This window comes from Parapedobacter sp. 2B3, assembly GCF_041925275.1.
GTDB classification, from domain to species: Bacteria; Bacteroidota; Bacteroidia; order Sphingobacteriales; family Sphingobacteriaceae; genus Parapedobacter; species Parapedobacter pyrenivorans_A.
In genome coordinates, this window is record NZ_JBHEUZ010000002.1 from 173,014 (window position 1) to 403,699 (window position 230,686).

Sequence of the window (230,686 nt, forward strand, 5' to 3'; positions counted from 1 at the left end):
CCAACAATGGGCAGGGCTCGGGCAGTCCGGGGGCCGGGATTATCGAGAGCGATTATGCTACCCCGCTGTTGAAATGGGAAGAAGAAAACAAATTCAACGCCGGTATAGACGTGGGCCTCTTCGACAACCGCATAGATGCTACCGTCGACATCTTCTATAACGAACGACACGATATCCTGATGCGGCGCAACACACTGCCGACGGCGGGGGGCTTGCGTGTGAGCCCTATGCAGAATTTCGGGCGTACGCAAAACAGGGGTATAGACCTGAATGTAACGGCCTTGCAGCGCATCAACGAAGTATCTCTCAGCGCGCGGCTAAATTACACCTATACACAAAACAAGATCATCGAGTATGATGAAATACCGCAATTGTTCGACTATCAGGCCTATACGGGTCAATCCATCGGACAGCCGTTGATGTATATTGCCGAGGGACTGTACACGCCAGCTGATTTTGATATTACCACCAACCCGGCAAACGGTGCACAAACGTACGCCCTGAAAACGGGATTCCCCGATCCGGGCTATGCCGTATCGCCGGGAGATATCCGTTATCAGGACCTTAACGGCGATGGTGTCATCGACTCCTACGACCAAACCTATGCCAACGGTTTCTTTTCAAGCATCACACCCGGCATTGTGTACGGTTTCGGGCTGGCTGCGGAGTGGAAGGGGCTCAGCGCGGGTGTCTTCTTCCAAGGGGCCGGCCGGTTTTCTACCAATTTGCTGAACAAGGTGGAGAACTTCTTCCCCTTCCAGCGGTCTATCAGCGACGCCGCCCTGCGTGAAGAGGCGATGGACCGGTGGACTTATGAAGACCCTTATAACCAGGATGTGCTGTTCCCGCGGCCGGGGACGGCAAACAACGGGAACAATACACGCGGGAGCACGTGGTGGTACCGCGATGCATCGTACCTGCGCCTTAAAAATGTGGAGTTAGGCTATACGCTCCGTTCAGATTGGGTTGAACGCATCCGGCTAGACGGTATCCGGTTGTACGTGCAAGGTGAAAACCTGTATACGTGGGATTCGGTTAAATTCTGGGATCCGGAAGTAACATCACGGTCCGGTGCCCGGTATCCCATCAGCTCCACTTGGACAGTTGGTTTGAATGTAACTTTTTAACGAACGATTACCATGAACATACGCAATAAAATACTAGTGTGTACACTCGCCGTGGCGGCAACGCTGGCCACGTCCTGTGAAAAGTACCTGGATGTCTCTTCCGAATTGGCAGACAACCTCACCATCGACGAGGTCTTTGAAAATGCACAATATACCAAACGCTGGCATGGCAACATTTTCAATTGCATCATCGAATATTCCGAAAATGCATCCACAGCCAATGCGATGAGCAATCCTTGGTCTGCCATTTCGGGCGAATTGGTCTGTAATTTTGCCCGGAACATCATGGTGTCCGGCTATACACCGGGCAATGCGGGTTACCACCGTTGGGCCACGCAGTACCAGTATATCCGGCAGGCCTTAATTTTCCTGCAACGGGCCCATGCCATTAGCGGTTCTGGCAACAATGCCATTCCCGAGGATGAAATAAACCGAATGAAGGATGAAGCCCGGTTTCTCATTGCCTACTCATATTTCACCCTGCTCGAACTCTACGGTCCCGTACCGCTGGTAGCCGAGCTTGCTGATCCCGAGGATCAAGCCATGGACTATGCCCGTGCGCCCATGGACGAGGTAATCAATTATATCGACGGCTTGCTGGGCGAGGTCATTTCGGCCAAAAACCTGCCGAATACGATCAGAAGTGCGAATGGGGCATATAACACCGGCGAAATGGTGCGGCCCACCTTGGTGGCGGCTTACGCGCTCCGGGCAAAGCTTTGGGTGTATGCTGCGTCCAAACTGTTCAACGGCGGGTTTGCCGAAAGCCTCTCCGTTACCAATAACGATGGGACACGCCTGTTTCCAGACTACAATCCTGCAAAATGGGAAACTGCCAAAACACGACTGGAAGAGTTCATCGGCTACGCCCATGGCCTTGGCCATAAATTGCACATAGAATACACGGCAGACACGGAAAATCCCGGCATGCAAATCGTCGACCCGCACGAGTCTGTTTACCAGGTGTTCCAGAAATACAACGATGAAATTATCTGGGCCACGGCCTACAATGATTACAGCAACCCGAATGCGCAGGAGCGCCGCTCAAACCCGGTCGACCTATATCCGAGTCCAACCAACTTCGCCAATATCGGCATATCACAGGGGGCAGTCGACGCCTTCTTTATGGACAACGGACTCACGATCTACGATCATGGTGCCGGTTACAACGAAGGCGGTTTTTCTAGCGTAAACAACCCGACCCACGTTGCCAATCACGCGGATGCCGATGTTTTCAATATGTATGCCCACCGGGAACCCCGGTTCTATGCCGCCGTAGGCTACAATGGCAAGAGCTGGCACATCCATGCCAATGAGCACAACAACCCGAATGGTGTTTATCGCCAATGGTTCGGACGCGGCAAACCGTCGGGCATCGCTGGCGGCGAAAACTGGCCGCGGGCAGGCTACCTGTTCTATAAGTTCAAGCACCGCCGTATTGCGCAGGGGCGTACGTCAATCACGGTAGGCGGAACGGCCTATACGGTATATACCTCCTGGGCACGGCCATCCATCCTCTTCCGGCTGGCGGACTTTTATCTATATTATGCCGAAGTGTTGAATGAACTCAACCCCAACGATTCGAGGATCATTGAATACATCGACAAAGTAAGGGAACGCGCGGGTATAGCGGGCTACGCCGAACTGGACACCGACGGTATGAAGACCGGTGTGATCGGAAATAAGGAAGCGCAGTTCAAGGCCATCGTTCAGGAACGGCGTGCGGAACTGGTAGGCGAGGGGCAGCGCTGGTTTGACATGCGGCGGTGGATGATTGCCGACCCCGCAGCGGATAACCAGCCGGACAAGGGTGGTGTAGACGGCGACATGACACGCATGAGCGGCATGAATATGAACGGGTTTGACAATGTGCCGATGACCATTGGCGCTACGGAAACCAGCACCCGCGCGTTGGGCGATCCCGATTCATTCTACCAGCGTGTAGCGCTGGAAAACCGCCGTTGGGTGAAGCAATATTACTGGTACCCCGTTCCACAGAACGAAATCAACAAAAGCCGTGCGCACCTGCTGGTGCAGAACCCCTTGTGGGCCGGAGCTGAGTAATAACGGATTCATGTTCTTTCATTAAGGTAATCCCGGGCGTGGCGGATATACAATGCTGCTCCGGGATTACCTTTCGATAAAGGAAGAGGCCATTCAGTGGTTGCCTGAACGATACGTACCCCTATGTTAAGCGATTATTACTCGTTATGCTGGCATGTATCGCGTATCTTTGTTAAGATTACCACGTGAGCCCAATTATAATTGCTATAAAATGACGGTTTGTTTCACACAGACGGAATGCCTAAAAACAGCCATCAAGGTTTTCCTTGGGCTTTTTATTATAATCGGGAGCGTAATCCATCCGGAACAGATCCATGCCCAGGCCAAGCAACAAAGGAAAATACTCCTATTGACCGAGCGTGGCGGACAGCATGAAGGGTTCGTCATCGCTGCCCTCCGGTGGCTGGATAGCCTTGCGCTGGTTCAGGACTTGAAACTAACCACCATCAACCGCCCTGATGGCATAACGACTGCGTTCCTCGCCGATTACGATGTGTTCGTCCAACTTGATTTCCCGCCCTATACGTGGCCCAAGGAAGCCGAAGATGCCTTCGAGCGCTACATCGAAAGCGGTACCGGTGGCTGGATAGGCTTCCACCACGCCACATTATTGGGCGATTTCGACGGCTACCCCCTATGGCAGTGGTTTGCTGATTTCATGGGGGGCATCCGGTTTAAAAATTATATCGCTTCGCTAGCAACGGGTACCGTGTGGGTCGAAGACCAAACGCACCCCGTTATGCGGGGAGTACCTATTCGGTTTGACATCCCAGACGAAGAGTGGTATACATTTGACCGAAGCCCCCGTCCGAACGTAAAGGTGCTGGCGGCGGTCGACGAAGCCAGCTACGATCCCCCTTCCGACAACACCATGGGCGACCATCCGGTGGTATGGACGAACGAACACATGAAGGCACGTAACGTATATTTCCTGATGGGGCACCACGGCGGTCTTTTCCGCTCGGCTGCGTTTATGCGCATGTTCGAAAATGCACTCCTTTGGACCTCCTCCCACGATGATAACGAGAACTAATATGAAAACACATCCCCTTTTCGTGCTCGGGCGCCTTTGGTTGGCTGCCTGCATGCTATGGTTACCTGCCCTTTGCCTAGCCCAATTCCCACGTTTTAAGGTACTGGCATTCTACAATAAACAGGTGGAACCAGCCCATGTGGATTTTGCGGAAGATGCCATCCGCTTTTTCAAGGACCTAACCATTGGCAATGGTTTTGTCTTTGACACCACCAGCAACATGGCCGACCTCAACGATGCGAAACTGGCGGGATACCAATTAGTGATGATGCTCAATGATGTTCCCCACGGCGGCGAGCAGCGGGCAGCTTTCCAAAGGTACATGGAAAACGGTGGCGGTTGGTATGGCTTCCATGTTGCCGCCTATAACGACCGCAATACCGATTGGCCCTGGTTTGTGGATTTTCTAGGGGGCGGTGTTTTCCATCGTAATAACTGGCCACCCATGCCAGCCAAACTGGTGGTAGATACGCATGACCATCCGGTGACCCGGGGACTGCCAGACTCGTTTGTCGCGCCCATCAATGAATGGTACCAGTGGAAACCCAGCCCGCGCGAGCGGAGCGATGTCCGTGTACTGCTGTCTTTAGCTCGTGAAAACTATCCCTTCGGCCTGAAGGATATCATCCCGGGAGGCGATACGCCGGTGGTGTGGACGAATACCAACTACCGGATGATTTACCTCAATATGGGCCATGGACACGCTATCTTTGGCGACGCGACGCAAAACAAGCTTTTTATCGACGCCTTGCGCTGGGTAATAGCGAGTGACAAAAAGGGAAATGTGTTTGGCGATGCAGAATAACCGGCTATATTCCGTGGATGTGATGCGTGGGCTGACGTTGTTTCTCATGCTGTTTGTCAATGACCTGTACATGCCCGGCGTGCCCCAATGGCTGGGGCATACCGAAGCTTCTTATGATGGCATGGGGTTGGCCGACTGGGTATTTCCCGGATTCCTGTTTATGGTAGGCCTGGCGGTGCCGTTTGCCGTATCCTCGCGCAGAAAAAAAGGTGAGTCGGATGGCGCGATTGCGCGTCACGTCGTCCTGCGTACCGCCAGCTTGCTCTTCATCGGGATACTTATTCTAAACGTGGGCCAACTTAATTCCGAGCTCAGCGGGATAGACCGTAGTTGGTGGGCACTGGCCATGTATGTGGCTGTATTCCTGATCTGGAACCGGTATTCGCAAGGCGGCAGGTGGCGGTATGGGGTCATCGCCTTGAAAGTTTTAGGCGTGGCGATACTGACATGGTTGCTGGTCATCTTCCGCGCCGGGGAGGCTGGCAGCGAGCGTTGGCTAACCACCGGTTGGTGGGGTATCCTTGGCCTCATTGGCTGGGGCTATTTCGTGGCTGCACTTGGCTATCTCCTGGTCGGGAATCGCCTATGGGCATGCATGCTGCTGTGGCTACTGTTTATTGCGCTGAACATTGCCGACCAGTTGGGGCTGTTGGGCTTCTTCGATGTGTTGAGACCCGTCTTGGGTGTGGTCATTGGCGGTAATGTGCCTTCGATGGTATTGGCCGGACTGGTATGTGCGTTGCTGTTGCATCGGTATGGTGGCACTCCATGGTGGCAGGTCGGTATCGTCGCCGCCTTGGGCTTGGCATGTTTAGCGGCTGGTTTTCTATTGCGCGAGTGGTTTATTCTCTCCAAAATCTATGGAACGCCCAGCTGGGCGATGGTATGCAATGGCATCAGTATGGTGGTGTTTGCCTTGCTGTTTGCCACTGCTGATGTCTTTGGGTACCGACGATGGGCGAACCTGTTTACCCTCGCTGGAAAAAATTCGCTGACCACCTACCTCGCGCCCGATGTTATTTACTATCTCTGCTGGGGCTTCAGTATTCCACTGTTTATTTACAAACAAGCGGAGAGTCCGTGGCTGGCCATTGGAGGATCGCTATTGTGGGCAACAGCCATGATTTATTTTGCATATTTACTAACACGGATATCCATCCGGCTTAAACTCTGAACACGAAACGGGTGCTATTCGTTCTCTTCGGATATCTTACCCATCATGTTGTCGATTTGATCTCTCTGTACATCAACCGGCCGCGCTTAACGGGTTTATTGCAACGGGAAAAGTGCTTTGAAACACGTCACCTCACTTTCTTCGCTGGCCGGTTCTTCACTGTAAAATTCATCCAGGAATGCGCCGGCACCGCGCCATACCGTTTGCATCATCCCTTGGTAGCGCGGAGCCATCTCATCGGTAGCGTACTGCTTGAAACGAATCATATCTTGTAATTGCGCGGTGGCCACCTCACCTTTCCGCCAGGGACACGTAACGACGGAAAATCCTTTCATCGCAAAGTATACCGCGGTTTGCACTGGCTGATCGTAGTGCCAATCGCAGACCATCACGTCTTTGCCGATGAGGTCTACAGCACGGTGGGTATTGTTCATGCTGGCTTCCCACATGCCAATGCCTGTGGTTTTGCCGTCAATAAGGCGGTCGCCCCAAATCCAAAGCTGGCGATCGTGCTGCGCTAAATGGGAGGAAATCTTGTTCACTTCATTGGCAAACAGTTCGGCCTTATCGTGTCCGGCACAGCGTGCACAACTGTCGTGGCCAATGTAAAAGACTTCGTCCATACCCGCATGGAAAGCGTCCGCCTCAAAGACCTCGCAGATTTCATCCACGAGGTCGAAAACCACCTCGTGCACGTCGGGATGCAGCGGGCAGTAGCTTTTGCAATACAGACCATCGGGGTTGGGCCAGGCGTATGCTTCGGGCATCTGCACGTGGGGTGTTTCGTCAAATTGTGGATAGACTTCGAGCAATTTTCCCACTTGTCCCGCCCACGACTGATGGCCTAACAGGTTAATCTGCGGGATAATCCGTATGTGGTGTTTCCGACAGATGGCAACCAATTGTTTCACTTCCCTTTGGGATAGTGGGTTGTCACCCCGGAGTTCGGGCCGGCTCTCGAATGCATAATTGTGGTCTACCCGGAGCACCAGGGTATTGATGCCCCGCGGCGCCAGCTCCTCGTCGATGAATCTAACAAAGTCGTTTAACCGCTCCGGGCTCGGCGCTGCGATGCAAAAGCCGCGGACGGCAAGTTCGGATTGGCCTACGGCAAGATGGCAGGCAAATAGTACCAAGAGTGCGGTGATGTGATAACGTGTGTTCATGGTTAAAATGAGTTGATTTTCTGCGCCAGTACATCCCGCTGCTCGGTTTCATCCAGCGCAGTGTAGGCTGTTGGCGACTTGCCAAAATAACTTTTGAATGTTTTGCCGAAATATTTCGGGTCGCTGAACCCGACCTGGTACGCCACTTCGCTTACGGATAGCTGTCCCTGCGTAAGGAGATGGGCCGCCTTTTTCAGCCGGAGTACGTTGATGAGTTCAATCACGCTGAGATCGGTCATCTGCTTCAGCTTGCGGTAAAGCACGGGCCGGCTCATACCCAGTTCGCTGGCCAGCGTATTGACGTTGAACTGTGTTTCCGCTAGGTTATTTTCAATTAACGTTACCACACTCACCAGAAATTGCTGCTCAGCGTCGGGCCCGTTTACAACTTGCTGTGGGGTAAGCACGTAATCCCGGATGAATTTCTTCCGGAAGCGCTCCCGAGCCGCTAAACTATTGCGGATCTTGAGCGAAAGCACGTCGAGGTGGAACGGCTTGGTGATGTAATCGTCGCTCCCGAGTTGGAGCCCTTCGATTACATTCTCCATGGACGTGCGGGCGGTAAGCAACAGCACGGGGATGTGGTTGGTATCCATATGCTGTTTGATGTTTTTCAGCAACGAGATTCCATCAGCCACTGGCATCATGATGTCCGTAATCACGAGGTCGGGCAGCTTGGTTTGTACCAGTACCCATCCTTCAACGCCATCGGCGGCCTCCCACACGGTGTATTGATCGCGGAGGTGATTAACGATGAATGTGCGGATGTCGGCATTGTCTTCTACCACCAGTACGACGGGGCGCTGCAGGTCGATAGCGCGTTCCTCGGTAGCGGTATGATCAATCGTGGCATCGTACAGCGGCTCGTTGGCCGGGATAGCCGAGGCGACGTGGGACGTTTCTTTTCCGTCGTTACCAACGAGGTCCGTGTGCCTGTAATGCGCGTTGCCCAGCGGCAACTCCACCGTAAAGCACGTGTACGTGGGCCGGTGTTGGCCATCGTAGCTGGTTACATTAATTTCACCGCCATGCATTTCCGTTAGGTTCTTTGCCAGGGCCAGTCCGATGCCTGATCCGAGGTTACCCCGATGTTGCTCACTGCCATGATGGAGCTGGTAATAGAACTCGAAGATAGACAGGAGTTTGTCGGCAGGTATCCCTTTGCCATTATCCCAGATCGTTACGATCACCGACCCTTCGGGGTAACGGACCGACGACTCCATCTTCTCGACGCTTACGCGCACACTACCCCCGATTGGCGCAAACTTAAAGGCATTGGATAGCAGGTTGTAGATCACTTTCTCAAACTGGTCGGCATCAAACCAGGCCTCGATGGTTGCAGTAGGCTTGCTATACTCCAGGTGGATGTGTTGTTCTTCGGCGTAGTGTTGAAATTCATTGACAATCCGGTCGATGAAAGCGGTGAAATCATGGGGCGATACCGCTAGCTCAAAGCTACCGTTTTCTTGCTTCCTGAAATCAAGCAATTGGTTTACCAGGTTAAGCAACCGTAACGAGTTGTTTTTTACCGTTACCATCATGGTGCGTGCATGGCCGTCGAGGTTCATGTTGGCCAACAGGTGCTGCACGGGTGCCAGGATGAGGGTTAGGGGGGTGCGGAACTCGTGGGATATGCTGGTGAAAAAATTGAGTTTGATTTCGTTGATTTCCCGTTGCCGTTCGTTTTCAAGGTGTTCCAGTTCCAATTGGTGTTCGAGTCGGCTCCTAATTTTGGTAAACCGGACGACGATATAGAGGGCGGTCACTACCAACAACGTATAGATGAGGTACGCCCACCACGTCTTCCATAGCGGCGGCAAGATCTTGATGGTTAGCTTGGCGGGTATTTCACTCCATATCCCGTCGTTGCTGGAGCCGCGTGCCAACAGGGTATACGTACCCGCATGCAGGTTCGTATAGGTGGCCGACGGTACGTTTACGTAGTTCCATTGGTCTTCCAAGCCGTCGAGGCGGTAAGCATATTCGTTCTTTTCGGGGAGCACATAATTAATCGCAGAAAACTCAACGGTGAAGATACGTTGCGAATGGCTAAGCACGATCGTGTCGGTGATGGAAACGGGCTTTTGCAGCACACTTCCCAGTCCAGGCGTAACGGGCTTATTGAATAGCCTGAAATCGGTGAAGAGGACCGGTGGGACGTAGCTGCTTGAGCTGAAATCATTCGGATTGAAAAGGGTAAGTCCGTGGGAACCACCGAATATCAATTGGCCAGAAGCCGTGCGGCAATAAGCCCCGATGGAAAACTCGTTGCCACCGATGCCATCCTTGGTATTATACGATTTGATGGTGCCCGATTCGGGGTCGAACCGGCAAATCCCGTTATTGGTACTTAGCCAGAGGTGGCCTGCATCTTCCAGGATACCGAAGACGTTGTTGCCGGGCAGTCCGTCCTCCGCCGTTAGGTGGCTGAATGTTCCCGTATCGTAGTGGTACTGGTTCAAACCATTTTTAAAGGTGCCGAACCAAATGCGCCCCTTGCTGTCTTCGAAGATGCTGATGATGATATCGCCGCTGATACTTTGGGAGTCGTCGAGCGAAAAGAAAAAAACTTCGAATCGATCCGAGCCCGGGCGCTTAAGGTTAAGCCCGTCTTCGGTGCCCACCCACAGGTTGCCGCGGCTATCGATGAAAACGGTGCGCACAAGGTCTGAGCTAAGGTGGTAGCGCCCGGTTTTGCCGGCACGGTAGCTTTCAAATTGCATGGCGTCGCCGGCCTTCTTTACATTGAGCCCTCCGCCGTACGTACCGAACCATAGGTTGCCTCCGGTATCTCCTTTTATGGCATATACGTTATTGTTTGAGATGGAGTGGGAAACCGACGGATCGTGCCTGATGTGCTGGAACGTCCGGGTGCCTCTCCGGAGGAGGTTCAATCCCCCGGCGTAGGTGCCCACCCACAGGTTCCCGTCTTTGTCTAGGTGAAGCGATTTGACGTGATTGTGGCTTAAGGAGCCACGGTCATCCGGATTGTGCTTGAAATGGCGGTACACGCGCCCCGACGGTGCCATATAGTTCAAGCCGCCGCCTTCGGTGCCTACCCATAGGTTTCCGTCCGTATCTTCCAATACACTGCTCACCACATTGTAACTGAGGCTGCTGATGTACGGGCTATGCGCGTAGTTCTGGAAAGTGGGAATGTGCCGGTCATAGACACAAACACCTCCGTAATAGGTGCCGATCCATACCGATCCGCGCTTATCCTGAAAAATAGGCCGGATGGAGTTATTGCTCAGCGAGAACCGGTCGTAGTCGTTGGCCGTGAATGTTTGGAAGCCGTTTTCCGGCGTATAATAGTTGAGGCCATTGATGGTACCTATCCAAAAACCGCCGAAACGGTCCTCGATGATCGAACGGACATCGTTGTTGGCCAAAGACCGCCCGTTGGCGTCGGATCGGTAGGTGAGGTACTCAAAGGTATCCGCATGGGTATTGTATGCATTGATGCCGCCATCTTTGGTACCGAACCAAAAAACACCATCGGATATCTCGCGTACCACCCGAACGTCGTCGCTATTCAGCTCGCCGGGCCGTTGCCGGAAATGGGTGGTAAGCCGTAGCGGAACGCCCGGCTGGTAGGGATCGAAAACGAGCACGCCATTGACGGTGCTTAGCCATATATTTCCGGATGTGTCTTCATAGAACGACTGCACATTATTGCACCCCAGTGGTACGCCTTGGTCGCTATACATCGCGGCATCGAATACCAACGCCAAATGCCCGGGGTTGGCACGGTCGTCGACGCAATACAGGCCTTGTGTGGTACCGAACCATATCCGTCCGCTATGGTCTTCGGTAATGGCCGACACGTTGGGCTCGGAAAGCACATTGCCCGATTGGTTGTTTACCAATGGAAAACGTACAAACCGATCGGTATATCGGTCGTATAAATTGATACCACCGCTTGTACCCACCCAGAGCCGCTTTTTACTATCCTCCAGCAACGACAGGATGTAGTTGTCGGAGAGGGAGGTACTGTCCGACGGGGTATTGCGATACGTGGTGAATTTCCGTGCGTCATAACGGTTCAGGCCATCGCGTGTGCCTATCCACATGAAGCCGAGGTAGTCTTGGCAGATGGAAAAGACGCTGCTCTGCGAAAGCCCTTCATGCAGCCCGATCCGGGTAAATTTGACCGAATGGTCCATGGGCTGGCCAAGCGCAGCGACGCTGAGCAGCAGCAGGGCTGTAGCTAGCATTCGGAAACGTATGCCTAATGGATGCATGATCGTTCGCTTGACAGGTAATCCTTGTGTTATCGCAATATCGAAAATTAGTCGGATAAATGCAATGCTGCGCCTGCTTTCCTTCCCAATGCTTCCAGAAAATAATAATCAGCGTAGATGAGCGGTACATCAACTTCAGAGTCGGCGGGCCTCGAACCGGTGCTGTGCAGCAAGATAAATCCATGGTGAGTTCCGGCCGGGGCAGTGTACGCGGTAGCGAGGCTATGGATGATATGGTCCGCAAAGCCGCGGAATGCGTCGCCCTCGGCAACCAGCGTGCTAAGCTCGTACAATGCGGAAGCGATCACGGCCGCCGCTGAGGCGTCGCGTGGCTCAGCGGAGATGTTTGGCGCGTCAAAATCCCAATAAGGAATACCATCAGCCGGCATGTGGGGGTGGTCCATCAACCACCGCGCTATATCCACCGCTTTTTGGCGATATCGCTCATCGTTTGTTTCACGGTAACATAGGGTATAACCGTAGAGCGCCCACGCTTGCCCGCGTGCCCATGTAGAACTGTCGCTGTAGCCTTGGTGGGTATTTCGGTGTTCCACCTGGCCGGTTTCGGGGTCGTAGTCGACTACATGGTAGCTGCCGCCATCGGGCCTGAAATGGTTGATAAGCGTGGTGTTGGCGTGTGATACGGCGATATCGTAAAACGATGAATCGCCCGTAAGCCGCGTAGCGGCAAACAGCAGTTCCAGGTTGAGCATGTTGTCGATGATGACCGGGAAATCCCAGCGATGGCTGTTGTGGTCCCACGAGCGGATACAGCCAACCACGGGGTTGAACCGCGTGGCTAGCGTCTGCGCCGCTTTGACAATAACATTCCGATAGGCGGTGTCATCGGTCAACCGATAGCCCTGGCCAAAGCTGCAATAGATTTTGAACCCCATGTCGTGTGTACGGCCGTTGTACTTTTCGCCAGCCAGCGTCGCGGTGGCTTTCCGCGCTTCATCTTGCCAGTTCCTGTCGCCCGTAAATCCGTAGAGCTGCCACAGCACACCGGCGAAAAACCCACTTGTCCAGTCGCTTGGCGGCACCAGCACCAAGTGCCCATCACCGTCTAATGTACGCGGCGAAACCCGCTTCGGGTCGGCCTGCCGTCGGGCTTCTTCCAGCAGCAGGCGTACCTGCGCTTCACTGGTACGGACTACCTTATCCACATCGATTTCTTGCGCGTGGCCGATGTGGGTAAGGAAAACGAACCCGAAGATGAATATTTTCTTCATGAACCGATGTCTATTCAATGGTCAACGTGCGCCTGAAGGCCGTGGAAAATATATCCACCCGGTAATCGGGGGTGATGTTATCTTCGAAGTTGATCTGCACCACGCGCGTCCCCGGCTCGGGGTTGTTGAGCAGTTTCACATATACGGCATCTGTGGCTTTCCGTGCTTGCGGAAAGGTGAGGGTGTACTTCCCCTCGTTGTTGGGCTGTAGGGTATTCCCGTCACTGTCTACCACCTGGAAATCGACTCCCAGCACTGCCGGATTGGGTACATCGGGTGTGACCACGGCATAATGCGCCACGGCGTCATAACCGCGGGTAAATTCAGAATAGAACTGTACAGGGAGTTTGACCAATTCGGCTTGGCTTCTATTCACCGTTACGGTACCGTTGTTATTGGGCACGTATACAATGTAATAGTGATGCTCGTATTCCGGTAATCCTGCGGGGTAACTCTTATCCTCGCAAGCAAAGAACAGACCGCTGCATAACAGCAGCACGGTAATCCATATGTTTCGTGTGTTCATTGTCTTGTTGTTTATTTTATGGTTATTGCCAATTCGGATTCTGCACAACGTTTTGGTCGCTTAGTGTAATTTCATTGAACGGTATTGGGTAGCGGTAGTCGCGGTCCGTATCAAAAGACCGGACGTTGGTATCTTCCACCACCAATACGCCCTCATTATTGATATTCAGTGTGGAAGGATCGGCACCCACCCAGTCTTCCTCGTCAAATTTGGCGCCGAGCAATTGGCCGGGCAGTAGCACTTCCGCCGTCTTCCACCGGATGAGGTCGTCGTAACGGAATCCTTCCAATGCCAATTCGACCGTGCGCTCCCTTCGGATCTCCCCGCGCATATCGAGGTCGTTGGCCGTAGCAAACGCATTGGTTAAGCGGGCGTCGAATCCCGCCCGCTGCCGCAGGGCATTGATGGTCAGGTCGAGGTCGGCATCGCTGATAGTACCATTTAACTCGTATTTCGCTTCCGCGTAGATCAACAATACTTCCGCGTAACGGATAAGGATTTTATCAACGGTACCGGCACCATTTGTTTGCCAGTCTTCGGTATTGAATCCTTTCTTGGCGGCGTACGCCGAGCGTGAGCCCAGGGTCGTTGTAGGTACCCAGGGGCCTTTATAGGCTTCTTCACCGGCTTGGAAGAGGGTCATGGCCAAGCGGGGATCCCTGTTTTCGAAGACAGCGTTATAGCCATCCTCGTCGCCTTCGTCCACGAAAAAGGTGGAGCGTGTTGCCGATGGTTGGTTCAAGCCGTCAAAAGCGGGCAGGCCATCCGTATAGAGGTACTGGCGTACCAAGTTGCGTGTGGGCGCATTCCGTCCGTTTTCCATATCGCGCGAGTGGTTGTGGCCCACAATCAGGTTGGATGCGCTTACCCCGTAGGTCTTTACGAAGATACTCTCCGGATTGGAAGGGCCTTCGGCCTCGTGTTGGAAAAGGCCGTTGTAGGTGGGGTACAGCGTGTGCCCTTGTGCCATCACGGCCTCCGCTGCCTGTACGGCCGCAGCGAGGTGTGGCTGCCATTCACCGTCGTTGTGGTATTTGGCGCGCGTACCTACATACAGTGCCACTCGTGCTTTCAGTGCCAGGGCACTGCTCTTGGTAAGCCGCCCATACTGGTTTGCTGGCAGCTGCTGGCGGGTGGGCAGCCATTGCGCGGCAAAATCGAGGTCGTCATAGATTGCCTGCACCACTTCCGCTTTCGGGGTGCGCGGCATCGTCAGTTCGGGGGCATCGGTATCCAGTGTTTTCAATAACAACGGTACATCGCCGTATTTCTGTACCAAGCTGAAATAGGCGCTGGCCCGGAAGAAACGGGCTTCCCCGAAATAGCGGTTCTTGATCTCGTCCGTAACCTGTGCTTTTACGCCCTTCTCCAAAATGTTGTTGGCCGTGAATATGTCGCGGTACGGATCGTTCCAATCGCCACTCGTATTGGGGATAGACCGGGTGCCGTTGCTTACGCTGTTGGCCGTTTGGTTTACGTTATCGTCGCCCCGGGCATCCAGTTGGAATCCGGCCAGCAGCTGGTAATGGCGGTTGGTGGCGTTCATGAGGTCGGTCTCCGTGTTCCAGAAATCCACGTCGCTGAATTGGGTTTCCGGAAAGCGGTCCAAGCTACAGCTCGCTGCAAGCCCCAGCATGCACACCAGTGAAAGGCGGATGAAGCGGTTGGTTTTATTGGGATAGTTCATGTCTGTACGAATTAAAGGGTAAGATTTAGACCAAAGGAAAATGAACGGTAAAAGGGGTAGGCGGTAGCGCTTACGTTGTTGCCCACTTCCGGATCGAACACGCTCATCACGTCTGTCTTTTCCCATAGGTCCTGGCCAGAGAAATAAACGCGTAGCCGTTGGATTTGGTTCCACCGGACGGGTACTGTATAACCCAACTGGAGATTTTTAAGGCGGATGTAGGAGCCGTTTTGAGCCCAACGGTCGGACGGGCGGTAGTTGTGGGCGCTCGTTTGGTACATCCGGGGGAAATAGGCATCCGGGTTCTCTGGTGTCCAGCGGTCCATGTGGATGGTCCAGGGCATATCAGCCGTACCCAGCATGGGAGACAACGTGCCTTCGCTGATCAGGAAGCGCCGATTGGCGGTACCTTGGAAAAACACGGAGAAATCGAAGTTTTTCCAGTTGAAGCCCACGTCAACCCCGTACGTATAACGGGCATTGGTAGTACCCAAATACACGAGATCGCCGGGGTTTTCAGGCGTGCCATCGCCGGCATTGATGCTGCCATTCCCGTCGAGGTCGAGGTATTTGATGTCGCCTGCACCGGCATTGCCGGGAAAGAAAGGCGTGGTTACCTGCTGCTTGTAAGCCTCATACTCCTCATGGGTCTGGAAAAATCCGTCGGTACGGTATCCCCATACGGTATTGAGTGGATAGCCTTCGAGCAGTTCGACCACACCGCCGTTGCCGATGGAGTTACGCCCGTCGTATTTTACCAGTTCATTCTGATTGTCTGAAATATTGAAACCGACCCGATAGTCGAAATCACTGATGCGATCGCGCCACCGGATGTCGAACTCCCAGCCCCAGCTTTTCAGTTCGCCAATATTCATGGATGGCACACTGATGCCGATGATATTGGGCAAATTGAGCTGTGCCAGCATGTCCTTGTTCCGTTTCACATAATAATCGGCGGTAAGCGTGAGGCGGTCCTGCAATAAGCCCGCGTCGATACCGATATTGGATTGCTGTACGGTTTCCCATGTTTTCTGTGGCGATGCCAAGCGGTTTTGGTAAAAATATTGGGTACGGATATCGTTAAAGACCAAGCTGCCCGATTGGGTAAGCCCGCTGGTGAGCAATGCAATGTAGTCATATAGGCCCAACACGGCCCCATTGCCCAATTGCCCCCATGAACCGCGTAACTTGAGTGCGGAGAACAGGGATTGGTGCTGCATGAAATTTTCTTGGTCGATACGCCAAGCGGCTGAAAACGAGGGGAACAATTGCCACCTGTTTTCGGGTGCTAGCCGCGAACTGCCATCCTGGCGGAACGAGGCTTCGAAAAGGTACTTTTCGCGGAAGTTGTAGTTGAGGCGTCCGAAGAATGATCCCATTGCCCATGTCTCCACGTTATCGCCGTTGGTTTTGGTCAATGGGTCTGCAAAATTGAGGCTGAAGAAGTCGTTGGTGATCATGGACTGCGCACCGGCAGAAAACTCGTCCTTGCGGTATTCTTCGAAAGAAGCGCCCCCTAGCAACGTGAAATTGTGGGCGTCGGCCAGGGAAAGGTTATAGGTGAATACCCCTTGGAGGTTGTTGTGGTACCCCCGGTTTTTCACCATGTCTTTCGTATTCGGATCGTTGATGCGGAAACGCACCGTGTTCGTGCTTCGGCCATACCACAGCAGCGTACGGCTATCGTTTTCCATGGAGTAGTAATCCTGGTTGCGCCATGCGGAGAGGTCAAATGTCAATCCTTTCACGAGGTTCTGTACCTTCAGGTTGAGCCTGCCGGTGAATGACTCGTAGTAGCGTTGTTCCAATCCGGCGTTTTTCTCTATATCCACGGCATTCACCTGTAGGTCGCCGTTGTAAGGTTGGCCCGTAACATCTTCTTCGGGCACTAAAAGGCTTTGGCGGGCCCTGCTCCGGTATAGCCGGTTGATGATCTGCTCGGTGCCGTAAGCATTTTCGTTCACAATGGAGCCGATGTACCCGGCAACCACCTCCACGCTCACGTATTTATTCAGCTCAGCGTTGATGTTGGCCTTCAAGTTGTAGCGGGCGTTATCGTCTGGTCCGTAGCGCAACACCCCATCGCGTTTGTAATAGCCTCCGGATACGAGGTAATTCATCTGGTCCGTACCGCCGCCTACGGACAGCGTGTGGTTTTGCATGGCATTTACCTTGTCCATCCCTTCTTTGAGCCAGTTATTGTTACCAAAGTATTCCCACCGGTCCTGTGTGGGGTTGGGGCGTACGGAAAAGTTGGGGTTGCTCACCCATTCCATCTGTTCTTCGCTGTATTCGCGATTTCCGGTGGCATTGAATCGGGATTCGTCGATTAGCGTCTGTTCGTCCCACGAGTTGAGGCGCTCGGGCTGGCGGGCCGTCAGGTTCAGGCCATAGTAGCTATTGAAATTGATGCGTGTTTTTCCGGCAGCCCCTTTCTTGGTGGTAATCAATACCACGCCGCCAGCCGCCCGGGCGCCGTAAATGGCGGAAGCCGACGCGTCTTTGAGCACTGAAATCGACTCGATATCATCGGGATTCAACAGGTTCATATCCATTTGTATCCCGTCTACCAACACCAGTGCGCTGGTTGCATTGGAAGATGAGAACCCCCGGATACGGACCCCGTAACCTTCCGCTCCCGGCTTGCCGCTGCCGCGGACCACGGTGACACCCGGCAGCACCCCCTGCAGTGCCCCGGTCACGTTGGCCACGGGTCTATTAACCAGCGCATCGCCGCTTACCTGCGCTACCGCGCCGCTGAGATTCACTTTCTTTTGCGTGCCGTAGCCCACTACCACCACTTCATCCAGTGCAGACACATCGTCTTCGAGGATGACGTCGATGACGGTGCGGTTATTGATGTCAATTTCCTGTGGCGTGCTACCCAACAGGGTAAATACGAGGATGCCGTCGCCCGCTGCGCCGATGCGATAGTTGCCATCCGCATCCGAGGCGGTGGACGTTGCCGTACCTTTCACAGCCACGTTGACGCCCGGGGCCGGCGTGCCGTCTTGGAAAGCGACGTTACCGGTAACGGTAATGGGCGCCTGTGCCTGGGCAAGGCCAACCCACCCGATCAGCATTGCAATCACGAAGCCATAGCTTCGTCTTTTTGTAGAACGTATACTCATTTGTATAGGTTTATATGAGTTTATAAAAAAGTTATGGAAAGCAAAGTTATCCGTGTCGCCGCCCCGAAAGGGGGTAATTATTGTTTTAATGTGGGGTAAAAAATGTTCGGCGGGGCTATTCCCGGCTTGCCGGTTGGATGTGCTCGGGCATCCTCCATGGTTTTATTGTGTGAGGGTTTGGTAACCGCCGTTTCGAAGGAATCTGCTTGTGCAGCCAGGTTGGGGAGTTGCAACAAAGCGGTTTCCAAGCTGTCTGCCGCCGCTGCTACGGCGATATGGCGCCCGGTACGTTTCAACCGGATGACGGCGCGGCCATTGTAAGCCTGCACCGTCCGGGAGCCGTCGGAAGTGCCGAGGTCGGCTAGCAAATAGCCGTCGCCGATGGCGGCAAACCGGATGTAATCGGCCGCGTCAAGGCACAGCACACCGCTTTTGTCGAGTAGTGTTGCCTGAATGGTCACCGTGTCGGCAGCTGCTTCCAGCACCGATAGTTGCATCGCTGCGGGCTTGCCCCATACGGCTGTTTGGTAAACCTGTGTAATGCTGTCACGTACGGTGGCGCCGTCTTTCCGGGCCACCACTTCCAACGTATTCTGGCCATCCCGCAGCACCACCATCCACCGCAGCCCGGCAGCGGGGAAATCCTGGCTGTTGCGCTGCCGTACTCCTTGGCTCACACCGTTCACAAACAGCTCGGCCTCGGTGCAGTTGGAGTATACCTTTACCATTTTCTCTTCTCCGGCCCTGCCCCAGCGCACCGGCCAGCTGTGGCCGTAGATATGGGCCATGGGCTTATCGGCCCAGTAGGATTGGAAGATGTAGTACGATTCCTTTTTGTTGAAGTTGCGCTCCACCACCCCTTTCTGGTTTACATAGGGCACGGGGTTCTCCGGCCGGATGGGGGTAGAAAAGTCCTTGAAGGGCCAATAGGCGGTGCCGGTAAGCCAGGGCATGGTCTCCTGCTCCTTGAGGTGCCAGTCGATGAGGTTGCAGATGTAGCTTTCGCTCCAATCGCCGTCTTTTGAAACGCGAGCTGGCCCCCCGAATAGCGAGGCATCGCCTGCGCGCTCGTCGGCGGTCGTGCTGTGCATCACGGCCGTTAGTCCATTGTCGGGATTTTCCGAATGGCGTCGGGCATGGCTGTCGCCGCCCCATTCAACATGGAGGAAATGGTCCACCTTTTCAAATTCGGTATGGGAGGCGGTCCTATAGTCGGTGTAGATGCCGCGGTACCAACCCGCCCAGATGGAGGGTGAGTATACGTCCACGATGTCTTTGCAGAAATCGCACCTGCGGATGGCCGTTTTGCGGGTGGGGTCGAGTTGGTGGGAGAGGTCGTGCAGCTCTTTCATGAACGCACGGATTTTCTGTTGGTCAAACTCGGCAAAGTCGCCGGGCCAGTCGTTCTCGTTGCCCAGCCCCCAGATGATGACGGCCGGGTGGTTGTAGTGCTGCTCAATCATGTTGGTCAGCATCCGGCGTGCCTGTTCCTTGTACACGTCGCCACCCAATCCACCACGGCACCACGGTATTTCTTCCCACACCAGGATGCCCAGGCTGTCGCAGGCTTCCAGCACGATGCGCGACTGCTGGTAGTGACCCAGCCGGATGAAATTGACACCCATGTCTTTCATCATGCGCATCTCCTGCCAGATCATCTCTTCGGTCATGGCGGCGCCTACACCGGCATGGTCCTCATGGCGGTGGGTGCCACGGAGCAGTAGGCGCTCGCCGTTGAGATAAAACGGCCCTTTCTCGGCAAACTCGAAATGGCGGAAACCAATCCGCTCCGTATGGGTGGCGGTATCGGTACCCACAGCCACCGTTAAACGGACGGTGTAGAGCGACGGGTTGGCCGGCGACCACCGGGCAGGGTGTTTCACGGCGATGCCATCTATGACCGTTGGGCCGCTACCCGGTACCACCCGATGCTGTTGCGATGCAACGCGCCTTCCGTCGGGACCGAGCAGCTCGATGGCCACGTCCGCTTCCTTCACCTTGCCGGGGTTGTGGAAGAGGGCGCTCAATTGGATGTGCCCTTCGTGTCCCTTCGCATCGACGGTAGCGGTAGCAAATAGTTTGTCGACCGACAGCCTGGGAACGTACAAGAGGTTCAGGTAACGGTATATACCGCCATAGAGATTGAAATCGGACAGGTCGGAAGGGATCAGTTCAAGATCGCGCGAGTTGTCGCATCGGATGGAGAGGGGTACCCTCCCTTGAAATTGCGTAGCATAAGCCTCCGTGGCTTTAAAGGCGTCCACGGCTTCGGTGATGTCTACCGTCCATTCGTCATAGCCCCCTACGTGTTCGGCCACTTTTTCCGTATGGATATAGACCATGGTCTTTTGGCCGGCACCCTCGAAATGCAGCAGCACACGCCCGTTGGTATACGGATTGTTGATATCCAGCGAAGTCCGGTACCATGCCGGCCCCTGGTAGTAGTTTACGTCCGGCGCTACCGCATCCGTGGCGTTGTAGCAGTGGGGCAGGGTAACGGTCTGCCAGCTAGGCAAGGCTTCGGGACTGCCCGGCTTGTACGGTCGTACGGCCTCCCATATCCCGCCCAGATCTTGTTGTACAAATTCCCAGTTTTCGGTAAGGCGCTGCTTTTGTTGGGCTATGGAAACCAAGGCAAAAAAGATCGGTAGCAAGGCAATGGAAAATCGAATACTTTTCACGATTAGTGGATTATGTATGTAGGCTATATTAATTTAGGGGGTAAAATTACCTAGCGGTTGAAGACAAGCGGGGTAGGAATCGATTGATTAGGGGGTGAAAATTGTTCGGCGCTACGGGTTTTTCCTTGCGTATAAGCATATTCGGTGCGCGGGCGAAGCGTAATGAAAGAAGATGGGTGATAATGGTGTCAAAAGAAAGGCCCTGAAACGGGGAGAATCAGGGCCTTCTAACTAACCAATTATAAACCTAAATTATGAAAAGACAATTTTACGTAATGATATATTCAATTTCCATGCCGAAAGCAGGGGCCAAATGTTAAATTTTTGTTAAATAAATGCTGTGCCCAAACGGGCCTCGCCATTAATGGTCTTCCAACTTCTCGGCGGTTACCTCCGCCTTTATTTTCGCTTCCAATTCATCCATCAAATCAGGATTGTCTAGCAGCAGCGCTTTCACCGCATCACGCCCTTGGCCGAGCTTGGTATCGCCATAACTAAACCAGGAACCGGATTTCTTGATGATGTTGAAATCGACGCCTAAATCGATGATTTCGCCCGCCTTGGAAATCCCTTCACCGAACATGATGTCAAATTCTGCTATACGGAAAGGAGGTGCGACCTTATTCTTGACGATTTTCACTTTCACCCGGTTGCCTGCCACTTCGTCTGCATCCTTGATTTGTGCCATGCGGCGGATGTCGAGCCGGACGGAAGCGTAAAACTTAAGGGCATTACCGCCCGTCGTCGTTTCGGGGTTGCCGAACATCACGCCGATTTTTTCACGCAGCTGGTTGATGAAGATACAGCAGCAATTGGTTTTGGAGATGGTACCGGTAAGTTTCCGCAATGCTTGCGACATGAGCCGGGCCTGCAGTCCCATCTTGGAGTCTCCCATCTCCCCTTCAATCTCCCCTTTGGGTACCAATGCCGCCACCGAGTCGATCACAATCACATCAATGGCCCCGGAGCGGATCAGGTTGTCGGCAATTTCCAAGGCTTGTTCCCCGTTATCGGGCTGTGCAATCAATAAATTGTCGATGTCTACACCAAGCTTCCGCGCATAGTATTTATCAAAGGCATGCTCCGCGTCAATGATCGCTGCAATGCCCCCTTTTTTCTGCGCTTCAGCGATGATATGCGTGGCAAGGGTGGTTTTACCGGATGACTCCGGGCCGTATATCTCGATAACCCGGCCTTTGGGTACCCCGCCGATTCCCAAGGCAATGTCCAATCCGATCGATCCGGTTGAAATCGAATCAATGGGCTCCACTGCCGAATCGCCTAATTTCATCACGGCACCCTTGCCGTAGGATTTTTCCAGCTTATCTAACGTTAGCTGCAAGGCTTTCAATTTCTCTTGGCTACTCATTTTATTAGTAATTATTCGATCAAAGGTAATTAATTTTATTTTTGTTTACTAATTTTTTTCGTTTTTTCCGATGGTTGTCGTGAGGTGCTCATTTCTAACGTAGGTTGGACCTCTTTTTCATAGTACCGGCACATCCAAGTAATCGGACATTCCCCGCATTTGGGTTTCCGGGCCACGCAGATGTACCGTCCATGCAGGATTAACCAATGGTGGGCGATGGCGAGGGTATCCTTGGGCAGATGTTTCACCAATTGTTTTTCTACCGCCAGCGGCGTTTTTGCCTTGTCGGTCAGGCCGATCCGGTTGGCCACCCGAAACACGTGGGTATCCACAGCAATTGCCGGGGCGTTGTACACCACCGAGGCAATCACATTGGCCGTTTTACGGCCCACACCCGGAAGCTGCTGCAGTTCTTCCACTGTTTGCGGCACCACGCTGCCGAAATCGCTGACCAGCTTCTGGGCCATGCCCACCAAGTGTTTTGCTTTGTTGTTGGGGTAGCTTACACTGCGTATGTAGGTAAACACCTCGTCGGAATTGCTGGCCGCGAGCGTTTCCGCGTCGGGGAAACGTTCGAACAATGCCGGGGTTACCTGGTTGATCCGCTTATCCGTGCATTGTGCAGACAAGATCACCGCCACAAGCAGTTCGTAGGGATTCCCGTAGTTCAGTTCGGTTTCGGCGCCTGGATTGTGCGCCGAGAAATACGCCACAAAAGCCTGGTAGCGTTCTTTTTTTAGCATAATCTCCTTGTTACGTCAATGGCGTACGCTGGGCCCGGGAATATGTAGTGATTTTATGGATGCTCCCCGAAGGGGGGTTGCGAAGCAATACATCCAGCTCGCTTTTAAGCAGGTCATAAAACAGCTGGTCCTCCGCATCCAGTTCAATGGCATCTTCGCCTGACTTCTTGGTGGCCTTACGGGAAGAGATGGTTCGTGTATACGTTTCTGTCATAAGCATATCAATATATGGTATATAACGTCGGTGCCCAAGAATTAGTATACCAGGATATGGGCGATGCTTATTTTTTCTGTGCCCCATTGGCAGCCTGTTCGGCCAACTGCAATGCCCGGTACGCATTTACGATACCGCCAGTCACGCAGATATCATTCATGGATACCCGCATATTGCGTCCGTCTGGCCCCGTTACTTTCACGCGTTGGTCTACCCGCGTAACCGACTGCATGATTACACGCTTCACTTCCACGGCAGGCAGTTGCGGATAATAAGAGCGTATCAGTGCCGCTAAGCCGGCCACAACGGGAGCCGCCATGCTCGTGCCTTGCAGGTCTTTGTAGGCGGAGCCCGGCATGGTGGAATGGATTTTTACACCCGGGGCAAACACATCGACTGATCGACGGCCGTAGTTGGAAAAAGAAGCGACCAGGTCGCCGTCGTTGTTCCATTGAGAGGCCCCTACCTCTATCCACGCGCTTGCTTCCCCTTTATTGATGCCCAGGCTGTCAACGAAGTTGCGGTTGGGGAAATTCGGGTTGGCATCGTTATCCTGGCCGTCGTTTCCTGCGGCATGGATCAGGAGCACATCGTGCTCGATGGCAAACCGAACGGCATCGTCAACCACCTGTTTGTCTTTTGCAAAAGGTTTGCCGAAACTCATGTTGATCACTTTGGCGCCGTTTTCCACGGCGTAGCGGATGGAGTTGGCCACGTCTTTATCGCGCTCATCCCCATCGGGCACGGTACGCAACGCCATGATGCGTACATTGTCTGCCACGCCCCTAATGCCAATATCGTTGGTGCGCACCGCCCCGATGATGCCTGCCACATGCGTGCCGTGGTCCGCATCGGGCCCCGTTACATCGGCATTGCCATAGTAACGTTCGCGGCTGTTTTCGTAGTCGTCGCCCACGATGTGCCGCGAGTCAAATTCCTTGTTGAGGTGGTAATCCACCTGATTGTTGTAATGCGTTACGCCGTCTTCCAGATCTTCGTAAAATACATGGAAGTCGGGCTCATCTTTCAGCTCTTTTTTGACGATTTTCAAGGCCATTTTCTCAAGGTCGCCGTCGGCCTTGTAATCATTGAAATCGGCCAAGGTAGGTTTTTCCTTGCCTATGCGGGCCACCATCGTATCTACCACGCGCTTTAGGCCGGTATAGCTCACCTGGCCGAAACGGGCTTCCTGCATCTTGTTGGCATAATAGGTCACCATCTTTTGGTACTCCGAAAATTCCCTGCGCTCCTCGCCATCCATGGGGGTGCTTGGCAGCACGGACACGTAGGTCGGTTCGAGCGCCCTTACGAGCCGTGTTACCTCCATGTTGTCATAATGCACATTCTCGCCGCTGGCATTGCCGATGAAATTCCAGCCATGCTTGTCATTTATATAGCCGTTGCCGTCTTCATCCACGCCCGTGGCGGCACTGTCTTTCACATTCACCCACATTACCTCCTTCAGGTCTTCGTGGTTCACATCCACGCCGCCGTCGATGACGGCAACCACCACCGTCGTGCTCTTCTTGCCTCCCAGCAGCTGTTCATACGCCTTTTCCGTACTGATGCCCATCACGCCGTCGCGCTCGTAATCGAGGTTGAACCAGTTTGCCGGTGGATTATCCTTTGTCTGTGCGAAAGAGAATATAGGGAAGAGGATGATGATGAGTGCGTTGCGCAATTTCCAAAACGCCATAAAGTATGCTATTTTTAGTGTGCCGGGCAAACTTAGCCAAAATATTGATCTTTTTATCGTATTCTTTGGCATCCATGAATCGCTTGCCCCGCCGTTATCATTCGTCCTTTTGATGCCGATTTGGGCAAAAGGTTTAATGGGTAAGTTAGGGTGTGTGTGCCGGCGTGCTTTTTTCCTGTGCTTCTTTTTTCCGTTCCTCGAAATTCTGGACGGCATTTTTGCTTGCCCTGATGGAGGCTGCTACCGCACCGATTACGAGCAGCACCACAATGACGATACCCCAAATCCCCTTTCGGCGATCTTGCTTCATCAGCCATACGAGAAACACGATGAGGGGTATCGCGAAAATCAAAATGAAAAACCAGCTGGTACCTGTCATGTGGCAAAGGTCGGAAATTTGTTTTGCTTTTCTGCGGTTTGTCTTTCTGTTAGTTGCCAGTTGATAAGGGATCGTTTATTCCAGCCATGTATTTCGAGCAAGGTGTAGGCCGGGGCGGTAGGCGCGCAAATAAAAAACATCAAAAACACCAACCGGTTAAAAGATATTTTTGCTATATTTGGCACCTTAATTGCAGCACCATGCTGTATACGAATAGGATGAACACAAAAAATACCATAGCGCTATTTGCCGTGCCCCGCTTCCAGCATCGCACGGAATGCTTTTTTTGTGAAATGTCAGCAGCCGAAAGACCGGTACTCCGGTTTCGACGACCCATATTGCCCCGGGCTTAATAAGGGGCATACCTCTCCGATAAGTGTGCGGTAAGGAGTCCACCCGTACAGATTAATCCGTGTTATTTTTAAAATTATTTAATCAGCAAGACACAACGTAGGTTGTTCGTTTTCAATTTTCGGGGTCGTTATTCCAATGGAACTTTCAGACTTTACTATCATCCCAGCTACGGAGGCATATGTAGGCTATGCCGAGCAGATCTGTGACGAAATGGCAGAATCTGCCAAAGCCCGCGGTACAGGCATCGCCCGGCGCAGCCCGGCGTATGTAGCCAATAAGATGCGCGAGGGTAAGGCGGTCATCGCCTTGCGCAAGGCAGACAAAGCATGGGCCGGATTCTGCTACATCGAAACATGGAGCCATGGCGATTTCGTAGCCAACTCCGGCCTGGTCGTCAATCCCGAATTTCGCAAGGTAGGGTTGGCCAAGGCCATAAAAAAACGTATCTTCGACCTCTCGCGGGAAAAATATCCCAAAGCAAAGATATTTGGGCTTACCACGGGGCTGGCCGTCATGAAGATCAACTCCGATTTGGGTTACGAGCCCGTCACCTACGCGGAGCTGACGCAGGATGAAGAGTTTTGGAAAGGTTGCCAGAGTTGCGTCAACTATGACATCCTGACCATGAAGCAGCGTAAAAACTGCATGTGTACGGCCATGCTTTGGGATCCGGTGGAGAAAGAAAAGGAACTTCGGGAGCGCATTGAAATGAAAGCCAAGGCCAAAGAGCGGCTTAAACAGATTACGAAGAAGTCATCGCTCTTGAAAAGGATCGAAGCCAAACTCTGGAAGTCCACCAAAAAAATGGTAACGGCATTTATCGCCCGGCACCCGAGGACGGCATAAGTAAATAATTGAAACCAAATAGATAATGAAGAAAGTCGTATTAGCGTTCAGTGGCGGGTTAGACACCTCTTTTTGCTGTATTTACCTATCCAGGGATCGCGGACTGGAGGTCCACTCCGTCATCGTCAACACCGGAGGGTTTTCTGCGGAAGAGCTCGCGCAAATCGAGCAGCGCGCCTATGCGCTTGGGGTCAAATCGCACGCCGTAGTGGATGAAACGCAGCACTATTACGATAGCAGTATCAAGTACCTCATCTTTGGCAACGTGCTTAAAAACGCTACTTACCCGCTGTCGGTCAGTGCCGAGCGGGTAAGCCAGGCCACGGCCATCGCCAACTACGCCAAAGAGATCGGGGCCGAATACGTGGCCCACGGCAGTACGGGAGCCGGCAATGACCAGGTACGGTTCGATATGATTTTCAATACCCTCATCCCCCACGTGGAGGTGATCACGCCCATCCGCGACCTCAAACTGAGCCGTGAGGCCGAAATTGAATACCTCCATAAACACGGGGTGGAGTTCAATGCCGAAAAGGCGAAGTATTCCATCAACAAAGGCATATGGGGCACGTCGGTTGGCGGAAAGGAAACGCTGACTTCCCACGAAACCCTGCCGGAGGAGGCATGGCCGACGCCGGTCTCCGTAACAGCGCCACGCCGCATTACCCTCACCTTCGAAAACGGCGAACCGGTAGCACTGGATGGCAACCGGATCGGTCCGGTGAAAGTGATCCAAGCGCTGCAAGCCATTGCCCAGCCCTACGGCATCGGGCGAGACATCCACGTGGGCGATACCATTATCGGCATCAAAGGACGGGTTGGTTTTGAGGCAGCAGCGCCGCTCATCATCATCAAAGCACACCATACGCTCGAGAAACATACGCTCACGAAATGGCAGCTGAGCTGGAAGGACCAACTGGCCGCGTTTTACGGTAACTGGATGCACGAGGGACAGATGCACGACCCAGTGATGCGCGATATCGAGGCGTTCCTGCAGCGTGCCCAGCAAACCGTGTCGGGCGACGTATTCGTGGAGCTGCACCCTTACCGATTCTCGGTTATTGGCATCGAGTCGTCGCATGACTTGATGTCCAATGCGTTTGGTAGCTACGGCGAGATGAACAATACCTGGAGTGGCGATGACGTAAAAGGATTCTCCAAGATATTCGGTAACCAAGTGTCCATCTGGCACAAAGTAAATGGAAAGTAGGGTAGAACATGACTAAAATCAACGTAGGCATTGTCGGTTCGGCGGGGTACACCGGGGGCGAGTTGTTGCGGATACTCATCTACCACCCCCATGTAAACATCGTCTATGCCCATAGTGCCAGCAATGCGGGCAACGGGGTGTCAGACGTGCACACCGACCTGCTGGGCGATACCGACCTGCGGTTTTCCGATACCTACCACAGTGATATCGATGTGCTGTTCCTCTGTGTGGGCCACGGCGATGCGCGCAAGTTCTTGGAAGCAAACACCCTCGCCCCGCACGTAAAGATCATCGACCTGTCGCAGGACTATCGGCTGAGTGCCCACAGGGGCTATCAGGGGCAATCGTTTGTATACGGCTTGCCTGAGTTGCAGCGCGATGCCATCCGGTCCGCGCGGTACATCGCCAATCCGGGCTGTTTCGCCACCGGCATCCAGTTGGCCTTGCTGCCCTTGGCGGCCCAAGGGTTGCTTCCCCAACAGATCCACATCAACGCTACCACGGGCTCAACGGGCGCCGGGCAGCGGCCGTCGGCCACGTCGCATTTCAGCTGGCGCAGCGGCAACCTTTCCCTGTATAAAGCGTTTTCACACCAGCATCTCCAGGAGATCGGCGAATCGTTGACGCAACTGCAGCCCGGTTTTCTTCCCGAAGGGGAGGAGCCCCTTCTACAGCGTGCCATGCAGCGCATCAACATCATTCCCCAACGCGGCAATTTCCCCCGTGGTATCCTGTCGGCCATTTACCTAGATAGCGATCTGGACGAAGCAGAAGCCCAGGCTCACTATCGGACATTCTATGCCGAACATCCTTTTACGCATGTAAGCGATACCAACATCGATCTCAAACAGGTGGTCAACACAAACAAATGCATCTTGCAGATCGAAAAGCATGGCGGCAAACTGCTTATCACCAGTATCGTTGATAACCTGCTCAAAGGTGCCAGCGGCCAGGCGGTGCAGAATATGAACCTGATGGCCGGGCTGGATGAAACAGCTGGGCTCCGGTTGAAAAGCGTAGGGTTTTAAAGCGATGTTTGCCACCATCAATGACTACGTCAATCGCTGCGGCCTCTTCTCGCCCGAAGACATGGCGGTATTCAATGGCCTGCTCAAACCCAAGTCGATCAAAAAGAAGCAATTGCTGTTGCGCGAGGGTGAGGTATGCAATTTCGAAGCATACATCGTAAGCGGCTGCCTGCGCACCTTCTATATCGACGAAAATGGGAGTGAAGTCATCCTGCAGTTTTCGGTGGAGGACTGGTGGGTGAGCGACATCGGCAGTTTCCATGACCGCACGCCGTCGTTGCTCTATATCGAAGCGATCGAAGATAGCGAACTGCTTACACTCAACCCTGCCAGCAAGGAAGAATTATTGGTCCGTGTACCCCAATTCGAGCGTGTGTTCAGGCTGATGATCCAGCGACACCTGTCGGCATTGGAGCGCCGCCTTATCCGCACCATCGCCAAAACGGCCGAAGAGCGGTATGTCGAGTTTATCCGGCAGTACCCCAACATAGCCATGCGGGTACCGCAGCACTACATCGCATCCTACCTGGGCATGACCCCTGAATTCCTTAGCAAGGTACGGCGCCGATTGGCCACACGTAAAGACTAACCGTTTTTGGGGAAGGTCAAGCAAAAGAACGACGCTAAGTCCCTCATCTTAGCGCCGCCTTTTTTGCTTAAAATTAAACATCAAAAAAAATAGGTTTATAATCGGTTAGCGTGTTTCTCTAGTTTTGAGACCTAGTTGTCTACCACTAATTTATGTTTACAATATCGAGTAATTAATGATTCACTCACCTTGCCAAACAAGGATAAAGGCGTTTGAATCAAACCATTTTCCCCTTTGTTGGTTACAAACGTAACAATATAAACGATACCTGCAAAGGATTTTCTCAAAAATAAGTGAGTAAACACTCACTATGTGATTCTGCTGAAGGGGTGAATCAAAACCACCGAGGTTTACCTTGCCGTATTTCTGCGGTAACCCTCCGGGTGTATTACGAAATTACGCCCATCATACGCACGAATACGGTGCATTTTACTAAGTTTGCCGTTGGATTTAGATTTTAGCTAACGATGAAGATTTGGCAGAAGAATACGGACGTAAACTCCTTTGTAGATAGCTTTACCGTGGGCAACGACCGGGTGCTCGACTTGCAGCTGGCGGCGGCCGATATTTTGGGGTCGCTGGCTCACACGCGCATGCTCAATAGCATCGGCCTGCTGCATGATGCAGACCTCGCTGCGGTTCAGGCTGGCCTCCGCGAGCTTTACCGGGAGGTAGCTGCCGGTACATTCACCATCAGCGATGGCGTAGAGGATGTGCATTCGCAGGTGGAGCTGCTGCTTACCCAACGCGTGGGCGACGCAGGCAAGAAAATCCACAGCGGCCGCTCGCGCAACGACCAGGTGCTGGTAGACCTCAAGCTGTTCTTCCGTGCCGAGATCGAAAACCTCGTAAAACAGACGCAGGCTTTATTCGATAGGCTGACTGCGCTGAGCGAAGCCCACAAATCCGTGTTATTGCCGGGTTATACCCATTTGCAGATTGCCATGCCTTCATCGTTCGGCCTGTGGTTCGGTGCTTACGCCGAAAGCTTGGTAGATGACCTGGCGCTATTGCATGCCGCGTGGACGGTGTGCAACAAAAATCCATTGGGGTCTGCCGCGGGCTATGGTTCCTCGTTTCCCCTCAACCGCCGTATGACGACCGACCTCCTTGGGTTTGACGACCTCAACTATAACGTGGTATACGCGCAGATGGGGCGTGGCAAAACGGAGCGCATCCTGGCACAGGGCATGAGCGCCATTGCTGCCACACTGGCCAAGTTTGCCATGGATGTGTGCCTGTACATCAACCAGAATTTCGGCTTCATCTCCTTTCCCGACCACCTCACTACCGGATCGAGCATCATGCCGCACAAGAAAAACCCGGATGTGTTTGAGTTGGTACGGGGGCGGTGCAACAAGATACAGGCGCTCCCCAATGAGATTGCGCTGATGACGACCAACCTGCCTTCGGGCTACCACCGCGACCTGCAGTTGCTCAAAGAGAACCTGTTCCCCGCATTCCGCTCGTTGAATGAATGCCTGGAGATCACCACGTTCATGCTCGAACATATCGAGATCAAGCAAAACATCCTCGATGACCCCAAATATGACTACCTGTTCAGCGTGGAGGTGGTCAACGAGGAGGTACTCAAAGGCGTGCCTTTCCGCGAGGCCTACCGCAACATCGGCCTGGCCATTGAAGCAGGTACGTTCAGTCCGCAAAAATCGGTAAACCACACCCACGAGGGCAGCATCGGCAACCTATGCACCGCAGAAATCCGGCAGGCATTTGAGGACATGGTACAACGCTTTGGTTTTGACCGTGTACACGATGCACTCAACGTGCTGCTTGCGGGCCATGAGGGCGCTGGTGGTACTGCGTAAGCCGCCTACTTCGCCACGGAAAACCGATACGTCGTTTCCGACTGGAACACCTGACCCGGCAGTAATAAGGTGCTTGGAAATTCCGGATGGTTGGGAGCATCGGGGAAATGCTGGGTTTCAAGGCAGAAAGCGCCATGTTTGCCATACGGCTTACCCTGTTTCCCCACATCGCTGCCCGTTAAGAAATTGCCGGAATACAGTTGTATTCCCGGCTCGGTGGTATGCACATCCATGCGGATACCGGTAAGCGGCGCTATCACCGTAGCGATGGACGCTCCCGTGGTTGCCGCCGCCGGGCGTACCACATAGTTATGATCGTAGCCATGGCCCGTGTGCAGTTGCTCGTCGGCTTGGTTGATATCCCTACCGATCGGCTTGGCCGTAGTAAAATCAAAAGGTGTTCCCGCCACATCGGCCAGCTCGCCCGTTGGGATCTGGTGCTCGTCGCAGGGCAGGTATTTGTCGGCCGCTATGGATAATACATGGTCCAGCACATCGCCATTGCCCTCACCGTTGAGGTTGAAGAAAGCATGGTTGGTAAGGTTAATCACGGTAGGCTTATCGGTTTCGGCGCGGTAGGTGATAACCAATTCATTATCGTCGGTAAGGCGATACTTCACCATCACCGAGAGCTGTCCCGGAAACCCCTCCTCGCCATCGGCAGCCACATAGTAGAAGTCCGCTTTTTCCCCCTGCACCACGCGCCGGTCCCATACGCGGCTGTGGAAACCGCCCGCCCCGCCGTGCAGGGCATTCGGGCCGTTGTTCGGTTGCACGTGGAAGGTTTCTCCGTCAATCGTAAAGCGGCCGTTCGCCAGGCGGTTTGCAAATCGCCCCACCGTAACACCATGGAATATTTCATCGGCGGCAAGGTACCCCTGTATGCTATCAAACCCCAGCACCACATCGGTGGGGTTGCCCGTCTTGTCGGGTACGATAAGGCTTACCACACGGGCGCCGTAGTCTGAGAGGGCTACCGCCATCCCGCGGTTGTTTTCCAAGGTAATCAGGTGTGTGGGCTTTCCATCGATCTGGTGTTCGAATTGGTCCTTCTTGGGTAGTTTGTAGGGTGTCATCGTAAGGTCTATTGAGTTAATCCAGTACCACATGTGTGCCGGCGGATATATTGGCAATATAGGCCTGCGCGTTACGGCCGGTTTTTTCGTTGTAGGCGGCAATGACGGTGTCTACCACGTCTTGCACCTCGTCTACTTTCACCAAGTTGATGGTACAGCCACCAAATCCGCCACCCATCATACGGGCACCTAGTACGGCATCGTTATCGCGCACCAAATCCACCAGGATATCCAGCTCGTCGCAACTTACCTCATACAGGTGCTGGAGCCCATCGTGCGTCTCAAACATGCGTTTGCCGAATGCGGCGAAGTCGTCGTTTTTCAAGTCCTCGCATCCATCCTGCAGGCGCTTTATTTCCGAAACCACATAGTGGCAGCGTTTGTACACCGTGGCATCCATTGGTTTCACGTGTTCATCCAGTTGTTCTAGGGTTGCGTCGCGCAGGCTTTTCACGTGTGGATGGCGTTGCTGAATCCACGCCACACCCTGCTCGCATTGTTCGCGGCGCTCGTTGTAGGCCGATGAGGCCAGTGAATGTTTCACTTGGGTGTCGAACAGCACGATGCGCAGGTCGGGATTGTTGAACGGGATATATTCGTGGGAGAAATCGGCACAATCCAGTTTGATGAGCCGTTGGTCCTGCCCGAATACACTGGCAAACTGGTCCATCAAGCCGCACTTTACGCCCACGAACTCATTCTCGGCAGCCTGTGCCGTGAGGGCGATATCCAAGCGGGGTATGCCAAGTTCAAAAAGCTCATTCAGTGCGAATGCGGTGGCACATTCCAATGCTGCCGACGATGAGAGCCCGGCCCCTTGTGGGATGTCGCCCCCGAAAACGAGGTTGAAGCCCGCCAGCTGGCGTCCCTGCTGTTGCAATTGCTGCACCACTCCTACGATATAATCCGGCCACAGCAGGGGCGACCGCCCCAATGCATCGAGGGCCAGGCTATATGACTCCTGTTGGTCCAGTGCGTATAGCTGGATACGATGGTCGTCACGCTGGCCAATGGCCACGATGATGTGCTTGTCGATGGCCGCGGGGAGCACGAGCCCCTGGTTATAGTCGGTATGCTCGCCGATGAGGTTCACCCGCCCCGGGGATCGTACGAGTAATGGCTCGTTGCCGTGGAACTCCCGGTACTTTTCGTATACTGCATCCCGCAAGGAAGTCGTCATTGCTATACTCATGTAACGTCTGTCAAAATGAGCGCTAAAAGTACACAAAAAAAGGGGAGTTACGAGTCCTTGCTGTCCGTATATGAACAACAAGTGTTCGGAATCGAACACCGCCAGCCATTGGTTAAGGTGCAACATTTTGTAAAACAATGTGTTGTGGTTTTGGCTCGAAAAGTGACGGTTTGTGTAGAGCGGTAATATGCCGTCCGCATAATGTAAAAATAGTACATGGCTAGGAATTATCTTCATACCTTATTCAGGAACTTCGCTAAAACCAAGGCTTACTCGTTCATCAACACCAACGGATTATCCATCGGTATGGCAGCGGCAGTGGCCAATCCGGTGGAGTCGTTAAGGGATGAATAGACGGGAGGAACGCTGATGATGAATATGTTTTTTAGGACGGCGGCACGCCAAATGCGAAAATACCGCTTCCATTCCTTTTTGAATATCTTCGGGTTGGGCTTGTCCATTGCCTGTTGCCTATTTATCTATATCTTCAATAGCTACCAACTAAGCTTTGATCGATTTCATCCCGACGCCGACCGAACCTTCTTGGTTGTTGAGGACCTCCATCTTGACAAAACAACGCATAATAAAGGGGGCTCCTATGCCATGTTTGAAGCTATACGACAGGAATTGCCGCAGGTAGAAAAAGCTGTCATTTACATAGAGAAACAGGATTTTACCCTCAAAGTAGCCGACCAGTTACTAAAAACGGACGGCAAAGCCGCATTCGTTTCTTCGGCATATTTTGAATTGATGGATTTCCCTTGGCTACAAGGAGATCCCCGTCAGCTAAACGAGCCCAATACGGTGGCGCTAACCCAAGCGATGGCCAAGGCTATTTTTGGTAAGAAGGAGGCGGTGGGCCAAACCATTTACGTGGAGGGCCATTTCCCGGTGGAGGTGGTCGGTGTAATCGACGACAGCCGCAGAAATTCCGATTTCCGGTCGGAACTATATTTTTCGCTTGCCTCCTTCGCTACGTTACGCCAGCTACCTAGCGGAGATGGTTTCTTCAGCAACTGGGGGTATACCCATTCTTCCAACAATATCATCCTAACCTTGCACCGTGCGGATGACAAAGACCAGGTGGAGCAGGGTATCCACGACTTGGTCGCTAAACATTGGGACAAGGATGTGCTGAATTACTATACTTACAAATTACTTCCGTTGACATCCTTCCATTTTGATATGGATTATGGGAAGGCTACCCAGCATTCCCTGCTGCTGATCCTTGTGGCCATAGGTATTGCTATTCTTTTTATGGCTACGGTCAACTATACCCATATGGTTTCTGCCCAGCAACTGTACCGATTCTATGAAATGGGTGGGTGTGGCTTTTCTTATTGCCGTACCGATCGCTTGGTACGCCATGCGTAAATGGCTCGATCATTTTGTATACCCTATCGAATTGGAGTGGTGGATGTTTATGCTTGCGGGTATGTTGGGGTTTGCCATTACCGGCGTTACAATCAGCTATCAAGCCATTAAAGCTGCCAAAGCCAACCCGGTGGATAGTTTGCGGGATGAATAGTTTCTTTTTCCTGAATGGCCATCATTGTTTAGGGGCCTTTTTGCGGACGGATTTCCGCGGTTCCCTGATTTTGATATAGACGTGTTTGATTTTGGTTTTTTCGGTTGATTTTTCTTCTACTTCAAAATATTTATCGAGCGATTTGAATAACGGCGTAAGTTTTGGAAAACCATAAATCCTGGGGTCGAAATCGGGCTTCCGTTTGTTGATTAGCCCGCCGATTGCAGCGAGTGCTGCCCATCCCCCTTCATCTGCCACGTCGTTGACAGCTGTCCGCAACAAGTCGACCATCTCACGGCTGACGGATTCATACGTTTTTGCATTCCGCGCATCCGGTTTATGGTCTGCACCTGCTGTCGCACTTGCCGTTCCGGCGGGTGGCTTTTCGCTGGCTTGGGGCAAAACAGCCGTTTCTTTGTCGAGAATTTCAATGTAAATGAATTTATCGCAGGCAGCAATGAACGGTTTGGGTGTCTTTTTCTCGCCCACACCAATCACCATTTTGCCAGATTCCCTTAGCCGGACAGCCAGTCGGGTAAAGTCGCTATCGCTCGATACAATGGTAAACCCATCCACCTGTTGGCTGTGTAGGATATCCATAGCATCGATGATAAGCGCCGAGTCCGACGAATTCTTACCGCTCGTGTAGCTATACTGTTGTATTGGCGTGATAGCGTGCGTAAGAAGCGGTTCTTTCCAACCGGTTACGTGCGACTTCGTCCAGTCCGCATAAATCCGCTTGATCGAAGGGATGCCATACCGTTTCACTTCGTCTAAAATGTTTTCGATGGCCGAACTCGACACGTTGTCAGCGTCGATAAGTACCGCTATCTTTAAATCTCCTGTTTGAGCCATCGGGGAGCGGACTAATCTTTTCGCCTTTTCTCAACCTGCTTCAGCTTTTTGTCTGCCCTTTTCTCCTTCAGGTTTTTTACGGCGGTCTTTTTGCTGTTGTCCTTCTTTGATCCTTTGTCTTTAGACATGATTTTTGAGTTAATTTCTGGTAATATAGTGTTTTTAATTCGGAATGTCTATTTTGCACCCCATCGTTGGCATAGCTACCGGCTCTGCCGTAGTTGATCCGCGGTAAACAGCGCGGCTGCTTTTTTCTGTGGCCTTCCGTTGGGACTGTCATTTAGCTGAAAACAGAAAAAAAGAAGAGATTCGTTGCGAACTAAGCGGTAAGGGACTAACCGTGGAATGAATAGAGTGGCATAAACGAAAAACGATTCCATGAACCGATCGAAGATAATGGGCACGGGCGCCTACATCCCCACGGAAAAAATTCCGAACGACTATTTCTCAACGGCCGCATTTTTCGAACAGGACCATTCGCCGGTTCGCAACCCGACGGGAATGGTCATCCAGAAATTCAAAGCCATCACCGGAATAGCGGAACGGCGCTATGCACCACCGGGTGTGACTGCCTCAGACATGGCGTTTATGGCAGCAAGGGAAGCTATAGCGAATGCGGCCGTTGATCCGGAATCGATCGATCAGCTGATTGTTGCACACAACTACGGCGATATGGATTATCCGGGCGCTCCCCGGGACGCCGTTCCATCCCTTGCTTCCCGTGTTAAACATAAGCTAGGCATCAAAAGCCCGAGTTGTGTACCGTATGATATTATTTTCGGTTGCCCGGGGTGGCTGCAAGCGGTTATCCAGGCCGACCTTGCCATACGGGCTGGAGCTGCAGGGACGGTGCTGGTGATCGGGGCAGAAACCCTTTCACGTGTATTGGATTCTTCAGATCGAGACAGCATGATTTTTTCGGATGGTGCCGGTGCCTGTATTCTGCAGAAGCATCAAGGGGACGACGGAGGTGTCTTAAGCACGTCGGTGAGGTCAGACACCGGAGCAGAGGCCGGTTTTATCCTATCCGGTAGCCGGAATGACACGCCGGGGACCGAGCCAAAGTTTATCAAGATGAAGGGACGCAAAGTATACGAATATGTACTGAACCATGTTCCCCAAGCGATGAAAGCATGTCTCGATCAAAGCGGCGAATTGATTTCAGATTTGAAAATGGTATTCCTTCATCAGGCCAATGAGAAAATGGACGAGGCAATCATTGCTCGGTTCTACGGTCTATACGGTATGGATCGGTTTCCAGACGATATCATGCCCATGAACATCGGATGGATGGGAAATAGTTCGGTGGCGACCATCCCGACATTGCTTCATCAAGTTTTGGGAGGGCAGTTGGAATCATTCAAACTGGCGAAAGGTGATATCATCCTTATGGCTTCTGTTGGTGCGGGAATGAATATCAATGCACTGACCTATAAATGGTGATAAGGATACCAGTCGCCCATCGCGCTATTCCCACTGTTTTACATACGTTATATGCGCTAAATGATGGTTGCGCCAAGCATACATGCCCATAGCCTCCTCCAGGGTAAACGCATGCCCGTGTTCGGGATGGATATATTTCTTTTTAGCGACTCATCGTCTAGGTTTTTCAAGAGGTGGTACCACCTGGCATGAAGTCCCTCCAAGATTGCTAAGGAAGACGTAATGGGTAGCGATTTACCGTCACCGAGTTCGGCCCATAGTTGGCAATTACTTTCTTTGTTATAACTTGTGGCTTCTTAAATTCACCGATTGGATACCTCAAGTTGTAGTTTTCCATCTATTATTATTTATTATTCCGTTTTGATGACGGGTTTCTACTATTTTATTTCCTTATGTTAACGTCCGTATATACGCCAGCAAATCCGCGACCTGTGCATCTGTCAGGTTATCAATCAAGCCGGTTGGCATAAAGGAGCGCCCGCTTAGGAATCCCTCGTTTTTGATATCCCTGTTTTGTATGAATATCTTATTGCCACCCATTGCGGCGATCGTAATCCCTTGGTCGTCTTTCGAATATAAATAACCTTCCACGCTGCTATTATCCCTTTTTATAACGCGGTATACTTGATACCCACCTTCTATAGCGGCATCGGGATCCAAGATAGCTGTCAAGATAGCCACGTTATCGCGGGTAGCCGATCCATCGAGCGCAGGGGCGATATCGAGCCCTTCCTGGCCTACCCTGTGGCACATCAGGCACGTCTGGAAGATGACCTTCCCTTGGTTGGCATTCCCTGTTTCTTTCTCGGCGATGGCCACGTACCGGCCGAGCTTGCTGTTGAAGGCTTCCTTTGCTGCTTCGTCGCGCTTCTTCACACCGTTTACGATGGCTAGGGCTACGGGATTCCCGGTGTTGCTATGGTACACCCGGTCTGCGGAAGAATTATTGAAGGACGCATCGTCCAGCAGTTTTTCGTCATACATCGTAAGGAGCATAGTACAGCCTTCTTCAGACCCCGACAGCAGGTTAGTGAGTGCTTGCTGTTCACCATTATTCATGGCAGGCAGCCAATTTTGCAGGATTTCCGTTGCCGCGGCCGGGTCTGCCTTGGTAAGGCTATGCAGCGATGAAATTCTGGAATCGAAGTCAAATCGGTCGTTTTCCGCAATACGGAGAAAAAAAGGGCTATTGCGCTCTAGATCATTCCCCAGCGCTTTGATTACCAGGGCCAACGTGCTTGTTGAAAGGCCATCATCAATAAATGGGGCAATCGCGCTGTTCGGAACACGGATGTCGAGGCGGCCTATGGCATCCAATGCCAGGCGTCTGTCGGCTTCCGAGTCACTGCGTAGCAACCCGAGGGCCGGAACCACCAACAGGGAAGATAGCTCAGCCGACTGGATTTGCTGCTGGTTCCGCAAGGCGATATCGAGGTATTTTGCGGCTTGTGCGGGTGCCCCCACAAGGGGCTTCACCAAGGCGTATACGGTTGGGTTATCCAACATTTTTGACACCCAGGTAAAGGTCGGCTCATCGAGGTCGTTTATCCCGGCCCGTTCCCAAAGCGGGAAAAACCAAGTTTCCTTCTGTTTTTTGGGTAAGGCTTGGATGGCCCATAGCAAATGGATTGCAGGATGTGCATTTGCTGCGGGTTCGGCGAGATACGCATTCAGTTCATCCGGATATTGCTCAAGCGCCTTTAATGCAAGGCAACGTTCGAATCCACGCTCGTACGATCCGCCCATTTCATTGCCTTCCATCGCCGGTTTGCAGGCGCGCAACAAAATGGCGATGGTGTTACGGTCAGCTTTTCCAACGTCTGCCAGTGTGCGGAGTACCTGCGAGCGGACCATGGGATTCGGATCTTCCATCAAATCCGCAAGCCTATCTACACCGACCTTCCCGGCAAATCCGAATGTTGCCAGTGAGCGCACGGCTTCCCGGCGTAAGTCATCTTCGGGATCGTGCAAAAGCGATATCAATAGGTCCTCATCCCGATAGTCCATTCCTTCCAATGACCAGAGGGCAAGTATACGGCTGGTTTCATGCTGAGCTTTGTTTGCCGCCAAACGGACAAGGTCTGCTGCAATCGGTTTGGTTTCTTCCCGGGGGCGCTCGCTTATTTGGTGCCAGGCTGCCCGTTTCGCCCATAGGCTCGGGGATTCCAACTGTCCCACTAGCTCGGATGTGGGCATGGCATAGAAGTCGGGGATTTTCCGTGGCTGTTGGCTGGTGTGCCTGATACGCCATATGCGCCCGTGTGCTTTGTCCCGGTTTGGATCGGTGGTTGGAATTTCATTGTGCGAAATGATTTTATTGTACCAATCTGCCACATATAAACAACCATCGGGACCAAATTCCATGTTCACAGGCCTGAAATATTTGTCGTTTGATGTGAGTAAATCCGGGAGATGCTCGGCCGAAACCGTACCATCCGGGTTTCTCCGTATCCTTACCGCGTTGATGGTGCTGGTGATGGGGTTTGCCAGGAAAGCCACATCCCGCCATTCTTCGGGGAACGACCCTGAAATATCGTCTGCAAAAGCCAGGCTGGAAATTCCGGTCCCCCCCACGCGGAAATCGTGCAGTTCGGGCAGAAACGGCTGGTAGGACCGCAAGCGTTCATTGCCGATACCGGGGAAGGCCGTTCCACCCTCCATGGGCACCACCGAATAGCCCAGGTCGTTCGCTTCGGTCGCATACCACTGCCCGTTGTGCCGTAGCTGGAGCCCCCATATATTGTTCAAGCCGGCGTTTACCAGTTCCATTTTTTGCCCATCCACTGAAAAGCGGCCTATTTTACTGTAGTTGATGTTCAGCTTAGCACCGCTCACAAGCGATTGTACTTCGCCTTTATTCAACGCCCCGTGACTGAAATGAATCCAATTCCCCGGGGCCCTTACCAGCATGTGCGTCATGGTATGGGAGTCGGTAAACCCGAATCCGGTGAAAAGCGGGGTCCGTTCATCTGCCGACCCGTCGCCATCTGAATCCCTTAAAAAGAAAAGCTCCGAGCCTTGGGCTACATAAGCTCCATCGCGGAATGGGAGGATACTCATCGGTATAGCCAGGCCATCCGCCCATACCGTGGTCTTCACGGGGCCATCACCGTAAAGGTTGGAGAGTACCAATACCTCATCGTCCCCTTTTTCCTTGCCCTGATACAGATCTTTGATCCGTTTGAAGTTGGGGTACGTGGCCTGCTTTTCGGGGTTGTCCATCAGCGCAAGCAGATCGTTCCACTGGATATCGGCTATCGGATCGAGTGGATACATCCTGGCCGTTTGGGTCCACAACCGTCCTTTATCGTCAAAGGCAAGTTGCACGGGTTTCACTACCCCATCCCGTTCGCTTGCAACGAGCTCGATGACAAAACCATCCGGCAGGGCAAACCCTGCCAGTTCATCCTCAGGCGACAAAATGCCTTCCATTGGCCGTATCCGATCTTGTCGGGTGCCTGTTCTGCACCCGGAGCCGATTACCAGTAAAACAATTGCAAAGATAGGGAGGTGCCTCATATTCGTTGTATGCGTCATTTCACCTTAGGATATGGCGGAGCACACGGAGGTCGCCGGTGCCGATACCTGCTTGGTAACCCATCACGGTCCCGTCCACCAGGTTGGAGCGGTATTGTATCTGGGGTGAACTGGATAAACATATCCCGAAGAAGGCGAGGGCTAATTGCCCTGGTGCATTTCTTGAAATTGGCTTTTGCATAATTGATTGGTACAAGTGGTTGGTTACCATAATTCCTATCCCAAATGTACATTAATTATCGTTAATCTGCTTGAAATAGAAAGGCAAAAGACGTTGCTTTCGGTTTTACTTCATGTTCCGGGTACCTTCCTGGGCGTGGATGCGTGGCTACCCCCGCATTTTCAGTGTCCAATGACAGTATAAACCTATCTTCCTTCGATTTTTCCCAGTTGGGCATTGAAATTAATTTCCAGGTCTCCGGTAGTTACAATGACTGCTTTATCCATTACTTGGCATGCCAATCCTGTAGCGTTATCGGGCAAGGCAATTTGCAGTTTCCTTTTTGTAGACAGCTTTGGTCCCACGCTACGCGCATGCCATTTGCTTTGTCGAAAAACTGACGGATGGTTTTTGTCTCTTTCGATCAAGTCCCGGATCGGCAACACACGGCCCGCCCGCACACTCAATACCTCTTCGGCCAGACCACGGTCTTTTACATACGAGAAGGCAAAATGCTGCAGTGGACGGGAATAATAGCGGTATACGCTATCAAAGGCCGTCCGGTCACCAGCTTTGAACTGATCGATATCTACTGATGTAAAGAGGAGCATCGGTATATGGGTGCTGGGATGTACAAAGCAAACCTATGGACCCGACATGACTAAAATAATCATAAGCACGCGGGATTGTGTACACACATGAAGATTTTCTGTCATTTTCCGTTATCTTTACCGAAAAGCCAAAAGAATAGGATGAAACCTGCCATGCCAGCGCCTGACACAAATGGCGGTGAGATGCAGGTTCCATGGGGGCGTAAAGAACAAAATTATTTTCGATGAAAGGAATCGCCATTTTACTGTTATTGGTTTCCGCGAAACCGGGTTTATGCCAACAACCCCCCGATGTTGTGGTGACGAAAATCTGGGACGACGGCCAGCACAATGCATTTACCGATTTGATCCGCTTTAAGGGGAAATTCTACTGTTCTTTCCGCGAGGGGGCGTCGCACGTGCCTCGCGGGGCGGGCACGGATGGCAAAGTACGGATCATCCGTTCGGCTGACGGCAAGAATTGGGAGAGCGTGGCTGTTTTGGCAAAGGAGGGGGTAGATTTGAGGGACCCAAAACTCTCCGTTACGCCGTCGGGTCAGCTCATGGTGATGATGGGCGGGTCGATTTACGAAGGCTCGCAACTGAAGGGCTTTGCGCCCCGGGTATCGTTCTCCGATAAAACAGGTATGCATTTTTCTCCTCCGGAAGATGTTGTTTTTGAGGACGGCTCCAAGGCTTCGGGCAGCTGGATTTGGCGCGTTACCTGGCATCACGGTGTAGGCTATGGCATCGACTACGGAGTGGGCGCCGGCGAAAGCAACGCTGCATCGGCGTTATGGCTGGTTTCGACCACCGATGGCAAACAGTTCAAAAGGGTGTCAACACTCGATTTGGACGGCTCACCGAACGAAGCGACCATACGGTTCCATAAAGACGGCACCATGCACGTGCTGATCCGTAGGGAGGCGGGCGACCGGAAGGCGGTCATGGCCACCAGCCGGGCGCCATTCACGTCGTGGGCCTACGAAAAGTTGGCCCATCCGTTGGGTGGCCCCAATTTTCTGTTCGATAGAAAGCAACGGCTGGTTGTGGGCGGGAGATTACATGAGCCGGAGGCCTACACGGCTATCCTGACCGGAGATACCGCCACCGGCTTAGAAGAAGCCGTGCACCTGCCCTCCAAAGGCGACAACAGCTATCCGGGGATGGCCATCCATAAAAACAAGCTGTGGTTTTCCTATTATTCATCGCACGAGGGCAAAACGAGCATTTATTTCACAACGATACCCTTGAGGCAGCTTTTCGAGCGCATGATTCAATAGTCAATAAACACCTAGCGTAAACTGTTTTTAAACCCGCTAAATCTCCTGTTCTACAGCCCCGATATTCATGTTTGAACGAGGAAGACGTGGATCATCTCACCAAGTGCATCCAACTGGATATGGAATGTGCGGCCATCTGCCGGGCCGCAGCGGAGTTGATGAGCCTGGGCAGCAATCACAGTGCACAGCTTTGCGGCATCTGTGCCGAGCTATGCGATGCTTGCGCAAGTGAATGTGAAAAGCATGCCCAAATGGGCATGGAACATTGCCGTGAATGCGCTGAAGCCTGCCGGAAGTGCGCGCAGGCTTGCCGGGAAATGGCCCACCTTTAAAGACTGTCTGAGTTGAGCCATTGATAGAGCGTTTTGCGACTAATTCCTAACGCTGAAGCAGCTTTGGTCTTGTTTTGCCCAGCGTCAGCCAGCGCATCCCTAGCAACTTGGCTTCTATCAAATGGGGTTGTATGGTGAGGAGGCTTGATATCCGCCAAAAGTGCAGGATTCCCTTCCAAAATAGGTTTTTCTTCTATGATTGCATGTCTCGTAATAACCTGTTCCAATTCCCGTACGTTTCCAGGCCATGAGTACCCTTTAAGCCGATTCATGAAGTCCGTTGTCGTCCCCAGGAGTTTTTTATCGAACTTCAGGGAAAGTTTGTTGAGTTGATTCGCGACCAATAGCGGAATATCGTTTTTCCGATTCCTCAAAGGAGGTATTTTTATCACAACCGCACTTAATCGAAAGTACAGATCTACTCTAAATTTATTTTCATATACGAGTTTTTCCAGGTTTTGATTGGAAGCACACAAAATTCTTACATCGACGGAAATCGGCTTTTGCCCTCCTAATCTAACAACTTCACCTTGCTGGATCACCCGAAGCAAAGCCGCTTGCGCATGCAAGCTCAAATCAGCAATCTCATCCAGGAAAAGTGTGCCTTTGTCGGCAAGTTCAAATTTGCCCGGCTTTTGAAATATCGCACCCGTAAAGGCACCTTTTTCATAACCGAAGAACTCGCTTTCTACGAGTGTATCAGGAATCGCTCCGCAATTGACCGTAATAAATGGGTTTTTTTTCCTTGGACTGAGCGCATGAATTTGAGTGGCCACCAATTCTTTTCCGGTGCCAGACTCGCCATCGATACAAACATTCACATCGTAAGGTGCTATTTTTTGGATGAGTTTGAACAGGTCTTTCATTGCTTGCGAGGAACCGATCAAGGGCCCGAATTTAGAAAGACGGCTTTTCCCTCTGTTATACAGAACAACGTCTTTGAAATTACCTACCCTTGTGTCTATTGCTTCGGTTATCGGAAAACGCTCGAATGCGGAGCCGCCGGCATAACCATTGATAGGAACCTGCTCAAGGAACTCAGCAAAATCTTCCGGCTCCGTAATGGCTCCTCCATATACCAGTGAAAAGGGCTTGTTTCCCGACTTGTACGCATGGGACAACATGTCTTTCCCTTTGGTAATAGACAATTGCAGCTGATTACGCTTTTCGATCGTGTCTTCAAGCTCAAAAGTAAGCCCCACATTCAATATCAGCGCATCAACGCCGCTTTTTGCAAAGGCATGGGCATCTTCCGCTGACAAAGCGAAGCCAAAAGTAACGAGCCCCATTTTCTTTGCTTGTTGGAGCATTTCTACCTCACTTGCAATACCCATCCCTTCGGCCTCAAGGTGCGACCTGAAACTCCCATCGGTAAATCCAATTGCCGGCCAGTTGGTTATCCCTTCGATGCCAAGTTGCTTTAGCATGTCGAGCCTAGTTTTTAAAGGCCGTGTGGGATCAGATGCAAACACACCCGCGACTACTGGAATAGACTGCGTGTGAGGTAAAATGTGCTGCCTCAATAATTGTTCGGTTTGGTCGTTGGCATTTGTAAAGGGAAGAAAAGACGTGAGGGACCCGTAGCCCATGTGCCGGTACAATCCGGCATTTAGTGCGATGATAAGGTCGGCCCCGGAAGCAATGGAGAGCTTCGCAATTTGGCCGTTGCCGGCCACAACAGAGATGATGGGTGTTGACGACTTAGCGCTCTCTCGGAGAAGATGTTTTAGGGATGGCATTTAATAATCGTTAGACTGTCTGTTACCTAGGGTAACAATACTGTTTACGAAGGTAACAAAATTACTTGGATTTAAAAAGTAAAATCAAACAAAAATCACGCATTGACTTAATTTTATTAGTCTGAAAATGAGTGTGTTGTTAGTGTGTTTTTTGAATTATAGCGAAACGGAATAGAGTTTGCCTAGCCCTTGGAAATTGTAAACTAGTAAATCAGATTAAATGAACACACTATCTAGGTTGGAAATTATCGCAAAACTAAAACAAAAAATCGCTAAAGGGCAACCTATTATAGGCGGTGGTGCGGGTACCGGTATCTCGGCACAATGTGAAGAGGCCGGCGGCATCGATCTCATCGTTATTTATAATTCTGGCCGTTATCGGATGGCCGGGAAAGGGTCATTGGCGGGCCTATTGCCGTACGGAAACGCGAATGAGATTGTTAAAGAGATGGCTTATGAGATATTGCCGGCCATAGAACATACACCCGTTCTTGCAGGCGTATGCGGAACCGATCCCTTTATGCTGCGCAACTCTTTCTTGAAAGATCTGAAACATATTGGAATATCGGGGATTCAAAATTTCCCTACGGTAGGTCTGATCGATGGCAACTTCAGGGCTAACTTAGAAGAAACGGGTATGTCGTATCAGAAAGAGGTCGATTGCGTGCGGGCTGCCCGCGAGTTGGATTTACTAACCACCCCCTACGTATTCAATGTAGACGAAGCCGGGCAGATGGTGGAAGCAGGTGCAGATATCATTGTGGCACATATGGGGCTTACCACCACTGGGAAAATCGGTGCCATCACTTCAAAGAGCCTCGATGAATGCGTCGTGGAAATCCAAGAGATTGTTAACGCGTGCAAGAAAATAAACAACGATGTTATCGTCTTGTGTCATGGGGGGCCCATTGCGCAACCACCGGATGCACAGTATATTTTAGACCATGTGATGGGGGTCGACGGGTTTTATGGAGCCAGCTCGATGGAACGTCTTCCTACGGAAACAGCTATCACGGAACAAGTGAAAAAATTTAATAACCTACGCTTAGGACGAAAGGAGGGAGCAAATGTCTAAAAAATTGGTGGTCATCGGTACATTCGATACCAAAGCGATAGAATATAAATTCGTGATCGACCTATTGAAAGATACCGGTGATTATCAAGTAACGACAATAAACACCGGTATTATGGGGTCCACCGACTTGTTTAAAGTTGACATCGAGACGGAGGAACTCGCAGCGGCGGGAGGAACCGATCTTTTAGCCCTCCGGAGAGCGGACGACCGTGGTAAGGCAATCGCAGCCGTATCTGAAGGGGCAAAGGTTGTCATCAAAGACCTATATGAAAAAGAAAAATTCGACGGAATAATGGGTATGGGTGGTACAGCCGGAACTCATATAGTAACAGCGGGCATGCGCGAATTACCCGTCGGAATACCCAAGATCTGCATTTCTACCGTTGCGTCAGGCAATGTGGAACCCTATTTGGGTATCAGCGACATTATCCTGATCCCTTCGTTGACAGATATAGCGGGGATTAATCCACTTAGCAGCATCTTTCTCACGAATGCAGTGGCTGCAATGACAGGAATGCTCCAGACTGCACGCCAGATTAAAAAGATGAAACCAGTGGCCGCAGCCACCATGTTTGGCAACACCACGTTGTGCATTGATCGCTGTCGTGCCATGCTGGAAGCGAAGGGATTTGATGTCCTCGTATTCCACGCTACGGGAACAGGAGGGAGAATGATGGAAAAGCTTGTCAATGACGGGTTTATCGATGCTGTGCTCGATCTCACCACGACAGAATGGGCTGATACCCTGTGCGGAGGCGTGTTTGGCGCAGGAACCAGCAGGCTCGAAGGCCCAGGGAATGCGGGTATCCCGCATCTTATCGCTCCCGGATGTATTGATATGTGCAATTTCGGAAGCCCGGATACGATTAAGCCTCGGTATAAAGACCGCCTATTTTACCAATGGAACCCAAATGTGACGTTGATGCGAACGACTCCCGAAGAGAATCACAAACTAGGCGAAATCTTCGCCCAAAAAGCCAATGCCTCGAAAGGGAAAACGGCATTTATCATCCCGAAGAAAGGGTACTCCCTGCTCGACGCCATGGGGCAAGAAGATGAACCCCATGCGTTCTGGGATCCGCATGCCGATCGCTCCTTCGTTGAATCATTGAAAAGAAACCTGAATAATAACATTGACGTCATTGAAGTAGAAGCAAATATCAACGACCCGGTATTTGCCGAGAAAGCCGTTGAGAAATTTTTAGACATGGTTGGTCAACAGTAAGTTAATAACCTATGAGCAGACTCGTAAACCGTATTTTTATAGTACCGATATTATTGGCTGTTGGCGGATGCCTATCGCCCCATAGCACCGAAAGAGGTGCCAAAATAGGCCATGTGACCGAAAGACGCCTAATGAATGCAGATAGCGAACCCGGATCTTGGTTTACAGGCGGAAGAGATTATAAACAATCCTATTATTCGCCGCTAGACGATATCGACAAGGAAAATGTTGGTCGTATGGGATTTGCTTGGCACTTTGATATCGATTTTGAAACCGCTTTTCAAGCAACACCGGTCGTTGTAGACGGAATGATGTTTACTTCCGGAAACAAAGGGAACGTATACGCACTCGATGCTTCATCGGGGGCGCTGCGCTGGTCATTTAAGCCCGAAGTATCTGCAGAAATATTTGACAACCATTGCTGTGGCGGTCCCAATCGCGGCGTCGCCGTGTGGAAAGGATTTGTATACGTAGGGTCAATAGATGGTTATCTGTATGCATTGGATGCCGCAACAGGAGCGCAAGTCTGGAAAGTCGATGCCATTGTCGACCGTACGAAAGGATACTCCAGTACCGGTGCACCCTATATTGCCAAAGATCTGGTTATTATTGGCAATAGCGGCGCGGAATTTAACGCTCGTGGCTATATCACCGCTTACGATTATAAAAACGGCAAAATGGCATGGAGGTTCTATACCGTGCCTGGCGATCCGGAAAAGGGTTTCGAGCACCCCGAACTCGAAATGGCAGCTAAGACCTGGGACCCCAACAGCGTGTGGGAAAACGGGCTTGGCGGAACAGCATGGGACGGAATGGCCTATGATCCCGACCTGAATCTCCTCTATGTAGGCACCAGCAACGGGGCGCCCTGGAGCAGGGACTTGCGTAGCCCAGCCGGGGGTGATAATCTTTTTTTAAATTGTATCCTCGCGATAAATCCCGACAACGGCCGCCTGGTTTGGCACTACCAAACTACGCCTGCCGACAACTGGGACTATACCACCGCACAAAAGATGATCCTGGCCGAGCTGCCGATTAATGGCAAGACCCGAAAAGTAATTATGCAGGCACCGAAGAATGGGTTTTTCTATGTGTTGGACCGCGAAACGGGCGAGCTGCTCTCGGCTGAGCCGTATGTGTATGTCAATTGGGCAAGCCATGTGGACCTCGCAACGGGAAAGCCGATAGAAACAGGCAAAGGTGACTATAGCCGTGGTCCTAAGCTCGTTTTTCCCAGCAGCCAGGGCGGCCACAACTGGCAGCCCATGGCGTTCAACCCCGAAACCGGACTGGTCTACATCCCAACCAACGAGGCGGGGCAGGTATACAGCCTGGTCAATGCACCGTTCAAAGTGAGGGACAAAGGGTGGAATACGGGCGTTTCGTTCCGGGCCGTCCGCGATAGTGCGTCGTTTCCCGACGAATGGCCCTCTATCGAGGAAATCACCCGCGGCGAACCGGATGCTTCCCCGCGGTCGTTCCTAAAAGCATGGGACCCCGTACAGGGCCGGGTGGTGTGGGAAGTGCCACTCAAATACCGGATGGACACCTGGCGCTTTGACCGTCGCTATGGCGGCGTGATGACCACGCAGGGCGGTCTGGTCTTCCAGGGCGGTATTGATGGATACCTGCGGGTGTTCGATGCTTCCACAGGCGATGAATTGCATAGCGTCGATGTGGGCACCAGTATGGTGGCTGCGCCGATGACCTATATGATTGATGGCGTGCAATACGTCGCGGTGATGGCCGGCGTAAATGGTGACCAGCAAACCAATGCCGACTACCTATATGGCAATAAAGGACGGATTGTGGCTTTTAAGCTGGATGGTGGCCCCGTACCCCATAGACCCGTGCTAGACCGCCGCGAGGAATTGGTGCCGGCCGTACACCGGTCTGCCTTCCCCCGCGAGGTGGTGGAGCAAGGCCGGGAGTTGTTTTATACCTATTGCGCAGGGTGCCACGATGGTGGCCGCGCACCGTCGCTGCTGCCGCTGAAGGTGCGGGTGGCGGACGAGTTCGAAGCGATCCTGATGAGCGGCAGTAGGCAAAAAAACGGCATGCCCAGCTTCAAAGGGGTGTTGACCGATGCGCAGGCAGCATCCATTTTATCGCACCTGAAAGCAACAACCGAGCCCTGATGGGGCGATAGGCAAAAAAATGAATTGTACACCTAATAATGGAGGAAAAGATGAACAGTAAACGATTGATGATGGCTATATGCCTATTCGGACTAATGTGGACAGTGCCGGTAGCCGGGGCCGGCAATGACCCCGCCGAGAAAGTATTGATTTTTACCAAAACGCTCGATTACCGCCACGAGTCTACGGAGGTAAGTATCGTGGCCATCAGCAAGCTGTGCGAACAGAACGGTATCCTGGTGGATGCTACGGAAGATTCCGAGTGGTTCCGACCGGAGAAGCTCCGGGAATATGCAGCGGTTATCTTTCTGAATTCAAGCGGCGATGTATTCAATGACGCGCAACAGGATGCATTCCGCAATTACATCCGCGGCGGCGGCGGTTTTGTGGGCATCCATGGCGCATCCACCACCGAGTATGCATGGGATTGGTTTGGTCGGTTCGTGGGCGCATACTTCGCCGGACACCCCGAACCGCAGCCGGCGACGCTTATCGTGCACGATACCACCCATATCTCCACCTGTAAGTTACCCCGGAAATGGACGCATTTTGAAGAATGGTACAACTTCCGATGGGTAGATCAAGACTTCAACCTCCTGCTTACCGTGGATGAAAGCACCTACCACGGCGGCCACCACCCCGACCACCACCCCATCTCCTGGTATAAACCCTTTGAGGGCGGGCGGATGTTCTATACGGCATTGGGACATGGCGAAGAGTGCTACGCCGATAAGCATTTCCTGGAGCATATTTTAGGGGGGATCCTGTATGCTATTAATCGGACCCCCACGGGGTAACCCACCCAACTAATGTTTTACCATTAACAACATTGCGTATGAAGTAAATCAAACGGATAACTTGTTTAAAAAAGAATCGAGGAATGTGACGATTCCTCGATTCCAAAATTGATGTTACAGCGGACTGTAACGGAAAAAACTAAAAATTATTAATTCTCCAAAATTATGAAAAAACCAAACATGATGGAATGGACATGTAAAATTGTCTTTTCCATCCTCGCCTTGCACATCCAACTCAGTGCAAATGCACGTTCAGCGATATCATCGGCGGTCGAAGCGGAAACCGTCATGATGCCGCCGCTAACAGAACACACCCATCAACGCATGATAACGGGTACCGTGGTTGATGAAAGCGGCGTACCATTGGCCGGTACTAGCGTTTCGGAAAAAGGAACTGCAAACGGAGCGAAAACCGATTCGGCCGGCTACTTTTCGTTAAACGTACAGGACATGGAAGCTACCTTAGTCATTTCATATGTGGGGTACGCGTTGCAGGAAATCACGCTTAACGGGCAGACCAACCTCCGTATCACGCTATTGCCTGATGCCTCCCACTTAAATGAAGTAGTGGTGATCGGTTATGGCACCCAACGGCGGAAGGAACTCACCGGGGCGGTAGCCAGTATACGGGCCGAAGATTTCAATACAGGAAATATCACAAACCCCGCCCAGTTACTGCAAGGTAAGGTGGCCGGTCTGAGCATTACCAATCCGGGGGCAAATCCAAATGCCGGTTTTACCATTCGGTTGAGAGGGTTGTCTACATTTGGGGCTAATACGGGGCCTTTAATCGTCGTAGACGGGGTTCCGGGCGTCTCCTTGCTGACCATTGATCCAAGTGACATTGAATCCATGGATATTTTAAAGGATGGATCGGCTGCGGCGATTTATGGCACCCGTGGATCGAGCGGTGTGATATTGGTGACGACCAAAAGCGGAAACGCCGGTCAACTGCAGGTGGAATATAATGCATACGGTAGCTTTGAAAACGTTGCGCGTACGCCGCCGGTGATGTCCGCGGCCGAGTTCGTTGAGGTAGGGGGGACAGATCATGGCAGTGAGACGGATTGGTTTGATGAGATCACGCGGAGGGCCACTACCAACGTGCATAACCTTTCATTGGGCGGCGGAACCGGAAAAACGAGTTACCGGGCATCCCTCAACTATAGAGATGTGCAAGGAATCGCGATAACCACCGGATTTGACCAGGTAATCGGCCGGGTGAATGTGAACCACCGGGCCATGGACGATCGGCTGCGGGTGGCGCTGAACCTGACCAGCCAAATCCGGAAGGAGCAGAAGGGAAATGATGCTGCTTTCGAATTCGCCACGACCTATAATCCCACTGCGCCCATATACGGCGGACCTGAAGCACCACGTTTCGGCGGTTATTGGCAAGAGATTCTATTTGGTTACTACAATCCGGTATCCGTCTTGAAGCAAAACGTGATCGATCAGGAAAGGAAGGCGTATCTGGTAAATATCGATGCCGATTTCGAGATCGTTAGCGGATTGAAAATCGGTGCGCGTTATTCACGCGAGGATATCGGCTGGCTCGATGGGTCTTATTATCGAAGTGATAGCTATTTTAACGGATACGCATCAAATGGGATCGCTTCCAGACGGATTACAGACAATGAATCGAAGCTGTTCGAAACGACACTGTCTTATAACCGGCGTTTTGGCGACTTCATCCTGGATGCCATCGGCGGATATTCGAATCAGGCGTTTTCGGGCGAGAGTTTCAATGCCAGCGGCGGCGATTTTATTACCGACGAATTGCTGTATAATAACCTGGGCCTGTCCCAGGATTTTAAACGGGGAATCGGGAATGTGGGAAGCTATAAGGATGCGTCTAAGCTGATCGGCGGCTTCGTGCGGGCAAGCCTGAATTATAAGGATATCTATTTCCTCAACGCAAGTTACCGACGTGAGGGTTCCACAAAATTCGGACGGAATAACCAATGGGGTAATTTCCCCGGCGTGGGTGCGGGAGTGGATTTAGCGCAGCTGCTGGATAATCCGGTGATAGGTCAGCTGAAGGTCAGGGCGAGTTACGGGATTACCGGGGCGCTTCCGTCGGGCAACTACCTTTCACTACTACGGTTTGGAACTGGAAACAACTTCTACTATAATGGAGCGTTTATCCCCGCTTTTCAGCCTTCAAGCAATCCGAACCCTGATTTGAAATGGGAGAAAAAAGAAGAGCTGGATTTCGGCGTGGATTTCGCCCTGTTCGATAGCAGGTTGACCGGTACGCTCGACTACTACGACCGGCGTACGATCGATGGTATTTTCAATTTGCCGGTGTCGGTACCGCCGAACCTTTATCAGGATAAATGGCTGAACGTAGGCGAAATCAAAAACTCCGGCGTAGAGGTAACGCTCAACTACCAGGTAGATATCGGTAGGAATAGCACGTATACGCCTACATTCACCTTCTCGACCTACCACACCAAATTGATAACCCTTTCCGGAAAAGGCGCATCGTTTGGCGACAATGGGGTGCAGAAGCTGGCCATCATGGGTGCCCCGGGGCAGAACATCCCGCTGATCCGGGTGGAGGAAGGAGCTGAGCTCGGTCAGTTTATCGGATGGCAGTTTGACGGGGTCAATGAGGATGGTACGTGGCGTTTCAAGGATCAGAACGATGACGGCGTCATCAACACCAACGACGAGGTGGTTATCGGCAATGGCCTTCCGGATTACGAGATCGGATTTAACAACGCTTTCCGATTCGGTAGATTTGATATGAATGCGTTCTTCCGGGGCTCTTTCGGTCATGACTTGATTAATTCTTTCCGTGCTTTCTATGAAGCGAAATCGGTGTCGGCTTCCTATAACGTTATAAAAACCAAATATTTCATGCCCGAACTCACGGATCGGGCAATCTATTCGGATTATCACGTAGAGGACGCGTCGTTCTTCAGGCTGCAGAATGTCGATATCGGCTATCACTTCAATTTGCCGAAACAGAAATTGCTGAAAGCGATCCGGCTGTATGCGAACGGCCAGAACCTCTTCACTATTACCAACTACACCGGTGTTGACCCGGAGGTGAGGTATGCCGACGGTGGAAACGTACTCGCGCCCGGAATCGATCGGAGGAACACGTGGTTTACCTCCAGAACGTTTACACTAGGATTCAATGCTAAATTTTAAAACCGCTCACGATGAAAACGAATAATCTGAAAATAGGGATTTTACTCACTGGCGCATTACTGTTCTCCGGATGCGATCTGGAAGAAAAGGTGTTTAGTGAGGTGACCGCCAATAATTTTTTCCTGACCGACGAACAGGTCGTCACATCGATCGGTAGCATTTATACGAACCTATACAGCTACCTGGGCAACGAGAGCATATGGTCATTCAATGAGGGCCCCTCAGACGAGATGGTTATCCCGACCAAAGGGACCGATTGGTTTGAGAATGGCCACTGGCAACGGTTCCACCGCCATGAGTGGTTGCCTACGGAACCTTATATCCGCATCAATTGGAACATGTTGTATTTTGGCGTAAATTCGTGTAACCGCGTCATGTATCAATTGGAAGAAATCGGAACAGAAGAGGCACTGGCGTTTCTGCCGGAGCTGAGGGCCTTCAGGGCCTTCTATTATTTCCATCTGATGGACCTGTATGGGGGGGTGCCGCTCATCACGGATTTCCTGGATAATGAACCCTTTCCTTCTCGGGCTTCGCGTAGGGAAGTTTATGAATTCGTGGAAAGTGAGCTTATCGCGTCGTTGAGCGGACTCTCAAAGAATGTTGCTGCAACATATGGCCGAATGAACTATTATGCAGCGCAAGCCACCTTAGCGAAATTATACGCGAATTCGGAGGAATATATCGGTGAGGCACGATGGGCAGATTGCCTGGCAGCTTGCCGGGAGATCACCGGATCGCGTGTGTTTAGCATGACAGCGGATTACTTTGAAAATTTCGCTGCTGACACCGAGGGAACCTCCGAGTTCATTTTTGCCATTCCATACGATGAAACCCACGCCCGGGGAAATATCTTGGGGGTGATCTCACTGCATTATGCCAATCGCGATACCTATGACCTGGCCTATCAGCCGTGGAATGGTTGGGCGGTTGTTGGCGACTTTTATGACACCTATGAGGATAAAGACCGCAGGAAAGGGGTACCCGGAAATCCCAAAATCAGGGGGAATTTCCTGGTTGGTCAGCAATTCAGCAGCAGCGGCGAACCCTTGATCGATAACGCGTTCGAACCGGAAGATCCAGACGGAGCAATCATCGTGTTCACACCGCATCCAACGTCCAAAAACGGGTTGTTCTGGTTGCGCCAGGATGGGGCGAGATTGGCAAAATATGAGTACGAGAAGGGCAGCCGGATTGACATGAATAATGATTTTGCCATCTTCCGCTACACCGATTTTGTTCTTTTAGAGGCCGAGATGTTGTGGCGGTTGGGCCAGGAATCAGGCTATGCATTGGATCTCGTCAATTCCGTAAGGGAGCGGGCGGGCGTAGACCCTTATACGTCGTTAACCGAAAAGAACATCTATGACGAACGGGGGCGTGAGTTGTTCGCAGAAGGTATCCGCAGGCACGATATGATCCGTTTTGGCACCTACGGCGATGCATGGTATGAAAAAGCGCCAAAAGATGAAACAAGGAGGATTTTCCCGATTCCGCAGAGCCAGCGGGATTCCAATCCGAATCTGGACCAGAATCCGGGTTATTGACGGTAAGAAGCGGCAGTTGATAGTAAATGATGATACAATATGATTTTTAACCACTCATTTTTGTTCAATAGCTGGTTATCTTCCTTCCTGATGACCTGCTTGGTTGCGGGCGCTTCGGCCCAGCCGGCTCCAGCGCTTGATTTCGACCAGTCCGTGTCGCGGCCCATCCAGCACGACGAGGAACATGTTTATGCGCTGGATGCAGAAGCGGGCCGCCACGTGGATATCGAATTGGCCCAGCGGGGCATCAACCTGGGGGTTACCGTCTCGGCGCCCGACGGCACGGTGCTTGCCGCTGGCGACCACCAGCGGCATGTGGACGCCACGGAGCGGCTCGGGTTTGATGTGACCGAAGGGGGCACTTATCGGATCCGGCTGACGCCGCAGCCCGGCTATGCCATCCGGACGGGGCTGGATGCCAACGCCTTCGTGTGGGATGGTGAGCGCCGTGTGCCGTACGAGCAGACCAACGATGCGGGGGCCTATATGCTGACCGCCCGCCAGACCGACGGGGGCGGGAAGAAGCTCGACCGGATCGACCGGCTTTTCCGGCCGTATGCCACAGGTGGTTCAGCCGGGGTCGCCGTTGGCATTGTGAAGGATGGGGCGATGCTGTTCGCACGCGGCTTCGGTTTGGCGAACTTGGAGTACGGCATTCCGGTCTCGCCGCATACGCCGTTCCACATCGCCTCGGTGTCCAAGCAGTTTGCCGGCTATGCGGTGGCGGCGCTCCACGACGCCGGCGAGCTGTCGCTGGATGACGATATCCACGTTTACCTGCCCGAGCTGAGGACCCCCGCCCCGATTACTATCCGTCAGATGCTGAACCACACCAGCGGCATCCGAGACCAATGGGTGGTGGCCGCCCTTGCGGGCTGGCGCATGGACGACGTAATCACGCAGGAGCAGCTGCTGGGACTGATCTTCAGCCAGGAGGCGCTTAACTTCCCGCCGGGTACGGCTTACCGGTACTCCAATTCCAACTACACGCTGGCGGCCGAAATCGTGCGCCGGGTAACGGGGAAGACCTTGCGGGAGTGGACCACGGCCGAAGTCTTTGAGCCGCTGGGCATGCGGCGGACGTTCTTCTACGATGACCACGAGGAGATCCTTCCGGAGCGTGCCTACTCCTACGACGACCGCTCGGGTACGGTGAAGAAGAGTGTGCTCAGCTTCGCCAATTCGGGTGCCACGAGCCTGTTCACCACCGTGCACGACTTCGTGAAATGGATGCCCAATTACCGCCACCATCACGTTGGCAATGCCCGGATATACGAGTTGATGACCACACCCGGGAAGCTCAATGACGGCACGCCGCTGAACTACGCGCTGGGGGTCGCGGTGGGCAGCTACAAAGGACTTCCGGTGATCGACCATTCCGGGGTGGACGCGGGCTACCGCTCGTTCATGCTTTATTTCCCCGACCAGGACGTAGGTATCATCGTGCTGAGCAACCTGGCCTCGTGCAATACGGTCGAGCTGGCGCGGCGCACGGCCGATATTCTGCTGGACCTGCCTGCCGATGCGCCCGCCACCCGCTCGCCGCAGGGCCCGGCGCGGCCCTACGGCACGGATGCATACGAGCCGGAGGCCCCCGCCTCGGATTACACGGGGGTATACTACAACCCGGAGATACAGACCGAATACCGCATCACGGAGCGCGATGGTTTGCTATACCTGGGCCACAAGCGGATTTCCGATGTCCGGCTGCTTCCCACGGCGGCCGACCGGTTCAAAGGCACCTACTGGATCTTCAACGAGATGGAATTCACGCGCGACCGCCGTGGCCGGGTGACGGGCTTTACGGTCAGCAACGGTGGGGTGTCCGGAATGGCCTTTACCAGATTTAAAGAAGAAAACAACCATACAAAACGATGAAACAAGTCATAGCAAGCAAAGAGGCGCCCGCCGCTATCGGGCCCTACAGCCAGGCCATCCGGCATGGCAACCTGGTATTCCTTTCCGGCCAGCTACCGGTTGATGCCGCCGACGGCTCGGTCCCAGCGGGCATCGCCGCCCAGACGCGGCAGTCGCTGGAGAACATGCGGCATGTGCTGGTCGCAGCCGGCTGCACGCTGGCCGACGTGGTGAAGACCACCTGTTTCTTGGCCGATATGGCGCTGTTCCAGGAGATGAACGCGGTGTACCAGACCTTCTTCACCGAGGCCCCGCCTGCGCGGACCACCATCGCCGCCCGGGAGCTCCCCAAAGGCGTGCTGGTAGAGATCGACTGCATGGCCATCACGGCCGGCGGATGAGACGGGAGGGGAAAGGGAAGACTGGAATACAGCAAACAGCTAGGAAGAACAATTATGGATATAGTGAAAAGCACAACTACCGACGGATCCTGGTACGAAGTGGGCAACGCGCAGGAAATCGATTCGCCAGCCCTGTTGGTGTATCCCGACCGGGTAAAACATAACATAGACATGGCCACCGGTATGGTGGGCGATGCCCAGCGCCTGCGGCCGCACGTGAAAACCCATAAGTCGTCAGCCATCACCCGGTTTCAGCTGGCGTCGGGCATCACCCGCTACAAATGCGCCACGCTGGCCGAGGCGGCAATGCTCGGGCGTTGTGGGGCGCCGGATGTGCTGGTGGCCTACCCGCTGCTCGGCCCGCGGGTGGACGCCTTTCTGCAGCTTTCGGCGCAGTTTCCCGGCAGCCGGTTTTCGGCCATCGTGGACCACCGTTCCGTTGCCGACCGGCTATCTGCGGCTGCCGTTTCTCGGCATGCCTCCGTGGACGTGTACCTCGACCTTGACATCGGTATGGGCCGTACGGGTATCCCGATGGGTGCAGAAGCCGAAGCGCTTTACGTGCATTGCCACTCCCTTGCGGGGCTGCGTGCGGCGGGCCTGCATGCCTATGATGGGCAGGTGCGCGAGCCGGACCCGGAGAGGCTGCGGCAGCAATGCGAGACGAACTTCCGCCCGTTGGCTGCGCTGGTGGAGCGGCTTTCCGGGCAGGGCTTCCCCCGGCCGGAAATTATCATCGGCGGCTCCCCGTCGTTCCCGTATTACGCGGAGATGGCCGAGGTGCAGTGCAGTCCCGGCACGTTCGTGCTGTGGGACCATGGCTACGCGGTTGACTGCCCCGACCAGGCATTCCTTCCCGCGGCGGTGCTCTTCACCCGGGTGATCTCCCTACCGGGTCCGGAGACGATCTGCGTGGACCTGGGCCACAAGGCGGTGGGAGCGGAAAATGCCATTGAGCGGCGGGTGCATTTCCTGAACGCGCCGGGGCTCCTTGCCCTGCGCCAGAGCGAGGAGCACCTGGTGCTGCAGGCGCCCGCGGGGCATGGGATCGGCCTGGGCGACGTGCTTTACGGCATCCCGTACCATATCTGCCCAACGGTGAACCTGTACGACGCCTTCAACGTGGTGCAAGGCGGCATGGTGGCGGACAGCTGGGAGATCGATGCCCGGCAGCGGTTCCGCTATGCGGCAGATACCGATTAGTGTGCTGTATTATTTATTAACCATTCAAATCTGAACACATGATTACGCTGAAATTCTACGTGTTGCAACCGCTTGTTGCCGCTGTATTCCTGGCGGTTTGTTCGTGCGCGCCGTCCACGCCTAAAGAGGCCTACCAGCAGAAGTATGGTGCATCCACGGTGTCGACCGTGGAAGAATACCGCCGGCAGGTGGCGCAGCACCCGGACCGGGAGCTGGTTGACCTCCGTGCTTACCTGCCCGATGCGGCATTTGATGTGGTGTATGCCACGGCCGAAAATTTCATGGGGACACCCGTATATAAAAGCCCCGGCGCCTACCTGCGCAAACCGGCCGCGGAGGCGTTGCGGGCGGTGCAGGCCGAATTGGCAGAGATGGGCTATGGGCTGAAGATATGGGATGCGTACCGGCCCTACCGCGTCACTGTGGAGTTTTATGAACACGTGCTGGATTCTACATTCGCAGCTTCGCCCTATACGGGTTCGAAACACAACCGCGGCTGCGCGGTGGACCTTACGCTAATTGATAAATCCACCGGAGAGGAGCTGGCTATGCCCACCCCGTTCGACGAGTTTACGACCAGAGCCCATGTGGGGTTCAGCGATCTGCCCGAGGAAGTGCTGCGGAACAGGGAACTGCTGATCAAGGCTATGGCTAACCACGGGTTTTCCGTATATGCAGATGAATGGTGGCATTTTGACTTCCATGATTGGGAACAATACGAATTGGTGGACCTAGAGTTTGAAGAACTTGAATCGGTTAGTTTTTAAACCAGCAGAATCACCTGCATTTTATGTGTTTGTCGGATGATAGAAGTATCGCTTATCCATAGCCTTTTGGCTCTGTTGGCCAGTGTGGGGGTTATCGTATTGTTGACCACCCGGTTAAAGGTACATGCATTTTTTGCACTGCTACTGGCCTGCCTGGTGGTGGGGTTGGGGGTTGGCATGCCCCTGGGAGAGGTCATATCAATCAGCAAGGCAGGATTCGGCAATATCATCGGCTCTCTGGCGCTGATCATTGTTTTTGGGACTACCCTGGGCATCATCCTGGAACACACTGGCGCTACCGTGGTCCTTGCTTCGAACATCCTGCGCCTCACGGGCAGACACCGGGCAGCCCACGCCATGAATTTGACTGGCTATGTGGTGGGATTGCCGATTTTCTGCGATTCGGGTTATATCGTACTGAGCGGACTGAACCGCGGGCTTGCCCGCCAAACCGGAACGGCGATGGCGCTCATGGCCACCTCGCTTGCCGCAGGGCTGTATGCCGTCCATTGCCTCGTACCGCCCCACCCCGGCGCGGCAGCAGCCACAGGAACCTTGGGAGCCGATTTCGGCCATGTTATCCTATACGGCATGCTGGTGGCCATTCCCACCGCTTTCTGTGGATTGCTGTGGGCGCGCTTCGTGGTGAGCAGGCTGCCGGCAGCCGAGCAACAGGCTGAAGAGCGGGCAGCTCACCCGTTACCCGGAAGGCTTCCTTCCCTATTGCTGTCCGTGCTTCCTGTTGCTGTCCCGATCCTGCTCATCAGTATCCGCTCATTCAGCCCGCCCAACGGAACATTCCTCCCGTTGCGCATTGTCTACGCTTTAGGCATTCCGGAAGCTGCCTTGGGCATCGGGATCCTGCTGGCCCTTATCAGCAAACGCGATTGGAAGAAAGCGGATTTCAACGCACTGCTACGCGGCGCCATCGAAAAGGCCGGCGACATCCTGTTGATCATCGGTGCCGGGGGCGCATTCGGAGCGTTGATCGCCCAGACGAATATCGCCCAGTATCTGGCGGGTAACGGTACGGTAGGCAGTATGGGTATTTTCTTCCCCTTCTTGGTCGCGGCAGTACTCAAAACGGCCCAGGGCTCCTCGTCGGTAGCCATCATCACGGCGGCCACCATGGTGCTTCCAGTGCTCCCGTCATTGGGGCTTGACAATGAAATGGGGCGCGTGTTCGCTGTGCTCGCCATGGGTGCCGGATCCATGATGGTATCGCATGCCAACGATTCCTATTTTTGGGTGATTTCGCGATTTTCCGGTGTCGGTATGGGCACGATGTTGCGGGTATATACGGCCGCCACATTCATCATGGGGTGCGTAGCAATTGGTGCAGTATACCTGCTGTCCCTTTTCTTTTAAATACGTGGGTTTTCGCAATTCTCCCTACGCAACCGATTGTTTAGAGATAAAAACACTATTTTTGCCGGCGTTGATTTATTGGAAAGCATAAATAATAGAACGCTATGTGTGGAATCGTTGGTTATACAGGCCGTAAGCAAGCCTATCCCATCCTGATTGACGGACTGAAGAAACTGGAGTACCGGGGTTATGATAGCGCCGGCGTGGCCCTGCATACCGGCAACCACTTGGCTGTATACAAGAAGCAGGGCATGGTGGCTGCGCTGGAAGCATTTGCCGCCGATGCGCCCACCATGGCCACCACCGGCATTGGCCATACGCGCTGGGCTACCCACGGCGAGCCGTCCGACCGCAACGCACACCCGCACCTCTCCAAATCGGGCCGCATTGCGATGATCCACAACGGCATCATCGAAAACTATGCGCAGCTCAAAGAGGAGTTGCTCAAAAAGGGCTATGCGTTCAGCAGCGATACCGACTCGGAAGTGCTGCTCAACTTCATCGAAGACATCAAGCAGAACAACGAATGTTCGTTGGAAGAAGCCGTGCGGATAGCGCTCAAACGGGTGTCCGGGGCGTACGTCATCCTCCTCATCGAGACCGACCAACCCGAAACCATCGTCGCCGCCCGCAAGGGGAGCCCGCTGGTGATCGGTGTGGGCAAGGACGAACATTTCCTGGGCTCCGATGCCTCCCCCATGCTGGCCTATACCAAAGAGGTGGTGTATATCAATGATTATGAACTGGCCATCGTAAGGCCCGATGAGCTGATCCTGAAAAACCTGGGCAACGAGCGCATCACGCCCTTCGTGCAGAAGCTCGACCTCGAGCTGGCCGCCATCGAGAAGGGCAATTTCGAGCATTTCATGCTGAAAGAGATCCACGAGCAGCCGCAGACCATCCGCGATTCGCTGCGGGGCAGGCTCTATGCTGAGGAGGGGGCGATCACGCTGAGCGGGCTGGACCGCATTGCCGATAAGCTGCGCGAGGCCCACCGCATCGTCATCGTGGCCTGCGGCACGAGCTGGCACGCCGGGTTGCTGGGCGAGTACCTCATCGAGGAGCTTTGCCGCCTCAACGTGGAGGTGGAGTATGCGTCGGAGTACCGCTACCGCAACCCCATCGTGTCTTCGAAAGATGTGATCCTGGCCATTTCGCAAAGCGGCGAAACGGCGGATACGCTGGTGGCGCTCGAAAACGCTAAGCAGCAGGGAGCCACCATCTTCGGCATCGTCAACGTGGTGGGTTCCTCCATCGCGCGGATCACCGATGCGGGTGCATATACCCATGCAGGGCCCGAAATTGGCGTAGCCAGCACCAAGGCGTTCACCGCCCAGCTGGCGGTGCTGCAGCTCATAGCGCTGAAACTGGCGGCCATTCGCGGTACCATCTCCAACGAGCTGTTCCGCACGTTGCTGACCGAGCTGGACGAGGTGCCGGCCAAGGTGGAATGGATCATCCAGCACCAGCTAGACAATATCAAAGACATCGCCCAGCGATACCAACATGCACAGAGCTTCCTGTTCTTGGGCCGAGGGTACAACTTCCCCATCGCACTGGAAGGGGCCCTGAAGTTGAAGGAAATCTCGTACATCCATGCCGAAGGGTACCCGGCGGCGGAGATGAAACACGGGCCCATTGCGCTGGTAGACGACCAGCTGCCGGTGGTGTTTGTGGCCACGCGCGATGCCTACCACGAGAAGATCGTGAGCAACATCCAGGAAATCCATGCGCGCAAGGGCAATGTGCTGGCCGTGGTATCCGAAGGCGACCACTCGGTGGCCGGCCTTGCCCAGGCGGTGATGGTGGTGCCGCAGGCACATGAGGTGATTGCGCCGCTGCTTTCCGTCATCCCGCTGCAACTGTTATCGTACTACATCGGCGTGGCGCGCGGGTTGGATGTGGATAAGCCGCGCAACCTGGCCAAGTCGGTAACAGTAGAGTAACGTTCGTCCTAGATTCGGATAATTTTATATCTTTGGGCCACTATCCATTATTCACTAAATTAAATGAACAGAAGGAAATTCATCGCCCAATCTACCGCTGCCACGGCCACCCTGCTGGCCTCCACCCACGCTATCCGCGCATTTGGCGCACCGGAGCCGATATACGGCCATAACGAGCAGAAATATAAGCAGGTAAAAGGCTGGGGCGTGCTGGATAGCAGCAAATACCCGGTGAACGATTGCCACGAGATGGTGCAAGACCGCCGTGGGCGGATTTTGCTGCTCACCAACGAAACGCGCAACAACGTATTGGTTTACAGTACCGACGGCAAGCTGCTCACCAGTTGGGGGCACGATTTCCCCGGTGCGCACGGGCTTACGCTGGCCGGCGAAGGGCGTGATGAATTTCTGCTGATCACCGATACCGCCAAACATCAGGTATACAAAACCACGATGGATGGCAAGGTGTTGCTCACCCTGGATGCCCCCCTTGAGTCGGGGCTTTACGACAAAGCCGAGTCGTTCGTGCCCACCGAAACGGCCGTGGCCCCCAATGGCGATATCTACGTGGCCGATGGCTATGGACGGCAGTACGTATTTATCTACAGCGCCGAGGGCAAGCTGAAAAGCTGGTTCGGCGGCAAGGGCGAGGGCGACGAACATTTCGAGACCGCCCACGGCGTGTGTATCGACCACCGTACCGCTACCCCCACCTTACTGGTTACCGACCGGCCACGCCAATGCTTCAAGCGGTTTACGCTGGCAGGCGAGCTGACGGAAATCATCCGGTTGCCCGGTGCGTGCGTATGCAGGCCCGTCATCCACGGCACCCACCTCTATGCCGCTGTATTGCGGTCGCCCAATATGGATACCGCAGGAAGCGGCTTCGTCACCATTCTGGACGAACGGAACCGGGTGGTAAGCAACATCGGTGGCACCGCTCCGGTGTATGTGGGCGACCAGCTCCAGCCAATGGCACAACATACCCCATTGTTCGTGCATCCGCACGATGTATGTGTAGACCGCGACGAGAACCTGTATGTAGCCCAGTGGGCTGCCGGCAAGGTGTATCCGTATAAATTCGAGCGGGTGTAATCCGGACAGCGCAAAGCAAAAATCAGCAAGGCAGAAAAGCAAACGGCAAATAGCAAATTCGCAAATAGCAAAAAGGCAAATAGCAAATTCGCAGAAAAGCAAACAGCAAGAAAGTGACGTCTATCCGGAAAAGCAAATAGCACAATAGCAAATTCGCAAACAGCAGTTAAGCAAAAGGCAGAAAAGCAAAAAAATAATTAATTTTGCTCTTATGAAGCTGGTTTTAGAAAACGTTCAGAACAAACATTACCGGCTGCTATTAGAAATGGCGGAGGCACTTCAGTTTAAGGTTACGGAGTTGGAACCAACTGAAGAAGAAATCGACAGCTCACTAGGTCGCGCTATCATTGCTGGAAAAGCCGAAGGCCGGCTTAGTGAGCAGGAGCAGCAAGCGTTTGAATCTTGGCTCACTAAAGCTGTTGAATGATTTACTCGATAGACAAATCTTTCGAGCGAGATGTGAAAAAGGCCCTACTCAAATATTGAAAGCGTTGGCCGGTGTAATCAAGTCTATTGACCAAGCTACTGATTTGAGGGAGATTCCTCATGTCAAGAAATTGAGAGGTTATAAAAACTGCTACCGGATCCGTATTGACGATTATCGTTTAGGATTATATTCAGAAGAGGGGACCGTCGTCCTATCTCGTTTGTTGCCCCGAAAGGATATATATAAGCGGTTCCCGTAAATTCTCTTAAGCATGGCTCCAGCCCAAAAGGCAGCACAGTCCGCTGCACGTGAGCCGAAATGACGTCTAGCCGGAAAAGCAAAAAGCACGAAGGCAAAAAGCAGTAAGCAAAAAGCAAACGGCAGAATAGCAAACAGCAAAAAAGCAAATTCGCAAAAGGCAAAAAAGCAAACCGAAACCTACCTAAAAAAACGTATATTTGAATCTGTATGTTAAAAAAATAATTACTATTTTTGAACAGTCACTTATAAAAAAGTAATGCAATTCTATAATAGAACAATATATACGTTACTAAAGGCCCACTTACCAAAAAAACAGATTACCGTTTTGACAGGCATGCGCCGCACGGGGAAAACGACGTTAGTCAAGCAATTACTGTCAGAATCGCCCATCAGGCAACAATATTACTTCGACATGGAGCGGATGGACAATCGGCTGCTTTTCGCCGAACAAAATTACGATAATATCGTGCACGCGCTTGTCCAGCAGGGTGCTGATTTTAGCCAGCCCGCCATTGTGGCTATAGACGAAATTCAGTTGGTGCCCAATCTGCCGAGTGTGCTTAAATACCTTTATGATACATATGGTATCAAGTTTGTGGTAACGGGTTCCAGTTCATTCTACATCAAAAATCTTTTTTCGGAATCATTGGCAGGTAGAAAAAAAATCTTTGAAGTCTACCCACTCAGCTTCCGGGAGCTATTGGATTTCAACGGCGTATCCTTGCCGAGGCTGCCGTTAGAAGAAACCACACACTTTGTAGATGCAACGTATCAACGATTACGCTCATATTACGCTGATTACATCAATTACGGCGGATTCCCAGAGGTGGTGTTGGAACCTATCGTTGAAGACAAAAAAGACCTGATACATGAAATCCTAAGTTCGTACATCAATTTTGATATCAGCACACTTTCCGAAATCCGCAATCCGGCAAATCTGTATCGGTTGATCAAATTGCTTTCTGTACGTGTAGGCACGCGTTTGGATATCTCCAAGTTGACCAGTATTGCCGGTATTTCACGGCCTACGGTAGAGAACTATCTTTATTTACTGGAAAACAGCTATTTAATACGTACCATACCGGTGCTATCTGCTAGCCCCGACCGGGAAATTACCAAGGCACGAAAACTTTATTTCCTCGACAATGGTATCGCTTCGTCCGTTGCCGAGCTGAGCAGCGGCAGCAAATTTGAAAACGCCGTATTTAACCAATTGTTACATCGCGGCGAGCTGGCCTATTACCAGTTGAAGAACGGCAGAGAAATCGACTTCGTCCTCGATAAGGAATATGCTCTTGAAGTAAAGGAAACGGCTGCGCCCGACGATGCCAGGCAAGTCGCTGCGCTAGCCACCAATCTCGGCATTACTAAAAGCTACGTAATCGGCCGTGAACCCGTCAACAGGTTCCCCCAGTTTATTTGGGGCGGATACATATGAATCGTACAGGACGTTGAAAAAAAGCTTTTGCCCAGTTTTGCCGCAACGCAAGCAAAAAACAGTGGGCAAACAGCAAACAGTAGGAAAGCGACGTCTGATCGGAAAAGCAAACCGTAAACCGCAAATTAGCAAAAGGCAGAAAAGCAAATTAGCAAAAAAGGCAAACCGCGCAAGGCAAAAAGCAAAAATCATGCACCAATACTATTTCGAGCGATTAGAAGTTTGGCAACAATCGCGGCAATTAGCTACGGAGGTGTACGCCATATATTGAAGAACTAATAATCGTATCTATCAATTATCTACTGAATACCTTATGCATCCCGAATGTCGATTCCTGCGCACAAAGGGAAAAATCTACCGAAATCTTATTCATGGCAATTACTTGGTCATATATCGAATTACCACAGAGAGGATCGAAGTTTTAAATGTTATTCATGGTAGTCGAAGTGTTAGCACGATTAAAAGTTCGAGGAAGATTCGAATAGACTGAAGCAAAACAAAGGCGCCACTACCCGCTGCACGTGACCTTAGCTGACGTCTAGCAGGAAGGCAAACGGCAAAAAAGCAAATAGCACAAAAGCAAATTCGCAAAAAGCAGTAAGCAAAAACGCAAAAAGCAACTTTGGCCCAGTTTTCGCTGCAACGCAAGCAAATAGCAAAGGCGCCATCACCCGCTGCTCGTGAGCTGATGAAATGACGTCTTGTCGGAACAGCAAACAGCAAATTCGCAAAAAGCAGTAAGCAAAAAAGCAAAAAACAAATGACGTCCGGCAGTAAGCAAATAGCAAATAGCAAAACCGCAAACAAGCAAAAAAAATCCTACCTTTGCCCCATTCGAACGTTATATAACATACAAACAGCAGACAGATTGATGAAGCGATACCTCTTATTGCTAGCAGGACTTTTCTGGTTAGTTGCGGCCGAGGCCCAAACCCAATCGCAACTCCAGGATGTTTCAAAAATCCGGGTGGAGCAGCTTTCGGATGAGCAGGTCGTCCGGCTTATCACCGAGGCAGAAAAGCGCGGCTTGAGCGACGAACAGCTGATACAGAGCCTCGGCCAGCGCGGGATGGCGGCCGGTGAGCAACAGAAGCTGCGCAACCGACTTACCACCGTAAGGCAGCAGAAGCTGGGCGGTACACGGGCGAACGACATCGTAACACCCGATGACACCGGCAGGAGTGTTATCGGAGAAACCGATCTTCTAACCGGTATCGAACAAGCGCAAAAACAACCGGTTGACACGGGCCTTACTGTTTTCGGTTCGCAGCTCTTCCGCAATAACAACATCCGTTTCGAACCCAATCTCAACATCCCCACACCAAAAAGCTATGTCATCGGCACGGGCGACCAACTGCTGCTCGACCTTACCGGCGATAACGTGGCCAGTTATGAGTTGGCCGTATCGCAAGAAGGCACCGTCAACGTGGAATATGTGGGCATCGTATCGGTAGCCGGTCTCACCATCGAAGCTGCCAGCGACAAGATCAAGGGCCAGATGGCCGGTACCTACCCGCAGTTACGTTCCGGCCGTACGCGGCTGTCGCTCACATTGGGCAACATCCGCAGCATCAAGGTTACGCTTACGGGGTTTGCCACCCTACCGGGTACGTATACCTTGCCCTCGTTGGCCAACGTATTCAATGCACTCTATGCCGCGGGTGGCCCGTCAGCCAAAGGGACCTACCGCAATATCCAGCTTATCCGCAATAACGAGGTCATCGAAACCATCGATGCGTACGACTTCCTCACCCGGGGCGTGCAGCCCGGCAATGTGCGGCTGGAAAGCGGCGACGTAATCCATATCCCCGTATTTGATCGGCATGTTTCGGTTGAGGGGTTGGTTAACAATCCCGGTATCTTCGAGCCGCTGGCCAGTGAGTCGCTGGCCGATGTGCTGCGTTTCGCCGGTGAGTTTGCGCCCGAGGCGTACTCGGCCAAGGTGAAGGTGCTGCAGATCACCGACCGGGAACGCAGCGTGGCCGACATCTATGCCGATGATTTCGCCAGCTATACACCGCGTAACGGCGACCAGTATATCGTGGAAGAAGTGCTCGATCGGTACAGCAACCGCGTAGAGATAGAAGGTGCCGTATTCCGCCCTGGCCAATATGCCCTTACGGAAGGGCTTACGTTGCGCGAACTCGTCCAGCGGGCCGATGGCCTCAAGGAAGACGCCTTTATGGCCCGGGCGTACATCAACCGGCTGAAGCCAGACAATACGCAAGAGCTAATTACCGTAAACCTCAACGAATTGATGGAAGGCAACGAGGCCGCGAATCATATACTCCAACGTGAGGATCGGGTGATTATCTCCTCCATTTTCGATCTCCGCGAAGAATACACCGTATCCATCAGTGGGCAGGTACAGCGGCCGGGGCAGTTTCCTTATGTGGAGCAGATGACCCTTGGTAGCCTCATCCAAATGAGTGGTGGGTTGGCCGAGGCCGCCAATGTAGAGTATGTCGATGTTGCCCGCCGTATCCGTAATAACACCAATGACCAAACGGCTACGGTTTCAGAATTGGTTCGTGTCAATTTTGACAACCGCGAGGAAGCCTTGCAGTCGAGCTTTGTGTTAGAGCCGTTTGATATCGTGAGTGTGCACACCAGCACCGGTTATCAGGTGCAGCGTATGGTGCGCATTGAAGGCGAGGTAAATGTACCCGGTGAGTATGTGCTGCTCAAAAAAGACGAAACCATTTCAGACCTCATCCGGCGTGCCGGTGGCGTTACCGAGTTTGCTTACCTGCCGGGGGCCTCGTTGCAGCGTAAGGCATCCGATGCCTTGATAGCGCGGGGCAATAGCGCCTTGACGGGGCAAGCCCGTCGTGAACTAGCGGAGTTGGAGAAAGAGCAAGCTGAGATACAGAACTTAGCGTTGGAAAACATTCGACAAGATAGTACGGCAACTAACCTATATTTCAGTAACTATGTGGGGATCAATTTGGATAAGATACTGGAAGGCAATAAAAAGTACGACATTCCGCTGGAAGACGAAGATGTGATTATCGTTCCACGGCAGTTACGTACGGTGATTGTACGTGGCCAAGTGCTCAATCCCAATCGGGTCGTGTATCAAAAGGGGAAGTCATTGAAGTACTATATCAATCAAGCCGGTGGCTTTACCTCGAAAGCGCATAAAAAGAAGACATTCGTGCAGCACGCCAATGGGGCAGTTGAGGGTAGCGGTTGGGGTTATCCCGCTGTGCAACCGGGTAGTGAAATCATCGTGCCAGCCAAACCGGAGCGCGAGCTACTTAGTGCTCAGGCTTGGATTAGTATGGGCAGCGTCGTTACGTCAATGGCTGCTGTAATTGTAAGTTTATTGAGGTAATAAGCATGTCAACGGAGCCGACTGCGCATATAGAAGACGAAATTTCAGTCAAAGACTTAATAATCAGCATGCAAGGCTGGGTTTCTTACATATGGTCAAAGTGGAGAGTTTTGTTAGTAGCGGGTATCTTAGGTGCCCTACTTGGGTTATGTTATTCCTTATGGAAAAAGCCACAGTACATAGCAACAACTACCTTTGTGTTGGAGAGCGGAGATGCCAAAGGCTTATCGCAATATGCAGGTATGGCAGCAATGGTGGGTATTGATTTGGGTGGTGGTACTAGCGGGCTTTTTCAGGGTGACAATATTTTGGAATTATATAGGTCCCGACTAATGTTAGCTCAAACGTTGTTATCACCTGTCCATCTAGACTCCAACGAGCTACTTATCGATCGGTATATTGCATTTAATAAAATTAAAGAAAGCTGGGAAGATGACCCCGAGTTGTCCCTAATTGATTTTCATCAAAATCCCATACAGTTGGACATCAAAACCCAGCGCCTACGGGATAGTATAATAACCGAGTTTACAAATAAAATAAAGGACAATCTGCTAAGTGTTGATAAGCCCGATAAGAAGCTTTCCATTATTCAGGTCCAAGTGAAATCGACTGATGAGATATTTTCAAAGACGTTCAATGAAAACCTCGTGCGCCGTGTTAATGAGTTCTATATTCAGACGAGGACTAAAAAGTCAACAAATAATATCGCTATATTAGAACGTAAAGTGGATTCGGTTCGTGCCGTGATGGAAAAGGCTATATATTCTGCGGCCAGAGTGTCAGATGCCACACCGAATCTTAATCCGACGCGGCAGATACAGCGATTAGCACCCGTACAGGAAGCGCAATTTTCTGCTGAAGCAAATAAGGCTATGCTAACGCATTTACTGCAAAATTTGGAACTGACTAAAATGAACCTATTACAAGAACAACCACTAATACAACTGGTTGATCAACCTGTTTATCCGCTTAAGGAAGATAAAACGGGCAAAGCTAAAGGTATTATTATTGGGGGGGTATTCGTTGGTTTTTTGATGTTAATTTTTCTCGTTTTTCGGAAATGGTATCGGGACGTAATGAGAGAAAGCAGGTAACACAGCCCGCCTTGTCTAATCGCTCTAAAATGAGTTGCGATTCTTCAAAAATGCGATCAATTGAACTAACGAATTGCTTAAAGTGAATAACTATTATCCCGAATAGCATATTGCGAAAAAGTTCGGAGCCATCGATAAATGGTCAATCCCTCTCTTAGCACATTTCTAATTTCCTTTTAAGACGTACCGTCCGAAAGCTATCAAAACCATTACGATAAGAGCAATACTACAAAAATAATATTTCAATGACAGCAACAGAAACTCATCTAGATGGATGTTTTATATTAAATCCCACTGTATTTCCAGATGAGCGTGGACATTTTTTCGAAAGCTTCAATGAAGCTAGGTTCCAAGAAATGACAAACACTAATACCCGGTTCGTGCAAGATAACCAATCGTTTTCCAAACGGGGAGTTATACGAGCCTTACATGCCCAAGCTGGTGAATATGCCCAAGCTAAACTTGTTAGAGTATTACATGGTGAAGTTTTAGATGTAGCGGTAGACGCTCGTCCTGAATCCACCACATTCGGACAACATATTGCCTTAAAATTATCTGCAGAAAATAGGCTTCAATTATTTATTCCAAGGGGATTTTTACACGGATTCGTAAGTTTATCTGAAACTGCTGTGTTTTTCTACAAATGTGATAACTATTATAATAAAGAGTCGGAATCCGGCGTATTATACAGTGACCCCAGTTTAGCTATTGATTGGCTTTTGCCTGATCGCGAACTTATTATTACAAATAAAGATAAGGATTTACCTTTATTTGAAGATGTTTACAAATCCATTCAATGAAAGTTCTAGTTACAGGAGTAAATGGACAAGTGGGGTCCGAGTTGAGAGATTTGAGCACCTCATATCAGAATTTTGACTTTGTCTTTTCGTCAAGGGTCGATTTTCCCCTTCAAGACTTGGATAGCATTTCGGTTTTTCTTGATTGTACAAAACCTGACATAATAGTTAATACCGCTGCTTATACAGCGGTTGATTTAGCAGAAGATGAGCCCGATATCGCTGAGGCCATCAATCATCTTGCCGTTAAAGAAATTGCTGATTGGTGCCAAAAAAATGACGCGAAGTTGATTCACATTTCTACTGATTATGTGTTTGACGGACATGCGGACCGACCATTAACCGAGGATACAGAAAAAGCACCTATTAACGAGTATGGGAAAAGTAAGCACTTAGGGGAAGAGGCAATTTTAAAGTCTACTGCTGCTGCTATTATTATCCGAACGGCATGGGTATATTCTCCATACGGAAGAAACTTTGTCAAAACCATGTTGAGGTTGATGGAGGAAAGAGATGAAATCGCTGTTGTCAATGATCAAATTGGAAGCCCTACCTATGCTCGAGATCTGGCTTTTGCTATTCTAGAAATTATTAGCTCGAATAAATGGAAGAAAGGTATATACCATTATGCTAACGAAGGAGGGATTTCATGGTGCGATTTTGCCTATGCAATTCGCGACATAAAACAGATCGATTGTAAGATCGTTGGTATTCCAACCGCTTCATACCCAACGCCAGCGAAACGGCCGATGTATTCCTTGTTGGATAAGCGTAAAGTAAAGCAGACTTTTGGCCTTCAGGTGCCCGAATGGAGAACAAGCTTGGCTATTTGCTTAAATAATCTTTAAAATATAACGCAGGAAATGAAAGGTATCATTCTAGCAGGGGGCTCAGGCACACGGCTTCATCCGCTCACGTTAGCGGTAAGTAAGCAACTTATGCCGGTGTATGACAAGCCAATGATTTATTATCCGTTGTCTACGCTAATGCTTGCAGGTATAAATGAGATATTAATCATTTCAACACCACATGACCTACCACAATTCGAAAAGCTATTAGGTGACGGTAAACTTTTGGGATGCTCATTTTCATATGCGGAGCAAGCGGAGCCTAACGGCTTAGCCCAAGCGTTCGTTATAGGCGATAATTTTATCGGTCAAGACAGTGTTGCGCTGGTGTTGGGCGACAATATTTTTTATGGGGCAGGAATGTCGTCACTATTACAGCAGGCGACTAAAGTTGAAGGAGGGATGGTATTTGCTTATCAAGTTCATGACCCAGAGCGTTACGGAGTTGTTGAATTTGATAACAAGAATAATGTTGTTTCTATCGAAGAAAAGCCACGGTACCCTAAATCCAATTACGCAGTTCCTGGGTTATATTTCTATGACAATTCAGTGATTGAAGTTGCGAAGAATATCCAGCCGTCAGCGAGAGGTGAATACGAAATCACTGACGTCAATAAAGAATACCTTCGGCAAGGAAGGTTAAAAGTAAGCGTATTTAATAGAGGCACCGCGTGGCTAGATACCGGAACGTTTAACTCGTTGATGCAAGCTGGTCAGTTTGTCCAAGTCATCGAAGAGAGGCATGGGCTGAAGATCGGAGCCATTGAAGAAATTGCTTACCGCATGGGATATATCGATAGCAGTCAGTTGAAAAAGATTGCTAAGCCCCTTTGCAAGAGTGGGTATGGCGAATATCTATTGAAGATTTGTGATCAATCATAGAAATGAGTACTTTTGTTGCTCATAAGGCAGAGCACGATTTCTCAGGAATATTTTAATCGTATGAAAATCTTAGATTTACTTGGACGTAAACAGGAGCTTTTTTCGGAAGACATTTTAAAGTACGATGGTGATCTTCGTAAAGTTATCGGAAATGCTCGGTTTTTGGTGATTGGTGGTGCAGGTTCGATCGGGCAAGCTGTGACGAAAGAAATCTTTAAAAGAAATCCAAGGAAACTGCACGTCGTAGATATTAGTGAAAACAATCTTGTCGAATTGGTTCGTGATTTAAGGAGTTCCATAGGTTATACGGAGGGGGAGTTTAAAACATTCGCCCTAGATATAGGCTCCGATATTTACGATGCTTTCATTGAAGCAGATGGTCAATATGATTTTGTATTAAACCTCTCGGCTTTAAAACACGTCCGCAGTGAAAAGGACTTGTTTACATTGATGCGGATGATTGATGTCAATGTATTTAACACCGATAAAACTATTAGACAAGCAATTAAAAAGAATACAAAAAAGTATTTTTGTGTCTCCACTGACAAGGCGGCAAATCCGGTCAATATGATGGGGGCTTCTAAGCGAATTATGGAAATGTTCCTAATGCGTCGAAGCACAGAAATTGCCATTTCAACCGCAAGATTTGCAAATGTAGCCTTTTCTGATGGTTCATTGTTGCATGGTTTTAATCAACGTATTCAAAAAAGACAACCTATTGTTGCTCCTCATGATGTGAAAAGGTATTTCGTTACCCCAAAAGAATCTGGAGAACTTTGTCTTATGTCGACGATCTTAGGTGAGAATCGGGATATATTTTTTCCGAAACTTAGTGAAGAGCTACATTTGATTACTTTTGCTGACGTGGCCATAGGGTTCTTGAAAAGTTTAGGGTACGAACCCTATTTATGCAAAACAGAAGATGAGGCACGAGAAGAAATGAATACACTTCCCGAGCGGGGCCATTGGCCTTGCTTGTTCACTTCCAGCGATACAACGGGAGAAAAGGACTTTGAGGAGTTCTTTACCGATAATGAGGTGTTGGATATGACGAGATTTCATAATCTCGGAATTATTAAAAATGATGAGACAAAGTTTGATGAAAAAGGGCTTAATTATTTCGAAGAAACTATCGGGAAAATGCGCAAAGAGGGTTTATGGAATAAAGAAGAACTCGTCGCGCTATTTAACGAGATGATACAAAATTTTGACCATAAAGAAACAGGTAAGTATTTAGATGCCAAAATGTAACATCGTGAGCAATTTGAATCAGGTAGTAACTTTCATACGGGATCAGTTCAATACCAATGAATTCATCCCTCTTCACGAGCCACGTTTTCGCGGGAATGAGCGAAAGTATGTATTAGAAACCATTGAGTCTACATTTGTATCATCAGTTGGGGCTTATGTCGACCAATTTGAACGTATGATGGAAACGATTACCGAGACACGTAAAGCTACCGCAGTGGTTAACGGTACGTCAGCACTACAGGTTGCTTTGCAGTTAGCCGGTGTTCAACAAGGCGACGAAGTGATAACACAAGCGCTTACGTTTGTTGCTACCGCAAACGCCATCGTTTATAACGGTGCATATCCCGTGTTTTTAGACGTCGATTTAGATACAATGGGCCTTTCGCCCAAGGCGATAGCTGATTTTTTGGACTTGCATGGTGATTTGCGAGAAGACGGGTGTTACAATAGGCTAAGCGGTCGGCGTATAGCAGCTTGTGTTCCTATGCATACATTTGGCTTCCCTGTTCACCTAGATGAGTTAATGAATGTTTGTGAAGAATGGCAGATTCCTGTTGTCGAAGACGCAGCCGAATCTTTGGGTAGTTCTTACCATGATAAGCATACCGGAGCATTCGGAAGACTAGGCGTTTTTTCATTCAATGGAAATAAAACTGTAACTTGTGGTGGCGGTGGAGCAATTGTAACAAACGATGAAGAATTCGGATTAAAAGCGAAGCATTTGACCACTACTGCAAAGAAGCCGCACCCTTATGAGTTTTATCATGATGAAGTTGGGTATAATTTTCGTATGCCAAATCTCAATGCGGCTTTGGCTTGTGCACAATTGGAACAATTGGAACAGTTTGTCGAGCGAAAGCGGACTCTGGCCTCCGATTACGCTTCGTTCTTTGATGGAATAGGGATTAAATTTAGAAGAGAATTGCCTAGTACCAAGGCGAATTATTGGTTAATGTGTGTTGAATTGGAAAATAAAAGTGTGCGAGAGGAGTTTCTATCTTTCACAAATGCTAATAAAGTGATGACTCGTCCGATTTGGCAATTGATGTTTCGATTGCCGATGTATCAACATTGCTTCAGGGATGACCAAAAAAACGCATTGTTTTTAGAAGAGCGTATCGTGAATGTGCCAAGTAGTGTAATATGAGTGAAAAGTTAAAAATTGGTTATTTTGCTGACGGACCTTGGTCCCATAGAGCATTCGAGCTATTAGCAAAAGACGACTCGATTAAGATATGTTTTATCGTACCGCGATCGGATACGAAGGATATGACATTATTGAATTACGCCAATGAATATTCAATACCCTATCTTACCGAGGTTCGGGTTAATTCTGTGGAATTTTACGAAAAAGCATCGTATTTCAAATGCGATCTGTTCGTTTCCATGAGTTTCAATCAGATTTTTAGGCCGAAGATTGCAAGTTTACCTAGATGCGGGACAATTAATTGCCACGCGGGGAAGTTGCCTTTTTACAGAGGCAGAAATATACTGAACTGGGCGTTGATAAACGACGAAAAGGAATTCGGTATAACGGTCCATTTTATCGATGAGGGGATTGATACAGGAGATATAATATTACAGCGAACGTTTCCAATCGCTGATCACGACGATTATGCTACTTTGCTACAAGTTGCCCATACCGAATGTGCTAATATTCTATACGAAGCTGTAAGTCTTTTTAATAAAGACGAAGTAGGGCGGACCGCCCAAGGGACAATCCACCCTATTGGCATGTACTGCGGCCAAAGAAACATCGGTGACGAGAGAATAGACTGGAATCAAACCAGTAGAGACCTTTTTAATTTTATTCGGGCTATCTGTGAACCAGGGCCAATAGCGGAAACAACATTGGGTGAAGTTGTGGTGAAAATCAATAAATCAAACATGATCCATCAAGCACCCAGCTACATTGGAATACCAGGGCAAGTCATTGGGAAAACGGAACGAGGCTTCCTGGTAAAAACAAAGGATAGTTTTTTGGAAATATATGATATACGAACCCCTACCAAAGTTAAAGTGGGCGATAGATTAATGTGATGGAACATGTAACTATAATTGCTGAAGCGGGAGTTAATCATAATGGCTCATTGGAGAACGCATACGCCTTAATCGATGCAGCCTATGATGCAGGGGCTGATTATGTTAAATTCCAGTCTTTTGTGGCGGAAAAGTTGGTGAGCCCAAAAGCAAGGAAGGCCGATTATCAAATTCGCAATATGGGCGATGGTGATGACTCTCAATTCAATATGTTGAAGCGGTTGGAGCTTAATCACGAAAATCATCTTAAATTGAAAGCGTACGGCGAAAAGAAGGGGATTTCTTTTTTTTCTACGGCCTTTGATGTGGACGGTGTTTATTACCTTCATCAACTTGGATTGTCAGTATTTAAGGTGCCGAGTGGAGAATTGACGAATTTTCCTTATCTGCGGGCTATCGCTAGATTGAAAAAGCCTACCATTTTATCGTCGGGCATGGCGAGTCTTGGCGAAATTGAAGATGCGTTAAGTGTTCTATTGAATTTTGGTTTGACGAGAGGGCAAATCACTATTCTACATTGCAATACGCAATACCCTACCCCTATGGAAGACGTCAATTTGAAGGCAATGTTAACAATAGCTAATGCATTCGGCGTGGAGGTTGGGTACTCGGATCATACACTTGGAATAGAAGTTCCAATAGCAGCTGTGGCAATGGGCGCGAAAGTAATTGAAAAACATTTTACGTTAGACCGTAATATGCCTGGTCCCGACCATAAAGCTTCGTTGGAACCAGGTGAGCTCAAAGCAATGGTTGCCGCGATTCGTAATATTGAAAAAGCTATTGGCGGAAATGGGAGGAAAGAAATCTCGTCGAGCGAGTATGACAACAGGGCTATTGCTAGAAAAAGCATTCATTTAAAAATAGAAGTTAAAGAGGGAGAGGTTTTGTCCGAAGATAAGTTGTTGCCGTTACGTCCTGGCGATGGAATATCGCCCATGGAATGGGAAAAGGTGATCGGAAGACGGGTTAATAAGGATAAGAATGCTTTCGATAGGCTTAATTGGGGAGACCTTTCATGAAAATTGGAGTGTTAACAAGCTCTAGGGCGGATTTTGGAATTTATCAACCGTTATTGGAGTGTATTAAGAACGATTCGTTTTTTGATTTAGAGCTTATTGTATTTGGTACCCATTTATCAAAATTACATGGCTATACCCTTTACGACATCGAAAAAAATTACTTTACAAAGCTGAGAAAAATTAATACAGTATTGGCAAACGATGATGAAAACGCGATAGCGACCTCATACGCATTAACGAGTTTAAAGTTCGCTGATTTTTGGCGAGACTACAAATACGAGTTGGTGTTATGTTTGGGAGATCGTTATGAAATGGCAGCCGCTGTTCAAGCTGGGATTCCTTACGGGATAAAATTGGCGCATTTTCACGGAGGCGAAACTACACTAGGCGCTATAGACAATATCTATCGTCATCAAATCACATTGACTTCGCACATTCATTTTACGACTACGCCTGCTTACGCGGACAAAGTATGCGAACTTATTGGTTCTAATGATAATGTATTTTCTGTAGGATCGCTTAGTTTAGACGGACTAGATCAATTGAAATTGTTGTCAGAGGATGAATTTAGATCTCAGTTCGATATTTTAAACGAATATTTCTTGGTTACTTTTCATCCAGAAACGGTATCGTCCAATGATAATCGATATTATGCTGAAGAGATGTTTAAAGGCCTGAAACTGGTGTTGACATTCACAAATTTAGTGATTACCATGCCGAATGCCGATACCCAAGGCTCGCTTTATCGTGATAAATTAGTTGAACTTTCTCGAGAGTTTCCGAAAAGAGTGAAGTTAATTGAAAATTTCGGCAAACTAAACTATTTTTCAGCTATGAAGTATTCGAAAGGTCTAATCGGGAATACATCTAGTGGTATAATAGAGGCAGCCTCTTTTGGCAAGTATGTAGTTAACGTAGGGAACAGACAGAAGGGAAGGGCACAAAGCTCAAATACAATCAATTGTACATTCTCTGCTCACCACATTAAAGATGCGGTGACTAAGATTTCCAGTAAATCCTATGATGGTGCCAATATTTATTTTCGGCCAGATACTGTTGATAGGGTAATTAAAATATTGAAATCTACACCATAGCGAAATGCGTAATTTTAGAGAACACCTTATTCAAGCGCATACAGATATCAGGTCCGCTCTCATACGCTTGGATAAATTGGCGAAAGATGCTATCTTGTTCGTTGTGGATGAGCAGGGTAGGTTGATCGGTTCGTTGACTGATGGCGATGTACGACGAGCTTTGATAAAGGGCGTTTCAATCGATAAGGAAGTGGACCAAATCATTCAACCTAATCCGAAATATTTGCGAAAGGGGCAAAATGATATTGATAAGATGATTTTGTACCGTGAGGGAAATTATCGGATACTACCTATATTGGACAAGGCTAGGGAAGTGGTCAATGTAGTTAATTTTAGGGAAGTTCGCTCCTACTTGCCCGTTGATGCCGTAATTATGGCTGGTGGCCGGGGCCAACGGCTCAGACCTTTAACAGATGATGTTCCAAAGCCATTGCTTAAGGTTGGAAAAAAGCCAATTATGGAACATAATTTGGATCGATTGGTGAGGTTCGGAATCGACGATTTTTGGGTGTCAGTAAAGTATTTGGGTAATCAGATTGTGGATTATTTCGGTAATGGGAGAAGCAAGAATATCCAAATTAATTACATTTGGGAAGATGAACCTCTTGGAACAATAGGAGCCGTATCGAAAATCGAGAATTTTAAACATGATTATGTGTTGATTACAAATTCCGATCTCCTTACTAATTTAGATTATGAAGATTTTTTTATTGACTTTATCCATAAGGATGCAGATCTTGCTGTAGCGACTATTCCTTATGAGGTCAACGTACCTTATGCTGTGTTGGAAACTATCGATGGGTTAGTTAAGGACTTCCGCGAGAAGCCAACCTACACATACTACTCTAACGCGGGGATTTATTTAATGAAGAAGTCGGTTTTACAGCGTATACCTAAAGACCAATTTTTTAATGCTACGGACTTAATGGAATCACTCATTCATAATGAACATAAAGTAATATCGTATCCTTTGATCGGCTATTGGTTAGACATTGGTAAGCATGAGGATTATCAAAAGGCACAAAAAGATATTGCACAGATCAAGTTTTAAGGATATGAATATATTGATCACTTTATGTGCTAGGGGAGGTTCAAAAGGGATTCCGGGCAAGAATATCAGGGCTTTGGCTGGTGAGCCGTTGATCTCATATACCATTAAGTTAGCACAGCGCTTTGCCAAACAATACAAAGCGAAAATATCTCTTTCTACTGATAGTCAGGAAATTGTGTCAGTTTCGAGACGGTTTGATTTGATTACCGACTATGTAAGGCCAGAAGGTTTGGCCACCGATACAGCGGGAAAAGTAGAAGTGATAGGAGATTTATTATTGTATGAGGAAGCCCGTTGCCAGCGTACGTTTGATTATATTTTGGATTTAGATATTACCTCGCCGCTTAGAACGCTCAGGGACCTTGAAAATGCATTTTCGATATTTAGAAATTCTGATGCTTATACGTTATTCTCTGTAAACTCGGCTGCAAGAAATCCATATTTTAATATGGTTGAAAAAAAGGAAAGCGGTTATTACGGCCTTGTAAAAACAGATCCAACTGGAGCAATTTTATCCAGACAGAAGGCACCTCGGGTATATGATCTTAATGCATCATTTTATTGGTATAGACGGTCGTTCTTTTCTTCTAATCCCATTTCAGTTTTTACGGATAAATCGCTAATTTATGAGATGGATCATATCTGTTTTGATTTAGACCATACAATAGATTTTGAGTTTCTTGAATTCCTCATTGTCCATAATAAACTTGACTTTGAATTAAAATGAAAGTGCTTATTGTCGGTCTGGGCTCTATAGCGAAGAAGCATATTTATGCGCTTAAAGCGGTAGTCGGTAATGACGTGGAATTTTTTGCACTTCGCTCCTCGTCTATGGCAAAGATTCACGATGGCGTAAAGAATATTTATGATATCAAAGGCCTCGAGAAATATCAGTTTGATTTCGCTATAATTTCTAACCCGACAGCATTTCACCACGTAGCCATTCAACAGCTTTTGCCTCTGCAAATCCCCTTATTTATTGAGAAACCTTTGTTCGATAGCCTCGATTACGATGAAATGGTTGAGCGGATAACGAACTCTCCAGTAAAAACCTATGTGGCCTGTAACCTTCGGTTTTTGAACTGCTTAGCATTTGCGCAGAAGTTTCTAGAGGAGCATCGTATCAACGAAGTTAACGTGTATTGTGGTTCTTATTTACCAGGTTGGCATCCTGGGGAAAACTTTAGGTTAGGTTATAGCGCAAATCGTCACTTGGGCGGTGGCGTTCATATCGATTTGATTCACGAGATTGATTACGTATATTGGTTGTTTGGTTCCCCTCGTTCGGTAAGCCGATTTTTGAAAGACAAATCTTCTTTACAAATTGATGCGACAGATTACGCGAATTACTTGTTTGATTATGAGGCGTTCCCGATTAACGTAGTGTTGAATTATTTTAGAAAAGATTCAAAACGTAGTCTTGAGGTAGTTTGTGAGAATGGAACGTTATATGTGAATTTGCTGACCAACGAGTGTTTTTGGAATGGTGAAAGTGTATTCAGTAGTAACCAACGTATAATAGATACCTACACAACTCAAATTGAATATTTTTTGAGAGAAGTAGTCACACCAGGGAATTCCACGCACTTTAATAAGATTAATGAAGCTTATGATGTATTAAGGTTATGTCTTTCATGAAATTAGATAATAAAATAGTTGTTGTAACTGGAGGTGCAGGACTAATTGGGAGAGCAATTGTCTCCCATCTTACAGAAAACGGTGCTTTCGTAATCAATGTAGATATAAATCACGAGACTGATTATAGTAGTGGATTAATAAGGTGTGATATAACATCGTACGATCAAGTTCGACTTTTAATTGAGAATATCATCAATCAATATGGACGAATAGACGGTTTAGTAAACAACGCCTACCCCCGTACCGCTGATTGGGCTGTAAAGTTTGAAGAAGTTCCCTATACATCATGGCAAAAAAATGTAGACATGCAGATGAATTCGATATTCTTAATATGTCAACAAGTATTAAGTGTTATGGTGAAGCAGGGAGGAGGTAGTATTGTAAACATGGGTTCAATCTATGGAGTTGTAGGGAACGATTTCACTATATACGAAGGTTACGGGGGAACTTCGCCAGCGGCGTATACGGCAATTAAAGGAGGAATAATCAATTTTAGCAGGTACCTCGCTTCTTATTATGGAAAATATAATATTCGGGTAAATTGTGTGTCGCCAGGAGGGATCAAGGACAATCAGCATTTTTCTTTTATTGAAAGGTATGAATATAAGGCTCCTTTAAAAAGGATGGGGCAACCAGAGGAAGTAGCTCCCTCCGTTTCATTCTTGTTGTCAGACGATGCTGCGTATATAACGGGACATAATTTGATGGTAGATGGTGGATGGACGGCTATTTAAACCAATGATTTCGGAAAGACACTTAACTTCGTGCTCGGGAAAATATTCAAAAATAAGCTTTTTAAGAACTCAAGTATATACATGTTGTTTAACGTGTTGCAGGCTTTAGTTCCATTTCTAATTCTTCCAATATTAACTCGATTCCTTTCTGAATCAGGGATGGGATTTTACGTCACCTATCAATCGGTATACAATTTAGCAATACCTATTTTAACGCAGAGCTTAGACACGGCTGTACTTATTAACTATTTTCATATTTCGGAAGAGAATTTCAAGAAGTATTTTTCGACGGCAATTTTTGTTTTCCCTGGCTTAATACTTTTTGCATTTTTTGCGACGCTTTTATTTTCTTCGTATATCTCTGCAATCATAGAGTTCGATATCAGGGTAATTTACATTACCTATATCACTGTATTTTTTTGTTTTTTTAATAGATTGGCATTAAATTACTTTCGAGTTCTTGAGAAGCCACTAAGTTTTGGAGTCCATAGTTTAAGCATGGCCTTATTGACGAATGGATTGTTGGTCTATTGTGTACTCTTTGACGTGGAAATTAGTTGGTTTGAAATTGTTGCGTCTTTGGCTTTGGGGCAAGGACTAGTAGCGATATTTAGTATTTACTATTTGCTGAAATTGAAGCTGATCAAGTTTGTAATCGCGAAAGAATATGTGCGTGATTTGTTTAAGATAGGAGCGCCATTAAGTTTGCATCAAATTGGAACGTGGTCTGGAAATGTGGGGTCTAGGCTCGTTGTTAGTGCTGTATTAGGTTACGTTGCTGTAGCTCACTATGGTGTGGCAATGACTTTCGGTGCTATAATGACAATAATTCAGGACTCATTCAATAAGGCTTTTTCTCCCCATATGTATGGTCGGTTAAAAAAACTCGGGATAATTGAAAACGAGAAGGATGCTATTAGTGAAAAAAGGAGGATTGTGAGGTTAACATATTTGTATAACTTTTCATTAGTAGTATTAGGAGTAGTCGTGTCGATATTGGGTTATTTTTTCATAGGTATAATATTCGGTGAAAAATATAGGGGGGCTCACGTATTTATTCCTTTTGCAGTCTTTGGTGCTGTTTTTAATGGCATGTACAAAATGCATGTTGTCTATCTATTTTATTTTAAGAAAACACTTAAAATAGCAAAAATTACAATTTTAACGGGAATTCTGAATATTGCGTTTTGCTATGTGGTACTCAACTTATTTGATAATGCTATCGGGGCGGCCGTGTCTTTGGTTATCACACAAATATTGGCGTATGTTTTAGCTTGGTACGATGGACAAAAGTCAATTGAATTGCCTTGGTTTAGCTTTAGAAAATAATAAATATAAGGGTATTGGCTGCATCCAAGCACGTAGTCAACGCTTTGAGCGTTCATCGTGTATGAACCTGTTGATTGAGGAGCAATAAAGCTTAGCTTCTTCGTCCAGAAGACAATCTTTAGAATGATTTGAGCGTAAATGAGACGGAACTTTTTTTGAGAATTGAAGTTTTGGTTACTTTGCTAAGTGTAATTTATGAGCTAACGAATTATGGACCTGTGGTTGATAAGGTCTACGTTCGGAATAGTATATGGAAAAAGAGAACGTTAGATATTGTCTATTGATGTGCCGAGGCCATTTTCTAAAAATAGTTTGGAAGTAAATGAGTAATATTAATTTATTTGTAGTACAATCACCCTTTCAAATGATTTCGGCGATTGAAGCAGCTAACTATTTTAAATGTGAGAATAATGTTTTAATTGTACGTTTAACAGGGGAAAAGAATAATAACAATCAAATTGAGAGACTTTTTGAGTTCTTTCAGTGGACCAGAGTCATTTGTATAAGGCATTTGCTTTCTATCACGGTCACAGATAATAAATTAGCCTTCTATTTAAATAAGATTAAGCGGAATGAGCGGATTTCGTATTTGTTTATAGGTGAGATTCGGAGTAGAATAATGCAAGCATATATTGATAATTTAAATTACGATAGTTGCTTTTTGTTGGATGATGGTGTTTCTACAGCTGTTACTAACAAGATATTAAGAGAGAATAGTTTTGATTTAACCAAGCTTTTTAAATCTTCTAGAAGAAATTACTTAATTAACAAATTGTTATATAAATTATGGGGTATTAGCGGCAAGAAAGGGAAACTCATACATTGGTTTAGCTGTTTTAACATAAAGGCTATTGGCAGTGAACAAGTGTTTATCCATCGATTTGAATATTTGAAGGGAATGATGGAAAGCAGAACGGTAACCAAATTAGAAAATGTCATATTTTTTATCGGCAGCAATTTGTCGGGTGTTGGGGTTATGGACGTAAGTAATGAACTTAGGTTGTTGAAATTAATGGCAAAAAAATATTCCGAAAAAGGTATCCATGTAGTATATTGTTCTCATAGAAGGGAGGCTCAAGAGAAGCTAGATGCCATAAATGCTATTGACAACATGCAGATAAGAACAATGACTTTTCCTTTGGAAATAGCATTTATGATAGAAGGAGAGTATCCTGATCGAATCGCGACTTTTTATTCGTCTGCATTGTATACGTTGCAAAAAATTTATGCCCCTAAATACATCAAGTCTTTTAGGATACCAGGTAACCTAATTACGGATGAGTATAAAGATTCCGTAAACAAGGCATACGCTTACTTGGCTGAGGAGGGCGTTGTCATTGACAATATTAATTATGATGATATCCGGTAAACGTAATAGCTTATCTGTAAGCCTGCTGTATTTTGTTTACTTTGCATTCCTTTTGGCGGCTTTACTAACAACGAGGTCATCGTTAGCGCCGGTTTATTTCTCAAACATTGTTTCTGTTGGGGCAATAATCGTATATGTATTTGTTTGTTCACGTAAGCTTGGACAAAAGATTGACTTGCCTCTTTTGCTAGTTGTCATAGTAGCATTTTTCACTATTTTTTTTTCAGTTTTTCTTGGTTCCGAAATCTATACAGCGTTATTGTATCTTAAAATAATTTCACTAGTTGGTTTTTTTTGTGTTGTCCGTGTTGACAAAGAACAATTTGTGAAATTTTTAAACGTGACCTACTTGGTTTACGCTCTTTTGTCTCTTTTTATTTTTTATAATATCATACCTATAGCACATTATAGTAGGTGGGACCACTATTCTATGTATGTTAACTTAGGTCAAGTCAAATATGCGATTGTGTATGGTTTGGAAGGTAGTGTCGCATATTTGGATAGCTATAGTGGCTTTATATTATTGGTAAACATCTTTCTGAACAAAGGAAAGAACCGTAGGGTCTATATTTTCCTGTCGTGTTTGTTCATCCTTTTAACTTTTAAAATGACTCCGATAATTGGATTGCTGATTTCGCTTTTAACATATTATGTTATTAGAAATCGATATTCTGCGATTTCTTTTCTTTTAGTAGCGAATTTTTTCTTTATTGTATTGTTGTATCTTTTAATCAAAGATATCGACCCCTTCGACTCAGTGCTGTCATTTAAAGACTATGCATATATCGTTACTCATGCAAGAACCATGATATGGGAGCAGCAAATCCCGACTATGTTAAAATCATATAATATTAGCGACTATATTTTCGGGGGATATAATTCTAAGCTATTTTCTGTAGCAGGAACTCAGCTTTGGGGTAGCGACACGGGGACTTTTTATGACAATCCTCATAACACCTATCTGTTGCTTTTTTTCCGATCGGCATTCTTGTTTGTATTGTTCTACTCTACGCTGCTGATAGCAGTTTTTAAGAATTTTAATAGAAAGCACAGTGTTATTATTTTGTTTATTATGTTAGTTTGTTATTCTAATTCTAGCATTATTAGTTTACAGAATCCAGTTTATATTATCTCGCTGACATATCTTCTGATAAATTATAAAGAGAATGAAAATACTTTGCATCCATCAAGGATATGAATTGTACGGTTCTGACCGTAGCTTTCTTCTGTCGTTAACCTTAATAAAGGAACTTTTTCCAAAGGCTGAAATTACAGTAATAATTCCGAGAGAAGGACCGTTGTTCGACGAATTGATTAAAATTGCAAATCATGTCATTGTGGAACATATCGGCTCTGTATCCAAAAATGATCTTAAAAAGCCAATATCTACTTTTATTAATGTTTTTAGAGGAATATTTAAGGCTATAAAACAATCAAGAAAGTTTGATTTTATTTATATAAACACGGTTGTTATAATAAGCTATATTCTTGCTCAACGATTTGTAAATGCACCTTCAATCGTACATGTTCGCGAGATCCCGACTGGGATCGGGAGGTTCTTTTTTTCGCTGGTGCTCAGGGTAGGGAAATCAAGTAAGATATACAATTCGGCCAATACGCAGAGCTCATACTTTTTTCGCTCTAAAAGGAGAGAAAAAGTGATTCTTAATTCTGTGTCAGAGATTATTGCCGATCCACTACCTGATCGACCGTTAACCAATTTCTTACTAATCGGGCGTATCAGCGAATGGAAAGGGCAGAAATTCTTTGTGAAGGTGTTGAGTAAACTGAGTCAAGAAGAACTAAAATATGTTTCTGTTCGTATTGTAGGCGCCCCGCCAAGCGGTAGATCATTCCTATTACGAGATTTAGAGCACTATATCGAAGTTCTGAACTTATCGACTACAGTGAGGTTATTTCCATTTTTGGATGATCCAACCAGTCATTTCGACTGGGCGTCTGTGGTAGTTGTGCCATCCCAGAAGCCCGAGCCGTTTGGCAGAGTCGCAATCGAAGCGATGAGCTGTGGAAGACCCGTTATAGCTGCCGCACACGGAGGACTGCTGGAGATTGTAAAGGACAATACAACCGGCTGGTTTTTTGAACCAAATAATGCTGAATCATTTCTTGCCTGCATACGCGAGGTAATTGGACTGAATTTTGAAAAATTGAGAACCATAAGTGAGCGAGCAAAAGAGGATTTCCAAGATCGATTTGTTTTAAAACGATATAAGGAAGAATTTTGTCAGTATGTTTCATTTGTGTGTAATGAGAACTTAGGCAGCGACGGAGATGCGTCTTGTTAGGTTCGGCTGTCCTTAATGAGTATGATGGTTAGAAAACTGAAGATATATAGTTTATTCGTGGCTTGATAATTGTTGAAAATTTGATTGTCAAAACCATTAATTGTAATGAGTAATTTAAGAACTTTCTATTTCTTGGTTGTTTTAACCATGTATAGTGTACTATTTTCTTTATCAATAGCACCATGTTTTTCGCAAGAAAGCGTAAAGATTGGAGCTTATTATTTTGATGGATGGACAGGTAAGACGTATCATATTTCTGAGAACCTCAAAACGAATTTCAAGGATCGTGAACCTATTTGGGGATGGGTTACGAGTACGCAGGAAATAATTGATAATCAAATATTACTTGCAAGCGAAGCTGGTTTAGACTTTTTTAATTTTTGTTGGTACTACACAGGCGTACATGGGAAGAATATAGATGTAGATCCCAAAAATAATGCATTAAAACTCTATTTGTCGTCAAAAGAGAAAAGCAAATTGAAGTTCAGTTTGATGATTGCTAATCATGGAAAGCATTATACCATTAAACAAGAACATTGGAACGTTGTTACCGATTATTGGTGCAAGCTGTTCGCTGATCCTCACTATCTCCGCGTAGACGATAAGCCTTTGATTACATTTTTTAGTCTCGGACCGTTAGTAGAAACATTTGGTGGAAGCACGGCAAAAGTAAGAGAAGCGTTGGACGATTTCCGAGCCAAAGCGAAGAAGCTTGGGGTGAGGGGAGTAAGCATTGCTGTTTGCCTTGATCCGCGGAATGAACAACATGTTGACTACGCTAAACGATGTGGCTTTGATATCTTGACGGGGTATAATTATCCTCAGTCTGGATTTGATGGAAATGAGCAGGTATTAAATATTGCGAAATTATTAAATGCAGAAACGGTAATTTGGGACAAAGCGAAAACTACTGGTTTCCCGTATATTCCCGTTACTACATTAAATTGGGATCAACGCGCATGGGAGGATGTCAACCCATCGCTTAAGGGAGCTAAACGATACACTAACTATTCAAAGAAATCGGTGAAAAAGTCTGTTGCTAATCTCAAAAAATGGCTGTTAAACAACCCGGAGTATGCAACTATTAATAAAGTTGGTTTTCTATATGCTTGGAATGAATACGGAGAAGGTGCTTGGCTTACGCCTTCGATCGGACTAAGTAATAAATTACTAAAAGGATTGAAACAAGGATTACGATAGTATCATGAAAAGAGTTATCGAGTGGTTTATTAAAAAAAGAAATCCAAAATTTGCATTTGATAAATCTATTAATACTCAAGCGATAATTGGTCTTTTTTTTGATAAGTCCGTTGCACTCCTTAGGGCTATTTTAATCTATCTGTTTCATTTAAAAGTCCCACGGTTCGTTTTTATAGGACCAAACGTTAGTATCTCTAATTTTTATAATATTGAGATAGGTAAATGGACGAAGATCGATAAAGGCGCGACAATAATTGGTCTTGGTAGGCATAAACTGATTATTGGAAACTCTTGTAGTATTGGGGCCTACAGCCAGATTATAACTTCCTCTTCCTTTAATAACTTAGGCGAATATGTCCGAATTGGAAATAGAGTCGGTATCGGCCAATTTGCGAGTTTAGGGGGGTCAGGAGGACTGGAAATTCAAGAAGACTGTATTATTGGACAATATTTTAGTTGCCATCCGGAGAATCATCTGTTTAGCTCTTCAGAACTGCTTATAAAGGACCAAGGTACGTCAAGAAGTAAAATAACCATCGAGTCCAACTGTTGGATCGGTGCAAAGGTAACCGTTTTGGCCGGAGTGACTATAGGTTCGGGCTGTGTAGTTGCTGCGGGGTCGGTAGTTACTAAAAGTATGCCCGCTAATTCTATTATTGCAGGAGTTCCTGCTAAAGTCTTAAAAAGTAGATACTGAGAAGAAGATTAAGATGAAAAAATTATTGACTGTATTCATTGCTGCCATTTACACGCTTACTGTTTCATCTGTGTATGCGGAGTATGCGGATCTACCGAAGGTGACGAGGGTCTTGATATTAGGGAATAGTATAACTTTTCATGCAAAAAGACCTTCGATTGGTTGGAGTGGAAATTGGGGAATGGCTGCAAGTACTCCTGATAACGACTATGTGTCGCGGTTAGAATTGAAGATGAGGAGGAAAAATCCAAATGTTATTGTAAAGGCTGATAATATAGTTAGGTCATTTGAAAATAAATACTGGGAGTTTGATGCTTCTAGTGTTAGTGAATATAAGGATTTTAATCCTGATCTTATCATTATTAGTATCGGCGAGAATATCCGGGCGGATACTGCAAAGAAATACCCATTATACAATCCCATGAGGGAGTTGATAACTTATTTGCGTTCAAATAATAAGGATATTCCGGTTGTCGTAGTGAGTAGTTTCTGGCCGAATCTACAAGTGGATCAACAGCTGGGGGAATTTGCAAAAAAAGAAGGTCTTATCTACGTCAATATCGGAGGTATTTATAAAAAAAATAATAAGAATACCGCATTTAAAAGCTTTACGAATCCCAGTATTCAAATCCACCCATCGGATAAGGGAATGAAGAAAATAGCGAATCGCATTTGGAGACAAGTTCGAAAAGTATTTTAGTAGTTTGCGGAATCGTACGAACGTTAGGAAAATAATGTTCATATATCGGCCGAATAATTATGCCCTTCGCCACACTGAACGCAATATTCAAGTAGAATTTATTTGTTCGTGATTTAGCCTATTATTCGAAACGTGATAGATATTAAATGCATATTTGCAGCAATTCTCAACAAATCACTGTTGTTTAAATGAGTATATTTTAACTGTTTTCTAATATAATGTCAAAAAGAAAAACAATTGCTATAGTGGGTACCAATGGTCTTCCTGGTAGATACGGGGGGTGGGACCAGCTAATGAACCATTTAACGGACCATTTGCGAGACAGCTATCAATTTATTGTTTACACAAGTTCATATAATGCTGTTAAAGGGTTACGCGAATATAATGGTGCAAAACTTAAGATATTGCCATTAAAGGCTAACGGGTGGCAGAGTGTGCCTTATGATTCGTTTTCGCTAATCCATGCTTTATTTAATTATGATTTGGTGTTGGTCTTAGGACCCTCAGGCTGTTTAACATTTCCAATATTAAAATTATTTAAGCAAAAAATCATTTTTCATCCCGATGGTGCTGAGTGGAAACGGGATAAATGGAGTAAGAATGTCCGGAGGTTTCTTAAATTTCTGGAAGGGGTTGGGATTAAAAATGCCGACGCTATTATAGCTGATAACAAAGTTATACAGCATTATGTACATACAGAGTATGGGCGGAGTTCGGATTTAATAGAATACGGAGGGGATAACGTCAAATCTGTTCCGTTGAGTCCCGAGACAGCGCGTTTATACAACATCGAGCCACGAGAATACGCGTTTAAAGTTTGTCGTATAGAGCCCGAGAACAATATTGCTATGATATTGGAAGCTTTCAGTAAGACATCGATAAAACTTATTCTTATAGGTAACTGGAATTTCAGTGAGTTTGGTAAAGAGATACGGAAAAAATACAGCGGATACGAGAACCTAATTCTTTTGGATCCTATTTACGAACAGAAGCGCCTGGACGAATTAAGGGGCAATTGTAAGATTTACGTACATGGGCATAGTGTCGGTGGTACAAACCCATCTTTAGTGGAGGCGATGAGCTTGGGTCTTTTCTGCGCGGTTTTTAAGGTAGATTACAACATAGAGACGACAGAAAATTCAGCTATGTATTTCGGATCTGCGGACGAACTTATGGGTATTTTGAACGATGTGAATACGATAGATATGGACTTTTATAGACAAAGAATGAAAAGTATAGCGGAGAGGCGTTATCGTTGGAAAATCATCACAACGCTATATTCGGGGGTCTTTAAACGGCTGCTTTAAAATCTATAAGGGATTCCTTTGCTCTATCATAAAAATATTTTCGAAGACCAAGATTAAAGGGCAGTTATCAGTGATTTAATTATGATCCATTATTAATGAAGGCAGCTATTACTGGTGTTTCAGGTTTTTTAGGGAAGAATCTAAACAGCTATTTGTCTAGAGAGGGGGTTTCGATATATCCATTTTCTTTGAGAGGCAATTGGTTGCCGTCGATGCCAAGGTCGTGCGACGTAGTGATTCATCTTGCAGGAAAAGCTCACGACACTAAAAATGTAAGTGAAGCGTCTGAGTACTTTAGAGTTAATACGAATTTGACTGTACAGCTTTTCGATGCTTTTTTACAAAGTGGAGCTCGTTCATTTATCTATATAAGTAGCGTCAAAGCTGCAGCTGATTGTGTGGAAGACGTTTTGACAGAAGAAACAATTCCTAATCCCCAGACTCCTTACGGCGAGTCTAAGCTGAAAGCGGAAGAATATCTTTTAAATAAAGTTCTTCCAGATTATAAACGAATTTATATTCTTCGACCCTGTATGATTCATGGCCCGGGTAATAAAGGCAACCTTAACTTAATCTATCAAATCGGCAAGCGTGGTATTCCATACCCTTTGGCCAAGTTTGAAAACAAACGGTCGTTCGTATCGGTAGAAAACCTATGTTTCGTTATCGACCGATTTCTTAAAAATGATTACCCTAGCGGTATATATAATGTCGCTGATGACGTCCCAATGTCGACGACTGAAATAATGTCAATAATTTATGAAGAACACGGGTATAAGAATAAGTTATGGGAAACACCGAAATGGATGATTAACTTTGCCGCCAGAATCGGTGATATCTTACATCTCCCTTTAGATTCCGAAAGGTTGAAGAAATTAACCGAGAATTATGTGGTAAGCAATACGAAACTGATACAAACGATGGGTGCGAATTTACCGATCGATGCAAGGGAAGGAATGAAGCGAACTATCCACTCATTTAAAGCAGAAGGCTCATGATTTATCTTACCGTCACAGCCCACCCGGATGATGAAGTATTAGGATTTGGCGCCACAAGTTACGTCTTAAGTAGGGGGGGGCATACGATATATAACCTCATCTTGTCAGGGGATGTCGATGCGCGAAGGCACCGGCCTGAAACGGAGGTGCTGATGGCAAATACGAATAGTGCACAAAAAATCATCGGCGCTGAGGCACCCGTTTTAGGCCCTTTCCCGAATATAAAGTTCAATACCGTACCACATTTGGAGCTGGTACAGTTTATGGAAAGGCATATCGAAGAACTTCAGCCGGATTATGTCTTCACCCACCATCCGTATGATTTGAATAACGACCATTACCACACCTCTAAAGCGTGCCAGGCGGCCGTGCGGCTTTCGCAGCGAAAACCGGTTAAACCAGTGAAAGGACTTTACTTTATGGAAATCCCCAGCTCCACGGATTGGGCATTTCCGGTAGATGGCCAGACGTTTCAGCCCAATACATTCATTGAGGTGGGTGAAGTCGGCGTAGCAAAGAAAATCGAGGCCTTAAATGCTTACGATGGGGTGATGCGGCCCTATCCGCATCCCCGAAGTAACGAGGCAATCAACGGATTAGCTGCTTATCGTGGCGGGCAAGCTGGAGTGAAATATGCAGAGGCATTCCAATTGGTGTATCAGGTTAATAATTTTGGATAGGTAACCATGTATCCAACGCTAAAACGACTGATCGACATCATTGCATCCCTTGGGGTAATTTTGATATTATCGCCCGTTATGTTGATAATTGCCGTGTTGGTGAAATTACAAGATGGCGGACCAGCCTTATTTAAGCAAAAACGGGTAGGCCGGAACGGGAAAGAGTTTATTTTCTTGAAATTCAGAAGTATGCCGGTGGCTACACCTAATGTGGAATCGTCGGATGTGAAAAAACTTACGGTTACACCGCTCGGTAAGGTAATCAGACGCACGAATTTGGACGAGTTGCCGCAGCTATTTAATATCTTAAAAGGCGATATGAGCCTCATTGGCCCCAGACCACCTATTCCGGCTCAAACCGGCTTGGTTGCCCTGCGCAGCGAAAATGGGGCTTTAGCCTTGCGACCGGGATTAACGGGTTGGGCACAGGTCAATTCGTATGATTTTATGCCGGAAGAAGAGAAGGCAAGGTTTGATGGAGACTATGCTCAGAAGTTAAGTTTGTGGATGGATATTAGGGTTGTGCTCAGAACATTGGTATATTTAACTAAAAGGCCACCGACATATTAATTGGTTATGAAGTTTGCATTTTGTACGTGTGTCCAGATTGGCTTAAGTTGCATGGAGGCGATTTATCGCGTAGGCGGGGAGCTTGATTTGATCATTACGCTGAAAGATGAGAAGGCCAAGAAAAAGTCAGGTAGAATTTACGTAGACGAATTTGCGGCCAAGCATAATATCCCCGTACTAAAAATCAACCATGTGAACGATGCGGAGGTAATCGATGTATTGAAGCGGCTTAATATTGATTGGCTGTTTATCATCGGGTGGTCCCAAATCGCCGCGACTGAAACTATTAAAACACCAAAAAAAGGCGCTATCGGTGCACACCCAACACTACTACCGGAAGGCCGTGGCCGGGCTGCCATTCCGTGGGCGATCATCAAAGGATTAACCAAAACGGGCGTTACCTTTTTTAAAATGGACGAGGGTGTGGATACGGGATCTATCTTAGGTCAATATGAAATTCCATTGGCACCGGCAGAAACGGCTACCGTTTTATACGATAAGGTAAACCAAGCGCATATCCAACTCATCGAGAAGATTTGGGAAGACTTGGCAGCCGATCGTGTAGAAGCCATGGTACAGGATGAATCAAAAGCTACGTATTGGGAGGGCCGGACACCCGCGGACGGTGAACTGCATAGAGAAATGACCGTGTTGGAAGTGGATACCTTGGTACGTGCTACTACCCGCCCTTATCCTGGCGCGTATTTGGTAGATGATGGAGTAAAGAAAATTCTTTGGAAAGGCAGGATCGCTAGCGAGTTGCCTAAATACTCTTCACCTAATGAGTTGCCAATTCAATTTTCGAATGGGTTTTATATCGCAGAAGAGTGGGAAGTGGTCAATCCTACAGGTAACTAAAGCCTCCCATCTACCAAACTACGTTCCAAACACGCTTTGGTGTCAAAAATAACGCCATTGCGGCGTTTTACTTTTTGGTAATCAAACTGCAAAAATTCACGATGGGCAACAGCGACAACAATCGCATCGTAAACCACGTTTTCATCCACGGCATTGAGGATGTCTAAGCCGTACTCCCGTTTTACTTCCTTCGCATCAGCCCAAGGGTCGTAGATATCCACGGCAAGTCCAAACTGTTTTAATTCGTGGTAAATATCCACAACGCGCGTGTTCCGGATGTCCGGGCAGTTTTCTTTGAAGGTTATGCCCATGATGAGTGCCCGGGAATCTTTGATTTTGTGGTCTTTCTGAATCATCAGCTTCACCACCTTGTCGGCTACGAAGGCTCCCATCTGATCGTTGACCCGGCGGCCCGATAGGATGACCTGTGGGAGGTAGCCGAGCGATTGGGCCTTATGTGCTAGATAGTAGGGGTCTACACCGATGCAATGGCCACCAACCAAACCAGGTTTGTATTTCAGGAAATTCCATTTAGTTCCTGCTGCCTCTATCACATCATTGGTGTCAATACCAATACGGTCGAAAATCAACGCTAACTCGTTAATGAAGGAGATATTGACATCGCGCTGCGCATTTTCGATGGCCTTCGAAGCCTCGGCTACCTTGATGCTGGGGGCTTTGTGGGTGCCCGCCTCGATGATAGAACGATACAGGTCGTCTACCCGTTCGGCGATTTCCGGTGTGGAGCCGCTGGTTACTTTCTTGATTTTTGTCAGCGTCCTGATTTTATCGCCTGGAACAACACGCTCGGGAGAATAGCCGACAAAAAAACCGTTGTTGAGCACCAAGCCTGAAGCCTCTTCAAGAACAGGAATGCATATCTCTTCCGTGCAGCCGGGGTAAACGGTAGATTCATAGATGACGATATCACCTTCCGTTAATACCTTACCGAGCATCTCCGATGCGTTAATCAACGGCCTCAAATCCGGCGCTTTGTATTCATCTATGGGAGTGGGTGCGGTAACAATGAAGGTATTATAGGAACGAAGGTCATTAACGTCGGCCGAAAAACTTAATTGTTCTATTCGGGTAACTTCCGCTAAGGCTTTTAGATCGGCCTCCTGCGTTCGGTCTATTCCTTCCTTCAAATCAGCGACGCGCTTTTCATCGATGTCAAAGCCCAGCACATGGTATTTCTTAGCGAATTCGATAGCCAAGGGTAAACCCACGTAGCCAAGCCCTATAATGGCGATGCGGGCATTTGCGACGGTATTTTTTAAATGGTTATTTGTCATTTTTTATGCACTTCATCTTAACTTCCGTGCTGTGTGTTACTTCTGACCATTCGAAAGGAATATGGCCGCGCGCAAAAATACGAAAATATCACGATCGCAAAGGCGGTACGCCGCGTTGCATATCGGCATGGCGGGAAATTGCCCGCGGCTTTCTCAATGGAGCAATTTTCACATATCATCCAACGACAGCGCACGGTATTCGATTTCGTATCCGCTCACCTTCCATTTTGTGGTTTTTTTCCGTGCATGGTGCGTTGAACGTTCGACTAGGTTGGTTTGGGTATAAATCATAACTTGCGTGCCATTAATCCCGTAAGCAAGAAGTAAGAAACGCATGGAAGAGATAGCCATTACACAGGGCGGCATCGCAGAAGATCACCGAGGCAGCATCCGGTTTGTCAATGATTTTGACATGGCTGCGGTGAAACGGTTTTATATCATCGAAAACAAGGACATCGAAACCATTCGCGGATGGCGGGCGCACCGGATCGAGCAACGCTGGTTTTACGTATTGGCAGGAGCCTTTTCGTTGAAAACGGTGAAGATTGACAATTGGGAACAGCCATCCAGGGAATTGCCCGTGGACGAAATCATCCTGCGCAGCGAAGACCAGCGGGTCATCCATGTGCCGACAGGATACGGAACGGCATTCCAAGCCTTAGCACCGGGAAGTAAATTATTGGTATTTGCAGACTACGGCATCGATCATGCGAAGCACGATGACTACACCTATCCGGTGGATTATTTTGTTGGGGCGGGGTCGATTAGCCTTTAAGGAGTACCGGGTTGTGTACCCCGAAAGGGCCATCGAAGATAAATGGAATATTTTTTGCTTCTTTGTAGGCACATTATTCACTATGCGGATCAGATATTTACTCTATAGCCTGTGCCTGCTCGCCATCCCGCAAGGAAGTGCATGGGCGCAGACACTCCCCGTGGGTACCTCCCTGCTGGAAGATTATTACCGGCGGTTGCAGTTGCTGGGCAAAGTGGATTCGTCCATTTCCTTCAGCGTGCGCCCGCTCACAGCCGAAGCCCTGGGCCAGACCAACGTGTACGACCCCGAGGGGATACTGGGCGAGAAAAGTTACCTACACTACTTCCCCAACGAGGAGGGCTATGTGCAGCTGCTGCCGGCGGGGCTGGACTACAACCTCAACGGCAGCTATCCCTACGGGTGGAACGACGGCTCCATCGTGCCCACCCGTGGCGGGCAGGTGCGCCTCTACGGCGGCCTGGTAGCCAAATACCGGTTCCTCACGGTGCAATTTCGCCCGGAAGTGGTGTACGCTTCAAACGGGAAGTACGAAGGGCCGGCAAAGATGCCGGGCTACGGGTTGGAATGGTACAGAACCATGGGCAACGTGATCGACATGCCCGAATATTTCGGCAAGTCGGCCTACACGCGGGCATTACTGGGCCAGTCGAGCATCAAAGCAACCTTCGGCGCGGTGAGCTTTGGCTTTTCGACCGAGAATCTCTATTGGGGCCCGGGCCGCTACAATGCGTTGCTGATGAGCAACAACGCACCGGGCTTCCCCCACGTTACCGTACACACCAGCAAGCCGGTGCAGACCGCCATCGGCTCCTTTGAGGGGCAATTGGTAGGAGGTACGCTCCGGGCATCGGGCTTTCCGCCTTCCATCACCGGCGAAAGCCTGCACCACGAAATGTACTACGTGGAGAAGCCCGACGTGAACCGCTATTTCTCGGGGTTGGTGGCGAGCTACCAACCCAAATGGGTACCGGGTCTTTCGCTCGGTATCATCCGTTCGTTTGTGGTCAACGCCGACAACATGAAGGGCCTCGGCGATTACCTCCCTTTCTTCAAGCCTGCCGTGAAAGAAACGACGTACCTCGACGTGAACGGCGTGGAACGTACCAGCAGCGAGGTGCGCGACCGCTATGGGTCCGTATTCTTCCGCTGGGTGATGCCGGCCGGAAACCTGGAAGTGTATGGCGAGTATGGCCGGAACGAGAAGGCCGAGAACGGGCGCGACTGGATGGTGCAACCTTCCTACTCGCGCGGTTACGTGCTGGGCTTCCGCAAGCTGGTGCCGCTGGGCTTCAGCCCGGGCGATTACCTCGAGCTGGGGGCCGAAGCCACCGAACTATCGATGAATAACACGTATTATGCGCGTGGTATCCGGAGGGAATACCCTACCTGGTACACGCATGCCGTGGTCCGCGACGGATACACGCACCGCGGGCAGGTGCTGGGGGCGGGTATCGGGCCGGGAAGCAATGTGCAAACTGCCAGCGTGGGTTGGGTACGCGGATTGAAACGGGTGGGCTTCTCGTTGGAGCGGTTCGTACACAACGAAGATTTCTTTTACATGTACGTAGCCGATATCCGCAACTCGTGGGTAGACTTCGGTTGGTCGCTCCAAGGGGAGTGGGACTTCGGCGGCTTGTTGGCCCATGCAAAGATACAGAGCATGCATAGCTACAACTACCGCCACGAATTCTTCAGCCCGGAAGGCAGCAGGTTTTGGAATTTCGAACCGCAGGACAAGAATAATTTTCTCATGCGATTGGGCATCGCCTATCGGTTTTAAGTTTGCGCAATGATGATGAGGCTTACAACAATAAAAGGGTTGACGGGGGCGATACTGGCGATTGCTAGCACGGCGGTATTGCATGCGCAGACCATTCCGGTGGGACTACCCGTACTGGAGGATTATTATCGGCGGCAGCAACTGCTGGGCAACGTGGACTCGACGATTTCCTTTAGCATACGGCCGCTCACGGCCCAGGCGCTGCAACAGCACGAATACCTGCACTACCCCGATGCGAGCCGCACCGACGTGGTGTGGCAAAGCGGCGATGGCCACGGCTACCTGCAGCTGCTGCCCGTGGTGTGGCAGAACCAGCTGAATACGGCATACCCGTACGGCTGGAACGATGGACCGATGATTCCGGCGCGGGGGGTACAAACCTACTTCAGCACGGGCTTTTTTGCCAGGTATCGCTGGCTGAGCGTGCAGTTCCGCCCCGAACTGGTGTCGGCACAGAACCGAGTGTATGAAGGGGTCGGTGGGGAGGCTGGGCCGGACCGAACTTGGTACCAATATCGTGGTAATCGCATCGACCAGCCGGAATTATTCGGCCACGGAAGCTATACGAAAGCGTACCTGGGACAGAGCAGCGTGCGGCTCACGCTGGACCCCGTATCGCTGGGCTTCTCGACGGAGAACCTGTGGTGGGGCCCGGGATTGCACAACTCCATCTTGATGAGCAATACGGCGCCGGGGTTTGCGCACGTAACGCTGAATACCTCCAAGCCGATTAAAACCTACATCGGATCGTTCGAGTTCCAGGTAGTGGGCGGTCACTTGGAGAAATCGGGCTATCCGTCATCATTGCTGGGCGATACAGCGACACACCAACAATATGCGGTTGCAAAGCCGGAAGGGTGGCGGTATTTCTCGGGGATTAACCTTACCTACCAACCGAAATGGACACCGGGCTTATCGCTCGGATTTATCCGCACGTACAACACCAACCAGAAAGATATGGGCAGTGGTCTCAGCTACTATGCCCCCTTTTTGGAAGCGTTCAGCAAAACGAAAATTGCAGTGGATAGCAGCTCGGACGACGGCATCCCGCGCGACCAGATGCTCTCGTTCTATTTCCGGTACGTGGTACCCAAAGCCAAGGTGGAGTTTTACGGCGAGTATGCCAAAAATGACCACAACTGGGATGCGCGCGACGCGATGACGCAGCTGGACCATACCCGGGCGTATACCTTCGGGCTACGCAAACTGGTGCCGCTGCACAACCGCTGGGGCGGGTACCTGCAACTGGCGGGCGAGGTTACCCAGGTAGCGGTGACCAATACGCGTGGCATCCGATCGGCGGCGCCCTGGTATGTCCATCATCAGGTCCGAGATGGCTACGCCAACCGCGGCCAACTGCTGGGGGCAGGTATTGGTGTGGGCAGCAACAGCCAAACCGTACAGGCCAGTTGGGTGGATGGATTGAAGCAACTGGGGGTGCAGGTACAGCGCTTGGTGCACGACGAGGATTATGCGGTGACATACATCAAAGACTTCCGCCGCAACTGGGTGGATGCGAGTGTGGCGGCCTATGGATCGTGGGATTACAAGCAGTTTATCTTCAACGCGCACCTGCAGTATATCCATGCATACAATTACCAATGGAACTTCCAGGCAGCCGACGATACGAGCGACTATTGGGGCTTCGACCCGCAGGATAAGAACAACCTGCACCTGAAGCTCGGCGTGATGTATCGGTTTTAGGTAGGGGTACCCTCCTTTCGCAGAAAATGGCTATATTCGAAGTTTTATAGCCCTAACGCATGAGGAAGTCCGTACGCCCGTTCCTTGCCAGCTGTTGTGTGCTGGCGACCATTTTTACGCTTACTACCTGCAAACGCAGTGAACCGCCGGCTCCCGGGCCGCGATACGAAGGGCCGCTTCAGTTCGTGCTCGACGCAAGCCGTAACGCTACGCTCAGCCAGCACATCCAGCTATTCCAGTATAGCGATGGTGCCGTGCGTGGACTCATCCCGGCTGGGGAAAACCTGCCGGATAGCCTGACACTCACCTTCAAGGTACCCTATGACCACCAATTGTGGATCGGCGACAGCCTGTATACGGCCGATACGTTGGCCATCGCACCCAATACCGTCGTGCACTGCACGGTGATCGATGCCGACAGTACCGCCAGTGACTACCAGGTAGCGGTATACCCCGATGCCGGAATACCGGTATGCTGGATTGAAACCGACGGGCGCCAACCCATCGTTTCCAAAGACGACTACATCAACGCGACCCTGCGGGTGGATCCCGGTACGGGCTACGAGCAGGAAAATAGGCTTATCGAGACCGAAATACGGGGCCGGGGAAACAGCACCTGGGGCATGCCCAAAAAGCCCTACCGGATGAAGTTCCACGACAAAGAGGGAGTGCTCGGGTTGGGGGCGACCAAAAACTGGGTGCTGCTGGCCAATTATGCCGACAAGACGCTGCTGCGTAATTACGTAGCTTTTGAACTAGGCAACCAGCTGATCGCGGGTTTCACGCCGCGCACCCGCTTTGTGGAAGTATACCTCAACGGCCAGTATGAAGGCGTGTACCACCTTACCGACCAGATACGGGTGGAAGGTGACCGGGTGGCCATCGATGAGCTGGACGAGGATGAGGTAGACGAGGAAACGATTACCGGTGGGTACCTCCTTGAAATAGACGAACGGCTGGATGCCGACCGCTGGTTCCATTCGGATGTGATGAGATTCCCTTTTACGTTCAAAAGCCCGGAGGAACCCAACGACGCGCAATTTGACTACATTACCGCATACATCGCCGAAGTGGAGGCAATCATTACCGATCCGGATATCGGCGGACGGTCCGCAGACTATGAGGCCCTCATCGATGTGCCCTCATTCGTTAACTTTTACATCATCAGCGAACTGGTGCGCAACAACGATACAGGTGGCGGGGGGCTTAGCATTTACATGCATAAACCGCGTGGCGGCAAGCTGGCCATGGGCCCATTGTGGGATTTTGACATCGCCATGGGCAACATCAACTACAACGGCAACGAAGCGCCCGAAGGGTGGTGGATAAAGACGGGCAACCGCTGGTACGAGGCATTATTCAACGACCCCAAATTTGTGCAGGCGGTGAAAGCCCGCTGGCAGGAGGTGGCACCCTCGCTGCGCGATAGCCTCCTGGCAACCATCGATGCGGCGGCATTCGGTACGCTCCGCGTAGCCCAGCAGCGCAATTTCGAACGGTGGGACATCCTCAACGAATGGGTGTGGCCCAACCATGCGGTGCTGGGGAGCTATGAGGCAGAAGTAAACTACCTAAAGGAATGGCTCACGACCCGCATTGCCTGGATGGACGCTGAAATCGATGGGTGGTAAAGAAGCCGCTATCCGCTCAGCCAGCGTAACCATGTCTTCTTCCGCGGGCTGGTTGCGGTTCGTGAGCAGGATGATGCTGAGCCGCCGCGACGGGATGCGGTAGAACACGTTGCGGAAGCTGGTGCTGCTGCCCGTATGGTAGACCACCTGCTCGCCGCGGCCGTTTTTCTTGAGATGCCACCCGTAGCCGTAATGTACCGTATCGCCACTGGCCAACTGGTGGTAGGCAAACGACTGCTCAATGAGCTGCCGGGGCAATACCGAGCCCGCATACAACGCCTGATCCCCACTGCCCCCTGTGCTGCGCGTAGCCGTACGCAGTGGGACGATAAAGGGGACGTATAATTGCATGGTGCGTAAAAATAAGTGTTATTTGCCAAAATGTCGTATCTTCGTCCTTATAACGTGCCAGTTATGAGACGGAATGGCCTTTGGAGGCGAATCACGACGGTGGTGATCGCATACGGCATCTTTCTACCATTCACCGGAGCGGGCGATCCGCTGGATAGCCTGGAACGGGTGCTTAAACACGCACCCATCGATTCGGCCTATGTGGAGGCGCAGCTTACCGTATCGCGGTTGTACCACCGCCAACCGCAGCATGGCGACCGCTGTTTTGCCGTTGCCAACGAGGCGGTGCAGCATGCGGTAGACCTGGGAGACACCCACCTATACGCCAAAGCGTTGGACAACCTGGGGTTGCTATACCGCTACCACCAATATTATGCACAGGCCATCCCGTTGCACCAGAAAGCCTTCGACCTGACCGAACACCTGGATATACCGCCGCTCAGCAAGATGATCTTTGCCAACAACACAGGGGTGGCGGCGCGGCACAACGGCAATTTCGACGTTTCGGTGGCGTACTACCTGAAAGCATTGGCCATTGCCGAAAAACAGGCGGATACCAAGAACCAGGAGATCGCCAACAACGGGCTGGGCATTGCGCTGATGAACATCCCCGGCCATGAGCAGGAGGCGCTGGCGCACTTGCAGCGGGCGCTCGAAATTGCCATTGCGACGGGCAATACCTTGGGGCAGGCGATGAATTACCTCTCCATCGGAAGCTATTACGACGAGATCGGCGATCACCAAACGGCCCGCAGCTACCTCGCTGCGCTGAAGCGCCTGAATGAGGAAATGGACGATAAGAAGGGGATGGCGATTACCTTGGAGGCCATGGGCAATAGCTACCTGCTGGAAAATAAGGACCTCGGGACGGCGAGGACCTATTTCGAGCAGGCGCTGCATCGGTATGGAGAGCTGGGCAATCCGCTGGGGCAGGCAACCGTATTGACCAGCATCGGCGATATCTACCGGCAGGAGGGCCAGCTGGGCCAAGCGTTGGCGGCTTACTTGCGGGCATATACGGTGGGGAATGAGTTGGAGCACTACGCCATGATACAGCACAGTGCGGCGGCGATTGCGACCACCTATGAGCAACAGGGCCATGCCACGCAAGCCCTGGCCTACTACCGGATAGCGCAGCAGTATAAGGATAGCCTGGCCCTGCACGACCAGCAAGTGGCGATTTCGGCGATTAAGCAGCAGTACGACCTGGAAAGCAAAGAGGCGCAGATTGAGCTGCTTACCAAAGACAACCAACTGGCCGAAGCGAAACTGCACCGCCGCAACCTGATTATCTTTGCCATGGTAGGCCTGCTGGCCGTGGTAGCCGCCTTCGCGTTTTTCAAGTTCCGCATGCGGCGGTTGAAACGGCGATCGGACGAATTGATAAAGCGGCAGAAAGATGCCCGCCTGAAAGCATTGTACGACAAGAACCTGATGGAGGCCGAAATCATCGCCACGCGGATGCAGATCAATCCGCATTTCATGTTCAACTGCCTGGGGTCTATCCGCTTTTTGGTAGAGAAAAGGGAATATGACCGTGCGCTCAGTTACCTGGGCCATTTCAGTTGTTTCATCCGCCGCGTGCTGGAGATTTCGCACCGGCCCGTGCACCGGGTGTGCGACGAATTGATGCTGCTTGACCAATACCTGAAACTGGAGAAAAACCGCTTTGACGGCGAGTTTACCTACCACATCGTGAACGAAATGGAGCAATGGGAAAACCGCGACGTGATTCCCGCACTGCTGCTGCAACCCTTCGTGGAGAATGCGATCTGCCACGGCCTGGCACCTTCCGACAGGAAGGACAAGCGGCTCCGGATCGTGGCGAAATCGCGCGGGTCTGCCATCCAGCTGACGGTGGAAGACAACGGCGTGGGGCTGGGCGAACCGACCGTGGGCCGGGCGGGCCACCAGAGCATGGGGCACCGGATCACCGACAAGCGCATCGACCTGTTCAACAAGAGCTACCGCGACCACATCCAGTGGAACATTGAAAACACGGTGGGGCCCGATGGGGCCGTGGAAGGCACGCGCGCGCACATCGCTATCCTTATCGGCGATACCCCGGAGGGGGAATGGATACAAGCGGCTTTCGGGCAGCAGATTAATTTGAGTTGAGCATCGCTTATTTTTTACGTACCTTTGCCCCCGTTTTACGATTGTGGGCATCAGTGATATTTTAGCGAAATTTCGCCAGGGCGACCAAGTGACGGCACTGGCGGCGGCATTGCAGGGCAAGCACCCGAACATCCACCTGAAAGGGTTGATCGGATCGGCCGACGCGATGGCGGCCGTGGCATGCTACCAACTGCAGGAACGCCCCCTCGTATTCGTGCTGCCCACCCACGAGGAGGCCGCTTATTTTTTGAGCGACCTGGAGGGGCTGCTGGACAAGCAGGTGCTGTTTTTCCCGGCTTCGTACCGCAAGGCTTTCGACTTTACGCAGACCGATAGCGCCCACGTATTGCAGCGGGCCGAAACGCTGAGCACGCTCAACCGCGCCAGCGAGCTGCCCCGCATGGTGGTAACCTACCCCGAGGCGCTGGCCGAGAAGGTGATCAACCGCGCCGACCTCGAAAAGAATACGCTCGAAATAACCCAGCGGGCCAACCTCGACATCGATTTCATCAACGAGTTTTTGCAGGAATACGAGTTTGAGCGGGTAGACTTCGTATACGAGCCGGGGCAATACGCCATCCGTGGCGGCATCGTGGATATTTTCTCGTTCTCCAACGACCTGCCTTACCGCATCGAATTTTTCGGCAACGACATCGAAAGCATCCGTACGTTCGACATCGAAAGCCAGCTGTCGGTAAGCAACATACACACCGTAACCATCGTGCCCAATGTGCAGGCCAAGTTCCTTACGGAAGGCAACATCGCCTTGCTCGAATACATCCCTGCCGATGCGGTGATTTGGTTTGAAGACGTGCAGTTTACGCTCGACATCATTGCCCGTGGCTATAAGAGGGCGGGCGAGCTGTGGCGGGCGCTGCCCCCCGAGGATAAGCAGCAGAACCCCGAATGGGTAGACCCGAAGTACAACTTCATCGACGAGAAGAACCTGTCGGCCATCTTGCACGATTTTGCCGTGGTGGAGTTCGGTAAGCAGTTCCTCTACAAAGCGGACCACACCATTGTGTTTAACCAGCGCCCGCAGCCTTCGTTCAACAAGGACTTCAGCCTGCTGATACATAACTTCAAGGAGAATGAGCAAGCCCATATGGAGAATTGCATCTTCAGCGATTCACCGCGGCAGATTGAACGGCTCATCACCATCCTAGACGACATGGATAAGTCGGTCTCCTTCACACCCATCCATACGGCCCTGCGCGAAGGTTTTGCCGAGGTATCGCTCGGGGTGGCCTGCTATACCGACCATCAGGTGTTTGACCGGTACTACAAATACAAACGGAAGAAGGGGTATGAGCGCTCGCAGGCCATTACGCTGAAAGAACTGCGTGAGCTGAAACCGGGCGACTACATTACCCACATAGACCACGGCATCGGCAAGTATGCCGGATTGGAGAAGGTGGAGGTGAACGGCAAGGTGCAGGAGTCCATCCGCTTGATATACGCCGACAATGACCTGCTCTACGTGAATATCAACTCGCTGAACCGCATTTCGAAATATACGGGCAAGGACGGCGTGGCACCCAAGATGAACAAGCTGGGTACCGATGCGTGGGACAAGCTGAAGAAGACCACTAAAAAAAAAGTTAAAGACATTGCGCGCGACCTGATTAAGCTCTATGCGAAGCGGAAGGCGCAAACGGGAAACGCATTCAGCCCCGATACTTACCTGCAGACCGAGCTGGAGGCTTCGTTTATCTACGAGGATACGCCCGACCAGGAGAAGGCAACGCAGGATGTGAAGCAGGACATGGAATCGCCCCACCCGATGGACCGCCTGGTGTGCGGCGATGTGGGCTTCGGCAAAACGGAGGTAGCCATCCGGGCTGCCTTCAAGGCGGTGGCCGACAGCAAACAGGTGGCTGTGCTGGTACCTACCACCATCCTGGCCATGCAGCACCACCGCACCTTTACCGAGCGCCTGAGGGGGTTTCCCTGCAACATCGACTACATCAACCGGTTTAAGACGAACAAACAGATCAAGGAATCGCTGGCCCGGCTGGCGGAGGGGAAACTCGATATCATCATCGGTACGCACCGGCTGGTGAGCAAAGACGTGAAGTTCAAAGACCTGGGCCTGATGATCGTGGACGAGGAGCAGAAGTTTGGCGTAGGGGTGAAAGAGAAGCTCAAACAGCTCCGTGCCAACGTGGATGTGCTTACGCTGACGGCCACACCGATACCGCGCACGCTCCACTTTTCGCTGATGGGTGCGCGCGACCTCAGCATCATCAACACGCCACCGCCAAACCGGCAGCCCGTGCAGACGGAGCTGCACGTGTTTAACGAAACACTCATCCAGGAGGCGGTGACCTACGAAGTGGACCGCGGCGGGCAGGTGTTCTTCATCCACAACCGTGTGGCCGACCTGCCGCAGCTGGGCAACCTGATCATGAAGCTGGTGCCGCATGCACGGGTGGGGGTGGCCCACGGCCAGCTGGAGGGCGATGCCCTCGAGGATGTGATGCTCAAATTCGTGAACCACGAATACGACGTGCTGGTGGCCACCACCATCATCGAAGCGGGCCTGGACATCCCCAATGCCAATACCATCATCATCAACCACGCCCATATGTTTGGCCTGAGCGACCTCCACCAGATGCGGGGCCGTGTGGGGCGCTCCAACAAGAAGGCTTTCTGCTACCTGCTGAGCCCACCGCTCTCCACACTCACCGCCGAAGCGTACAAGCGGCTCAACGCCATCGAGGAGTTTTCGGAGCTGGGCAGTGGTTTCAATGTGGCCATGCGCGATCTCGATATCCGCGGAAGCGGCAACCTGCTAGGGGCCGAACAGAGCGGTTTTATTGCCGAGATTGGCTTTGAGATGTACCACAAGATACTGGACGAGGCCATCCAGGAGCTGAAAGACGACGAGTTCGCAGCACTTTTCACGGATGTGAAACCGCGTGACTTCGTGTCGTTCACCCAGATCGATACGGACCTGGAAGTGCTTATACCGGATGAATACGTGACCAATGTGGCCGAGCGGTACAACCTCTACAACGAAATCGCCAAGCTGGAAAACGAGGAACAGTTGGAAGGCTTCAGGAAGCTGCTACGCGATCGATTCGGTCCCGTACCGCCGCCGGTGGAAGAATTGCTGAATACACTGCGCCTGCAGTGGCGGGGCAAGGAAATCGGCTTCGAAAAGGTCTCTTTCAAGAAAAATGTACTCCGGGGCTACTTTGCCTCCAACCCGGCCTACTTCGAGAGCGACCAATTCGGGAAGGTACTCCAGTTTGTGCAGCAGAACCCCACCATCTGCAACCTCAAGGAGGTGAAAGGATCGTTGCGCATCGCCTTTGAGCGGGTGCCGGATATCGGGCAGGCCATTGCCATATTGAGCGATATGGTGGCGTAACCTTACAGCATCTCCAGTTCTTCCAACGTTTTGCCTTTTGTTTCTTTGACCTTGCGCCAGATAAAAAGCACGCCCAATGCACATATGGCCGAATAGATGTAAAAGGACTTTTCTTTCAGGGTTTCAAATAGAACGGGAAAGGTAAACACCAGGACGAAATAAGCCGCCCAAAGGCTCACTACCGCAATGGCCGTGGCTTCGCTCCGTACCCTGTTGGGAAATATCTCGGCAATCAATACCCAGGTAACGGGAGCCAGCGACATGGCGTAGATGCCGATGGATGCCAATAGGAACCAGGATACATGGGGCGAGTGGTCGCCCAGCAGGGCCACGATGATGAGATAGGTAACGGCGAGGCACCCGGCACCGATCAGCATCAACGGCTTTCGGCCCAGTCGATCGACCAGGAGCATGGCAAGCACGGTAAAAACTAAGTTGACGCCACCGATAAAAACGGTTTGCAAGAGCTGGTCATCCTGGGAGGCGCCAATGCTTTCGAATATCCGGGGGGTGTAGTTGAAAACCGTATTGATGCCGCATAACTGCTGAAATACCGCCAACCCGATGCCTACCATGACGGCGGGGAGTACGCCTTTCTTGAAAATGGCTGCATAATTGGTTTTGACCACGCCCCGCAGGGACCGGGTAATGTTGCCGATGGAATCGGCCACAAAACGGTCGTCGCCTATTTTTTGCAACACGTGGGCCGCTTGCGCCTTTTTTCCGGCTTTAAGGAGCCACCGCGGGCTCTCGGGCAGCCACAGCGTTCCGACAAAAAACAAAGCAGACGGGATAGCGCCCAGCCCGAACATCCAGCGCCAGGCGTCTTCCCCGCCATTGCGCAACGCGTAGTTGACCAGGTTGGTAACCAGGATGCCCAGCACGATGGTGAGCTGGTTGATGGCTACCATGCGCCCGCGTATATGGGCTGGCGAAATCTCTGCGATATACATGGGCGATAGCATGGAGGCCATGCCTACGCCGATGCCCGCACAGCATCTGGCAGCGATGAAGCTATCCCTGGAAAAGGAAAATGCCATCGCCAGGGACGACACCGCAAAGATGGCGGCGGCAACCAATAACCCCGGCCTACGGCCGTATTTTTCAGCCACGGACCCTGCTACCATGCAGCCGATGATGGCCCCCAACGCGAGGCTACCCGTTGCGAAGCCTTCCCAATAGGCATCTAACGAAAAATGCGTTTGCAAGAACGGGAGCGCGCCGGCGATGACCGCAAAGTCAAACCCGAATAGGTATCCGCCCAACGCGGAAATGAAGGAAATGCCCAACACATACTTCGTATGGTATGCATAGGACTGGGTGGGGGCGTGGAAGGTGCTGTCGTGGTTGGTTGGATTCATATACTGCAACTTTAAGGAAAATTAACGGGATGGCAATGGGAAATCAAGTGGTTAAAAAACGGTATACGGTGGTTTGCCGGTATGTTTCTCCCGGAAGCAACGTAATGGATGGGAAGCTGGCTTGATTGGGTGCATCGGGGAAGCCCTGGGCCTCCAGTGCAAGGCCACCGCTGCGCACATAAGGTTTCCCGTTTTTGCCCACATCGGTTCCGTCAAACAGCCATGCGTTGTAAAACTGGATACTGCGCTGGTCGGTATACAGCTCGATGCGCCGGCCGCTTTCTTTTTCTTCTACGGTGGCAGCCAGGCGCAAGGCATGGCCGGCTCCATCCAGCACATAAGACACCACATATCCTTTGCCCCGAAACAGCTGCCCGGGATAGGATTCATCGATACGGGCGCCGACCATCTGCGGCTGGGTGAAATCGAGTGGGCTGTCTTTTATCGAAACGATGCGGCCTGTGGGGATCAGCTCGTCATCGCAGGCTATGCTGGCGTTTGCATGGATGCAGACGAGGTGGTCCAACACATCGGTACCCTTGCCGCCATGGAGGTTAAAATAGGCATGGCTTGTGAGGTTAACAAGGGTTGCGGCATCCGTTTGTGCCGAATAGCTTATCCGCATGGCATTGTCGTTGCCCAATGTGTAGCATACGGTCACTTCCAGGTTTCCGGGGTAGCCTTCTTCCCCGTCTTTTGAAACCAGTGTGAACGCCAATTCCTCTTCCCCTTGGTCGTTTAACGAAACACGACCCCCCCAGACCCGGAAGCTGAATCCACCGGGACCGCCGTGCAGGTGGTTTCTTGTGGGCTTGCCGAACTGATCGTTGGTGGTCAATTGATAGTGGGTGCCACCCAAGCGGAAAGTTCCCTGGTCAATGCGCCCGCACACGCGGCCCACAATGGCGCCATGGTATTTTTCTTTTGCATGTTGGTAGTCGTCCAGGCTTTCGAAGCCGAGGACCACATCGGCCCATTGCTGTTTTTTGTCGGGCACCCACATGGATACCCAGCGGGCACCGTAATTGGTAAACTGGGCTACGCAACCATGCTTGTTGCGAAGGGTAAACAGGGTTACTGCCTCCCCGTTTACCGTACGGTTGAAGTTTTCGGTTTTTAACAATACGATCTGATGGCCGTTTGGCATGGGTACGTTTGCTGGCTGCTATCGATAACGGATTTAGGAGCTTGGGTGGCAAGCTCCTAAATCCGGATGGTTACTGATTTTGTGGCGTGATCCTGGCGATCCACCCGCCGCCGGGTGCCAACTCGAGTTTCAGCGTTTCGCCTGCTTGGATCTCGCGGCGAGACAGCGTATAGTCCGTTGCGGCGGTACGGGCATTGATCCCATCGGCGATGATTTCAATGTGGTAGTTGCCGGGCTCCAGAAAATCGGTGGTCAGGTCGATGGTCCGGGGGTCGTCGTTTGTGATGGCGCCGATATGCCAGTCGGCACCGGCCCTTCTGGCCAGCACCGTGTACTTGCCGATTTTGCCTGCCAGCAGTTTCGTCTCATCCCATCCCACGGGTATTTTCGCGAGAAAGTCCGTGCATTCCTGCTCCCGGTAGTAGTCGGAAGGAGAGCCGGGCAACATGGTCATGGGGCTGTTTAAGATGACAAACAAGGCCATGGCATGCGCCCGGGTGCCCCAGCCCATCGGGTAGTCCCGGATTTGGCTGAAATTATGCTTGTTGGCGTTGCGCATGGTGGCCGGGATGTAGTCCATGGCTCCTGTAAATAGGCGGATGTAGGGCAGGAGGTTGTGGTGTTCGGGATTGTCGTTATCGGACACGCCGTTCTGCTCAAATTCTATCAGCGCCTCCGAGGTGAGCACGTTCGGATATTTCCGGCTTAAGCCGCTGGGTTTGTAGGCACCGTGGAAATTGACGACCATTTTCTTCTCGGCCGCCTTGCTGGCCACCGCATCGTAAAACTCAACCATCTGTTGGTCATCCCTATTCATGAAGTCCATCTTGATGCCTTTGACGCCCCACCGTTCGAACTGGTCGAAAGCCTCCTCCCATTGGTCACGCAGGGTATTCCAGATAACCCACACCATCACGTCTACCCCCTTGGTTTTGGCGTAGGCGGTAACCGCTTGCATGTCTAAGCCGGGGACCGAACGCAGCAGGTCGTCTTTCGGGCTCCACCCATCATCGAAAAGGAAATACCGGAATCCGTGGTCGGCACAAAAGTCAATGAAGTATTTGGCCGTCTCGGTATTGACGCCGGCCTTGAAATCGACCCCGTAGATATTGTTCTTGCCCCACCAGTCAAACATCACCACGCCGGGTCTGATCCAGGAGGGATCGGCGATGGCGTTGGGAGATGCCAGGAGATAAACCATGTTGTTGTTGATGAGCCCGTCTTCCTGTTCGGCAACCGCAAAGATGCGCCACGGATAGTCCCGTTTGCCCGAAACCCGCGCGATGTAATCATGGGTTTCGCCGACCTGGCCGCTGGAGTAGCGGCTATTGGTGTTTACCAATGTTTTGGGATAAGGGGGATGGGTACCGGTAAATCGGCCGGCCCCGTCCGTGCGCATCCATAAGCCGGGGTAATCGTGGAGGTCCGATTCGGTGACCATCACGAACCTGCCGCCTTGTTTTTCTACAAGGATGGGCAGGTGGTAAAGCCTCGCCGGGTCCATGTCGCCCATTTTTTTGAATTCATAGGGCTGCTCATAAGCCGAATGGAATGACTTCTCGGACTGGAAGCGTACTGAATCGCCCGGCTGGAACTGGAGACGAAGGGTCTCGCTGACAACGGTCAAGCTGTCTTTGGCAGCCGTGGAAAAGCGGTAGGCCAACCCCTCATCGAACAGGCGGAAGGCTATTGACCGATTGGACTTAAATGTAAGAACCAGCTCGTTGTAGGCATTTCTGTAGGCCCCGAATTTTTCTTTGACCACTGGTGTTACCTCTTCATCTACGGCGTTTCGCTTCGCTTTGCTCACCTGCAAGGGGCCGCTCGCCAGGCCATCGGCAACCATGCCCAGGTCTGACAGCACCAACACGAGGTCTGCCCCCTTGGTCATCCGCAGGCTGATGCCCTGCTGGTTGTTTTCGATCTCGACAGCCAGTGCGGAGTTGGGGGAATGCAACGTATACTGCTGCGCATGGCTTGAGGCATAGCCAAGGGATAGGAAAACCAACATTAAATAGCCTTTCATACAACGATTAAGTTTAGTCCACTAAATTGTTCCAATTTTACCATATTTTCGACAAAATCCGGCAAGAATAAGCGCGCCGATGTAAACCCGTTACCATTTTGGGTTTTGTTCCAAGCGCGGGTTTATCAGCCTTTCCTTGGTGGGGAGCGGCATGAGGTAATGTTTCTCGGGATCGAATGTTCTCCCGTCTGCACTTTCCACAATGATGAACCCGTTGGCATCCGTCCTATTTTGCCATGCGGCATCCGTGTAGGGGTTTCTGTCCTGGCCTTCCACCACGATGGGGCTGGCCCAGGGGGTTCCCACGATTTTGATGCCTTTGATGTCCGTGGGGAGCTCAACTTCCGCGGTCTTCCACCTTCTCAGGTCGTCGTAACGGAAGCCTTCGAGGGCAAGTTCGATGGTTCTTTCGCGCCTTATTTCTTCTTGCATATCCAAGCCGTGGGTATTGACGAAACCGTTGGTCAGGTAGGGCATACGCGCCCTTTCGCGGATGATATTGATGGACTTGTTGAGGTCGTCGTCACTGATGGCGCCGTTCTTCTCAAAAAGGGCTTCCGCGTAGATGAGTAGTATCTCTGCATACCGTATGATATGGCGATCGTAGCCATAGCCAAGTGTAAACGGCGATTCGTTGGACACCGGATCTTCCGACAGGAATTTGTAGGTGGTGTAGCCCGTGTTTGCGTTGCGCTGTGGATAGAAAGGCCAGCTGGCGACCGGTTCGGGGTACCAGAGCTGCATGACGCCGGAGCCGGGAACGGCGATGGTCATCGTCATCCGGGGGTCGCGCATCTCAAATTCGGAATCGGTGAGGTCATAGCCCCTGAAGGAGGGTGATTTCGTGATGGGCAATCCGTCGGCACACAGGTACATGTCTGCCAGCTTTTTGGTGGGCAGCAGGTGGCCTTCGCCAACCGTACTCGGGTGGGTGTGGCGCGAAATGTTTACTTGATACCGACGGTCCAGTATCGCTTCCTGCGAATCATCCCCCTCATCGATAAACACATACCGGTAGCTTTGATCGCCCATACTGGTGAATAGCGCATACTGCGAACTGTTCATCACGGTGGTCGCGGCGGCAACGGCAATGTCTAGGTAGGCGCTTGCAGCGGCGTCATTTCTTGCTTTGCCCCAGGTGCCTTCAAAGAGGGCTACCCGTGCTTTCAATGCGTTGGCAGCACCTTTGGTGATCCGGCCCCGGTCGCCGCTCGGTAACGTAAGCTGCTCGGGCAGGTCGGCCGCGGCTTCCGTCAAATCTTTCAATATGAAATCAACGGTCTCTTTGCGGGAGGCTCTTTCGGCATAGAGCTCTTCATCATCGATATCCAGTTCTTTGGTGATAAGGGGTATCCCACCAAAGAGCCGAAAAATCATCCAGTAGTTGTAGGCCCTGAAAAACTTGGCTTCGCCCACATATTGCTTCAATTCCGAGGCGTTGGATGCTTCGGTGCCTTTTGCGATGATTTTGTTGCAGCGCCGGATGTAGCTATAAGCATTGGTCCACCGGCTGTCGTTTTCAGTGGTCTGGTAGGTTCCGTTGCTTACCGAGTTGGGTACATCGTAGGCGATATCCGAGTAGGTATCCAATGCGTTGAACCCTTCGAGCGAAAAATACAGGTTATTTGCAGCCAACTTAAAATCGGCACTTGTTTTCCAAAAGGTACCATCGGAGATGGCATCTTTCGGTATCAAATCCAGTCCTTTCTGGCATCCGGCAAACAGCAGGACGGAAATAATGGCTATTATCGAAAAAATATTGTTCATGATACGTCGTTTTAGTGGTTTAAAACTTAATGTCCAAGCCAAAGGAGATGATGCTATTAAACGGATACGTCTGTTCGTCAGAACGTTCCCAGGTTTCTTCCGGGTCGAACGATTTATTCCATGTGCCCTTTGAAAAGGTGAATAGGTCTTGTCCGCTCACATACACCCGTATTTGCTGCATCTTAGCTTTTCGTACAAACGGTTGCGGTAGGTTGTAGGCCAGTGTAAGCACTTTCAGCCGAAGGTAAGCGAGGTTATTCATGCGCATGGATGAGTACCGCCAATCCCAATTTTTTATTTCGTCATAGCCCACTGCGCCGGGTACAAGGCGGGGGTATTTAGCATCCGGGTTGTCCGGTGTCCAGTTTTTGCCGTAGAAATATTCCAGGGGTTGCATCCACACGGAGGGGAACGGATTGCTGAACTCGCCGGTCCGTATGCCTTCACGTTTTCCAATGCCCTGCAAAAAGATGCTTAAGTCAAATCCTTTGTATGATAGGTCGATGGTGGAGGAATAGGCATATCGCGGAAGCAGGTTCCCTAAATACACCATATCGCCCTGTGTTCCGTTGGCAGCATCGCCGAAGGCGGTGATTTTCCCGTCGCCGTCCACATCGCCGTACATCACGTCTCCTACCGCTAGATTAGCGGGAACGTTGCCTAACTGCTTGTAAGCAGCCAACTGTTCTGCATTTTGGATGATGCCCTTGTATTGGTAGCCGAAATAGGAATTGAGCGAATAACCTTCTCGAGCATATATCAACCCTTCTCCGTAGGCATCGTTCCCTTTGAGCTCGAGCAATTTGTTTTTGCTGTCGCTCAGCATGGCCGAAACGCGGTACTTGAAATTCCCGATTTGGTCATTCCAGGCGATTGAAAAGTCCCACCCCTTGGTTTCGAGCTTGCCGATGTTCTGTGTAGGGGCAGATCCGCCCAGGGTGGCGGGCAGCTGATCGTTTACCAGCATGTTTTTGTTGTTCTTGATATAGTAATCGATGCTTCCGGTTAACCGATTGGTTAGGAAGCCGAAGTCGATGCCCGCATTTTTTGTCTCGATGGTTTCCCAGGTGCGGCTTTGCGAGGCGATACTGGATACGGCGCCGGGCAGTCCCACATTGGGGGTGCCCATTGGATAGGCGCCGGACATGGAGATGAGGGAAATATAGTCGTAATTGCCGAAATTCAATTCCTGGTTGCCGGATTGACCCCATGACAACCGGGCTTTCAGGTTATCGAATACATCCATCGATTGGATGAAAGACTCTTCTGATAGGTTCCAGGCAACCGCCACCGATGGGAACAGGGCGCTCCAGCGTTTGTCTTTTGCAAACTTGGAACTGCCATCCATCCGTGTGGTAAAATCGACCAGGTATTTTCCGCCGTATGCGTAACTTAGCCGACCGAAGTACGACTGCAGCGCCCAATCGGACGCGCCGCCTGAGAAATTGGCATACTCCGTTTTTGTCCTGTCTGCAAGGTTTAAGGTAAAGATGTCATTGCTTACGAAGTTGTACCCGGTAATGGATTGATTCTCGTAGGTCTTCGTTTCGCGGGAAGCGCCCGCCATTACATTTACCTTGTGTTTGCCTGCGAAGGTTTTGTTGTAGTCCAGGTAGGCGGTATAATTCTGGTAAACGTTCTTGGCGTGTGTAAACAACGCACTATTGGGGGAATTGACGATGTCGAAATCGCTGCCATCCCAATTATGTTGCGCGAAAGTGGGGCGTGTTTCCTTCCGGTCAGTGAAATCTACGATGACACCTGCCTGGCCCACCAATAGCAAATCGTCTAGCAGCTTGAGGTTTCCTTTTACGTTGGATGACAGCCGGTAGGCATTGTCCTTATTGGTGCCTGCTTCACGCAGGTATTGAATGGGATTCCTAAACCCTCCTTGGTACTTATAAAGCTGCCCCAAGGGATTGTATATGGGAACGTAGCTGCCCATCTGGTTTACGTAATATAAGATGCTGCCAAGCGCCGTGGGACTGACCGTGGGCTGGTTCTCAAAGCTGGTTCTGGTTTCTACCGTTATCTTATCGGAAACCTTAAAATCGTAGTTCATCCGGAGGTTGTAGCGTTCGGAGTGGTTTTCACCATGGCGGAATATGCCTTCGTTGCGCTGGTATCCGGCTGAAAAGAGATAGGAATTATAGTCGCCGCCACCGGATAGGCTCAGGTTATGCATCTGCTGGATACCGGTTCCGAATACGTCATCGATCCAATCATGGGACTGGTAGAAGCCGGGGAAGTTCTCGAGGTACTTCAACCATCCCGTGGGGTCTGGCTCGGCATTGGCCCGGATCTTATTGAACACCTCCTCGGAAACGCCGGGCTGGTTCACGTTTCTCATACCCTCGTCATACATTTCGGCCAGCTGTAGGGTGTTGGTCCGTTTCTTTAGGAACTGTGGTGTCTTTACTCCGTAATTTCCGGAATACAGGATGCTTGGCGCTCCTTTGTTTCCTTTCTTCGTGGTAACGATGACCACCCCGTCGGCAGCGCGTGCGCCGTAGATGGAGGCTGCGGCATCCTTTAGTACGGTAAGGTCAGCGATGTCATTCGGGTTGATGAGGTTGAGGTCGCCGGGAATACCATCGATCAAAACGAGTACCCTGCTTCCGCCCATGGAGGAGGCCCCGCGTACTTGCATGGAATAGTTCTCGAAGCCGGGCCGGCCGCTTCCCCTGGTCACGGTGACACCGGGCAAGGAACCTTGCAGCGCGTTCATCGTGTTGGTGAGGGGCCGGGTTTCGAAGGTTTCGTTGCCGACTTTGGATACGGCACCGGTTAGTTCCCCTTTTAGTTTGGTGCCGTAACCGATAACGATGACTTCATCGAGTGCGGTTTCGAGCTGTTGCAGGACCACCCGCAGGGTTGCGGTGCCATCGGCTTTGCGCTCTTCCTTTTGGTGCCCCACAAACTCGAAAACGAGGATGTCGGTTACCGAAGCGCTGATGGAGAAATTCCCATCGGCATCGGTGGCGGTACCCGTCGCAGGTTTGTCCTTCACGGTTACCGAAACACCGGCCAGGGGAAGGTTGTTTTGATCGTGCACCTGCCCCGTGACGATCCGCTGCTGAGCCACAGCGAGGCCACTTACTGCCAGGAAGGAAAATAACAATAGGAGGGTGGTTCGTGGAAATGCCCAGCATTTCTTGATAAGATTTTGATTACTCATAACAGATTTTTTTGGTCATCAGTTTTGTCGAATTTTATGTCAAATTTATAGGTAAGCTATTGTTTTTTTGATGGATGATTTTTGGTCTTTGATGGATTATGTTACGATATGTTCCGTTCCATGGGGCGTGTGTGAAAGGGCGCCCTGATGGTTGTTGTCTAATTGCAGCACCTGCTCGAAAAGGAGGGTGGCCTTTTCGAGGTGTCCCGTTCCCAACCCGAGGTTTCCGAGCGCCATCAGGTAATAGCAATGCGCTTTATTCAGTAGGTTTAGGTCTGCGTCGAACACGGTTAGTCCGGGTAATGAGACGGCAAAATAATCGATGCTGATGTTGTCTTCGAGGTGTGTGGTGCCGAAATCAATGAGATACCGGAAGATTTCTTCGGCCTTTTCGGGGCTGCCCAACTTGATCCATGCCAGCCCTTGGTAGAAAATCTTATCGGGCTGGGGGTCGTTGTAGAAGATGGCTTGTGTAGGTTCGAGATGGCCTTTCGTTGCCAATTGGTAATAGTGGCGGGCCCGTTCCTTGTTTTTTAGCTTTTCATGGGCAACACCCTGCCAATAGTGGATGTCGTTTTCCTGCGCGCTGGCTAGTTTCCCTTCGCCCAGATTGGATGGATAATTTTCTGCGTTTGCGAGCAACAGCAATGCTTTTTCGTGGTTGCCCTTGCAAACCGCTTGCTTGGCGAGCTCGACATGGCAGATGAGGTATTGCTGGATGACCTTCCCTTCGCCGCCCTCCCATGGGTGGAATTTGCGGGAGCTAAGCAACTGCTTTGCTTGCTCATAATCGCCCAATTGGTTGCATAAGGTAATCCGCTCCAGGTAGAGGTCGTCTCTTTGTTCTACCAGGGGTAGGTGGGTGTTCAAAAGATGGAGCCGCTCGGCATGGTCGCGGTTCAGCCTTTTATACAATTGATCCAATTCCATCAATATGCGGGCATCGGTTGTGTCGAGCAGGAAGGCCTTCTCCATGGCTTGGAGGGCCTTGCCGGGATGATGGAGTTTGTTGAAATAGGCGATCGAGAGATTGCGGTGGGCGGTTGGAAGGTGCTCGTTTAGCTGCACGGCTTGTTCCCAGCAAGCAATGGCCTCTGTGTACTGCCTTTTGTCGAACCAGAAATTACCGAGGTAATAGGATGCCTTGGCATCCATTGGGTTCAATTCAATGGCTTTCTGAAGAACGGGCACATCTTCGATTTTGTTCGGAAAGACGAAATCGGGCGGGAGGGATGCCGCGTTCCGGTAAGTTTCCCGGGCTGCCGGGAGGTTTCCTGTTTGGGCGGTAAGCCAACCCAGGTAGTATTCAATGAGGGTGTGCGGACCGACGTGCATTTTGTATAAGGAAAGCAGTTGTATAGCATCTGCGTAGAGGCCGGCATGGGCATAGTCAAACGCAACTTCGATGAAGTTGTTTGCATGGTTGCCGCTGATGGTTTTCAGGTGGTCCAAGACCTCATGGGCGGGTTGGTCCTTGTTTTTCTCTTGGGTGCGTAAGAGGTACCGCTCAAACAGGCAACCGAAGTTGAAGGGATCAAGCGCGAGCGACTCATCAATGCATGCGTGTGCCTTGTCTAAACAAGTGAGTTTTCGAAGGATGAAAGCCCTGGCATGCCTGGCTGTATGGCTGTGATGGTTTTTGACCAACGATTTTTCGATAAAATCCAGGGCTTGTTCATGGTCTTTTTTCAGGGTTGCAATGCGTGCGAGGTTTAGATAGCCGGCGTGTTGCCAAGCATCGTTCCACGTGCTTTTGTAAAAGGCATCGTAGGCCCGGTCGTTTTCGCCTTGCATTTTAAGTGCCCAGCCCAGGTTATAGTACGGTTCGCCATCGTACGGGTTCGGATTGCGTGCGGTGATGGTTTCGATGGCTTGCTCGAAAAAGCGGGCTGCTTTGGCGAAGCGCCCCCGCCTTAGATACCACAACCCCAGGGCGTTGTTGCTGCGGGCGTCTTTGGGGTCCCGTTTCAGTGCCTCTTCATAATAGTCAACGGGGCTATAGGTTGCATGGCGGTATTGCTCCAGATGCAGGCCGGTAAGGAACAATTGTTCGTTATTTTCGACATCGGTGGGTTTTTTTGCCGGACGAGCCGGCTCGGGGATGGGTTGCTCAACGGCGGGTGCTTGCTGGTAGCTTACCAGTTCTTTGGCCGCAGCCAGGTCAACGACGGTCAACTTGATGGCCTCTGGCGGGATGGCATCGTTGAGCGTTATGTGTTTGATGTAGGGGTTTTCCGGTGACAATGAAATGGTTTCCGTAAACAAACACCTGTCTCCGTGGGTCAAATCGATGCGTACCTGTTCATAGGCCGCCGTGAGGTATGCAATGATCGTTGCTTCATTTCCATCGACCGCCAGATTGATTACCGCTTCTTTCGTCGCATTTTTTACCATGCCCACTTCGCGGTAAGGCATGAAATATTGCACGAAGGTTTTTTCTTCGTAAGGCTGCAACCAAGTGAAATCCGGTTGATTGTCGGTATAGACGCCGGTCATCAGTTCGATATACGGCCCGTCCTCGTCGGTGAGGTGATCGTCCCACCTACGGCCAAATTCGCCGTTGCCCCATGTCCATTGCTTTTTGCCTGGCGAGATGTGGTGATCGGCCACATGCAGCAACCCGCCTTTGGTGTCATGTTCGTAGCCGCCCACGAAATTGTACCGGGAACTTACGGCCATGTAGGAAGTTGGTACGGGAATATTCTTATACCTCGAAATATCGGTGCCGGGCGAATAGTCTACTTTGTAATAGATGCCGTTGGCAATCGGGAACGGCGAGACATCCCTTTTGCCATGATCGAAAACAGCGTGCACGTCTGGCGGGAAAACGGATTGGTAGTCGTCGTTTACTTTTACGGCAGGGTTTGCCCACCACAGGAACGTTTGTGGAAACGGCGTGCGATTGTATACACGGCCCTTTATTTCCAGGTAGGCCCTATCCGGGTACATCGTAAAGCCCGCCATGCCCTTGGTTCTGAACATCCGCTCCACTTCATTTACCCACACGGTCTTGCTGCCGTCTTCGTGGCTGGTGATGGTATGGTCTACCGGCTCGAAGGTAGAAGGACGGTGGTGCTGCGGCCAATTGAACTCGATACCGCCCGAAATCCAGGGCCCCGTAAGCCCTACCAGTGCAGGTTTGATCACTTGGTTGTAATAAACGAAATGCCGTTGCAGTATCTTGTCGTAGGCCATTTGTATCCTGCCCCCCAACTCGGGCAGGATCATTATTTTTAAATAGCGGTTCTCCAGGAAGACAGCTTGGTAGGTTTGATTGATTTTCTCATCGTGGATTTTTTCTATCACCGCGTAGGGATATACCACACCACTGCTTCCTTGGTAAACTCTTTTCTCCAGAAACATTGGATTTTTCTCCGGAAGCCCCGTGGGATACGTGGGAATCACGATAGGTTCAATCCATGCTTTTACTTCTCCTTGACCCATAGTAGAACGGTTAATGTATGTTCCAAAAATAGGTGTACATGGAAGCCGGGTAAATGGAGTAATGTCCTAATTAGATGGATTTTTTTACTATTTTTAAGCCTTGAATTTCAGGTATGGAACATACGATTAAAAAGAAAGAAGGTTTTCAGGGGCAAAAGCTCATTGTTATCCCCGAGCAAGTGATTAAAAGTAAGTGCGTAAAAAACGAGCTGATCAACGGCCTATACATTACGGATATCGGGTACTACCCGAAAGCCAAGTTCCATTATATCGAGCGGGCGCTGGGAGCAGAGCAATGCATATTGATTTACTGCCATGACGGGAAAGGGGAGGTTACCATCCGCCATAAAAAGTATAAAATGGAGGCTGGCGACTTTATTATCATCCCCGCTCGGACCCCGCACGCTTACACCGCTGACGAAAAAGATCCTTGGAGCATTTACTGGATCCATTTCAAAGGAGCAATCGCCAACAAAATCGCCTCCAACGTGGGGAAAAAGAATGGGATGAAGGGATTTATCCGTTTCAAGGAGAAGAGTGTCGGCCTGTTTGACGAAATGTATGTGCAGTTGGAAAAAGGATATTCCAACGATAATCTGGTGTGTGCCAACATGTGCCTGTGGCATTTTTTTGCTACCTTCCTCTTCAATGACAAATACGATGTGTCCGGCGAGCTGAGTAATAAAGATTCCATTGATTTTGCGATTGATTTTTTAAGCGATCATACAGACCGTATCTTATCGCTGGAGGAAATTGCCGGTGTCGTCAACTTATCCCCTTCGCATTTTTCGTATCTGTTCAAGAAGAAAACCGGGTTTTCACCGATGGAATATTTCAATCACTTGAAAGTGCAGAAGGCGTGTCAATACCTCCTTTTCACGAAATTGCGGATCAAGGAGATTTCCTTGGAGGTAGGCATCGATGACCCCTATTATTTCTCACGGATGTTTACGAAAGTAATGGGGCTGTCGCCCAATGAATACCGAAAGAAGCGGGTGTGGTAACGAAGGTAGTGGCAGGCTTACCGTAATCAATAATCCGGGTAGGCATTGTCTTGGAATTCGCCACTGACGTGGATGATATCTTCATCGTCGTTTGGATTGACCAGGGTCGCTTCGAACGTGCCGGCCAACAGGCTGTATGGGCCCCGTTTGTATACCTTGGTGATGGTTACGGTGCCGCCGCCCCGACTTCATCGGTGGTATAGTAACCATCGGTATTGGCCGCTACGAGCACAGCGATGTGGCCGGGGCTATCTTTTGTAAAGGTATGCGAGCCCGGTTCGTTGTACCGCGGTACATAATGATGACGACTAAGCGGCTGCCAAGCGGTGCACGTGGCAACTGCTTAGTCGTTGGCCATCCGCCGGCGGGTTAATTTACCGCCGGCAACAGCGAATAGTCTTTGCCGTACTCCAGCATCTGGCCATAGAAATCGGTGACGTATTCCAGCTTCACGTCGGTGATTTCGCCGTTTGTTTCGACGGGGGTGAGCCGGGGTTGCACGAAACCTTTATAAGGCTTGAGGTTCAGCTTGGCGTAACGCGCGAGCACTTCGTCGTGCAGTTCGCGGTTTACCTTGACACCGTAATTTTCTACGAGGTTCTTGCCGGCTTCATAGTCACCTTCCGACTTGATGCGCTGTATTTCGCGCAGCAGCTCGCCGAACAACGTGCGTAACTGCTCGTAATCATTGACCTGCACATAGGTCTTCCCGTCGATTTTCTCGAACGAGACGACGTTGGCCGCTTTGCCTTTTTCATACACCCAGTAGGCATTGAGTGCGCGGTTGCGCATGTGGGCCTCCTCGATCTGGTCGCCCGGCTTGATGCGGGTAAGCTGGGTCATCAAACCATTCATGAGATAGCTATCGTATTCGGCCTTACCCGCTTCCAGCGATGGCATGACGCCGATCTCGACGAGCTTGGGGTCGAGGATATAGTACAGGGCCACCAGATCGGCACGCGCTTCTTCCAGGCAGGAGGCATAGCTTTTGAGCGTTTTGTCGGTAGTGCCCACACCGGGGTTGATCTGGCCGGAGGCATGGCCGATGCACTCGTGCATATCGGTGTGGAGGTCGCTCGCCAGGTTGCCGTATTTTTTCATGCGGTTCAACTTGGCGGTATCGGCCACGAACTCTTCGAGGAAGCCACTGTTGGCGCTGCTCTCGTTGTAGGCATGCACGATGTTGCTGAGCGATACCGACTTGGAGCCGTACTCCTTGCGCAGCCAGTCTGAATTGGGTAGGTTGATGCCGATGGGTGTGCTGGGTGATGCATCGCCTGCCTCTGCGATAACGGTGATGGCCTTGGCACTGATGCCTTTCACCTCCTTTTTCTTATGCGCGGGCATGAGGGGCGAGTTGTCTTCGAACCACTGGGCCTCATCGGCAATGGCCTTGATGCGTTTGGTGCTTTCGAGATCTTTCAGCGAGAGCACGGCCTCGTAGCTGCCCTTGATGCCAAGGGCATCGTTGTACACTTCGATGAAGCCATTGGCAAAATCGATGGTGCCGGTGGTATCTTGCACCCACGCTTTGTTGTATTCATCCCACGTGCGGAGGTCGCCCGTGCGGTAATAGTCGGCCAAGAGGGTGAGCGCCTGCTGCTGGGTGGGGTTTTCGGCTTGGGGGATGGCTTTTTCGAGCCAGAAGATGATCCGGTCGATGGCGGTGCCGTACATGCCTCCCGATTTCCATACCCGCTCGGCAACCGCGCCGTCCACCTTGGTCACCTTGCTGTTGAGGCCCCATTCGGGGTCGTGGCCCGTATCGGGGAACGTGCCGTAGAAAGCCTCTACTTCCTGCTGGCTCACGCCCTCATAGAAATTGTTGGATGATTGCGCCACATGGTCGATGCCCTCGGTGAGGTTGACCATTTTGGGGTTTACCGCGGGGTCGAAGATGGTTGGCTCGATGCGGTCGATAAAGGCGGCCACGCTTTCGCCATCGAGCAGCGGGAGGGCCGCCGGGTCGCACGCCTGTACCAGGCCGGTGAAGTATTCGGGGCTGCACTCGGGCACAAACTTGTCGTTGGAATAATGGTGGTGGGCGCCGTTGCTGAACCAAAAGCGGCCCGCATAGGTTTTGAGTTTGGCCCATTCGTCGCCGCTTTTATCCGTTTCGGGGTTGTTGAAGATCGCTTCGAGCGTTTTACGGATGGTGAGGTTGTCTTTGCCGCGTTGGTCGTAGATGATATCGCGGCCCGACAGGGCAGCCTGGTAGAGGTAGTAGGCCAGCTTTTTCTGCTGGAGGGTGAGCGCATCGAACCCCGGCACATCGTAGCGGAGGATTTCGAGGTCGGCAAATGCGTCGACCGTAACGGGCGACGGCTGTGTGGCGCCGGCGGCATCGCTTCCGGGCGACTGGCACGACTGGGATAAAGTAGCCAAGGCTACGGAACTAGCGACTAGCATCGTGATGTTGGTACGTACAGTTTTCATGAGTTGAACATTCATTTAGTGCATGGTAATGTGGCCGAATAGGTGCTCGGCATCCTGCAAAGGAAATAAAATAAAACCAAGAAAACCATTCTTTTGTTTAGTTTCGCGGTCAAATCAAGACGCTAGCAATACGTGAAAAGTCCGATTCAACAGGCCGGGTATGTGATGGCGGGCATCGTGTTTGCCATTTTGTGGGCATCCGCATCGGCAGCCACGAAAATAGGCCTGCTATCGGCACAGCCCTTCGTCATCGCCATTGCGCGTTTTGCGGTTGCCGCGTCGGTGATGCTGGTAGTTGCGCACGGGGTGATGGGCCAACCGCTGCCGATGGGGCGGACACTGTGGAAGCGGCTGGCCATGTACGGATTCCTCAACGTGGGACTCTACCTCGGCTTGTATGTGGTGGCCATGCAGGAAGTATCGGCCGGGCTGGGGGCATTGTTTGTTGCCACCAATCCGGTGCTCATTGCCCTGATGGGCGCTGTGTGGTACAAGCAGCCTGTGGGCTGGCGTACGGTGCTGAGCTTTACCTTGTGTATGGCAGGGATGTTGCTCGCCTCCTACCCGCTGCTTGGCGAGAGCTATGCAACCCCGCGCGGCCTTGCCGTGCTTTTCCTCAGCATGCTGTCCTACTCGGCGGGGGCGATTTACTTCGCCCGGAGAGACTGGGGCAACCTGCATATCCTCACCATCAACGGCTGGCAGACACTCCTTGGTGGGTTGTGCGTGCTGCCCTTTGCGTGGTACTTTTACGAAGGGGCAGCCAATTCGTTCGATGGCCGATTTTGGGGGACGGTGCTTTGGCTGGCCATTGCCGTGTCGGTCATTGCGGTGCTGCTGTGGCTGTACTTGCTGCGCGATAACCCCATCAAGGCGTCGGCCTGGCTATTCCTTTGCCCCATTGCGGGCTTTGCTATTGCGGCGGCGCTGATGGGCGAGCCCCTCTCCTGGCATACCTGGGCGGGGGTGTTGCTCGTGATGGTGGGCCTGTATATGGTGCAACGGCGACGGGCACATCGCGAAACAACAGGGGGAACTTCGCATAGATAGCCGCCGAATTGGCCGGAGTGGATTGATTTTTTTGCCTAAGTTTGTATGGTTGTAAAACAACCCCTTTCAAATTTCACTAACATGAGTCATATAGAAACCGATTTGATCCACGCGGGGAAGTCGTTTAACGACACGCAGGCCGTGGTGCCCCCTATTTACCAGTCGTCTACGTACTATGCATCGGCGGATGCCGAGGCTTACATGGCGGCGGCCACGGATGCCCGCTACCCCTATTTTTACCACCGGCACGGCAACCCGGTGAGCAGCCAGGCAGCCGAAGTAGTGGCCGGCTTGGAAGGCACCGAGGCAGCCCTGCTCACGGCCACAGGTATGGCGGCCATCAGTACAGCGATCCTCACGGTGGTGAAGGCGGGTGACCACGTGGTGGCCCAACAGTCGCACTACTCGGCAGCTAGCATCCTGCTGAAGGAGTTGCTGCCCCAGTTCGGCGTATCGGTGTCGTTCTTTGACCAGGGCGACAATGCATCGCTCCAGGGCGTGCTGCGTGATGAGACCACACTGATTTACCTCGAAACGCCTTCCAATCCGAATCTGGCGTTGACCGATTTGGAGTACGTAGGAAAGGTGGCGCGGCAGCGCGGCGTCACCACCATCTGCGACAATACCTTTGCCAGTCCCATTAACCAGCGGCCGGGCGATTTCGGTATCGACCTCATTGTGCATAGTGCCACCAAGTATCTCGGCGGCCATAGCGACCTGACCGCGGGTGTAATCTGCGGCACGGAGGAAACGGTGAACAAGGCGTGGAAGAAATTGCTGTCGCTGGGGGGTGCGCTGGCGCCGTTTGACGCTTGGCTGCTGCTGCGCGGCCTGCGCACGCTGTCTCTCCGTGTGCGCCAGATCAATGCCAACGCACTGGCCCTGGCGCAGTGGCTGGAGCAACACCCCCATATTGCGCATGTAGGCTATTGCGGGCTACCTTCGCACCCACAGCACAAGCTGGCCAAAAAGCAGATGAAAGGCTTTACGGGTATGCTTTGCGTGGAGATAGCGGGTGCCGACGAACGCCAGCAGTTTGGACGGGCGCAGGCCGTATTGAACCGCCTGCGGATTTTTGCCAATGCGGCAAGCCTAGGGGGGGTGGAATCGCTGGTGGTGCACCCGGCGAGTATGTGGGGGCTGCATCACTCGCCCGAGCAAAAACTGAAAGCCGGTATCAATGACGGCATGCTGCGCATCTCGGTGGGTATTGAACACATCGACGACCTGATCGGCGATTTCGAGCAGGCCCTGGCCGGGCTCTAATGTAAATCGGTGGGAAACGCGAAGGGAAGAATGACGCGACTAGGGAAATACATATGGCGGTTAAACCAATGGCGCATCCAGCGGCTGTCGAACCGGAATTTCCTGGTTATTTTATCGGTACTGGTAGGGGTAATGGGTGGCCTCGCCGCAGCGGCGTTGAAGGGGCTTACGCACTCCATTGCAGCATTTCTGCAGGATGAAGTACAATGGGAATACAAGTATTATCTGTACCTCTTTTTCCCATTGGTGGGTATCCTGCTTAGCGTAGTATACGTACGAAGGTTTGTCAAAAGCAAACATATGGCCCATGGCATGACCCCAATCATGTATGCCATATCGCGCAAATCGAGCAAGATCGAGCCCCATAACATGTATTCGCAGATTATTACCAGCGCGCTCACCATTGGGTTTGGCGGCTCCGCGGGATTGGAAGCACCTATTGCGAACAGCGGATCTGCAATCGGCTCTAACATTGGGCGTGTCTTTGGACTCAATTACCGCGAGGTAACGTTGTTGCTGGCGTGCGGCGCCGCAGCTGGCATCGCGGGGGCTTTCAATAGCCCCGTGGCAGGGATGATCTTTGCCATAGAAATCCTGCTGCCGGAGTTTTCGATTCCGGCGTTCATACCCCTGTTAATGTCGGCGGCAACGGCTTCCGTGATATCACGGTTGCTGTATAGCGAACCACTGTTCTATTTGCTTACGGACGATTGGGATCTGAACGCCTTATTTTTTTATGTGATACTGGCCATCCTGATCGGTTTGTTTTCCATTTATTTTGCCAAGTTGAGTACCGCGGTGAATGGATGGTTTGCCCGCATTAACAACCCTTACCGGAAGGTGTGGTTGAGCGGGCTGCTATTGGGGCTGCTTATTTTCCTTTTCCCCGCCCTGTATGGCGAGGGATACTTGGCGATCCAACAGATTCTGGATGGAAACCACCACGCGTTGCTTGACAATAGCATTTTCTCGAGTTACAGCCAATACGGTTATTTGATTGTTTGCTACGCTATCGTAACGGTGTTCGCCAAATCATTCGCTTCGCTCGTAACGCTCAACAGTGGTGGCAATGGCGGCATATTCGGACCAACGGTAGTAATGGGAGGTTTGTTGGGGTTTGCTTTTGCCTATGGGTTGAACTTGACGGGGTGGGTAACCCTCGATATCGCAAATTTTGCCGTTGCGGGCATGGCGGCTGCCCTCAGCGGAATCATGCATGCACCCCTTACGGGAATTTTCCTGAGTGCCGAAATTACCGGCGGCTACGCGCTCATGGTGCCGCTGATGATCGTTACTTCCATTGCATACCTCATCAACCGCAGCGTGATGAAGCATTCCATCTATACCAAGGTACTGGCAGAGAAAGGTGATCTGCTCACCCACGAAGATAAGGACCGCACGGTGCTGAGTATGATGAAGCTACGTTACGTGTTGGAAACGAATTTCACCATCCTGCATCCGTGGGAGCAGCCGGCAGACAGGCGACACGATATTATCCATACGAAGCGGAATATTTTTCCGGTGGTAGACGATATGGGTAAGCTGCTGGGGATCATCTACAGCGAGCGGCTGTTTGAAATCCTGCTGGGCGAAACGAAAGAGAGCGACAAATCGATAGCCGATTTAGTGCAGAAACCTGTGGATACGGTGCAGATGGGTGCTAACATGGAAGTGGTGATGAACAAGATGAACCGAGAGGATATCTGGATACTGCCGGTCGTTGACCAAGAGGGGCAATACATGGGTTTCGTTTCCAAATCGGCCGTTTTCAACAAATACCGGGCCTTGCTGATGCGGCAGGCGGATTACCTGGGATGAGATGGCCCGGAAACGCCACGAGGTGTTAACACTAACTTAACTTGAAGGAAACTATTAATACATATTAAGTTTACATCTTTGTGCCGTTTATTGCTCATTGGGGTTACTATGGAGTACATGTTATTTATTGTTGCCGTATTGCTGGTATTGGCTATTGCGGATTTGATTGTAGGCGTCAGTAACGATGCCGTCAATTTTCTGAATTCAGCCATCGGAAGCAAAGTGACCACGTACCGTAACATTATCTTGATTGCTTCGGCGGGGATACTGGTAGGGTGTTTTTTTTCGAGTGGGATGATGGAAATCGCACGGAAGGGGATTTTCCAGCCGCAGCATTTCACGTTCGATAAGGTGATGTGGATATTCCTGGCCGTGATGCTGGCTGATATTGTACTCCTCGATATTTTCAATACGTTGGGTTTACCTACCTCTACCACCGTCTCCATCGTGTTCGAGCTACTGGGAGCTTCCGCAATTATGGGCTTCCTTTTTGCGGCTGAGAAGGGTGAGTCTATCGGCGAAGTGATGAAATACATCAACATGGATAGTACATTTTCGATTGTTTCGGGGATCTTCCTTTCCATTCTGATAGCCTTTACGGCGGGAGTAATTGTGCAGTTTGTGATGCGCTCGGCCTTTACCTTTCAATACGAGAAGCGGCTGAAAAGCCTCGGCGTACCGTTTTCGGGTATCGGTATTACGGTAATTATCTATTTCCTGCTGATTAAAGGATTGAAAGGAACCACGCTGGCCGAGGGCGAATGGGTAAATGTGATTTATGATAATGTGACGATGGTCATGCTGGCCGTTCTCGTGATATCGGTAACGCTTTGTTATTGGCTTCAACGGCAGTTTGGCGTGAACCCGTTAAAGATTGTTGTGCTGGCGGGGACGTTCTCGCTGGCGATGGCGTTTGCGGGCAACGACTTGGTAAACTTTATCGGCGTGCCGATTACGGGACTGTTGGCGTACCAGAATTGGCTAGGAAGCGGTGTGCCGGCCGATGCGTTGTACCAGGATTATCTGGCAACGAGTGACGTCATCGTGCCCGGTTACATGCTGGGGATAGCAGGGGTGGTGATGGCATTGACCTTGTGGTTGAGTGCAAAAGCCAAAAAGGTGACCGAAACGGAAATTAACCTCGGTAAGCAGGGCGACGACGGGAGCGACGAACGGTTTAAACCCAATAACATTTCCAGGCGGGTGGTGAAGACAGCGATGATGCTAGGTAACGTATTTGATGCGGTGATACCACGCAATGTGAAAAGAAGGTATAACCTGAGTTTTGAGCGCGATAAACTGCATAAGGCAACCGAAGTGGGTGAGGATGCGCCTGCGTTTGACTTGGTAAGGGCGGGTACCAACTTGATACTGGCCAGTATACTGATAGCCTGGGCCACCTCGCAAAAGTTGCCGCTATCGACCACCTATGTGACCTTTATGGTGGCCATGGGTACGTCGCTGGCCGATAAGGCGTGGGGTCGCGAATCGGCCGTTTACCGTGTAACGGGCGTGCTGAGCGTCATCGGCGGGTGGTTCATCACCGCGTTGATTGCGTTTTCAGTAGCGGGGTTCTTTGTGTTCGTGATTTACCAAGGGGTGGTGGCTACGGCCGTATTGATGGGGGTGGTGCTAGTTTACATCATTATATCCAATATCACATTTGCCAAGAAGGAACAGAAATCGAAGGCCGAGAAAAGCCGTCTCAGCTCGTTGGAAGAGGCTGACCTCGACGTGTACATCCGTAGCAAGAACATGCTGGTAACCATGGTGATTGAGATATCGGGCCACTACAGTACCGTACTGAACGGGATACGCAGCAGTGATGCATCGGCTATCAAAAGGACCGACAGGGAGCTGATGGACCTCATCAAATATTCCTATAAGTTGAAACGGAACAGCCTGCGCGCCATCCGGAAGCTGGAGGCTGCTGACCAGCGCTCGGCCGAAGTGATTGTGCACGGTGCCGACTTGATACAGGATATGCTCCAATCGGCAAAATTTTTGAGTGCCGAAAGTCTCCAGTATGTCGAGAACCTGCATGAACCACTGGCCAGTGGATTTATTGATACGCTGGAAGTGCTGGCTGGCAAGATGGATAAGTTTTTCCGGTTGGCGACCAACGAACTCAACGAAGAGGATGGGCCCGATGTGCCGTTGCTCCGCTTAAGCCGCAACGAGATCCGTGAATTCATCAATACGAACTTCGGCAACGAGCTGGATGTCATCCGCCGCAAGGACATCGGCAGCAAGCGGGCATTGCTCCAAACGAGTATTTTCCTCCAAAGCCGCGATATTCAGGCGGTGCTTTTCAGGATCTGTAAGCTCTACGGCCGGTTCGAGAACTGAGAGTAGGCGCCGGATAATCGCGCCAACTTCTTTATAAAATCTTTATACCTTAGTTTCTTTCTTTGTAGAGAAATAACTACGACCTTGGTGGCGGCAAAACTTCGTGCCTTTTGGAGCCACTTGCCCGCATTGAGCGAAGCGTGCTGACGCATCGGTTTCTGCCGAAAGGGGCATGGGGTACAGAATCATTACCGAAAGAGGCGTGGGCTAGCGGCTCCAATAGAAGGTTAACGGAATTTCACAGCGAATCATGAAAAAGCATTTCCATGGCCACCCACTCACCGCAGCGGGCTTGCTAGTAGCGCTTGGTATTATTTATGGCGATATAGGCACTTCCCCGCTTTACGTTTTCAAAGCGATTATCGGGTCGGAACCCATCGACCCTGATTTGATATATGGAGGGTTATCCTGTATTTTCTGGACACTGACGCTGCAGACGACCCTCAAGTATGTCATCATCACGCTGCGGGCTGATAATAAAGGCGAGGGCGGTATCCTTTCGTTGTTTTCGCTGGTAAGGAAACGGGGTCTTTGGGTGGTGTTTCCGGCTATGCTCGGTGGTGCCGCCCTATTGGCCGACGGGATGATCACACCTGCCATTACCATTTCTTCGGCCATTGAAGGATTGGATATCTTTTATCCCGGTTTACAGACCGTTCCCGTCGTGCTGGTTATCGTCGTTGCCCTTTTTTCCGTGCAGCGTTTCGGTACGGCCATTGTGGGTCGGCTATTCGGCCCGGTGATGTTTCTATGGTTCTCGATGCTGGCGGTACTTGGGTTCTCCCATCTTTTAAGTGAACCGGCGGTACTGAAGGCCATCAGCCCACATTACGCCATCCAAACCATTATTTCACACCCGAACGCCATCTTGATCATCGGTGCGGTCTTCCTTTGCACCACAGGTGCCGAAGCGTTGTATTCGGACCTTGGTCATTGCGGGCTCAAGAACATTCGGATTTCCTGGATATTCGTGAAGCTATGTTTGCTATTGAGCTATTTCGGGCAGGGCGCATGGCTGCTTGGACATGAAGGCGTAACACTTGATGGAGGCAACCCGTTTTATAAAGTGATGCCTACATGGTTTTTGCCTTACGGGATTTCAATCGCAACGATTGCCGCTGTCATTGCCAGCCAAGCGATGGTTTCGGGCGCGTTTACGTTGGTGTCTGAGGCCGTCCGTCTAAACTTATGGCCAAAGGTGCGGATTGTCCATCCCAATTTGTTGAAAGGGCAGCTTTATGTACCGTCTGTAAATTGGATTTTGCTGATCGGCTGTATACTGGTCATCTTGGTATTCCGCGAATCGGCCCGGATGGAAGCGGCATATGGACTGGCCATCAATATCAGCTTCATGGTTACCACCGTGATGATGACGGTTTTCCTTCTCCAGCGACGTGTATCAAAATTCCTCGCTTTCAGCTTCCTCGTAGTCTATCTGCTTATTGAGGTTGTCTTTTTCGTGGGCAATGTATCGAAATTTTCACACGGTGGTTGGCTCACGCTGCTGATTACGGCCGTGGTGTTTACTGTGATGTTGTGCTGGTGGTGGGCGCGGAAGATCAAGAACCGACATACACGGTTTGTGACAATTGAAAAATACCTGCCTATCATCTCGGAGATTGGCATGGACACATCCATCCCGCTGTATGCCTCCCAACTGGTTTACCTGACCAGTGCAAACTTCGATTCTGAGATTGAGGAAAGTATTATTTATTCTATCATCAGAAAGAAGCCAAAACGGGCAGACGTCTATTGGTTAGTGCATGTAGATGTAACCGACGCACCGTACACAGGTAAGTATGAAGTGACACATTTAATTCAGGGTAAGGTGATCCGGGTTGATTTCCGGTTGGGCTTCCGTGACGAGCAGCGCATCAGCGTGCTTTTCCGCGAGGTTGTACAGGACCTGGTTGCCAATGGTGAGGTGGACATCAAAAGTAATTTTGAGACGCTGCGACGGCACAAATTGGATGGGGATTTTCGTTTTGTGGTACTGGAGCGTGTATTGTCCAGCTCGCCGGAGTTTAGCTTTCCCGAACGGATCGTATTGGATATATACAGTGTATTGCGAACATTCAGCCTTTCGGAAGAAAAGGGATTTGGTTTGGATTCCAGCTTCGTAACGGTGGAAAGGGTCCCGCTGATGGCTCCTGTGCAACCGCAACAGGGAAAACTAAAAAGAATGAAATAGGTCTTTACTCGTCGCGTTCGAATAGGTTCCTCACTCATCCATATTTTTTCAAACCTGCTTCTCCATAGGAGCAGGCTTTTTTATATAGCCGAATAATCAGAGATGGTAGTAAACATAGCCTTTTTAATTGTATTGATGTCGTGCGCTTTCCGATATATCTGGAGGCAGATGACTACATTACGCATAGACTGCCGTTTTCCAGGCTGCGCGAACAGTTCGATACGGTAGTGAACCCCACTGCATTGGCCATCAAAACGATCGTAGACATGGGCGCATAGCTGATGCGCGATGATACTTGACTTTAAGCGTAAGCGGCAGACCCCTTTTTATTGATGCCTTAAAATAAACTTAAGGAAATCAATAATTTCACTAAGTTTGCTGGTAAAAGCTAACCCATGTGGGCGAAATTCGTTATCGCGTTTATCTTATTTTTAGTTACCCTGCCTGTTGCCCACGGCAAAGCGGTGCCGCCGTCCATGCTTATCCCGCACCACTACACGAGCCAGGAGGGGCTTATCTTCGACAACGTGAACGGCATCGCGCAAGACCGTGCCGGTTTTATCTGGGTGGCCACCGAAGACGGGCTGAGCCGATTCGATGGCAAATCATTCTACAACATCAAATACGATGTCCGCTCGCCGCAGGGGCTGGCAGGCAACTACATCGCACAGCTTTACACCGACGTGCAAGGTAACCTCTGGGTCACCTCACGAAACGGCATCAGTAAATACGACGTATCCAGCGAATCGTTTACCCACTTCGAATTGGCATCAACCCGCGACAGCCGGTTTAAGTCGGATGTGAGCTCGGTAAGCCGGTCGACCAGCAACAACGAGCTATGGATCTCGTCAAACGGGCGTGGATTCTACCGGTTCAACAGCACCACCGGTGGTTTCCTCCGGTATACCACGGAAAGCCTGCCGGGCCTCAGCTCCAATATGGTCACCCGTGTATACGACGATGGCAAAGGACACCTGTGGGTGGGTACACAGGACAACGGGGTGCAGGTATTTGCCATTCGCCCCGATGGATTGGTGCTGGATAGCCAGCTATCGGTACTCCAACGGGAAAACCGGTATTGCCGTGTGCACCATATCTACGAAGATGCGGCCAACCGGGTATGGGTGGCTACCGATAACGGGCTGCTGGTTTACGATCGGCATACGGCAAAACACCGCTGGTTCCACGCCAGCCAGCTCAACCTGCCCAGCAACCGGTTCCTTTCACTGGCTGCCGACGGCGATGACCAGCTCTATGTGGGCATGGAAGATGGCGGCGTGTACCGCTTCCGCATCACAGCTGTACCGACAGTTGGTTTGGTATCTATGCCACTGATCGCAGATGCCAACTACCAAGCGGCGCTCACCGAACGTTCGGTGCCCGCGCTGTTCATAGACCGCGATGGCAACCTATGGGTCGGCACATCGGGCGATGGCCTTTTCCTGACCGCCAAACCCAAATACAACTTTGCCCAATTCGGTGCCGGCGCCCCATGGCCTGCCAACTTCCCCAACATCCGCTATTATGGTTTGGCCGAAGACGGGCAGGGAAACCTGTTCGTGGGCACAGACGGTCATGGCCTATTCAAATTCGATACCCAAAACCGATTGGTGAAGCATTATACCGCGTGCGGCCACGTAGGCTGCTTAACGGATAATGCCCTGCTGTATGCCTATCGCGACCGACAGAACCGGATCTGGTTTGGCACCTATAATGGCGGCCTGCTGCAGTACCGGTCCAAAACGGACGACTTTCGCGCCTATCGCTTCGATGCCGCTGTGGAAGGATTTTCCGGCGGAAACGATGTACGTGTGGTGTTCGAAGACCACCGCGGGCAGCTGTGGATCGGTACGAACGGCGGAGGCCTTAACCGCCTCAATGAGAACACCGGACGGTTTACCCGCTACTTGCAAACCAATAGCGGCATTCCTGCCAATGATATCCGCGCGGTGGCCGAAGACCGAAACGGGGACCTTATCGTAGGTACCTACGGTGCCGGAATTACCTTCTTCGATCCGCAGAAGGAACAGTTTGGGCTGCCGCATCACGAAGCGCTTTACGAGCGTTTGAAGAATGAGGTGATTTTTGCGCTGCACGTAACCGACGATAACCACCTTTGGATCGCCACGGAGAGCATGGGCTTGTTGGTATACGACCTGGGTTTGCAGCGTGTGGTACGCCATATCGACGAACGCAACGGCTTGGCCAGCAATACGGTGCTCAGCATCCAGTTCGATGGGGCGGGCAATTGCTGGCTGAGTACCAACAAGGGGCTGGCTAAAATCATGCGGCAACAGGAGCTCGTGTTCAACTTCGGCCATTCATCGGGCATCCAATCGGGTATCTTCAACCCCAACTCGGCGCTTTTCAGTGCACACCGGAACCAACTTTTCTTCGGCGGTACGGGGGGGCTCACGTATTTTTCACCACCGAAAGTGGCCCGCCAGTCTTCCGATAGCCCGGTAACGCTTACGGGCATCGCTATCTTCGGCCAGCCGGTGCAGGTTGGGCTCCCGCAAGACCGACCCCTGCTTGCCCATGCGCTGAACGAAACCAGTTCCATCACGCTGGGTCCCTCGCAAACCACGTTTACCATCCATTACTCATCACTCGAATATGGGTATGCAGACGAACTTCAATTTGCCTATAAACTCGCGGGCCTCGATGCCGAATGGAACAGTGCCGGCCACCAGCGGTCAGCCACGTACCGCTACTTGCCGCCCGGTGAATATACCTTTGCGGTAGGGGTGGAGAGCGGCGGGGTCGTGCGCCCGGACAGCGTGAAAACGCTGCGCATCGTCGTCCTTCCGCCGTGGTACCGCACATGGTGGGCCTACCTTGGCTACCTGGCCATTGCCACCGTTATCTACGCCTACTACCGGAGGTACCGGCGCCAAAGGGCTGCACTGAAATACGAGCTGGCCATCGCAACGATTGAACGTGAAAAGGAAAAGGAATGGAACGAGTTGAAGATCAATTTCTATACCCGCCTTTCGCATGAATTTCGATCGTCGCTCACCTTGATACTCAACCCGGTGAAAGACCTGTTGGGCAGCAATCCGCCACCGCAATTGGAGCCCTACGTAAGTACGCTGCATGCCAACACCGCCCGGCTGCTGCGCCTGGCCGATCAGGCATTGGCCGTCCGGCAGGATGAACTGATCAGCGAAAATGTAACGCTAAGCGAGTTTGACGTGGTGCAATTGATTCGCGAAGTGATCGATTGCCTGACCAACTTGGCGGCAAAGAAAAAAATCGGGCTCATCCTGCACGCCACGACCGATCGCCTTTCCGTTTGGTCCGATCGTGAAAAATTGGAAACCATCATTTTCAACCTCCTGTTCAATGCGGTTAAGTTTACCGACCGGGGTGGGGTAACCGCTACGGTCAAACTGGGTGCGGAAGGCCAATTCGAAATGGAGGTCGCCGATACGGGTTGTGGGGTAGCCGAAACGGTGGGCTCGCGCCTATTCGAGCAGTATTACCATTTGTCTGCAGCAGACCCGCAGCTTCCAAAAGGGTTTGGCGTGGGGCTGTGGCTCGTTAAATCGCTGGTAGAGCTGCTTAGCGGAACGATTTCCTATACGAGTAGGCCGGGGCACGGCACCGCATTTACCATACAGCTGCCGCCCCATCGTGAGGCTGTGGAGGCCGATAGGGCCTCCGCCGACCGAGACAACATTTCCAATACGGTGGCCAGGACCATCACCCGGACTGCTACGGTATCCAAGATTTTGGTGGTTGAAGACGACCTCGAATTGGCAAAGTACCTTAAATCTGAATTTGAAACCGAGTATACGGTGTGGCTGGCCGACAACGAAAGCGACGCATTGGAGATCGTGGCGGCCGAAATGCCGGATATCATTGTCTGCGACATCATGCTGGCCGGTGGCAACGGTCTCCACTTCTGCCAAGCCGTACGGCAAAACACCCGCTGGAAACACATCCCCGTGTTGCTGATGACCGCCACGAAAGGTACTGAAATACAAATCGACGGGATTGAAAACGGGGCCGACGATATCCTCGTCAAACCGTTTGATAAAGGGGTGTTGCAAGCCAAGGTAAAAGCCCTGTTGCAGCGCAACCAAAACCTCCGCGACTATTTCCTAAACCACGTGACCGATGCGATGGGGTACCAGAAGATAGCGCCCGAAGACAAGGCCCTGCTCGATAAATGTATAGCCATCGTAGAATCGCGGCTCACCGACGATGCCCTTACGGTGCAGGTGCTGGCTGACGAATGCGGGATGACCTACGCCACGCTTTCCAATAGGATGAAAGAAATAAACCAGCAGACCCCGAATACGCTCATCCGTACGGTGCGTTTGCACAAAGCTGCCCAGCTGTTGCTCACCACCGATGCCACCGTCTATGAAGTGGCTTACCAGGTGGGTATCAAAGACCTCAAATACTTCCGCGAACAATTTGCCAAGCTGTACCGCCTCAACCCCTCCGAATTTGTGAAAAAATACCGTAAGCCGTTTCACGAAACCCTGCATTCCAACTAGTTTTGGGCCCTAATTAAAAATTATCCCCCTCTATTTTCGTTTTTACCCCTCACGCGATATGCTCGCTATGGCGGAGTTTTGTAGGGAATTGTAAACCAACCAAATTGTAAACATTATGGTTAAACATGTACAGCGTGCATTTCGATGCAACAACAAAATGGGGCGGCTGGCCAGCCTATTGCTTACGGGCTGCCTCGTCGTACCGGCCGTAACATCGGCCAGTGGCTGGCTCCCCCGCGTCCATGGGGTAGGGTATGCTTCGGCAATAGTGCAAACCTCCGTATCGGGCGTGGTGCGAGACGCCGCGGGCAATCCGATGGCGGGCGTTACCGTTTCCCTGAAGGGGGCGGGAACCACCACCACAACGGACGATGCCGGCCGATACCAGCTCGCACTCGGTGCCGGGGATGAAGTCATCGTTTTCAGCTTTGTGGGCTTCGTCACACAGGAAGTGGCCATCGATGGCCGAATCGCCACCACGCACACCACCCGTGATGTGGTGTTGGAAGAAGATGCCCAGGCCCTTGACGAAGTGGTGGTAGTGGGTTACGGCACCCAAAGCCGTGCCACGGTAACAGGCTCCGTATCCGAAGTGAAGGGGGCAGCGTTGATCAAAAGTCCGCAGCCCAACCTATCCAATTCGCTCGCGGGCAGGTTCTCCGGGCTGGTGGCAACCAACCGCGGCGGTGAGCCCGGCTACGACGGCTCGCAACTCCGCATCCGCGGCGTATCCACCACCGGCAACACCGATGTGCTCGTGGTCGTAGACGGCGTGCCCGGGCAAGTGGGTGGGCTGGAGCGGCTCGACCCCAACGACATCGAAAGCGTTACCGTGCTCAAGGATGCGGCTGCAGCCGTGTATGGCAGCCGGGCGGCAAATGGCGTTATCCTGGTCACCACGCGCAAAGGACAATCGGGTAAACCCACAGTCTCCTATTCCTTCAACCAAGGGTTCTCCTCGCCTACACGCTTACCATCAATGGCCGATGCCGCTACCTATGCGGCGATACGCAACGAAATCGATTATTACAGCAACCCCGATGGGGGCATGAACCAATTCTACAGCGAAGCGGATATCCAGAAATTCAGGGATGGGTCCGATCCCGGCCGTTTCCCCAATACCGACTGGCAACAGGAGGTACTCGCCAACACGGCCCTCCAGAACCAGCATAGCCTATCGGTATCGGGCGGCTCCGATCGCACGCGGTATTTCGTGTCGGCAGGTACGTTGATGCAGGACGGCCTGTTCAAAGAAGGCGTTACCAAATACAACCAATATAACTTCCGCTCCAACATCGATATGGACGTGACCGACCGCTTCAAGGCGGGCCTATCGCTGGCCGGAAGGGAAGAAAAACGGCGCTTCCCCACCGTAGGGGCGGGCGACATCTTCCGGAGCATCTACCGCGCGTATCCCACCATACCGGCCCGCTATGCCAACGGCTTGCCCAGTACGGGCATCGAAAACAATAACCCGGTGATGATGGTAACCGATGCGGGCGGCATGAACAACAACCCGAAACTGGTATTCAACGGCATCCTGCGGGCTTCCTATGACCTGCCCTTTCTCGAAGGGCTGATGTTAGACGGTTTCCTGGCCGTAGACAGGTCGCAGGAATCCGGCAAGAATTTCATTACCCCATACCTCGTGTATAGCCACGATGCTACGGCAGGAACGTACGAGCCCCGCACGGTAGGGGAGGCGCGCGCGCAGCTCCAGCATTTCCAGCAGAACACGGCACTCACCACCGCCCATATCAAGCTCAACTACGAGCAATCGTTTGGCAACCATAACGTCAAGGCGTTCGCCGCATACGAACAAAGTGAGCGGACGCTATCGCGCATCGAAGCCGGCAGGCGCAATTTCCCATCACCGCTCACGCCCGAACTCTCGCAAGGGGGTACCGCCCTCGAAGACCGTACCAACGCAGGGCTTAGCTGGCGCGAAAGCCGCGTGAGCTTCATCAGCCGGGCCAACTACGATTACAAACAGCGGTACCTGCTCGAAGTGCAGTTGCGCGTGGATGGCTCGTCCATCTTCCCCGACAATAGCCGCTTCGGCTATTTTCCCGGCGTATCTGCCGGCTGGCGCCTTTCGGATGAGGAGTGGTTCAATGCCGGATTTATCAACGACCTGAAGATCAGGGCGTCGTATGGCGAGCTCGGTGGCGATAACGTGGGTGCCAACCAGTTCATCAACAACTACCTCTTCAACAACACGTATACCATCGGCAACAGCATCTATGCGGGCATAGACCTCGCCAAGCTGGCCAACCCCAGCATCACATGGGAAGTGTCGAAGAAGACCGATGTGGGCTTTAACGCACGGCTGTTCGACAGGTTCGACCTGGAGTTCATCTATTTCAACGAAAACCGGTCGGGCATCCTGTTGCCGCGCAATGCGTCTATTCCCGGTGTAACGGGTATCGTAAACCCGCACGGTAGCGACCCGTTGGTGCCGTCAGAAAACATCGGCAAGGTAGACAACCACGGCGTAGAGGCTACCCTAGGCTACCAGCACCGTGGGACCATTGATTTTGGCGTTGCCGGCAACATGACGTTGGTGAAGAGCAATGTGGTGTTCCGCGATGAGGCCCCCGGTATTCCGGCGCATCAACGTGAAACGGGCAACCCCCTCAATACCTACCTGCTTTACCGCACCATCGGCATCTTCCGCACAGCGGAAGACCTCGATAGCTATCCGCATGTGCCGGGAGCAGGGCTGGGCGACTTGATTTTCGAAGACTACGACCAGAACGGCGAAATAACCGCCGATGACATGGTGCGTACCGACCTGGGCAACATCCCCCAGCTTACCTTCGGGCTTACCCTCAATGCCAGCTACCGCAATTTCGACATCTCGGCCGTACTGTCTGGCCAGGGTAAATCTCGCCAGTATATCCTCTCCGAGGCGGGCACGATAGGGAATTACTTCAACACGTGGGCCGAAAACCGGTGGAGCCCCAACAACCCCGACGGCTCGTACCCGAAGGTCAACGAGCGGGCCTCATCGGCCATCAGTGGTGGACTGTACCGCAATGACTTCTGGCTGTTCAATACGGCATTTGTACGGTTGAAAAACATCGAGCTGGGCTATACGCTGCCCGAAAGCCTCGTACAGCGTGTAGGCCTTGGCCGCGTCCGCGTCTATGGCAGCGGTTTTAACGTGTTTACGGTAACCGGGCTGAAAGACTTCGATCCCGAGGGATCGAGCGAAAGTGGGCAGTTCTACCCCCAGCAGCGGATTTTTAACCTGGGAATCAACGTGAGCTTTTAACAGGGCTCCTTTTGACAGCTATTAAATTACCCTAGCAATGAACGCATTGAAAAGAGTATATCTGATGATGGGCATCACGGGCATCGCCGCCCTTGCTGCCTGCAATAATGACTTTCTGGACGTGGTACCCACGGACAGGGTATCGGACGCTGCGATCTTGTCCGATTCCGTATTGTTTGAATCTTTCGTAGTAAACCGGTACATGGGTGTGCGGCTTACCGATAAGGAAGCAGAAGGTACGCCGCCGGGATTCGGCCGCGGGTTCGAATATGCCATGTGGTCGTCGCTCACCGACGAATCGGTCTATAACAACGACGACAACACGTGGCTCATCCAACGGGGGCAGCTCTCGCCAGAAAATACGGGCATCGCCGGAACCCTCTGGAAACGGAGTTACCGCAGCATTCGCGAATGCAACTACGCACTGGCCAATATTGGTGAGGTACCCATGAGCGAGGCGCGCAAGAATTGGCTTATCGCCGAGCTGAAATTTATCCGCGCCTTCCGTTACCACGACCTCATCCGCAACTACGGCGGTGTACCGCTGCTGGGCGATAAGGTGTACCAACTGAATGACGACATGACCGACCCGGCACTCTTCGAGCGCCAGGACCTGCAAGCCTGCATTTCCTATGCGATGGCCCAGTTGGATGAAGCCGCCGCCGGGCTACCCGCATCGAATGGTTCGTCGTGGCAGTTGGGGCGCGCTACCGCGGGCGCCGCAATGGCGCTGAAATCGCGCCTGGCGCTATACGCCGCCAGTCCGCTGTACGATGCAGGTAGTTGGGAAGACGCGGTGAATGCCGCCGTGGCCGTTATCGGCCTCAACAAATACAGCATCTCCCAAAACGGGTACCGCGAGCTCTTCCGTACGGCGTCTACTGACAACGAGATCATCTTTGCAAGGTACTACTCCGTTGGTGCGCGCCACGTACCCATGGAAATTGCCAACGGATCCAACGGCCACGGCGGGTGGGGCGGCAATGTACCGCTGCAAAACCTGGTTGATTCGTACCGGATGGCCAACGGCAAAGCCATTGACGAGGAGGGCTCCGGTTACGACCCGCAACACCCGTATGAAAACCGCGATCCGCGTTTCTATGCCACCATCCTCTACAACGGGGCGCAATACCGCGGCAGGGCCATCGAAACGTTTGTGCCCGGTGGCCGCGATAGCCGCGAGGGGGCCGACAACTGGAACACCAGCCGCACCGGCTATTACCTCCACAAGTTCATTGACGAGGAAATGCCCATCAACAACCCATGGAACATCGCCGGCCTGCAACCGTGGATTTATTTCCGGTATGCCGAAATCCTGCTCAATTTTGCAGAATCGGCAAACGAGGCCGTTGGGCCTGATGCCGTGCCGGCGGGCGCACCCTTCAGTGCGCGTGAAGCGCTCAACCAAATCCGCGCCCGCGCGGGTGTGGAAATGCCTGCCATACCGCAGGGGTTAAGTACCGATGCGTTCCGTGAGCTGGTGCGTTACGAACGCCGCATCGAACTGGCATTCGAAGAACACCGTTTCTATGACGTGCGGCGGTGGCTTATCGCCGAAGACACGGAAAACGTACCCGCCTACGGCATTGAAATCACCCGTAGCGGAAATGCCTTCAACTACGAGCGTAAAGTGGCGCTAGACGGCCGGCAGTTCCTGCCAAGGCACTATTGGCTGCCCATCCCGCGGGAGGAAATCCTCGCCTCGAACGACCAACTGCAACAGAACCCCGATTATTGATGTTAAATTTGTATTGAACCCAGATTATTCATTAGCTTTCGTGATGAGGGCTGTAACTACAATAAAGTCAGGATGTTTGGAGGCTGAGGCATAGCAGCGCTATGTGAGGCCGAAAACATCAGCGAAGCAACTGAATTTGAAGTAGTTTCAGCACGTAATAGAAGTGCTAATGAATATTCTGGGTTGAACCATAGCAAAAGCGAGGAAGTAACCATGAGATTGACGATCTGTTTTTTTGTGGCCTGTATCACGATGGGGCTTGGGCCTGCCCATGTATATGGACAACCCGGATTCGGCCACGCCGAGAAAATAAACGACGGTTGGGCATTCAAACTCGGTGACGTGCCTGAAGGCGAACAACCCGGCGAACCCGACCGTTCATGGGAACGATTGGACCTGCCGCACGACTGGTCGGTAGGGCAGCCGCTCAGCCCTACGCTGGCCAGCGCCACCGGCTACCTGCCGGGCGGCATCGGTTGGTACCGTAAAACCCTCAGCGTGCCCAGCGACTACCGCGGGCAGCAGCTGTACATTTACTTTGAGGGCGTATACAACCACAGTGAGGTGTTCATCAACGGACAGTCGCTTGGCAAACGCCCCAACGGTTACATCTCGTTTATGTACGACCTAACCCCACACATCCGGTATGGCCAGGAAAACGTACTGACCGTACGGGTAGACCACAGCCAAGACGCCGATTCGCGCTGGTACACGGGCTCCGGTATTTACCGCGATGTATGGTTGGTACGGGCAGCGCCCGTGCATCTCGAACTGTGGGGTGTATATGCGTATCCTACCGTAGACCGGAATAAAGGCACGTTGCACGTACAAGTGGCCGTGGCTAACCAATCCGCTTCGCCAGCAGACGTATCGATCGTCTCCGAACTGAAAGACCCGGCGGGCGCCACGGTAGCCAAAAAGACCACCAAAGCATCTATTGTAGCCGCTGGTCGTCAGGAAGTCCAATTGACGCTGGAGGTGAAAAACCCGGCGCTGTGGCAGTTGGATGATCCGAATCAATATACGTTAGAAACGGTCGTGCTGCGCGACGGTGGGCCCATCGATCAGTCGGCGGTTAAAACCGGATTCCGCACGTTTACCTTCGATCCCGACAAGGGCTTTGCCCTCAATGGCGAATGGATGAAGGTAAAAGGCGTATGCCTGCACCACGATGCGGGCGTGTTGGGGGCGGCGGTGTATCCCGAGGTTTGGCGCCGTCGGCTGCTGACGCTGAAGGAAGTCGGTGTGAATGCCATCCGGACCAGCCACAACCCCCAAGCGCCGGGGCTTTACGAGCTGTGCGACGAATTGGGCCTGTTGGTGATGAACGAGGCATTCGACGAATGGGAATTTCCCAAGCGGAAGTGGTTGGAGGGGTGGAACGTAGGTACACCCGGATTCCAGGGGGCTTACAGCTTTTTCGAAGAATGGGGTGAGCAGGACTTGGCCGATATGGTGAAACGCGACCGCAACCACCTCTCCATCTTTGCGTGGAGCATCGGCAACGAGGTGGACTACCCCAACGACCCGTATTCGCACCCGGTATTGGACGGCGATGAAAAAGACGGTGGCTTTACGCAGGCCACATTCGGTGGGTTCAAACCCGATGCGCCGGATGCCATGCGCCTCGGCGATATCGCGGAGCGCCTGGCCGCGGTGGTGAAAAAATACGACACCAGCCGCCCCGTTACCGCGGGGTTGGCCGGCGTGGCGATGTCGAACGAAACGGCCTACCCCGCCGCGCTCGATATTGCCGGTTATAATTATACCGAGAGCCGTTACCACGAAGACCACGAGCGATATCCCGACCGCGTAATCTACGGCAGCGAAAACCGCCATGATCTGGCCGCTTGGAAAGCGGTGCGCGATAACGAGCACATCTTCGGCCAGTTCCTTTGGACGGGCATCGACTACCTCGGCGAATCGGGCCGCTGGCCATCACGCGGGTTCTATTCCGGATTGCTTGACTTCGGCGGCTTCATCAAGCCACGTGGCTACTATCGCCAGTCGCTATGGGCCGATAAGCCGATGGTTTACATCGGGACCTACCCGATACGCAACCCATGGCAGCGACGCGTGTCGGTGGATGCGTGGCCCGTTTGGAATTATGCCGACGGCGATACCATCCGTGTGGTCAGCTATACCAATTGCGCCGATGTAAACCTGTTGCTCAACGGCGAGCCTATTGCTGCCGAGAAGCGGCTGGATGATGAAACCGGTGTCTATTATTGGGATGTCCCTTACCGGGCCGGTGCGTTGGAAGCCGTGGGTATCCACGATGGCAAAGAAGTGGTGCGAAACGCCATCCAAACGTCGCAACGCCCCCATAGGTTGGTTGCTTCGGTAGACCGGGCGCAACTCGGGCGCAACCATGAGGTTGCGCACCTAACCATCGAAATCGTTGATGAAGACGGCCTGCCCGTCACGCTTGCTGACGACAATATATCGGTACAGATCGATGGCCCGGCTAAATTACTGGGGCTCGAAGGCAGCAACAATACGGATATGAGTGACTATACAGATGATACGCACCGCGCATACCGCGGCAGGCTATTGGCCTACATCCTGTCAACCGGCGAATCAGGTACCGTAACGGTGCGGTGCACCAGTCCCTGGCTGGAACCGGTTACGGTGTCGTTGCAAGTAGAATGAATTGGAGTGCGTTGAAAAAGCGGTAGCGATCAACGGCATTATCGCTTTTTCAACGTATGTTTTTTGCCGAAAACTTTTCCGTATAATCGGCTTTCCTTTGCCTGAACTTTCTAACATCAGCATCCGTTACCCCGTAAGATTTCATGAAGCCAGCGGTCTTCGTATCGGTTACATCACTGTCTAACAAATTGTCAATATAATCCAAGGAAAGATTTGGAGTGGCTACATCGGTTAGTTACGTTATCCAATATCAATCGCATAATTTACTCCATCTTTTTAACAAAAATAGACCTTAACAGGCTTAGTTCCAAATTCCCGTCCCCCCTCACATCTGCGCTGCTTGAGCAATGGCACGAAGGCATGTCCAAATGGGTATGGACCTTCGCCGGGAACGCGCGCCTTCAGTTCCCGATAACGGGTAGTCGTTCATATAGGACCGACTATCGCGTTTCTTTGCTAAATCGAAAACCGGTGTTACAAAATTAAAAGCCGGGGGTCCGATAAAAAGCGGCAATATATCATAATTATTTATATATGAGTTTGTTATGTCGTTTTTCGTCACCGTTCATATTTTAAAGAGATTGATACGATAACAAAATGCCGTGGGTTTTTAGACCGCGTATATTTGTTTCAGTTTTAAACCCAAATGATATGATAAGGAAAGCATTTTTGGCTATGCCACCTATTAAATTAAGCGTCGCCGTAGCTCGGAGTAACGCCCTACGCAGCGACTCACCATGTTCAAGAAGGAGCCTCTTGAAGCTGATTGTTTGGTTCATACCCCTGTTGGTTGCGGCGTTCAACTGTTATGCGCAGGAGGTCGTGATTAAGGGAACGGTCGCCAATAAAAAGGAAAATGTACCTCTTGAAGGGGTGTCCGTTCGGTCGAAAACGAATACCGTCATAACGAACGCTGACGGTACCTTCGTCGTCCCCACTTTTATCGGCGACGAATTGACCTTTACCTACGTGGGCATGGAAATCGAGACGTATACGGTGGAAAAAGACGTTTCAACTATCCACATTCAAATGACCGAGTCGGAAGATATGCTCCAAGATGTCGTGGTCACGGGGTACCAAACCGAAAGGAAAGCGGACCTCACTGGTGCTGTTTCGGTTGTGAAAATGTCAGACATCGAAAACAGTCCGCTCGGCAATCCGCTAAAATCGTTACAAGGCAGGATACCCGGTGTGTTCGTGACCACGGATGGCTCGCCGATGGGTGGCGCCACGGTGCGTATACGTGGAACGGGCACATTGGGAAACAATGACCCATTGTATGTGATAGACGGTATACCTACGCGGAAATCGCTCGCCTTTCTCAACCAAGACGATATCCTGTCTATGCAGGTACTGAAAGATGCATCATCGGCAACGATTTATGGATCTAGGGCAGCCAATGGCGTCATCATTATCACGACAAAGAAAGCGAAGGCGGGCTATTCAAAAATTGACGTCAGCACTTCGGTAAGCTTACAGGCGTATCAAACAAAGCCCAAGGTGCTTAATACGATTCAACGTGGAGAACGGTACTGGCAGGCCGCTGTCAACGACCGTTTCGACCCCAACAATAACCAGATATACCAGTACGACTGGAATAACGATTTCGATAACCCGGTATTGAACGAGGTCATACTGCCCGAGTTTATCGATCCCGACAAGACGATGCGGCCAGCCAATACCAATTGGTTCGACGAGATATCACAACCGTCGATCATACAATCGCATAACGTTTCCATGTCCAACGGCGGCGAAAAAGGCAGCTCGCTGTTTTCACTGAGCTATTACGATAACAAAGGCATCATCAAAGCCTCCTTCCAAAACCGGATGACAGCGAGATTCAATTCGGAATACCAGTTCTTCAAGGGTCGGCTGACGGTGGGTGAGAATTTTTCTGCGAGCTATACGAAACGTTCTACATCGCCCGGTGATGTCATGTTTTTTGCAACGGTACAGCAGCCCATCGTGCCCGTACGTACGGTTGACAACGGCTGGGGTGGCCCTGCGCCGGGGATGACTGACCGCCACAACCCGGTTCGGTTGATCGAGGATAACAAGCAAAACAAGGACCACATTTTTACGCCGTTTGGCAACGCGTATGTAACCTTTGAAATCATACCCGGCCTTCAATTTAGGTCTAGTTTTGGCATTGATGCAACAACCCAGTACTCCCGGAGGCTGAGGAAATCATACCGCTCGGGCTTCCTTTCCGATCCCGCAAACCAAGTCAGCATGTTGCAAGACAATGGATACACACTGACATTCCAAAACACGTTGAATTACACCAAAACATTCGACAAACACGCACTCAATGTGCTGCTTGGTGAGGAAGAAGTAAATAATGGTTTTCAGGATTTCAATGGCAGTAGGGAGGGGCTTGCGCTCGAAACGATCGACTACGCCTACCTCGATGCCGGATCGTCCAATGTGAATAATGGTGGTAGCGGTGGCGGCTACTCGTTGGTCTCTTTTTTCGGGAAGGCGCAGTATGTTTATGACAATAAATACCTAGCGTCGTTCACGTTGCGAAGAGACGGATCCTCCCGCTTCGGAAAGAATAACCGTTATGGAACGTTCCCTGCGTTTTCCGTCGGTTGGCGCATCAGTGAAGAAAAGGTGGTTCGCGAAAATCTTCCTTTTCTCTCCGATCTCAAACTGCGGTATGGTTGGGGGCAGGCAGGCAACCAGGAAATCAGCAACACCGCGGTGTATGGCATCTATAGGGCCATCTATGCCGGCGATCGTTTTTCGAACGATGGCGGGAGCGCGTATGATATCGCCGGCAATGACTCGGGGCAATTGCCTTCGGGCTTCGTAGCGCAACAGGCGGCAAACGAAAATTTGAAGTGGGAATCATCCACGCAGTCCAATGTCGGCATCGACTTCGGGTTTTTCAATAATACCCTCACGGGATCGGCAGACTACTTCGTGAAAAAAGCAACCGATATCCTGGTGTTACCCCCGCCCATCGCCGTATTGGGAGAGGGGGGCTCTTTTTATCAAAACGGTGCTTCCATGGATAATAAGGGCTTTGAATTGTTGTTGACCTACCAAGGCAGCGCTGGCAAGGATTTTTCGTATACGGTTAGTGGAAATGTAGCCACCTATCGAAACGAGGTCGTATACCTGCCATCTTCCGTGTTGACTGCCTATGCCGGCAATGGCACCGATAAGACCATCTTGGGTCGCTCCATAGGTTCATACTTCGGCTACGTAGCCGATGGTATTTTTAAAAGTCCGCAAGAAGTGGATAGTCATGCGGAGCAGATTGGAAAGGGCGTAGGCCGGATCCGTTTCAAAGACCTAAACAATGACGGGGTCATCAGCGACCTCGACCGCGATTACATCGGCGTTTCAGATCCATCATTTACCTATGGCGTCAACTTTTCAATGACGTGGAAAGCATTTGATCTCGCTTGTTTCGTACAGGCCGTAAGCGGTGGGAAAGTAAATCACCAATACAAGATTTACAGCGATTTCTCTTCGCTGTGGGTAGGCACCAACTGGGGCGCGCGTACCTTAGACGCATGGTCGCCCAGCAATAGTGCGTCTGATATACCTGCGGTGACCTTGTTGGATGCGAATAACGAAGCCCGGTTCTCTACCTATTTTCTAGAACCGGCATCTTATGTGAAATTGAGGAATCTCCAACTAGGGTATACGTTGAACACCATATACAAAGGCTTAAATGCCCGGGTATTCCTTGAAGGAGCTAATCTGCTCACCTTGAAGAACAAAAAATTTAGCGGGGCGGACCCCGAATCAGTGAATAACGGATATCCGATACCTTCTATTTACACCTTCGGATTAAATGTCTCCTTCTAACATTAAACCAAAAGACAATGACACGCTTTATATATATTATCTCATTATTGCTTTTCTTGTTCAGTTGTACAAAATTAGACAATGCTCCGCAGGGGATTATCGCTGATGAGCAACTGAATACGCCCGAAAACATCGATAAGCTCTGCATCGCCGCATACTCTGGATTGGGCAACGACTGGGGTTTTGCACCTTATGCGAGCCTATGGGTTACCGGTAGCGTCCGGAGCGACGAATCGTATAAGGGTGGCGACGGGGTGGGCGACCAGGATTTTATAAATGCCTTTGAGGTGTTCACCTTGAACCGGATAGATAACTGGGCAATGGACGTGATTTGGTACCGGCTGTATGTAGGTATCAAGCGCGTTAACCTCGCGATAGCCAAACTAAATGCCACGGATGAGCAGGCCTTTCCGGCAAAGGGGACGCGGTTAGCCGAGATGCGGTTCTTGAGGGGACACTTTTATTTCATGTTGAAAATCCTTTTCAAACACATCCCCTATATCGATGAAACCGTGTTACCCGAAGCCTATAGCTTGGTTTCGAACCGCGCTTTAACGAACGATGAGTTATGGAATGCCATTGAGGCGGAATTCGCCTATGCGGCAGAACACCTTCCTGATGTCCAAGATGAGGTGGGGCGGGCGAATAAATGGGCGGCAAAGGCTTATCAAGCGAGGGCGGTCTTATACCATGCCTATACCCAGGGGGATGATGACAATACGGTAACCGGCATCGACGCGGCAAAGCTGAACCAGGTCATTAGCTTATGCGACGACGTGATCGCGTCGGGTAAATATGCACTCAGTTCGGATTTCGCACATAATTTCTTGACAGCGTACGAAAATGGCCCTGAATCCATTTTCGCCATTCAGTTTTCGAAAGACGATGGAACGCCCGTTGGGCGGCTTGCCACCGGCGACTTCCTCAACTACCCGATGAACCCCGAATATGGGTGTTGTGGTTTCCATATGCCCAGCCAGCATATGGTCAACGCCTTCAAAACTTCGGCACAAGGACTCCCGCTGTTTGATACATTTGACAATACTGATATGCTACAGGGCGACGATTTCTTAACTTATACTTTTGACCCTAGGTTGGACCATACGGTAGCCATTGTGGGCCACCCTTACAAGTATGAGCCCGATTTCGTTTTCGCCAGATCATGGCTACGCGCTCCGGAAGTGTATGGACTGTACATGAGCATGAAAGAAACAGTAGCGGCGAGCGACCCTTCCTTTAAGAAGATGCCTCCCTTCATGTCGAGCTCGAAGAATCAGGATATCATCCGCTATGACGATATCCTGCTATACAAGGCGGAAGCCCTTATCGAACTGAATAGGCAAAACGAAGCATTGCCATTGATTAACCTGGTTAGGCAGCGGGCTATCAACAGTACCGGCCTATTGAAACAGGCTGATAATTCGTCGACCTCCAATTACCATATGGCCATCTATGTGCCTGGCGTGAATTGTACCTGGTCGAATGATTTTGCACGGAAGGCACTGCGGTGGGAACGTAAAATTGAGTTTTCGATGGAAGGATGGCGGTTTTTTGATTTGGTTCGCTGGGGAATTGCAGCGGAAACGCTGAATGCATATTTTGCGAAAGAAAAAACAAGACGCCCGCATTTGAATGTAGCCAATTTCGAGAAGGATAAGGACGAATATTTTCCTATCCCGTTAAACCAAATCAATTACAGCAGCGGCTTGTATGAGCAGAATCCCGGATGGGAACGGTTCTAAAGCTGAATTAAATTACGAAAAAAATAGTGTTATGAAAAGAAAAACCTTTTTGCGTGCGTCGGGTATGTTCCCTTTTTTTGCAGCCAGCATGGTTAAGGATCTCCAGGGTCATCCCGTGGCCGTTGCCAAGGGTAACGGCGCAGCCCATCCGCAACCAGATGCCCGGGATTTCTTCTATAAACCCATCAATGCATGGGCAGGTGATTTTATCCCCATGTATGCCGAAGGCAAGTTCCAGTTGTTTTACCTGCACGACTGGCGGAATGCCGAAAAGCATGGTGAAGGGGTGCCTTGGTTCCGGTTGTCAACGGCGGACTTCGTGACATTCGAAGAGCATGGTGAAGTCATCCCACGTGGCACTAAAGCGGAACAGGACCTATCCATATTTACCGGATGCGTATTGGAAGCCAACGGCAAGTACCATATATTCTACACGGGGCATAACCACCATCTGGCCAATGCTGGTAAACCCATGCAGGCCGTTATGCACGCCGTAAGCGATGACTTGCAGCACTGGACCAAGGTTCCGGAACACACATTTTTTGCCCCGACCGACCGGTACGAAATGCACGACTGGCGTGACCCGTTCGTGTTTTTTAACGACGAAACCGGGAAATACAATATGCTGCTTGCAGCGCGGTTTACCGAGGGGATACCGCGGCGGCGGGGGCTTACGGCCCTTTGCAGTTCCACAGATTTGGTAAAATGGGAAGTGGACGAGCCGTTTTATGCGCCCAACCAGTTTTTCACGCATGAGTGCCCGGACTTGTTCAAAATCGGCGATTGGTGGTATCTAATATTTTCCGAGTTTACGGATATCGTCGCCACCCGTTACCGGATGAGCCGTTCATTAAACGGTCCTTGGATCATCCCCCAGCAGGATACATTTGACGGACACGCTTTTTATGCGGCAAAAACCGCCACCGACGGGAAGGACCGGTTTATTTTCGGTTGGAACCCGACCCGGAGCGAGGATAAAGATAACGGCGCTTGGAATTGGGGCGGTAACCTGGTGGTGCACCAAATTCTTCAGCAGCCTAATGGGGAGCTCATTGTGCGTGCGCCCGACACGGTACGCAACGCTTTTTCGAAACCCCTGCGCCAGCAATTCAGGTCGAGCGGCGGAAAGCCCATGGGTCTACCGGAAGCCGTGGAGATCAAAGCGGAAGGTAGGTTTGATGCCGTTGCAGGCGGGGAGATGCCAAACACCTGCATGGTGGCCGCTACGGCCGTGTTTAGCAAAGCGCCGCGCGACTTCGGGATTATGCTCCGTTGCAGCGACGATCTCGAAAAGTCGTATTACATCCGGCTCGAACCGGAGCGGGAGAGGATGGTGTTTGACATGTGGCCACGTAAGGATAGCGTACTTAATCAAATGGTCGAGCTGGAACGCCAAGTCATCGTCGAACCAGGGAAACCCGTTGCCTTGGTGGTATTGATAGACGGCAACATGGGCGTGGTATATATCAATGATAGCGTCGCCATGAATTTCCGGGCATATGACCTGCCAGAAGGCAACTGGGGCTTCTTTGCAACGGATGGAACCGTGCGTTTTGAAAACATAACATTGGCCACGTTATAACGAGCTTCAAATCCTATGCAGGCCTTCAGCCGTTGGGTTAGACTGGCCTGCAATAACATGATTTATATGCAAAGAAAAGATATTACAGTATTATGTTGGTCCGTTATAGTGGCCCTTGGTGGCTTTCTGTTTGGATTTGATACGGCAGTCATCTCCGGTGTTGAAAAGGCCATTCAGTCGTTGTTCAACCTATCCCCTTTCTGGCACGGCTTCACCATTTCCTCGGCATTGATCGGAACATTAATCGGTGCTTTGTCCGGTGGCTGGCCGGCCGATAAATACGGACGGAAGCCGGTGCTGTTCGTTATTGCATTCCTGTTTGCGTTTTCCGCTATAGCGAGTGCCTTGGCGAACAGCCTCCCGTCCTTTATCATTTACCGTTTTATTGGTGGCATTGCCGTAGGTGCGTCATCGGTGGTGGCACCCATGTACATTTCCGAAATATCGCCGGCGCGACTTAGGGGCCGCATGACGGCGATATTCCAATTCAATGTAATCTTTGGGATTTTGATTGCCTATGTGTCGAATTATGCCCTGCGCGACATCAATGCCGACGATTGGCGCTGGATGCTGGGGGTGGGCGCTATTCCGGCGTTTGTTTATTTACTCTTGCTTTTCTTAGTGGGCGAAAGCCCCCATTTCTTGATCAAAGCGAAAAAGGAAAAATCAGCAACACAGGTGCTCGATAAGGTGTTCGTGGGAAACCGGGAAGCAAGGATGGAGGAAATCCGTGAAAGCGTAAACCGTAAAAAGGAAAAACTCTTCTCCGGCGCATTTAAAAAGTCGATTTCCATTGCGTTCCTCGTAGCCATGTTCAACCAGTTTTCGGGTATCAATGCCATTTTATACTTTGCCCCCCGCATTTTTGAACTTTCAGGACTTTCGGCATCAGACTCTTTCTTGCAAACCGCGTTGATTGGCCTCACCAATGCAGTATTCACGGTACTAGGGCTGGTTATAATTGATAAAGTGGGAAGGAAGAAATTATTAATTGCAGGATCGATAGGCATGTGTGTCTGTTTGCTACTGGTCGCACGGATATTTTACTTGCAGCTCTTCGGCGGGTATGCGCTTTTGTGTTTGTTAATAGGATACATAATGTTTTTTGCGTTTTCTACCGGCGCGGTGATCTGGGTGTTGATATCGGAAGTATTTCCGGGGAATGTACGCGGTCAGGGCCAGTCATTGGGGGCGTTTACCCACTGGTTTTTTGCCGCGCTAATTACGTTTCTTTTTCCCGTGGTGGTCGAAAAGTCGACCTTTGGCGGTGCCCATGCATTTACGTTTTTCGCGTTAATGATGCTGGTACAAGCGATTACCGTGTGGAAATACTTCCCGGAAACCAAAGGTAAAACCCTGGAGGAACTCGGGCGGGAGCTTGCCAGTAAAAGATAATAAAAAATGCAGCGATTTTCGTGGTCCATGCCCCGAGGGCGCTATATTTGTATTAACCATTATAATTATCATGAAATGAAACCATGCCCACAGAGCAATAAACATCACTGGTGGATAATCCTATCCGCTTTGATGATCGCGCTGAATCCGGCTTTGGGCCGGGCACAGGCTGGCAATGGGTCCACCACGATCCACTTCAGGCCAGATGATGCAAAAGCGGGTGATGTCATACCATTTTACCACCAGGGTACGTATCATGTATTCTATATGCGGGAAAGCAATTGGGGGCACATTGCCAGCGAAGACCTTGTGAATTGGAGGATTTTGCCCGATGCCATTACAAAAGGGCAGGATTCGCTCGGAGCGGACGGCGAAGGCTGCTGGACGGGCAGCATCGTTGAGCACCAAGGCCTGTTTTATCTCTTCTATACAGGGAAAAACAGCAAAGATCCTAAAGGCGACCAGAAGGTAATGATGGCAACAAGTAAGGACTTGGTTCGTTGGGTCAAAGCACCCCAGCATACATTTTATGCCGACGGTAACATCTACTGGAACAAAACGATGAACGGTAGCATCGACGATAAACTGGATTATCATCACCAAGCCTTCAGGGACCCGGATGTTTTTTGGAATGAAGAGCGGAGCGAATGGTGGATGCTTCTTCATGCTACCCTGACCGATGGCACAGCTCCTGCCATGGGACTGTATACTTCAAAGGATATCATCAATTGGAAACCTTCAAAGCCGTTACTCGTCTATCCCGCCGAAATTTCGGGCGATTGCCCTTTCATTTTCCCCTCGAAAGGAAAATGGTTTTTGAATTTTGCAGACTATCATTATTTGACTGCTGACAACTTGGAAGGACCCTATGAGGAAACAGCGAAAGCCTTCGATTGCGGAGATTTGCGTGTGCCGAAAATAATGTGGGATGGCCGCCGTTTTATCCTTGTCGGATGGATTTTGGACTACCACGGAGAGGTGGATTCGGGGAAACCCAACTGGGGCGGCACGCTATGCATGCCGAGAGAGCTTTGGACCGACTCGTTGGGCAATGAGTTTCAGCGGCCCGCGCAAGAGATTTTGACACATTTTCAATCGATAGATGTTCGCCGATCGGAAAAGTTCGTCACTGACCAGCGAATTGACATTCCGGCCGACTTTATGTTTCACGCGCAGTTGAAAGCCAAAACACCCCAAACTACGTTGACCGTTCGTTTTCCGCAGGAAGTGAATCATCTTGACAGCGGTTACCATCTGAAGATTGATTTTCAAAGCCGCGAGATTGAGCTGGGAAGCCACTATAAATCGTACCGTCGGATATGTGATTTCGATCCTGAAGGAATGGTAGATGTTCGCATATTTATGCTGGGTGATGTACTGGAATGCTTCATAAATGACGCTTGGGCATTCACCATGCGGGCTTATGGAAAGCGCAATGGCGATATGTCCATCAGCATACAGGATGGGGCGATTAACATATCGAAGTATGAGGTGTTTAAACCCACGTCGCTATAAAAGGGCGATACAGTGCATGCTTGCCTTATTGACAAGCTTTTTTATTTGTATTGCCTCCATGTCGTGTACCACATCCGAGAAGGGGGGGAAGAAATACCGGATCGGATTCTCACAATGTACAGGTGATCTAAGCTGGCGAAAAGCCACAGTAGATGCACTACAGAGAGAACTCGCCTTTCACCCCGGCGCCGAATTGATCTATAGGAATGCCGGGGACAACAGCGACTTACAGGTTGAACAGATCGCGGAGTTGGTCCATTCGGATATTGATATCCTCTTGGTTTCTCCGAACGAGGCTCAGCCCCTGACGGTCGCGGTAGAACGGGTTTTCAATAGGGGAATACCGGTTATCGTAATCGACCGGAAAATCGCCTCCAACAAGTTCACCTGCTACGTGGGTACGGATAATTACAGTATCGGAAAGATGGCGGCAGAGTACATATTAAACACCTTTCCCGATACCGTCAATATCATTGAAATAACAGGCTTGGAGGGCTCTTCGCCCACCAGTGAGCGGTCGCGGGGATTCCATGAACGTATCGCCCATGAGCGCCGGGTACGAATCAAGGCCAGCGTTGCGGGCGATTGGTTGCAGGAGGGGGCAGAAGCGGCATTGTTGAAAATAAAGAATATTCTTGCGCCGGGCGATATCATTTTTGCCCAGAATGACCCCATGGTATTGGGCGCGTACGAAGTGTACAAGAGCTTGGGGTACGAAAAGGAAGCAAACTTCGTTGGCGTAGATGGATTGCCCGGGCCCGAAGGTGGGATACAATTGGTTTCCGATAAAATTATCCAAGCCACGCTATTGAACCCAACGGGTGGTGAAGAAGCCATCCAAACCGCTTTCCGGATTCTGGAAAGCGAGCCCTATGAAAAGCAAATCATTTTATCTACGGTTGTTATCGACGAATCCAATGTCCGGATTTTGAAGTTGCAGACCGATAAGATTGCAAGCTTACAAACTAATATTGAAGACCAACTGGCCTTATTGGCCGAACAAAAGCAACTATACAGAAGCCAGAATATCGTGTTGACCGTTCTTGTGGGGGCGCTAGTTCTGGTATTGGTGTTTGGGTCGCTTTCTTATTTTGCTTTACGCCATAAAAAGAAAGCCAATAAACAACTCGCCGTTCAAAACACCGCCATTTTAAACCAGAGCAGGGAACTCATGGCGATGACAGCCAAAGCCCAAGAAGCAACAGACGCCAAGTTCAATTTTTTCACCAATATATCGCATGAGTTCAGAACACCCCTAACATTGATCCTCGTTCCGATCGAAGATACGTTGGCCGCCTCCTCACTGTCGTACATACACCGGAATAATTTGCAACTGGCAAAGAAAAACGTGCTTCGTCTGCTCCGGCTCGTCAACCAATTGATGGATTTCAGGAAGCTTGAACTCAGTAAAATGAAAATCCGGGCGACGGAAAACAACTTGGTCCGTTTTGTGGAAGATATTACGGAATCGTTCAGCAAGACAGCAAAGAAAAAAGACATCCACCTGAAAGTGGAGGCGGCAATCCCCGAGATAAAGCTATGGTTCGACATCAACATGATGGATAAGGTAGTTTTAAACCTTATATCCAATGCATTCAAGTTTACCGGCGAGGGTGGTTTTATCGGTATTTCGATTAGCAGAAGCGCGGTAGAGGGGCTGGTGAGGATAAGGATCCAGGACACAGGTACGGGGATGACCCCGGAAGCGGCTGCTCATGCCTTCGATTTATTTTACGAAGGCCATGAGTTTTCACACCATAGCTCTGGCTTGGGACTGGCCCTGTGTAAGGAGCTTGTCGAATTGCATCACGGAACGATTTCAGTCGACAGCGAAAAATGGAGAGGCACCTGTTTCGAGGTTACACTGCCGGAGGGAAGGGATCACCTATTACCTGAAGAGATAAATACGGACGAATCGAATTTCCGGATGTCGCCGGATGTTGGGATTTACACGGCCGATGTCGAACCCGTGGTGCTATCCAAGCCCGAAAATGAAGTGGTGGCCAAGGATCACTCGTTGCTAATCATTGAAGACAGTGCCGAATTAAGGGCATTCCTCAGCGATAAATTGGGTAAGCGATTTGAAATTCATGGGGCGGCCACTGGCAATGCTGGGTTGAATGCGGCTTATGACATCATTCCCGATGTGATTATTTGCGATGTTGCCCTGCCGGGTACCGACGGACTAGCCGTTACCCACAAATTGAAGAACGATATCCTCACTTCCCATATCCCGATTATCTTGTTATCGTCAAGGGATGGTATCCATCAACGGATCGAGGGGATGAAAAACAAGGCCGACGCATTTATCGGAAAGCCGTTCAACCTTACGCATCTTGAAGAAACCTTAAACAGCCTATTGTCTAACCGGGATATCCTACGTGCCCATTATACCAGCAAATTGCCTGTAGAGAAGCGGGCGATTTCCTTGCAGAAAACCGATAGGAAATTCATTAACGAGTTTACGGCGATCGTTGAAAACAATATTTCCAATGAGCATTTCGGACCTGAATACATCGCACAGGAAATGCATATGTCGCGGATGCAACTGTATCGAAAAATCAAATCGTTGATGGGTTACAATGTAAATGATTATATATTGACGGTACGTTTGCAAAAAGCCAAGTTTTTGCTGTTAAACGAAGCCACTACGATTTCGGACGTTGCTTTTAAAACGGGATTCTCTTCGGCAGCTTATTTTTCGACCGTGTTCAAATCGAAATATTCAATAACACCCACAGAATTCCGGAGTAATAATGAAGGTTGATGGATATCTTAATTAACCCCCCCAAAAAAATGCCTAGCACTGGGTTCACCGCCAACCAGAACGCCTCGTACAACAACCAGTTGGATAGTGCACGTTACTATACCACGTGGGTAGAAATGGACATCGAGGTGCTAACGGCGATACCGAATTGCTTTCTCGCCGAAAACCTTTCCGTATTTCCGTTTGTACTCCGATGGTTTCATGCCAAACAGCTTCGAAAATTGATCACGGAAGTATTTGATGTCGTTGAACCCGGCAGCAAAAGCGGCTTCGTTGATGTTGTGGTTGGTGGTAATGAGTAGCTGTGCCACTTTACGCAGCCGGATAAACCGGATGAATTCATTGGCCGATTTGCCGGATATGGATTTGATGCGCTTATAAAGGTTTGAATGGCTCATCCCAATTTCGTCGGCCAGCGTTTTCACATTGAAGTCGGGGTTATCTAGTTGCGCTTCGACAATTTCGATGCACCGCATCAGGAAATCACTATAAGCCGATGGTATTTTATGGTCATTGTTTTGAAACGTGATTTCGTTGTAAAAATACGTCTGGATTTGATTGCGGCTTTTGCGTATATTGGATACCCGGGCTACCAGTAAATCCTTATCAAACGGCTTGGTGATGTAATCGTCGGCACCGCCTTCTATTCCCTTCAGTTGTACTTCGGTTGAGGTGCTGGCCGTGAGGAGGATAACCGGAATGTGGCTATATAATGGGTCCTGCTTCAGCTGCGAACACAGGTCGATGCCCGACAAGCCTTTCATCACCACATCACTGATAACAATATCAGGCTCGTGCGATTTGACGAGTTTCAGGGCATCGTGTCCATTGTCTGCATCGTAAACGGTAAAATCAGGTTCGAAAATCTGCCGGAGATAGGTACGGATTTGGTCGTTGTCGTCGACCACCAGCATCACGGGATTATCAGAGACGATGGGGGAAAGGTGGTCGGGTTCCGGAAAGTTCATTTGTTGCCCGATGGTATCCTCGGGATCATCCTGGAGAAGTTCGTTGAGAAAAACGGAATGTTCGCCGACATCTTCAAACACCAGATGGCCATCGAATTGGTCCTTTCCATCCGGAAGGCGAAGCATAAAGGTAGTTCCCTCACCCGGCGTACTCGTATACGAAATCGAGCCCTGGTGTGCTTCGATAAATTGTTTCGTCAGAAACAGGCCGATGCCAAACCCTTCCATACCTTTTTCATTACCGGCGTATTCGCGGTAAAACCGGTTAAACACCGCATTGCCCGCTTTTGCTGGTATGCCGCAACCGGTATCCGAAATCATCATGTCGATGCCCCCTGCTGCGCGAGCTAGGGTCAGCGTTACGCAACCGTGCTCAGGAGTGAACTTGATGGCGTTGCTGATGAGGTTAAACAAACAGATCTCCAGCTTCTCGCGGTCGCCGAGAACCTCCGCCCGCTCCAAATCACAGACAAACTGGTAATCCAATTGTCGCGATGCGGCCTGTTGCTTAAAACAGAGGAAAACCTCGTGGCATAGGGAAACGAGTTCCAGTTTGACCAACCGAAGTTGATCGGCACCGCTGTCGGCCCTGCGGAAAAGCAGGAGTTTATCCACCAGGCTGAGCAATCTTCTTGAATTTCGGTACACGTTGCTGAGTTCTTCGGTGTCGGGGGTCTTATTGTCCCCGTAGAGCATATCCTTGATGGGGTTTACAATCAAGGTGAGCGGCGTGCGGAATTCGTGCGAAATGTGGGTGAAGAACGCAAGTTTTTTATCGTTGAGTTTCCGTTCATGCTCCACATCCTTTCGGGCCAGCGCCACTTCATATCGCAATTTTGTCTGGCCTCTGTCGTAAACGATGTAGAGGTATAATGCGCCCAGGCCGGCCACAATGTACAGGCAATAGGCCCATCCGGTACGCCACCACGGAGGTAATACTGTAATGGGTATCACCCGTTCGTTGGCTATCCACGTGCCATTCGCATCGGTTGATTTGATGCGGAGTGTATATGATCCTTCGGTGAGACGCGAATAATGGGCGGTTCGTTGGCCGTCAATGTAGTTCCAGTCGGCATCCCATCCTTCCAGAAAATACGCATACTTGATTTTGTCGGGAAAGGAGTACTCCAAAGCGGCAAAACTGAACGTGAGCACCGCTTGCTGATAGGGGAGCTCAAGGCGGGTCATGGTCAGTAAATCTTCCGTCTGTTTCGGATAACGATCGAACGGCTGGTTGTTTATCCGTAAATCCGTCAGCACAATCCGCGGCGCGCCCACATCGAAGCGTAAACTATCGGGGTGGAATATGTTGAATCCCTGGATGCCGCCAAAAACAAATTCCCCCGATTCCAGGCGGAGCGCAGCATTATAGCTGAACTGGTTGCTTTGCAGACCGTCGGATTCGTAGAAATTCTGGAATATCCGGCCAGCGGGGTCGAACTTCGATAGCCCGTGGTACGTCGAGATCCAGAAGTTGCCATCGTTGTCTTCCAGAATGTTGAGTACAACATTGCTGGGCAGTCCATTTTCTTCCGTATAGCGTTTGAATGTTCCGCTTAGTTTATCAAACGCAAGCAGTCCCCCGCCTTCGGTGCCGATCCAAAGTAGATTTCCCGTCCCTTTATGGATACAGCGCACCGGGTGTCCGATGTCGAAGTGATGCGTGGTTCGGGCGGCCATGTCGGCTCGGGTGAGTGCGGTGTAATTGCCAAACCAAAAGAGGTTGCTGTTTTCTTCGTATATACTCAATGCATCGGTTACGCTGATAGCGAAAGGTTCGAAACGATCCGTCTCCCGGTTTAGCAGGTATATACCACCCCCTTTAAGTGTAGTTGCCCAAACCCGCCCCGTTTTATCTTCGTGGAGTTTCCACACGTATGGGTAAACACCCTGCGGAGCGACCGAAACACACTCATATCTAGTGAAAGTCCCGCTGTTCCGGTCCCAGCGATTGATGCCGCCGCCATAAGTAGCCGCCCAAACATCACCCTCGCGGTCGCGCAGTACACTGGTTACGAAGCTATTGCTCAGCGCACCTCTAAGGCTATTTTGCTTGAAGTATTCGTATCGGTCGGCTTTCCGGTCCCACCGCATTAATCCACTACCGTCGGTACCAATCCACAGCGACTGATTGTCACCTTCGGCCAAAGAAAGAACGAAATTGTTCCCGCTGATGATGCCTTCGGGTGTGGGGTGTTTGACCCGTTTGAAGTTCCCCTTATTCGGGTCGATGATGTTTATTCCACCCCGCAGCGTACCTATCCATTGGCGGTGCCGGTCGTCTTCATACACGGCAAATACGGCCTTGCTTGTCAATATGCCGCCTTCGTCATTCCCCGTGAGGTATTCGAACCCGCCCGTTTGCATATTCATTATGGCGATACCACCGCCATCGGTGCCGATCCAAAGCCGGTCGCCTCGCCCTTCGTAGAGCGCGGAGACCGAATTGCTGGGCAGGCCCGACTGCACGTTGTAGTGTGTGTAAGCGTTGGTCTGCTGTTCGTATTGGAATAGGCCGTACTCGTTACCTATCCAAAGCCGATCGCCGGCGAATGTCATGGCGGCAGCCGTACGGACGTGGTCCGATACGAGCCGCAATGCGTTTATGTTCTCATCATAGTAGCAAAGGCCGGTATGCTGCACCATCACCCAGAGGTTATCATGTTGGTCGAGGCGGAGCGTTTGCGCGGTATAATTGGTCCGCTGGCCCTCTTCCATCAGTAATGGGATGGGGTCGGCAACAGGGAGAGCCGATTCCGAAAAGCGCACGGTGAAGACACCGCCCCTTTCTCCGGCAGCAAACAACCGTTGGTCGTTTCGTGCCGCGAATCCGGTAATCGCAAACCCGATAGGTACAAGCTCACCGTTTTCGGTGATAAGGTGTAACCGCTGGAATTCATCGGAACCGCGGCGAATAACCGCTGCCCCGCCCTTGGTGGCTACCCATATATGGCCGGAAGGATCTTCGGTAATGTCGTTGATGCGATTGTCGGGCAAGGTGGTGGTATTTCCCGGCTGGTTTTTGTAAATTTTAAACTGATAGCCGTCATACCGGTTTAACCCATCGTAGGTGCCAAACCACATAAACCCATGGTGGTCCCGAAATATCTTGGTGACATAGTTGTTGGACAGGCCATGCTCAATGCCGAGGTAGTTGACATCGTTTTTCATATTCGCATACACGGTTACACAGGTAAGCATGTAAATGACCGTAATAGCAGACCTTAAGCGTATCATTCTATTATAAAGTTATTCCTCGGTTTGTAAATGTCTGCAAACTAATTTGGTTATACAAAACGATTGTTGTGGAATACGGCCAAATTTGCCGTTAAGTAGGATTTGTCCCCCCCCTTTTGGCGAGTTTCTCCCCTTTCACCAATCAGCGTATAATTGATATTTGCACGATTAAGTTTGTTCGGGCATTTTAATATTGGCTCGGGCGGATGGTAGCTAATGTAGTAAACCAAATATCAGATTTATGAAGCAATCAAGACATATTAGTATGTTGGTCGGCTTGTGGCTGTGCGCTGTGACGGTGCTGCCCGCACGTGGACAAGCACCCATATCGGGAAAGGTGACGGGTGCCCAGGGGGAACCCCTGCCGGGGGTTAGCGTACTGGTGCAAGGTACGCCCGACGGGGTAACCACCGACACCGAAGGGCTATACCGGCTGAACGACGTGTCGCCAAACGCGACGCTCGTATTCCGGTTTATCGGGTACAGCACACAACTGCTTCCGGTGGATGGGCAGACGACCATCAACGTACAGCTGGAAGAAGACGCAGCCACCCTTGAAGAGGTAGTGGTGATTGGCTACGGCACGCAGAAAAAGGCGACGTTGACCGGAGCGGTCTCCACAATGGAAGGCGAACAGTTGGTGCAATCACCCACAGCCAACATTAGTAACTCGTTGGTGGGCCGACTGCCGGGATTGGTAGCGTTGCAGCCCAGTGGCGAACCCGGATACGACCAATCAAGGTTGAAGATTCGGGGTATTGGTACATTGAATGAAGGTGCCGAATCCGATCCGTTGGTGCTGGTGGACGGTGTTGCACGTAATTTCAATGAAATCGACCCCCACGAAATCGAAAACATCAGTATCCTGAAAGATGCCTCGGCCACGGCCGTATTCGGGGTGCGCGGAGCCAACGGGGTTATCCTTATTACCACCAAGTCGGGTAAATCGGGCAAGCCAAAGATCAGCTATACGGCCAATGTAGGGTTGCAGGCACCCAACAGCCTGCCGGAGATGCTCAATAGCTACGAGTATGCCATGCTGCACAACGAGGCCGAAGAGAATATGGGGCGCCAGCAGCTGTTCTTCTCGCCGGAAGACCTGGACGCGTACCGCACGGGTACCGATCCGATATTCAGGCCCAGCACCGACTGGTACGATATGATTATCCGCGACGTATCCACCCAGCAGCAGCATAACTTCAACATCAACGGCGGCTCGCAGCGCACCCGCTATTTCGTTTCGGCCGGATATTTTTCCCAAAACGGAGCGTATGATGTGAACGAAGCGCAGCGCGAATTTTCTGCCAATCCGAAATATCAGCGCTACAACTTCCGGTCGAATTTCGACATGGATTTCAACGATAATTTCTCGGCAACGCTCAAATTGGCCGGCCAAGTGGCCGACATGAATTATCCCGGACAAGGGGCAGGCGAAATCTTCTTCCGCATGCTTCGGGCTAACCCGCTGATGAACCCCGGTATTGTAGACGGGCGCATCATCGATAACGTGGAAGGGTTGCCGGCCAACATCAACAACCCGTTGAGCTTCATTACATCCAGCGGCTTCCAACGGAACTTTAACAGTACGCTCAACGCTAACATCGGCCTAAGCCACAAGCTGGGCTTCATTACCGAAGGCCTGTCGGCCCGGGGGATGCTCGCCTACGACCACTACTACCAGCATTGGGTGCGCCGTAACAAATGGACGGCCACCTACAACATTGTGCGCAATCCAAATAACCCAGACGAACCTGTATTCATCCGCAACGGGGAGGATACACCGTTTTCATTCAGTGAAGGTTACGGGCGCAACCGGAAGATATACACCGAACTCGCACTGGATTATGCCCGCTCCTTTGGTGACCACCGCGTTACCGGCCTGTTGTTATATATGCAGGAAAAAGCACACAACCCTTCGTATGCGTATGCCGTTCCCATGGGCTACGTCGGCACGGTGGCCCGCGCCACCTACGGGTATGCGGGGCGGTATCTCACCGAGTTCAATATGGGGTATAACGGCTCCGAGAACTTTCCTGAAAACAAACGATACGGCTTTTTCCCCTCGTTTTCACTGGGCTGGGTGGTTACCGAAGAGCCTTTTATGCCCAAAGATGGGCTGATTAGCTTCCTTAAAATACGGGGGTCGTACGGGGAGGTGGGCAACGACAAAATCGGTGGTGAGCGCTTCCTATATTTACCGGATGTGTTTAACTACGCTGGGGGCTACCATTTCGGCGACGCCAATGCCGGCAATGTGCAATGGTATGGTGGTTCACAGGAAGGGAAAGTAGGCAACCCGAACGTAACGTGGGAACGCGCCCGGAAAAGCAACATAGGATTGGAGTTGAACCTGGCCGACGACATGATTGGCATTGTAGGCGACGTGTTCCATGAACAGCGCGACAACATCCTGTCTTACCTAGGCACCGTACCCGATCTGGTACAGGCCCCGCTACCCCCGGCCAACATCAGCTCGGTGGAAAATCGCGGGTTTGAGGTAGAGGTTAATTTCCGGCACCATATCAATGCCCTCAACTACTGGGTGAAAGCCAACTACACCTATGCGAAGAACGAGATTCTTTTTATGGACGAGCCCACCCGGCCCTTCGACTACTTGCGCGAAACGGGCCGGCCGGTTGGCCAGTTTTTCGGCCTTACTAGCGATGGCATTTACAATACCACCGAGGAAATCGAAAACAGCGGCATCACTTCCTGGGCGTGGGGAACGCCCCAGCCGGGCGATATCCGCTATATCGATCGCAATGGCGATGGGGCGCTCAACGATTATGACCGCGGACCGATTGGATTCTCTACATTCCCACAAGGCGTATATGGCGTTGCCCTTGGGTTTGATTACAAAGGGTTTGATTTCTCGGTGCTGTTCCAAGGTACCGATAAGGCATCGTTTTACCTGAATGAAATGGCGGCGTGGCCGTTTGATACGGATTGGGGCAGTGCGCAGAAAACACACCTGGAGCGGTGGACCCCCGAGCGCTATGCAAATGGCGAAACCATTACGTTCCCACGGGTGGAGCTGTCGCCCACGCCGGGTAAGCATAATTATACCCAATCGGATTTCTGGCTGGAAGACGGCCGTTACCTGCGGGTGAAGAACGCCGAACTTGCGTACCGCTTTAGCGGGCCTTTCCTTGCCCAGATGGGTGTAAGCCATGTACGCGTGTTTGCCAATGGCAACAACCTGCTTACGTGGAGCAGCGTGCGGCATTTCGATCCCGAATCGCCCAGTGGCCGCGGCCAATTCTACCCGCAGATGCGGGTGTATAACTTTGGGGTAAACGTACAATTCTAACCGCAATACGTAAACAAATGAAGAAATCAGCTAAATTTTTGAAGTATATAGCAACGGCGGCATTGGTCTGTTGCGTGGCGGTGCTTGCTTCATGCAACAAAGACTTCCTCGAAAAACCCGATAGCAGCGATGTGACCATCGATACCATCTTTTCCGAAAGGATAAAGGCCGAGACGTTTCTCTGGGAAACCTACGGCACATCGGTACCGGCGGGTTTCCCCAAAGATTGGGGGCGTTGGGAAGGTATTAAAGACGCATCCATGGTAATGGCCGCTAGTGATGAAGGTGACGTATACGACGATTGGCCGGGGTCGAACACGTTCAACACCGGCGTATGGGGACCGCAATCCAATCCGGAAGACGGCTTCGGCCACCATTATAAAGGTATCCGCAATGCGAACATATTCATCGCCAACATTGACCGGGTGCCTGACATGGTTGAGCTGGAGCGCGCGCAGATGAGGGCTGAGGCAATTTTCCTGCGGGCCCTACAGCATGCCGAACTGTTGAAGCGGTATGGGGGCATCCCCATTGTAGACCATGTGTTGCAGGCGGATGGCGACGTGAAACTGCCGCGCAACACCTATGCGGAATGTGTTGATTTCATCGTGCAGAGCTGCGACGAAGCGGCGGCTGCATTGCCCGATGGCTATCCGTCGGCATTCCTCGGACGGGCCACTAAGGGCGCGGCGTTGGCACTGAAATCGCGTGTGTTGTTGTTTGCTGCTAGTCCGCTCGCCAATAATGCAACCCCCTACAACGCGCAAGACCGCGAATATACCGGCTATGTAGATTACAATCCCGAACGGTGGCGCGCGGCAGCGGATGCCGCCAAAGCGGTGTTGGACTGGGCCGCCGGAGCAGGCAATATCCGGCTTATCGTAAACCCCGCGGACCCGGGGGCGGCATACGAGACAGCCGTGACCTTGCCTGACAATGTGGAGGTAATCCTTGCCAATAAATCAGACAACTGGTGGGGGGCCTGGTGGCCCATGATGTTCCAGTTTGTGATGCCCCGTGGCATCTATGCGGGCTGGTATGGCCACGGCGTTACCCTGCAACATGCCCAAAAATATTATACGGTGACCGGTCAGGACCAAGTGTGGGCCAACGAAGGCTCCTACGATGAGTTCTTAGAAAAAATGGGCGAATTGGAGCCCCGGTTCCAGCGGTCAGTGTTTTACTCCGGATCGCGCTGGAACGACGAATATGGCGTACGGCATTTCTATCGGCGCAGCAATGGTTCGTGGACCGAGCACGCACCGGTGAATGGGGTGGGCTACATGAAGAAGTTCCTGGCCAGGTTGAACTGGGATGGCGGGCAACTCAATTGGCCGGTTTTCCGTTTGGCGGAGTTCTACCTGAACTATGCCGAGGCGCTTAACGAGATCAACCCCATGGACGGTGCAAGCTATACGGCGGTCAACGAAATCCGTCGCCGTGCGGGGATTCCCGAATTATCGGCGGCAGATGCACGCTACGATACACAGGAGGAACTCCGCGAAGCAATACGGAGGGAACGTGCCATCGAGTTAGCCTTTGAGGAACACCGGTACTGGGACGTAAGGCGGTGGCTTATTGCCGATGAAGAGGGCGTGATGCGGGGCAGTATGTGGGGCCTCAACCTGTATGAGCAAGAAAACGGCGACATCGTGTACCGGAAGGAAGTGTTCGAGAACCGCGTGTGGGACAACCGGATGTACCGATACCCCATACCGCAGGGTGAATTCGACAAGGGCTATATTTCTCAGACACCGGGATGGTGATACCCAACCCAAATCGTAACATTATGAACAAGTATATCAGTATTTTTTTGATAATTGGAATCTGGTGCCCCGTGACCTTGGTGGCGCAGGAACAGACATCGGGGCGGGTGGCCGACTCATACGGATACGGGCTGTCATTTGTGTCCATCCAACATGGGGCCGGTACCCCGCAGGGGCAGACCGACGAAAACGGTGCCTTCACGATTACACTGGCAGATACGGCCACATTGGTGTTTAGCCTGCCGGGCTACGAAACGACTACGCAATTTGTGCGCCCGGGCCAGCAGGATATCGTGCTCGTGATGGCCCCCGACAGCCGTACCGCCTTGGTGGATGTGGCATTTGGCCAGCAATCGCAGCACGCGGTCACCGCCTCCATCGCTACGGTGGGCGGCGACGTATTACGCACTACGCCGGTGCCAACATTGAGCAATACGCTGTTCGGACGGCTGCCCGGCCTGACGGTGATGCAAGGGAGCGGCGAACCGGGATACGACGCCCCGCAGCTATTTATCCGTGGCATGGGTACGTATCAGGATAATAGTTTCCTCGTTTTTGTGGATGGACTTGAAACACCGTTCGACCAGCTTTCGGTCGATGAGATTGAGACGATATCCGTGCTGAAAGATGCCGCCGCGCTTTCCCAGTTCGGTATCCGCGGTGCCAACGGCGCCCTATGGGTAACCACTAAGCGGGGGCAGGCCGGCAAAACCCGCATTACCCTCCATGCGCGCAACGGGTGGCAGCAGCCCACCACGTTGCCCCAGTTTGTAAACGCTTACGACTACGCGCACTTGTACAACGAGGCCCTCGAAAACGATAGACTGGCACCCCGCTATGGGGCAGACGAATTGGAGGCATACCGCACCGGCAGCGACCCCTACCTATACCCCAATGTGAATTGGTATGATGAGGTGCTGCGCAAGCATGCTCCGCAGCGCGATATGAGCCTTACCTTTTCAGGCGGTGGACAGACCGCACGCTACTTTATCCTGCTGGGCTACAATCGCAATGAAGGACTGTATGCCAATACCGACCGCGACCGGGTAGAAAACTCGAATGCTGATTTCCAGCGGTACAACTTCCGTGCGAATGTGGATATGCAGCTGAGCAAATACGTATCGGCGGCGATGGACCTGGGGGGCCGCATTGAAGACCGCCATTTCCCCAATTTCGACGGACCCCAACTGTGGGATAACATGGCGCGGTTTCCGGCCAATGCATACCCTGTGCGTAACCCCAATGGTACATGGGGTGGAAACGCGCTATATTTCGATAACCCCGTGGCATCTGTGTTGGATAGGGGGCTGAACTCCAGCACTGACCGTAACCTGATGGCTACGCTTCGCCTTACCGAGCATCTTGATTTCATTACCGAAGGCCTTAGCCTCCATCAAACGGTCTCGTTCAATAACTGGCATCGCGGCAACTACAATAAGACGCGCAATATTGCCGTATACGAATTGAGTGCCCAAACGGGTGCAGCGGACCAACAGGAATATGCGTACCGGCAACACGGCACCCGTACAGACCTATCCATAGACCAGAGCGGAAATAACCAGTGGAACCGGACCACCCTTCAATTCTCGGCGAACTACGACCGCGACTTTGGTGCCAACAGCATCGCTGCCCAGCTGATGTATTACCAAGACGTATATGCGGTGAGCGGCAACAATGTGCCTTATGCCAGCCAGAGCGTGATGGGGCGTTTGCACTACGGCTACGCCGACAAGTACTTTGCCGAGCTGGGCTTTTCCTACAGCGGATCCGAACGCTTTCCAGCAGGGAACCGTTTCGGCTTTTTCCCCGCCCTGTCGGGCGCGTGGGTGATCAGCAACGAAGACTTCCTCAAACGCAATACAGTCTTTTCGTACCTCAAGGCCAGGGCGTCCGTAGGACTGTTGGGCAACGATCGGTTGACGGGCCCCCGGTTTGCCTACCAGCAGGATTTTTACTACTCGGGCAACTATTATTTCGGACCGGGAAACAATGGTTTCGGCACCATCGTGGAAGGTGTACCGGGCAACCCCGGCATTTCGTGGGAAAAGTCATTGCAGTATAACCTCGGCGTGGAAGCGACCCTGTATAACCGGTTTGATATAGGGATCGATGCGTATTACGAAAGCCGCTGGGATATCTTGGCGACCGACGATGGTACGGTACCTTCTTATGTAGGGTTGGGCTCCGCATACAGCAATATGGGCGAAGTAAACAATTGGGGATTTGAGGCGACGGCCAACTACCGGAATACCGTTGGCAACCTGGCCTACCAGGTGGGCGGTAGTATCTTCTATAGCCGCAACGAGATCGTGGCAATGAATGAGGTGGTGCGGGCCGAACCTTACCTGTATCGAACCGGCCACCCCGTGGGGCAGCCATTCGGGTTACAGGCCGACGGGTTTTGGGGCGTAGACGATTTTGACGGCAATGGGTCGTTATTGCCAAGCCTACCGGTCTCTACCTTTGCACCTGTGCAGCCCGGCGATATCCGCTACGTAGACCAGAATACCGATGGACTGATCGACGAAAATGATTACGTTGCCATTGGCGATGCCTTCCAGCCGGCGCTTACTTACACCGTCAACATGGGAGGAACGTTCAAAGGAGTGGACATCCAGGTGTTTTTCCAAGGGACGGGCGAGCGTAGCCTATTCCTCGATGGCACCTATTTCTGGGCGCTACAGAATGACAATAACATCCCGGCAATGGCCTTGAACCGGTGGACACCGCAAACCGCTGCACAGGCAGATTATCCACGGCTGAGTACGTTGCCGAATGACAATAATTACCAGCATTCGTCGTTCTGGATGCGATCCGGCGCGATGTTGCGGTTGCGGAATGTGGAACTGGGCTATACGTTGCCCAGCGGCTGGCAGCAGAAGCTGCGTCTCAACAACTTGCGCATTTACGTGAGCGGAATCAATCTCGCCACGTGGAGCGAGGTGGACGGTACAGACCCCGAAAGCATCGGCGGATACCCGCCGTTGAAATCCTATAATGTCGGACTAACGGCTCAGTTTTAAACCCGTTGTTTATTACGATGACCATGAAGAAAATAATGATAGGGCTTGTGGCAGCATTCCTGCTGACCGCTTGCGAAAAGAATTTCCTTGACAGAAGGCTTGATACCAACTACACGGTAGACCAAGTATTCAATTCAGCCGGCACGATGCGCGATTTCGGGTTGGGCATTTATACATATCTGCCGGCCGGCTTTGATCGCATCGATGGCGCGTTGCTCGCATCCGCCTCGGACGAAGCGGTACATGCGTGGCCGGGATCGGCCGTGCACCGGTTGGTAAATGGCAGCTGGAGTGCATTCAGCAATCCGGACGACCAATGGGCGGCCAACTATGCCGGCGTCCGTAAAGCAACCTTGTTTTTGGATCGATCGACCGATTACCGCCAGATTGTTTACCGCGATACCATTACCGAAAGCGGCAAAAATGCGTATGTAAATGATGTAAACGATATCGGCTGGCTGCGTGCCGAGGCGGTGGCATTGCGTGCATATTTCTATTTCGAACTGATTAAACGTTACGGTGGTGTGCCCATCATCCAGGAAGTGCTTGATGCCGACACGCCCCCCATGCTGCCCCGCAATTCGTACGACGAATGTGTGGCGTTCATCGTTTCACAGATTGATGAGGCCTTGCCGGCGCTCCGCGACTCGTGGCGTGGATTCCAGTCCGACCGTTTCTTGGGGCGAATTACCCAAGGTGCCGCCATGGCACTCAAAGCGCGGGTCTTGCTGTATGCGGCGAGCCCATTGAACAACCCAGCAGGCGATGAGGCAAAATGGCTTGCGGCTGCACAGGCTGCCCACGAGGTGATTGCACTCAATCGGTATAGCCTCGCTGACAATTACCGCGACTTATTCAGGGCGGTAGACAATGGCGAATTTATCTTGGAGCGCCGTTATAGTGCTGCCAACAACCTGGAACGGTCCAGTTACCCGGTGGGCTTCGAGGGTGCGCGCGGTGGCACGAACCCGTCGCAAAACCTCGTGGATGCGTATGAGACGATCAATGGGTTGCCCATTGACGAGGACCCCGATTACGATGCCCAGCAGCCTTACGACAACCGGGATCCACGCCTGCAGATGAGTATCATCGTGAACAACTCAGCATATAAAGGACGTACTGTGGAACTGTGGGATGGCGGGCTGGATGGACCGGGGAAGCCGCGCGCTACAGAAACCGGCTACTACCTGAAGAAGTTTGTGGATGAAGGCCTTGATCTGTTGCAGAATCGTACCAGCACACATAATTGGATTTATTTCCGGTACGCGGAGATACTCCTGAACTATGCCGAAGCTATGAACGAAGCTTACGGACCGGATGCTGTGCCTGCCGGATTCACCCTATCTGCCCGGGAGGCGTTGAATAGGGTAAGGCAACGGCCGGGCGTCGACATGCCGCCGGTGACCGATGCAGCCGCAGCCGAATTCCGGAATCGCGTGCAAAATGAGCGCCGTGTGGAGTTGGCCTTTGAAGAGCACCGGTTTTGGGATGTACGCCGCTGGCAGATTGCTGAACAGGCGTTGGGGCAGCCCATCCGAGGCGTAGCGATTTCACGAGCAGGCGATGGTACCATGACTTATACCTACCCGGTGCAAGCGGTGCAAAGCCGGGTGTTTGAGAACAAGATGTACCTTTACCCGGTACCGCGGGCTGAAGTGGAGAAATCGAATGGCGGCCTTACACAAAATGAGGGGTGGTAACATGCACCGTAGAAAGATAGAGAAATTCATAATGATGAAGCGAATCGTATATGTATTAATGACTTGCTGTCTGATAGGGCAGGGGGCCTATGCCGACACGTACTATGTAGATGCGCGTGATGGGGACGACCGGTCCTCCGGTCGGGATTCTACCGCCGCATGGCGGAGCCTCGACCGCGTGAACCAAGAAACGTTCCAGCCCGGCGACACCCTGCTGTTCCGTGCCGGCCGCATTTATGAAGGCCAGCTCAAACCCCAAGGTTCCGGCTCGGAAGCACAGCCCATCGTAGTTGCTAATTTCGGTGAGGGGTACAAGCCCCGGCTGCAGGCACATGGACGGTTCCTTGCTACCGTGCACCTCTATAACGTATCGGGGTGGGAGCTTTCGGGCCTCGACATCTCCAACTACGGCCCCGAACGGGAGGCCGGCCGGGCAGGGGTGATTGTCGAAATCCGGGATTTCGGCGTAGCGAAAGCGATTAGGCTCCACGAGTTGGACATCCACGACGTGAACGGCAGCTTGGTGAAGAAAGAAGGCGGCGGTGCGGGCATTATCATTAAGAATGGCGGCCGCGAAACCCCTTCGTGGTATGAAGGGCTTACCATCGAACACAATACCGTGAAGCGGACCCACCGCAACGGTATCCTCATCAATGGTTATTGGAGCCGCGACAACTGGCACCCTAGCCGCAACGTCGTCATCCGCCATAACCTGCTGGAAGGGGTGCCGGGCGATGGTATTGTACCCATTGGCTGCGATTCGGCGCTGATTGAATGGAACGTGATGCGCGACTGCCCCCGGCTGTTGCCCGATGGCGAAGCGGCCGCAGGGATATGGCCGTGGAGCTGTGACAATACGGTTATCCAGTTCAACGAGGTGAGCGATCACAAAGCGCCGTGGGATGCGCAAGGGTTTGATTCCGACTGGAATTGCCGCAACACGATCATCCAGTACAACTACAGCCACGACAACGAGGGCGGTTTTTTATTGGTGTGTGATGACGGCAGCGCAAGCGCGCGGTCGAGCGTGGGCAACACAGGTACCATCGTACGATACAACGTAAGCGTGAATGACGGCGGCCGCATAACCGGGAAACACGCCGGTTTTTCGCCCGTGATACACCTGCCGGGACCCACTTCCAATACGAAAATATACAACAACGTATTGTTTGTATCGGCCCACCGGCACCCCGATGCCGACAGCACATTGATCGCTTTCGATAATTGGCACGGTTACCCCGACAGTACGCTGATTGCCAATAACATTTTTTATACACTATCGCCCGTGGACTACGAGGACGCGAAAGCCACCCATATTTTTTATAGCCACAACCTGTACTACGGTGAGCATATCGACCGGCCCGCCGACCCGGCAGCGGTATTGGACAATCCGCTGTTCGTTACGCTGGAAAACGTGGGCCACCCCGGAATGGAGGCGCTCAAAGGGTTGTTGTTGAAGGGTGATTCGCCCGCTAAGGGGAAAGGCCTACCATTGGTAGACACTACAGTGAATGATTTGTTCGGTCAGCCTGTACTGCCCGGCCAGTCGCCCGATATCGGGGTGGCCAACAACTTGAGTCGGACGGTGTTTGCGCCCGGCCAGCTTTGGCCAGACGATCGGGGCGAGCACATCAATGCCCACGGCGGGGCGATCGTGCATCACGATGGCGTATACTATTGGTATGGCGAAAAGCGCGGCGGCAGACAGTCGCAGGGCGTGAACGTGTATAGCTCTACCGATCTCTACCACTGGCGCTACGAGGCGCTGGCCCTTTCGCCTGTGGACGATTCCAACAGCGATATCACGTGGGGCTGCATCATGGAGCGGCCCAAGGTAATCTACAACGAGCAGACCAAGCAATTCGTCATGTGGTTCCACCTGGAACTGCGCGGCCAAGGCTACGCTGCGGCGCGTGCGGCTGTGGCGGTGAGCGACTCGCCTACGGGGCCGTTCCGTTTCGTGGATAGTTTCCGGCCGAATGGGAACATGTCACGCGATATGGGCTTGTTCGTAGACGACGACGGCAGCGCGTACCACATCTACGCTTCCGACGACAATTTTGACCTGCGTATTTCGCGGTTAACCGACGACTACCTGAAGCCGACCACGAAAGATAGCCTCCTTTTCCGCGAGCACCGCGAAGCACCGGCGCTATTCAAATATAAGGGAAAGTATTACCTCTTCACCAGTGCGTGCACCGGTTGGCAGCCCAACCAGGCGCGGCTGTATGTGGCCGATAACCTGTTCGGACCGTGGACGTCGCTCGGCGACCCGATGCGAGGGCCGGAGTCTGAAATTACCTTCGATGCGCAATCGACATTTGTGCTGCCCGTGGTGGGTAAAAAAGATGCATTTATTTTTATGGCCGACCGCTGGAAGCCAGGCAATCTCAAAGATAGTCGCTATATTTGGCTGCCCGTCCGCCTCGACGAGGACGTCCCTTACGTGCAATGGGAGGATGCGTGGAGCCTTGATGACTTATGATAATTGCTGATTGCTTATGAAGGAAATATGGCTACTGGGTGCGTGGATGGCATGCACATTCGTGTGGGGTTTTGCTCAGCCCCGCGAGCTGAAGCTGCGAACGGATGTGCCGCTGGACTCCAACGCTAAAGGTAATTACAGATAAAGTCATGAGGTATCCTACCCTGATTATATTGATCTGCATAGGTTTCCTTACACAGGCCTGTCACGGGTTTAAGTCACAAAAAAATGATGACGGGTGGATAGAACTGTTTAATGGAAAAGACCTGGAAGACTGGTTTGTGAAAATAAACGGTCATGAAGTTGGCGTGAATTATGGAGAGACCTTCCGCGTAGATAGTGGTATTATAAAGGTAAGTTATGACCAATACGGCGACTTTAACGAGCAGTTTGGTCACCTCTATTATAAAAAGCCGTTTTCCCACTACCATTTGGTTGTCGAATATCGTTTTGTGGGAGAACTGCACAAAGGAGCACCAAGCTACACGTTGCGCAATAGTGGGGTGATGTTCCACTCCCAAGATCCCCGCAAAATGCTTAAGCATCAAGATTGGCCAATATCTATCGAGATGCAGTTTCTTGGAGGATTGAGCGACGGGAAAGAAAGACCCACGGGAAATATGTGCTCACCCGGCACACATGTCGTCTACAACGGAAAACTGTCTGATGCGCATTGTATCAATTCAACGTCCAAAACATACGATGGCGATCAATGGGTCACGGCGGAACTTATCGTGCTTGGAGATTCTTTAATCAAACATGTGATCAATGGGGACACGGTGTTGCAATATTCAAAACCCCAGATCGGCGGGCCCGTGGTCAACGGTTACGATCCAGCAGAAAAAATCGACGGCACACTACTCAACGAGGGGTTTATTGCATTGCAAAGTGAGGGGCAGCCAGTACAATTTAGAACAGTAAAATTATTCGATCTTAGTCAGAAGACGCAATCAGGCCGGTAGGTTTGATTGCGTTCGGTAGTTATTGCATACGCTCCAATAACCCATTATGCTAGATAATACACTTATATTTGGCGAGCGTTTACAAAAGATTAAAAAAATTAATGAAGAAATTTACCAATACACTGCCAACGTACCTAGCTAAGCCATTCCAATGGAGTGCCTGCATGTCCGTAGCCATCGTAGCCTTTTGGAGCTGTACCGACTACACACGTAATTGTAATCTGGCAACCACCTACCAATACTCGGCGATGACCGACTCTTTGGCGGCAGGCCTGAAATGGCCGGAAGACCTCGATATCCGCGTATTTGCGGATGCGGCGTTGGTGCCCAGCCCGGCATGCATGGCCGTATCGGCACTGGGCGACGTGTACGTGGGTGTAGACAAGATGGGATCCCTCGGCAAGGACATGGGCTATGGCGCCATCGTGAAACTGATCGACTGCAACGGCGACGGTATCCTCGATACGCATACCGAGTTTGCCAAGGTGGATAACCCCCGCGGCATCCTCGCCATGGGCAATAAGGTATATGTGCTGCATACGCGGTTTTCGCCCGAAACGGAAAAGGCCGAGAATATGGACCTGATTGTTTTCGAAGATAACGACAACGACGGCGTGGCCGATAGCGCCGCGCAACTGCTGATTACCAACCTGAGCAACCCCACTTACCTTGCCGAGCGGGGTACCGACCACGCCACCAACGGCATCCAGTTGGGTATCGATGGCTGGATATACATCGCTGTGGGCGACTTCGGCTTCCACAACGCCACCGACCGCGATGGCACCCAACTGACCATGCTCGGTGGTGGTATACTGCGCGTGCGGCCCGACGGCACCGAGATGGAAGTGTATACGCATGGGCTGCGCAACATCTATGACGTGGCCATCGACCCGTTGATGAACACGTTCACCCGCGACAACACCAACGACGGCGGGGGCTGGAACATCCGGTTCTCCCACCAGCTGCAATCGGGCGAATATGGCTACCCGCTGCTTTTCAAGCACTATACGGAGGAAATCATCCCCGCGCTGGTGGATGTGGGCGGCGGTTCGGGAACGGGCTCACTGTTCTTGAACGACCACCGTTGGCCTGCTACTTACAACAACACGCCGCTGATGGCCGACTGGGGCCGGAGTTACCTGTATAGGCACCCGGTCACGGCAGACGGTCCCACCTTTACGCAGGCCGAGGAACCGTTCATCCAACTGCCCCAGATTACCGATATTGATGTCGACGGCTCAGGGATTATGTACCTATCGGCATGGGACGGCGCCGGGTATTCGGGCAGCCCCGATATCGGTTATGTGGTCCGCGTGGTGCCCGAAGGGTGGGAATACCAGCCGTTTGCCGACGTGACCCAGCTATCGGACCGCAAACTCATCGCCCTGTTGGAGTCGGCCGATGCCAAAGCGCGGCAGGCAGCGCAGTTTGAATTGCTGAGCCGGGACCCGGACGACCGGGTGGCTTCCTCCGTGTGGAAGCTGGTTGGAAAGGGATCGCTGGACAAACCGCAGCGGGTAGCCGCATTGTACACCTACGCACAGCTGGCGGGTAAGGCGGGCATTGAAAGGCTGGTGGAAGCTACGCAGGATGCCGATCTGCAGGAGTTTGCCCTGCGTGCCCTGGCCGACCGCAAAGGGCTAGCCGGCGCGGTGCCGGCGGAACCGTTCCTCACGGCGCTGCAATCGGATAACCCGCGGGTACGGGCGGCGGCCACCATCGGTGTGGGCCGGCTGGGCATACGGAAGGCTATCGGCCAACTGCTCGATACCGACGTGCCGGCCTCGTTCAAATCACCGGCACTCGGCACCGAAGGCCCGCACGCCACCCCCAATGCGGAAATCATCATCCCCCACCTTTCAGTGAGGGCATTGGTGGCACTGGATGCAGTGGCCGAATGCATCGATGCGTTGGGTACCGGACAGACCGATATGGCGTTGTGGGCCATGCGTTATTTCCACGATGACCGCGTGGTGGATGCACTGATTGGCGCTTACGGCCATTCGGACGACACTGCCTACCGCGAAAAGATCATCAACACGCTGGCGCGCATCTACCACCGCGAGCCGGCATACGACACGTCCTGGTGGTGGGGCACACGCCCCGATACGCACGGCCCCTACTATAAAACGGAAGAATGGACGTCGACCCCGGCGATCCGCGGTTTCCTGATGGCACAGTGGGAAGCAGCCAGCAAGGCGGATAGGGCTTCCTATGCCGCCCTCAATACCAAGTACCGGCTCGGCATCGACCGCTTCGGTACCATCGACCTGGAGGCCGCGCGGGAAGCGGCCGCGAAAGTGGACCTCGAAGCTATCAAGAACAAAAAGGGCCAGGTGGGCGAGTCTTCCATCGAGGACGTGCTGCTGGCGCTGCAGCAAATAGAGGGCGACCCCGAAGCGGGTGCCGCGCTCTTCGTGAAACAGGGTTGCATTGCCTGCCACACCGTGGATGCAAGTGGACCGATGAAAGGGCCCTTCATGGGACAGATCGGTTCGATCATGAACCGCGAGAAAATCGCGGAATCGATCCTCAAACCGAATGCATCCATTTCGCAGGGCTTCGCCACGGTGCAGATCGAACTGAAGAGCGGCGAAATGTATGTAGGCTTCGTCACCGCCGAATCGGCCGAGAAAGTCACCATCAATAACATTGCGGGTATCGCCACGGAAATCAAAACGGCAGACATCAAAGACCGAAAGGAACTGGAGATGTCGATGATGCCCGAGGGCCTGGCCAACGCACTGAGCTACGAAGAGCTGGCTTCGCTGGTGGCATACCTAGAGAGGCAGAAGTAAGCCCCTTGCCTGGCCGGCAATGGCGGTGCCAACGAGGGGGAAGGCATGTCCATGGGTGAAGGTTAATACGCAAAAAAAAATCAATCAAATTAAAATGAGATTGGCGTATTAATCCTTTGTTAAGTTTTTTTTAATGGTAGCGCCTATTTTAGCGAACTTAATTGTAAACACAATAATGATGTTCCTAAAATTGAAAGCCTCTTTTTTTGCCGGTTTGTTTGGTTTCAGTGTACTGGCCCTGAATGCGCAGACCAAACATAGCAGCCAAACCGAATATGCCTCGTATAACGGGCTCGTTATGGCCGGATACCAAGGTTGGTTCCGGGCAGCTGGCGATGGGTCGGGCGCCAAAAACTACAGTTACGGCAACGAAGAACGAACAGGCATCGACATGTGGCCGGATGTTGCCGAGTACGAGAAGACGTACGAAACCCCCTTCAAGCTCCCCGACGGGAAACCGGCCCTCTTTTTCAGTTCGTATGATAAAAGTACGGTAGACCTCCATTTCAAGTGGATGCAGGAATATGGGGTGGATGGGGTGTTCATGCAGCGGTTTTTCAGCAATGCGCGCCCCGAAAACCGGAACAACGCCGCGGCAACCATCTTGAAAAATGCGTTTGAAGCGGCATCCACCTATGACCGCGCGATAGCCGTGATGTATGACCTGTCGGGATTGAGAGCGAAGGGAGAGGATTGCTCGGCCCTGATTGAGGATTGGAAGTACTTGGTGGACGAGTTGAAGGTAACCAACCAGACCGGGAAGAAGACCTACCTGCACCATAACGGGAAGCCCGTGGTAGCCATCTGGGGTGTCGGTTTCCCCGATAGGCCTTACAACATCCGGGATATCGGATTGGAACGCTTGATCGATTTCTTGAAAAATGATCCGGTATACGGGGGATGCACGGTCATGCTGGGTATCCCTACGGCCTTCCGCCAGCTCAATGCGGATTGCGTGAACGATCCTTACCTGCACGAGCTGATCAAGATGGCAGACATCGCGTTGCCGTGGACCGTGCAGCGTTACAGTCCGTTGCTGCATAACGACATGGATCGGTTACGCGACAATACGTTGGAAGATATCAAATGGTGCAAGGAAAACGGCGTTGAATATGTGCCTTGTGTTTACCCCGGTTTCAGCTGGCATAACCTAAGTCGGTACGAGTTTCCGGACGACATCAAGCCCGTGGGCTCTATCCCGCGTATGGGCGGCAAGTTCTACTGGCAGCAGATTGCCACCGTGCTGCGGTCGGGCGCATCCATGCTGTATGTGGCCATGTTTGACGAGGTGAACGAAGCGACGGCTATTTTCAAGACCACCGATACCCCGCCGACTAGCCCGTCTACTTCTTTTGTGGGCATGGAAGGGGTCCCTTCCGATCATTACCTCTGGCTCACCGGCGAAGCGGGTCGCGTACTGCGCAAAGAAAAGCCCCTGTCGCTGCAGCTCCCCGAGCGGAGCTCCGGAAAAGGGAATGAATAAGATGATGCCGACATAACGAAATAACCAAATGATGATGACAAAGCTAACGACGACCGCGCTCACTTTATTGCTGTTTGCCCACTTCTTCGCTTTCGCCCAAACCGACGCGACGCAGTCCGTTCCGGCGGCCAGCGCACGTACGGGAGAGATCCGTGCCGAATGGTTGGATCGGGCACATTTTTCAAGCGGGGGTACCCGGCCCGCGGGGAAGGATATCCTATGGTATAAACAATCGGCCCGCGTGTGGGAAGAAGCGTTGCCGATCGGCAACGGCCGATTGGGAGCCATGGTATTCGGCGGGGCTGCCGATGAGCGGATTCAGCTCAATGAAAGTTCGCTTTGGGACGGCTATGCGCTGGATCCCAACAATCCCGAATCGCTAAAAACTTTGCCTGAGGTCCGTAGGCTTCTTTTTGAGAATAAAAATAACGAAGCCGTGCGGCTCGCGGAGCAGACGATGATGGGACGCCCACGTGGCGTGAAGCCTTACCAATCGCTGGGCGAACTTTGGTTCGATACCCCCCATCTTGCGGTAACGGATTATACACGAAGCCTCGACCTGGCTACGGGTATCGTTACCGTAAGGTACCGTCATGAAGGCGTTTGGTACACCCGCGAAACCTTCGCTTCCGTGGATTATGATGTCCTTGTGATGCGCCTTACCGCCGATAGGGGCGGGAAGATCTCCGGTGCGTTTTCGTTGCGGCGCCAGCAGGATGCCGTGGCAATGCCCCACCCCACGGATGCCCGGTCGTTGCTGTTGAAGGGGCGGTTGCCGATCAAGGATGCCGACGGGAAGGCCCGTGGTATCCGGTTTGCCGCACAGCTAAAGGCGGTCACAGCGGGCGGCCATATCGCCTTTCGCGATAATGTGATGGCTGTGACCGATGCCGATACGCTGACCTTATACATTGCCGGGGCGACCAACCACCCCGGATTGGCACATATTTCAGATATATACGACTTTTCGGGCGTTCCCGAAGATCGCTGCGCAGCGGTCCTTGCGAAGGCGATGCGCCCGTCGTATGAAACGGTGAGAACGGCCCAGATCGAGGAGCATCAACGATACTACGGCCGCACGGAGCTCAACCTGGCGGTTTCGGACGAAAAAGGAAAGCAGCTGGCCACAGACGAACTGTTGGAAGACGCCCGGAAAACGGGGCAGCTCCATCCATCACTGGTAGGAACGTACTTTCAATATGGCCGCTACCTGTTGATTGCCAGTTCGCGGCCCGGCACCATGCCCGCCAACCTGCAGGGATTGTGGGCCTGGCAGATGAACCCACCCTGGAATGCGGATTATCACACCAATATCAATCTGCAGATGAATTACTGGCCGGCGGAGATCACGAACCTTCCCGAAATGCACCTGCCCTTGTTTGACCTCGCGGAAGCCCTGGTAAAACCCGGTGAACGTACGGCCAGGGTACTTTACGGTGCCGATGGCTGGGTGGTGCACCACTTGACCGATGCCTGGGGATTTACGGCCCCTGCGGACGGGCCGCAGGGTATCTGGCCGATGGGGGCCGCCTGGTTGGCACAACACCCGTGGGAGCACTATTGCTACACGCTGGATACCGCTTTCCTGCGGCAACGCGCCTATCCATTGATGAAGGGGGCAGCAGCGTTTATCCTCGATTTTCTGGTGGAAGCGCCTGCGGGCACGCCCGTAGCGGGGAAATTGGTGACAAACCCCTCCTACTCGCCGGAAAACGCCTTTTTTCTGCCAAACGGCGAGCAATCGGTGTTTACCTACGGCGCAACCATGGACCTAGAGATCATCCATGACCTCTTGGCCAACTGCATTGCCGCTACGAGGATTTTGGGTGTCGACAAAGATTTCAGGGAAACCTGTTTGAAAACACTTTCCCGGTTGGCACCCATCCGGATCAGCGAAACGACCGGCCGGGTAATGGAATGGGTGGAAGATTACAAAGAAGTGGAGCCGCACCATCGGCATACTTCCCATTTGTTCGCACTCCACCCCGGCAACCAGATATCGGTAACGGGAACACCCGAACTTGCGGAAGCGGCCAAAAAGACCCTGATTGCCCGCGGAGATGACGGTACGGGCTGGGGGTTGGCCTGGAAGATCAATATGTGGAACCGTTTGCACGATGGCGACCATGCCTACAAACTGTTGGGGGTATTATTGCGGGAGAAGACATTGCCGAACTTGTTCGACAACCACCCGCCTTTCCAGATCGACGGGAATTTCGGTGCTACGGCCGCCATTGCGGAGATGCTGGTGCAAAGCCATGTGCCGCTGAAAGGGAATCGATTCGAAGTGCACTTGTTGCCTTCGCTGCCGACAGACCTGGCAACGGGATCGGTAAAAGGATTGCGCGCGCGGGGAGGTTTTACAATAGACCTTTCATGGGCGGATGGGACGTTGAGGGAAGCCCGCATTTTTTCGGAAAAAGGCGGGAAGCTGACACTGCGCCTCGGCAACCGGGCGGTGAATTTCAAAACCAAAAAAGGGGAAACATGGGTGTTGGATGGTCGGTTGAAACGTATGTAAGATAATTGATAGGTATGAGAAAGATAAAAATGAGGTGCCCATGGGTGATGCTTTGCATTATTGGGCAGGTGCTTTTTGCCGGCCATGCAGATGCCCAAACCGGCAAAATTCTGGTTTTCTGCAAAACCGCGGGCTTTCATCACAATTCCATCGAGCAAGGAATACACGCTATCCAGCAGTTGGGGTCAACGCATGGCGTCAGCGTAGACAGTACGGTGGATGCAGGCAAATTCACTGATGCCATGCTGAAGCAATACGATGCCGTGGTTTTTCTAAGCACAACCGGCGACGTACTGGACGATGCCCAGCAAGAGGCATTTGAGCGGTATATCCAAGCGGGTGGCGGGTTTGTGGGTGTCCATGCTGCAACGGATTGCGAGTATGACTGGCCGTGGTTCGGCAAGTTGGTAGGGGCCTACTTCGCCGGGCATCCGGCACCGCAGGAAGCGTTGCTGGAAGTGGTCAACCGGGATTTCCCGGCTACCGAACCGTTGCCAGCGCAGTGGCGGCGGAAGGATGAATGGTACAAATTCAGAAAGCGGCCCGAAGATGTGCACGTGCTGATCAATCTTGATGAAACAAGCTACGACCCCGGAGAGCAGGGGATGGGCAACCCCCATCCGATTTCCTGGTACCATGCATACGATGGTGGGAGGGCCTTTTACACCGGGCTCGGACATACGGAGGAATCCTTTTCCGAACCGCTTTTCCTGCAGCACCTATGGGGTGGCATCACCTACGCCATGGGACGCTAGGTGGCTGCAAGGGAATCAGATAAGCAGACAACTAAAATTAAACAGATAATGATAAGACAATATGTAATTGGTTTGGTGGGTGCACTTTCGGTTATGGGACTTGCCGTGTCATGCAATGGGCCGGTCAAGTCGCTCAAACGGGACGAAAACGGCAAAGTTATCGTCGATACGATGCCCTCACCCGCGTACCTGTCGCCGGCGGAAAGCATGGCGCAGATTTACTTGCAACCGGGATACCGGCTAGAATTGGTGGCAAGCGAGCCCATGATCCACGAGCCCGTGGCGATTGCGTGGGATGCCAATGGGCGGATGTTTGTTGCCGAGATGAACACCTACATGCAGGATGTGAACGGCACGGGTGAAATGCAACCGGTATGTTCGATCAAACGGCTGGAAGACACGGATGGGGACGGGAAGATGGACAAGGCCGTGGTCTTTATCGACAAGTTGGTACTGCCCCGGATGATTCTCCCGCTGGACGATCGGTTGTTGGTGGCCGAGACGTTCGACAACAGCATTTATAGCTACCGCGATAGCGACGGCGATGGCATAGCAGACGAGAAAGAAAAGGTTTTCGTCAATGACCGGCCGAATACCAACAACCTGGAACACCAACGGAGCGGCCTGGTATGGAATCTGGACAACCGGCTTTACCTGACCGTTGAAAATGTGCGGTACCGTTATGACCAGGGTAAGCTGGTGGCTGAAGAGCTGGAAGAAAGCCCGGGCGGACAGTGGGGGCTGGCCAACGACGATTATGGCCGGTTATTCTATTCTGCAGCAGGTGCTGAAATCCCGGCGTTGGGTTTTCAGCAAAACCCCTACTACGGCCGCCTCGATTTCAACGATCAGTACGACGACAAATTCAAGGCCGTATGGCCGGTGATTTCCACGCCCGACGTACAAGGTGGGCTGAACAGGCTCCGGCCGGACAGCACGTTGAACCATTTTACGGCATGCACCGGGCAATCGATTTTCCGGGGAACGTCATTGCCCGACGATATGGTTGGAGACCTGTTTATCTGCGAACCGGTCGGAAGGCTGATCAGGCGGGCCAAAATAACCAATACCGGAGGTAAGATCTCACTCACAAACGCATACGAGGAGGAAGAATTCATTGCGTCGTCCGATATGAATTTCAGACCCGTGAACACGCAGACCGGCCCCGACGGCAACCTCTACATCGTGGATATGTACCGCGGTATCATCCAGGAAAGCGAATGGACCAAAGAAGGAAGTTTCCTGCGGCCCAAAATCGTGGAACGCGGGCTGGACAAGAACATCGGCCGCGGCCGCATTTACCGACTGGTTTACGACGGGATGAAACCGGACACCACCCGTCCGAAAATGCTGGATGAAAAGCCGGCTCAGCTGGTCCAGTACCTGCAGTACCCGAACGGTTGGTGGCGGGACAATGCGCAGAAACTGCTGGTGCTGCGTGGCGATACCAGCGTGGGGGGCGATCTTCGGAAAATGGCCGTTTCGTCGCCAGGGCAATTGGCACGTATCCATGCCTTGTGGACATTGGACGGGCTGGGAATATTGGACCGGGCGACGCTTACCGCCGCTTTGGGCGATAGCGATGCCAACGTTCGCAGAAATGCTGTATGGGTAGCTGATGGGGCTGTTTGGAAAAACGACCAGGTGCTGTTCGATGCCCTGTATCAGCTGAAGGACGATCCGGATGCGGAAGTACGTTTCCAACTGGGACTCAACATGCGGTTTGATGGATCGGCACGGGCCAAAGGGCTGGTAGATGAGCTGTTGAGGGCGCATCCCGACGATATACTGGCTGTATCGCAGCAACGGTATGCAAACCGGTTGATGGAGCGGGCCAATGCGGAAAAAGAGGCCGCGTTGCTGGCCATCGAAGACCAGAAACGGGTGAAACGCGGAGCGACTATTTTTAAGGAATTTTGCGCATCGTGCCATGGCGCGGATGGCAAGGGGCTGAACATCGGTGGCGGCGCAGCGGCTGCGCCGGTACTGGCGGGCAATGCCACGGTGAACGGTGATCCGAACAAGTTGATAAAAATCCTGTTGCACGGCCTTACCGGACCCATTGACGGGAAAACCTATACAAACATGATGCCGCCGTTGGGTACCAACGACGATGAATACATCGCGGCGGTATTGAGCTATATCCGCAATGACCTGGGCAACAAGGCACCGGCTGTCCGGCCGGGCAGGGTGAAGCGCGTGCGAGAGCAGACAGCGGATAGAACGAAGCCTTGGACAAAGGAAGAGCTCGATGAGTAGCGGATGCCAGGTTAGATAGCGTTACCATGCCATGAGGCCATTGCATATTGGTTTAAATTACCTAATTTTGGGTGGCTAATGCGACATTCATCCACAGACCGAATGAATGGAGATTTGGTATATGGATGAATTTGGATGTGCTGCATTTATAAATCTATTGGTTAGGTGTTGAAATCGTGGACCTTTCATGTTTTTTGGTGTATCCTAGGATATATGGTGACGTCTCCCATACACCTGAGTGCACAGTATGGATTGGGTTTCGCGGGGCATGAAGCCGTTTTAGACCAACGGACGGGATTGGATGTAAGCAGCGGCAAGCAAATTTGTTTTGACGGTGAAGCCGAGTTGTCATTTGAGCTCTCCTTCATGCCGAACCGAACCGATTATTTCGGTTACGTGGTGCGCATCATCGCCAATGATAAGACCAATATCGATTTATTATACGATCGCCTGGACAATGTGGAAAAGCATTTTAAAATCGTACTGGGTGATAAGTTTTCCAATATTGCCTTTAACATCGATTCCAGTAAGCTTTTTAAGGAATGGGTGCGCATTGCGATCAAGTTGGATGCGAAGTCGGGCCTGCTGACGGTAACATGTGGCGACAATGTTTATACCGGGAAATTGGCCATCGGCACGCAAAGCTGTTTGAAGGTCCTTTTTGGGTATAACGACTACAAAACATTTAAGACCACCGATGTGCCGGCGATGAAGATACGGAATGTTCAGATCCGGAAAGGGAAACGCTTGGCGCACCATTGGCCGCTGGATGAAGAGGAAGGTAAGGAAATAGCCGACGTGGTCGGGCGGATGACCGCTTCGGCCATCAATCCGCAATGGATCAAGCGATCGCATTACGAATGGGGATTGCTCGCGGATGTCAAGATCAGCGGGAGGGCCAGCACGGCATTCGACCCCCGTGCAGAAAGCGTATTCATCGTGGGACGGGACTCCCTGATGCGTATCCATGTGCCCACGGGCGAACGCACTGTTTTCAAGTATCAATCGGGGCCGTTACTATTGATCAATGGGAGCCAGTCTTTTTTCGACACGTTGACCAATCGATTGCTGAACATATGCATCGACCAGCAAACGGTATCGGTCTTTGACTTTCAATCCCTGCGTTGGTCGGAAAACTTTACGTACCCGGGGGAGGGTACCAGCTACCTCCATTTTAACAAATTTCAGTCGCCGATTGATAGCGGCCTGTACTTTATCGGCGGGTACGGGCATTTTCTCTTCAAAAACGACATTCACCGGTATGGACCCAACGGGCAATGGGATTTGCTTACAACGGGTGGTGACCCGCTGACTCCCCGATACCTCGCCGCAGTGGGTGCTACCCCGGATGGGGCCTATATTTTGGGGGGATATGGGAGTGTTTCCGGCCAGCAAATGCTCAATCCAAAGCATATTTACGATTTGGTTTTCTTCGATGTCAAAAATAAAACGCTCGCAAAAATCTACGAGTTTGATGCGGGCGAAGAGGGGTTTGCATGGGCAAACTCATTGATTATAGACGAGAAAAGCAATCAATTTTATGGGCTGGTATTTCCGAAGAATAGATACCATTCGAATTTGCAATTGGTGGCGGGCTCGTTGACCAAGCCCGGTTTAACGGAGTTGGCGGCCCCTATCCCGTATTTTTTCTACGATATCCAATCATTTTCCGACCTGTTTTATTGTCCGGGCAGCAAGCGTTTTGGGGCCGCTACGTTATTGTATAGCGAGCAAGAGGAAACCACCGCAGTTAAGATGTATGCACTGTCTAGCCCGCCGCTTCCGTACGATGCCGTGGGTGGCCCCCCGGGGCGAACGCGGAAAACATGGAATTTACTTTATATCGGTTTGGGTGCCGTAGGGCTGCTGGGCGTATGGGTTCTTTTAAGGAAATGGAATTTAAAGAACAGGCGCGTCCCCGTTGGCACGCAATCGGCTACCGGGTATAAAGAAGATCGGCCACGTCATCCTGTTGTGCCCGAACAACAGCCAGATAAGCGCAGCATCTTTCTTTTTGGCGGGGATTTGCAGCTTTTTGACTCGGAGGGGGCAGATATGACGCGTAGTTTCACCCCGCTTATCAAAGAATTATTCTTGGTCATATTGCTCCATACGCTTCGGCGGGGGCGGGGCATCAGCTCGGAAAAACTGACCGAACAATTCTGGTTTGATAAATCTGCCGAGAGTGCCCGCAACAACCGATCGGTCAACATTGCCAAGATCAATGCCATATTAGAGCGGCTGGGGAGCGCGAAGATCTCCAAGGAAACCGGCTATTGGAAATTCCAGGCAGACGATGATAGCTACATCGACTATAAGAATTACCTGGCCATCGTGACCAACAAAGACATGTTGAACAAGGAGCGCATCCAAGAGCTGTCGGCCATTGTGCAACGGGGTGGGTTCCTTTCGGAAACGGATTACGAATGGCTCGACACCTTCAAGGGGGAAGTATCCATCCAGGTGATCAATACCTACATGCGCTTTGCAGAACATGTGAAGATTACGGAAGATCCGGAGTTTATGGTTGAGCTGGCCAATAATATCTTCTATTTTGATCCTGTCCACGAAGAAGCGATGACAATCAAATGCAAGGCATTGGCATATATGGGCAACCATTCATTGGCTACGCAAACCTTTGAGAACTTCTGCAACGAATACCGCCATATTTATGGGGAAGAATTTGGGAAAGACTACCGGACGATACTTTCATAGCCTTTTCGCTTAGTGCCTCATCTAATCTCTAGCTGAATCGGGGAAAGACATCGGTATGGCCTCGCTGTTCGCGGCGAGAGCCGAATTACCATCATCTCGTAATCCAATAGCATCGTTAACAATAAAGTTGCGTCGCCTGTGTTGTTTTATGTTGATTGATAACCAGTGCGTTACGTCTTTTTTTTGTCGTTCTGTTGAATGTTAATGGTTTGTTAATAGTTTATTATGGCTGTTCGATTAATCTTGACTGGAATTTTTGACGGCTCCCTTGGCTCCTCGATTTGGCGCCGTCGATTTAATAATGGAGCGTTTAGTTTTAACCAATTGTAACCGAATGGCAACCATGCATAGAACGGCAGTTTTTGGAATTTTATTTATCGCGTTGTGCGGGTCGTGTGGTCCGGAGGGGGGTACACGATACAAAGAATGGAGTGACTATGGCGGAGGACCCGACCAGTCCAAATATGTAGACCACACGCAGATTACCAGAGAGAATGTGGATCAATTGGAAGTTGCGTTCGTCTATCCGACGGGCGACCAAGTAAATTACCGCTTCAACCCGGTCATCGTTGATGGTGTGATGTATGTGCTGGCAAAAAACAATTCCCTCGTTGCGATCGATGCTGCCACGGGAGAGGAGCTTTGGATACATACCAACCTGCGGGGAATCATACAGAGAGGTGTCAATTTCTGGCAAAGCGAAGACAAGAAGGAGAAACGGCTATTGATTTGCTTGAACAATACGTTGCAGGCGATTGATGCGAATACCGGCAAATCGATCATGTCATTTGGCAACGGTGGGTATGTCGATCTCAAGCAGGGGTTGGGCCGGGATCCGGCAACCTTCGGTCGGGCTACATCTACCACCCCCGGTAAGGTCTTCGAAGACTTGATCATACTTGGATCGGCTCCCGGCGAAAATCTGTTCTCCGGACCGGGCCATCTGCGTGCCTACAATGTGATTACAGGTGAACTGGTATGGGTATTCCACACCATTCCGCATCCCGGTGAATATGGTTATGATACCTGGCCGGAAGAAGCCTATAAGTACGTAGGCGGCACCAACACATGGGGTGAAATTTCGGTAGATAAAGACCGGGGCATTGCTTATTTTCCGATTGGATCGCCGACGTATGACTATGACGGTGCGGATAGGCCCGGAAGCAATCTGTTTGGCAATTGCATCCTGGCGCTGGATGCGCGTACGGGCGAAAGGCTGTGGCATTTCCAGACGGTTCACCATGATATCTGGGACTATGACCTGACAGCGGCTCCCCAATTGATTACCGTTGACCACGACGGCGAAAAAATAGATGCGGTGGCGGTTGCCTCCAAACACGGATTTCTCTTTGTTTTTGACCGGGTAACGGGTGAGCCCCTGTGGCCCATCGAAGAGCGGCCGGTGCCAGCGAGTGACATGCCGAATGAACAGGCATGGCCCACACAGCCGTTTCCGACCGTGGTGCCGCCGTTCAACCGCCAGTTGGTTACCGCCGATGACATCAATCCGTATTTTCCGCCAGCCGATAAGGCAAAATGGACGGCACGGGTAACTGCCGCAAAGAAGGGACTTTTCCACCCGCTTTCAGACCAATACGAGGTGGTCACCAATCCCGGCGCGGTGGGCGGTGCAAACTTCGGCAATACGGCAGCGGATCCCCGAAATGGGATTGTCTACGTGCAGACCCAAGAACTGGTCAATTTTTACCGATTAAAAAAGAGGGAGGCGTCTCCACAACGATTCGGGGCAGGGCGAAATTCGGGCGACACACCCGAAGCGTTCGCACGGGGGAAGGCCCTGTATGCACAACATTGCCAAGCATGCCACGGCGAGAATCGGGCCGGCATAGACGGTTTGGGCACCACGTTGGTGAATTTAAGCATAAAAGTAAATGCCGCGGCCTTTAGCGGTATTGTGGCAGTAGGCAAAGGGCGGATGCCAGGCTTGCCCCACCTCACTGCCACGGAGGTTGCGGCCATCTACACCTACCTTACTCCCGAAGCACAGCGGGGGGGCGGAGGGCGCGGAAATAGGGACGATGATACAGTCGAACTCCCTGAGGGACCTGTGGTGGCATCGGGCGGTGTGCCCGTCGATCTCCCACCGTCCGGTGGACAACGGATGACAGACTACCCCGGCACATATACCGGCCCCCGGTCTGAATATGTCGAAACCAACAATTGGGGGCTCGGCGTGCCTAATTTACTGACGCCCCCTTGGTCGCTCATAGTCGCCTATGATCTGAATGAGGGAAAAATCAAATGGAAAATCCCGCTGGGAAATGACGACAGCATACCGGACAGTGAAAACCTGAGCATGCCCAATGGCTCGCAAGGCAAGGGGATGGTGGTCACTTCAACGGGCTTGCTGTTTTCCACGTGTTTGGATGGGCGGGTGTATGCCTACAATACGGATGATGGAAGCATGCTCTGGTCTACAGATTTGGGCAGGAACAATCCGGGCGGGCTTCCTGCCATGTATGAAGTGGGCGGCAGGCAATACCTGGTGGTCTGTTCGGTCGGTAGTTTGAAAGACAAATCGAAAGAAGAATCCGACGTACCCAAAGGGTATATCGTATATGCATTACCCAAAAAAGAGAAATAATGATGGATAGAAAAGCATTTATTTTCAGAACCGGAGGAATCGTCTTATCGGCATGGGTATCGCCTACGTTGGGTAAGATTGGATTACCTACGTCCAAGATGGATCGTATTGCCCTAGGTACATTGCTCTTCAGGTATCGGTTCCAACGTACGAAACCCAAGCAATGGGATACGATCAAAGACGAATTAACCTTATTGGATGTCCCCGAACACCATCGCGATAAATTCGGCATCCGCAAAATCGAATTCTGGAATGAACATTTCGAATCGCTGGAGCCGGATTACCTGGCTAGGTTGCGTGATAAGATCAGGTCGGCTAAGGCAGAGCTGCTGAATATACAGATTGACCGGATTTCCTATAACCTCGCCGCCACAGACGAGGCCGAACGGCGGCAGAGCATCACGGACGTGAAAAAATGGATGGATGCCGCGTCTTTTCTGGGGTCGAAGTGCGTGCGGATAAATCCGGGCTCGCCAAAGGGCGCCGTCGAAAAAAGCATCGAATCGCTCACGGAGTTGAATCGCTATGCGAAGCGTAAAAAACTGGCCATCATTACGGCCAACCATTTCGGGATAGAGATGGACGCGGATAAACATGTACAGATTGTCCGGGGATCGGGGGTGTATACCGAACCCGACTTCGGCAATTACATTCCCCAATACACGGAGGAAGTCATGATGGAGTCCCTCTCCAAGATACTGCCGTATGCCCGTGTGGTTTCTGCAAAAATGGTAGACTTCAATGATCTGATGGAGCATACCTCCTACGATTTCGATCGGTGTATCCAATTGGCCGAAAACGCGGGGTTCAAAGGCACCTATGTCATTGCACAGTGGAGCGGCAAATTCCAGGACATCGATTATGACAACGTGGCCAGGTGGGGAATCGAGCATGTAACGAACCATATCAAATAACAGGGGGACTGACGATGAAAAAAGCAATGATTATCCTGTTTACCCTAGCTTGTGCGGCGGGGTTTTCCTATGCACAGGAGGGGGAGACCCAAGGGCGGGGTCTCAGTTTCCAGCCCGATTACCTATTCGAAGGGTCTGGTATGGCCCGTTGGAGCAAATTCGGAACGGCCGATTGGCGTGCTGAGCGTGGCGAATGGATAGTCAAGTCGACCGATACAACGGCCAGCCTGCTATTATTGGATCAGTCCTTCCAGGATGTGACGTTCAACACACTGGTGAAGATGGAGGGAGATGGAGAAGCGGGCGTGTTGCTTCGGCTCGAAAAAACGGACGGCGGTTGGAAGGGTATCTTCGTCTCGTTGAAAAACGATGAATCGGCCGCATATGGATTGGTATTGGACAACAAAGGAAACGAACTGAATCGTACCCTATTGAGACGCGCAGGAGGGATGATGCGCGTGGCACCACCGCCCGATCCCAACGCTGCCCATTCATCCAATGGCAACCGTGAAGAAAGTTCGCGACAGCCAAACCGCAGCCGGGAGCATGCAGGTCCGGTATTGCCCATTCCCCGACCGGAGACGGCTTTCCAGGTAAATGGATGGAACCAGCTGGAATGTGTGTTGGATATGAATATCCTAAGGGGGTTCATCAACGACGGAATTGGCCCCGGCGGTGCGGCGGATGTGGAGTTTGGCGAATATGGCCCCATCGCATTATACGTAAGGGGCAAAGCGGAGGTACGTTACAAAGACTTCAAATACAAGGATCTCGCACTTCGGCATACACCTAAAGAAGCCACATCGGCCCGCTATGAAGTGCAGCAGCTAAGCGACATGTATTATTCGTTTAGCTCTGCGGCAGCAGATTTCAACAAGGACGGAATCATGGATGTCGTGGCCGGCCCCCATATTTATTATGGTCCGGATTATACTTCCTATCGCGAAATTTTTCAAGGGGTGACGTACAATCCCTCCCAGCAATTTTCCGAAGTGAATTGCCAGTACGCCTATGATTTCAATGGTGACGGCTGGCAGGATGTGTTTTCTGCGGCACCATTTGGCCGCTTGTACATCAATCCCAAAGGGGAGTCCCGGCGTTGGGAAATGCATGCTGTTATCCCCGGCAACATCAACTCGGAAGTGACCGTGTTTACGGATATTGATGGCGATGGCCGGCCTGAAATTGTATACGGAACCAGTGGCAACCGCGTGCTTAACTATGCAAAATTTGATCCGGCAGATCCTACCCGGCCTTGGAAGTCTTATCCGGTGTCTGATGCCGGATATTATACGGCGCATGGCGTTGGTGTCGGCGATATCAACGGCGACGGCCGGCCAGATATTACCAATCCCAATGGATGGTGGGAGCAGCCTGCGCAGCTCGATGCAAGTGCTCCTTGGGTATATCATCCCGTGGCTTTCGGGCGATATGGTCACCGCGGTGGCGGGATGGGCGGCAGTGTCATGGCGGTGTACGATGTGAACGGCGACGGATACAACGATGTCGTAACCAGTCTCAATGCACATGGCTTTGGTTTGGCGTGGTATGAACAACGGCGAGATGCATCGGGAACGATTGCGTTTACACGTCATATGATCATGGATGACTACTCGACCGAGAATGCCGGCGGGGTCACGTTTTCACAGTTGCATGGTACCACATTTGCGGACATCGATGGTGATGGCATCCCCGATTTCATCGCTGGGAAGCGGTATTGGTCGCACCTGGATACACACCTCGACCCCGACCCCAGCGGTGCGGCAGTATTGTATTGTTTCCGGACGGTCCGTGATGTCCATGCACCCGGTGGTGCACGCTTTGAACCGGAACTGGTGCACAACCGTTCGGGCGCCGGATCTGACTTGCTAGCCGTCGATTTGAATGGTGACGGCAAGCTGGAAATCGTTTCTTCTACAAATCGGGGTACATTTATTTTTTGGAATAAAACGACTGATTAACAATTGGTTGTGATGGTAAGTGCCGGGACGTTAATCTTGTTAATCTTTTGTTAATTATTTGTTATGGGAATGCCTGTATCCTTGGGAAAGCTTAAGAGGGGGCATAAGCGAACGGAGCAATTATAACTTTTTGATACCCGCTACGGTTCAGTTTCCGGTACCGCGGGAATACATTTAAAACCAATGATGATGAAAACAACCAGTACTGAACCACCACCGACGTAGTCTTGCTTTTTATGCAAGACTTATCTGGGTAAACCACCGTAATGGGACCGTACCCGGATATCACCTAACAGCAATTGTTTAACCAATTAAGAACAGATTAATCTGATGAAAAAATTAGCATACTTATATTTATTGATCATGCTTGCCCCGCTGTATGGCCTCGCCCAAACGCGGACCATTCAAGGGCAGGTAACCGACGCCCAGACCGGCGAGGCGCTGGCAGGCGTGAGCGTTGCCGCCAATACGGCGGGAGGTACACGGGTGGGGGCCACTTCTACAGACGAAACGGGAGCCTATCGGATCCAAGTATCTGGCGAAGCGACATCACTCGTATTTCAGTACGTCGGCAAAATCACCCTTACCGAGGAAATCGGGGGCAGGAGTGCCATCAACGTCCAATTGGAGATGGACGCCGGGCAACTGGACGAAGTGGTTGTGGTGGGGTATACCACATCGACCAAGGCAACATTGACAGGAGCGGTGTCTACCATCAGTGGCCAGGACATGACCCGTACCAAAAACGAAAACGTGGTGAATATGCTTACCGGTAAAGTGCCGGGGGTGCGTGTGGTGCAGAAAAGCAGTGCACCGGGGGCATATGACACGCAGATCGATATCCGTGGGATGGGTGATCCGTTGTTCGTGATCGATGGGATTCCGCGTGATAAAGACTATTTCGCACGTATGGGTGCAGAAGAGATAGAAAGCGTTTCGGTACTGAAAGACGGAACGGCAGCGATCTACGGTTTGCGTGCGGCCAATGGCGTGGTGCTGGTAACCACCAAAAGCGGTACTGCGCAAGGTGGAAAAGTAGACATCAACTTCAATACCAGTAGTTCCATACAACAGTTCCTGTACGTTCCCGAGGGCGTCAATGCAATAGATTACATGACGCTGAGGAACGAGCAGAACTGGCAGGATTTCGGCAAAAACTATGTGGTGCGTCAGGATCCAATATTCAGAGACGAACATTTTCAACCCTACCTTGACGGCACCAGACAGTCATACAACTGGATGGACCAAGTATTCCGAAAAACCACGCCCCAGTATGACAACAACCTGAGCGTAAATGGCGGTAGCGACAAACTACGCTACTACTTCACGTTGGGCCACCTAAAGCAGGAAGGCAACTACAAAAGTGGCGATTATTATTCAGAGCGTTGGAATATACGGACCAACATTGATGCACAGGTTACCAACCGGTTGAAAGCAAGGGTTTCGTTGGGCGGATTCCTAGTGAATACCACGCAACCCAATGGCACGGGGTGGACAACCTACAAACTTTCCTGGTTAACCCGTCCGGATGCGCCTTTTTATGCAAATGATAATCCATTGTATCCCAATGGAGACGGAGATTTACTGCCCGAAAACGGTACGAACATGATGGTTCAGACCGATGCAGACTATGTAGGGTATAACTTGAACAGGGATCGGCGGTTCAACGGGACCTTACAATTGGAATATCAGATTCCGGGCGTGGAAGGTTTGTCGGCGAAAGGATCATACGATTATGCGTTCCGACTGCCCGATTATCACAACTACAAACGTGCCTACAGTTTGTTCCGTTATAACCCAGACGCCGACACGTATTCGGCGATCCAGCGGAACACGCCGTCTGACGTGACCAGAGGCGTTAATTTCAACTTTGATACCAACATGCAGTTGGGGCTGTTCTACAACAAATCGTTTGGAGCGCACAACTTCAATAACTTCTTGGTTTACGAAGAAAACTATAGCACCTGGGATAGCTTCAGTGCCTACCGCGAGTTGATGGTTAATTCGGAATACCTGTTTGCCGGGGAGGATAAAAACCAGCGCGCCACCGGTGGCGGAATAGGCGACCGGGCCAATAAATCGTTGATTGGACAACTGGACTATAACTACGCATCCAAATACATGTTTGCGTTCAAATTCCGTTACGACGGCTCGTCCCGTTTCCCCGAGGGAAGCCGCTTTGGTTTCTTCCCCACCGCTTCTGTGGCATGGCGCCTGAGCGAAGAAAACTTCATGAAAGACAACCTGGCATTTGTGAGTGAGTTTAAGGTAAGAGGTTCTTATGGAGAGATGGGCGACGACAGTTCGGCGGGTAACTATCCGCCAACAACGGGTTATAACCTAGACGGAAATCAAATCGGATGGTTTTATGATGGTACATTAACCGGTGGCGTGTCACCGTCAAGCATCCCGAACCCGGACTTGACCTGGTATCGGATCAAATCTTATAACCTCGGATTGGACATCGGTGTATTGCAAAACAAGCTGAATGCTACCATTGACGTGTTTAGACGCGACCGTTCCGGCCTACTGGCAACGAGTGCGTCGGTAATTCCCGGTACGGTAGGGGCCAACCTACCCCAGGAAAACCTGAACGACGACCGTAACTTCGGTTATGAAGTGGCATTGGATTACCGCAACCGGGCAAGCGATGTGTTTTACTGGGTAAAGGGACAGATATCTGCAACCAAACACATGCGGACGAAATGGCTCGAAACCCCAGCAGGCAACTCCTATGATCACTGGCGAAACCGCAGTAGCGGCCGTTACACCAATATCTGGTGGGGACAGGAATCGGGCGGTATGTTTACCAATATCGAAGATATCCGCAACTTTGAACTCCCGATGGGACAGAACTCCCTTCCCGGCGATTGGTGGCTGGTTGACTGGAACGAAGACGGTGTGATCAATGGTCAGGATGAACACCCCATCGCTACATATGGGCTTCCGGTATTTAACTACGGCATCTCGTTGGGGGCTTCGTGGAAAGGGTTTGATCTGGCCCTGGATTTCCAAGGTGCAAATGGTGTGTATGTGCAATATGCGGAGGTGCTGACCGAAGCATTGCCATTCGGCGGGCAGAATACGTTGAGTTGGTTTATGGACAGGTGGCGCCCGGCAGATCCCAATGCCGATTATTTCCATCCGAATACGGAATGGATTCCCGGGTATTACCCCGTTACTGGCCATGACGGTCGCCGTAGCGGAACCAACGGTATTATGGACGCATCGTACATACGCTTAAAAACGGCTGAGCTTGGGTACACATTGCCAGATAAGTGGATGTCGAAAGTGGCGGTCAAGAACTTAAGGGTCTATGCGAGCGGGTATAACCTGTTGACTTTTACAGGGCTTGAAAATGTAGACCCCGAACGACCGGGTTCTGCAGGGGGTGCTTCATCCAATTACATCGACTTCTACAACTATCCGGTAAACAGAACATTTACAATCGGTGCAAGCGTTAAATTCTAAGGAGATTACAATTATGAAAAAGAGATTTATAGCATACATCGTACTTTTGGGAGGACTTGTTTTCTCTTGCCGGGACTTGAACCTGGAGCCAAAAGGGATGTTGGGTGAGCCCGAACTCTTTGGTAACGAATTCGGGGTGAAGAAATACTTCGCAGGTTTGTATAACTACCTGCCCATTGAAGATTTCGTATATTATGCAAACAATGGTTACCGACCAGGTAATTATTGGGAGGCAGGTAAGTTTAACCAGGGGAATATGAGCGGTGAGTTCTTCAATACCTGGATGGGGGTGGATAATGATGGGTTCGCGTACTGGCCTTACGACCGCATCCGCGAAGTAAATACCTTTATCGAAAACTTTCCGAACTATCGGGACAACTACGCCACCGATGTGCAGTTCAACAAATTAATGGGAGAAGCTCACTTCTTGCGTGCCTACTTCTATTTCGGGCTGGCCAAACGCTATGGTGGTGTCCCTATTATTAAGGAAGTCCAGAATCCATTGGCTTCGCCAGAAACGTTGGAAGTACCGCGCAGTACGGAATACGATACATGGAAATTTATCTACGAAGATCTGAGGTTTGCGATTGATAACATGACCGAGAGTAGCGAGGACGGTCGTGCAAATAAGTACGTTGCCGCAGCGTTACTATCGCGTACGATGCTGTATGCGGGTTCGAATGCCAAATATACGCAGTACCTGGGGTTCCAGAATGAAGCGGCCACACAGCTGGGCTTGGCTGGTATGGACCCTTCGCAGGCCAACGAGTTCTTCCAATATGCGGTCGATGCAGGGAAAACCGTAGAAGAAGGTCCTTACTCGTTATACACCCGGGGTTATCCGGATAAAGCAACCAATTTTGCCAACCTATTCTTGGATGGATCTTCTCCGGAAACAATTTTCATAAAAGATTACGACATGACTAGCCCCGGCGACAATCGTTTACGTCATAGTTACGATGCATTGATGTCTCCATTGCCCGATATGTCGTCGTTTGTAGGTGCAAACAGCTTCCCACCGCTTGACTTCATGGAATTGTATGAAATGCCGGCTTATACCAATCCGGACGGAACCCCCGTGCGTTTTGACAGCCGTAACGATATCCGCAACGGAATGGAACCGCGCATGAGGGGGACGATGTATTTTAACGGGGATGAATTGCGTGGGAAAACATTCAGTTTGCAGAGAGGTATTTACCGGAGTTTTAACGGCCTTGCAACAGACATACAGCGGGGAAGTAACGCGGCTCCGATCAACAGCGGTGGCAACCGTATCTTAGGCGGGCGCGGCTGGACCACGGAGATCGGCGGCGTAACGCTGAACATTACTGGAGCCCACGGCGCTTTTGATGACCAAGGTGCGGAAAATAACGGTTTTGGTGCAGGTTTTATCCGCAAGTACGTAAACCCCGATATGGCTACAAGCGATGTTCGTGAATATCGTAGCGACCAGCATTGGGTGGTTTTCCGGTTGGGCGAAATTTACCTGAATACGGCAGAAGCGCTCTACGAACTGGGGCAACGGGAAGAGGCTTTCGAATATATCGAAAAACTTCGTGACCGCGCAGGTGCTCAGGTCGTCCGTCCGGCAATTGATGTAACGACAACCAATATCGGTACCATCAATAACGCCAACTATCCGTATCAGATTGAGAAATCCCTGCAGTTTATACGCGATGAACGTGTACGTGAGCTGTATGCCGAAAACCATTGGTGGTGGGACCTGCGCCGCTGGCGGACGGCCGACCAGGTATTGAACCAGTTCCGTCACCGCTTCCTCAGCGCCTATTATGTAGCCGACGAAGGCAAGTACATTTACCTGGATGAAGATAATAGGGATAACAGAAGTTGGACGGCTTCCAAACAGTGTTATTACGAACCGATTCCATGGGGAGAAATTGGCAAGAATGATAAGCTATTGCCACAGAACCCACTTTATTAACTAACCTGTTGATATTCATATCATGAAGAAAATAACATATATCATTTTAGGAATAATGGCGCTGTCGGCTACGTCTTGCTTGAAGACCGACAACTGGGATGCGCCGGATGCACGGATCCACGGGCGGATAATCGACTCGTACACGGGCGAGAATTTACTGTCATCGCAAGGCGACTGGAGTATCCGTATATGGGAGAGAACGTGGACGGAATCCACGCCCAACAACCAATCGTTACCGGTAAAACAAGATGGTTCTTATAATAACAGCAAATTGTTTGCCGGAACGTATGACATGCTCCCCTATGGTGGCCCTTTCTGGCCGGTTGATACCGTGAAAGGCGTTGTGTTGGGCGGGAATACCGAACAGGACTTTACCGTTACGCCCTATTTAAGGTTGACAGACTTTGAAGTATCGTTGAACGGTTTGAAACTGGTACTTAAATGTCGCCTGAATGCGCCCATCCGTGCCGGTCTGCCGAATCTGGTTGAGCTCAAGCCGTTCCTGAGCCTCACCACGTACAGTGGTGAATCAAACTACATCAATATCGGTGAATACAATAACCTCAGGAAACAGTTCAACAAATCGTGGCAGGACGAAGTGGGCGATGCCGAAACAAGCGGTGTTTACACCATTGGTCCGCTGCCTGTAAAGGCAGGTTATACATACTACGTCCGTTTGGGGGCCAACGTGAACGACGCAAACCGGAAATACAACTATACCGAAATCATCAAGGTAGAAGTTCCTGCAGATGCACAGAACAGCCCCGATGAGATTCCGGATAATTTCCTGTCCAATGCACAGTGGCCCTTCAGCCGCGCGGAGTGGGACGGTAATCGGTGGGGTAATTTGTCGGGTGGCTGGGTAACGAATGCAGCCATGCGTACCCGCGGCGGCCGGGGCGGATACGATGGCGGCTGGGAAGGCCCAGACAATGACAAGCAAAGCCTGGGGTTTGAACGCTGGGGCGAAGGTGAAACACCCATCGAAAACGGCAAGCTCTATCAAACCGTGGATCTTCCTGCAGGCCAGTTTAGACTCACACTGAGTTTTGCTGGCGAAAACCCCATTATAAGTAATTCGGGTGGTGATCCGCGCTATATTGCTGTAGCTGCTGGTGAGACACTTCCCGATGTGGCCAACGTATCGTCGGCACTCGCTTCGGCAAGCTTTGCGGGCGTTGGCAACGATGGCAATGTAAGCGCCGAGTTTTCGCTGGCAGCCCCTACCAAGGTTTCAGCCGGTTTCGTGGTCAATTTTACGGGTACCGAGCAGAACGTAAGGCCTTCTTGGATCAAACTTGAAAAAATCGATTAATGGTTGGTTTAATGGCTGCCCAGCACAACGTGCTGGGCAGCCATTTTCATAGGAAAAATGAATTGGAAAGGCATGGTTACGAAATAATGGGACGTATCAGTTGGATGTTTGCCATCCTGTTGGTAGTGGGCTGCTCAAAAAGCAAGGGCCCGGTCAACGAGGAAGAGCTGCCTCAGGCGACGGATCCCATTGCCGAGATACAGCCCATCATACACCAAAACCCGATTATCCGGCATCTGTATACCGCCGATCCATCGGCACGGGTGTGGGCCGATGGCCGGCTGTACATCTATGCATCGCATGACATTGACCCGCCGCAGGGGTGCGACCTCATGGATCAGTACCACGTTTTTTCCACGGACGACATGGTCAACTGGACGGACCACGGCGAGATCCTGCGGGCGAGCGACGTATCTTGGGGTCGCAGCGACGGTGGGTTTATGTGGGCCCCCGACTGCGTGTATAAGGATGGGACGTACTATTTCTATTTCCCGCACCCGAGTGGCGACGACTGGAACAATACCTGGAAAATAGGGGTGGCTACCAGTACCGAGCCGGCCAGCGGTTTCACGGTACAAGGATATATCGAAGGGCTGGAACCGCTCATCGACCCGCATGTATTTATCGATGACGATGGCCAGGCCTACCTTTACCAGGGCGGTGGCAGGCGGTGCATGGTTGGTAAACTGAAAGATAACATGATGGAAATCGATGGATCCATGACCATTATATATGGGTTGCTTGATTTTCATGAGGCACCATGGATGCACAAGAAAGACGGCATATATTACTTGTCGTATGCCGACAACTACGACAGCGACGGGAAACACAACCGCCTGCGCTATGCAACCAGCAACAGTCCGTTGGGTCCGTGGAGTTACAAAGGGGTGTACCTCGAATCGACCGATAGCTATACCAGCCATGGGTCTATCGTGGAATATAAGGGGCAATGGTATGCGTTCTATCACAATAGTTCGTTAGCTATAGAAAATGGTGCACCTGCCCATCAGCAGGATTGGATACGCTCGGTATGTTATGATAGGCTGTTTTACAATGCCGATGGCACCATCAAGAAAGTGACCCAGACGTTGGAGGGAAAGGTCATTGGCCATCAGTAAGGAACGAGCATTAAAAAGTAAAAAAGAATGAGCATGTTTGGCAACATACGCAGTTATTTGGCGGTTGCGGTTTGTGCCGCCGCCATTTTCGGCGCTGGATGCGGCAAGAAAAGTCCCGCTCCCGAAAAGCCGGATCCTCCTACCGATGATCCGGAAGAATCGCCGATCGGCGATGTGGTGGGCCAGGTGACAACAGGGTACCAGGGCTGGTTTTCGGCCGCAGGCGATGGCTCTACCATGGACCCGCATTGGTGGCATTGGACCCACGACTGGCAGCAAGTGCCCAACCTCGACAATATCAGTGTCAAATCATGGCCCGATAATAGCGAGTACGAGCATACCTATGAAACCAACTTCCCTACCTTGGGGAATGGTGAACCGGCAACTTTATTCTCCTCTTACGATGACCAAACCGTAGACATCCATTTCAAATGGATGAAAGACTATGGTATCCATACGGCGGCATTGCAGCGTTTTAGTCCGTATGGCGTAGAAGGCCCCATCCGCGATGCGATTACGGCCAAGGTCCGTACGAGTGCCGAGAAACACGGCGTTAAATTCTACATCATGTATGATGTGTCCGGCTGGCACGAGATGCGTGCGCAGCTCAAAGCGGACTGGACCAACAAGATGAAACAATATACCCAGTCGCCGGCATACGCCATGCAGAACGGAAAGCCCGTGGTGGGCATCTGGGGGTTTGGATTCAACGACGATAACCATCCCTTTCCGGTAGAAGATTGCCTGGAAGTAATCAAGTGGTTCAAGGACCAAGGCTGCTATGTGATGGGCGGCGTCCCTACCCATTGGCGCAACCAAACCAGTGATTCACGCGTAGGGTACATGGAAGTTTACAAAGCATTCGATATGCTTTCCCCGTGGATGGTGGGGCGGATCGCCAACGTTCCGCAGGTGGATAACCACGGGAATAGCGTAGCTAGGGCAGACTTGGAATTTTGTGTAAAAAATGGCATCGATTACCAACCCTGCATATTGCCGGGAGACCTGCAGGAACGCCAGCGCGCGCACGGCGAATTCATGTGGCGGCAGTTCTACAAGTATACTGAGATTGGTGTACGCAGTGTATATATCTCGATGTTTGACGAGTACAATGAAGGAAACCAGATTGCAAAGACCGCGGAGACACAAGACGATGTGCCGCAGGGGTCCGGTATGCTGGCACTGGATGAGGACGGTACCTTTTGCACATCAGACTATTACCTGCGCATCACGGACGACGGGGGGAAAATGCTGAGGAAAGAAACCCCGTTAACGCTTGTTAAACCCACTATGCCCAATCCATAGCCGTTTCAAACTATTGCATATCCAACTTTTTAGATGATGATGATCGTTCAACACCGCAAATTTTTCACCGTTATCCTCCTAACCTGTTCGTTTTTTTCATGGATTGCGTGTTCAAAAGATAACACCCCGGTTAAAGAACCCGATGAAGAAGCCCCGGACGTACCGGAGGCTGTCTACGATGAAACGGGGTGCCTATACACCTCGTATACCGGATTGGTCATGGCCGGATACCAAGGTTGGTTTGCAGCGGATGGGGATGGTTCGAACAGGGGGTGGTACCACTACCAAGGGCCAAACAATACGTTCAAGCCGGGTATCACCAATGTTGATTTCTGGCCGGATGTATCTGAATATACCAAGACCTACAAATCGCCCTTCCAATATGCCAACGGTTCGGATGCGTACCTCTACAGCCCATATGATGAAGAAAGCGTGGACCTGCATTTCAAATGGATGCAGGAATACGGCATCGACGGTGTGCACATGCAACGTTTTGTGGGAGAGATAAAACCTTCCAACGCCGCGGGGAAAAGGCATTTCAACCAGGTGTTGGCGAATGCCTTGAAGGCAGCCAAGACTTACGGGCGGGCCATCAGCGTGATGTACGACCTAAGCGGTTCGAGCAGCGATGACGTAGCCTATCTGGAGCAGGATTGGAATGAGTTGCAACAACAGTTTGACTTATTTGATAATTTCGAACACCCGACATACCTTAGGCACAACGGCAAACCACTGGTGACGATATGGGGGGTGGGATTCAACGATAACCGGAAATATACGGTCGCTGACGTAAGCCGGTTGGTCGATAAGTTGAAGGGCCCTTCCAATAAGGTATCCGTTATGCTGGGGGTGCCTTATTATTGGCGGGAACGGAAAAATGACACCGAAAACAACCCCGAGTTGCACGAGCTGATCAAAAAAGTAGATATCATCATGCCTTGGGCGGTAGGACGATACGATAACGGTAGCTACAACAACACGGCAGGTACGATGGTGGCCGATGTGATATGGTGCAAGCAAAACGGCGTGGATTATGTGCCATTGGTGTTCCCCGGGTTCAGCTGGGGAAACATGCACAACGACCCCTCGCTTTACAATTCGATTCCACGGCTAAAGGGCGATTTTTTGTGGAAGCAGGTGGTGGGGGCCAAAGAGGTCGGCGCGAAATCGCTGTACGTGGCGATGTTTGACGAAATAGATGAGGGCACAGCGATCTTTAAATGTGCCCGCGAAAACGAGGTGCCGCTCAATGGCCACTTGCAATTTATGGGAATCGAACAAGACCTGCCGTCAGACCATTACCTGTGGCTTACCGGGCAAGCAGCCAATTGGTTCCATGGGGAACCGGGCTATGGATCGACGAAACCTACCCGATAGAAAATACGTACTTTTATAACATCAGTGAATAATTCAATAGCAGCATTTATGATAGCCGACAAACAAATTAAGAACCGTGTAACCCGATATTTCTCTGTGACGACCTTCATTGCCCTGTCGCTCGCGCTCGTGGTTTCGTGCGGAGGTACGAAGCCGACAGGCAGCACGCCCGTAGACGAGGTAAACCCGTACATGGGCAACATCAGCCATCTACTGGTACCTACCTACCCGACGGTCCATCTGCCCAACAGCTTCCTGCGCGTTTATCCGGAGCGCGGCGATTTCACGGGCGATCGCCTGCGCGGTCTCCCGCTTGTGGTAACCAGCCACCGTGGCAGCTCGGCTTTCAACCTAAGCCCGTTCCAAGGGGAAGTGGACGACCTCAAGCCCGTGGTTTCCTACAGCTACGACCAAGAGAAGATCACTCCCTATTCGTATTCGGTTTATTTGGATGAACAACAGATAGCGGTAGATTTCGCACCGTCGCACCAATCGGCTCTATACCAACTGGATTTCGAACAGGATAAGCCGATGTATGTGGCGGTCAACTCGAGAAACGGATCGGTGAAGTGGGACGGGCAGGCGCTTTCCGGGTATCAGCATATTGGCAATGGTACCACCGTATATATCTATATGGAACCCGAGCAGCGGCCGGAGCATACGGCCGTACTGAAAGATGGCCTACTGACGGAGGGGGCATCGGCAGAAGGACGCGATGCGTGCCTGGTGCTTCTTTATGCACCCGGACCGAAGCAACTGCGCTTGCGATACGGCATCTCATTCATCGATGCTGAACAGGCGCAACGCAACCTCCAACGGGAAATAAAAGGCTTCGACCTAGCGGCGTTGAAGGAAGCCGGGCGTAGCGCGTGGAATGAAGCACTTGGCAAGATCGAAGTATCCGGCGGAACCGCAGACGACCGGTCGGTTTTCTATACGTCGTTGTACCGGACATTCGAACGGCCGGTGAATATCTCGGAAGACGGCCGTTATTTCAGCGCATTTGATAAGCAGGTGCATAAAGACAACGGCATTCCGTTTTACACGGACGATTGGATATGGGACTCCTACCGTGCCCACCACCCGCTGAACGTATTGATCGACGCCCAAAAGGAAGAACATATTTTGCACTCGTTTGTGACGATGGCGAGCCAGATGGAACACTTCTGGCTGCCTACGTTTCCGGAAATCAACGGCGACAGCCGCCGGATGAACTCCAACCACGGGGTGGCGACGCTGTTGGATGCCCATGTGAAAGGACTAAAGGGGTTCGATCTGGAGAAGGCCTATGAGGCCGCGAAGCTCGCCATCACGGAAAAGACGCTGGCCCCTTGGTCCGGCGCACCTGCCGGCCAGCTTGATGAATTTTTCAAAGAACACGGCTATATTCCCGCGCTGAGGGAAGGGGAGGCCGAGACCATCCCGGAGGTCAATGGTTTCGAACGCCGCCAACCGGTAGCGGTTACCTTGGGAACTGCCTATGACATGTGGTGTCTGGCCCAGCTGGCCAAAGCGCTGGGTAAAGAAGCGGACTATGAGCACTTCATGGAGCAGTCGTTCAACTATCGGAACCTATTCCATCCGGAAACCCATTTTTTCCATCCGAAGGATGCCAATGGCGATTTTATAACACCCTTTGATTATGTTTTTTCCGGTGGACAGGGCGCCCGGGGCTATTATGGGGAGAACAATGCCTGGATATACCGGTGGGACGTGCAGCATAATATCCCCGATCTGATTAAACTGATGGGGGGCAACGAAGCATTCGTGAAAAACCTGGACGACATGTTCAACCAACCCTTGGGTAAATCAAAGCACGATTTCTATGCGCAGCTCCCCGACCATACGGGCAATGTCGGCCAGTTTTCGATGGCCAATGAGCCTTCGCTCCACATCCCCTATCTTTATAACTATGCTGGGCAGCCATGGAAGACACAGAAACGGATCCGCATGCTGCTCAACCAATGGTTCAGGAATGACCTGATGGGGGTGCCCGGCGATGAAGACGGTGGCGGCATGTCGTCGTTTGTGGTGTTTTCGAAGTTGGGTTTTTACCCGGTTACGCCCGGAAGCCCCACATACTCCATTGGCAGCCCCGTATTTGAGCGGTCGCGCGTAAACCTGCCCAATGGAGAGGTATTCGAAGTAATAGCACACCAAGTGTCTGATACGAACAAGTACATCCAGTCGGCCAAACTGAACGGGCAACCGCTGCTGACGCCCTGGATTTCGCACGAGGCCGTGAGCCAGGGAGGGACGCTGGAACTTGAAATGGGCGACAAAGCCAATACCTCATGGGGGGTAGCACCAACAGAATAAAAACAACGAGCATGGACCATTTAACACGGATATCAGTAATCGCTTGCCTGCTATGGCTATCGATGCCGGGATACGCGCAGCGGGCAAATACCAACATCGATTCACCCTACTACTTCGCCGATGGCGTCATATCCCGGCAGGTGTTGGAAAATTACCTGAGCCGGAGCATTACGCAAGCCGAGTTTTTGAACAGTGAGGGGTGCTACACCGATGGCCCTTATCCATATAAGGCCGACGACGTTCGGATGCTCAAGCATATGGGCACTAAATTCATCGGACGGGCACTCTATTCATGGGGTAATGAGCAATTTTACCTCACGCCCTCGTTTTGGGACAGTGCCGAAGAAGCCATGCGCTCGTTGCATGCTTTTGATAGCACCATGGTATTCCAAGCGTGTATTTTTGAGATTATAACGGAAAAGGTGGCGGATATTCCGGTGCCGGCTTGGGTATTCGAGACCTTCGGGCTCCCCGTGGAGCAACGGAATTTCCGGTACGCCGACATGCTCAACCAAGATGGGCGACTGGTGGACCACTGGCGTAAGGGGAGCAGCGTGCCCGACATCACGCGCCAGGAAACCCAGCTGTTTTTCTACTACCTGGCGCGCCGGTACATGGAAATCGGCATTGAGGCCATCCATTTTGGACAGGCCCAACTGATGGCCATGCGGGTGTCGGGAACTTCAGAGGCCTGGCACACCCTGCTGGAGCATGTGCGGAATGCAGCTAAGACCGTTGCGCGCCGCCATACGGTGATTTGTGACTCGCATTTGCCCAATGGCGGGATGGTGGTAAACGGACAGCTATTGTTTGATTTCGTTTCCTTTCCACTCCGCCTTCGGGAGATTACCGATAAGCCGCAGCAAGTGGAACTACAAGTGGGTTATCTCGATGGGATTTACAAAAAGACCGTTGGCGGGGTGACCCCCAGCGGATGGAGCTGTGAGCATAGCCCCTATTTGGTGGAGTTTGACAATTTCGGCATCAGCAGACACCGCGACGAGGCCAACCTGGCCGACCACTACGCGTGGGGATACGATGAAGTCTCCTGGTTTCACAAACAGCCGGAAGAATACCGCAATGCATTCCTCCGCTATGCCCACCAATGGCTGCGGCAAACGGATCGCGATGGGTTTTTGCAGATGCCCGGTAGCCGCGTCATCACCGGGGCCGACACCAACAGGTACCGCGCGAATACTTCGGGGCCGGATAATCCGCTGGGAAAGAACCAGGAAAATACGATTAAAGAAATTTGGAAATTGGATTAAATCAACAATCATGAGCAAAACAACGTACTTTACTATTGTATTAACTATACTGTTTGGCGGGCAACAGCTGTTTGCCGGTAATGGAAAACAAGCAAAACCGGTTTATCCCTCCTATAGGGGCTTGGTAATGGCCGGTTATCAAGGATGGTTTGCCGCCGAGGGGGACGGTTCCAACCGTGGGTGGTACCATTATAGGGGTAGGGGTGGTGTTTTTGAGCCGGGGAATACCAACGTGGATATGTGGCCGGACACCCGTGAGTACACCAAAACATATAAATCACCATTTAAATTCGCAGATGGCCGCGGCGCGTACCTATACAGTCCGTACGATGAAGAAAGCGTGGACCTCCATTTCAAGTGGATGAAGGAATACGGCATCGATGGGGTTCACATGCAGCGCTTTGTAGCCGAAATCAAAAACCCTTCCGGGAAACGTCATTTCAATAAAGTGCTCCAGAATGCACTGAAAGCGGCAAAGAAATACGGCCGGGCCATCAGTGTGATGTATGACTTAAGCGGCTGTAGCGGCGAAGACATCGCCCTGCTTGAAGCGGACTGGAAGGAACTTGTGGAAACGTTCCAGTTGACAGACCCCTCGGTTAACCCGACTTATCTCTGGCACCGGGGGAAACCCCTGATGACCATTTGGGGGGTGGGATTTAATGACAAAAGACGGTATACGATTGCTGGCGTAGACAAGGTGGTCAAGCGCTTGAAATCGGAACACCAGATCTCTGTCATGCTAGGCGTACCTTATTATTGGAGCACATTGGGCAGGGATACCGAGTCGTCTGAAACGCTGCATACGCTGATCAAGAAGGCGGATATCGTGATGCCATGGGCAGTTGGCCGCTACAATAGCAAAACATTTGATCCATCGGTGGTTGCCGGAGACATGGCTTGGTGTGCTGCCAACGGTGTAGACTATGTTCCGCTGGTCTTCCCTGGTTTTAGTTGGGGCAATATGAACCACAATCCGAAGATATACCATCAGATTCCGCGCCTGAAGGGCGATTTCTTTTGGCAGCAGGTGGCGGCAGCGAAGCAAGCCGGAGCACAGTCGCTATACCTCGCCATGTTTGACGAGATAGACGAAGGTACAGCGATCTTCAAAAGCGCGAACGAAAAGGATACACCACTGAATGGTGACGAAGGACTTCGGTTTATCGGTATTGAAGATGATTTGCCGACCGACCACTACCTCTGGCTGGCAGGCCAGGCGGCGGCTTGGTTCCATGGGGAAGCCTCGCATGGAGAGAAGAGGCCGGTAAGAAAGGAATAGTGGCGGAACTGCGCTGCCCCCGACTCCATGAATTGCTGATTTAATTGGATATACCAATAAAATTGACCCTTGTCTTTCGGGTTGGCGGAGCATATTTTCCGGCATTTATCCCCTCAATGAACTTAACCAAAGCTCGGTGTCAGATTGGGATCTTATGAGCCCGGTCAACCGGTTTTGAGAGGTAAAACGCGGTTAGGCACGCAGTCGTTGGGCCGCTTCGGCGGCGACAATCAGTCCGGCAGCCATCATAATTACGTCTTTTAGTACCAGCCGCCCAGCGCCGGAAAGATAGGGAAACCCATGGTGCGGCGTGGGGAAGTCACCACCTAGATTGGGGACATATACTTCCGGTGTGGTAATAAGGAACGAAAGTGTAACCACCGACATGATGACCGTCAGCAACCCGCCGATCATACCTGGTTTTGCCGACCAGATACCGGCCAGCGTCAATAGGCCGATGACGATGATAACAGTACCTAAGCCATAAGAGAATACATACGTGTTATTTGCTTGATGCCACTCGATGTTTTTAACCACCGTCTTTCCCTCGGGGTTTTTATACTGCTGATATTCGGGAGCTTCTTGACTGTAGAAGAAACTCATGAAGGGGCTGTTTGCAACGAACGGGACGATGCCATCCGCTTCATATTGGAAAACTTTCAGTCCGCCGATCCACGCCATGACGATAAAAATGGCAATCCGTGAAAAATGAATGAAATTCCGTTGTCCGCGTATCAATAAATCGATGAGATAGTTCATGCTACTCCATGTTTAAGCAGGCAAAAATAGGTGGTCTCGGTGTTGTCTCACATAGACAAATGCACCTTCATCATGGATTTTTTTGCGCCACGATGGAAATACCGACCTGCTCGCGGAAGCTGGATGGCGAAATGCCGACCTGCTTCTTGAAATACCGGCTGAAGTAATGTTCGTCGTCAAAACCAAGCCTCGCGGCAATTTCCTTGATGGATAAATAAGTGAGATGCAGTTGTTTTTTTGATTCCAGGATGACGCGTTCCTGGATGAGGGCGGTGGGCGGTTTGCCAAGCTGGTGTTTTATTTTCTTGCTGAAGGCACTCAAGCTGAGGTTTAGCCGCTCCGCATACAAATGGGCAGAGCGTTCCATGATGAAATGTTTTTCGAGCAGCTGTTGAAATAGCGCACCTTCTGCGCCGGGCGCCGTATGGATCAACGACCCCGCATCGATCAGTTGTTTTTTTGCCTTGCTAGCCAGTGCCAGAATAAGTTGCAGGTAGGCTTTGATGACCGATTCGGAGAACGCAGCGTCTGCGGTCCCTTCTGTACGCATTTTGCCGACGATTTGTTCAATTTCCCGATAGACGTCTTGCTCGACGGGTACAACGGGTTGCAGGTAAATGTTGTTGAACAGCAGTCCGTTGCAGGCTACTTCTTTTTTGTGGAACTCGATGCAGTAAAAGTCGCCATGGAACAGTACCCGCGTGGCAGATGGTATGGACGCCGTTTTCCACGACAGGTGCTGGTAGGGGCTAAGGAATAACAGTGCCGTGGTTGTATTCTTATAGCCCGTGAAATCAACAACGAACTCTGCCGGAGCAGGCAGCAAGATGATTTGATAGCATGGGCTGTCTGCCGAGGGGGAATGCGTTTGCAGATCTATGGTATCGATGTGGAACAACATTCGCTGATTATTTATTATACGTATAATGTTCGCCCTATGTCATATTGGACATGGGGTTGTTTAATGAGCCCCATTCCCTGCTCACAGTATCCGGGCAATATACGAATCATTTCCTTGTCGGTCGTTTCCGTATCAATCAAACGATAGCTGCCCCGACGCCCCGAGCAAAAAATCAATCGGTTCATTAATTGATTTATGGGTAACAGTTGATTAATGTAAGTGAAATAGTATTGCAAAAAAAATAACTATGCGATACCTGTTTGCACTTTTTCTTGTTATATCATTTTTCTTGCCTGGGTCTGCACAGCAAAGTGGCGTGATTTCCGGGAAGGTCATAGACAATGCGACACGGCTATCGTTGCCCGGTGCTACGCTTAAAATTACCACAAACAATCGCTATACGGTTTCAACCCAGACGGGCGACTATGAATTTCTGGGTATACCGGCCGGTACGTATGAAGTATCTGTGCATTATCTCGGGTATCGCACGCAAACGGCCACGGTAACGGTACAATCGGGAGCGAATGCGGAGTTGGGCTTTGCGTTGGAGGCAGGTGGTACCGAACTTGGCGAAGTGGTGGTGATGGGCGATCGTTTGCGGGGGCAGGCTGCCGCGCTGAACCAGCAAAAAAACAATCCCAATATTACGAACGTAATCAGTGCCGATCAGGTGGGGCGTTTTCCTGATGCCAATATCGGTGACGCGTTGAAACGGGTGCCCGGAATTACCATGCAAAATGATCAGGGCGAAGCACGCAATATCATCGTGCGTGGTTTGGCGCCGTCGTTAAATTCCGTGACGCTGAATGGCGACCGCATCCCTTCTGCAGAAGGCGATAACCGAAACGTACAGATGGACCTGATTCCTGCGGATATGATCCAGACCATCGTTGTGAACAAAACACTGACACCGGATATGGATGCCGACGCAATAGGAGGATCGGTGAATTTGGTGACAAGAGCGGCCCCTAATGGCCAAAGGATATCGGCCACGCTCGGCGGTGGTTATAATCCCATTCGCGAGAAAGCGGCCTATACCGGTGCATTTGTATATGGCAATCGATTTGCCAATAATAGTATTGGCATAGTGCTTAGCGGTTCGTACAACGACAATGACTATGGCTCCGACAACGTAGAAGCTGTGTGGGCGGAAGATGATTTTGGGAATGTGTATATCGAGGAACAAGACATCCGCAAATACGATGTGCGCCGCACCCGACGGAGCGCGGCCGCGGCATTCGATTTTCAATTGAATCCCAGCCATTCGTTGTATATCAATGCCATGTACAATTGGCGTGATGACTGGGAAAACCGGTTTCGATGGACTGCAAAAGATCTGATCCCCACTTATGACGCAAACGACAACATCGTTGGCTATCAAGGGGCAATGTCATTGGAAACCAAAGGGGGCATTGATAATAATCGGGTAAAGCAGCGGCGGTTGGAAGAGCAGCGCGTGCAAAATTATAGCCTGGGAGGTAACCATCTTTTTGGACCATCGCTGGATATGGATTGGTCTGCCAACTTCGCCCGGGCGAGCGAATATCGACCCAACGAGCGGTATATTGAATATGAAATCCCATTTGATGAAGATGAACCGGAAGCGGAACCCGGTATCGCCTTCCATAGCAATTTTAGCCCAACGAGACGACCTTTACTTACTTATGTAAATCATCCGGCGCTGGCTGATTATGACTTTGATAAAGTAACCGAGCAAAACGAGAAGACGGTAGAGGAGGAGTTTGGTGCAAAGCTGAATTTCCGAGTGCCGATGAGCGCAGTGTCCGGTCAGAAAGGGCGCTTGCGCTTTGGGGGCAGGGTGCGCCTGAAATCCAAAGACCGGAACAATATGTTCTACGAATACAGCCCGATTGGGAACATTAATTTTGACCTCGACCAGATCCCCCTCAACGATCTGCGCGGGATGCAATGGAATCCGGATAATAAATATGGCATTGGCATACTACCGTCTGCGGACTTCCTGGGCGGGCTACCCCTGGGGGACGCCACGCAGTTTGAGCCGGAAGCAGACCCTACTGAATACCTAGCGGCGAATTACCATGCAAAGGAAAACATTGTGGCGGGGTATCTACGCTGGGATCAGGATTTAAGTGATAAGCTATCGATGATTCTCGGTGCTCGCGTTGAACGGACGGCGATTACCTATACGGGCAACATCATTGAAGACGAAGAAGACCTGGAAGGTCAACGCAAGGTGGAGAACAACTATGTGAACGTGCTGCCAAACGTAAGTTTCAAGTATAGCCCATCGGCTAACGCGGTACTCCATGCAGCGTTTACCACCGGCATTGCCCGGCCAAACTACTACGCCTTGGCGCCTTACGTCGATTCCCGCCCCAGCGATGACGAGCTGTTTGCGGGTAATCCCGATCTTGCTGCGTCCTATGCCTGGAATTTCGATTTGATGGGTGAGTACTACTTCCGTTCGGTTGGTTTGGTATCTGGTGGGGCTTTCTACAAAAGCATCAACGACTTCATCTACAACAAGCGGGACGAGCAATATACAACAGAAAAATTCGGCCGAGATTTCGATGACCTGAGCAACCCCATTCCCACGGGAGCAAACTGGACATTTGTACAGGCACAGAATGGCGACAATGTACAGGTGTATGGCTTCGAAGTAGCCTTCCAACGGCAATTGGATTTTTTGCCGGGCAAATTCCTTAAAGGGTTCGGTGTGTATGCCAACTATACGTTTACCGAATCGAGTGCAAAAGGCATCACCAACGAGGACGGAGAGGAGCGTACAGGGCTGAGTCTGCCCGGTACAGCCCCCCATATGCTCAACGCATCACTTTCTTGGGAAAACCAACGCTTCAGTGCACGGCTATCGCTCAATTATGCAGCCGCGTATTTGGATGAACTCGGAGGCAATGCTTTTGAGGATCGTTATTATGACCGGCAAACGTTTCTGGATGCGAATGCATCGTACCGCATTACCAAAAATCTGCGTTTGTTTGGAGAAGCGAATAACCTTACGAACCAGCCCCTGCGCTATTACCAGGGAATTGCTGCACGTACCATGCAGATGGAATACTACCAGCCCAGGTTTAATCTGGGTGTGAAATTGGATATGTGATTTAACACCAAGCAATTTATCTTTAACTAACAAAACGAATCTGTTATGAAAAGGACAATCGGACTGATGGGCGCGGCATTAATCGCCGTGAGCTGCAACGAGGGGCTGGCCCCCGTTCGGGAAGATGCGCTGAAACCCATTGTAGTAACCCAACCGACACCTCACGATACGGATGACCCGGCTATTTGGATCAATCCGGTGGATTCATCCAAAAGTCTCATTGTAGGTACGGATAAGGATAGCGACGGCGGCTTGTTCGCTTATGATCTGGATGGAAACATTGTCAACAAAGTAACGGGGCTGAAGCGGCCGAACAATGTTGATATTGCCTATGGACTTCAATATGGCGATACGTTGATCGATGTGGCGGTGCTGACCGAACGAGAAAATAACCAAATCCGGATATTCCGCTTGCCGGATTTGGCGGCCGTAGACAACGGAGGCATCCCCGTGTTTGAGGGGGAAGATGAAAAGGCACCCATGGGAATCGCATTATATACGCGGAAAGCAGATTCGGCCATTTTTGCCATTGTGGGAAGAAAGTCGGGAACGCAGGACGGATACCTCTGGCAATATCGGCTGGACGGATCAACCGGGACGGTAACCGCTGCGGTCGTCCGCCGTTTCGGGAAATATAGCGGCGAGAAGGAAATCGAAGCCATCGCTGTAGACAACGAACTTGGCTATGTCTATTGTTCGGATGAAGGTGTCGGTGTAAGGAAATATTGGGCTGACCCCGATGCGGGGAACGAGGAAGAGTTGGCCTTGTTTGCCCAGGGGGAAGTGAAGGATGACCATGAAGGAATAGCGATCTATAAAAGTTCGGACAGTACAGGCTATATTTTAGTTTCAAACCAGCAGGCCAATACGTTTGTCGTATATCCGCGTGAAGGAACGGAAGGTTTGCCGCATCAACATAAGCGGATTGCCGAGATACCGGTTTCAACTGTGGAATGTGACGGGGCAGACGTTACGGCAATAAACCTGGGCGGTAACTTCCCTAGGGGATTATTTGTAGCCATGAGCAACGGCATGACGTTCCACTACTACGACTGGCGGGATTTCCAGCGCTGGATAGACGCCGGAAAGTACTAGCTATTGCGGTGAGCATGGAATAGTTGCGAAACAACGTTACCTTTGCGGCATGGCTGGCGTTTATTTCCATGTGCCGTTTTGCAAGCAGGCATGCCATTATTGCGATTTTCACTTCAGTACCTCACTGAGGCAACGTGATGACATGGTAGCTGCCTTATGCAGGGAGGTTGCATTGCAATCACGCTACCTTGCTGGTGAGGAGGCGATTATCGAAACCATTTATTTTGGTGGGGGGACCCCTTCGTTGCTCGCCACCGGGGAAATCAATCAGTTGGTTAGTGCAGTGGCAAGCCATTTTGATATCCATCCCCATGCCGAGGTTACCATCGAAGCCAACCCGGACGATTTGAGCAATGCGTATGTGCATGCGCTAAGGGCCACGCCGGTCAACCGCTTCAGTATCGGCATCCAGTCGTTTTTTGAAGAAGACCTGCGTTGGATGAACCGAGCGCATAACGCCGTGGAAGCCCATGGGGCCATCAAGCGGGTGCAGGATGCAGGCTTTAATAGGATAACTGCCGACTTGATTTATGGTTATCCGCTACTGACGGATGCGAAGTGGCAGTCCAATATCACCCGCTTGGTAGAAATGGGGGTTCCCCATATTTCGGCGTATGGCATGACCGTGGAACCACGTACGGCCCTTGCGGCATCCATCCGCAAGGGCAAGCAATGGCCGATGGACGAAGAGCAGGCCGCCCGCCAGTTTGGCGAGCTGATGGATGCTTTGGCAGCGGCGGGTTTTACCCACTACGAAATATCCAACTTTGCCCGGCCGGGGAACGAAGCCCGCCACAACAGCAACTACTGGAAAGGGGTGCCGTACATCGGTATTGGTCCATCGGCGCATTCGTTTAATGGGCACTCGCGCCAATGGAATGTACCTAACAACGCCCGGTATATAAAGGCGATACAAGCGGACAGCCTGCCCTGCGAAAAGGAGGCCTTAAGCACCGCCGACAAGCTCAATGAATACATCATGACTGCGTTGCGCACGATATGGGGCCTTGACTTGGACGTAGTGGAAAGCCGGTTTGGCGACAGCTACCGCCAGGCACTCCATATAGCACTGCAACGCTTCAAATCAAGCGGCGACATCGCGCTCATCGGGGCCGTGGCCACGCTAACCCGGAAGGGGAAGTTATTTGCCGACCATATCGCTGCGGAATTGTTTGTTGAGGAGGATGGCTAGGCCCGCCCCTTGTCGTTGAAACGCGACAAAACACAACGAACTGGTCTTGATTTTTGTTCGTACCCCCCCGGGATGCATAACATCTTTGTTATAATCCTTATATTCGCCTCGGATATATAAAAACCGGACACTTGGTCGGTTACGCTAAGAACATTATGTCAAGAAAACGCATACTTATTACTGGTGCAGCGGGGTTTTTGGGGTCGCACCTATGCGACCGCTTCATCAAGGAGGATTACCATGTTATTGGCATGGACAACCTGATCACGGGCGACCTCCGCAACATCGAGCACCTGTTCAAACTGGAGCATTTCGAATTTTACAACCACGACGTTTCCACCTTCGTGCACGTGCCGGGCAAGCTGGATTACATCCTGCATTTCGCCTCACCTGCCAGCCCGATCGACTACCTGAAGATCCCGATCCAGACGCTGAAGGTGGGCTCGCTGGGTACGCACCACCTGCTTGGGCTTGCCCGGGCCAAGGGTGCCCGGATCCTGGTTGCCTCCACTTCGGAGGTGTATGGCGACCCGACGGTGAGCCCGCAGCCCGAAGGGTACTGGGGCAACGTGAACCCGGTGGGCCCCCGCGGGGTGTACGACGAGGCCAAGCGCTTCCAGGAGGCCATCACGATGGCCTACCACACGTTCCACGGCCTGGAGACGCGCATCGTGCGCATCTTCAATACCTATGGCCCGCGGATGCGCCTCAACGACGGGCGGGTGCTGCCGGCCTTCATCGGCCAGGCCCTGCGTGGTGAAGACCTCACCGTGTTCGGCGACGGCTCGCAGACGCGTTCGTTCTGCTATGTTGACGACCAGGTGGAAGGCATCTACCGCCTGTTGCACAGCGACCACCCCCACCCGGTCAACATCGGCAATCCCGATGAGATCACCATCAAGCAATTCGGCGAGGAGATCATCAAGCTCACCGGTACGGCGCAGAAACTGGTGTACCGCGACCTGCCCGTGGACGACCCCAAGCAGCGGCGGCCGGACATCACCAAGGCGCGTGAGCTGCTGGGCTGGGAGCCCAAGGTGGGCCGTGCCGAAGGGCTGCGGATCACCTACGACTATTTCCGGTCGTTGCCCGACCAGGAGATAAAGCACAAGGATTTTACATACTACAACAAGAAATAGATGAGCAGGATATTGGTAACGGGCGGTACGGGTTACATCGGTTCGCATACAGTGGTGGAACTCCAGAACGCGGGCTATACGCCGGTGGTGGTGGACAACCTATCGAACTCCAATGCGGGGGTGCTGGACCAGATCGAGAAGATCACGGGCATCAAGCCCGAGTTTCACAATTTTGACCTCTGCGAGGGGGAGGCGGTACGCGCGTTTGTGGCCGGGCAACCAGACATCGCCGGCATCATCCACTTTGCAGCGTATAAGGCCGTAGGCGAATCGGTTCAGCAGCCGCTGAAATACTACCACAATAACTTTTTCTCGCTGATTAACCTGCTGGATGCCTACCGTGACAGGCCGGTGAACTTCGTGTTCTCATCGAGTTGCACGGTGTATGGTCAGCCCGACGAGCTACCGGTTACGGAGACCGCCCCGGTGAAGAAGGCCGAATCGCCTTATGGCAACACGAAGCAGATCGCTGAGGAAATTCTGTCGGAAACGGCTGCCGCAGCGGGCAATTACCAGGTGGTATCGCTCCGGTATTTCAATCCGGTGGGCGCCCATGCCACGGCGCTGATCGGCGAGCTACCCCTGGGCGTGCCACAGAACCTGGTACCGTTCATTACACAGAGTGCCATCGGCAAGCGCGGTCCCATTACGGTATTCGGCGACGACTATGCCACGCCCGATGGGTCGGCCATCCGTGACTACATCCACGTGGTGGATTTGGCGAAGGCGCACGTGGCTGCGATCAAGCTGCTGGAACGGGGCAACCCGAACGGCAACTACGACGTGTTCAACATCGGCACGGGCACGGGCAACTCGGTGCTGGAGGTGATCCGTGCGTTTGAGGAATCGACGGGCGTGAAGCTCAACTACCGGATCGGGCCGCGCCGTGGGGGCGATGTGGAGCAGGTGTGGGGCGACGTTTCCAAATCGGCGGCCGAACTGGGCTGGAAGGCCGGGCTGGGCATAGCCGATATGATGCGGTCGGCATGGAAGTGGGAACAATACTTGAAAGACAATCCGCTGACGTAGGCTGGCGTGAGATGAAACTCAATCAACAACCGGAGCTGAAAAAGGCAATCCTTAATCTGCCGCAGGCGGAGAAGGACAAGTTGTTGGTTCGGTTGATTAACAAAGACGGGATGTTGGTTAGGCAGCTGCATTTCCAATTGCTGGAAGATGAGGCTGACTTGGAGGAACGCACGGAAGAAGTTCTTGGCAAATTGGGCGAACTGATAAACCGGGCTGTGGGATACATCCCCAATGCCCTCCGGTCGCGCAATGCGGACGCCCTCATGGGTGAGCTGAAATATGGGAGCGGTATGATCAATGAACATGCGACCATTACAAAAGATAAAATGAGTGAACTGCGGTGCCGATTGTTCCTCGTATTGCAAAGTTTTTCCCACTTCGGCCCGTTGTTTGAGGAACATTTGTACCAGCTGAACGACCGGCTGCTGCAATACCAGACGGGCCGGATGAAATATATCCTCGGGAAATATGACAAACTGCATGAAGATTTGCAGTTTGAATTCCGGGATGAACTAAATGATGCATTGGCCTTTGCGTACCGATCGGGCATGAAGCCTTATATGGAGGCGCAGGGCTTACCTAATGAAGTATGAATAACCCAACAAAGAAAATCATCGTTACCGGCGGCGCCGGGTTTATCGGGTCGCACGTGGTGCGTAGGTTCGTAACCACCTACCCCCAATACGAAATCATCAACCTAGACAAGCTTACCTACGCGGGTAACCTGGCCAACCTGACGGATATCGAAACGGCGCCCAATTACCGCTTCGTGAAAGGCGATATCACCGATGCGGTATTTATCGAAGAGCTGTTTGCAAAAGAGCAACCCGACGCCATTATCCATTTAGCAGCGGAATCGCATGTAGACCGGTCGATCAGCAGCCCCAATGAGTTTGTGCTTACCAATGTGGTGGGTACCGTTAACCTCCTGAATGCCGCGCGCGGGCAGTGGGTAGGGGCGTATGACAAGCACCGTTTTTACCACGTATCTACCGATGAGGTATATGGTGCACTTGGCAATACGGGCATGTTTACGGAAGAAACCGGATATGATCCCCATTCGCCCTACTCGGCGTCCAAGGCATCTTCGGACCATTTCGTACGTGCATACCACGATACGTATGGGTTGGATACCGTTATTTCCAATTGTTCCAATAATTACGGCTCGCATCATTTTCCGGAAAAGCTGATCCCGCTGGCCATCAACAACATCAAGAACAATAGGCCGGTACCGGTTTACGGCAAAGGGGAGAATGTACGGGATTGGTTGTGGGTGGAAGACCACGCACGGGCCATTGACGTTATCTTCCATCGGGCTGCGACAGGGCAGACCTACAACATCGGAGGGCATAACGAATGGAAGAACATCGACCTGATCCGGCTTCTATGCAGTATCTTGGATCGGAAATTGGGCCGGGCCGAAGGCGAATCGGCCAAGCTGGTTACCTTTGTGAAAGACCGGGCGGGACACGACCTGCGCTATGCCATCGATGCGAGCAAATTGAAACGCGATCTCGGGTGGGAACCCAGCCTGCAATTCGAAGAGGGCTTGGAAAAAACGGTCGATTGGTACCTCGCCAACGAGGACTGGCTCAACGACGTCACTTCGGGCCACTACCAGCAGTATTACGAGGAGCAGTATACCGAGCGCTAGCGGGGGATCAACCCGTTCTTCAGCAGAAAGCCGGCGTCGACTTGCTTATCGACACGTATATAACCGGGGTAGTTGAGTTGCTTGTTCCCCAATGCAAGTGTGGGTTTGATGCTGAACGTAAGATTCACCTTCTCATCGGTGGAACCGTTGCGGGCGCTTTGGATGAAAGCGAGCAGTTTTTGGAGCGTCTGTTGGTCGGATAGGAATTTGTAGACGTTGGTCTGTAGCTTCACCGGTACGGCAACGGTTTCGCCGGCTGGCACCTCGATAGGCAGGTCTGACGTGCCTTCCAAGACTTCCCTGCCTTCTACGGCGATTTTATAGGCGAACTGCTGGATGCCGGCCAGGTTGCCGGTCGGGTTGGTGATGCTCAGGTTCAAAATGCCCGACAGGGGGATGTCGCGATTGAGGAAGCCCAAGGCCACACCGGGCAGCCTACTGATATCTACCCGCCCATTGGCCACCAGTTTGTTCACGTCTGTACCTGCCAGGTATACACTATCGGCCGAGACAAAGGTATACTGGCATTTTTCCAGGGCCCGCAATGCTTTCGCTTGCCGGTCCACCCCACAACCTGTAAAGAGGACGACCACCCCCACTATCAATAACATCATTCTCATGGCGCAGCACGCACAACATTGGGGCCAAACTCGCTTCGATTGTCTGATTTAGTTGACGGATTGTTTGTAATGGTAAACTAACCAGCAAAAAATGGCCGGTTTGCCGGCCATTTTTTATCGTATGTTAGTGTTATATGTCCGTATGATGCTTACCGGCTGCAATCGGCCGTCCATGTGCCCTCATCGTTCGTTACCCCGATGTCCAATGAGCTTGCTGTAATTCGGATGCCGGTAAGTCCGTCACCGATACTGACATATACATTGTCATCTCCCTCTTCGAATCGTACGCCGGTGATATCAGGAATGCCGCTGCCGAATATGAAAGAATACGAACTGCCTACTTTGGTCACCGTTACTTTCCCGTCATCATCAATGATGGTTTCACCCCCACCATTGAACGTTATTGTACCTTCATACGTTCCTACAAATAGGTCCCTGTCGGCAGGATCCGTGTCTTTGTCGCACGCAACCATAAACATCAATGATACCACCACCAATGTTCCAATCATCTTCATTGTTTTCATAGTATTCTCCTTTTTGTTACATCTAAGATGGACAAGCAGCGTGCCAAAATGGCCCGGCACAATCGGGGCGTACGCAAATCCCCCACCTTTTGCGTACCTTTGGAAAATCGAGTTTCGTGCGGATGATGGTGGTGGTTTAACAAACAATTATAGGTAAGAAAGGCATGTTGTTCAAGGAAATAGGTGGGCAAGAGGTGGTAAAAAAGCACCTACTCAACACGGTGCGAGAAAACCGGGTGAGCCATGCTCAGCTCTTTTTGGGGCCGGAGGGAAGCGGGAGCTTGCCGTTGGCGGTAGCCTATGCCCAATACCTGAACTGTGAAAACCGGCAGCCGGCCGATAGCTGCGGGGAATGTGCCTCCTGCCGTAAATACAATAAGCTGATCCATCCCGACCTCCACCTGTCTTACCCTTTCTTTGCGAAGCATAAGGAAGATACGGCGGCAACCTATGCCGACGAGTGGCGCAGGGCTTTCCTAAGCAATCCGTACATGGGCATAGGCTATTGGCGGAATCAACTGGAGGCCGAAAACAAGCAAGCCAACATCAACATTGCCGAAGCACACCACATCATCAAAAAGTTGAGTCTGAAGGCTTTCGAAGCGAAGTATAAGGTGCTGATCATGTGGTTGCCCGAGTATTTGGATACCCAAGGCAATGCCCTGCTGAAACTCATTGAAGAACCGCCCGAAAACACACTATTCCTGCTGGTGGCGGAGAATTCCGACAAGATATTGAATACCATCCTATCGCGCACACAGTTGGTGAAGATCAATCGGCTGGACAACGGCAGTGTGAGCCGTTACCTCATCGATACCCACCGGGTGAGTGAGCAACAGGCTGAGGAAATTGCCTTTATCAGTAACGGGAACCTGCAGCAGGCAATCAATTTATTGGCCGAAGATAGCAAAGGTTATTTTGACCTGATGGTGCGCTGGCTGCGTTACTGCGTGATGGATGCCGGTGCCGATATCGTCAAGGCCTGCGAAGAGGAATTGTCGAAGTTGGGCCGTGAAAATCAAAAAAGTTTCTTACTTTACGCCATTAATATGATGCGGCAGGCGGTATTGTTTAAAGCCGATATGCCACAATTGATCCACTTGCCCGGTGACGAATTGGATTTCGTGCAGAAGTTTGGCAAGCGCTATCAGTTGGAGCAGGTGCAAGAAACGGTCCGCCTACTCGAGGAGGCACACTATCATATAGAACGCAATGCGAATCCGAAGATATTGTTTTTAGATTTATCTTTGCAGTTAGTTTTAATATATAAATATCAAACGTTCCGCCGACAGGCGGACTCTATATATAACGATTATTATGGGATGTAGCAGTTGCTCATCCGGCGGCGGGTGTGGCAGCACACCGGCGGGTTGCCAGAATCACGGCACCTGCGGGACGAGCGGATGTAATAAGTTGAACGTATACGATTGGCTGGCCGATATGGACATGCCAACAAATTATAAACCCTTTGATATTGTGGAGGTCCGGTTTAAGGGGTCTCGGAAAGAGTTTTATATCAACCACGAAAACTTGTACCTCGAAATGGGTGAGATGGTTGCCGTAGAGCCCAATACGGGGGGATATGACATTGGCCATGTGTCGATGACGGGCGAACTGGTGCGCCTGCAGCTGAAAAAGAACAGGGTGACTGCCGAAAGCGTAACCAAAAAGATCTACCGGAAGGTGACCGACGCGGATATAAAAAAATGGCAGGCAGCGAAAGACCTGGAATGGGAAACCATGCACCGTGCCCGAAAGTTGGCGCTGGACCTAGGCCTGTCGATGAAAATCAGCGACGTGGATTACCAAGGGGATAAATCGAAGGCAACATTTTACTATACGGCCGATGGGCGTGTCGACTTCCGCGAATTGATCAAACGCATGGCCGAATCTTTCCGCATCCGCATAGAAATGCGCCAGATAGGCATGCGGCAGGAGGCCAGTAGGTTGGGCGGCATAGGGTCGTGTGGGCGAGAGCTCTGTTGCTCCACCTGGCTTACGGACTTCAAAACCGTATCGACCTCGGCGGCGCGGTACCAAAACCTGTCGCTCAATACGCTTAAACTGGCAGGGCAATGCGGCAAGCTTAAGTGTTGCCTCAATTACGAGCTGGACAGCTATATGGATGCGCTTAAAGATATCCCCAATAATATCGAGCGCATAGAAACGCTGCGTGGGGTAGCATTCCTGCAGAAGACCGATATTTTCAAAAAGCTGATGTGGTTTAGCTATCCGGGTGAAGAAAACTGGATACCACTGACTACAGACCGCGTAAAGGAAATCAACCAACTCAATAAGGAAGGGGTAAAGCCCGAGGAAATCGGTGCCGTGGTGCTGGAGGAAGTAGTGGAGGAGAAGCCCGTAAGTTACGACTACGAAAATGTGGTGGGCCAGGATAGCTTGACCCGCTTGGATGATCGCAATAAGAAAAAGCGCCGTGGTGGAAAGGGCAAGCGGAAGCCCGATGGGAACCGGGCAGCACCCAGAACCGAAAACAAAACCGAAAACAAGCCGCGTGCGGCAGGACAGGTGGCACCGAAAAAGGACGGCGCACCCGATACCGACGGAAAGCCGAAATCAAAACGGCGTTTCCGCGGGAATAACCGTAAAGGGAAACCGGGCGGCTCGCAACAACCGGGCGGGGCACCAAATTAGCGACCCATGCAACAGGGACTGACAGGATGGAGGTTGATCGTTGCCTTCGTTGGGATACTGGCCGCATCGTGTACCGACACGGCGGTGCTGGACCGTAACGTAGCGATTGCTGATCATACGTGGCATTATGATGACCAGCCCGATTTGGTGGCACATGTCACCGATGCAGGTCAGCCGTACCGTGTTTATTTGAACCTGCGCCACACGCCGGACTACAAGTATTCGAATATCTTTTTGCTGGTCCACCGATCGGGGCCGGGCATCCGCGATACGGCGGAACGGTTTGAACTGCGCCTTGCCGAGCCCGACGGCCGGTGGGTGGGCCGTAGTACCGGCAGTATGTATGCCCACCAGCAGCTCATCAAGGATAACTTCCGCTTTCCCGATACGGGAAAATACCACTTCGCCATCGAGCAGAACATGCGGGAAAATCCGCTGCGGGAAATTGCGGATGTGGGTATCCGCATTGAGCCCGTAACGCAATAGGCACAACGATGGAAAGACTGCACCGCCTTATCAAGCATCCGTATTTCAGCTACCTGTACGTTTTCATAGTGGTGTTCTGCCTCATCTGCCTGCTTGCTTTGCCGAATGGCCATCCGCTGACAACCTACGCCGTGATAGCAGGTGTACTAATGTTCGTACTGCACCGCTATAGGAAGCGGCTATTGAAACAGCACTGAACAAATAAACCACCCTCTAAAAACAATTCTAGGCTTCCCTTGTTATAAATGCATTGCGTGGCGGATAGCCAGCATACATTTGCTTTTGTTTTTGGCCATATCGAACCCGTGGCCGAACAACCAATTAATTACAAACTAACACATCAGTATGAAAACAGCTGTATTGTTTTTTCGGCGCGTTGTCGGCTACGTTGGCGCGCTGTCGGTATTGCTATGGGCAATGCCAGGGTATGCCCAAACAGGGGGTATACAAGGGAAAGTACTGGACGAAAGCCAGCGGCCTCTTGAAGGCGCTTCCGTGCACATCATCGAATTGAATAGGCAGGCCGGAACCAATGAAGATGGGAATTATTCCTTTACCGGCGTTCCCGACGGTAGCTATACCCTTACGGTATCCTACATCGGTTATGAACAGGCCGAACGCACGGTCACGGTTTCGGGGTCGGTACAGACCGTGGATTTCAACCTCGTATCGAGTGGCGAAAGTCTGGATGAGGTGGTGGTGATCGGTTACGGCACCGCCCGGAAACGGGACCTTACCGGATCGGTGGCGTCCGTGCAGGCGAAAGATTTCAACAAGGGGGTCATTGTGGCACCCGACCAACTGATCCAGGGCCGTACGGCTGGGGTGATGGTCATCAATAATACCGGCCAACCGGGTGGTGCCACGACGGTGCGGATACGGGGTAACTCGTCCATTCGCGCGGGGAATAATCCGCTCTTCGTAGTGGATGGTGTTCCGCTATCGGGCACATCCGCGCGCCCGGGTGCCGGCGGGGGTGGGTATGGATCTGACGGCGGTAACCCGCTTAGCTACCTCAATCCGAATGACATCGCCAGTATGGATATTTTGAAGGATGCCTCCGCTACCGCAATATACGGCTCGCGCGGTGCGAACGGCGTCGTGCTGGTCACCACGAAGCGCGGCCAAACCGGCGCCCCGACACTGAACGTGATGGCATCAACGGGCTTTTCCACGTTGTTGAAAAAGCCCGAGGTGCTCTCGTCCAATGAATTTAGGCAGGCGGTTCAATTTTATACACCCGATGATACCGGAGCGGACCACGGTGGCGATGTCTATGCCTTTGATGCGATTACCCGCACGGCCGTGACCCAGAATTATAACCTGGACGTATCAGGGGGCAATGCTGAAGGGCGTTACCGGATTTCCGCGGGCTACCTCGACCAGAACGGTATCATTGAAACTTCGCGGCTACGGAAGTACACGGCCAACCTGAGCAGTAGCTTCCGCTTCTTGGAAAGCAAGAAGCTGGGGCTGGATGTGAACCTGCTGGCGACGCAGAACAACGAGAACATTGCCCCCATCGATTACGGCGTGGGATTCGAGGGAAATGTTATTTCGCAAGCATTGCAATGGAACCCGACCTTACCGCTGCGGGGTAGCGATGGCTCGCTGACTTATCAATCGCCCTCGCTTATCAATCCATTGACAGCACTTCAGGCGTACAAGGACATTTCGGCAGTAAATACCATCTTGGCGAGCTTTACCCCTTCCTATAAAATAACCGACGAACTGGAGTATAAGCTGATGTATAGCTACACCCGGCAAACGGGCAGGCGTACCGGCCGGTTCGTCGCAGGGATGATCAACCCGAGCAATGTGAACAACGGCAGTGCGACCATCGGCAACGATTTCGAAACCAACCACCAACTGACCCATACGTTGTCGTTCAACAAGGACATTACTCCCTTGCTTAACCTGAATGCCGTGGTAGGGTATGAATACCTGAGTTTCGACACGCGGTGGAATCGACAAAGCGGAAGTGGTTTTTCGGAGCTGGGCGATCTGGATTATTGGGACTACCTTGATTACTCCATTGCCAGTAACCGAACGGTTGATTCTTACCGGTACCCGACCAACGAGTTGCAGTCGTTCTTTGCCCGGGCGGCATTCAACTATGCAGATCGGTATTTATTTACAGGGACCATCCGCCGTGATGGCTCTACCAAGTTTGGTGAGAACAACAAATACGCGAATTTTCCATCGCTGGCGTTTGCATGGAACGTGTCCAACGAAGGGTTTATGCAGGGCAACGAACACATCAGTAATCTGAAAGTACGTTTGGGCTGGGGGCAGACCGGCAACCAAGAGTTCCCTTCGGGGGCCTCGAAAGACCGGTTCGTATTTGGTGCTCAGAGCGTGAGACAGGAGAATTTCGGTAACCCGAACCTCCGATGGGAAAGTTCGGAAACGATCAATGCGGGCATTGATTTCGGTCTGTTTAACCAACGGCTCTCGGGAACGGTCGACTACTTCAGGAAGACGACCACCGATGCGTTATTCGAACAAACACTTGCCCAACCCGCACCCAGCGGCAGGATATGGGTGAATCTCGATGGCGAGATCGTGAACGAAGGGGTGGAGTTGGCATTGGCGGGGAGCGTGATTCAGAGCGATAGCTGGAATTGGAACGTGGCGGCCAATGCGACCTTTCTGCGGAACGAGGTGAGCGGATTGCTAGGGTACTATGAAACCGCGGCGCTTCGCGGGCAAGGCTTCTCGGGTGTATTGGGCCAGCGGATGGTGAGCGGCGAGCCGCTCAACGTGTGGTATTTGGCCCGGTTTGAGGGGATTGACCCAACGACGGGCATGAGCATGTACCGCGCGTTGGATGGCGACGTAAGTACAGCGGTAGACCCAGCATTGCACAAGTTTTACGTGGGTAGCCCCAACCCCACATCCTTGCTGGGTATATCGACCGATATGACCTACAAACGGTTTACCGCCACATTGAACATGCATGGCGCCTTTGGCCACTACCTGTTCAATAATACGATGGCGACGGTATTGGGTGTGAATAACCTATCTAATCGGAATATTGCGAAAGTCAATTTTGAACCACAGGCAAATGAATCTACTTCCAACTCGGCTGCGCCTTCAACCCGGTATTTGGAGAAAGGCGATTTCCTGAAATTATCTAACGTAAGCCTCAGCTACAACGTAGGTAACCTTGGGGGGATACGCAATGTAAATATCTCGCTCACCGGCCAAAACCTGTTTGTCTTTACCGGCTACAACGGGTTTGACCCGGAGGTAAACACCGACGGTACAACCAACGGGATACCGTCGCTTGGTATCGAGTATATTCCCTACCCGCCGGCCCGTACGTTTTTGTTAGGCCTTAATTTTTCACTGTAAACGTTGGAACCATGAAGACATTAAAAATATATCGTGTAATTATATTGGCTGTTGCGGGCTGGTCCCTTTCTTGTACCGATCTGAACGAACAGCTGCGGAGTGAGCTCGAACAAGGCGTGTCGAATGTGAATACGGCCGATTTACTCATCAGTGCGTACTCTGCGTTATACACTCCGTACCACCAAGACCAGCGATGGGTGCTTGAGGAGATTTCTACCGATGCCGCCATGGCCCCCACCCGGGGTGGCGACTGGGACGACAACGGGATTTATCGGGCAATCCACCAACACACGTGGAATGCCGATAACTCATTTATGAACAGTACGTTCACCAATTTGCTGGGTGCGCAGTTTCAAGCATCAAATGTGCTGCGTAACGACCCTAACCCGAGGCAGGCAGCCGAGGCCCGGTTTATCCGTGCATTGAGCATGTATGATGTATTGAGCCTGTGGGGCATGGTGCCTTACCGCGAGGAATTGGATGATTTCCGGGTGCCGCCGGTTACGCTGCAGACGCAGGAAGCCATCGATTTCATTGCCGGTGAACTCCAAGCGATCATGAACGACCTACCCGATGGAGGCGCGGCCTATGTGGCCAACAAGAACGCAGCCCGGGCATTGCTGATGAAGCTGTACCTCAACAAGGGCACGTTCCTGAACCGCGAAAACCCGGCATTCGATGCAGCCGACATGAACCAGGTAATAACCTTGGCCAATGACATCACCGGAAGCGGTGAATATTCGGTTTCGGCACCGGGGAAATATTTCGATAATTTCGCACCCAATAACGACGTGGTTTCCACGGAGAATATTTTCACCCTCTACAACGAATTTGGCGTGCGGGGTGGGAGCATGGACCGGACCTGGAATACCGTTGCCCATTACAACATGACACCGGGCGGCTGGAATGGCTGGTGTACCCTATCGGATTTCTACGATTTGTTTGTGGAAGGCGATGAACGGCTGGGTATTGCCTATGGTTACCCAGCTGATACCATGGATAACCCCGGTAATCGGCGGAATGTGGGCTTTCTCGTGGGCCAGCAGTATAACTTGGAAACCGATGCGCCGCTGATGGCGAGGAACCCCTCGTCTCAACCATTGGTGTTTACACCCGAGGTAACACTCAGGACATCGGGAAGCACGCTGGAAACAGCTGGAATTCGGGTGATGAAATATGCGTTTGACTACGGTGTGCCTTCCGGGCAACGCAACAATGATTGGGTGGTGTTCCGGTATGCCGATGTATTGCTGATGCAGGCGGAGGCCATCCTGCGTGGTGGCAGCGGTGCGGAGGCTGATGCACGTGCCCTGGTAAACGATATCCGCGAAAACCGCGGAGTGGAACCGCTCGCTAGACTGACACTCGACAACCTGCTTGACGAGCGGGGCCGCGAACTATATTGGGAGGGATGGCGGAGGCAAGACCTCATCCGGTTTGGCAAATTTTTGGAACCCTGGCAGGAGAAACCTGCCGATGCAGGACCGCACACACTTGTATACCCCATACCGAGCCAACAAATAGCGGTAAATCCCAATTTGGAGCAGAACCCGGGCTACTGATAACACCTGGCTAACGGCAAAAGCAAAGCCACCACAGACCGGGTGCCCACCCGGTTTGTGGTGGCTTTTTTATGGATGGATAGTTTGTTTTCCAGGAATGCACCTACGGAGTGATATTTTTTATTGTTGATTATCAGCTGTTTAATATAATATATACTACTATGTATTGCATAGTACAAACTAAAACATATATCTTTGTATTATGATAGTAGATAACACGCAAACCCAAATGAGGAAAGGGATACTCGAATACTGTATCCTTTCGATTATCTCGCGAGGCGAGATATATGCCTCAGACATCATCGGCGAGCTAAAGAAAGCGCAGCTGCTGGTGGTAGAGGGTACCTTATATCCTTTGCTCACCAGGTTGAAAAATAACGGGCTGCTCAGCTACGTTTGGAAAGAATCCACCTCGGGTCCGCCACGCAAGTACTACCAAATTACGCCGGCGGGGACAGACGTACTCAACAAATTGGATACCACATGGGAGGAGTTGGTCTTTGCCGTGCAGACATCTACTGCTGGACGACCGCAAGAAGCGGGTGGAGAGGAACCCGATGGTTTGGCGAGAAGCGACGAAGAAGAAGGAAGCAACTAGCCAGAGGCAAAAAAGCAAATAACAGAAAAGCAAACAAAAAGACAATAAAACCACAAGAAAATGAACAGGACCATCATCATTAACATAAACGGCATAGTCTTCCACATCGAAGAGGATGCTTATGACGTGTTGCGCTCCTATATGATCGAGGTGAAGAAGCACTTCGGTAACACGATAGATAGCCACGAAATCGTGGGCGACATTGAAAACCGCATTGCGGAGATGTTTAACGACCGTATTGTACAGGGCAAAAAGGAGGTCATAACAATGCAAGACGTCAATGACGTCATTGCGCAGATGGGGCGCGTGAGCGACTTCGAGACCGACGGCCCGGCCGAGGAAGGCTATACGGCACAGGAGGGGTACGATTTCCCGCCCGCTAGTGGGGAACGCAAACTGATGCGCGACCCGGACGATAAGGTGTTCGGCGGTGTTTGTAGTGGGTTGGGGCATTATTTTGCCATCGAAGCCCGGTGGGTCAGATTGATTCTTGTGCTGCTGTTCGTCTTTGGTGGTACGGGGTTATTGCTTTACGTCATCCTTTGGATCGTGATGCCACTGGCCCGCACACGTGCCGACCGGATGGCCATGCGTGGCGAAGCACCCAACCTGCAGAACTTCAAACGCAGTTTCCAGGAGGAGATGGAGGGCCTCCGTTCAAATTTTACCGGAGCCGAGGAGGGTATTAAGCGCGGACTCAACTCGGCTGGGAATTTCTTGATGCGTGTATTTGTGGTGTTCGTTAAGGTGATTGGTGTATTGGTGATCGTGGGGTTGTGCGGTGGGCTGGTTGTATTGGTGGTTGCCATCATTGCTAGCTTTGGTTTCTTCGGAGCCGACGCCGAAATGGCCATGTTTCCGCTCAATGTAGTCCAACCCGATTATCGCACACCGATGTTGGTCAGTGCACTGGTTGTAGCGGTTATTCCGTTTATCGCATTGGTTGCACTGATCATCCGCATCTTGTTCAATCGCAGTGCCATGGGGCAATACACGGGATTCACTCTGCTGATTGTCTGGTTGATCGCCGTGGGTTTTACGGTCGTCTATGCTACGCGTACGCTCAACGACTTCCGCGAAGAGAGCACAGTGGTGGAAGAAAGGCCGTTGGAGCAATACCCGGTGTATCACCTCACGAGAAATGATATGACGGTGATACGGCTCCAGCGCGATTCATCGGACCGGATATCCCATATCCGCCAACGGGCGGTTACCCGAAACCGGAATATCCTCGATGGGCAAAGCCGTATGCATCTGCGTATCGTAAAAGTAGACTCCTTGCAAACACCTTCGCTCACCTATGAGTATTCGGCACATGGGGCGACCTACGAAAAGGCGGCTGAGCGGGCCGGAACAATCGACTACGATTTCCAGCAACAGGGCGATACGCTCTCGTTTGGCAGCCATTTCCGCATTGCCAATGACGACCTGATGCGTGACCAACGGTTGTACCTCAAATTGAATATTCCGGTTGGGGCCAGGTTGGTTATCGACAGGGACCTGCAACGCCATATCTGGGATCTCCCGTTCAATCAGTGCGAAGAAAATTACGGCTACTCGGACCGGCCCGATAAGACGGAGTGGGTGATGACAGCTTCGGGATTGAAATGTGCCATTGCACCTCCGCCCCCGGAGGAAGCGCCCGTGATCATCGATACGGTCGTGTACCAAAGAGACAGTGTGTTGGTTGATCCGGAGCCGGCAAATGAGTAGGGATCGATATTCAAGGAAAAATTGAAAATAATTTCGGTAACGATGCAACTTTTCGATAGGTCACTGCGTCTTACCAACGGTACCTTGGTTTACAAAAGACAAATCACAGCGAAGGGGCACTTGCAGAACCATAGATGGGAACAATGCTCGTTCATTAAAAGCAAATAGCACATAACACATACGTTTTCAATTAGTTAAAAAGGAATTGGCTTTTTGACGGGGGGATGGATTGTGCAAATTAAAACGACAATGACACAGATTTATATATGGATAACAGCACTCTTCATTAGCTACGGCATGGGCACACATGCACAGCAAGGGAGCCTTACTGGGAAGGTGGTCGACGAGCAGCAACAGCCGCTCGACCTGGCTACGGTACAGTTGCTGAATGCAGGGGATTCATCGGTTATTCGTACCGTTTTCCCCGATGAGCAAGGAGGGTTTACCCTTACGGGGATCGCACCGGGGAGTTATCGGGTTACGGCGGTACTTGTGGGTTACGAGGATGCCTTCAGTGAACCGATCGAGGTTACATCGGTCTCAAATCGTATAACCGTCGGCACATTGGTGTTGAAGATAGGCAACACGGTACTGGATGAGGTGGCCGTGGCAGCACCGCAGCGGCCCTTGGTGGAACGCCGGGCCGATATGCTTGTGGTCAATGTGGAGAACTCCACCTTGGCGGCTGGCAATACCGCCATGGATATTCTTGAACGCTCACCCGGTGTAGCCGTAGACAAGGACGACAACATCAGCCTCATGGGCAAGCAGGGTGTTACCGTGATGATTGATGGCAGACAAACTCATCTTTCAGCCGAACAATTGGCTAACTTCCTCCGGAATACGGATGGTAACACCATCAAATCCATCGAACTGATTACCAATCCGTCTTCTAAGTACGATGCTTCGGGAACGGCAGGCATGATCAATATCGTGCTCAAGAAAAACCGGTTGGCGGGCACCAATGGTTCGTTGACATTGGGTGCCGGTTACGGATTCGGCCA

Annotated in this window: 157 protein-coding genes (2 of these 157 running past the window's edge); 123 read left to right on the forward strand and 34 right to left on the reverse strand. The window is 51.4% G+C overall.

The genetic code is table 11. From position 1 onward, the window contains the following. The 5 genes from ACEVG1_RS03135 to ACEVG1_RS03155 all read left to right on the forward strand — a co-directional run. Window positions 1-1,127, forward strand: the 3' portion of a protein-coding gene (locus ACEVG1_RS03135) for a SusC/RagA family TonB-linked outer membrane protein (RefSeq protein ID WP_374742101.1). Its footprint begins 2,098 nt before the window's first position; 1,127 of the gene's 3,225 nt are visible here — the last part of the coding sequence; its start codon lies off the left edge, out of view; it ends in the stop codon at window positions 1,125-1,127. Between the two features lie 12 nt (window positions 1,128-1,139). Next, complete coding sequence (locus tag ACEVG1_RS03140; protein ID WP_374742102.1) at window positions 1,140-3,191, forward strand: RagB/SusD family nutrient uptake outer membrane protein; 2,052 nt, start codon at window positions 1,140-1,142, stop codon at window positions 3,189-3,191. 211 nt (window positions 3,192-3,402) lie between these two features. Further along, window positions 3,403-4,224: a ThuA domain-containing protein gene (locus tag ACEVG1_RS03145; protein ID WP_374742103.1), complete on the forward strand. Its 822-nt coding sequence runs from the start codon at window positions 3,403-3,405 to the stop codon at window positions 4,222-4,224. A gap of 1 nt (window position 4,225) precedes the next feature. Next, window positions 4,226-5,029 (forward strand): ThuA domain-containing protein, encoded by an 804-nt coding sequence (locus ACEVG1_RS03150; protein WP_374742104.1) that lies wholly within the window; start codon window positions 4,226-4,228, stop codon window positions 5,027-5,029. Further along, window positions 5,019-6,203 carry a DUF5009 domain-containing protein gene (locus ACEVG1_RS03155; RefSeq protein WP_374742105.1) on the forward strand — a complete coding sequence of 395 codons (1,185 nt, stop codon included), beginning with the start codon at window positions 5,019-5,021 and terminating at the stop codon, window positions 6,201-6,203. Before ACEVG1_RS03150 ends, ACEVG1_RS03155 begins: the two co-directional genes overlap by 11 nt. Window positions 6,204-6,298: 95 nt before the next feature. Here the strand turns inward: ACEVG1_RS03155 and ACEVG1_RS03160 are convergent, their stop codons facing one another. The 12 genes from ACEVG1_RS03160 to ACEVG1_RS03215 all read right to left on the reverse strand — a co-directional run bounded on the left by ACEVG1_RS03160 (window position 6,299) and on the right by ACEVG1_RS03215 (window position 25,271). Continuing rightward, window positions 6,299-7,369: a family 20 glycosylhydrolase gene (locus tag ACEVG1_RS03160; RefSeq protein WP_374742106.1), complete on the reverse strand. Its 1,071-nt coding sequence runs from the start codon at window positions 7,367-7,369 to the stop codon at window positions 6,299-6,301. 2 nt (window positions 7,370-7,371) lie between these two features. Beyond that, window positions 7,372-11,586 carry a two-component regulator propeller domain-containing protein gene (locus tag ACEVG1_RS03165; protein ID WP_374742107.1) on the reverse strand — a complete coding sequence of 1,405 codons (4,215 nt, stop codon included), beginning with the start codon at window positions 11,584-11,586 and terminating at the stop codon, window positions 7,372-7,374. 74 nt (window positions 11,587-11,660) lie between these two features. Then, window positions 11,661-12,845 carry a glycoside hydrolase family 88 protein gene (locus ACEVG1_RS03170; RefSeq protein ID WP_374742108.1) on the reverse strand — a complete coding sequence of 395 codons (1,185 nt, stop codon included), beginning with the start codon at window positions 12,843-12,845 and terminating at the stop codon, window positions 11,661-11,663. Window positions 12,846-12,855: 10 nt separating this feature from the next. Beyond that, window positions 12,856-13,371, reverse strand: a complete 516-nt coding sequence (locus tag ACEVG1_RS03175) for a hypothetical protein (RefSeq protein ID WP_374742109.1) — start codon at window positions 13,369-13,371, stop codon at window positions 12,856-12,858. A gap of 22 nt (window positions 13,372-13,393) precedes the next feature. Further along, a complete protein-coding gene (locus ACEVG1_RS03180; RefSeq protein WP_374742110.1) occupies window positions 13,394-15,058 on the reverse strand; it encodes a RagB/SusD family nutrient uptake outer membrane protein in 1,665 nt (554 codons plus the stop codon). Between the two features lie 11 nt (window positions 15,059-15,069). Further along, window positions 15,070-18,189: a SusC/RagA family TonB-linked outer membrane protein gene (locus tag ACEVG1_RS03185; RefSeq protein WP_374742111.1), complete on the reverse strand. Its 3,120-nt coding sequence runs from the start codon at window positions 18,187-18,189 to the stop codon at window positions 15,070-15,072. A gap of 77 nt (window positions 18,190-18,266) precedes the next feature. After that, window positions 18,267-20,861: a glycoside hydrolase family 2 TIM barrel-domain containing protein gene (locus ACEVG1_RS03190; RefSeq protein WP_374742364.1), complete on the reverse strand. Its 2,595-nt coding sequence runs from the start codon at window positions 20,859-20,861 to the stop codon at window positions 18,267-18,269. 370 nt (window positions 20,862-21,231) lie between these two features. Further along, window positions 21,232-22,239: a recombinase RecA gene (gene recA, locus ACEVG1_RS03195; protein WP_374742112.1), complete on the reverse strand. Its 1,008-nt coding sequence runs from the start codon at window positions 22,237-22,239 to the stop codon at window positions 21,232-21,234. Between the two features lie 35 nt (window positions 22,240-22,274). After that, complete coding sequence (gene nth / locus ACEVG1_RS03200) at window positions 22,275-22,982, reverse strand: endonuclease III (protein WP_374742113.1); 708 nt, start codon at window positions 22,980-22,982, stop codon at window positions 22,275-22,277. Window positions 22,983-22,992: 10 nt separating this feature from the next. After that, on the reverse strand, window positions 22,993-23,196 hold the full coding sequence (locus ACEVG1_RS03205) for a hypothetical protein (protein ID WP_374742114.1): 204 nt from the start codon (window positions 23,194-23,196) through the stop codon (window positions 22,993-22,995). A gap of 67 nt (window positions 23,197-23,263) precedes the next feature. Then, window positions 23,264-24,892 (reverse strand): S8 family peptidase, encoded by a 1,629-nt coding sequence (locus tag ACEVG1_RS03210; RefSeq protein WP_374742115.1) that lies wholly within the window; start codon window positions 24,890-24,892, stop codon window positions 23,264-23,266. Window positions 24,893-25,037: 145 nt separating this feature from the next. After that, a complete protein-coding gene (locus ACEVG1_RS03215) occupies window positions 25,038-25,271 on the reverse strand; it encodes a hypothetical protein (RefSeq protein WP_374742116.1) in 234 nt (77 codons plus the stop codon). Between the two features lie 489 nt (window positions 25,272-25,760). Between ACEVG1_RS03215 and ACEVG1_RS03220 the strand changes: the two genes are divergently transcribed. From ACEVG1_RS03220 to argH, 5 genes are all read left to right on the forward strand, one after another. Further along, complete coding sequence (locus ACEVG1_RS03220) at window positions 25,761-26,471, forward strand: GNAT family N-acetyltransferase (RefSeq protein ID WP_374742117.1); 711 nt, start codon at window positions 25,761-25,763, stop codon at window positions 26,469-26,471. 25 nt (window positions 26,472-26,496) lie between these two features. Next, a complete protein-coding gene (gene argG / locus ACEVG1_RS03225; RefSeq protein ID WP_374742118.1) occupies window positions 26,497-27,681 on the forward strand; it encodes an argininosuccinate synthase in 1,185 nt (394 codons plus the stop codon). 8 nt (window positions 27,682-27,689) lie between these two features. Further along, window positions 27,690-28,709 (forward strand): N-acetyl-gamma-glutamyl-phosphate reductase, encoded by a 1,020-nt coding sequence (gene argC / locus ACEVG1_RS03230; RefSeq protein WP_374742119.1) that lies wholly within the window; start codon window positions 27,690-27,692, stop codon window positions 28,707-28,709. A gap of 4 nt (window positions 28,710-28,713) precedes the next feature. After that, window positions 28,714-29,298 (forward strand): Crp/Fnr family transcriptional regulator, encoded by a 585-nt coding sequence (locus ACEVG1_RS03235; protein ID WP_374742120.1) that lies wholly within the window; start codon window positions 28,714-28,716, stop codon window positions 29,296-29,298. Window positions 29,299-29,765: 467 nt separating this feature from the next. Beyond that, the gene (argH, locus tag ACEVG1_RS03240) at window positions 29,766-31,124 is read left to right on the forward strand and encodes an argininosuccinate lyase (RefSeq protein ID WP_374742121.1); all 1,359 of its coding nucleotides are present in this window, start codon (window positions 29,766-29,768) and stop codon (window positions 31,122-31,124) included. Between the two features lie 5 nt (window positions 31,125-31,129). Here the strand turns inward: argH and ACEVG1_RS03245 are convergent, their stop codons facing one another. Together ACEVG1_RS03245 and galK are read right to left on the reverse strand one after the other, a co-directional pair. After that, window positions 31,130-32,200 (reverse strand): aldose epimerase family protein, encoded by a 1,071-nt coding sequence (locus ACEVG1_RS03245; protein ID WP_374742122.1) that lies wholly within the window; start codon window positions 32,198-32,200, stop codon window positions 31,130-31,132. Between the two features lie 16 nt (window positions 32,201-32,216). After that, on the reverse strand, window positions 32,217-33,392 hold the full coding sequence (gene galK / locus ACEVG1_RS03250) for a galactokinase (protein WP_374742123.1): 1,176 nt from the start codon (window positions 33,390-33,392) through the stop codon (window positions 32,217-32,219). A gap of 216 nt (window positions 33,393-33,608) precedes the next feature. On the opposite strand from galK, the gene ACEVG1_RS03255 reads away from it, so the two are divergent. Genes ACEVG1_RS03255 through ACEVG1_RS03265 form a run of 3 tightly spaced genes read left to right on the forward strand, consistent with a single transcriptional unit; the run spans window position 33,609 to window position 34,920 of the window. Further along, window positions 33,609-33,746 carry a hypothetical protein gene (locus ACEVG1_RS03255; protein ID WP_374742124.1) on the forward strand — a complete coding sequence of 46 codons (138 nt, stop codon included), beginning with the start codon at window positions 33,609-33,611 and terminating at the stop codon, window positions 33,744-33,746. A 15-nt stretch (window positions 33,747-33,761) separates the two neighbouring features. Further along, window positions 33,762-34,766, forward strand: coding sequence for an ABC transporter permease (locus ACEVG1_RS03260; protein WP_374742125.1), 1,005 nt, complete (start codon window positions 33,762-33,764; stop codon window positions 34,764-34,766). Then, window positions 34,759-34,920, forward strand: a complete 162-nt coding sequence (locus ACEVG1_RS03265; RefSeq protein WP_374742126.1) for an ABC transporter permease — start codon at window positions 34,759-34,761, stop codon at window positions 34,918-34,920. The genes ACEVG1_RS03260 and ACEVG1_RS03265 overlap by 8 nt, the downstream gene beginning before the upstream one ends. 21 nt (window positions 34,921-34,941) lie before the next feature. Here the strand turns inward: ACEVG1_RS03265 and ACEVG1_RS03270 are convergent, their stop codons facing one another. Then, window positions 34,942-35,775: an NYN domain-containing protein gene (locus ACEVG1_RS03270; RefSeq protein WP_374742127.1), complete on the reverse strand. Its 834-nt coding sequence runs from the start codon at window positions 35,773-35,775 to the stop codon at window positions 34,942-34,944. A 378-nt stretch (window positions 35,776-36,153) separates the two neighbouring features. Between ACEVG1_RS03270 and ACEVG1_RS03275 the strand changes: the two genes are divergently transcribed. Next, window positions 36,154-37,218 (forward strand): 3-oxoacyl-ACP synthase III family protein, encoded by a 1,065-nt coding sequence (locus tag ACEVG1_RS03275; RefSeq protein ID WP_374742128.1) that lies wholly within the window; start codon window positions 36,154-36,156, stop codon window positions 37,216-37,218. A 390-nt stretch (window positions 37,219-37,608) separates the two neighbouring features. Here ACEVG1_RS03275 and ACEVG1_RS03280 read toward each other — a convergent pair whose 3' ends face one another. From ACEVG1_RS03280 to ACEVG1_RS03290, 3 genes are all read right to left on the reverse strand, one after another. Continuing rightward, window positions 37,609-40,650, reverse strand: coding sequence for a HEAT repeat domain-containing protein (locus ACEVG1_RS03280; protein WP_374742129.1), 3,042 nt, complete (start codon window positions 40,648-40,650; stop codon window positions 37,609-37,611). 106 nt (window positions 40,651-40,756) lie between these two features. Then, window positions 40,757-40,936, reverse strand: coding sequence for a hypothetical protein (locus ACEVG1_RS03285; protein WP_374742130.1), 180 nt, complete (start codon window positions 40,934-40,936; stop codon window positions 40,757-40,759). 185 nt (window positions 40,937-41,121) lie between these two features. Next, window positions 41,122-41,526, reverse strand: a complete 405-nt coding sequence (locus ACEVG1_RS03290; protein ID WP_374742131.1) for a hypothetical protein — start codon at window positions 41,524-41,526, stop codon at window positions 41,122-41,124. A gap of 224 nt (window positions 41,527-41,750) precedes the next feature. Here ACEVG1_RS03290 and ACEVG1_RS03295 point away from each other — a divergent pair, with 224 nt between their 5' ends. Both ACEVG1_RS03295 and ACEVG1_RS03300 read left to right on the forward strand, forming a co-directional pair. Next, window positions 41,751-42,788 carry a sialidase family protein gene (locus tag ACEVG1_RS03295; RefSeq protein ID WP_374742132.1) on the forward strand — a complete coding sequence of 346 codons (1,038 nt, stop codon included), beginning with the start codon at window positions 41,751-41,753 and terminating at the stop codon, window positions 42,786-42,788. Between the two features lie 86 nt (window positions 42,789-42,874). Further along, complete coding sequence (locus ACEVG1_RS03300) at window positions 42,875-43,120, forward strand: four-helix bundle copper-binding protein (RefSeq protein WP_374742133.1); 246 nt, start codon at window positions 42,875-42,877, stop codon at window positions 43,118-43,120. Here ACEVG1_RS03300 and ACEVG1_RS03305 read toward each other — a convergent pair. After that, a complete protein-coding gene (locus ACEVG1_RS03305) occupies window positions 43,117-44,859 on the reverse strand; it encodes a phosphoenolpyruvate hydrolase family protein (RefSeq protein WP_374742134.1) in 1,743 nt (580 codons plus the stop codon). The two genes, ACEVG1_RS03300 and ACEVG1_RS03305, sit on opposite strands and share 4 nt — an antisense overlap. A 220-nt stretch (window positions 44,860-45,079) precedes the next feature. Between ACEVG1_RS03305 and ACEVG1_RS03310 the strand changes: the two genes are divergently transcribed. From ACEVG1_RS03310 to ACEVG1_RS03515, 42 genes are all read left to right on the forward strand, one after another. After that, window positions 45,080-45,934: a phosphoenolpyruvate hydrolase family protein gene (locus ACEVG1_RS03310; RefSeq protein WP_374742135.1), complete on the forward strand. Its 855-nt coding sequence runs from the start codon at window positions 45,080-45,082 to the stop codon at window positions 45,932-45,934. Beyond that, entirely contained in the window at window positions 45,927-47,159 is a 1,233-nt protein-coding gene (locus ACEVG1_RS03315) for a Tm-1-like ATP-binding domain-containing protein (RefSeq protein WP_374742136.1), read from the forward strand. Before ACEVG1_RS03310 ends, ACEVG1_RS03315 begins: the two co-directional genes overlap by 8 nt. Before the next feature lie 11 nt (window positions 47,160-47,170). Beyond that, entirely contained in the window at window positions 47,171-49,297 is a 2,127-nt protein-coding gene (locus ACEVG1_RS03320) for a PQQ-dependent dehydrogenase, methanol/ethanol family (protein WP_374742137.1), read from the forward strand. 50 nt (window positions 49,298-49,347) lie between these two features. Then, the gene (locus tag ACEVG1_RS03325; protein WP_374742138.1) at window positions 49,348-50,094 is read left to right on the forward strand and encodes a ThuA domain-containing protein; all 747 of its coding nucleotides are present in this window, start codon (window positions 49,348-49,350) and stop codon (window positions 50,092-50,094) included. 165 nt (window positions 50,095-50,259) lie between these two features. Continuing rightward, on the forward strand, window positions 50,260-53,256 hold the full coding sequence (locus tag ACEVG1_RS03330; RefSeq protein ID WP_374742139.1) for a SusC/RagA family TonB-linked outer membrane protein: 2,997 nt from the start codon (window positions 50,260-50,262) through the stop codon (window positions 53,254-53,256). Between the two features lie 11 nt (window positions 53,257-53,267). After that, window positions 53,268-54,803: a RagB/SusD family nutrient uptake outer membrane protein gene (locus ACEVG1_RS03335; RefSeq protein ID WP_374742140.1), complete on the forward strand. Its 1,536-nt coding sequence runs from the start codon at window positions 53,268-53,270 to the stop codon at window positions 54,801-54,803. A gap of 39 nt (window positions 54,804-54,842) precedes the next feature. Then, window positions 54,843-56,681, forward strand: coding sequence for a serine hydrolase (locus ACEVG1_RS03340; RefSeq protein WP_374742141.1), 1,839 nt, complete (start codon window positions 54,843-54,845; stop codon window positions 56,679-56,681). Further along, the gene (locus tag ACEVG1_RS03345; protein ID WP_374742142.1) at window positions 56,678-57,061 is read left to right on the forward strand and encodes a Rid family detoxifying hydrolase; all 384 of its coding nucleotides are present in this window, start codon (window positions 56,678-56,680) and stop codon (window positions 57,059-57,061) included. The genes ACEVG1_RS03340 and ACEVG1_RS03345 overlap by 4 nt, the downstream gene beginning before the upstream one ends. 54 nt (window positions 57,062-57,115) lie before the next feature. Continuing rightward, window positions 57,116-58,264, forward strand: coding sequence for a D-TA family PLP-dependent enzyme (locus ACEVG1_RS03350; protein WP_374742143.1), 1,149 nt, complete (start codon window positions 57,116-57,118; stop codon window positions 58,262-58,264). Between the two features lie 38 nt (window positions 58,265-58,302). Continuing rightward, on the forward strand, window positions 58,303-59,031 hold the full coding sequence (locus ACEVG1_RS03355; RefSeq protein WP_374742144.1) for a M15 family metallopeptidase: 729 nt from the start codon (window positions 58,303-58,305) through the stop codon (window positions 59,029-59,031). Between the two features lie 36 nt (window positions 59,032-59,067). Continuing rightward, the gene (locus tag ACEVG1_RS03360; protein WP_374742145.1) at window positions 59,068-60,399 is read left to right on the forward strand and encodes a GntP family permease; all 1,332 of its coding nucleotides are present in this window, start codon (window positions 59,068-59,070) and stop codon (window positions 60,397-60,399) included. A gap of 104 nt (window positions 60,400-60,503) precedes the next feature. Next, window positions 60,504-62,345 (forward strand): glutamine--fructose-6-phosphate transaminase (isomerizing), encoded by a 1,842-nt coding sequence (gene glmS, locus ACEVG1_RS03365; protein ID WP_374742146.1) that lies wholly within the window; start codon window positions 60,504-60,506, stop codon window positions 62,343-62,345. Between the two features lie 63 nt (window positions 62,346-62,408). Next, window positions 62,409-63,440, forward strand: coding sequence for a hypothetical protein (locus tag ACEVG1_RS03370; RefSeq protein ID WP_374742147.1), 1,032 nt, complete (start codon window positions 62,409-62,411; stop codon window positions 63,438-63,440). A gap of 211 nt (window positions 63,441-63,651) precedes the next feature. Next, window positions 63,652-63,867, forward strand: a complete 216-nt coding sequence (locus tag ACEVG1_RS03375) for a hypothetical protein (protein ID WP_374742148.1) — start codon at window positions 63,652-63,654, stop codon at window positions 63,865-63,867. A gap of 517 nt (window positions 63,868-64,384) precedes the next feature. Further along, window positions 64,385-65,566, forward strand: coding sequence for an ATP-binding protein (locus ACEVG1_RS03380; protein WP_374742149.1), 1,182 nt, complete (start codon window positions 64,385-64,387; stop codon window positions 65,564-65,566). A 313-nt stretch (window positions 65,567-65,879) separates the two neighbouring features. Then, complete coding sequence (locus ACEVG1_RS03385; RefSeq protein ID WP_374742150.1) at window positions 65,880-66,056, forward strand: type II toxin-antitoxin system RelE/ParE family toxin; 177 nt, start codon at window positions 65,880-65,882, stop codon at window positions 66,054-66,056. 381 nt (window positions 66,057-66,437) lie between these two features. Then, window positions 66,438-68,903: an SLBB domain-containing protein gene (locus ACEVG1_RS03390; protein WP_374742151.1), complete on the forward strand. Its 2,466-nt coding sequence runs from the start codon at window positions 66,438-66,440 to the stop codon at window positions 68,901-68,903. 5 nt (window positions 68,904-68,908) lie between these two features. Next, window positions 68,909-69,997, forward strand: coding sequence for a lipopolysaccharide biosynthesis protein (locus ACEVG1_RS03395; RefSeq protein ID WP_374742152.1), 1,089 nt, complete (start codon window positions 68,909-68,911; stop codon window positions 69,995-69,997). A 245-nt stretch (window positions 69,998-70,242) separates the two neighbouring features. Then, window positions 70,243-70,797 (forward strand): dTDP-4-dehydrorhamnose 3,5-epimerase, encoded by a 555-nt coding sequence (gene rfbC / locus ACEVG1_RS03400; RefSeq protein WP_374742153.1) that lies wholly within the window; start codon window positions 70,243-70,245, stop codon window positions 70,795-70,797. Beyond that, complete coding sequence (gene rfbD / locus ACEVG1_RS03405) at window positions 70,794-71,642, forward strand: dTDP-4-dehydrorhamnose reductase (protein WP_374742154.1); 849 nt, start codon at window positions 70,794-70,796, stop codon at window positions 71,640-71,642. The genes rfbC and rfbD overlap by 4 nt, the downstream gene beginning before the upstream one ends. Before the next feature lie 15 nt (window positions 71,643-71,657). Continuing rightward, window positions 71,658-72,524 (forward strand): glucose-1-phosphate thymidylyltransferase RfbA, encoded by an 867-nt coding sequence (gene rfbA / locus ACEVG1_RS03410; protein ID WP_374742155.1) that lies wholly within the window; start codon window positions 71,658-71,660, stop codon window positions 72,522-72,524. A 60-nt stretch (window positions 72,525-72,584) separates the two neighbouring features. Next, the gene (locus ACEVG1_RS03415; protein ID WP_374742156.1) at window positions 72,585-73,775 is read left to right on the forward strand and encodes a UDP-N-acetylglucosamine 4,6-dehydratase; all 1,191 of its coding nucleotides are present in this window, start codon (window positions 72,585-72,587) and stop codon (window positions 73,773-73,775) included. A gap of 4 nt (window positions 73,776-73,779) precedes the next feature. Next, window positions 73,780-74,922, forward strand: a complete 1,143-nt coding sequence (locus tag ACEVG1_RS03420; protein ID WP_374742157.1) for a LegC family aminotransferase — start codon at window positions 73,780-73,782, stop codon at window positions 74,920-74,922. Next, window positions 74,919-75,815: a methionyl-tRNA formyltransferase gene (locus ACEVG1_RS03425; RefSeq protein WP_374742158.1), complete on the forward strand. Its 897-nt coding sequence runs from the start codon at window positions 74,919-74,921 to the stop codon at window positions 75,813-75,815. The genes ACEVG1_RS03420 and ACEVG1_RS03425 overlap by 4 nt, the downstream gene beginning before the upstream one ends. Then, window positions 75,815-76,837, forward strand: a complete 1,023-nt coding sequence (neuB, locus tag ACEVG1_RS03430; RefSeq protein ID WP_374742159.1) for an N-acetylneuraminate synthase — start codon at window positions 75,815-75,817, stop codon at window positions 76,835-76,837. The genes ACEVG1_RS03425 and neuB overlap by 1 nt, the downstream gene beginning before the upstream one ends. Further along, window positions 76,834-77,931 (forward strand): UDP-N-acetylglucosamine 2-epimerase, encoded by a 1,098-nt coding sequence (gene neuC, locus ACEVG1_RS03435; RefSeq protein WP_374742160.1) that lies wholly within the window; start codon window positions 76,834-76,836, stop codon window positions 77,929-77,931. The genes neuB and neuC overlap by 4 nt, the downstream gene beginning before the upstream one ends. A 4-nt stretch (window positions 77,932-77,935) precedes the next feature. After that, entirely contained in the window at window positions 77,936-78,982 is a 1,047-nt protein-coding gene (locus tag ACEVG1_RS03440) for a nucleotidyltransferase family protein (protein WP_374742161.1), read from the forward strand. Between the two features lie 4 nt (window positions 78,983-78,986). Beyond that, on the forward strand, window positions 78,987-79,709 hold the full coding sequence (locus ACEVG1_RS03445; RefSeq protein ID WP_374742162.1) for an acylneuraminate cytidylyltransferase family protein: 723 nt from the start codon (window positions 78,987-78,989) through the stop codon (window positions 79,707-79,709). Then, window positions 79,706-80,620 carry a Gfo/Idh/MocA family protein gene (locus ACEVG1_RS03450; RefSeq protein WP_374742163.1) on the forward strand — a complete coding sequence of 305 codons (915 nt, stop codon included), beginning with the start codon at window positions 79,706-79,708 and terminating at the stop codon, window positions 80,618-80,620. Before ACEVG1_RS03445 ends, ACEVG1_RS03450 begins: the two co-directional genes overlap by 4 nt. Beyond that, the gene (locus ACEVG1_RS03455; protein WP_374742164.1) at window positions 80,617-81,354 is read left to right on the forward strand and encodes an SDR family oxidoreductase; all 738 of its coding nucleotides are present in this window, start codon (window positions 80,617-80,619) and stop codon (window positions 81,352-81,354) included. Before ACEVG1_RS03450 ends, ACEVG1_RS03455 begins: the two co-directional genes overlap by 4 nt. A gap of 30 nt (window positions 81,355-81,384) precedes the next feature. Continuing rightward, window positions 81,385-82,683, forward strand: a complete 1,299-nt coding sequence (locus ACEVG1_RS03460; RefSeq protein WP_374742165.1) for a lipopolysaccharide biosynthesis protein — start codon at window positions 81,385-81,387, stop codon at window positions 82,681-82,683. Window positions 82,684-83,005: 322 nt separating this feature from the next. After that, window positions 83,006-84,052, forward strand: a complete 1,047-nt coding sequence (locus ACEVG1_RS03465; protein WP_374742166.1) for a polysialyltransferase family glycosyltransferase — start codon at window positions 83,006-83,008, stop codon at window positions 84,050-84,052. Next, window positions 84,036-85,250, forward strand: a complete 1,215-nt coding sequence (locus ACEVG1_RS03470) for a hypothetical protein (RefSeq protein ID WP_374742167.1) — start codon at window positions 84,036-84,038, stop codon at window positions 85,248-85,250. The genes ACEVG1_RS03465 and ACEVG1_RS03470 overlap by 17 nt, the downstream gene beginning before the upstream one ends. Continuing rightward, window positions 85,219-86,358 (forward strand): glycosyltransferase family 4 protein, encoded by a 1,140-nt coding sequence (locus tag ACEVG1_RS03475; RefSeq protein ID WP_374742168.1) that lies wholly within the window; start codon window positions 85,219-85,221, stop codon window positions 86,356-86,358. Before ACEVG1_RS03470 ends, ACEVG1_RS03475 begins: the two co-directional genes overlap by 32 nt. A gap of 105 nt (window positions 86,359-86,463) precedes the next feature. Beyond that, window positions 86,464-87,558, forward strand: coding sequence for a glycoside hydrolase family 99-like domain-containing protein (locus ACEVG1_RS03480; RefSeq protein ID WP_374742169.1), 1,095 nt, complete (start codon window positions 86,464-86,466; stop codon window positions 87,556-87,558). Window positions 87,559-87,562: 4 nt separating this feature from the next. Beyond that, complete coding sequence (locus tag ACEVG1_RS03485; RefSeq protein WP_374742170.1) at window positions 87,563-88,255, forward strand: DapH/DapD/GlmU-related protein; 693 nt, start codon at window positions 87,563-87,565, stop codon at window positions 88,253-88,255. Between the two features lie 13 nt (window positions 88,256-88,268). After that, a complete protein-coding gene (locus ACEVG1_RS03490; protein WP_374742171.1) occupies window positions 88,269-88,955 on the forward strand; it encodes an SGNH/GDSL hydrolase family protein in 687 nt (228 codons plus the stop codon). Window positions 88,956-89,173: 218 nt separating this feature from the next. Then, on the forward strand, window positions 89,174-90,262 hold the full coding sequence (locus tag ACEVG1_RS03495; RefSeq protein ID WP_374742172.1) for a DUF1972 domain-containing protein: 1,089 nt from the start codon (window positions 89,174-89,176) through the stop codon (window positions 90,260-90,262). A 95-nt stretch (window positions 90,263-90,357) separates the two neighbouring features. Then, entirely contained in the window at window positions 90,358-91,260 is a 903-nt protein-coding gene (locus ACEVG1_RS03500) for an NAD-dependent epimerase/dehydratase family protein (RefSeq protein WP_374742173.1), read from the forward strand. Next, window positions 91,257-91,940: a PIG-L deacetylase family protein gene (locus ACEVG1_RS03505; protein WP_374742174.1), complete on the forward strand. Its 684-nt coding sequence runs from the start codon at window positions 91,257-91,259 to the stop codon at window positions 91,938-91,940. The genes ACEVG1_RS03500 and ACEVG1_RS03505 overlap by 4 nt, the downstream gene beginning before the upstream one ends. 6 nt (window positions 91,941-91,946) lie before the next feature. Then, entirely contained in the window at window positions 91,947-92,510 is a 564-nt protein-coding gene (locus ACEVG1_RS03510; RefSeq protein WP_374742175.1) for a sugar transferase, read from the forward strand. 51 nt (window positions 92,511-92,561) lie between these two features. Then, complete coding sequence (locus ACEVG1_RS03515) at window positions 92,562-93,368, forward strand: formyltransferase family protein (RefSeq protein ID WP_374742176.1); 807 nt, start codon at window positions 92,562-92,564, stop codon at window positions 93,366-93,368. On the opposite strand, the gene ACEVG1_RS03520 is transcribed toward ACEVG1_RS03515, so the two are convergent. Both ACEVG1_RS03520 and ACEVG1_RS03525 read right to left on the reverse strand, forming a co-directional pair. Continuing rightward, window positions 93,365-94,663: a nucleotide sugar dehydrogenase gene (locus ACEVG1_RS03520; protein WP_374742177.1), complete on the reverse strand. Its 1,299-nt coding sequence runs from the start codon at window positions 94,661-94,663 to the stop codon at window positions 93,365-93,367. The two genes, ACEVG1_RS03515 and ACEVG1_RS03520, sit on opposite strands and share 4 nt — an antisense overlap. Window positions 94,664-94,831: 168 nt before the next feature. Next, the gene (locus tag ACEVG1_RS03525; protein ID WP_374742178.1) at window positions 94,832-94,954 is read right to left on the reverse strand and encodes a hypothetical protein; all 123 of its coding nucleotides are present in this window, start codon (window positions 94,952-94,954) and stop codon (window positions 94,832-94,834) included. A gap of 43 nt (window positions 94,955-94,997) precedes the next feature. Here ACEVG1_RS03525 and ACEVG1_RS03530 point away from each other — a divergent pair, with 43 nt between their 5' ends. The 4 genes from ACEVG1_RS03530 to ACEVG1_RS03545 all read left to right on the forward strand — a co-directional run bounded on the left by ACEVG1_RS03530 (window position 94,998) and on the right by ACEVG1_RS03545 (window position 100,556). Then, a complete protein-coding gene (locus ACEVG1_RS03530) occupies window positions 94,998-95,438 on the forward strand; it encodes a WxcM-like domain-containing protein (protein ID WP_374742179.1) in 441 nt (146 codons plus the stop codon). An 82-nt stretch (window positions 95,439-95,520) separates the two neighbouring features. Then, entirely contained in the window at window positions 95,521-97,221 is a 1,701-nt protein-coding gene (locus ACEVG1_RS03535) for a capsule assembly Wzi family protein (protein WP_374742180.1), read from the forward strand. A gap of 9 nt (window positions 97,222-97,230) precedes the next feature. Next, on the forward strand, window positions 97,231-98,925 hold the full coding sequence (locus tag ACEVG1_RS03540) for a capsule assembly Wzi family protein (RefSeq protein ID WP_374742181.1): 1,695 nt from the start codon (window positions 97,231-97,233) through the stop codon (window positions 98,923-98,925). A 59-nt stretch (window positions 98,926-98,984) separates the two neighbouring features. Beyond that, window positions 98,985-100,556 carry a CotH kinase family protein gene (locus ACEVG1_RS03545; protein ID WP_374742182.1) on the forward strand — a complete coding sequence of 524 codons (1,572 nt, stop codon included), beginning with the start codon at window positions 98,985-98,987 and terminating at the stop codon, window positions 100,554-100,556. On the opposite strand, the gene ACEVG1_RS03550 is transcribed toward ACEVG1_RS03545, so the two are convergent. Next, on the reverse strand, window positions 100,497-100,907 hold the full coding sequence (locus ACEVG1_RS03550) for a serine hydrolase (protein WP_374742183.1): 411 nt from the start codon (window positions 100,905-100,907) through the stop codon (window positions 100,497-100,499). The two genes, ACEVG1_RS03545 and ACEVG1_RS03550, sit on opposite strands and share 60 nt — an antisense overlap. Window positions 100,908-100,970: 63 nt before the next feature. Between ACEVG1_RS03550 and ACEVG1_RS03555 the strand changes: the two genes are divergently transcribed. Both ACEVG1_RS03555 and mfd read left to right on the forward strand, forming a co-directional pair. Continuing rightward, window positions 100,971-103,025 carry a tetratricopeptide repeat protein gene (locus tag ACEVG1_RS03555; protein ID WP_374742184.1) on the forward strand — a complete coding sequence of 685 codons (2,055 nt, stop codon included), beginning with the start codon at window positions 100,971-100,973 and terminating at the stop codon, window positions 103,023-103,025. A 43-nt stretch (window positions 103,026-103,068) separates the two neighbouring features. Further along, window positions 103,069-106,401: a transcription-repair coupling factor gene (mfd, locus tag ACEVG1_RS03560; protein ID WP_374742185.1), complete on the forward strand. Its 3,333-nt coding sequence runs from the start codon at window positions 103,069-103,071 to the stop codon at window positions 106,399-106,401. Window positions 106,402-106,403: 2 nt separating this feature from the next. On the opposite strand, the gene ACEVG1_RS03565 is transcribed toward mfd, so the two are convergent. From ACEVG1_RS03565 to ACEVG1_RS03590, 6 genes are all read right to left on the reverse strand, one after another. Beyond that, entirely contained in the window at window positions 106,404-107,762 is a 1,359-nt protein-coding gene (locus ACEVG1_RS03565; protein WP_374742186.1) for a sugar porter family MFS transporter, read from the reverse strand. 43 nt (window positions 107,763-107,805) lie between these two features. Further along, the gene (locus ACEVG1_RS03570; RefSeq protein WP_374742187.1) at window positions 107,806-108,909 is read right to left on the reverse strand and encodes an aldose epimerase family protein; all 1,104 of its coding nucleotides are present in this window, start codon (window positions 108,907-108,909) and stop codon (window positions 107,806-107,808) included. 70 nt (window positions 108,910-108,979) lie between these two features. After that, window positions 108,980-110,935 (reverse strand): glycoside hydrolase family 97 protein, encoded by a 1,956-nt coding sequence (locus ACEVG1_RS03575; RefSeq protein ID WP_374742188.1) that lies wholly within the window; start codon window positions 110,933-110,935, stop codon window positions 108,980-108,982. Window positions 110,936-111,025: 90 nt separating this feature from the next. Further along, on the reverse strand, window positions 111,026-112,702 hold the full coding sequence (locus tag ACEVG1_RS03580) for a RagB/SusD family nutrient uptake outer membrane protein (RefSeq protein WP_374742189.1): 1,677 nt from the start codon (window positions 112,700-112,702) through the stop codon (window positions 111,026-111,028). 19 nt (window positions 112,703-112,721) lie between these two features. After that, window positions 112,722-115,880 (reverse strand): SusC/RagA family TonB-linked outer membrane protein, encoded by a 3,159-nt coding sequence (locus ACEVG1_RS03585; RefSeq protein ID WP_374742190.1) that lies wholly within the window; start codon window positions 115,878-115,880, stop codon window positions 112,722-112,724. A gap of 96 nt (window positions 115,881-115,976) precedes the next feature. Beyond that, the gene (locus ACEVG1_RS03590; protein ID WP_374742191.1) at window positions 115,977-119,324 is read right to left on the reverse strand and encodes a DUF5107 domain-containing protein; all 3,348 of its coding nucleotides are present in this window, start codon (window positions 119,322-119,324) and stop codon (window positions 115,977-115,979) included. Between the two features lie 113 nt (window positions 119,325-119,437). Between ACEVG1_RS03590 and ACEVG1_RS03595 the strand changes: the two genes are divergently transcribed. Beyond that, window positions 119,438-120,328: an AraC family transcriptional regulator gene (locus ACEVG1_RS03595; protein WP_374742192.1), complete on the forward strand. Its 891-nt coding sequence runs from the start codon at window positions 119,438-119,440 to the stop codon at window positions 120,326-120,328. A 50-nt stretch (window positions 120,329-120,378) separates the two neighbouring features. After that, window positions 120,379-120,531 carry a hypothetical protein gene (locus ACEVG1_RS03600; protein ID WP_374742193.1) on the forward strand — a complete coding sequence of 51 codons (153 nt, stop codon included), beginning with the start codon at window positions 120,379-120,381 and terminating at the stop codon, window positions 120,529-120,531. Window positions 120,532-120,697: 166 nt separating this feature from the next. Here the strand turns inward: ACEVG1_RS03600 and ACEVG1_RS03605 are convergent, their stop codons facing one another. Then, window positions 120,698-122,764 carry a dihydrofolate reductase gene (locus ACEVG1_RS03605; protein WP_374742194.1) on the reverse strand — a complete coding sequence of 689 codons (2,067 nt, stop codon included), beginning with the start codon at window positions 122,762-122,764 and terminating at the stop codon, window positions 120,698-120,700. Between the two features lie 132 nt (window positions 122,765-122,896). On the opposite strand from ACEVG1_RS03605, the gene ACEVG1_RS03610 reads away from it, so the two are divergent. The 16 genes from ACEVG1_RS03610 (at window position 122,897) to ACEVG1_RS03685 (ending at window position 156,439) form a co-directional block, all read left to right on the forward strand. Next, window positions 122,897-123,814 carry a DMT family transporter gene (locus ACEVG1_RS03610; protein WP_374742195.1) on the forward strand — a complete coding sequence of 306 codons (918 nt, stop codon included), beginning with the start codon at window positions 122,897-122,899 and terminating at the stop codon, window positions 123,812-123,814. A gap of 81 nt (window positions 123,815-123,895) precedes the next feature. After that, entirely contained in the window at window positions 123,896-125,080 is a 1,185-nt protein-coding gene (locus ACEVG1_RS03615; protein WP_374742196.1) for a PLP-dependent aspartate aminotransferase family protein, read from the forward strand. Between the two features lie 30 nt (window positions 125,081-125,110). Next, window positions 125,111-126,898: a chloride channel protein gene (locus ACEVG1_RS03620; protein WP_374742197.1), complete on the forward strand. Its 1,788-nt coding sequence runs from the start codon at window positions 125,111-125,113 to the stop codon at window positions 126,896-126,898. A 117-nt stretch (window positions 126,899-127,015) separates the two neighbouring features. Continuing rightward, window positions 127,016-129,247, forward strand: a complete 2,232-nt coding sequence (locus ACEVG1_RS03625) for an anion permease (protein ID WP_374742198.1) — start codon at window positions 127,016-127,018, stop codon at window positions 129,245-129,247. A 250-nt stretch (window positions 129,248-129,497) separates the two neighbouring features. After that, window positions 129,498-131,438 (forward strand): KUP/HAK/KT family potassium transporter, encoded by a 1,941-nt coding sequence (locus ACEVG1_RS03630; RefSeq protein WP_374742199.1) that lies wholly within the window; start codon window positions 129,498-129,500, stop codon window positions 131,436-131,438. A 140-nt stretch (window positions 131,439-131,578) separates the two neighbouring features. Beyond that, window positions 131,579-131,716: a hypothetical protein gene (locus tag ACEVG1_RS03635; RefSeq protein WP_374742200.1), complete on the forward strand. Its 138-nt coding sequence runs from the start codon at window positions 131,579-131,581 to the stop codon at window positions 131,714-131,716. Window positions 131,717-131,833: 117 nt separating this feature from the next. Continuing rightward, window positions 131,834-135,946, forward strand: coding sequence for a two-component regulator propeller domain-containing protein (locus ACEVG1_RS03640; RefSeq protein WP_374742201.1), 4,113 nt, complete (start codon window positions 131,834-131,836; stop codon window positions 135,944-135,946). Between the two features lie 115 nt (window positions 135,947-136,061). Continuing rightward, on the forward strand, window positions 136,062-139,223 hold the full coding sequence (locus ACEVG1_RS03645; RefSeq protein ID WP_374742202.1) for a SusC/RagA family TonB-linked outer membrane protein: 3,162 nt from the start codon (window positions 136,062-136,064) through the stop codon (window positions 139,221-139,223). A gap of 37 nt (window positions 139,224-139,260) precedes the next feature. Then, complete coding sequence (locus ACEVG1_RS03650) at window positions 139,261-140,961, forward strand: RagB/SusD family nutrient uptake outer membrane protein (RefSeq protein ID WP_374742203.1); 1,701 nt, start codon at window positions 139,261-139,263, stop codon at window positions 140,959-140,961. A 213-nt stretch (window positions 140,962-141,174) separates the two neighbouring features. Next, window positions 141,175-143,613 carry a sugar-binding domain-containing protein gene (locus tag ACEVG1_RS03655; protein WP_374742204.1) on the forward strand — a complete coding sequence of 813 codons (2,439 nt, stop codon included), beginning with the start codon at window positions 141,175-141,177 and terminating at the stop codon, window positions 143,611-143,613. A 651-nt stretch (window positions 143,614-144,264) separates the two neighbouring features. Further along, entirely contained in the window at window positions 144,265-147,438 is a 3,174-nt protein-coding gene (locus ACEVG1_RS03660; RefSeq protein ID WP_374742205.1) for a SusC/RagA family TonB-linked outer membrane protein, read from the forward strand. A gap of 17 nt (window positions 147,439-147,455) precedes the next feature. Next, a complete protein-coding gene (locus ACEVG1_RS03665) occupies window positions 147,456-149,180 on the forward strand; it encodes a RagB/SusD family nutrient uptake outer membrane protein (protein ID WP_374742206.1) in 1,725 nt (574 codons plus the stop codon). Window positions 149,181-149,211: 31 nt separating this feature from the next. Beyond that, complete coding sequence (locus ACEVG1_RS03670) at window positions 149,212-150,762, forward strand: family 43 glycosylhydrolase (RefSeq protein WP_374742207.1); 1,551 nt, start codon at window positions 149,212-149,214, stop codon at window positions 150,760-150,762. 66 nt (window positions 150,763-150,828) lie between these two features. Beyond that, window positions 150,829-152,157 carry a sugar porter family MFS transporter gene (locus ACEVG1_RS03675; RefSeq protein WP_374742208.1) on the forward strand — a complete coding sequence of 443 codons (1,329 nt, stop codon included), beginning with the start codon at window positions 150,829-150,831 and terminating at the stop codon, window positions 152,155-152,157. Window positions 152,158-152,232: 75 nt separating this feature from the next. Continuing rightward, on the forward strand, window positions 152,233-153,672 hold the full coding sequence (locus tag ACEVG1_RS03680) for a hypothetical protein (RefSeq protein ID WP_374742209.1): 1,440 nt from the start codon (window positions 152,233-152,235) through the stop codon (window positions 153,670-153,672). 58 nt (window positions 153,673-153,730) lie between these two features. Beyond that, the gene (locus tag ACEVG1_RS03685) at window positions 153,731-156,439 is read left to right on the forward strand and encodes a substrate-binding domain-containing protein (RefSeq protein ID WP_374742210.1); all 2,709 of its coding nucleotides are present in this window, start codon (window positions 153,731-153,733) and stop codon (window positions 156,437-156,439) included. Between the two features lie 131 nt (window positions 156,440-156,570). On the opposite strand, the gene ACEVG1_RS03690 is transcribed toward ACEVG1_RS03685, so the two are convergent. Continuing rightward, window positions 156,571-160,644, reverse strand: coding sequence for a two-component regulator propeller domain-containing protein (locus tag ACEVG1_RS03690; RefSeq protein ID WP_374742211.1), 4,074 nt, complete (start codon window positions 160,642-160,644; stop codon window positions 156,571-156,573). Between the two features lie 241 nt (window positions 160,645-160,885). Between ACEVG1_RS03690 and ACEVG1_RS03695 the strand changes: the two genes are divergently transcribed. From ACEVG1_RS03695 to ACEVG1_RS03815, 25 genes are all read left to right on the forward strand, one after another. Then, window positions 160,886-163,954, forward strand: coding sequence for a SusC/RagA family TonB-linked outer membrane protein (locus tag ACEVG1_RS03695; protein WP_374742212.1), 3,069 nt, complete (start codon window positions 160,886-160,888; stop codon window positions 163,952-163,954). Between the two features lie 17 nt (window positions 163,955-163,971). Then, window positions 163,972-165,720, forward strand: coding sequence for a RagB/SusD family nutrient uptake outer membrane protein (locus ACEVG1_RS03700; RefSeq protein ID WP_374742213.1), 1,749 nt, complete (start codon window positions 163,972-163,974; stop codon window positions 165,718-165,720). Window positions 165,721-165,743: 23 nt separating this feature from the next. Further along, window positions 165,744-168,743, forward strand: a complete 3,000-nt coding sequence (locus ACEVG1_RS03705; RefSeq protein ID WP_374742214.1) for a SusC/RagA family TonB-linked outer membrane protein — start codon at window positions 165,744-165,746, stop codon at window positions 168,741-168,743. Window positions 168,744-168,766: 23 nt separating this feature from the next. Then, window positions 168,767-170,443, forward strand: coding sequence for a RagB/SusD family nutrient uptake outer membrane protein (locus tag ACEVG1_RS03710; protein WP_374742215.1), 1,677 nt, complete (start codon window positions 168,767-168,769; stop codon window positions 170,441-170,443). Window positions 170,444-170,474: 31 nt separating this feature from the next. Beyond that, complete coding sequence (locus ACEVG1_RS03715; RefSeq protein WP_374742216.1) at window positions 170,475-172,928, forward strand: family 43 glycosylhydrolase; 2,454 nt, start codon at window positions 170,475-170,477, stop codon at window positions 172,926-172,928. 16 nt (window positions 172,929-172,944) lie between these two features. Further along, entirely contained in the window at window positions 172,945-173,073 is a 129-nt protein-coding gene (locus ACEVG1_RS03720; protein WP_374742217.1) for a hypothetical protein, read from the forward strand. Between the two features lie 4 nt (window positions 173,074-173,077). Then, window positions 173,078-173,890, forward strand: coding sequence for a DUF1080 domain-containing protein (locus tag ACEVG1_RS03725; protein ID WP_374742218.1), 813 nt, complete (start codon window positions 173,078-173,080; stop codon window positions 173,888-173,890). Window positions 173,891-173,991: 101 nt separating this feature from the next. Further along, window positions 173,992-176,688, forward strand: coding sequence for a c-type cytochrome (locus ACEVG1_RS03730; RefSeq protein ID WP_374742219.1), 2,697 nt, complete (start codon window positions 173,992-173,994; stop codon window positions 176,686-176,688). A 175-nt stretch (window positions 176,689-176,863) separates the two neighbouring features. Further along, complete coding sequence (locus ACEVG1_RS03735; RefSeq protein WP_374742220.1) at window positions 176,864-178,171, forward strand: glycoside hydrolase family 71/99-like protein; 1,308 nt, start codon at window positions 176,864-176,866, stop codon at window positions 178,169-178,171. Window positions 178,172-178,199: 28 nt separating this feature from the next. Continuing rightward, window positions 178,200-180,692 (forward strand): glycoside hydrolase N-terminal domain-containing protein, encoded by a 2,493-nt coding sequence (locus ACEVG1_RS03740; RefSeq protein WP_374742221.1) that lies wholly within the window; start codon window positions 178,200-178,202, stop codon window positions 180,690-180,692. 14 nt (window positions 180,693-180,706) lie between these two features. After that, entirely contained in the window at window positions 180,707-181,447 is a 741-nt protein-coding gene (locus tag ACEVG1_RS03745; protein WP_374742222.1) for a ThuA domain-containing protein, read from the forward strand. A gap of 48 nt (window positions 181,448-181,495) precedes the next feature. After that, window positions 181,496-183,706: a c-type cytochrome gene (locus ACEVG1_RS03750; RefSeq protein ID WP_374742223.1), complete on the forward strand. Its 2,211-nt coding sequence runs from the start codon at window positions 181,496-181,498 to the stop codon at window positions 183,704-183,706. A gap of 213 nt (window positions 183,707-183,919) precedes the next feature. Further along, window positions 183,920-186,421 carry a galactose oxidase gene (locus ACEVG1_RS03755; RefSeq protein ID WP_374742224.1) on the forward strand — a complete coding sequence of 834 codons (2,502 nt, stop codon included), beginning with the start codon at window positions 183,920-183,922 and terminating at the stop codon, window positions 186,419-186,421. A gap of 343 nt (window positions 186,422-186,764) precedes the next feature. Continuing rightward, window positions 186,765-189,026 (forward strand): PQQ-binding-like beta-propeller repeat protein, encoded by a 2,262-nt coding sequence (locus ACEVG1_RS03760; protein WP_374742225.1) that lies wholly within the window; start codon window positions 186,765-186,767, stop codon window positions 189,024-189,026. Then, window positions 189,026-189,940: a sugar phosphate isomerase/epimerase family protein gene (locus ACEVG1_RS03765; protein WP_374742226.1), complete on the forward strand. Its 915-nt coding sequence runs from the start codon at window positions 189,026-189,028 to the stop codon at window positions 189,938-189,940. The genes ACEVG1_RS03760 and ACEVG1_RS03765 overlap by 1 nt, the downstream gene beginning before the upstream one ends. A gap of 14 nt (window positions 189,941-189,954) precedes the next feature. Continuing rightward, the gene (locus tag ACEVG1_RS03770) at window positions 189,955-191,901 is read left to right on the forward strand and encodes an FG-GAP-like repeat-containing protein (RefSeq protein ID WP_374742227.1); all 1,947 of its coding nucleotides are present in this window, start codon (window positions 189,955-189,957) and stop codon (window positions 191,899-191,901) included. A gap of 330 nt (window positions 191,902-192,231) precedes the next feature. After that, the gene (locus ACEVG1_RS03775) at window positions 192,232-195,372 is read left to right on the forward strand and encodes a SusC/RagA family TonB-linked outer membrane protein (protein ID WP_374742228.1); all 3,141 of its coding nucleotides are present in this window, start codon (window positions 192,232-192,234) and stop codon (window positions 195,370-195,372) included. A gap of 13 nt (window positions 195,373-195,385) precedes the next feature. Further along, window positions 195,386-197,314: a RagB/SusD family nutrient uptake outer membrane protein gene (locus ACEVG1_RS03780; RefSeq protein ID WP_374742229.1), complete on the forward strand. Its 1,929-nt coding sequence runs from the start codon at window positions 195,386-195,388 to the stop codon at window positions 197,312-197,314. A gap of 22 nt (window positions 197,315-197,336) precedes the next feature. Beyond that, on the forward strand, window positions 197,337-198,629 hold the full coding sequence (locus ACEVG1_RS03785; protein WP_374742230.1) for a DUF5013 domain-containing protein: 1,293 nt from the start codon (window positions 197,337-197,339) through the stop codon (window positions 198,627-198,629). Then, on the forward strand, window positions 198,629-199,747 hold the full coding sequence (locus tag ACEVG1_RS03790) for a family 43 glycosylhydrolase (protein ID WP_374742231.1): 1,119 nt from the start codon (window positions 198,629-198,631) through the stop codon (window positions 199,745-199,747). The genes ACEVG1_RS03785 and ACEVG1_RS03790 overlap by 1 nt, the downstream gene beginning before the upstream one ends. Before the next feature lie 33 nt (window positions 199,748-199,780). After that, a complete protein-coding gene (locus tag ACEVG1_RS03795; protein ID WP_374742232.1) occupies window positions 199,781-201,052 on the forward strand; it encodes a glycoside hydrolase family 71/99-like protein in 1,272 nt (423 codons plus the stop codon). A 33-nt stretch (window positions 201,053-201,085) separates the two neighbouring features. Beyond that, window positions 201,086-202,429, forward strand: coding sequence for a glycoside hydrolase family 71/99-like protein (locus ACEVG1_RS03800; RefSeq protein WP_374742233.1), 1,344 nt, complete (start codon window positions 201,086-201,088; stop codon window positions 202,427-202,429). A 48-nt stretch (window positions 202,430-202,477) separates the two neighbouring features. Continuing rightward, window positions 202,478-204,748, forward strand: a complete 2,271-nt coding sequence (locus tag ACEVG1_RS03805) for a GH92 family glycosyl hydrolase (protein WP_374742234.1) — start codon at window positions 202,478-202,480, stop codon at window positions 204,746-204,748. An 11-nt stretch (window positions 204,749-204,759) separates the two neighbouring features. Further along, on the forward strand, window positions 204,760-206,016 hold the full coding sequence (locus tag ACEVG1_RS03810; RefSeq protein ID WP_374742235.1) for a hypothetical protein: 1,257 nt from the start codon (window positions 204,760-204,762) through the stop codon (window positions 206,014-206,016). Between the two features lie 10 nt (window positions 206,017-206,026). After that, window positions 206,027-207,298, forward strand: coding sequence for a glycoside hydrolase family 71/99-like protein (locus tag ACEVG1_RS03815; protein WP_374742236.1), 1,272 nt, complete (start codon window positions 206,027-206,029; stop codon window positions 207,296-207,298). Window positions 207,299-207,490: 192 nt separating this feature from the next. On the opposite strand, the gene ACEVG1_RS03820 is transcribed toward ACEVG1_RS03815, so the two are convergent. Beyond that, the gene (locus ACEVG1_RS03820; RefSeq protein WP_374742237.1) at window positions 207,491-208,057 is read right to left on the reverse strand and encodes a DUF417 family protein; all 567 of its coding nucleotides are present in this window, start codon (window positions 208,055-208,057) and stop codon (window positions 207,491-207,493) included. 70 nt (window positions 208,058-208,127) lie between these two features. Further along, window positions 208,128-208,958 (reverse strand): helix-turn-helix domain-containing protein, encoded by an 831-nt coding sequence (locus tag ACEVG1_RS03825; protein ID WP_374742238.1) that lies wholly within the window; start codon window positions 208,956-208,958, stop codon window positions 208,128-208,130. A gap of 247 nt (window positions 208,959-209,205) precedes the next feature. Between ACEVG1_RS03825 and ACEVG1_RS03830 the strand changes: the two genes are divergently transcribed. The 7 genes from ACEVG1_RS03830 to rfbB all read left to right on the forward strand — a co-directional run bounded on the left by ACEVG1_RS03830 (window position 209,206) and on the right by rfbB (window position 218,167). Then, on the forward strand, window positions 209,206-212,058 hold the full coding sequence (locus ACEVG1_RS03830; RefSeq protein WP_374742239.1) for a TonB-dependent receptor: 2,853 nt from the start codon (window positions 209,206-209,208) through the stop codon (window positions 212,056-212,058). Window positions 212,059-212,103: 45 nt separating this feature from the next. Next, a complete protein-coding gene (locus ACEVG1_RS03835) occupies window positions 212,104-213,153 on the forward strand; it encodes a phytase (RefSeq protein WP_374742240.1) in 1,050 nt (349 codons plus the stop codon). Window positions 213,154-213,202: 49 nt separating this feature from the next. Then, complete coding sequence (gene hemW, locus ACEVG1_RS03840) at window positions 213,203-214,345, forward strand: radical SAM family heme chaperone HemW (RefSeq protein WP_374742241.1); 1,143 nt, start codon at window positions 213,203-213,205, stop codon at window positions 214,343-214,345. A gap of 155 nt (window positions 214,346-214,500) precedes the next feature. Beyond that, window positions 214,501-215,484: a UDP-glucuronic acid decarboxylase family protein gene (locus tag ACEVG1_RS03845; protein ID WP_374742242.1), complete on the forward strand. Its 984-nt coding sequence runs from the start codon at window positions 214,501-214,503 to the stop codon at window positions 215,482-215,484. After that, window positions 215,485-216,513 (forward strand): UDP-glucose 4-epimerase GalE, encoded by a 1,029-nt coding sequence (gene galE / locus ACEVG1_RS03850; RefSeq protein ID WP_374742243.1) that lies wholly within the window; start codon window positions 215,485-215,487, stop codon window positions 216,511-216,513. Between the two features lie 11 nt (window positions 216,514-216,524). Continuing rightward, window positions 216,525-217,106: a hypothetical protein gene (locus ACEVG1_RS03855; RefSeq protein ID WP_374742244.1), complete on the forward strand. Its 582-nt coding sequence runs from the start codon at window positions 216,525-216,527 to the stop codon at window positions 217,104-217,106. Continuing rightward, window positions 217,103-218,167 carry a dTDP-glucose 4,6-dehydratase gene (gene rfbB / locus ACEVG1_RS03860; protein WP_374742245.1) on the forward strand — a complete coding sequence of 355 codons (1,065 nt, stop codon included), beginning with the start codon at window positions 217,103-217,105 and terminating at the stop codon, window positions 218,165-218,167. Before ACEVG1_RS03855 ends, rfbB begins: the two co-directional genes overlap by 4 nt. Here rfbB and ACEVG1_RS03865 read toward each other — a convergent pair. Both ACEVG1_RS03865 and ACEVG1_RS03870 read right to left on the reverse strand, forming a co-directional pair. After that, the gene (locus ACEVG1_RS03865) at window positions 218,164-218,781 is read right to left on the reverse strand and encodes a hypothetical protein (protein ID WP_374742246.1); all 618 of its coding nucleotides are present in this window, start codon (window positions 218,779-218,781) and stop codon (window positions 218,164-218,166) included. The two genes, rfbB and ACEVG1_RS03865, sit on opposite strands and share 4 nt — an antisense overlap. Before the next feature lie 155 nt (window positions 218,782-218,936). Beyond that, complete coding sequence (locus tag ACEVG1_RS03870; RefSeq protein ID WP_374742247.1) at window positions 218,937-219,311, reverse strand: hypothetical protein; 375 nt, start codon at window positions 219,309-219,311, stop codon at window positions 218,937-218,939. A gap of 164 nt (window positions 219,312-219,475) precedes the next feature. Here ACEVG1_RS03870 and ACEVG1_RS03875 point away from each other — a divergent pair, with 164 nt between their 5' ends. The 9 genes from ACEVG1_RS03875 to ACEVG1_RS03915 form a co-directional block, all read left to right on the forward strand. Beyond that, the gene (locus tag ACEVG1_RS03875) at window positions 219,476-220,639 is read left to right on the forward strand and encodes an ATP-binding protein (RefSeq protein ID WP_374742248.1); all 1,164 of its coding nucleotides are present in this window, start codon (window positions 219,476-219,478) and stop codon (window positions 220,637-220,639) included. Beyond that, window positions 220,629-221,966 (forward strand): stage 0 sporulation family protein, encoded by a 1,338-nt coding sequence (locus ACEVG1_RS03880; protein ID WP_374742249.1) that lies wholly within the window; start codon window positions 220,629-220,631, stop codon window positions 221,964-221,966. Before ACEVG1_RS03875 ends, ACEVG1_RS03880 begins: the two co-directional genes overlap by 11 nt. 6 nt (window positions 221,967-221,972) lie before the next feature. Continuing rightward, window positions 221,973-222,452 (forward strand): gliding motility lipoprotein GldH, encoded by a 480-nt coding sequence (locus ACEVG1_RS03885; protein ID WP_374742250.1) that lies wholly within the window; start codon window positions 221,973-221,975, stop codon window positions 222,450-222,452. 8 nt (window positions 222,453-222,460) lie between these two features. After that, a complete protein-coding gene (locus tag ACEVG1_RS03890) occupies window positions 222,461-222,649 on the forward strand; it encodes a hypothetical protein (RefSeq protein ID WP_374742251.1) in 189 nt (62 codons plus the stop codon). Between the two features lie 148 nt (window positions 222,650-222,797). Beyond that, a complete protein-coding gene (locus tag ACEVG1_RS03895) occupies window positions 222,798-225,809 on the forward strand; it encodes a SusC/RagA family TonB-linked outer membrane protein (protein ID WP_374742252.1) in 3,012 nt (1,003 codons plus the stop codon). Between the two features lie 11 nt (window positions 225,810-225,820). After that, on the forward strand, window positions 225,821-227,371 hold the full coding sequence (locus tag ACEVG1_RS03900; protein ID WP_374742253.1) for a RagB/SusD family nutrient uptake outer membrane protein: 1,551 nt from the start codon (window positions 225,821-225,823) through the stop codon (window positions 227,369-227,371). 202 nt (window positions 227,372-227,573) lie between these two features. Next, window positions 227,574-227,969 (forward strand): PadR family transcriptional regulator, encoded by a 396-nt coding sequence (locus ACEVG1_RS03905; protein WP_374742254.1) that lies wholly within the window; start codon window positions 227,574-227,576, stop codon window positions 227,967-227,969. A gap of 60 nt (window positions 227,970-228,029) precedes the next feature. Beyond that, window positions 228,030-229,682: a PspC domain-containing protein gene (locus tag ACEVG1_RS03910; RefSeq protein WP_374742255.1), complete on the forward strand. Its 1,653-nt coding sequence runs from the start codon at window positions 228,030-228,032 to the stop codon at window positions 229,680-229,682. 249 nt (window positions 229,683-229,931) lie between these two features. Continuing rightward, on the forward strand, window positions 229,932-230,686 hold the start of the coding sequence (locus ACEVG1_RS03915) for a TonB-dependent receptor domain-containing protein (protein ID WP_374742256.1). The gene runs 1,675 nt beyond the window's last position; 755 of the gene's 2,430 nt are visible here — the first part of the coding sequence; the start codon lies at window positions 229,932-229,934; its stop codon lies beyond the right edge, outside the window.

What these genes read in the sequence shown, in the direction of transcription:
- ACEVG1_RS03140 (WP_374742102.1), top strand. Translation starts at nt 1,140, where the DNA reads ATGAACATACGCAATAAAATACTAGTGTGTACACTCGCCGTGGCGGCA.
- ACEVG1_RS03145 (WP_374742103.1), top strand. Translation starts at nt 3,403, where the DNA reads ATGACGGTTTGTTTCACACAGACGGAATGCCTAAAAACAGCCATCAAG.
- ACEVG1_RS03150 (WP_374742104.1), top strand. Translation starts at nt 4,226, where the DNA reads ATGAAAACACATCCCCTTTTCGTGCTCGGGCGCCTTTGGTTGGCTGCC.
- ACEVG1_RS03155 (WP_374742105.1), top strand. Translation starts at nt 5,019, where the DNA reads ATGCAGAATAACCGGCTATATTCCGTGGATGTGATGCGTGGGCTGACG.
- ACEVG1_RS03160 (WP_374742106.1), bottom strand. Translation starts at nt 7,369, where the DNA reads ATGAACACACGTTATCACATCACCGCACTCTTGGTACTATTTGCCTGC.
- ACEVG1_RS03165 (WP_374742107.1), bottom strand. Translation starts at nt 11,586, where the DNA reads ATGCTAGCTACAGCCCTGCTGCTGCTCAGCGTCGCTGCGCTTGGCCAG.
- ACEVG1_RS03170 (WP_374742108.1), bottom strand. Translation starts at nt 12,845, where the DNA reads ATGAAGAAAATATTCATCTTCGGGTTCGTTTTCCTTACCCACATCGGC.
- ACEVG1_RS03175 (WP_374742109.1), bottom strand. Translation starts at nt 13,371, where the DNA reads ATGAACACACGAAACATATGGATTACCGTGCTGCTGTTATGCAGCGGT.
- ACEVG1_RS03180 (WP_374742110.1), bottom strand. Translation starts at nt 15,058, where the DNA reads ATGAACTATCCCAATAAAACCAACCGCTTCATCCGCCTTTCACTGGTG.
- ACEVG1_RS03185 (WP_374742111.1), bottom strand. Translation starts at nt 18,189, where the DNA reads ATGAGTATACGTTCTACAAAAAGACGAAGCTATGGCTTCGTGATTGCA.
- recA (WP_374742112.1), bottom strand. Translation starts at nt 22,239, where the DNA reads ATGAGTAGCCAAGAGAAATTGAAAGCCTTGCAGCTAACGTTAGATAAG.
- nth (WP_374742113.1), bottom strand. Translation starts at nt 22,982, where the DNA reads ATGCTAAAAAAAGAACGCTACCAGGCTTTTGTGGCGTATTTCTCGGCG.
- ACEVG1_RS03205 (WP_374742114.1), bottom strand. Translation starts at nt 23,196, where the DNA reads ATGACAGAAACGTATACACGAACCATCTCTTCCCGTAAGGCCACCAAG.
- ACEVG1_RS03210 (WP_374742115.1), bottom strand. Translation starts at nt 24,892, where the DNA reads ATGGCGTTTTGGAAATTGCGCAACGCACTCATCATCATCCTCTTCCCT.
- ACEVG1_RS03215 (WP_374742116.1), bottom strand. Translation starts at nt 25,271, where the DNA reads ATGACAGGTACCAGCTGGTTTTTCATTTTGATTTTCGCGATACCCCTC.
- ACEVG1_RS03220 (WP_374742117.1), top strand. Translation starts at nt 25,761, where the DNA reads ATGGAACTTTCAGACTTTACTATCATCCCAGCTACGGAGGCATATGTA.
- argG (WP_374742118.1), top strand. Translation starts at nt 26,497, where the DNA reads ATGAAGAAAGTCGTATTAGCGTTCAGTGGCGGGTTAGACACCTCTTTT.
- argC (WP_374742119.1), top strand. Translation starts at nt 27,690, where the DNA reads ATGACTAAAATCAACGTAGGCATTGTCGGTTCGGCGGGGTACACCGGG.
- ACEVG1_RS03235 (WP_374742120.1), top strand. Translation starts at nt 28,714, where the DNA reads ATGTTTGCCACCATCAATGACTACGTCAATCGCTGCGGCCTCTTCTCG.
- argH (WP_374742121.1), top strand. Translation starts at nt 29,766, where the DNA reads ATGAAGATTTGGCAGAAGAATACGGACGTAAACTCCTTTGTAGATAGC.
- ACEVG1_RS03245 (WP_374742122.1), bottom strand. Translation starts at nt 32,200, where the DNA reads ATGACACCCTACAAACTACCCAAGAAGGACCAATTCGAACACCAGATC.
- galK (WP_374742123.1), bottom strand. Translation starts at nt 33,392, where the DNA reads ATGAGTATAGCAATGACGACTTCCTTGCGGGATGCAGTATACGAAAAG.
- ACEVG1_RS03255 (WP_374742124.1), top strand. Translation starts at nt 33,609, where the DNA reads ATGGCTAGGAATTATCTTCATACCTTATTCAGGAACTTCGCTAAAACC.
- ACEVG1_RS03260 (WP_374742125.1), top strand. Translation starts at nt 33,762, where the DNA reads ATGATGAATATGTTTTTTAGGACGGCGGCACGCCAAATGCGAAAATAC.
- ACEVG1_RS03265 (WP_374742126.1), top strand. Translation starts at nt 34,759, where the DNA reads ATGCGTAAATGGCTCGATCATTTTGTATACCCTATCGAATTGGAGTGG.
- ACEVG1_RS03270 (WP_374742127.1), bottom strand. Translation starts at nt 35,775, where the DNA reads ATGGCTCAAACAGGAGATTTAAAGATAGCGGTACTTATCGACGCTGAC.
- ACEVG1_RS03275 (WP_374742128.1), top strand. Translation starts at nt 36,154, where the DNA reads ATGAACCGATCGAAGATAATGGGCACGGGCGCCTACATCCCCACGGAA.
- ACEVG1_RS03280 (WP_374742129.1), bottom strand. Translation starts at nt 40,650, where the DNA reads ATGGAAGGCATTTTGTCGCCTGAGGATGAACTGGCAGGGTTTGCCCTG.
- ACEVG1_RS03285 (WP_374742130.1), bottom strand. Translation starts at nt 40,936, where the DNA reads ATGCAAAAGCCAATTTCAAGAAATGCACCAGGGCAATTAGCCCTCGCC.
- ACEVG1_RS03290 (WP_374742131.1), bottom strand. Translation starts at nt 41,526, where the DNA reads ATGCTCCTCTTTACATCAGTAGATATCGATCAGTTCAAAGCTGGTGAC.
- ACEVG1_RS03295 (WP_374742132.1), top strand. Translation starts at nt 41,751, where the DNA reads ATGAAAGGAATCGCCATTTTACTGTTATTGGTTTCCGCGAAACCGGGT.
- ACEVG1_RS03305 (WP_374742134.1), bottom strand. Translation starts at nt 44,859, where the DNA reads ATGCCATCCCTAAAACATCTTCTCCGAGAGAGCGCTAAGTCGTCAACA.
- ACEVG1_RS03310 (WP_374742135.1), top strand. Translation starts at nt 45,080, where the DNA reads ATGAACACACTATCTAGGTTGGAAATTATCGCAAAACTAAAACAAAAA.
- ACEVG1_RS03315 (WP_374742136.1), top strand. Translation starts at nt 45,927, where the DNA reads ATGTCTAAAAAATTGGTGGTCATCGGTACATTCGATACCAAAGCGATA.
- ACEVG1_RS03320 (WP_374742137.1), top strand. Translation starts at nt 47,171, where the DNA reads ATGAGCAGACTCGTAAACCGTATTTTTATAGTACCGATATTATTGGCT.
- ACEVG1_RS03325 (WP_374742138.1), top strand. Translation starts at nt 49,348, where the DNA reads ATGAACAGTAAACGATTGATGATGGCTATATGCCTATTCGGACTAATG.
- ACEVG1_RS03330 (WP_374742139.1), top strand. Translation starts at nt 50,260, where the DNA reads ATGAAAAAACCAAACATGATGGAATGGACATGTAAAATTGTCTTTTCC.
- ACEVG1_RS03335 (WP_374742140.1), top strand. Translation starts at nt 53,268, where the DNA reads ATGAAAACGAATAATCTGAAAATAGGGATTTTACTCACTGGCGCATTA.
- ACEVG1_RS03340 (WP_374742141.1), top strand. Translation starts at nt 54,843, where the DNA reads ATGATTTTTAACCACTCATTTTTGTTCAATAGCTGGTTATCTTCCTTC.
- ACEVG1_RS03345 (WP_374742142.1), top strand. Translation starts at nt 56,678, where the DNA reads ATGAAACAAGTCATAGCAAGCAAAGAGGCGCCCGCCGCTATCGGGCCC.
- ACEVG1_RS03350 (WP_374742143.1), top strand. Translation starts at nt 57,116, where the DNA reads ATGGATATAGTGAAAAGCACAACTACCGACGGATCCTGGTACGAAGTG.
- ACEVG1_RS03355 (WP_374742144.1), top strand. Translation starts at nt 58,303, where the DNA reads ATGATTACGCTGAAATTCTACGTGTTGCAACCGCTTGTTGCCGCTGTA.
- ACEVG1_RS03360 (WP_374742145.1), top strand. Translation starts at nt 59,068, where the DNA reads ATGATAGAAGTATCGCTTATCCATAGCCTTTTGGCTCTGTTGGCCAGT.
- glmS (WP_374742146.1), top strand. Translation starts at nt 60,504, where the DNA reads ATGTGTGGAATCGTTGGTTATACAGGCCGTAAGCAAGCCTATCCCATC.
- ACEVG1_RS03370 (WP_374742147.1), top strand. Translation starts at nt 62,409, where the DNA reads ATGAACAGAAGGAAATTCATCGCCCAATCTACCGCTGCCACGGCCACC.
- ACEVG1_RS03375 (WP_374742148.1), top strand. Translation starts at nt 63,652, where the DNA reads ATGAAGCTGGTTTTAGAAAACGTTCAGAACAAACATTACCGGCTGCTA.
- ACEVG1_RS03380 (WP_374742149.1), top strand. Translation starts at nt 64,385, where the DNA reads ATGCAATTCTATAATAGAACAATATATACGTTACTAAAGGCCCACTTA.
- ACEVG1_RS03385 (WP_374742150.1), top strand. Translation starts at nt 65,880, where the DNA reads ATGCATCCCGAATGTCGATTCCTGCGCACAAAGGGAAAAATCTACCGA.
- ACEVG1_RS03390 (WP_374742151.1), top strand. Translation starts at nt 66,438, where the DNA reads ATGAAGCGATACCTCTTATTGCTAGCAGGACTTTTCTGGTTAGTTGCG.
- ACEVG1_RS03395 (WP_374742152.1), top strand. Translation starts at nt 68,909, where the DNA reads ATGTCAACGGAGCCGACTGCGCATATAGAAGACGAAATTTCAGTCAAA.
- rfbC (WP_374742153.1), top strand. Translation starts at nt 70,243, where the DNA reads ATGACAGCAACAGAAACTCATCTAGATGGATGTTTTATATTAAATCCC.
- rfbD (WP_374742154.1), top strand. Translation starts at nt 70,794, where the DNA reads ATGAAAGTTCTAGTTACAGGAGTAAATGGACAAGTGGGGTCCGAGTTG.
- rfbA (WP_374742155.1), top strand. Translation starts at nt 71,658, where the DNA reads ATGAAAGGTATCATTCTAGCAGGGGGCTCAGGCACACGGCTTCATCCG.
- ACEVG1_RS03415 (WP_374742156.1), top strand. Translation starts at nt 72,585, where the DNA reads ATGAAAATCTTAGATTTACTTGGACGTAAACAGGAGCTTTTTTCGGAA.
- ACEVG1_RS03425 (WP_374742158.1), top strand. Translation starts at nt 74,919, where the DNA reads ATGAGTGAAAAGTTAAAAATTGGTTATTTTGCTGACGGACCTTGGTCC.
- neuB (WP_374742159.1), top strand. Translation starts at nt 75,815, where the DNA reads ATGGAACATGTAACTATAATTGCTGAAGCGGGAGTTAATCATAATGGC.
- neuC (WP_374742160.1), top strand. Translation starts at nt 76,834, where the DNA reads ATGAAAATTGGAGTGTTAACAAGCTCTAGGGCGGATTTTGGAATTTAT.
- ACEVG1_RS03440 (WP_374742161.1), top strand. Translation starts at nt 77,936, where the DNA reads ATGCGTAATTTTAGAGAACACCTTATTCAAGCGCATACAGATATCAGG.
- ACEVG1_RS03445 (WP_374742162.1), top strand. Translation starts at nt 78,987, where the DNA reads ATGAATATATTGATCACTTTATGTGCTAGGGGAGGTTCAAAAGGGATT.
- ACEVG1_RS03450 (WP_374742163.1), top strand. Translation starts at nt 79,706, where the DNA reads ATGAAAGTGCTTATTGTCGGTCTGGGCTCTATAGCGAAGAAGCATATT.
- ACEVG1_RS03455 (WP_374742164.1), top strand. Translation starts at nt 80,617, where the DNA reads ATGAAATTAGATAATAAAATAGTTGTTGTAACTGGAGGTGCAGGACTA.
- ACEVG1_RS03465 (WP_374742166.1), top strand. Translation starts at nt 83,006, where the DNA reads ATGAGTAATATTAATTTATTTGTAGTACAATCACCCTTTCAAATGATT.
- ACEVG1_RS03470 (WP_374742167.1), top strand. Translation starts at nt 84,036, where the DNA reads ATGATGATATCCGGTAAACGTAATAGCTTATCTGTAAGCCTGCTGTAT.
- ACEVG1_RS03475 (WP_374742168.1), top strand. Translation starts at nt 85,219, where the DNA reads ATGAAAATACTTTGCATCCATCAAGGATATGAATTGTACGGTTCTGAC.
- ACEVG1_RS03480 (WP_374742169.1), top strand. Translation starts at nt 86,464, where the DNA reads ATGAGTAATTTAAGAACTTTCTATTTCTTGGTTGTTTTAACCATGTAT.
- ACEVG1_RS03485 (WP_374742170.1), top strand. Translation starts at nt 87,563, where the DNA reads ATGAAAAGAGTTATCGAGTGGTTTATTAAAAAAAGAAATCCAAAATTT.
- ACEVG1_RS03490 (WP_374742171.1), top strand. Translation starts at nt 88,269, where the DNA reads ATGAAAAAATTATTGACTGTATTCATTGCTGCCATTTACACGCTTACT.
- ACEVG1_RS03495 (WP_374742172.1), top strand. Translation starts at nt 89,174, where the DNA reads ATGTCAAAAAGAAAAACAATTGCTATAGTGGGTACCAATGGTCTTCCT.
- ACEVG1_RS03500 (WP_374742173.1), top strand. Translation starts at nt 90,358, where the DNA reads ATGAAGGCAGCTATTACTGGTGTTTCAGGTTTTTTAGGGAAGAATCTA.
- ACEVG1_RS03505 (WP_374742174.1), top strand. Translation starts at nt 91,257, where the DNA reads ATGATTTATCTTACCGTCACAGCCCACCCGGATGATGAAGTATTAGGA.
- ACEVG1_RS03510 (WP_374742175.1), top strand. Translation starts at nt 91,947, where the DNA reads ATGTATCCAACGCTAAAACGACTGATCGACATCATTGCATCCCTTGGG.
- ACEVG1_RS03515 (WP_374742176.1), top strand. Translation starts at nt 92,562, where the DNA reads ATGGAGGCGATTTATCGCGTAGGCGGGGAGCTTGATTTGATCATTACG.
- ACEVG1_RS03520 (WP_374742177.1), bottom strand. Translation starts at nt 94,663, where the DNA reads ATGACAAATAACCATTTAAAAAATACCGTCGCAAATGCCCGCATCGCC.
- ACEVG1_RS03525 (WP_374742178.1), bottom strand. Translation starts at nt 94,954, where the DNA reads ATGATTTATACCCAAACCAACCTAGTCGAACGTTCAACGCACCATGCA.
- ACEVG1_RS03530 (WP_374742179.1), top strand. Translation starts at nt 94,998, where the DNA reads ATGGAAGAGATAGCCATTACACAGGGCGGCATCGCAGAAGATCACCGA.
- ACEVG1_RS03535 (WP_374742180.1), top strand. Translation starts at nt 95,521, where the DNA reads ATGCGGATCAGATATTTACTCTATAGCCTGTGCCTGCTCGCCATCCCG.
- ACEVG1_RS03540 (WP_374742181.1), top strand. Translation starts at nt 97,231, where the DNA reads ATGATGATGAGGCTTACAACAATAAAAGGGTTGACGGGGGCGATACTG.
- ACEVG1_RS03545 (WP_374742182.1), top strand. Translation starts at nt 98,985, where the DNA reads ATGAGGAAGTCCGTACGCCCGTTCCTTGCCAGCTGTTGTGTGCTGGCG.
- ACEVG1_RS03550 (WP_374742183.1), bottom strand. Translation starts at nt 100,907, where the DNA reads ATGCAATTATACGTCCCCTTTATCGTCCCACTGCGTACGGCTACGCGC.
- ACEVG1_RS03555 (WP_374742184.1), top strand. Translation starts at nt 100,971, where the DNA reads ATGAGACGGAATGGCCTTTGGAGGCGAATCACGACGGTGGTGATCGCA.
- ACEVG1_RS03565 (WP_374742186.1), bottom strand. Translation starts at nt 107,762, where the DNA reads ATGAATCCAACCAACCACGACAGCACCTTCCACGCCCCCACCCAGTCC.
- ACEVG1_RS03570 (WP_374742187.1), bottom strand. Translation starts at nt 108,909, where the DNA reads ATGCCAAACGGCCATCAGATCGTATTGTTAAAAACCGAAAACTTCAAC.
- ACEVG1_RS03575 (WP_374742188.1), bottom strand. Translation starts at nt 110,935, where the DNA reads ATGAAAGGCTATTTAATGTTGGTTTTCCTATCCCTTGGCTATGCCTCA.
- ACEVG1_RS03580 (WP_374742189.1), bottom strand. Translation starts at nt 112,702, where the DNA reads ATGAACAATATTTTTTCGATAATAGCCATTATTTCCGTCCTGCTGTTT.
- ACEVG1_RS03585 (WP_374742190.1), bottom strand. Translation starts at nt 115,880, where the DNA reads ATGAGTAATCAAAATCTTATCAAGAAATGCTGGGCATTTCCACGAACC.
- ACEVG1_RS03590 (WP_374742191.1), bottom strand. Translation starts at nt 119,324, where the DNA reads ATGGGTCAAGGAGAAGTAAAAGCATGGATTGAACCTATCGTGATTCCC.
- ACEVG1_RS03595 (WP_374742192.1), top strand. Translation starts at nt 119,438, where the DNA reads ATGGAACATACGATTAAAAAGAAAGAAGGTTTTCAGGGGCAAAAGCTC.
- ACEVG1_RS03605 (WP_374742194.1), bottom strand. Translation starts at nt 122,764, where the DNA reads ATGAAAACTGTACGTACCAACATCACGATGCTAGTCGCTAGTTCCGTA.
- ACEVG1_RS03615 (WP_374742196.1), top strand. Translation starts at nt 123,896, where the DNA reads ATGAGTCATATAGAAACCGATTTGATCCACGCGGGGAAGTCGTTTAAC.
- ACEVG1_RS03620 (WP_374742197.1), top strand. Translation starts at nt 125,111, where the DNA reads ATGACGCGACTAGGGAAATACATATGGCGGTTAAACCAATGGCGCATC.
- ACEVG1_RS03625 (WP_374742198.1), top strand. Translation starts at nt 127,016, where the DNA reads ATGTTATTTATTGTTGCCGTATTGCTGGTATTGGCTATTGCGGATTTG.
- ACEVG1_RS03630 (WP_374742199.1), top strand. Translation starts at nt 129,498, where the DNA reads ATGAAAAAGCATTTCCATGGCCACCCACTCACCGCAGCGGGCTTGCTA.
- ACEVG1_RS03640 (WP_374742201.1), top strand. Translation starts at nt 131,834, where the DNA reads ATGTGGGCGAAATTCGTTATCGCGTTTATCTTATTTTTAGTTACCCTG.
- ACEVG1_RS03645 (WP_374742202.1), top strand. Translation starts at nt 136,062, where the DNA reads ATGGTTAAACATGTACAGCGTGCATTTCGATGCAACAACAAAATGGGG.
- ACEVG1_RS03650 (WP_374742203.1), top strand. Translation starts at nt 139,261, where the DNA reads ATGAACGCATTGAAAAGAGTATATCTGATGATGGGCATCACGGGCATC.
- ACEVG1_RS03655 (WP_374742204.1), top strand. Translation starts at nt 141,175, where the DNA reads ATGAGATTGACGATCTGTTTTTTTGTGGCCTGTATCACGATGGGGCTT.
- ACEVG1_RS03660 (WP_374742205.1), top strand. Translation starts at nt 144,265, where the DNA reads ATGATAAGGAAAGCATTTTTGGCTATGCCACCTATTAAATTAAGCGTC.
- ACEVG1_RS03665 (WP_374742206.1), top strand. Translation starts at nt 147,456, where the DNA reads ATGACACGCTTTATATATATTATCTCATTATTGCTTTTCTTGTTCAGT.
- ACEVG1_RS03670 (WP_374742207.1), top strand. Translation starts at nt 149,212, where the DNA reads ATGAAAAGAAAAACCTTTTTGCGTGCGTCGGGTATGTTCCCTTTTTTT.
- ACEVG1_RS03675 (WP_374742208.1), top strand. Translation starts at nt 150,829, where the DNA reads ATGCAAAGAAAAGATATTACAGTATTATGTTGGTCCGTTATAGTGGCC.
- ACEVG1_RS03680 (WP_374742209.1), top strand. Translation starts at nt 152,233, where the DNA reads ATGAAACCATGCCCACAGAGCAATAAACATCACTGGTGGATAATCCTA.
- ACEVG1_RS03685 (WP_374742210.1), top strand. Translation starts at nt 153,731, where the DNA reads ATGTCGTGTACCACATCCGAGAAGGGGGGGAAGAAATACCGGATCGGA.
- ACEVG1_RS03690 (WP_374742211.1), bottom strand. Translation starts at nt 160,644, where the DNA reads ATGATACGCTTAAGGTCTGCTATTACGGTCATTTACATGCTTACCTGT.
- ACEVG1_RS03695 (WP_374742212.1), top strand. Translation starts at nt 160,886, where the DNA reads ATGAAGCAATCAAGACATATTAGTATGTTGGTCGGCTTGTGGCTGTGC.
- ACEVG1_RS03700 (WP_374742213.1), top strand. Translation starts at nt 163,972, where the DNA reads ATGAAGAAATCAGCTAAATTTTTGAAGTATATAGCAACGGCGGCATTG.
- ACEVG1_RS03705 (WP_374742214.1), top strand. Translation starts at nt 165,744, where the DNA reads ATGAACAAGTATATCAGTATTTTTTTGATAATTGGAATCTGGTGCCCC.
- ACEVG1_RS03710 (WP_374742215.1), top strand. Translation starts at nt 168,767, where the DNA reads ATGAAGAAAATAATGATAGGGCTTGTGGCAGCATTCCTGCTGACCGCT.
- ACEVG1_RS03715 (WP_374742216.1), top strand. Translation starts at nt 170,475, where the DNA reads ATGATGAAGCGAATCGTATATGTATTAATGACTTGCTGTCTGATAGGG.
- ACEVG1_RS03720 (WP_374742217.1), top strand. Translation starts at nt 172,945, where the DNA reads ATGAAGGAAATATGGCTACTGGGTGCGTGGATGGCATGCACATTCGTG.
- ACEVG1_RS03725 (WP_374742218.1), top strand. Translation starts at nt 173,078, where the DNA reads ATGAGGTATCCTACCCTGATTATATTGATCTGCATAGGTTTCCTTACA.
- ACEVG1_RS03730 (WP_374742219.1), top strand. Translation starts at nt 173,992, where the DNA reads ATGAAGAAATTTACCAATACACTGCCAACGTACCTAGCTAAGCCATTC.
- ACEVG1_RS03735 (WP_374742220.1), top strand. Translation starts at nt 176,864, where the DNA reads ATGATGTTCCTAAAATTGAAAGCCTCTTTTTTTGCCGGTTTGTTTGGT.
- ACEVG1_RS03740 (WP_374742221.1), top strand. Translation starts at nt 178,200, where the DNA reads ATGATGATGACAAAGCTAACGACGACCGCGCTCACTTTATTGCTGTTT.
- ACEVG1_RS03745 (WP_374742222.1), top strand. Translation starts at nt 180,707, where the DNA reads ATGAGAAAGATAAAAATGAGGTGCCCATGGGTGATGCTTTGCATTATT.
- ACEVG1_RS03750 (WP_374742223.1), top strand. Translation starts at nt 181,496, where the DNA reads ATGATAAGACAATATGTAATTGGTTTGGTGGGTGCACTTTCGGTTATG.
- ACEVG1_RS03755 (WP_374742224.1), top strand. Translation starts at nt 183,920, where the DNA reads ATGGTGACGTCTCCCATACACCTGAGTGCACAGTATGGATTGGGTTTC.
- ACEVG1_RS03760 (WP_374742225.1), top strand. Translation starts at nt 186,765, where the DNA reads ATGCATAGAACGGCAGTTTTTGGAATTTTATTTATCGCGTTGTGCGGG.
- ACEVG1_RS03765 (WP_374742226.1), top strand. Translation starts at nt 189,026, where the DNA reads ATGATGGATAGAAAAGCATTTATTTTCAGAACCGGAGGAATCGTCTTA.
- ACEVG1_RS03770 (WP_374742227.1), top strand. Translation starts at nt 189,955, where the DNA reads ATGAAAAAAGCAATGATTATCCTGTTTACCCTAGCTTGTGCGGCGGGG.
- ACEVG1_RS03775 (WP_374742228.1), top strand. Translation starts at nt 192,232, where the DNA reads ATGAAAAAATTAGCATACTTATATTTATTGATCATGCTTGCCCCGCTG.
- ACEVG1_RS03780 (WP_374742229.1), top strand. Translation starts at nt 195,386, where the DNA reads ATGAAAAAGAGATTTATAGCATACATCGTACTTTTGGGAGGACTTGTT.
- ACEVG1_RS03785 (WP_374742230.1), top strand. Translation starts at nt 197,337, where the DNA reads ATGAAGAAAATAACATATATCATTTTAGGAATAATGGCGCTGTCGGCT.
- ACEVG1_RS03790 (WP_374742231.1), top strand. Translation starts at nt 198,629, where the DNA reads ATGGTTGGTTTAATGGCTGCCCAGCACAACGTGCTGGGCAGCCATTTT.
- ACEVG1_RS03795 (WP_374742232.1), top strand. Translation starts at nt 199,781, where the DNA reads ATGTTTGGCAACATACGCAGTTATTTGGCGGTTGCGGTTTGTGCCGCC.
- ACEVG1_RS03800 (WP_374742233.1), top strand. Translation starts at nt 201,086, where the DNA reads ATGATGATGATCGTTCAACACCGCAAATTTTTCACCGTTATCCTCCTA.
- ACEVG1_RS03805 (WP_374742234.1), top strand. Translation starts at nt 202,478, where the DNA reads ATGATAGCCGACAAACAAATTAAGAACCGTGTAACCCGATATTTCTCT.
- ACEVG1_RS03810 (WP_374742235.1), top strand. Translation starts at nt 204,760, where the DNA reads ATGGACCATTTAACACGGATATCAGTAATCGCTTGCCTGCTATGGCTA.
- ACEVG1_RS03815 (WP_374742236.1), top strand. Translation starts at nt 206,027, where the DNA reads ATGAGCAAAACAACGTACTTTACTATTGTATTAACTATACTGTTTGGC.
- ACEVG1_RS03820 (WP_374742237.1), bottom strand. Translation starts at nt 208,057, where the DNA reads ATGAACTATCTCATCGATTTATTGATACGCGGACAACGGAATTTCATT.
- ACEVG1_RS03825 (WP_374742238.1), bottom strand. Translation starts at nt 208,958, where the DNA reads ATGTTGTTCCACATCGATACCATAGATCTGCAAACGCATTCCCCCTCG.
- ACEVG1_RS03830 (WP_374742239.1), top strand. Translation starts at nt 209,206, where the DNA reads ATGCGATACCTGTTTGCACTTTTTCTTGTTATATCATTTTTCTTGCCT.
- ACEVG1_RS03835 (WP_374742240.1), top strand. Translation starts at nt 212,104, where the DNA reads ATGAAAAGGACAATCGGACTGATGGGCGCGGCATTAATCGCCGTGAGC.
- hemW (WP_374742241.1), top strand. Translation starts at nt 213,203, where the DNA reads ATGGCTGGCGTTTATTTCCATGTGCCGTTTTGCAAGCAGGCATGCCAT.
- ACEVG1_RS03845 (WP_374742242.1), top strand. Translation starts at nt 214,501, where the DNA reads ATGTCAAGAAAACGCATACTTATTACTGGTGCAGCGGGGTTTTTGGGG.
- galE (WP_374742243.1), top strand. Translation starts at nt 215,485, where the DNA reads ATGAGCAGGATATTGGTAACGGGCGGTACGGGTTACATCGGTTCGCAT.
- ACEVG1_RS03855 (WP_374742244.1), top strand. Translation starts at nt 216,525, where the DNA reads ATGAAACTCAATCAACAACCGGAGCTGAAAAAGGCAATCCTTAATCTG.
- rfbB (WP_374742245.1), top strand. Translation starts at nt 217,103, where the DNA reads ATGAATAACCCAACAAAGAAAATCATCGTTACCGGCGGCGCCGGGTTT.
- ACEVG1_RS03865 (WP_374742246.1), bottom strand. Translation starts at nt 218,781, where the DNA reads ATGATGTTATTGATAGTGGGGGTGGTCGTCCTCTTTACAGGTTGTGGG.
- ACEVG1_RS03870 (WP_374742247.1), bottom strand. Translation starts at nt 219,311, where the DNA reads ATGAAAACAATGAAGATGATTGGAACATTGGTGGTGGTATCATTGATG.
- ACEVG1_RS03875 (WP_374742248.1), top strand. Translation starts at nt 219,476, where the DNA reads ATGTTGTTCAAGGAAATAGGTGGGCAAGAGGTGGTAAAAAAGCACCTA.
- ACEVG1_RS03880 (WP_374742249.1), top strand. Translation starts at nt 220,629, where the DNA reads ATGGGATGTAGCAGTTGCTCATCCGGCGGCGGGTGTGGCAGCACACCG.
- ACEVG1_RS03885 (WP_374742250.1), top strand. Translation starts at nt 221,973, where the DNA reads ATGCAACAGGGACTGACAGGATGGAGGTTGATCGTTGCCTTCGTTGGG.
- ACEVG1_RS03890 (WP_374742251.1), top strand. Translation starts at nt 222,461, where the DNA reads ATGGAAAGACTGCACCGCCTTATCAAGCATCCGTATTTCAGCTACCTG.
- ACEVG1_RS03895 (WP_374742252.1), top strand. Translation starts at nt 222,798, where the DNA reads ATGAAAACAGCTGTATTGTTTTTTCGGCGCGTTGTCGGCTACGTTGGC.
- ACEVG1_RS03900 (WP_374742253.1), top strand. Translation starts at nt 225,821, where the DNA reads ATGAAGACATTAAAAATATATCGTGTAATTATATTGGCTGTTGCGGGC.
- ACEVG1_RS03905 (WP_374742254.1), top strand. Translation starts at nt 227,574, where the DNA reads ATGATAGTAGATAACACGCAAACCCAAATGAGGAAAGGGATACTCGAA.
- ACEVG1_RS03910 (WP_374742255.1), top strand. Translation starts at nt 228,030, where the DNA reads ATGAACAGGACCATCATCATTAACATAAACGGCATAGTCTTCCACATC.